The sequence below is a fragment of the Mesorhizobium sp. LCM 4576 genome, from assembly GCF_001854815.1.
In the GTDB taxonomy this organism is placed as follows: domain Bacteria; phylum Pseudomonadota; class Alphaproteobacteria; order Rhizobiales; family Rhizobiaceae; genus Mesorhizobium; species Mesorhizobium plurifarium.
Genome location: NZ_MDDT01000004.1, coordinates 173,015 through 354,247, shown reverse-complemented (window position 1 = coordinate 354,247; position 181,233 = coordinate 173,015). Strand labels below are relative to the sequence as shown.

Genomic DNA, 181,233 nt, shown 5'->3' with positions numbered 1-181,233 from the left:
CGTGCCGATCGCGATGGAAGAGAAGCTGCGCTTCGCCATCCGTGAAGGCGGCCGCACCGTCGGTGCCGGCATCGTCGTCACCATCAAGGAATAATTGGACTGAAACGGATCTGTCGCGGGCGCGGGAGCTGCCCGCGCCGCGCCAGAACAAGGAATTGACGCATGAACGGACAGAATATCCGCATCCGCCTTAAGGCGTTTGACCACCGGGTGCTCGACGCCTCGACGCGCGAAATCGTGTCGACCGCCAAGCGCACCGGCGCCAACGTCCGCGGCCCCATTCCGCTGCCGACGCGGATCGAAAAATTCACGGTCAACCGGTCGCCCCACGTCGACAAGAAGAGCCGTGAGCAGTTCGAGATGCGCACGCACAAGCGGCTGCTCGACATTGTCGATCCGACCCCGCAGACGGTCGATGCTTTGATGAAGCTCGATCTGGCGGCCGGTGTCGACGTCGAGATCAAGCTCTAAGGGAATGAGAGCGCGGTAAGGGGCGCTGCCCCTGGCCCGGAACTCTAAAGGAATTGAACCGATGCGTTCAGGTGTGATTGCAAAGAAGGTGGGAATGACCCGCATCTACAACGATGCCGGGGAACACGTTCCCGTCACCGTTCTCCAGATGGAGAACTGCCAGGTCGTGGCCCAGCGCACGCAGGAGAAGAACGGCTACACCGCCGTCCAGCTCGGCGTTGGCCTTGCCAAGGTGAAGAACACGTCGAAGGCGATGCGCGGCCATTTCGCCGCCGCCGCCGTCGAGCCGAAGGCCAAGCTCGCCGAGTTTCGCGTCTCCGCCGACAACATGATCGACGTCGGCGCGGAGCTGACCGTCGAGCATTTCGTCGCCGGCCAGAAGGTCGACGTCACCGGCACCTCGACCGRCAAGGGTTTCCAGGGCGTCATCAWGCGGCACCACATGGGCGGTGGCCGCGCCACGCACGGTAACTCGGTTTCGCACCGTACGCACGGTTCGACCGGTCAGCGCCAGGACCCCGGCAAGGTGTTCAAGGGCAAGAAGATGGCCGGCCACATGGGCGACACCCGCGTGRCCACGCAGAATGTCGAGGTCGTGTCGACCGACGCCGACCGCGGCCTGATCCTGATCCGCGGCGCGGTTCCCGGCGTCAAGGGCGCCTGGATCCTGGTTCGCGATGCTGCCAAGGCGGCGCTGCCGGCCAATGCGCCGAAGCCTGCCGCGATCCGTGCCGCTGCCGCCAAGAACGAAGCCCCGGCCACTGAGGGAGCGGAATAATGGACCTCAAGATCACAACGCTCGGCGGCAAGGACGCCGGCAAGGTGAAACTCTCCGAGGAGATTTTCGGCCTTGACCCGCGCGAGGACATCCTGCAGCGCGTCGTGCGCTGGCAGCTCGCCAAGAAGCAGCAGGGCACGCACAAGGCCAAGGGCCGCGCCGAGATCGCGCGCACCGGCGCCAAGATGTACAAGCAGAAGGGTACGGGCCGCGCCCGTCACCACTCGGCTCGCGCTCCGCAGTTCCGCGGCGGCGGCAAGGCGCACGGCCCGGTCGTGCGCAGCCACGAGCACGAGCTGCCGAAGAAGGTGCGCGCGCTTGGCCTCAAGCATGCTCTCTCGGCCAAGGCCAAGAGCGCTTCGCTCATCATCGTCGACGAGCTGAAGCTGGCCGAAGCCAAGACCAAGGCGCTGGCGGCGAACCTCGAGACGCTGGGGCTGACCAACGCCCTGGTGATCGGCGGCGCCGAGCTTGACCAGAACTTCAAGCTGGCCGCGACCAACATTCCCAACATCGACGTGCTGCCCATCCAGGGCATCAACGTCTACGACATTCTGCGCCGCGGCACGCTGGTCCTTTCGAAGGCCGCCGTCGAGGCTCTCGAGGAGCGCTTTAAATGACCGACCTCCGTCACTACGACGTGATCGTCTCGCCGGCGATCACCGAAAAGTCGACCATGGCTTCCGAGCAGAACCAGGTCGTCTTCAACGTCGCCAAGAAGGCGTCGAAGCCGGAAATCAAGGCTGCCGTGGAAGCTCTCTTCGGCGTCAAGGTGACGGCTGTGAACACGCTCGTCCGCAAGGGCAAGATCAAGCGCTTCCGCGGCACGGTTGGCCGCCAGGGCGACGTCAAGAAGGCGGTAGTGACGCTGGCCGACGGCCAGTCGATCGACGTCGCGACGGGTCTCTGAGCAAGGCCGCGAGGACAGGACAATGGCACTTAAGAAATTCAACCCGGTAACGCCGAGCACCCGCCAGCTGGTCATCGTCGACCGTTCGGGCCTCTACAAGGGCAAGCCCGTCAAGGGCTTGACCGAAGGCCTGACCAAGTCGGGCGGCCGCAACAACTACGGCCGCATCACGGCCCGCTTCATCGGCGGCGGTCACAAGCGCTCGTACCGCATCATCGACTTCAAGCGTAAGAAGTACGATGTCGTCGGCACCGTGGAACGTATCGAATACGATCCGAACCGCACCGCCTTCATCGCGCTGATCAAGTATGACGACGGCGAGCTGTCCTACATCCTGGCCCCGCAGCGCCTTGCTGCCGGCGACAAGATCGTGGCCGGCGAAGCGGTCGACGTGAAGCCGGGCAACGCGATGCCGCTCGCCTCGATGCCGGTCGGYACGATCGTCCATAACATCGAGCTGAAGCCGGGCAAGGGCGGTCAGGTCGCCCGTTCGGCTGGCGGTTACGCCCAGCTCGTCGGCCGCGACCAGGGCATGGCGATCCTGCGCCTGAACTCGGGCGAGCAGCGCGTCGTGCACGGTTCCTGCATGGCCACCGTCGGCGCCGTTTCGAATCCCGATCACGGCAACATCAACGACGGCAAGGCCGGTCGCACCGTGTGGCGCGGCAAGCGCCCGCACAATCGCGGCGTGACCATGAACCCGGTCGACCATCCGCATGGCGGCGGCGAAGGCCGCACCTCGGGTGGCCGTCATCCGGTTTCGCCYTGGGGCAAGCCGACCAAGGGCAAGAAGACGCGGTCCAACAAGGCGACCGATAAGTTCATCGTGCGCTCGCGCCATCAGCGCAAGAGCTAAGAAGAGGTAACGCCAAGTGACTCGTTCGATTTGGAAAGGCCCCTTCATCGACGGCTACCTTCTCAAGAAGGTGGACAAGGTTCGTGAAGGCGGTCGCAATGAGGTGATCAAGATGTGGAGCCGTCGCTCCACCATCCTGCCGCAGTTCGTCGGCTTCACCTTCGGTGTCTATAACGGCCAGAAGCACGTCCCGGTCTCGGTGAACGAGGACATGGTCGGYCACAAGTTCGGTGAATTCGCTCCGACCCGGACCTATTACGGTCACGGCGCGGATAAGAAGGCGAAGAGGAAATAATCATGGGCAAGGCCAAAGCTCCGCGCAGGCTTGCTGACAACGAGGCCCGTGCCGTTCTGCGCACGATCCGTATCAGCCCGCAGAAGCTCAACCTGGTTGCCGCGCTGATCCGCGGCAAGAAGGTCGCGACCGCGCTTTCCGACCTCGAATTCTCGGCCAAGCGGATTTCCGGCACGGTCAAGAAGACGCTGGAATCGGYGATCGCCAACGCGGAAAACAACCACGACCTCGACGTCGACGCTCTCATCGTGGCGGAAGCCTATGTCGGCAAGTCGATCGTCATGAAGCGCTTCCACGCTCGTGGTCGCGGTCGCGCCAGCCGTATCGAAAAGCCGTTCTCGCACCTCACGATCGTCGTTCGTGAAGTCGAGGAAACAGGGGAGGCCGCATAATGGGCCAGAAAGTCAATCCGATCGGGCTGCGTCTCGGCATCAACCGCACCTGGGATTCGCGCTGGTTCGCGAACACCGGCGAGTACGGCCAGCTGCTGCATGAGGACCTCAAGATCCGCAAGTATCTCGAGAAGGAGCTCAAGCAGGCCGCGATCTCCAAGGTCGTGATCGAGCGTCCGCACAAGAAGTGCCGCGTCACCATCCACGCCGCGCGTCCGGGCCTCATCATCGGCAAGAAGGGCGCCGACATCGAGAAGCTTCGCAAGAAGCTGACCGAGATGACGAAGTCCGAAACGCACCTCAACATCGTTGAAGTGCGCAAGCCCGAGATCGACGCCACGCTGATCGCCCAGTCGATCGCCCAGCAGCTCGAGCGCCGCATCGCGTTCCGCCGCGCCATGAAGCGCGCCGTTCAGTCGGCCATGCGCCTCGGCGCCGAAGGCATCCGCATCAACTGCTCCGGCCGTCTCGGCGGCGCCGAAATCGCGCGCATGGAGTGGTACCGCGAGGGCCGCGTGCCGCTGCATACGCTGCGCGCCGATGTCGACTACGGCACGGCCGAGGCGAACACCGCCTACGGCATCTGCGGCGTCAAGGTGTGGGTGTTCAAGGGCGAGATCCTCGAGCACGACCCGATGGCTTCGGAGCGCCGTGCCACTGAGGGTGATGCCGCGCATGGCGGTGGCGCCGGTGGTGAGCGTGAACGCGGCCGTCGTCGCGAGAACGCCTGAGACATTTGAGAATTTGGAGTTAGAACGATGCTGCAGCCAAAGCGCACAAAGTTCCGCAAGCAGTTCAAGGRCCGTATCCACGGTACCGCCAAGGGCGGCACCAATCTGGATTTCGGCGGTTTCGGGCTGAAGGCGCTTGAGCCGAACCGCGTCACCGCGCGTGAGATCGAGGCGGCCCGCCGCGCGATCACCCGCGAGATGAAGCGTGYCGGCCGCGTCTGGATCCGGGTGTTCCCGGACCTGCCGGTCACCTCGAAACCGACCGAAGTCCGCATGGGTAAGGGCAAGGGCGCCGTCGACTACTGGGCGGCGCGCGTCAAGCCCGGCCGCATCATGTTCGAGATCGATGGCGTCAGCGAGGAGACCGCGCGTGAGGCGCTGCGTCTCGGCGCCGCCAAGCTCTCGGTCAAGACGCGCTTCGTGCAGCGCATCGCAGAATAAGGGACAGGCGATCATGAAAGCCGAAGACATCCGGACCAAGACCCAGGATCAGCTGACTGACGACCTGGCCGCCCTCAAGAAGGAGCAGTTCAACCTGCGCTTCCAGAAGGCCACCGGCCAGCTCGAGAAGACCGCGCGCGTGAAGCAGGTCCGCAAGGACATCGCGCGCATCAAGACCATCGCCGCGGAAAAAGCCGCGGCCAAGAAGGCTTAAGGACGAGAACCATGCCAAAGCGCATCCTGCAGGGCACCGTCGTCAGCGACAAGAACGAGAAGACGGTCGTGGTCAAGGTCGAGCGTCGCTTCACCCATCCGGTGATGAAGAAGACCGTGCGTATGACCAAGAAGTACAAGGCGCACGACGAGAACAACGCTCACAAGGTCGGCGACCAGGTGTTCATCCAGGAATCGAAGCCGATTTCGAAGGACAAGCGCTGGGTTGTCGTCTCTTCGGATCAGGCTTGATCCGGGCGAACGAACCGAATTTTGGACAGACCGGGGAGGGGTGAAAGCACCCGTCCCGTGAAAAAAGAAGAAGGCGGCCAGTCATGATTCAGATGCAAACAAACCTCGACGTCGCGGACAATTCCGGCGCTCGTCGTGTCATGTGCATCAAGGTGCTGGGCGGCTCGAAGCGGAAGTACGCCTCCGTCGGCGACATCATCGTGGTGTCGATCAAGGAAGCCATTCCGCGCGGCCGCGTTAAGAAGGGCGATGTGATGAAGGCGGTCGTGGTTCGCACGGCCAAGGACATCCGCCGTCCGGACGGCAGCGTGATCCGTTTCGACAAGAACGCGGCCGTTCTCGTCGACAATAAGAAAGAGCCGATCGGCACCCGTATCTTCGGACCGGTTCCGCGCGAGCTGCGCGCCAAGAACCACATGAAGATCATCTCGCTCGCGCCTGAAGTGCTGTAAGGAGCCGGACCAATGCAAAAGATCAGAAAAGGCGACAAGGTCGTCGTGCTTGCCGGCAAGGACAAGGGCCGTTCGGGCGAAGTCCTGTCGGTGCAGCCGAAGGAGGACACCGCGGTCGTCCGCGGCGTGAACCTCATTCGCCGTCACCAGAAGCAGACCCAGTCCCAAGAGGGCGGGATCATCACCAAGGAAGCGCCGATCCACCTGTCGAACATCGCGCTGGCCGACCCCAAGGACGGCAAGCCGACCCGCGTCGGCTTCACCATCCAGAAGGACGGCAAGAAGGTGCGCGTCGCCAAGCGTTCGGGAGAAGTCATCAATGGCTAAGGCTGAAACCAAGCAGGCGGCTGCCAAGAACGAGCCGCGCCTCAAGAAGGTCTATCAGGAGACCATCCGCAAGGCGCTGCAGGAGCAGTTCGGCTACGAGAACGACATGCAGGTTCCGCGCATCGACAAGATCGTGCTGAACATGGGTGTCGGCGAAGCAACCGCCRATTCCAAGAAGCCCTCGGTCGCGGCCGAGGATCTCGCGCTGATCGCCGGCCAGAAGGCCGTCGTCACCCGCTCGCGCAAGTCGATCGCGGGCTTCAAGGTGCGCGAGAACATGCCGATCGGCGCCAAGGTCACGCTGCGCAAGGAACGCATGTACGAGTTCCTCGACCGCCTCGTGAACATCGCGCTGCCGCGCGTTCGCGACTTCCGCGGACTGAACCCGAAGAGCTTTGACGGCCGTGGCAACTACGCCATGGGCATCAAGGAGCACATCGTGTTCCCGGAGATCAACTACGACAAGGTCGATCAGGTCTGGGGCATGGACGTCATCGTTTGTACGACGGCGAAGACGGATGACGAGGCGAGAGCGCTGCTCAAGGCCTTCAACTTCCCCTTCCGCCAGTAACGGCAGCGAAAAAGGAAAAATCTGAAATGGCAAAGACCAGCTCAGTCGAGAAGAACAACCGGCGCCGCAAGCTTGCCGGTCAGTACGCCGCCAAGCGCGCGGCGCTCAAGGCCATCATCATGGATCAGTCCAAGCCGATGGAAGAGCGTTTCCGCGCCCAGTTGAAGCTGTCGGCGCTGCCGCGCAACTCGGCCAAGATCCGCATCCGCAACCGCTGCGAGGTCACGGGCCGTCCGCGCGCCTTTTATCGCAAGCTCAAGCTTTCGCGTATCGCGCTTCGCGATCTGGGCAACACCGGCCAGATCCCTGGCCTGGTCAAGTCGAGCTGGTAAGGAGACACTGAGATGTCATTGAGCGATCCTCTCGGCGATATGCTGACCCGCATCCGCAACGCCTATGGCCGCAAGAAGTCGAGCGTTTCGACTCCGGCCTCGCGTCTGCGCACCCGCGTTCTCGACGTRCTGAAGTCGGAAGGCTATATCCGCGACTACAGCCAGACCGACTTCGAAAACGGCAAGTCGGAAATCGAGATCGAGCTGAAATATTTCGATGGCGCCCCGGTCGTGCGCGAAATCGAGCGCGTCTCGAAGCCCGGCCGCCGCGTCTATGTCTCGGCCAAGTCGATCCCGCAGGTCGCCAACGGCCTCGGCATCGCCATCCTTTCGACGCCGAAGGGCGTCATGGCCGACCATGAAGCGCGCGAGCAGAATGTCGGCGGCGAGATCCTCTGCCAGATCTTCTGATCGGCCAAGAGATTGATGAATGGGCTTCGGTTCTCGGGATCGCGCCCGGGAACTGGAACCTGAAACGAAAGAAGTGACGAGGACAACAAAATGTCTCGTATCGGAAAGAAACCCGTTTCGCTGCCGCAGGGCGTGTCCGCGACCGTCAACGGCCAGACCGTGACGGCGAAGGGCCCGAAGGGCGAGCTGAAGTTCGTGGTGAACGACGAAGTGCTGGTGAAGATGGAGAACAACGAGATTTCCGTCCAGCCGCGCGACCAGACCAAGACCGCCCGCTCCAAGTGGGGCATGTCGCGCACGCAGATCGTCAACATCCTGCAAGGCGTGAAGGACGGCTTCGAGAAGAAGCTCGAGATCACCGGCGTCGGCTATCGCGCCGCCATGCAGGGCAAGAACCTGCAGCTCGCGCTGGGCTTCAGCCACGACGTGGTCTATGAGACGCCGCAGGGCATCACCATTTCGGTGCCRAAGCCGACCGAAATCACGGTCTCGGGCATCGACAAGCAGCAGGTCGGCCAGGTCGCCGCCGAGATCCGCGAATATCGCGGTCCGGAGCCGTACAAGGGCAAGGGCGTGCGTTATGCCGACGAGCGCATCGTGCGCAAGGAAGGCAAGAAGAAGTAATAGGCACGGCCCCGAAAAGTTTCGGACTTTTCGGATAGGGCCAAGCCGCGGAAGTGTAACGCCGCGGGGAGCGGCCGCGGGAGGCTTGGCCTACCGCACAGGGTTGCCCCCGTTTTCTGAAGGCAGGGAATTGACAGTATGAGCACGAAAGAAGCCACTCAGCGCCGCGCGCAGCGCATCCGCCGCCAGATCAAGAAGGTCGCCGGCGCGCGCCCGCGTCTGTCGGTGCATCGCACCTCGAAGAACATCTACGTCCAGGTGATCGACGACGCCAAGGGTCATACCCTGGCCGCCGCCTCGACGCTCGAGAAGGACCTCAAGGGTTCGCTCAAGACCGGCGCCGATACAGCTGCCGCCGCTGCCGTCGGCAAGCTGATCGCCGAGCGCGCCACCAAGGCGGGCGTCAAGGAAGTCGTCTTCGACCRTGGCCCGTACATCTATCATGGCCGCGTCAAGGCGCTGGCCGAGGCTGCCCGCGAAGGCGGCTTGAGCTTCTGATTTTTCGCCGCTGACGACCCAAAGCGGCGTCGGCAAACAGCAACCCGTGCTTCCGGAAAAGAACAAGGACTAGGATATGGCACAGGAACGTAGGGAAGGCGGCCGCGGCCGCGAGCGTGAACGCGAAGAGCGTGACGACGGCATGGTGGACAAGCTCGTCCACATCAACCGCGTCGCCAAGGTGGTGAAGGGCGGCCGTCGTTTCGGCTTTGCCGCTCTCGTCGTCGTCGGCGACCAGAAGGGCCGCGTCGGCTTCGGCCACGGCAAGGCGCGTGAAGTGCCGGAAGCCATCCGCAAGGCGACCRAATCGGCCAAGCGCGACATGATCTTCGTGCCGCTGCGTTCGGGCCGTACGCTGCATCACGACGTCGAGGGCCGTTGGGGCGCCGGACGCGTTCTGCTGCGCGCCGCCAAGCAGGGTACCGGCATCATCGCCGGCGGTCCGATGCGCGCCGTCTTCGAGACGCTGGGCATGCATGACGTGGTCGCCAAGTCGATGGGGTCGTCGAACCCCTACAACATGGTTCGCGCCACCTTCGACGCGCTGAAGAGCCAGATGCATCCGAAGGATGTGGCTGCGGCGCGCGGCATCAAGTACTCGACCCTTCAGGCCCGCCGCGGCACCGCCGTTGCGGCTGAAGAATAGTCGACGCTGACCAGGGATTTCGACCATGGCCAAGAAAGCTACCAAGACCATCACCGTCGAGCAGATCGGCTCCCCGATCCGCCGGCCGAAGGAGCAGCGCGCGACGCTGGTCGGCCTCGGCCTGAACAAGATGCACAAGCGGCGCACGCTGGAAGACACCCCTTCCGTGCGCGGCATGATCGCCGCCGTCCAGCATCTCGTCCGCGTCGTGGACGAGGCGTGAACGGAAGCGCAGGAGAAGAATGATGAAACTCAACGATCTGCGTGACAAGGACGGCGCCACGCATTCCAGGAAGCGCCTCGGTCGCGGCATCGGCTCCGGCTCGGGCAAGACCGCCGGGCGCGGCGTCAAGGGTCAGAAGGCCCGTTCGGGCGTTGCCATCAACGGCTTCGAGGGCGGCCAGATGCCGCTCTACCGGCGCCTGCCGAAGCGCGGCTTCAACAACCTGTTCGGCAAGAGCTTCGCGGTCGTGTCGCTCGCCAAGATCCAGGCTGCGATCGACGCCAAGAAGCTCGACGCCAAGGCGGCCGTGACGGCTGAGGCCCTGGTTGCCGCCGGTGTCATCCGCCGCGCCAAGGACGGCGTGCGCGTGCTGTCCGACGGCGAGCTCAAGGCCAAGCTCTCCTTCGACGTGGCCGGCGCCTCCAAGGCCGCGATCGAGAAGATCGAGAAGGCCGGCGGTTCGGTGAAGCTGCCGGAAGCGGCCACCGCCGAGTAACGGCGATTTGAAGCGCGGCCGATCGGGATGATTTCGCATTTTCCGTCGAACCGCGCTTTGATCTGGTGAATTGGGCGGCCGCGTCAACGCGGCCGCTTGCATGTTTACGGTCCGGAGCTTATCTCGTGAGCTTCGGTGACACGCGCCGCCTGAGCTGCGGGCATCGAGCGTGACATAGAAATCAAAGAAGTAGAGCATGATCTCGTCCGGAAACCGCTCCACACTTTTCGGCATGCTCTAGCGGAGAATCAGGCATGGCTTCGGCTGCTGAACAACTAGCCTCCAATCTGAATTTCGCGGCCTTCGCCAAGGCCGAGGATCTCAAGAAGCGCATCTGGTTCACCATCGGCGCGCTGCTCGTCTACCGCCTCGGCACCTATATCCCGCTTCCCGGCATAAATCCCGACGCTTTCGCCCAAGCCTTCTCCTCGCAGAGCAAGGGCGTGCTCGGCATGTTCAACATGTTCGCCGGCGGCGCCGTGCAGCGCATGGCGATCTTCGCGCTGGGCATCATGCCTTACATCTCCGCCTCCATCATCATGCAGCTGATGACCTCGGTCATCCCGTCGCTGGAATCGCTGAAGAAGGAAGGCGAGCAGGGCCGCAAGATCATCAACCAGTACACGCGCTACGGCACCGTGCTTCTGGCGCTGATCCAGGCCTACGGCATTTCGGTCGGCCTCGAAGGCGGCAACGGCATCGTCAACGATCCCGGCATGTTCTTCCGCATCTCGACCGTCGTCACGCTGGTCGGCGGCACCATGTTCCTGATGTGGCTCGGCGAGCAGATCACGGCGCGCGGCATCGGTAACGGAATTTCGCTGATCATCTTCTCCGGCATCGTCGCCGGCTTGCCGCGGGCGATCTCCGGCACTCTGGAGCTCGGCCGCACCGGCGCGCTGTCGACCGGTCTCATCCTCGCGATCATCGTTCTGGCCATCGTCGTCATCGCGCTGATCGTCTTCTTCGAGCGCGCGCAGCGTCGGCTGCTCATCCAGTATCCGAAGCGCCAGGTCGGCAACCGCATGTTCCAGGGCGATACCTCGCATTTGCCRCTGAAGCTCAACACCTCGGGTGTCATCCCGCCGATCTTCGCGTCCTCGCTGCTGCTTCTGCCGGCGACCGTCGCGGGCTTCTCGCAGACGACCAACTTGCCGGCCTGGGCAAGCACGATCCTGGCCTCGCTCGGYCACGGCCAGCCGCTCTACATGATCTTCTATGCGGGCATGATCGTCTTCTTCGCCTTCTTCTACACGGCGATCGTCTTCAACCCGAAGGACACGGCCGACCAGCTCAAGAAGCATTCCGGCTTCATCCCGGGCTATCGTCCGGGCGAGCGCACCGCCGAATATATCGACTATGTTCTGACGCGTATCACCGTCGTCGGCGCCATCTACCTGGTGCTGGTCTGTCTGCTGCCGGAGTTCCTGATCTCGGCGACTGGCGTACCTTTCTATCTCGGTGGCACATCGCTTCTGATCGTGGTCAGTGTCACGCTCGACACGGTGGCGCAGATTCAGGGCCACCTGATCGCGCACCAGTATGAGGGCCTGATCAAGAAGTCGAAGTTGCGCGGGGGTAAGAGGAGCAGATGAKGCTGATATTGCTTGGGCCGCCAGGAGCGGGCAAGGGGACGCAAGCACAAAGACTGGTAGAAAAACACGGCATCCCCCAGCTCTCGACGGGTGACATGCTGCGTGCCGCCGTCCAGGCCGGAACCGAGGTCGGCAAGCGTGCGAAGGCGGTGATGGATGCCGGTGAGCTGGTCTCGGATGCAATCGTCAACGCCATCGTCGCCGAACGCATCGATCAGCCGGATTGCGCCAAGGGCTTCATCCTCGACGGCTACCCGCGCACGCTGGTGCAGGCCGACGCGGTCGAGGCGATGCTTGCCGAGCGCGGCATTGCGCTCGACACCGTCATCGAGCTTGTCGTCGACGACAAGGCGCTGGTTGGCCGAATCGTAAAACGCGCAGAGGATGCCAAGGCCGCCGGCCAGCCGGTGCGCAAGGACGACAACCCTGCGGTGTTCGAGGAACGCCTGCGCGAATACTACAAAAAGACGGCGCCGCTGACCGGCTACTACTACGCCAAAGGCAAGCTCAAGACCGTCGACGGCATGGCCAGCATCGATGCCGTGACCGCCGAGATCGGCAAAGTGCTCGCGGCCGCGGCGAAGTAGGTCGCGGCGACAATTAAAGATTGCGCTTGACTGGAGTGGGCCGTTGGGGTATGGCGGCCCGTCTTCCTATCAGGCATGGACTTTGCTTGCCCTTGCGGGCAAGGCATCCGCTTTGAACCAGGAAACTCCCGCAAGGGCCGGCCTCCACCGGACGCGGGGCAACTTCGACAGCGCCGGGBATGCCCGGCCCACATGGAGAAAGAGAAGAAAATGGCTCGTATAGCCGGCGTCAACATTCCGACCAACAAGCGCGTCGTCATCGCGCTTCAGTACATTCACGGCATCGGCAAGAAGTTTGCCCAGGAGATCGTCGACAAGGTCGGCATCCCGGCGGACCGCCGCGTCAACCAACTGACCGACGCGGAAGTGCTGCAGATCCGCGAGACGATCGACCGCGACTACCAGGTCGAAGGCGACCTGCGTCGCGAAGTCTCGATGAACATCAAGCGGCTCATGGACCTCGGCTGCTACCGCGGCCTGCGTCACCGCCGCTCGCTGCCGGTCCGCGGCCAGCGCACGCACACCAATGCGCGCACCCGCAAGGGCCCGGCCAAGGCAATCGCCGGCAAGAAGAAGTAATTGAGCGAATAGCGAGTAGTCATTAGCGAGTAGGGTTCTATTCGCTACTCACTACTCCCTGCTCGCTTCCCAAGGTGGAGCCGCTGGCATTACGGCGGTGTAGAGATCAACTGAAAGGACTACCATGGCCAAGGAAGCCGCTCGTGTTCGCCGTCGCGAACGCAAGAACATCTCGTCGGGCGTTGCCCACGTCAATTCGACCTTCAACAACACCATGATCACCATCACCGACGCGCAGGGCAATTCGATTGCCTGGTCGTCGGCCGGCGCCCAGGGCTTCAAGGGTTCGCGCAAATCGACCCCGTTCGCCGCCCAGATGGCCGCAGAGGACGTCGCCAAGAAGGCGCAGGAACACGGCATGCGCATGCTCGAGGTCGAGGTCTGCGGACCCGGCTCCGGTCGTGAATCGGCCCTTCGCGCGCTGCAGGCGGCCGGCTTCACCATCACCTCGATCCGTGACGTGACGCCGATCCCGCACAATGGCTGCCGTCCGCGCAAGAAGCGCCGCGTCTGATTTTTAAGCGCCGCGCGAACGCCACGGCGTTCCTCCGCGGTTTTCCGTGTCGCCCGCCACGATTGGATGGTGGCGGGGCAAAGGAAGGAAGACATTTATGATCCAGAAGAACTGGCAGGAACTGATCAAGCCGAACAAGATCGAGTTCTCGTCGAAGAAGAAGACGCTGACCACGCTGGTGGCCGAGCCGCTCGAACGCGGCTTTGGCCTGACGCTGGGCAACGCGCTGCGGCGCGTGCTTTTGTCTTCGCTGCGCGGCGCGGCTGTGACCGCCGTGCAGATCGACGGCGTGCTGCACGAGTTCTCGTCCATCGCCGGCGTGCGCGAGGACGTGACCGACATCGTGCTCAACATCAAGGAAATCGCCATCCGCATGGAAGGTGATGGTCCCAAGCGTATGGTCGTGCGCAAGCAAGGCCCGGGCGCAGTGCTCGCAGGCGACATCCAGACCGTGGGCGACGTCGAGATCCTCAACCCCGACCACGTCATCTGCACGCTGGACGAGGGMGCCGAGATCCGCATGGAATTCACCGTCGACACCGGCAAGGGCTATGTGCCCGCCGAGCGCAACCGCGCCGAAGACGCGCCGATCGGCCTGATCCCGGTCGACAGCCTCTACTCGCCGGTCAAGAAGGTCTCCTACAAGGTCGAGAACACCCGCGAGGGCCAGGTGCTCGACTATGACAAGCTCACCATGACCATTGAGACCAACGGCTCGATCTCGGGCGAGGACGCGGTCGCGTTCGCAGCCCGCATCCTGCAGGACCAGCTCGCGCTGTTCGTCAATTTCGACGAACCGCAGAAGGAAGTCGCCGCTGAAGCCGTCACCGAGCTCGCCTTTAACCCGGCGCTGCTCAAGAAGGTCGACGAGCTCGAGCTTTCGGTGCGTTCGGCCAACTGCCTGAAGAACGACAACATCGTCTATATCGGCGACCTGATCCAGAAGACCGAAGCCGAGATGCTGCGCACCCCGAACTTCGGCCGCAAGTCGCTGAACGAGATCAAGGAAGTGCTGGCGGCCATGGGCCTCCATCTCGGCATGGAAGTGCCGGACTGGCCGCCGGAAAACATCGAAGACCTCGCCAAGCGTTACGAAGACCAATATTGAGCATGAATTCCAAGGATCGGCGGCGAGAGCCGCTCGATCCGACGGTCATGCGGAAAACCATCAGAGGCCGTGGCCTCTTGAACAACTGAAGAAGGAAAAGAGCCATGCGCCACGGTTTCAAGGGCCGTCGCTTCGCCCGCAGCATCAGCCATCGCAAGTCGATGTTCGCCAACCTCGCCGTGTCTCTGATCGAGCACGAGCAGATCGTCACCACGCTGCCGAAGGCGAAGGACCTGCGTCCGATTGTCGAGAAGCTGGTGACGCTCGGCAAGCGCGGCGACCTGCACGCCCGTCGTCAGGTCATCGCCCAGATCGGCAACGAACCGGTCGTGAAGCGCCTGTTCGACACGATTGCGCCGCGTTATGCGCAGCGCAATGGCGGCTATCTGCGCATCATGAAGGCGGGCTTCCGCAAGGGCGACAACGCCGCCATGGCGGTCATCGAGTTCGTCGATCGCGACACGTCGGCCAAGGGCGCCGCCGACCGCGCCCGTCTCGAGGCTGAAGGCGCCAATGAGGAAGCCGCGGCCGCCTGAGGCCAAGCTTTTTCGTCAATGACTTCAAGGGGCCTACGGGCCCCTTTTTGCATTTGGAAGAGATTTGGGCAGAGCGAGCGGAATTTCACGTCTGGGCTCACGCTTTTGCGCGACAAGTGTCGCATTTGTGTGCATTAGCCTTTCATTCTGCACAATCGTCGGGACAATGGCGCCCGATCTGGAGGATTCGGAATGCACCTCAAACGACTGTTTCTTGTTGCCGCGCTGGCCRTTTTCGCCGCGRCACCGRCCGCAAGACAGGCTTTTGCCGAGAATGCCGCCAAGCCGGCCGATCCGGGCCTCTCCGATGTGCTGACCGATCTGCTGCATGGCGTCGAGGGCGAGAACGGCACGTCCGGGCCCGACAAACGCGTGCCGTTCGGCCGCGAGGAGGTGCAGCTCTCCTTCGCGCCGCTGGTCAAGCAAACGGCCCCGGCCGTCGTCAATGTTTATGCCTCGCAGACCGCCAAGGTGACCTCGCCCTTCGAGGGCGATCCCTTCTTCGAGGAGTTCTTCGGCCGCGCCCAGCCGCGCGCGCAGTCCTCGCTGGGCTCCGGCGTGCTGGTCGATCCGAGCGGCGTCATCGTTACCAACTTCCACGTCATCAAGGACGCCGACGAGGTGAAGGTGGCGACCGCGGACGGACGCGAATTCACCTCCAAGGTCATGCTCAAGGACGAGACGCTCGATCTCGCCGTGCTCAAAATCTCGGCCGACAAGCCGTTCCCGGTGATTGCCATCGGCGATTCCGACGCGCTCGAGGTCGGCGACCTGGTGCTCGCCATCGGCAACCCGTTCGGGGTCGGCCAGACCACCACCAGCGGCATCGTCTCGGCGCTCGCCCGCAGCCACATCGGCGTCTCGGATTCTGGCTATTTCATCCAGACCGATGCGGCCATCAATCCCGGCAATTCGGGCGGCGCGCTGATCAACATGGGCGGCCAATTGGTTGGCATCAACACGGCGATCTACAGCCGCAGCGGCGGCTCGATCGGCATCGGCTTCGCCATTCCCTCCAACATGGTGCGCGCCTTCGCCGACGCCGCCAAGGCCGGCCTCGACTTCTTCGAGCGTCCCTATATCGGCGCCGAGTTCGAAATGGTGACCCCGCAGATCGCCGAATCGCTCGGCATGGAGAAGCCGACCGGCGCGCTGGTGTCGTCGGTTGACGCGGCCGGGCCCGCCGRCAAGGCCGGCCTCAAGCCGGGCGACGTCATCCTGTCGCTCAACAACACGCCGGTCGAAGGCGTCGAGGCGCTCGACTACCGCATGGCGACGCTGTCGATCGGCACCAAGGCGACGTTCGCCGTGCTGAGCAAGGGGCAGCAGGCGACGCTGGAAATCCCGCTGGAGCGTGCGCCCGAAGGCGCCAAGCCCAGCGAGGTCACCCTGCGTGGCCGCAGTCCCTTTTCCGGCGCCAAGGTTGCGGAACTTTCGCCCAGGCTTGCCCAGCGGCTTGGCCTTCGCACCGACCTCAAGGGCGTCACCGTCATTGATATCAGCCGCGATTCGCCGGCCGCCGATTTCGGCTTCCAGCCTGGCGATATCGTGCGCGAGGTGAACGGCACCACCATCGACACCGCGGCGACGCTGGCGCAGGTTGCTCAGCAGGACACGCGCTGGTGGCGCTTTACCGTCGAACGCGGCGGGCAGATACTGCGGCAGGTGTTGCGTTATTGAGGCGGTCTGCCCATCTCTGAAGATCGCATCTCAACCAAAAGGCTTGCATGGCCGATCTGTTCAGTTCCGATGAGCCGGAAAAGGCGCCGCCCGGGCGGCCGCTGGCCGACCGGCTGCGCCCGAAAAATCTTGGTGAGGTTGTCGGCCAGGAGCATCTGACCGGCCCTGACGGCGCGCTGACCAGGCTGATCGATTCCGGCTCGCTCGGCTCGATGATCTTCTGGGGTCCGCCCGGTACCGGCAAGACGACGGTGGCGCGGCTGCTCGCCGGCGAGACCAACCTTGCCTTCGAGCAGATATCCGCCGTGTTTTCCGGCGTCGCGGATCTCAAGAAAGTGTTCGAGGCGGCGAAGCTCAGGCGCGCCAACGGCCGCCAGACGCTGCTCTTCGTCGACGAGATCCATCGCTTCAACCGCGCCCAGCAGGACGGGTTTTTGCCGGTGATGGAAGACGGCACCGTGGTGCTGGTCGGCGCCACCACGGAGAACCCGTCCTTCGAGCTGAACGCGGCGCTCCTGTCGCGAGCGCGCGTGCTGGTGTYCCGTTCGCTGGGCGAGGAAAGCATCGCCAAGCTTCTGGCGCGGGCGGAAGAAACCGAGGGCAGGGCGCTGCCGCTCGATGACGAGGCGCGCGCGATGCTGATCCGCATGGCCGACGGCGACGGCCGCGCCTCGCTGACGCTGGCCGAGGAAGTCTGGCGCGCCGCCAAGAAAGGCGAGGTGTTTGGCCCGGAGGGTCTGCAGCGCGTCATCCAGCGCCGCGCGCCGATCTACGACAAGGGCCAGGATGGCCACTACAACCTGATCTCGGCGCTGCACAAATCGGTGCGCGGCTCCGATCCGGATGCCGCCCTTTATTACCTCGCCCGCATGTTCGATGCCGGCGAGGATCCGCTTTATCTCGGCCGCCGGCTCGTGCGCATGGCGGTGGAGGATATCGGGCTCGCCGATCCGCAGGCGCTTGTCGTCGCCAACGCGGCCAAGGATGCCTATGACTATCTTGGCTCGCCCGAGGGCGAGCTTGCCTTCGCTCAGGCCGCCGTTTATCTCGCCACCGCGCCGAAATCGAACGCCGTCTACACAGCCTTCAAGGCCGCGACCGCGGCGGCCAAGGAGTTCGGCTCGCTGCTGCCGCCGAAACACATTCTCAACGCGCCGACCAAGCTGATGAAGCAGGAGGATTACGGCGCCGGCTATCGCTACGACCATGACGAGCCGGACGCGTTTTCCGGCCAGGACTATTTTCCGGAGAAGATGGGCCGGCACACCTTCTACGATCCGCCGGAACGCGGGTTCGAGCRCGATATCCGCAAGCGGCTGGAGTACTGGGCGAAGCTGCGCAGCGAGCGGAACAGCTGAGTCGCGCGGCCCGACGGGACATGGCGCTGAAGTGGAGTAGACCGCTCCAAATATTTGCACCGGCAGACCGCTTGGACCCGTGCGTCGGCATTGTGCCGGGAAACAAAAAATCCTATCAAGACGCACGGCTGGCGGGGGTCGCCGTGATTTTGTCCCATGGAACAGGATCGCGCTCCCGCGCGAATGACAATGAAAAAGCAAACCGTCAAGTCGCTCCGCAAGGCCGCCATCGCGGTCGTGGTTCTTGCGCTCGCCTTCTACTTTATCCCGATCATCACGGCGATCTGGGTCGTCTGCGGCCTGATCGACGTCATGCGCAACGACCGGAAGAACCGGAACCTGTTCGAGCGCTACTTCCTCGGCAACGGCCTGTTCACCTGGCTGCTGTCGCCGTTCAACCTGATCGTCGACCTACTCTGCTACCGCAACCCCGGTGTCTGGAAGCCCGAGCAGTTCCCTGAGGACTATCAGCGCGAGATCAACGAGGTCCTGGGCGTCTTCAAAGCCCGCAAGGACGAGATCATCGCCGACATCGACGCTAATTTCGGCGCCGGCCGGCGCGGTATGTATGTCTACCAGTGGTACGGCAAGCACAAGATCGACAACGTTCCCGAATTCAATAAGGATTACAAATACATCAAGACGATCGCGGTATCCGTTTTCAGCAAGCGTGAATCCACGTCCTGGCATTTCGGTCCGCTGCGGCTCAGCCTGCGCATCCTCTACAATCTGATCCCGGTGCAGGCGGAGATCTTCGTCCAGTGCGGCAGCAAGAAGAACTATTGGTACGACAATCCTTTGTTCATCTTCGACGACACGCTGTTCCACCGCTCGGTCAACGAATATGACGGTCRGCGCTACTGCGTCTTCGTCGACATCATCCGGCCATCCCCGTTCCCGAGGCTGATCGCGGGCCTTCTCGCCATCGTCTCGGTCAGCGTGGAGCGCATCAATTCCGTCTTCTACAAGAACTGGAAGATGATCGGCTCGTCCAAGCCGAAGGCCGCCGCCAATTGATCCCTGCAAGCTCCGGGGTTCGGCCCCTAGTGGCCGGGTCCCGTTTAAACCAACGTCCTATGGCGCCGATACACTGCGACCTTTAGAACTCCGGAGCAGTTCCAGGCGATGCGTAGCGATTTCCGCGTGGAATTGCTTGGAATCAAATGTCTGCGCGGTCGGCAATTGTATCAAAGGCCGAACCGCTTTGGATTGTCGGCTATGTTCCTGCGAGCATGGCGACGGAGCGGAAGGAGGTTCCGCTCACCGGGAGGATAGGGTTGATCGGACGGCAAACCGCCGTGCATGCGGATCTGGTCCAGGCTTCGATCGCGAAAAGCGACGCGGCCCATTCGGCGTTGGTGGCCTCATGGCGGCGCTCGCTGCAACTGCACCATCTCGATCCGGCCGAGCGCAAGGCGCCCAGGCGGCTGACCGAAGGCGAATTGAGAGGGGCCCGCCAGCGCATGGAGCGGATGATCCGCGCCGCCGAGGCAAGCCTCAACCGGCTCTACCAGGCGGTCGGCGGAGTTGGTTGCTGCGTGATGCTGGCCGACCGCGACGGCATCCCCGTCGAGCGCCGGGGCGCGGTCGCCGACGACGAAACCTTCGACGAATGGGGCCTGTGGACCGGCACGGTCTGGAGTGAGGACAGCGAAGGCACCAACGGCATCGGCACCTGCCTTGCCGAGCAGCGGGCGCTGACCATCCATCGCGACCAGCATTTCTTTTCGCGCAACACGCTGCTGAGCTRCACCACGGCGCCGGTCTATGACCATGAAGGCAATCTGGCGGCCGCGCTCGACGTATCGTCCTGCCGTTCGGACCTGACGGAGGGATTCGTCCAGCTCATCTCCGTCGCGGTTGGCGATGCCGCKCGCCGCATCGAGGCGGAGAATTTCCGAATGGTGTATTCCAACGCCCGCATCCTTTTGGCGCCGGTCGCCGAGCGCGGGGCCGGCGCGCTGATCGCGGTCGACCAGGATGACCTGGTGATCGGCGCGACCCGGTCGGCGCGGCTTGCACTGGGAATAACAGGCGAAGCCCTGGCCCGGGGTTTGCTGGCTGCCGACGTTCTCGGCGACCAGGCAAAGGCGAAGGAAGACCTCGACGACGCCGAGCGCGGCGCGTTGCAGCGGGCGATGGCGCGAGCCGGCGGCAATGTCTCGGCGGCAGCCMAAAATCTCGGCATTTCGCGCGCGACGCTGCATCGCAAGCTCGCCCGTTTCGAAATCCGCCGCCCGCATTGATTTCCTGATCTGACCTGTCGCAGTTCTGCGACACTCGGCGGCCGCGATCGCCGGGCCCCCGGCTGACAAGGCGGCAACCATCCGCAAAATCCTCCGCCAACGCGCCGCATCCCGCGGCGCGCCTTTACGGGAGGAAGACATGAACAAGGTGGAATTCTCGCGCGCAGCCAAGGTTCCGTTCGCCAAGCGTTACGACAACTTCATCGGCGGCAAGTGGGCAGCRCCGCATTCCGGCAAATATTTCGAGAACATCTCGCCGGTCACCGGACGGCCCCTGTGCGAGATCGCCCGCTCGGATGCGGCCGACATCGAGGCAGCGCTCGATGCCGCACACAAAGCCAAGGACGCCTGGGGCAGAACCAGCCCCGCGGAACGCGCTCTGATCCTCCATCGCATCGCCGACCGCATGGAAGACAATCTCGACCTTTTGGCGCTCGCCGAGACCTGGGACAACGGCAAGCCGATCCGCGAGACGACGGCCGCCGACCTTCCCCTGGCCGTCGACCATTTCCGCTATTTCRCCGGCGTGCTGCGCAGCCAGGAAGGCTCGATCTCCGAGATCGATCACGACACCGTCGCCTACCACTTCCACGAACCGCTCGGCGTCGTCGGCCAGATCATCCCGTGGAATTTCCCACTGCTGATGRCGGTGTGGAAGTTGGCGCCGGCGCTTGCCGCCGGCAATTGCGTGGTGCTCAAGCCCGCCGAGCAGACACCCGCCTCTATTATGCTGTGGGCCGACCTCATCGGCGACCTTCTGCCCGAAGGCGTGCTCAACATCGTCAACGGTTTCGGCCTCGAGGCCGGCAAGCCGCTGGCATCGTCGAACCGCATCGCCAAGATAGCCTTCACCGGCGAGACCACGACCGGCCGCCTGATCTCGCAATATGCCAGCCAGAACCTCATCCCGGTGACGCTCGAGCTCGGCGGCAAGTCGCCCAACATCTTCTTCCAGGATGTGACGGCCGAAGACGACGACTTCTTCGACAAGGCGATCGAGGGCTTCGTCATGTTCGCGCTCAACCAGGGCGAGGTCTGCACGTGTCCCAGCCGTGCGCTGGTGCATGAGAAGATCTATGACAAATTCATGGAGCGCGCGCTGAAGCGCGTCGAGGCGATCGTCCAGGGCGACCCGCTTGATCCGGCCACCATGATCGGCGCCCAGGCATCGAGCGAGCAGTTGGAGAAGATCCTGTCCTACTTCGACATCGGCCGCCAGGAAGGCGCCGAGGTGCTGACCGGCGGTGAGCAGAACCATCTGCCGGGCGACCTAGCCGGCGGCTATTACGTCAAGCCGACCGTGTTCAAGGGCAACAACAAGATGCGCATCTTCCAGGAGGAGATCTTTGGCCCTGTCGTGTCCGTGACGACCTTCAAGGAGGATGACGAGGCGCTGTCGATCGCCAACGACACGCTCTATGKCCTCGGCGCCGGCATCTGGAGCCGCGACGCCAATCGCTGCTACCGCTTCGGCCGCGCCATCCAGGCCGGACGCGTGTGGACGAACTGCTACCACGCCTATCCGGCGCATGCCGCCTTCGGCGGCTACAAGCAGTCCGGCATCGGCCGCGAGACRCACAAGATGATGCTCGACCACTATCAGCAGACCAAGAACATGCTGGTCAGCTACAGCCCCAAGAAGCTCGGCTTCTTCTGATCCTCCCAGGGCGAAGAGGAGGGCGCGGTTCATCCGCGTCCTCCCGTCAGTTGGAGGAGGTTTTGATGGATAGTGCTTCATTGGGCAAAGTGACGGCCACGCCGGCGGCCGAGGCGCTGCTTGCCGAGATCATCGCCGATCACGGCCCGGTTCTGTTCCACCAGTCCGGCGGCTGCTGCGACGGCTCGTCGCCGATGTGCTATCCGCGCGGCGAGTTCATGATCGGCGACAATGACGTGAAGCTCGGCGAGATCGGCGATACGCCGGTCTATATCAGCGCCTCGCAATATGAGGCCTGGAAGCACACCGACCTTATCATCGACGTGGTGAAGGRCAGGGGCGGCATGTTCTCGCTCGACAATGGCCGCGAGAGGCGATTCCTGACGCGCTCGACGGTTTGCGTGCTATCGCCGCCGTCTTCCGGCAACTGAGCGACCAGGCTGGACGGCATACAGCGCGACGATTGGGGTAATCGTCCGGCTTTGTTGGGTCTTTGGCTCGCAACATCCTCGCCTTAGTGCTATGGCGCCGCTTTCAAACGGAAAAGCGTATCCATGGCAGGTGTCGAACAGATCACGGTTGAGGCCGGCGAGGCGGGCATGAGGCTCGACCGCTGGTTCAAGGTCCATTATCCGGGCCTCGGCTTCGGCCACCTGCAAAAGCTCTTGCGCTCGGGCCAGATCCGCGTCGACGGCGGCCGGGTCAAGGCCGACACCCGCGTCGAGCCCGGCCAATCCGTACGTGTCCCGCCGCTCGACGTCGACAAGAAGGGCGACGTTCCGCTCACTGGTCACTCGATCCGCAACCAGGGCGATGCCGAAGTGCTCGCCAAGATGCTCTTGCACGAGGACCCGAAAGTCTTCGTCTTCAACAAGCCGGCGGGGCTGGCTGTGCAGGGCGGCTCCGGCGTCACTCGCAATGTCGACGACATGCTGGAGGCCTGGCGCAACCAGAAGGGCGAGAAGCCGCGCCTCGTCCATCGCCTCGACCGCGACACGTCCGGCGTGCTGGTCGTCGCTCGCACCCGTCTTGCCGCGATGAAGCTGTCGGAAGCGTTCCGGGCGCGCGAAACCAAGAAGACCTACTGGGCGCTGGTCAAGGGCGTGCCGGCAAAGCGAGAGGACAAGATCTCGACCTGGCTGGTCAAGGAGGCGACGCCGGATGGCGACCGCGTGCGCATCGCCAAGCATGGCGAGAAGGGCGCCGATCACGCCGTCTCCTATTACCGCGTCGTCGAGCAGGCGGCACAGTCGCTGTCATGGCTGGAAATGGAGCCTTACACCGGCCGCACCCATCAGCTTCGCGTCCACGCCGCCCATATCGGCTGCCCGATCATCGGCGATCCCAAATATTTCGAGGCCGACACCAACTGGGAATTTCCGGGCGGCATCCAGAACCGTCTGCATCTCCATGCCCGCCGGATTGTCATACCGCATCCCGACCAGGGCGTGATCGACGTGACCGCGCCAATGYCGCCGCATATGCGCCAGAGCTGGAACCTTCTCGGCTTTGACKAACAGAGCGCGGAGGACTGAGATTTGACTGCTGCGCCCGTACTGGATCGCCGCGACGCGGTCGACATGGCGGCGGCGGCCATCATGGTCGGGCTGACCTTCTCCTGGGGGCTGAACTACGTCGCCGCCAAGGTCTCCTATGCAGGTTACGACCCTGTGTTCGTCTCGGTCGCCCGTTCGCTTRTCGGGGGAGCCTGCGTGTTCGCCTGGTGCCAGCTGCGCGGCATCAGGCTGTTCGAGGCGGACGGGACGCTGGCCGCCGGCATCGTCGTCGGCGTGCTCTTCGGCGTCGAGTTCCTCTGCCTCTATATCGGGCTCGAATACACCACCGTTGCCCGTAACACGCTCCTGGTCAACACCATGCCGTTCTGGGTGCTGATCGGCGGACATTTTCTGCTTGGCGAGCGCATCAACGCGCGCAAGCTCGGTGGGCTTGTTCTCGCCTTTTGCGGCCTGGCGGCGGTTTTCTCCGACGGCATCGTTGCCGGCGGCGACGCAACGCTGACCGGCGATCTGCTCAGTCTTGGCTCGGGCATTCTCTGGGCGGCCACCAGCATTGTCATCAAGCGATCGAAGCTGGTCGAGACGCGCGCGGAGAAACTGCTGCTCTATCAGTTGGCCGGCGCCGCTATTGTGGGTGCCCTGGTGATGCCTTTCGCCGGCCCGCCGATCCGCGCGGTAGCCGCTTTGCCGACACTGGCGTTGCTGTTCCAGTCTTTCTATATCGTCGCCTTCACCTATGTGTTGTGGTTCTGGCTGCTCACGCGCTATCCGGCGGCAAGCCTGTCGAGTTTCGCCTTCTTGTCGCCTGTGTTCGGCGTCCTGTGCGGCGCGGTGTTGTTGGGCGAGCCGCCGACCGTCAGGATAATCCTGGCGCTCGGCCTGATCGCCGCCGGACTGATCATCGTCAACCGGCCCGCGCGAAGGCAGCCAACAGTTTAGGGAGTTCGGCATGCGCGATATCCTCGAAGACCTCGAAGCCGGAAAACTGCTCTCCGATCCCGACCCGGTGCGGCGCGCCCAGATCCAGATGAAGACGCCGCTGCCGAAGCGTTTCTACAAGGCTGTTTCGGTGGCTCCCGTCGAGAACGGTTTTGCCATCCATCTGGACGGCAGGCCGGTGCGCACGCCAGGCAAGGCCGTGATGGTGCTGCCGACTGAAAAGGCTGCGTCACYTGTGGCCGATGAATTCGGCGCGCAGAGCGAGGTCATAGATCCCGTGACGATGCCCGTCATGCGGCTCGTCAACACCGCCATCGACGGCGTCGCCTCCGATCCGCAGGCGGTGCTGGAAGACGTGCTGCGCTTCGCCTCGTCCGATCTACTTTGCTATCGCGCCGACGGCCCGCAGGRACTGGTCGATCGCCAGAACAAGCTCTGGGATCCGGTGCTCGACTGGGCACGCGGCAGCCTCAGGGCGCGCTTCAACCTTGCCGAAGGCGTCATCCATGTCGAGCAGCCGCGCGAAGCGATCGCCGTGCTCGGCGCACATCTTGGCCAGCRTGCGGAGCCGATGCGGCTGGCCGCCATCCATGTCATGACGTCGCTGACCGGATCGGCGCTGCTGGCCTTGGCCGTCGATTTCGGCGAGATCGACGCCGAGGAAGCTTGGGCCGCGGCCCACGTCGACGAGGATTGGCAGATCGAGCATTGGGGCCAGGATGCCGAGGCGGTGGCGCGTCGCTCCGCCCGCAAGCGCGACATGCTGGCGGCGGTCAGCCTGCTCGAGGCGCTGCAGGGCTAAAGCATTTCAAGCACTGCTCCGCTTTCGCAGCGCACCTAATACCAAAGTCATAATCCCATCGTCGCGGTGCCTTTCGAGCGCCCTTTCTGTCATTTTTTCCTTCGTTGGCTGCGTTTTTCGAGTCCGCGCATCGCAGATGCGCGGATGGTGGCGCGCAGCCGCGGAGGACAGACGGGATCTCACGGGAGGATTTATCAATGGCAATGGCATCGACCGCCGGCAGAACCAGCCGCGRCATGACGCGGGAGGAGAAGAAGGTCATCTTCGCCTCATCRCTCGGCACCGTTTTTGAATGGTACGATTTCTACCTCTACGGCTCGTTGGCCGCCTTCATCGGCTCGACCTTCTTCAGTCCGGCTATCCCGGAGGCGACGCGCAACATCTTCGCACTGCTGGCTTTTGCCGCAGGCTTCCTCGTGCGTCCGTTCGGCGCGCTGGTGTTCGGCCGCATCGGCGATCTCGTCGGCCGCAAATACACCTTCCTCGTCACCATGACGATCATGGGCCTGTCCACCTTCCTGGTCGGCCTGCTGCCCGGCTACGCCAGTTGGGGCATTGCGGCGCCGGTGATCCTGATTGGACTGCGCATGCTGCAGGGCCTTGCGCTCGGCGGCGAATATGGCGGTGCCGCGACCTATGTCGCCGAGCACGCGCCGGACGACCGCCGCGGCTACTACACGTCCTGGATCCAGACCACGGCGACGCTCGGGCTGTTCCTGTCGCTGATCGTCATCCTGATCGTGCAGGGGTCGCTCAGCAAGGAAACCTACGCCGCTTGGGGTTGGCRCATTCCCTTCATCGTCTCGTTCTTCCTRCTCGCCATCTCGATCTGGATCCGGCTGTCGCTCTCGGAGTCGCCGACGTTCCAGCGCATGAAGGAAGAGGGCAAGGGCTCCAAGGCGCCGCTCTCGGAAGCCTTCGGCCAGTGGAAGAACGCCAAGATCGCGCTGCTGGCGCTGCTCGGCCTCACCGCCGGCCAGGCCGTGATTTGGTACAATGGCCAGTTCTATGCCCTGTTCTTCCTGCAGAACGTGCTGAAGGTCGACGCGTGGTCGGTCAATGTCATGATCRCCATCGCGCTCRCCATCGRCTCGATCTTCTTCGTCGTGTTCGGCTGGCTGTCGGATAAGATCGGTCGCAAGCCGATCATCATGGCCGGCCTCGCCCTGGGCATCGTCTGCACCTTCCCGCTGTTCAAGGCGCTCACCTGGGCCGCCAATCCGGCCCTGGCCACCGCGCAGCAGAACACCCGCGCGACGGTGACGGCGGCGCCCGGCGACTGCAAGTTCCAGTTCAACCCGGTCGGCACGGCGAAATTCACGACCTCCTGCGATATCGCGACGTCGTTCCTCACGAAGAACTCGGTGCCCTATGACGTGGTGACCACCGCGGCCCCCGGCACGGCTGCCACGGTCAAGATCGGCAACGAGACGGTGGAATCTTATGACGCCGTTGCCGCCGGCGATCAGGCCAAGGCCAAGGAGGCGGCCTTCCAGAAGGCGGTGAACACGTCGCTGCAGGACGGCGGCTACCCGCTGAAGCGCGCCGCGGCCAAGGTGGCGGACCAGAAGCTCGACGCCTTCGTCGCGGCCAACCCGGAACTGAAGCTCGACGCTACGGCCATTCGCGGCGGCGAGAAGGCGACGGTGAAGACCGATCAGGCGATCGCCGACAAGATCCTGACCAAGGACGAGGCAGCCGGCGCGCCGGAAGTCACCGTCTACACCATCCCGGGCGGCGGCGCCTTTGCCATGACTGCCGACCCGGCGGCCATCAACTGGCCGCTTACGATCGGCATCCTGTTCATCCTGGTGCTGTTCGTGACCATGGTCTATGGGCCGATCGCCGCCATCCTCGTCGAGATGTTCCCCACCCGCATCCGCTACACCGGGATGTCGCTGCCTTACCACATCGGCAATGGCTGGTTCGGCGGTCTGCTGCCGGCAACGGTGTTCGCGCTCAGCGCCTACAAGGGCGATATCTACTACGGTCTCTGGTACCCGGTGATCATCGCGGCGATGTCGCTCATCATCGGCATGATCTTCGTCAGGGATACGCTCGGCACGGACCTGCACGCCAAGGAGTAACCCAGAGCGATTCCAAGAAAGTGCGCAGCGATTTCCGTCCGGAATTGCATAAAACGCTGAGTCAGAGCAGGTCGGCTAACCTGTCAAACGCTGAACTGCTCTGGTCATCCGCTCAAAACAGAAAGCCCGGCGCGAGCGATCGCGCCGGGCTTTTCCGTTCCTGAATTCAAAGAGGCGATCAGCTCTTGCGCAGCTGGTTTTCTTCCTCGACCGCCGCCTCGTGGTACCAGCCGTCGARATCGGCGTGCTCGCCGCGGAGCGCTGCAAGCTCTGCTGCGAATTTGGCCTTTGCGCCTAAATTTGAGGYAGACTTGCCTGCTGCAAGCGGGAACATCAGAATTTTTGCCGATGGACGCGATGGCGTAACTTGCATTGCCGATCTCCTTGTCTTTCCAGGAGCATGTCGATTCACCTTTTCACCAAAATAGGTTCTGCGACTCCTTTAGGCAATATGCCCATTAAAAGATCATCTCGTGCACATTATTTAATCAATATCAGCACCTGAACGATCCGAACGCATTGCTAAGGCGGCTCAATAAAATCAACGCTTTGCCATGACCATTTTGCCGCACCCCGCGCTATCGAAGTGGCATACGACTTGCATTTTAACCATCGGCAGGCCGGCCCGATCCGGCCATGCATCGATGCCGCCATGGCGGCGTCCAAGCAACGAGAGGCACTGGAATGACCAAATACAAGCTCGAGTATATCTGGCTCGACGGCTACACCCCGACCCCCAATCTGCGCGGCAAGACCCAGATCAAGGAGTTTGCCGAGTTCCCGACGCTCGAGCAGCTGCCGCTGTGGGGCTTCGATGGTTCCTCCACCAACCAGGCCGAGGGCCGCAGCTCTGACTGCGTGCTGAAGCCCGTGGCGGTTTACCCGGATCCGGCCCGCACCAATGGTGTTCTCGTGATGTGCGAAGTCATGATGCCCGATGGCGTCACCCCGCATGCATCGAACAGCCGCGCGACCATTCTCGACGATGAGGACGCCTGGTTCGGCTTCGAGCAGGAATATTTCTTCTACAAGGACGGCCGCCCGCTCGGCTTCCCCGAGAGCGGCTATCCCGCACCGCAGGGCCCGTACTACACCGGCGTCGGTTTCAAGAATGTCGGCGACATCGCGCGCCAGCTCGTCGAGGAGCATCTCGACCTCTGCCTCGCCGCCGGCATCAACCATGAAGGCATCAATGCCGAAGTGGCGAAGGGCCAGTGGGAATTCCAGATTTTCGGCAAGGGCTCCAGGAAGGCCGCCGACCAGATGTGGATGGCGCGGTACCTGCTGCTGCGCCTCACCGAGAAATACGGCATCGACATCGAGTTCCACTGCAAGCCGCTCGGCGACACCGACTGGAACGGTTCGGGCATGCATTGCAACTTCTCGACCAAGTACATGCGCGAAGTCGGCGGCAAGACCTATTTCGAGGCACTGATGGCGCAGTTCGAGAAGAACCTGATGGATCACATCGCCGTCTACGGTCCGGACAACGACAAGCGCCTGACCGGCAAGCACGAGACCGCGCCGTGGAACAAGTTCTCCTACGGCGTCGCCGACCGCGGTGCTTCGATCCGCGTGCCGCACTCCTTCGTCAAGAACGACTACAAGGGCTACCTGGAAGACCGCCGCCCGAACTCGCAAGGCGACCCCTACCAGATCGCCTCGCAGGTGCTGAAGACGATCTCGCAGGTCTCGACCGCAGCCGTTTCGGCCGCCGCCTGATTTTGTTCGGCGTCACAGGCTTGCCAGCCAGTGGCGCGACGAAAACGATCTTAAAAGCCCCGGCGGGTCGACGCCGGGGCTTTTTGCATGGCGACTACCCGCGAACTCCGCCCGCTGCAGTCAGTCGGCGATGACGCCGCGCGATTTCAGCGCCGCGACCACCTTGTCTCGCGGTAGGGCGGGGGTACGATTGCCGTCGCGGCCGACCATATCCTCATTGGCGACCAGAGCGTTGAGCACGGCCTCCTCAGTCGCCTGCACCACGGCGGTGTAAAAATCGTCCATGCGGCCCCATGGAACGAAATCCATATGGCTGTAGCTCTTCTCTGTCGGAGCGCCGTTGGGGAAGCGACCGTTGAGAGCATCAGGGTTGGCTGTCGAGAAGGCGAGAAAGATATCGCCGGAGAAATGCGAGCCGGCGGTGCCGGTGCGCGCCAGCCCGAGCGGCACGCGGCGGGCCAGCGCCTTGCACTGTCCGGGCAGCAGCGGCGCGTCTGTTGCGACGATGCCGATGCAGGAGCCGGCGCCGGTCGGCCCGCCGCTGAAATACGCCTCCATCGGATTGTCGGCGGCAAGCTCGTGCCCGAGCGGCACGCCGGCGATGCTGATCTCCTGGCGCGAGCCGAAATTGGCCTGCAGGAAGACGCCGACCGTGTAGGCGCGGTGGCAATAGTCGACGATCCGCGAAGCGCTGCCTGAACCGCCTTTGAACGCGTAGCAATTCATGCCGGTGCCGCCGCCAACTGATCCTTCCTCGATGCCGCCGCCGGCAGCGTTGTCGATAGCCTCGATCGCGTGGTCGACAGTGACATGCGAGCCGTTGATGTCGTTCAGATAGCCGTCCCAGGTTTCGGCCACCACCGGCAGCAGCCATTGGCTCGCCAGTTGCGRCTTGTTGCGCGCCACCCAGTCGATGACGCCGCGATGACAGGGGCCGACCGCGTGTGTGTTGGTGATCAGGATCGGCATGGAGAGGCTGCCGGCTTCCTCCAGCCAAGAGGCGCCGGTCATCTCGCCATTGCCGTTGAAGGAATGGTAGCCGGCAGCCAATGCCACCCCCACGCCGTCGCGGCCGAGAGGCAGGACCGCGGTGACACCCGTGCGCACCGGCCCATGGCCCACGGTGAGCCTGCCGTCGCCTTTGATGAGCGTCGAATAGCCGACGAGCACGCCTTCGACATCGGTGATGGCATTTGCCGGGCCTGGCGTGCCGGGCAGGGGGATGCCAAGGCCGCGGGCGCGCGTCTTGCCGGCCGGCGTTGTGGTCGGGGCTAGTCGTTGGTCCATGCTGAGGGATGCTCCATTGATGAGAGCCGGCTCAGCCAAGGCTGCAGCCGGTCGCAAGTTCTGCATAGCTGGCGAGGATCGCCATCGCAGAGGCGTGGTCGACCGCCGGCACGACGTTGACGAGGTGCAGGCCAAGGCCGTCCTCGAGGACGACCAGGCTGCGGGCGATGACCTCGCTCGCCGCATTCAGCTTGAAGATGCCGGTGGCCGCGCCCGCCTCGAGTATGYCGACATAGATCGCCACCTRGCGCTCGAAGAGCGTGATATGGCGGGCGGCATAGCTGGCGTCCGAGCGCGAATAGGCGCCGAGCTCCAGCAGAAGCCGGCAGAGCTGGTCGTCTGGATCGGTCGGCAGGCCGCTTTCCAGCATCGTCCTCAACCGCGCCCGCGGATCGGCGATCGCGGCGACCGATGACGCGCGCTGGGTGCAGAAGCGTTCCACCGCCTTCTTCTGCACGTCGTCGAGAAGCTCCTTGAGGCCGGGATAATAATAGAGCAGGGCGCTCGAGCTCATGCCGGCCTCGTTGGCCACGTCGCGCAAGGTGACGCCCGCGAGGCCGCGCTTGGCGATCATCGATTCCGCCGCTGCGACCAGGGTGAGGCGGCGATCGGTCTGTGTCTTGGGTCTGCCCATTTCGATTTCCTGAATTTGATTCAATAAAAACTGGCCAGTGAATTTTTGCAAGTCGGCATATCGTATATTTGTTGACGCTATGTGGCGACACGGATAGCTTCCGTTGCGGATAATAATTTTTATCCAATTAAAAAAAGGGGAGGATAATGTCTACAAACGAAGCCACCACGGCGGCCGCAGACAAGGCTGCCCCCGGCGCCAAGGGCTTGGACCGGGCGCTGAACGCGCTGGGCACGCTGATGATCGTGCTCTCGGCGGTAACGCCGGCATCATCAGTCTTCATCATCGTGCCGGGCGTCATCGCGCTGGCCGGCACCGGCTCATTCCTGAGCTTCGTGATCGCGGCCGTCATCGGCCTGTTCATGGCCTTCGTCTATGCCGAGCTTTCCTCGGCCTATCCGATGGCCGGCGGCGAATACACCATGATCGGCCRCACGCTCGGCCGCTTCTGGGGCTTCGTCACCTTGGTGCTGGTGTTCGTGTCGATCGTCTTGATCGTCGCCGTCATCGCGCTTGGCGTCGGCACCTATCTCGGCGTCATCWTTCCCAATCTCAGCCCGCAATGGGTCGGCGTGGTGACGATTATCCTCGCCGGCGCAGTCGCCGCCATGCGCATAAAACTCAACGCTTTCGTCACCGGTATCTTCCTCGGCATCGAGATGCTGGCGCTGCTGATCCTGACCGGGCTCGGGTTCGCCCATGTCGAGCGGCCGCTCTCCAGCCTGTTCACCGCGCCGCAACTGCTCGACGCCACGACCAACACGCTAGTTCCGGCCTCGGCCGCCATCATCCTGGCATCCACCGCCGTGTCGCTCTTTGYCTATAACGGCTATGGCGCGGCCGCCTATTTCGGTGAGGAGACGCATGACGCCAAGCGCAACATCGGCAGGGTGGTGCTCTGGGCGCTGGTGATCACGGTCGCCGCCGAGCTCATCCCACTGACCGCGGTGCTTCTCGGCGCGCCGGATCTCGTCGGCCTGCTCGCGGCTCCGCAGAAGATCGAATATTTCCTCGAGGCACGCGGCGGCCATTGGCTGACGGTGGCGATCAGCCTGGCGATCGCGGTCGCCATCTTCAACGCCGTCATCGCCATCATCCTGCAGGCGGCGCGACTGCTCTTCAGCTCCGGTCGGGACAAGACCTGGTTCGGCCCGATCAACAATGCGGTGGCGTCCGTGCACGGCACTTACGCCTCGCCATGGATCGCAACCATCGTCGTGGCGGTGCTGGCGGCCCTTGCCTGCTTCATCGATCTCAACCTTTTGCTGGTGGTCAGCGGCACCTCGCTGGTCGTGATCTATGCGCTGCTTTGCGTCGCCGTCTTCGCCGGCCGCCGCAACGGCACCACGTCGGGCGGCCACTATCGTATGCCGCTGTTCCCGGTGCCTGCGATCCTCGCCTTCGTAGCGCTGATCTATGTCGCCTACCAAAACTGGCTCGACGCTGCTTTCGGGCGTCCGAGTCTGATCGCGACGCTGGCGATCATGGCGGTCGCCGCGATCTATTTCCTGCTGTTCCTGTCGCGCCGCGCCGACTGGACGCTGCACGGACCCGACGAGCTTGCGGGATAGGCGTCAGCCCTCCGACACCTGTCCATGCGAGAACCCCGGCGAAACGCCGGGGTTCTTTTTGCCGCTCGAAAAAGAAGGCCGCGAAATCCGTCTCAAAAAATGAAAGCCCTTGGAGGCCATGACCTCCAAGGGCTTGATTTCAGCGTCCGATCAGAGGCTTAGACCGAATAATACATGTCGTACTCGACCGGGTGCGGGGTCATCTCGAAGCGCATGACCTCGGCCATCTTCAACTCTATATAGGAGTCGATCTGGTCGTCGTCGAAGACGCCGCCGGCCTTCAGGAAGCCGCGGTCCTTGTCAAGGTTCTGCAGCGCCTCGCGCAGCGAGCCGCTGACGGTCGGGATCTTCTTCAATTCCTTCGGCGGCAGGTCGTAGAGGTCCTTGTCCATCGGCTGCCCCGGATGGATCTTGTTCTTGATGYCGTCGAGGCCGGCCATCAGCATGGCGGCGAAGCCGAGATAGGGGTTCGCGCCCGGATCGGGGAAGCGGACCTCGACGCGCTTCGACTTCGGCGAGGAGCCGAACGGAATGCGGCAGGAGGCCGAACGGTTGYGCGCCGAATAGGCGAGCAGCACCGGCGCCTCATAGCCCGGCACCAGACGCTTATAGGAGTTGGTGAGCGGATTGGTGAACGCGTTGATGGCCTTGGCGTGCTTGATGATGCCGCCGATGTAGTAGAGGCAGCTCTCCGACAAGCCTGCATATTCGTTGCCGGCGAAGGTCGGCTTGCCGCCCTTCCAGATTGACTGGTGGACATGCATGCCCGAGCCGTTGTCGCCAAACACCGGCTTCGGCATGAAGGTGGCCGTCTTGCCATAGGCGTTGGCGACCTGGTGCACGACATACTTGTAGATCAGCATCTTGTCGGCGTTGCGCACCAGCGTGTCGAACTTGATGCCGAGCTCGTGCTGGGCGGCGGCGACCTCATGGTGATGCTTTTCGACGCGCACGCCCATCTCGGCGAGCACGGTCAGCATCTCGGAGCGCATGTCCTGGCAGGAATCGATCGGCGGCACCGGGAAATAGCCGCCCTTGATGCGCGGACGGTGGCCGAGATTGCCGGTCTCATAGTCGGTGTCGTCGTTGGACGGCAGTTCGGTCGAGTCGAGGCGGAAGCCGGTGTTGTAAGGATCAGCCTTGTACTTGACGTCGTCGAACACGAAGAACTCGGCCTCCGGGCCGACATAGATGGTGTCGCCGATGCCTTCCGACTTCATGTAGGCTTCGGCCTTCTTGGCGGTGCCGCGCGGATCGCGATTATAGGCTTCGCCCGAGATCGGATCGAGGATGTCGCACAGGATGACCATGGTCGACTGCGCGAAGAACGGGTCCATGTGGACGGTATCGGTGTCGGGCATCAGCACCATGTCGGACTCGTTGATCGCCTTCCAGCCGGCGATCGAGGAGCCGTCGAACATGACGCCGTCGGCGAACATGTCTTCCTCGACCTCGACGACATCCATCGTCACATGCTGCAGCTTGCCCCGCGGATCGGTGAAGCGCAGGTCGACGAATTTCACGTCGTTGTCCTTGATCTGCTTCATGATGTCTTTGGCTGTCGTCATGTCATTTCTTCCCTGTGTGATGACGTCCGGTGTGGGTTGAAGGTCAGATGGCGTCGATACCGGTCTCGCCGGTACGGATGCGCACGACTTCCTCTATGTTGGAGACGAAGATTTTTCCATCGCCGATGCGGCCGGTCTGCGCCGCCTTGCGAATGGCCTCGATGGCGCCTTCGACGGCCTCGTCGCCGAGCACCACCTCGATCTTCACCTTGGGCAGGAAGTCAACGACATATTCGGCGCCGCGATAAAGCTCGGTATGACCCTTCTGGCGGCCGAAGCCCTTGGCCTCGGTGACGGTGATACCTTGCAGTCCGGCCTCCTGAAGCGCTTCCTTCACTTCGTCCAGCTTGAATGGCTTGATGATCGCTTCGATCTTTTTCATGTAAAAAGTGGCCTCCACTGCCAAGAAGACGGGTTGTGTGCCCCGCTTGCGCCTCCATCAAGCACGAACCGTGCCAATCGTGAGCGGTGCAGGCGGTGAGGAGMGTTTTCGAGCCCATGCCGCATACGGATGCAAATTCGCGTCATCCGCTGCATCGGATGCGTCATGGACGCCCAAACCCTATACATCGCCCCTCCTCACGTCTGCGCAAAAAACGGGCAGACAGCGCAATTTTCAGGCAGCCCCTCCCGGATGCGACCACACGTGCAACAAATGCCGCGTCACGCTGGTTTGCTTCGAACTGAAAACTGGACAATGCTTGATCGCATGGAAATCGGCAATCCCATGCGCAACGAGCTTCTATCGCCGGCCGAAATGGCCGAGGCCGACCGGCTGACAATCGCGGCCGGGCCGTTCGACGGYTATCGCTTAATGCAACGTGCGGGCGAGGCGGTCGCTGCGGTGGTGCTTAAGCGCTATCCTGCGGCGAAAAACGTGCACGTGCTGTGCGGCCCCGGCAACAATGGCGGCGACGGCTATGTCGTGGCGCGGCTGCTGGCCGAGGCTGGCGTCGATGTAGCCCTGTGGACATCGGGCAAACCGCGGGCAGGCAGCGATGCCRCGCTTGCGGCGGCCGACTGCGCCTTGGAACGGCGCCCGCTTTCGGCCTTTACCGCGCAAGCCGGCTCGCTGGTCGTCGACGCGATCTATGGCGCAGGCTTGTCGAAGCCGGTATCCGGCGACGCCAAGGGCGCGGTCGACATTGTCACGGGAATGAACCTGCCGGTTGTCGCGGTCGACCTGCCTTCAGGCGTTTCCGGCGAAAGCGGCGAAGTCCTCGGCTCGGCGTTTCGCGCGGTCCTGACTGTGACTTTCGCGCGAAAGAAGCCTGGGCATCTGCTTCTGCCTGGCCGAGAGCGATGCGGCGAGATCGTGTTAGCCGATATCGGCATTCGCGACGAGATCATCGACGCGGTCGCGCCGCGGGCGTTCGAGAACGGGCCCGGGCTCTGGATAGCGAACTTTCCCGCGCCGGCCGTCGACGCGCATAAATACAAGCGCGGCCACACGAGCGTCTTTTCGGGCGGACCATCCGCGACGGGCGCGGCGCGCCTTTCAGCGCTCGCGGCCGCAAGAAGCGGGGCAGGGGCCGTCACCGTGCTCTCGCCGGCAAACGCCATGCAGGTCAATGCGGCGCATCTGACCTCCATCATGCTGCGCAAGGTCGACGCGGTCGAGGACGTGCATGACCTTATCGGCGATCGCCGGCCGTCCGCCTTCATCCTTGGCCCAGGCTTCGGCATCGGCGACAAGGCGCGCGATTTCACGCTCGCCGTGCTCGCCAAAAACCGCCAAGACGGTGGCGTCGAGGGCCTCGTGCTCGACGCCGACGGCATCACGTCTTTCCGCGATACGGCCTCGACACTGTTCGAGGCAGCAGGCAGACCGGACGCGCCCGCGTTGATCATGACGCCGCATGAGGGCGAGTTCGGCAGGTTGTTTGCGGACATTGCCGCCGACAAGGCGTTGTCGAAGCTGGCGAAGGCGCGCGAAGCAGCGCGGCGCGCCAACGCCGTGCTTGTCTACAAGGGCGCCGACAGCGTGATCGCCGCGCCGGACGGCCGCGCCGCAATCAACGGCAATGGCGCTCCCTGGCTTGCCACCGCCGGTTCCGGCGACGTGCTGGTGGGCATCGTCGCGGGCTTGCTCGCGCAAGGCATGCCGGCCTTCGAAGCGGCTTGTGCAGGAGTCTGGATCCATGCCGAGGCCGGCAGCCGTTTCGGCCCGGGTTTGATCGCGGAAGACCTGCCTCTGGCGATCGTGCCGGTACTTCGCGAACTGACGCAGAATACGGTTCGATGAACCGCTGCGGGCACTGCAGCCGAGGAATAGATCAGGCGAATTGCGGCGCGTGTTTTCGGACCGCTGCCGCCAGCGCCTCGCGAACCCTGTCTTCGCTGACGGCGCGCGTGTTCTCCACCCAGCCCGGAGTCGAAATCGGCGGTTCGAGAAAGATCACCTGTTCGTTGACCGGACCGTGCACATAGGCTCGGTTCGAGCCGTAGATGAGCACGCACGGACCGCCCAACGCCCCGGCGGCATGGGAGAGGCCGCCATCGACGCCGAGGAATACGGTCGAGGCTGCGATCTGGCACATGGCCTCCGCAATATCGGGCGTCGCGGTGAAATCGACCGCGTCGGGCAATTGAGCCTTGATTTCGGCCGCGGCCTGCCGCTCGCGCGGTCCGCCGATCAGCCAGACCGACCAGCCGCGGGCGGCATAGTCGCGCGCGACCGAGACGAAGCGCTCCATCGGCCATGAGCGCTTGTTGGCGAAATCGGACGTATAGAGGGCAATCACCGGCCTGGCCGGGTCGATCCCGTTGCGCCGGCGCCAAGCGGCAAGCGCCTCGGCGGAAACGACCAGTTGCGGAGCCGGCAGCGGTGCGTCTTCGGCCGGCCTTTTGCCRAGGCGCGCGATTGCGCAAACCTGCTCCGCCAGCCGTGTCTTGCGCGGACCGAAGGCCACCATCGATTTCAGCCAACCGGCGGGCAGTCGGTTGACGACGCCGAACTGGAACTCGCGCGGATAGCCGATGCGCTCCGGTATTCCGGCCAGCCACGGCACCAGGCAAGCCTTGGTGCTGCTGGTGAGCATATAGGCCACCTGGTAATTCTCCTTGCGGATTTCGCGCGCCAGGCCAGCCCGCTCTTTCAGCCCAGGCTTCCAGTGCTTCTCGGCTATCCACACCTTGCGGACATGCGGCATCAGTCGCGCCAGCGGAGCGGCGATCCTCGATGTGACGATATCGATCTGCTGGCCGGGGAATCTCTCGGCGATGATCCGGATAGCCGAATGGCAGCGGATGAAATCACCGATCGCCGGCAGGCAGAAAACCAGGATGGGGCGCAATGCGCGAAACCTTTTCGATCGGGAACGGCCACCGCCGACAGGGGATGCCTGCGTGATGTCTCACGGAAGCGCTTCGCCATCAAGAATGCGGCGGTAGAGCTCCAGATAGGCTTTGGCGGTTTTCTGGATCGGAAACCGGTCTGCCGCGGATTCGCGGCATCTTTGCGCCGGCAAACCGGCGATTTCACCGAAACCGCGCGCGAACTCCTCATCCGTGTCGAAGAAGCGGCCGGTATCGGCATCGACGGTTTCGGGCAGCGCGCCGCGCGCCGTGGTCAAGACCGGCGTGCCGCAHAGCATGGATTCGACCGGCGCATTGCCAAAAGGCTCTTCCCAGGAAATCGGGTTCAGAAAGGCCTTGGTCTCACCCAGCAGGCGCACCTTCGGCTCGCCGTCGACCATGCCGTGGTAGCGGAAGCGCGACGACAGGCTCTTGAAGAACACGCCCTCGCGGCGCGTCTTGCTGCGGCCGAGCAGCTTCCAGCGCGAGCCGCCGGCGATATCGAGCTTGAAATCATACTTTTTCGCCAGGTCCACCGCCCGGTTGAGGCCCTTTCCGGCCCGCGCGATGGCCGCCATGAAAAACAGATGGTCGTTCTTCGACGGCGCCAGGCGATAGGCATCCAGCGGAAAGCCGTTGTAGACGAAGGTCTTGCGGCCATGCAGCTCGGCATGGCGGGCGCTGATGAAGCTCCAGTTCGGCTGCGGCCTCGGGTRATCCGGCAGATGGCCGCGCTCGGTGTTGAGCGTCGGAAACGGAACTTCGACCTTCCAGGCGTGGAGATGGACGATGTCGGTATCCTTGGGCACAGCCGCGCGGCACTCGTCATTGGTCACCGCGTGGCGGACCTCGCACATCGGATGCGACGATCCCGGGCCGGCGATCAAGGTCACCTGATGCCCCATCTTGACCATTTCCGTGGCCAGCCATTCGACCTGCCGCTGGATGCCGCCATAGCCCTTGCACGGAATAAGGCCTTGGGCCGCAAGCGTTATTCGCATTTCGTCTCCGCGCTCATGTTAGCGGTTGTCGTCCTTCGGCAGATGGAGGCCTGCTCACAAGGGGATGTTGTCGTGCTTCTTCCAGGGGTTCTGCATGTCCTTGTTGCGCAGCATGCGCAGCGCCCTGGCGACACGGCGCCGGGTCGAATGCGGCATGATCACCTCGTCGACATAGCCGCGCTCGGCGGCGACGAAGGGCGACAGGAAGCGATCCTCGTAAGTTTTTGTATGAGCGGYGATTTTCTCCGGATCGCCGATATCTTTGCGGTAGATGATCTCGACCGCGCCCCTGGCGCCCATCACCGCGATCTGCGCCGTCGGCCAGGCATAGTTCATGTCGCCGCGCAAATGCTTCGAAGCCATCACGTCATAGGCGCCGCCATAGGCCTTGCGGGTGATGACGGTGATCTTCGGCACGGTCGCCTCGGCATAGGCGAAGAGCAGCTTGGCGCCATGCTTGATCAGCCCGCCATATTCCTGCGCGGTGCCGGGCAGGAAGCCCGGCACATCGACGAAGGTGACGATCGGAATCGAGAAACAGTCGCAGAAGCGCACGAAGCGCGCCGCCTTGCGGCTGGCGTCGGAATCGAGCACGCCGGCCAGCACCATCGGCTGGTTGGCGACAAAACCAACTGTGCGGCCCTCGACGCGGCCGAAGCCGGTGACGATGTTCTTGGCAAAGCTCTGCTGGATCTCGAAGAAATCGCCTTCGTCAGCGACCTTCAGGATCAGTTCCTTGATGTCATAAGGCTTGTTGGCATTGTCGGGGATCAACCGGTCGAGCGACGGGTCGTGATCCGTGACCGACTGATAGCATTCGATCTCGGGAATCTCGGCCGTGTTGGATGCCGGCAGAAAATCGACCAGCCGGCGCATTTGCAGCAGCGCCTCGACGTCGTTGTCGTAGGCGCCGTCGGCGATGGAGGATTTGGTGGTGTGCACGGAAGCGCCGCCCAGGCTTTCGGCGGTCACCGTCTCGTTGGTCACCGTTTTCACCACGTCCGGCCCGGTGACGAACATGTAGGAGGTGTCGCGAACCATGAAGATGAAATCGGTCATGGCGGGCGAGTAGACGTCGCCGCCGGCGCAGGGGCCCATGATCAGCGAGATCTGCGGGATGACGCCGGAGGCGAGCACGTTGCGCTGGAAGATCTCGGCATAGCCGCCGAGCGCGGCCACGCCTTCCTGGATACGCGCGCCGCCGGCATCGTAGAGGCCGATGATCGGCGCGCGGTTGCGCAGCGCCATTTCCTGGACCTTGATGACCTTCTCGGCATGCGCCTCCGACAGCGAGCCGCCGAACACGGTGAAATCCTTGGCGAAGATATAGACCGGGCGGCCGTTGACGGTACCCCAGCCGGTGACGACGCCGTCGCCGGCGATCTTGGTCTTCTCCATGCCGAAATCGGTCGAGCGGTGCTCGACATACATGTCGAACTCCTCGAACGAACCCTCGTCGAGGAAGACCTCGATACGCTCGCGGGCGGTGAGCTTGCCCTTCTTGTGCTGCGCCTCGATGCGGTCCCTGCCGCCGCCCATGCGGGCAATCTCGCGGCGGCGCTCGAGTTCCTTCAGCACGTCTTTCATCGCTGGTCCCCAAAACGGATAAGTCAGTTGTGGTAATGGCGAGGGCAGGGGAGCGCAAGCGCCCTCGTTTTGCTGCATTGCAACATGACCCCTTGCATTTCGGCGCGGACTCGGCCATATGCGGCGGCATAGGCGCTTGGGCCGGCTTGTCCGGCTTTCTCCACGAATGAGACTGGTTGCGTCTGTTTTCCCTCTTTCAAGTCGGCCCCGGCCGATCGGTAAGACGGCGAAAAAGCCCCGGGGCATGAAGCCCGCGGGCACGACAGCGCAGCCGCGCGGACGTTTCCCGTCCGCCGCCTTGTCGTTTCCCGATGATTGTTTCGACGGCAGGTTGCGCCCTGCCGCCATTCGACGTTTGCGGCGATTGCGCCGCCTGAAAGAAGATAATTTTGACCAACGAAAACACTATCCCCAGCAACGACGCCGGGGAACTCTCCGGTTTCTCAGCCCTTGGCATCGGCGGTGCGCTGCTGAAGGCCACGCTTGCCGCGGGCTTCACCGAGCCGAAGCYGATCCAGGTGCAGGCGATCCCGCCRCAACTCGAAGGCCGCGACATTTTCGGCATCGCCCAGACCGGTTCGGGCAAGACGGCTGCCTTCGCGCTGCCGATCCTGTCGAAGATCATCGGCCTCGGCACCAAGCGACGGCCGAAGACGGCGCGCGCGCTGATCCTGGCGCCGACCCGCGAGCTCGCCGTTCAGATCGAGGACACGATCAAGCTCCTCGCCAAGGGCGCGCATATCTCGACCGCGCTCGTGCTCGGCGGCGTCTCGCGCTTCAGCCAGGTGAAGAAGATCGCGCCCGGCGTCGATATCCTGATCGCCACGCCCGGACGGCTGACCGATCTGGTGCGTGAGGGTGATCTGATCCTTGCCGACACCAAATGGCTCGTCCTTGACGAGGGCGACCGCATGCTGGACATGGGCTTCATCAACGACGTCAAGCGCATCGCCAAGGCGACCGCGCCGGACCGCCAGACGGCGCTGTTCTCGGCCACCATGCCGAACGAGATCGCCGAATTGGCCAAGGGCCTGTTGAAGGATCCGGTCCGCATCGAGGTCTCGCCGCAGAGCACGACGGCGGCCGAGATCGTGCAGAGCGTGGTGCTTGCCCGCACCAAACAGAAGCGCCAGGTGCTGTCAAAGATGYTGGCCGACGAGGCGATGCGCACGGTGATCGTGTTCTCACGCACCAAGCACGGCGCCGACCGCGTCACCAAGGATCTTGTACGCGACGGTTTCGAAGCCGCCGTCATCCACGGCAACAAGTCGCAGAACGCTCGCCAGAAGGCGCTCAACGATTTCCGCGAGGGCTCGGTTCGCATCCTGGTTGCCACCGATATCGCCGCGCGCGGCATCGACGTGCCCGGCATCAGCCATGTCGTGAATTTCGACCTGCCGGACGAAGCGGAAAGCTATGTCCACCGCATCGGCCGCACCGGCCGCAACGGCAGGGACGGCATCGCGATCACGCTTTGCGATCCTTCGGAGAATGCCAAGCTGCGGCAGGTCGAGCGCATCATCCGCATGAAGCTGCCGGTCGTCGCCGATCATCTCGGCAGCCCGGATCCGCAGCGCGATCCCAGGGAAAAGGCCGAGCGCCATTTCGAGCCGGCCAACGACCGGGAGTACCATGGCCCCCGTCGCGACGGTCGCCGGCCCGGCAACGGCGGCGGCAAGCAGCGCTTCGCCGGCAAGCCCAATGGCGAGCGCGGACCGAAGCCGCAGGGCGAACGCCCGGCGGCCGCCCAGCCGAATGGCCAGCACAAGCCCGACGGCTTCAAACGCTTCAAGGGCAATAACAAGCGCCGCTTCGGCGGCAAACGCCCGGCGAACCGGGCTGCTTGAGCTCATCAAATCCGATCGAGGAACGGCCGGAGCATCGCTCCGGCCGTTTTCGTTTCACTGGCCTGCTTGCTGCTGCATCAGCGCCTTCACCCACACGACGATACGCTGGGTGAGGAAAGCCGTGGTCTGCGGCGACAGCGCATCGCCGGCGATGACGTGATTGTCCGGATCTCCGGTGTCGTCGACCGGAACCAGCTCGTGCGGAGCGCCCCAGCGCCCGGCAATCTCGCGCGTGCGATCCGGCCGCACCACCTTGTCGGAATCCGAGAAGATGAACAGGGCGGGGATCGTTGCCTTCTCGACCGGCGCGCCATAGGCGAGGTTGGTGAGTGCCGCCATCGGCAGCACCGCCTTCATGGGATATCTGGTGGTCCAGAATTTCTCGTGCAGCGCGTTGCGCGCCGGGAAGCTGCGCTCCTTACCGCCGACAAGTTCTGCGATCTGCCTGCCCCAGGGCATGGTCAGCACCTCGGCGCCGGAGGCCTTGACACCGAAATTCGGCGATATGAACGCTATGGYCGCGACACCGTCCGAAGCGCCCGGCTGTGTTGCGGCCCATGCCGCCAGCGAGCCGCCGGTCGAGGTCCCGATGACGATCACCTTGTCGCCGATGGCGCGGCCGATGGCCAAGGCCTCCTCATAGTCGTTGATCCACGCGTTGACGCTGCCTTGCGCCATCAATGCGCCGTCCTGGCCGTGACCGGTCAGGCGCGTGTAGAAGAGATTGGCGTTCAATTCGTCCGCGATATCGTCCGGCAAGGGGCGAACCTCGCCCTTCGAGGCGGAAAAGCCATGGATGTAGACGATGGCCAAAGGTGTCTTGGCGTGGACCATCGGGTTCGCCCAGATGATCTCCTTGTCGAGCCCGTCGCGGATGTTGGGCACGGCTGCCTCCTCACGCGCCAGATAGGCCTGCGGATCATCGCCGATCACCGATGGATCGAAACGGATTGTGGTATCGACCGGCACGCGCGGGCCAAGGAAGAAGCCAGCGACCAGGATGACTGCAAGGCCAAGCACCGCCAGCACGATCCGCCGCCCCATTCCAGTCTCCAAGCAATGATTCTCAACCTATGGCCGTACCCGCCGGCAGGCAATCGCCGTTGCGCCGGCTTATGGTGCCCTGTCGCGGGATGGGTCTTTTTCGCCCGCCGGCCTGCGATCGAAATGCAACGGCCGCCCCCACCAGTGGGTGGTGAGGCCGATGACGAAGCGGCCGATCGGCCGCGGCAGCAGGCCGAGCAGCTTCAACGGCCAGCTTATGTGATACGGGAAGGTGACTTCGAAGCCGCCCTTCCTGATGCCGCGCGCCATGCGGCGCGACGCGCGGTGCACAGGCATGAGTCCCGGCATCGGCAGCTTGTTCTTCTCGGTTAGCGGCGTGTCGACGAATCCCGGATTGATGACCTGGACGCGGATGTTCATCTTGTCGAAGTCGTACTTCAGCGACTCCGCCAGGATGTTGATCGCGGCCTTGGTGCCGCCATAGGCCGCCGTTGTCGGCCAGCCGGAATAGGCGGTGACCGATCCGACCAGAACGACATGGCCGCGTCCGCGCACGCGCATATGYTCGACGACAGGCACCACGCCGTTGACGATGCCGAAATAATTCACGGCGAAGGAGCGATGGAAATCGCGCACCACCAGATTCTCGCCGGGGGTGGCGATGTAGTTGCCGGCGTTGAAGACGGCAAGCACGATCGGCCCCATCTGTTCTTCGATCGCGGCGGCCGTGCGCGCCATGCCGTGCTCGTCGGTCACGTCGCAGGGAAAGGACCTCACATGTCCGGACATTTGCGCCGTTTCGACGATCAGCGTGTCGGCCGGATCCTGCGGCAGCGACGTCACCGCGACGGCATAGCCTTGATTGGCGAGATCCTTGGCCAATGCCCGGCCAAGYCCGCTGCTGCCGCCCGTGATCCAGGCGACACCGTCTTTCGGATTGGCCCGGTAGAGTGCCATGGGATGTCCCGCGAATGTTCCGGTTTGCTCTAGCGGCGGAGAAATCGGTTGAAAAGAGCGGTTTTGCACCTGGCGTTGAAATGATCGCGAGCATTGCACCATCCGGAATGCGACTGGACCAGGCAAAATCTTGCCTTGAAACCGCGGCGTCCGGTTTTTAGGGTCTCGCCGCACACATGAAGGAATCCCACATGCCCCGTTCTGTGATCGAAGCGATCGGCAACACGCCCCTGATCCGGCTCAACAAGGCTTCGGAAGCGACCGGCTGTGAGATTCTCGGCAAGGCCGAATTCATGAATCCGGGACAATCGGTGAAAGATCGCGCCGGCCTGTTCATCATTCGCGATGCCGAGCAGCGCGGCCTGCTCAAGCCCGGCGGGCTCATCGTCGAAGGCACCGCCGGCAACACCGGCATCGGCCTGACGCTGGTCGCCAAGGCGCTCGGCTACCGCACCGTGATCGTCATCCCCGACACGCAGAGCCAGGAAAAGAAGGACACGATCAAGATCCTGGGCGCGGAGCTCATCGAAGTGCCGGCCGTGCCGTACAAGAACGCCAACAATTACATAAAACTGTCGGGCCGCCTTGCCGAGCAACTGGCGCGCTCCGAACCCAACGGCGCGATCTGGGCCAACCAGTTCGACAATGTCGCCAACCGCGACGGCCATGTCCGCACGACCRCCCAGGAAATCTGGGCCCAGACCGGCGGCAAGATCGACGGCTTCGTCTCGGCCGTCGGCTCCGGCGGCACGCTCGCCGGTGTCGCTCTCGGGCTCAAGGRCAAGAGCAAGGACGTCAAGATCGCGCTCGCCGATCCGCTGGGCGCCGCGCTCTACAGTTTCTACACCAGCGGCGAGTTGAAATCCGACGGCAACTCGATCACCGAGGGCATCGGCCAGGGCCGCATCACTGCCAATCTCGAAGGCTTCACGCCGGACTTCTCCTACCAGATCCCTGACGAGGAAGCGTTGCCCATCATCTTCGACCTGATCCAGGAAGAGGGGCTCTGCGTCGGCGGCTCGACAGGCATCAACATTGCCGGCGCCATCCGGCTGGCGCGCGAGCTCGGACCCGGCCACACCATCGTGACGATCCTTGCCGACTACGGCACGCGCTACCAGTCCAAGCTCTTCAATCCGGAGTTCCTGCGCGGCAAGAACCTTCCGGTGCCGGGCTGGATGGAAGAAAAAGCCGACATTTCCGTGCCGTTCGAAAAGGTAGCATGATGGCGTACAGGACCGAGGCGCTGTTTCGCGACGACGCCTACCAGAAGAYGGCCGAGGCCGAGGTCGTCGCCATCAACGATCGCGGCGGCATCCTTCTCGACCGCACGATCTTCTACGCCACGTCGGGCGGACAGCCGGGCGATACCGGCATGCTCGAGCGTGCCGACGGCGGCCGCATCGCGATCGCCGCCACCATCACCGGCGAGACCAAGGAAGAGATCATCCATGTGCCTGCGCCGGAACAGGCCTTGCCGGCAGTCGGCGAAAAGCTGAAGCTTCTAATCGACTGGGAGCGGCGACACCTCCTGATGCGCATGCATTCCGCCTGCCACCTGCTGACCGTCGTGTGCCCCTTCCCAATCACCGGGGCAGCGGTCGCCGAGGACGACAGTCGTGTCGATTTCGATATTCCCGACGCCGGCTTCACCAAGGAGGATGTGACCGCCCGGCTGATGGAGCTGGTGCGCGCCGACCATCCGATCTTCACCCGGCTGATCACCGACGAGGCGCTTGCCRCCAATCCTGGCCTGGTTAAATCAAAGAACGTCCGTCCGCCGGTCGGTACCGGCAAAATCCGCCTGGTCTGCATCGGCGACAACGGCTCGATCGACAGCCAGCCCTGCGGCGGCACGCATGTGAGGTCGACCGGCGAGGTCGGTGACATACATATCGGCAAGATCGAGAAGAAAGGCCGCGAGAACCGCCGCTTCCGCATCCGCTTCGGACCGATGCCGGCGAGCTGACCGACGGATGATTTCGGGTTGAAGCGACCTGACATCATCCGAGGTCAAAGAGGTAGAGCATGATGTCGCCCGAAAACCGCTCCGGCATCTTGCTCTAAGCGCGAAGGCGGGCCAGGGAGAACAAAAATGGCGCAGGACAGTCCTTTCATCGTCGACGCCGATTGGCTGGAGAAGCGGCTTGGCGAGCCCGGCCTCACCATCATCGACGCCTCCTGGTATCTGCCGGCGCAAAACCGCGACGCCCGCGCTGAATACGATGCCGCCCACATTCCCGGAGCGCGCTTCCTCGACCAGGACGCGGTTTCCGATCCGGATTCGAAACTGCCGCACACACTGGCCTCGCCGCAGCACTTCGCCCAATATGTCGGCGCGATGGGCGTTTCGGCCGACGACACCATCGTCGTCTATGATGGACCCGGCCTGTTCTCGGCGCCCCGCGCCTGGTGGATGTTCCGCGTCATGGGCGTCTTCCAGGTCTACATCCTGAACGGCGGCATTGACCGCTGGAAGGCCGAGGGGCGGCCGGTGACTTCCGAGCCGACCAAGATCGCGCCGAGTGTCTTCCATGCCGATTTCGACAAGGGTCGGGTGGTTACCCTCGACGAAATGCGCAGGATCGTCGGTGGCCGGGAGAGCCAGATCGCCGACGCGCGCTCGGCCGGCCGTTTCGCCGGAACCGATCCGGAACCGCGCCCGGGCGTCCGTTCGGGCCACATGCCGGGCGCGCACAATGTCCCGATCACGGCGCTTRCCGAGAATGGCGAGTTGCTGCCCAAGGACCGCTTGCGCAAGGTAATCGAGGCTGCCGRCATCGATCTCTCGAAGCCCGTTGTCACGTCTTGCGGCTCGGGCATCACGGCGGCGGCGATCACGCTGGCGCTGGAGACRCTCGGCCATAGCGACAATCGGCTTTACGACGGGTCGTGGACGGAATGGGGCGGTCTCAGCGACACGCCGGTGGTGACAGGGAAAGAATGATGCAAAACGGCGCGCCGCAAGATATCGACGTCACGGTCACCTTCCTGGAGATGCATGCCGCACCCGCGGTCTCGCCGCCGATCCCCTACAACCGCCAGATCGCGCTGCTGAAGACGAAAGATATCCCGCTCCATTTCTACCGCTATCTGATGGATCGCGTCGGGCGCAAATGGCATTGGGTCAATGTGCTGAGGCTGAGCGACGAGGAGCTTGCCGCCGGCCTGCACCGCGAGGACCGCGACATCCGCGTGCTCTATCTCGACGGCGCTCCCGCCGGTTTCTTCGATCTCAAGCCGCATCTTCCGGACGAAGTGGAGCTCGCCTATTTCGGCATGATGGAACATGCGCACGGCCAAGGCATCGGCCGCTGGTTCCTTGGCGCCGCGATCTCGGCGGCCTGGGCGCATGGCCCAAGGCGCGTCACCGTGCAGACCTGCACGCTCGATCACCCGGCGGCTCTGCCGCTCTACCAGAAGCTCGGCTTCACGCCGGTGGCGCAGAAGAAGGAGGTCGTTCGTCCGCTGACCTTCGCCGAGCGCTCGGCCAGCGTCATGCGAGGCTAAAGCCGTTCCCCGGAATTGCCTCGCGCCTGAACATTTCGTTCATCGCCGCTTCAGACTGTCTTGGCCATTGTCCGKCCGCATTACGAGGCCGAGCTTATAGGAGACAAAGACATGTTGACCCGACGTACATTTGCCGTGGCCATGATTGCGGCAATTGCCATGCCGAGCCTGGCATCCGCACAGGCGACCACGCCTTCGGCCGCGACGATCGAGCGGCAGCTCGACGCCGCGCCAAGGAAGAAGCTGYGCGCCAATGAACGCGTTACCATTCGCGAATTCAAGCGCCGGCCGGATCTGCGGCGCATGGCGCGCTCGATCGACATCCAGTCGATCAATTTCGAGTTCGRCTCGGCCGCCATTGCCCCTTCGCAATATGGCAAGGTCGAAATCATTGCAGACGCGCTCCATCGCATCCTGCGCCGCGACCGCGGCGCGCGCATCCTGATCGAGGGCCACACCGACGCCGTGGGTTCCTTCGAATCGAACCAGGTTCTGTCCGAACGCCGCGCCGCCTCGCTGAAGCGGACGCTGGTAAACGAGTTCGGCGTGCCCTCGTTCGCGCTGGACACCGTCGGCTATGGCGAGGAATTCCTGCTTGTGCAGACCCAGCAGGAGAACTGGCGCAACCGCCGCGTGACGCTGCGCCGCTTCGACGATTTCGTGCGGTAACGCTCAGACCGACAACGCTGCTCGTCGAGGGCCCGGTTGCGCAAGGCAGCCGGGCTCTTTCATATGTGCGCGCCACCTGTCAGGAATCGGGTGGGAAGCGCTGGCGCCGAGCCATAATTTCCGGACATCGACACCGGAGATCGCCCATGAGCATCCAGTTCAAAGCCTTGCCAACCGAAGCCGTGCGCGCCTTGCAGCGGGGAGGGCCCGATGCCTATGGGCGCACCCCGGAGCACCGGATTTCCGACGGCGACGGCGTGCCATGCAGGCATTGCCTCAAGAACGTCGCCGAGGGTGACGGCTATCTTATCGTTGCCTACCGGCCGTTCCCGGATCCGCAGCCCTATGCCGAAACCGGCCCGATCTTCCTGCATGCCGAGGAATGYGATCGCGCCGCCGACGGGAAAGCGCTGCCGGAGATGCTCGAAAGCAGCGACTATATCGTCAGGGGCTACGGCAAGGACGATCGCATCGTCTATGGCAGCGGCGCGGTCACGCCGACGGGCGACATCGCCGCTCGCGCGACTTCACTGCTTGAGCGCGACGACATCGCCTACATCCATGTCCGCTCGGCGCGGAACAATTGCTATCAATGCCGCATCGAGCGGGCCTGAGCCCAAACCCGTATGGCCCCAAAAAGAAGCCCGCCGATGGTCAGGCGGGCCGTTGGAGGGTCTGACAGAAGCTGTCGGCGAGTGCTGTCCAGGCCGGACTTGTCCAACCCGGACAGCAGCTCAGGCCGCCAGTAACAACACGTGTCTAGGCGGCCTTCGCGCAGGGCGAATGTGAAGCGTTTCACACAAGGGCGCACAATGGCTCTAAGCCGGGAACCAGCCTTTCAGGACTGTCGTATTCCCGTCGTACTCCTTTGCTAGAAGGCAGTTGTTGATGATGTGTCGACCGCGGATGGACCGGCGACAGATCGCAACATCGAGGAAGCGGGGCTTTTGCTCCGCTTTTTTGTTGCCCGGATCCGGTGCCGGTTTTGCGCGCAAGAAAAAGCCCGCCGGAATGATCCGGCGGGCGCGACAGGAGGAAGTTCCGGCCGGGATGTCAGGCCGCAAGGACCGCCTTAGGCTCGACCATTTCATAGCCGAGCGCTTCGGCGACGGCGCGGTTGGTGATCTTGCCCTTATGGACATTGAGGCCGTTGCGCAGGTGGTGGTCGTCGACTAGCGCCTTGAGGCCCTTGTCGGCGAGCTGCAGGCCATAGTGCAGCGTCGCGTTGTTGAGCGCATGCGCCGAGGTGACCGGCACGGCGCCGGGCATGTTGGCGACGCAATAGTGGATCACGCCGTCGACCTCATAGGTCGGATCGGCGTGCGTCGTGGCATGCGAGGTCTCGAAGCAGCCGCCCTGGTCGATCGCGACGTCGACCAGCACCGAGCCCTTCTTCATGCCGRAGAGCATTTCGCGGGTGACGAGCTTGGGCGCCGCGGCGCCGGGGATCAGCACGGCGCCGATGACGACGTCGGCCGAGAAGCATTCTTCCTCCAGCGCCTCGACGGTCGAATAGCGCGTATGCACGCGGCCGCCGAAGATGTCGTCGAGCTGACGCAAGCGCGGGATCGAGCGGTCGATGATGGTGACGTCGGCGCCGAGGCCGGCCGCCATCTTGGCCGCGTGCAGGCCGACGACACCGCCGCCGAGCACGGTGACCTTGCCGGGCAGCACGCCGGGCACGCCGCCGAGCAGCACGCCGCGGCCGCCATTGGCCTTCTGCAGCGCGGTCGCGCCGGCCTGGATCGACAGGCGGCCGGCGACTTCCGACATCGGCGCCAGCAGCGGCAGGCCGCCGCGGTCGTCGGTCACGGTTTCGTAAGCAACCGCGGTGACGCCCGAGCCAAGAAGACCCTTGGTCTGCTCCGGATCGGGAGCCAAATGGAGATAGGTGTAGAGGATCTGGCCGTCGCGCAGCTGAACCCATTCRTTGGGCTGCGGCTCCTTGACCTTGACGATCATGTCCGACTTGGCGAACACGTCCGCGGCCGTCTTGGCGATGGTGGCGCCGGCGGCGCGATAGGCGTTATCGTCGGCGCCGATGCCGGYGCCGGCGCCGGTCTCGACCAGCACTTCGTGGCCGTGCGCGACATATTCGCGGACCGAGCCGGGCGTCAGACCGACGCGATATTCATGGTTCTTGATTTCCTTGGGGCAGCCGACACGCATTCTTCTTCTCCTCAGTGCGCCCTTCGAAGGGCGCTCTCCCTGTCACTGGTGCATGCCATCGGCTCCGGAACGCCGCGCGATTTGGAGGCGACACGCAATAATCGCAGTCAACCACGAATCGTTCCGTATGTGTTTGCGAATGCACTTGCGACAATGGTCGCTCTTCGATAATCGTTGCGCAAAACGAATAGAAATTCGCAGGAACCACGAAAAATGCGGCTCGACAGGATTGATATCGCCATTCTGGAGACTTTGCAGAAGGATGGCCGGATTCCCAATGCGGCACTAGCCGAGAAGGTCGGCCTTTCCCAATCGGCCTGTTCGCGCAGGCTCGACAATCTGGAGAAGTCGGGAACCATCCGCGGCTACCATGCGCGGCTGTCCAATTCCGCGCTCGGCCACCAGATGACGGCGATCGTGCACATATCGCTGTCGGGGCAATTCGAAAAGACGTTGTCGGATTTCGAGGCGGCGATCAAGCGCTGCCCGAACGTGCTCTCCTGCCATTTGATGTCGGGCGAATACGACTACATCCTGCGCATCGCGGCCAAGGACCTCGTCGACTATGAGCGCATCCACAAGGAATGGCTGTCGGCCATGCCGCATGTGACGAAGATCAACTCGTCCTTCGCATTGCGTGAGATCGTCGATCGCACGGCGGTCGGGCTGCGGCCGGAGATGGCTTAGACCGCTGCGGCTTCGGTCACCACGGTCGTCATCGGGATGTCGTGCGCCTGCGGGTAGATGGTCGGGATACGCTGCAACTCGTAGCCGACGCCGATGACCAGCGGCCTGAACGGCATCGCGGCGAGCGTACGGTCGTAAAAGCCGCCGCCATAGCCCAGCCGGTAGTTGCCAGGATCGATGCCGACGATCGGCGAGATCACGATGTCGGGCAGCACCGGATCGCCTTCGGCCGGGATCGGAATGTTCCAGACGCCCTTTTCCAGCCGGTCGCCCGGTCTGTAGGCGCGAAAGACCAGCGGCTGTCCCTTCTCGACGACGACAGGCAGCGCGGTGCGGCCGCCGCRCTCGTTGATCGAGGCCATCCAGCCGCGCAGGTCCGGCTCGCCGCGAAACGGCCAGTAGAGGCTGACCATCCGGCCGTCTATATCGCCGATCAGCGCGTCGATGCCATCCGCGATGCGCGTCGACATGGCGGCGCGCGCGTCGGCTGAAACGGCGAGGCGAGYGTTGATGAGCCGCTCGCGCTCGGCCTTGCGCCATCGCCTGATATCCGTCCAGTCGGAGAGCGGCTCCCGATATTCCGGGTCGAGCTCGTGCATGAAGCAGGGCGGTGATGCGTATTGGGCCGGCCCGTCGTCGTCGCGATTATCAGCCATGATAGGTTCCTGTCGTACGGTCTCACGCTATACCTGTGGCAGGGCGCGTTCCATGTGCATTCACGACGCCACGCGACGACTCTGGGGCATGCTTCCTGTCCGGCAAGATGTTGTTGCAGTGCACAAAAATACCTACATCCCTGTGTGGTGGTTTTACGTCGCGAGGTGGATGAAATGAGCGAAGCCGAGCATCATGTCGTGGTCGTTGGCGCCGGGTTCGGCGGGCTCGAACTCACCCGCGCGTTGCATGGCGCACCGGTGCGCATCACCATGATCGACAAGCGCAATCACCACCTGTTCCAGCCGCTGCTTTACCAGGTGGCGACGACGTCGCTGGCGACTTCCGAGGTCGCGTGGCCGATCCGTCATCTTTTACGCAGGCGCAAGGACGTGACGACGCTTCTCGGTACCGTCACCGGGGTCGACCGCGCCGGCAAGCGCGTGCTGCTCGAAGACGGCAGCTCGGTTCCCTACGACACGCTCGTGCTCGCCACAGGCGCGCGCCACGCCTATTTCGGCCACGACGAATGGGAACCGTTCGCGCCGGGACTGAAGACGCTCGAGGATGCCACCGCGATCCGGCGTCGCATCCTGCTCGCTTTCGAGCAGGCGGAGCGCGAAGCCGACCCGGCGAAGCGCCAGGCGCTGCTGACGCTGGTCATCATTGGCGGCGGGCCGACCGGCGTCGAGCTCGCCGGCACCATTGTCGAGCTAGCGCATGACACGTTGCGCGGCGAATTCCGCAACATCGACACACGCCAGGCGCGCGTCGTGCTGATCGAGGCCGGCGACCGGATCCTGGCCAATTTCGCGCCGCAGCTTTCCGACTATGCCCGCAAGGCGCTGGAAAGGCTGGGCGTCACCGTCGAGCTCGGACGCCCCGTGACACAACTCGATGCCGAAGGCGTCGTCTTCGGCGACAAGCGCCTGCCGGCAAGGACGATCATTTGGGCGGCCGGCGTTGCCGCTTCGCCGGCGGCCGAATGGCTGGGAGCCGCGGCCGACCGGGCGGRCAGGGTGATCGTCGAACCCGACCTCACCGTGCCGGGCAATCCCGACATTTTCGTCATCGGCGACACCGCGCATGTGCTGCGTCCGGATGGAAAGCCGGTGCCGGGCGTGGCGCCCTCGGCCAAGCAGGAGGGCAAGCATGTCGCCGCGACGATCAAGGCGCGCCTTGCCGGCGACACGGCGACACGGCCTTTCCAGTACCGGCATGCCGGCGACCTGGCGACGATCGGCAAGCGCGCCGCAGCCATCGACTTCGGCTGGATCAAGCTCACCGGCTGGCTCGCCTGGTGGCTCTGGGGCATAGCCCACATCTATTTCCTGATCGATTTCCGCAACCGCCTGGCGGTCTCGCTTAGCTGGCTATGGATATATCWTACCGGTCAGCGCAGCGCGCGCCTGATCACCCAGGGCGACGACGACAAAAGCTGATTCCTCGCCTTCATCGACACGTCACCTTGTCGTGATCGGAAGGCCTCCAGCGCACATGGACTCAATGCGTATTCAGCGCCATGCTCCGCTGCCAGGGCRGGGGTCACAGCGTTGTTGGAGAGGAGAACACGATGTCACGACCGCCAGCCGCTCAAAGTCAATTCTCCCGCCGCGAATTCCTGGCTGGCGCCGCTGCCGGCGGCGCGCTGATCATGCTGCATCCGTTCTCCGCCCGTGCCGCGGCCAACCAGGCGCATCTCAGGATCATGGAAACCACCGACATCCATGTGAACCTTTTGCCCTATGATTACTACGCCGACAAAGCGAACGACACGATGGGGCTGTCGCGGACGGCCTCGCTGATCGATGCGGTGCGCAAGGAAGCCGTGAATTCGATGCTGATCGACAATGGCGACCTCTTGCAGGGCAGTCCGATGGGCGACTATGTCGCCTACGAAAGGGGGATGAAGGACGGCGACTTGCATCCGATCATGAAGGGCATGAACCTGCTCGGCTACGAATGCTCCACGCTCGGCAACCATGAGTTCAATTACGGCCTGTCCTTTCTCGACAAGGTGTTGGCCGGCGCCAATTTCCCCTTCGTCTGCGCGAATTTGATCCGCGGCACCACGCCGGCCAGCAACCCGCGCGACGACAAGCTCTACCTCAAGCCCTATGTGATCCTCGACAGGAAGATCAAGGACGGTTCCGGGGCCGAGMAGCCGATCAGGATCGGCGTCATCGGCTTCGTTCCGCCGCAGATCATGGTGTGGGATCTCAAGAATCTCGAAGGCAACGTCCAGACGCGCGACATCGTCGAAGCGGCCAGGGCCTGGGTGCCGCAGATCAGGGAAGAGGGCACTGACATCGTCATCGCGCTCTCGCATTCCGGCATCGACATCAAGCAGAGCGACAAGATGGAGAACGCTTCCTTCTTCGTTGCCGGCGTCGAAGGCATCGACGCCGTCTTCACCGGGCACCAGCATCTAGTCTTCCCCGGCAAGAAGGATTTCCAGGCGCTCGCGGGCGTCGACACCGAAAAGGGCACGCTGCAGGGCAAGCCAGCGGTCATGGGCGGCTTCTGGGGCTCGCATATGGGTCTGATCGACCTGCTTCTGGAGCGCGACGGCTCGAAATGGCGGGTTGTCTCGGCCACCTCCGAGGCGCGGCCGATCTATGAGCGCCACGACAACAAGAACAAGGCGAAGGTCGGCGACGATAAGCGCATCATCGCCGCGCTCGAGCAAGACCATCAGGCAACCCTTGCCTATGTCCGCCGTCCCGTCGGCAAGACATCGGCGCCGCTCTATTCCTATTTCGCTCTGGTCGCCGACGATCCGTCCGTGCAGATCGTCAACCAGGCGCAGACCTGGTATCTCAAGGACATATTGAAGAGCACTGAATGGAAGGACATGCCGCTGCTGTCGGCGGCGGCGCCCTTCAAGGCCGGCGGCCGAAACGGCGCCGACTATTATACCGATGTTCCCGTGGGCGACATCGCCATAAAGAACGTCGCCGATCTCTATCTCTACCCGAACACGGTGCGCGCCGTCGAAATCACCGGCGCCGAGGTGAAGGAATGGCTCGAGATGTCTGCCGGCATCTTCAACCACATCGAGCCGGGCAAGGCGGACCAGCCGCTCATCAACACCGATTTCCCATCGTACAACTTCGACGTCATCGACGGCGTCACCTACAGGATCGACCTGTCGCAGCCACCGAAATACGATGCCAAGGGCGGCCTCGCGAACGCCGGCTCCAATCGCATAGTCGACTTGAAATTCGACGGTAAAGCGATTGATCCGGCCGCGAAATTCGTCGTTGCCACCAACAATTACCGCGCTGGCGGAGGCGGCAATTTCCCCGACATCAATGCTTCGAAGATCATCTACGAAACGCCGGATACCAACCGCGATGTGATCGTGCGCTTTGTCGTCAGCGAGGGAACGATCAATCCTTCCGCCGACGACAACTGGTCGTTCGCGCCGCTGCCCGGCGCCAGCGTCGTCTTCGAGACCGGACCGAGGGCCAAGGATTTCATCGCGGAGGTGAAATCCCTGAAGATCGAGCCCGCCGGCGAGGGCGAGGCGGGGTTCGCCAGATACCGCATCACGCTCTGACGCCCTCGCGCCCACGCGGCGTCTTCCACCTGCTACGCCGCCGACGGAAAGCAGCCTCAGGCAAAAAGCAGTGAACTGGAACGATCGCCGCAGCTCCTGCTCTGGTTCCGGCCGTTCACATGCGGTAGTTTTTGCCATGCGTTATGTGATCGTCATCGTCGCCATCGCCTTCTTCCTGATCTGGGATGGCGTTTACAATCATGGCCATTACCTCGATGTGGCCGTGAAGGAGGCGTCGCRCATCGTGCGCTACGTCACCGGGTAAGGTCTCGCGGCTTCGCCTCGCGGGCGCGACATCGTTGCCGGTTGACGCCCAGGCGTTGCTCCCACAGAAACACCGCTGAATCGAAGACCAGGGAGGCTGGCTTGATCCGGCACATTGTTTTCTTCAGCGTGCGGCGCAAGGAAGATGTCGAGCCTGTGCGCTCGGGCCTGCTGGCGCTCGGCAAGATTCCGCACTCCAAGCATTTCGAGGTAACGCTCAACACCAAGGTCGATCTGTTCTCGAACGCGATCGATGTGGTCGTCTATGCCGAGTTCGAGGACGAGGCGGCGCTTGCCGCCTACAAGGCGCATCCGATTTATGCCGACACGACCAGCAAGGTGAAGCCGCTGCGCGAGCTGCGCTATTCGGCCGATGTCGTGGCCGCGGCCTGAACCGGCAGAGCGCGCTCCCGGCGGTCCGCCGCTCTTGAACCGCGGGCCGGAATGGGRCACACCCCGCCGGCATGATCAAAACCGCTGCTCATCCACTCGACCACCTCGTGCTGCCGACACGGAGCCTCGATGCCGTGCGGTCGCGTCTGGCCTCGCTCGGCTTCGTCGTTGCGCCCACGGGCATCCACCCGTTCGGCACGGAGAACGCTTGCGTCTTTTTCGCCGACGGCACCTATCTCGAGCCGCTTGCCATCGGCAACGAACAGACGGCGGACCGCGCCATCGGCGAGGGCAATGTCTTCGTCGCGCGCGACCGTGCCTATCGCGAACGGCTGGGCGAGGAGGGCTTTTCCGCCGTCGTGCTCGGAACCGGCAATGCCGATGCCGACCATAGGCRCTTCGCCGAAGCCGGCCTGTCGGCCGGTGACATGTTGGGTTTCTCACGCGCCTTCACCGATGCGAACGGAAAGAGCGATACCGCGTCCTTCAAGCTGGCCTTCGCGGCCGACAACGGGGCGTCGGACGCGTTCCTCTTCGCCTGCGAGCGCGTCAACGCGCCGAAGATCGATCGCACGGCGCTCCAGGTGCATGCCAATGGCGTGACCGGCATCGTCGAAGTGATCGCGGTCAGCGACGCGCCGTCCGCGCAGATCGGATTGATCTCTATTGCCGCGGACGCGAGTGCCGGCGACCTTGGGGCGGCCGACGCGGTGYGGCTGCCGAACGCAATCCTGAGCGTCGTCACGCCCGGGACCTACCTGCAGCGCTTCGGCATGGCGGCCAAGCCGTCGTCRCATTTGCGGTTTGAGGCGATTGTCTTCTCGGTCCGCGACAAAGCTTCAGTTGCGCAGGCGCTTGCGGCCGGCGCTGTCGATCACAACATGAGCGGCGATGATATCGTCGTTCCGCCGGCGCGCGGGCAGGGCGCCGCCTTCATCTTCCGGGAGATCCCATGAGCAAGCCGCAAGCGTCCAATTCGATGGCGCCCAATACATCGGTAACCGTCGGCAAGGTCGTCTTCGCCAACAATGCGCCGCTGTCGCTGATCGCCGGCCCGTGCCAGCTTGAATCGCGCCAGCACGCTTTCGACATGGCCGGCGCCCTGAAGGAACTGACGGAGCGTCTGGGCATCGGCCTCGTCTACAAGACCAGCTACGACAAGGCCAACCGCACCTCGCTCTCGGCGACGCGCGGCGCGGGGCTTGACGCGGCGATGCCGATCTTCGACGATCTGCGCAAGGAGTTTGGGCTCCCGGTGCTGACCGACGTCCACACCGAGGAGCAATGCTCTGTTGTGGCACCCCATGTCGATATCCTGCAGATCCCGGCTTTCCTGTCGCGCCAGACCGACATGCTGCTCGCCGCGGCTAGGACCGGCAAGGTCATCAATGTGAAGAAGGGCCAGTTCCTCGCGCCCTGGGACATGAAGAACGTCGTCGCCAAGATCACCGGCTCCGGCAATCCGAACGTTCTGACCACCGAGCGCGGCGTCTCCTTCGGCTACAATACGCTGGTGTCGGACATGCGCTCGCTGCCGGTCATGGCCGAGATCGGCGCCCCGGTGATTTTCGACGCGACCCATTCCGTGCAGCAGCCGGGCGGGCAGGGCGGCTCGTCGGGCGGCGAACGGCGCTTCGTCGAAACGCTCGCGCGCGCAGCCGTTGCCGTCGGCGTCGCCGGCGTCTTCATCGAAACCCATCAGGACCCAGACAACTCGACATCCTCCGACGGCCCAAACATGGTCCCGTTGAARGACATGCCGGCGCTGCTGGAAAAGCTCATGGCCTTCGACCGCATCGCCAAAGGTCACTGATTGCGGCAACGGATTCGATCCAGTGCCGGCATGCGATGAGCCAACGCTATCTCACCGATAGCCTAGCAAATCATCGGGAACCTTCGCCCACTCCTCTCATTGTCAGTGCAGGCATCCAACCGAGAGGAGCACCACCATGACCACCCCGTCCGGGCACACTGAAGCCATTGCCGCCTCGCGCGTCATCGGCACGTCTGTCTACAACACCGAAGGCAACAGCATCGGCAGCATCGAGGATGTGATGCTCGACAAGATGTCGAACGGCATCATGTTCGCCGTGATCGGTTTCGGYGGTTTCCTCGGCATGGGCGAAAAGTACCACGCCATCCCGTGGGCGACGCTCGACTATGACGAGGACAAAGGCGGTTACGTTGTTCCATTCACCAAGGAACAGCTTCAGGCCGCGCCCGCATACTCGATCGAGGAACTGACCGGCGCCGACGGCGAAGCCGCCCGTGATGCTTCATTCCAGTACTACCATGTGAAGCCCTATTGGCATTGATCGCTTGATCTACGTGCTGAAATCGGAAGGCCCCCGACAATGAAGCCGGGGGCCTTTGCGTCTAAACTATTCCGCCGCGCCGAGAGTCGATAGCTCTACCGAACTCTGCTGGGGCTTCTGATCGTCGCATGACGTCAGGAATGCCGCCGCGATCAGGAACAAACTCACGATACCGCTCAACTGGGACATGGCGAAACTCCTCCTGTTTCGCCCCGCGCGAACGCGACCATAGATGAGAAGGCCACGTGATGCGCATGACTTATGATGACAGAAATTTGCGCTTCGTGAATCCGGCCCGCGGCAATAATTGCGGCGCCGCCGATTGCCTTTTGCGCCGCTTTGGCTAAGAGGGGCGCGACGCTTCAATCGATCAATCGGGGACATCGCAAATGACCGCCATCATCGACATTGTCGGGCGTGAAATCCTGGACAGCCGTGGCAATCCGACCGTGGAGGTCGATGTGGTGCTGGAAGACGGCTCGATGGGGCGCGCCGCGGTGCCCTCGGGCGCATCGACCGGCGCGCATGAGGCGGTCGAACTGCGCGATGGCGGGCCACGCTATCTCGGCAAGGGCGTCCAGCGGGCGGTCGAGGCCGTAAACGGCGAGCTGTTCGAGGCGATCGGCGGCATGGAAGCCRAGAACCAGATCCATATCGACCAGACGATGATCGAGCTCGACGGCACCCCGAACAAGAGCCGCCTCGGCGCCAACGCCATCCTCGGCGTATCGCTGGCGGTCGCCAAGGCCGCGGCGGAAGCCGCCGGCCTGCCGCTCTACCGCTATATCGGCGGCACCAAGGCGCACATCCTGCCGGTGCCGATGATGAACATCATCAATGGCGGCGCCCATGCCGACAATCCGGTCGATTTCCAGGAATTCATGATCCTGCCCGTCGGCGCGCCGACGCTGCGCGATGGCGTGCGCTGGGGCTCGGAGATCTTCCACACGCTGCGCAAGAAGCTCAAGGACGCCGGCCATAACACCAATGTCGGCGACGAGGGCGGCTTCGCCCCCAACCTGAAAAGCGCGCCGGCGGCGCTCGATTTCATCATGGAATCGATCGAGAAGGCCGGCTTCAAGCCGGGCGAGGACGTGGCGCTTGGCCTCGACTGCGCGGCGACCGAGTTCTTCAAGGACGGCAATTATGTCTATGAAGGCGAGAAGAAGACCCGCGATCCCAAGGCGCAGGCCAAGTATATCGCCAAGCTGGCTGCCGACTATCCGATCATCACCATCGAGGACGGCCTTGCCGAGGACGACTGGGAAGGTTGGAAGATCCTGACCGACCTGATCGGCAAGAAGGTTCAGCTCGTCGGCGACGACCTCTTCGTCACCAACACGGCTCGGCTGCGCGACGGCATCCGCATGGGCGTCGCCAATTCGATCCTGGTGAAGGTCAACCAGATCGGCTCGCTGACCGAGACGCTTGACGCGGTCGAGACCGCGCACAAGGCGGCCTACACCGCGGTCATGTCGCACCGTTCGGGCGAGACCGAGGATTCGACCATCGCCGACCTCGCGGTCGCCACCAATTGCGGACAGATCAAGACCGGCTCCCTGTCGCGTTCGGACCGCATGGCCAAATACAACCAGCTCATCCGTATCGAGGAAGAGCTCGGCAAACAGGCGCGCTACGCCGGCAAGTCGGTGGTCAAAGGCTGATCCAGCCTGTTCTGACGAACCTTAAAAAAGGGCGGGCATTCCCGCCCTTTTTCGTTTCCGGCGGCCATGCAACGGGCCGTCCGTAACCGTCCATTAAGCACAATCGGGCGAAATACGACTCATGGCCGCTTGCGTTCGCGGCCGCGAGGGTTCGGGTCATGTGGACACGTCAGCACAAGCAGAGAAACACCGGCAGGCTGATCATCCCCTCGCTTTGCGTGCTCTTCCTGGCCTATTTCGGCTTCCACGCCTATCACGGCGAATTCGGCATCTACTCCAAGTATCGGCTCGAGGCCCAGGCGGCCGAGCTGCAGGCTCAGCTCGATGCCGTGAAGGCGCGCCGGATCGACTTCGAGCGCCGCGTTCAGCTGATGCACGAAGGCACGCTGGAGAAGGATATGCTTGACGAGCAGGCCCGAAAGGCGCTCAATCTGTCCCAGCCCGACGAAATCACCATCATGTTGCCCGCCCCGGCGAAATAACCGAATTTCGGTTAACAGCCTTTATTCGCAATGATTCTAATCGCTTAGATGCATGCCAGCCATGCATTTTTCAGCATGGCACAATGCATCCTTGCGTGTTAGCCTCGCGCAAATCGGTGGGGAGGCGATCGATCTCCCTGAATGTCCGCAAAGAGACGCCAACAGGGAGTGACGCATGGCCACCGCCGCCAAAAAAGCGCCCGCCAAATCCAAATCCGACAAACAGCCCAATCTGTCAGCGCCCAAGCCCGCTGATTTCACCAAGGAAGAAGAGCTTTCCGCCTATAGGCACATGCTCTTGATCCGCCGCTTCGAGGAGAAGGCCGGCCAGCTCTACGGCATGGGCTTCATCGGCGGCTTCTGCCATCTCTATATCGGCCAGGAGGCCGTCGTCACCGGCATGAAGATGGCGCTGGTCGAAGGCGACCAGATGATCACCGCCTATCGCGACCATGGCCACATGCTGGCGATGGAGCTGTCGCCGCGCGGCGTCATGGCCGAGCTCACCGGGCGCCGCGGCGGCCTGTCCAAGGGCAAGGGCGGCTCCATGCACATGTTCTCCAAGGAGAAGCATTTCTACGGCGGCCACGGTATTGTCGGCGCCCAGGTGTCGCTCGGCACCGGATTGGCCTTCGCCAACCGCTACCGCGACAACAAGAACGTCACGCTGACCTATTTCGGAGACGGCGCGGCCAACCAGGGCCAGGTCTACGAAAGCTTCAACATGGCCTCGCTGTGGAAGCTGCCGGTGATCTACATCATCGAGAACAATCGCTACGCCATGGGCACGTCCGTGTCGCGCTCGTCGGCCGAGACCGACTTCTCGCACCGCGGCGCTTCCTTCAAGATTCCCGGTATCCAGGTCGACGGCATGGATGTCCGCGCCGTGAAATCAGCGGCCGAGCTCGCCACCGAATGGTGYCGCGCCGGCAACGGCCCGCTGATCCTCGAGATGCAGACCTACCGCTATCGCGGCCACTCGATGTCCGATCCGGCGAAGTATCGTTCCAAGGAGGAAGTGCAGAAGATGCGCTCCGAGCACGACCCGATCGAACAGGTCCGGGTGCGGCTGCTCGACAAGAAGTGGGCAAGCGAGGACGAGCTCAAGGCCGTCGACAAGGAAGTGCGCGACGTCGTCGCCGACGCCGCCGAATTCGCCCAGAACGACGCCGAGCCGGATCCGTCCGAGCTCTGGACCGACATCGTACTCTAAGGAGAGGGCAAGGACATGCCGATCGAAATTCTCATGCCCGCGCTCTCGCCGACGATGGAAGAGGGCAATCTTTCCAAATGGCTGAAGAACGAAGGCGACAAGATCGTCGCCGGTGACGTGATCGCCGAGATCGAGACCGACAAGGCGACGATGGAAGTCGAAGCCGTCGACGAAGGCACGCTGGCCAAGATCGTCGTTCCGGCCGGCACTGAAGGCGTCAAGGTCAACGYGGTGATCGCCGTGCTGGCAGTCGACGGCGAGGACGTCGACAAGGCCGGTGAAGGCATAGGCGAGGAAGAGCCTGCCAAGRCTGAAGCCGCGCCGGCACCGGCCGCGGCCAAGAGCGAAGCTGCGGCTCCTGTCGCCGCAGCACCGAAGACGGAGGTCGCCGCCGAYCCGGACATCCCCGCCGGCACCGAGATGGTGTCCACCACGGTGCGCGAGGCGCTCCGCGACGCCATGGCCGAGGAAATGCGCCGCGACGGCGACGTCTTCGTCATGGGCGAGGAAGTCGCCGAGTACCAGGGCGCCTACAAGATCACTCAAGGGTTGCTGCAGGAATTCGGGCCGCGCCGCGTCGTCGACACGCCCATCACCGAGCACGGCTTTGCCGGCGTCGGCGTGGGTGCGGCGATGGCAGGGCTTAAGCCGATCGTCGAGTTTATGACCTTCAACTTCGCCATGCAGGCGATCGACCAGATCATCAACTCCGCCGCCAAGACGCTCTATATGTCCGGCGGCCAGATGGGCGCGCCGATCGTCTTCCGTGGCCCGAACGGAGCCGCGGCCAGAGTCGCCGCCCAGCACTCGCAGTGCTATGCCGCCTGGTACAGCCATATCCCCGGCCTGAAGGTGGTGATGCCCTATACGGCCGCCGACGCCAAGGGCCTGCTCAAGGCGGCGATCCGGGACCCGAACCCGGTCATCTTCCTCGAGAACGAAATCCTCTACGGCCATTCCTTCGAGGTGCCGAAGCTCGACGATTTCGTGCTGCCGATCGGCAAGGCGCGCATCCACAAAAAAGGCAAGGACGTCACGCTCGTCTCCTTCGGCATCGGCATGACCTATGCGGTCAAGGCGGAGGCCGAACTGCGCGGCATGGGCATCGATGCCGAGATCATCGATCTCAGGACCATCCGGCCGCTCGACTTCGACACGATCATCGCCTCGGTGAAGAAGACCAACCGCCTCGTCGTGGTGGAAGAGGGCTTCCCGCAGAWCTCGGTCGGCGATCACATCGCCAACCAGGTCTCGCAGCGCGCCTTCGACTTCCTCGACGCGCCGGTGATCACCATCGCCGGCAAGGATGTGCCGATGCCTTACGCGGCGAACCTGGAAAAGCTGGCTTTGCCCAATGTCGGCGAGGTCGTCGAGGCCGTCAAAGCCGTTACCTATCGCTAAGCCGGTCGGGAGGACATCATGCCAATCAACATCACCATGCCGGCGCTCTCTCCGACCATGGAAGAGGGCRATCTGTCGAAATGGTTGGTCAAGGAAGGCGACAAGGTTTCGCCGGGGGATGTGATCGCCGAGATCGAGACCGACAAGGCGACGATGGAAGTCGAGGCCGTTGATGAAGGCACGGTCGCCAAGCTCGTGGTGCCGGCTGGCACCGAAGGTGTCAAGGTCAACGCGCTGATCGCCATTTTGGCCGGCGAGGGCGAGGATGCCGCCGCCGCGGCCAAGAGCGGTGGTAGTGCAGCGCCAAAGGCCGAAGCGCCGAAAGCGGAAGCCCCGAAGGCCGAAGCGCCCAAGGAGACTCCGAAAGCGGCGGCCGCGGCACCCGCGCCGGCAAAGGCCGAGCCTGCTCCCGTGGCCAACGGTCACGCCGCCGGGGACCGCGTCTTCGCATCGCCGCTGGCCCGCCGCATCGCCAAGGATGCCGGCGTCGACGTGGCGGCGCTGGCCGGTTCCGGCCCGCATGGCCGCGTGGTGAAGGTCGACGTCGAGGCGGCGATCGCTTCCGGCGGCGCCCAGGCCGCGCCTGCGGCGAAGGCGCCAGCTGGCGCTCCATCCGCTCCGGCGCCCGCGCCGAAGCCGATGTCGGACGATCAGGTGCTGAAGCTGTTTGCCGAAGGCTCCTACGAGCTCGTGCCGCATGACAACATGCGCAAGACCATCGCGCGCCGCCTGGTCGAGGCGAAGAGCACCATCCCGCATTTCTATCTGACGCTGGATTGCGAGCTCGACGCGCTCTTGGCGCTGCGCACGCAACTCAATGCCGCCGCTCCGATGCGGAAGACCGACAAGGGCGAGGTTCCCGCCTACAAGCTGTCCGTCAACGATATGGTCATCAAGGCCATGGCGATGGCGCTGATGGCGGTGCCGGATGCCAACGCGTCGTGGACCGAAAACGCCATGGTCAAGCACAAGCATGCCGATGTCGGCGTTGCCGTCTCGATCCCCGGCGGCCTGATCACGCCGATCATCCGGCGTGCGGATGAAAAGACGCTGTCGGTGATCTCCAACGAGATGAAGGACCTGGCGAGCCGCGCCAGGAGCCGCAAGCTGAAGCCCGAAGAATATCAGGGCGGCACGACGGCGGTGTCCAATCTGGGCATGTTCGGCATCAAGGACTTTGCCGCCGTCATCAACCCGCCGCATGCGACGATCCTGGCGGTCGGCGCGGGCGAAGAGCGGGCTGTGGTGAAGAAGGGCGAGATCAAGGTGGCAACGGTGATGTCGGTGACACTCTCGACCRACCATCGCGCCGTCGACGGCGCGCTCGGCGCGGAACTGCTCGGCGCCTTCAAGCGCATGATCGAAAACCCGATGGGCATGCTGGTCTAGGAAGGAAAAGGCGGTGCGGATAGTCTTCACCGGCCTTTTCGCCTTGATCATTTTCGATCCCGCTGGCGAGCTCTTCGCACGCCGGCGCGTCAGGCGCTCGCAGCCAGGTTTCGGCAAGGGTTGGGCAACCGCATGAAGACAATTCTCTGCTATGGCGACTCGCTGACCTGGGGCTATGACGCCGGCAGCCTTGGTCGCCATGCCCTCGAGGACCGCTGGCCGAGCGTGCTCGGGGCGGCACTCGGCGAGGGTGTCGAGGTCATCGCCGAAGGATTGAACGGCCGCACCACGGCCTTCGACGACCATCTGGCCGGCGCCGATCGCAACGGCGCCCGCATCCTGCCGACGATCCTGACCAGCCACGCGCCGCTCGATCTCGTCATCTTCATGCTCGGCGCCAACGACATGAAGCCCTGGATCCACGGCAATCCGGTCGCCGCCAAGCAGGGCATCCAGCGCCTGATCGACATCGTGCGCGGCCACGGCTACCCGTTCGACTGGGACGCGCCGCAGATCCTCATCGTCGCGCCGCCGGTGGTGACGCGCACCGACAATGCCGAATTCAAGGAAATGTTCGCCGGCGGCGACGACGCCTCCAAGCGTCTGGCGCCGCAATATTCAGCGCTGGCCGACGAGGCCGGCTGCGGCTTCTTCGATGCCGRCACGGTCGCCACCACCACGCCACTCGACGKCGTCCATCTCGATGCCGAGAACACGCGGCGGATCGGCCAGGCGCTGGCGCCGCTCGTGCGTGTCATGCTCTCACTCTAACCCTCAGAAAGATCAGGGAGAAAACCCGTGGCTGAATCCTACGACGTCATCATCATCGGCTCAGGCCCCGGTGGCTATGTCACGGCGGTGCGTTCCGCCCAGCTCGGCTTCAAGACGGCGATCGTCGAGCGCGAGCATCTGGGCGGCATTTGCCTCAACTGGGGCTGCATCCCCACCAAGGCGCTGCTGCGCTCGGCCGAGATCATGCATTATTCGGATCATCTGAAGGACTACGGCCTGAAACTCGAAGGCGGCAAGGTCAGCCCCGACACGGCCGCCGTGGTCGACCGTYCCCGAAAAGTGTCGCTCAGGCTGAACACCGGCGTCGGCTTCCTGATGAAGAAGAACAAGGTCGACGTCATCTGGGGCGAGGCCAAGCTTTCCAAGCCGGGCGAGATCGTCGTTTCGAAGACGGCAAAGAAAGCGATGGAGCCGCAGCCGCCGGTGCCAAAGGGCGTCAAGGGCGAGGGCACCTACACCGCCAAGCACATCATCCTGGCGAGTGGCGCCCGGCCGCGCGCGCTGCCCGGCATCGAGCCGGACGGCAAGCTGATCTGGACCTATTTCGAGGCGATGGTGCCGAAGGAAATGCCAAAATCGCTGCTCGTAATGGGTTCCGGCGCCATCGGCATCGAGTTCGCCTCCTTCTACCGCACCATGGGCGCGGACGTGACGGTGGTCGAGCTGCTGCCGCAGGTCATGCCGGTCGAGGACGCCGAGGTCTCGAAATTCGCRCAGAAACAGTTCGAGAAACAAGGGATGAAGATCATCCTCGAAGCCAAGGTGACCAAGGTCGACAAATCAGCCAATTCGGTCACTGCGCATGTCGAGATGAAGGACGGCAAGGTCGAGAAGATCACCGCCGACCRCATGATCTCGGCCGTCGGCGTGCAGGGCAACATCGAGAATCTCGGCCTGGAAGCGCTCGGTGTGAAGACGGACCGCGGCTGCATCGTCGTCGACGGCTACGGCAAGACCAATGTGCCCGGCATCTACGCCATCGGCGACGTCGCCGGGCCGCCGATGCTCGCTCACAAGGCCGAGCATGAAGGTGTGGTCTGCATCGAGAAAATCGCCAATTTCCCCGGCGTGCATGCCATCGACAAGCTGAAGATCCCCGGCTGCACCTATTGCAGTCCGCAGGTGGCGTCTGTCGGCCTGACTGAAGCGAAAGCCAAGGCCGAAGGCAAGGATATCCGCGTCGGCCGCTTCCCCTTCAGCGCCAACGGCAAGGCCATCGCGCTCGGCGAGGACCAGGGTTTCGTCAAGACCATCTTCGACAAGAAGACCGGGCAGCTTCTCGGCGCACACATGGTCGGCGCCGAGGTGACCGAGCTCATCCAGGGTTTTGTCGTGGCGATGAACCTGGAGACGACCGAGGAAGAGTTGATGCACACGATCTTCCCGCATCCGACGCTGTCGGAGATGATGAAGGAGAGCGTGCTCGACGCCTATGGCCGCGCTTTGAACGCATGATAAGTCACCAATCGGTGATAGATAGCCGATCCGTGCTAGATTGGTCAGGCGAGACTCACACGCGGCAGCCGGAGAAAGCTGACAGCAAGGCAGTTCGTATCCGGATGCATTTTCACCTGATCGAGGAGGAATTGGCACATGCATATGAATGGCGTCGGCTGGATCACGGCCATTATCGTCGGCGGTCTGGCAGGCTGGTTCGCCGAGATGGTCATGAAGAGCAACACCGGCATCTTCATGAACATCATCATGGGCATCGTCGGCGCGGTGGTGCTGAACGCGATCCTGCAGGCTCTGAACATCCAGTCCCTCGGCGTCGGCTGGGTAGCCTATCTGATCACCGGTTTCATCGGCGCCTGCCTGCTGATCTTCGTGGGGCGGCTTGTTCGGCGCTGAACGCATGCCGCTATGCGGAAAGGGCCGTGGCGGCATGCGCCGGCGCGGCCTTTTTCTTTGCCGCGAAAAGTCTTAGATGACGAAGGACAGGCGGCCGCCGACACCGCGGCCGCGAAGGATTTGAAATGGTCACAGTCGTAGACACGATCGCCAACCGGCCGCGCCCGCGGCATCCCGAGAAGGCGCACCGGCCCGATCAGGAGGTGCTGCGCAAGCCCGACTGGATCCGCGTCAAGGCGCCGGTTTCCAAGGGCTATGCCGAAACGCGCGAGATCGTGAAGTCGCACAAGCTGGTGACGGTGTGCGAAGAGGCCGGCTGCCCGAATATCGGCGAATGCTGGGACAAGAAGCACGCCACCTTCATGATCATGGGCGAGATCTGCACGCGCGCCTGCGCCTTCTGCAATGTCGCGACCGGCATCCCGACCGCGCTCGATCCGGATGAGCCGGCGCGCGTGGCGCATGCCGTCAAGCAGATGGGGCTGAGCCACGTCGTCATCACCTCCGTCGACCGCGACGACCTGGCCGACGGCGGCGCACAGCATTTCGCCGATGTCATCCACGCCATCCGCGCCGAGGCGCCCTCGACGACGATCGAGATCCTGACGCCCGACTTCCTGCGCAAGGACGGCGCGCTGGAGGTCGTCGTTGCGGCCAAGCCCGACGTCTTCAACCACAATCTCGAAACCGTGCCGTCGAACTACCTGACGGTCCGTCCGGGCGCACGTTACTTCCACTCGATCCGGCTCTTGCAGCGCGTGAAAGAACTCGACCCGTCGATCTTCACCAAATCCGGCATCATGGTCGGCCTCGGCGAGGAGCGGAACGAAGTGCTGCAACTGATGGACGATCTGCGCTCGGCCAATGTCGACTTCATGACCATCGGCCAGTATCTGCAGCCTTCCAAGAAGCACCATCCGGTGATCCGCTTCATCCCGCCGGACGAGTTCAAGTCCTACGAGACCATCGGCAAGACCAAGGGTTTCCTGCTCGTGGCGTCGAGCCCGCTGACGCGCTCCTCGCACCATGCCGGCGAGGATTTCGCCAGGCTGCGCGCGGCGCGCGAGGCGCAGCTCGCGAAGGCCAGCTGACCTTCAATGCCGAAATTCGAGGCGACACGCCGCGTCGCGCATACACCGCAAGAGATGTTCGCGCTGGTTGCGGACATCGAGGCCTACCCGCAATTCCTGCCGCTCTGCGAATCGCTCACCGTGCGCTCGCGCAAGGAGCGTGACGGCCGCACTATCCTGGTTGCCGACATGAGCATCGGCTATAAGGCGATCCGCGAGACCTTCACGACGCAGGTGCTGCTGAAGCCCGACGAGAACGCCATCGACGTCAAATATATCGACGGCCCGTTCAAATATCTCAGCAACATCTGGCGCTTCGACCSCGCCGACAGCGGCTGCGAAGTGCATTTCTTCATCGACTACGAATTCAAGAGCCGCATTCTCGGCGCGCTGATGGGCACGATGTTCGACCGCGCTTTCCGCATGTTCTCGGAAGCCTTCGAGAAACGCGCCGACATGATCTATGGCGCGAAGCCGGCCTGATCTTCACCCGGCCCGATCCTGACCCAGCGCCCGCAACCCGAGTTGCAGCGCGTGCCGCACCGTCTCATGCCGGATGAATTCGCGGCCCTTTTGACCAAATAGCTGCCGCTCCGCGACAACAGGCTGCCCGGCCAACGCAATCCCGAACCACACAAGACCGACCGGCTTGTCCGCCGAGCCGCCGCTGGGGCCTGCAATGCCGGTGACGGCGAGCGACAGGCTSGCTTGCGAATGCGTCAGCGCGCCTGCCRCCATCTCCAGCACCGTCTCGCGCGAGACCGCGCCATGTGCGTCGAGCGTGGCGGCGGAGACGCCGAGCATCTCCATCTTGGCTTCGTTGGAATAGGTGATGAAGCCGCGATCGACCACGGCGGAGGATCCGGCGATGTCGGTGAGCGCGGCGATGATCAGGCCGCCGGTGCAGCTTTCGGCCGTCGCCAGCATGATGCCGCGCTGCTGGCAGGCCTGGAGCAAAGCTATGGCGAGTTCGGCGTTGCTCATGCGGGCACCTCTYCCGGATAGACCACGCTGGCGGTAGCGATCGCGGCGATGCCTTCGCCGCGCCCGACAAAGCCGAGCTTCTCGTTGGTCGTCGCCTTGATCGAAATGCGCTCGGGCGCAATGCCGAGCATGGCCGAAAGCGCCTCCGTCATCGCCGCGCGATGCGGCCCGACGCGCGGAGCCTCGCAGATCAGTGTGATATCGGCATTGGCGATGCGGCCGCCGCGCTCGCGCACCAGCTTTGCCGCGTGCTCGACGAAGATCGTCGAGGCCGCCCCCTTCCATTGCGGGTCCGAGGGCGGGAAATGCGTGCCGATGTCGCCGGCGCCGCAGGTGGCGAGCAGCGCGTCGGTCAGCGCGTGAAGCCCGACATCGGCGTCCGAATGGCCGGAGAGTTTTCGCTCATAGGGAATGGCGACGCCGCAGAGCGTCACATGGTCGCCGGGCTCGAACGCATGCACGTCGTAGCCATTGCCGGTGCGAATATCCGGGAAGCGCTGCTGCGCGCTCGAGAGCCGTTGGTCGGCCAATGCGATGTCCCTTGCCCAGGTGAGTTTGACGTTGTCTGGCGATCCGGGAACGATCCTGACCGGTATCTGCGCCCATTCGGCGATCGCCGCGTCGTCGGTGAACTCGGTCTTGCCGAGATGATGCGCCTTCTCATGCGCGGCGAGCAGCGGCCAGAATGGAAAACCCTGCGGCGTCTGCGCGGCATGCAGGCCGGCCCGCGACACTGTCTCGTCGATCATGCCGGTGGCCGATTCCCGCTTCAGCGTGTCGGCGACGGGCAGCGCCGGCAGCGCGCCCTGGCGCTCGCCGATGGCTTCGATCGTGCGGTCGATCAGCCCGGTGTCGACAAACGGGCGTACGGCATCATGCACCAGCACTTTTGCGGGTGCTTGCTCTCTCAGCGCCAGGAGACCGAGCCGGACGGATGCCTGGCGCGAAGGGCCGCCGATAACGGCGACAAGGCGATCGCCATGYGCCTCGGCCGCGCGCTGGAAGAGTTCGGCGTCGTCGGCGTGGATCGCCACGACCACGGGGCCGATCATCGGATGGGAGAGGAAGATATCCAGCGTATGGGCGATGACGGCGCGGCCGCCGATGCGCTGATACTGCTTCGGACCGTCGGCCTGTCCGGCGCGCGCGCCGCGGCCGGCGGCGACGATCACCACCCCGATCCCGCCGCCTGGGGACGCCGCTTGCCTTTCGCTTGCCTCGCTCATTCCGATCGGTCCTAGAGCCGGATGATTTCAGGTCTGTTCGACCTGAAATCTGAATCCGTCTCTAAATCAAAGAAGTAGAGCATGATGTCGGCCGAAAACCGCTCACACTTTTCGGCATCATGCTCTAGTCGCGGTGATGGCCGAAGGCCAGCTTTTTCCAAAATGCGCCTTAATGTGACGTCATTGCGCGTTGCACAATGCTTCACTTCTGGCTAGAGAATGTGCACCGATCGAACATGCTTGGTTTTTGTGCATGGCTGAACTGACCACATTGGCATCGCCACTCGATGTCGGCGGCGTGAGAATCCGCAATCGGGTTTTCCTCGCGCCGATGTCCGGCATCACCGACGAGCCGTTCCGGCAGCGCGCCCATGCGCACGGTGCCGGCCTTGTCGTGTCCGAAATGGTGGCGAGCGGCGAACTGGCCAAGGGGCGGGCCGGCTGTGATCTGCGTATACGCCATTCCGGCCTGCCGGTGCATATGGTGCAGCTTGCCGGCCGCGAGGCTGCGCACATGGGCGAAGGAGCGCGAATCGCGGCGGGCGAGGGCGCCGACATCATCGACATCAACATGGGCTGCCCGGCGAAGAAGGTGACCGGCGGCTATGCCGGCTCGGCGCTGATGCGCGATCTCGACCACGCGCTGTCGCTGATCGAGGCGGTGGTCGACGCCGTGTCGGTGCCGGTGACGGTCAAGATGCGGCTCGGTTGGGACGAAAGCGCGCTCAACGCGCCGATGCTGGCGCGCCGCGCCGAGCAGGCCGGCGTCAGCATGGTGACCGTGCACGGCCGCACGCGCTGCCAGTTCTATCAGGGCAAGGCCGACTGGCGCGCCATCGCGCGCGTCAAGCAAGCGGTCTCGATTCCCGTGGTCGCCAATGGCGATGTGGGCTCGCCGGAAGAGGCAGCGGCGATCCTCGAACTTTCCGGCGCCGACGCGGTGATGGTCGGCCGCGCRCATTATGGCGCGCCATGGGTCGCGGGCGGCATAGCGATGGCCGCGGCCGGCGCAAACGCACAAGGCATTCCAACAACGCCGCAAGAGTTAACCGATTACGTCGTCTCGCATTACGAGGACATGCTCGCGCTCTACGGCATCGAAAGCGGCCTGCGCCAGGCGCGCAAGCATCTCGGCTGGTATCTCGACCGCCATGCGCCCGATGTTTGCTCCGGGCAGCGCAAACGCATCCTGACGTCCTTCGAGCCACGCGAGGTCGTCGCCGAGCTGCGCCGCGCGTTCGCCGACAGCTCGCCCTCGATCGGCTTACGGAGAGCGGCATGAAGGCCGATGTTCCCCAGCAGCCCGACATGGCGGATGCCGCCAACAWCGTGCTCAACACCATCCGCCGCCCGGTCATCATGGTCGACCCCGACGGCTTCATCACGTTTGCCAACGCGGATGCCGAGGACTTCTTCCGCTCCAGCGCGAATATGCTTGCCCGCAATACGCTCTCCAAGCTGGTGCCGTTCGGCAGCCCGTTGCTGACGCTGGTCGACCAGGTCCGAGAGCGCCGCGCGCCGGTCAACGAATACCGCGTCGACGTGTCGTCGCCGCGGCTCGGCATCGAGAAGATGGTCGATCTCTATGTCGCGCCGGTGCCCGAGTTTCCGGGCTCGGTCGTCGTCATGTTCCAGGAACGGTCGATGGCCGACAAGATCGACCGCCAGATGACGCATCGGGGCGCGGCGCGCTCCGTCACCGGGCTTGCCGCCATGCTCGCGCATGAGATCAAGAACCCGCTCTCCGGCATCCGYGGCGCCGCCCAGCTGCTCGAGCTTTCCGCGTCCGASGAGGACCGAGYRCTCACCCGCCTGATCACCGACGAAACCGACCGCATCGTCTCGCTGGTCGACCGCATGGAGGTGTTTTCCGACGAGCGGCCGATCGAGCGTTTTCCAGTCAACATCCACGTCGTTCTGGATCACGTGAAGGCGATCGCCAAGAACGGTTTTGCAAGGCGGATCRAGATCTTGGAGGAATATGATCCATCATTGCCTCCAGTCTTCGCCAACCGCGACCAGCTGATCCAGGTCTTCCTCAATCTGGTGAAGAACGCCGCCGAGGCGATCGGCGCCGACCCGCAGGGCGAGATCGTGCTGTCGACGGCTTTCCGCCCGGGCATCCGCGTTTCCGTACCTGGAACCCAGGACCGTGTCTCGCTGCCGCTGGAATTCTGCGTCCATGACAACGGCCCCGGCGTTTCCGAGGACATCCTGCCGATCCTGTTCGATCCGTTTATCACCACCAAGCCGAACGGCTCCGGCCTCGGGCTGGCGCTGGTGGCCAAGATCGTCGGCGAGCACGGCGGCATCATCGAATGCGATTCGACGCCGCGCGGCACCACGTTCCGCGTCCTGATGCCGGCCTGGAAAGAGACCTCGCAAGGCTCGGGCGACGAAGCTGAAGGAGACCGCACATGAGCGCTCGCGGCAATATCCTGGTCGCCGACGACGACGCGGCGATCCGCACCGTGCTGAACCAGGCGCTGTCACGCGTCGGCCATGAGGTGCGTGTGACCTCGAATGCCTCGACGCTGTGGCGCTGGGTGGCGGCGGGCGAGGGCGATCTGGTCATCACCGACGTGGTGATGCCGGACGAGAACGCCTTCGACATGCTGCCGCGCATCAAGAAGGCGCGGCCCGAGCTGCCGGTCATCGTCATGAGCGCCCAAAACACCTTCATGACCGCCATCCGCGCCTCCGAGACCGGCGCCTACGAATATCTGCCGAAGCCCTTCGACCTCACCGAGCTGCTCAACATCGTCAACCGGGCGCTGGCCGAGCCGAAGCGGCCGAAGCTCGATGCCCGCGCCGAAGACCAGCCGGAGACGATGCCGCTGGTCGGCCGCTCCGCCGCCATGCAGGACATCTACCRCATGCTGGCGCGCATGATGCAGACCGATCTCACGGTCATGATCAGCGGCGAGTCCGGCACCGGCAAGGAGCTGGTGGCGCGCGCGCTGCATGAATATGGCCGCCGCCGCGGCGGCCCGTTTGTGGCCATCAACATGGCGGCGATCCCRCGCGACCTCATCGAATCGGAACTGTTCGGCCATGAGAAAGGCGCCTTCACCGGCGCCCAGAACCGCTCCAGCGGCCGTTTCGAGCAGGCCGAGGGCGGCACGCTGTTCCTCGATGAGATCGGCGACATGCCGATGGAAGCGCAGACCCGGCTRCTGCGCGTGCTGCAGCAGGGCGAATACACCACGGTCGGCGGCCGCACGCCGATCAAGACCGATGTGCGCATCGTCGCGGCCACCAACAAGGACCTGCGCACGCTCATCAACCAGGGCCTGTTCCGCGAGGACCTCTTCTACCGCCTCAACGTCGTGCCGCTTAGGCTGCCGGCGCTGCGCGAGCGTTCCGAGGACATTCCCGACCTGGTGCGGCATTTCTTCAAGCAGGGCGCCAGCGAGGGCCTCCAGACCAAGCGCATATCGTCCGGCGGCATCGAGCTGATGAAGCGCTACCCCTGGCCGGGCAATGTGCGCGAGCTGGAAAACCTGGTGCGGCGGCTGGCCGCCCTCTACTCGCAAGACGAGATTTCCTCAGAGATCATCGAGTCCGAGCTGAAGACGGGCGAGAGGCCGGTTGTGCCGGACGGCGGCGCGCTCATCCCCGACGATCTGTCGATCGGCCAGGCGGTCGAGCATTTCCTGCAGCGCTATTTCGCCTCCTTCGCCGGCGAATTGCCGCCGGCCGGGCTTTATCAGCRCATTCTCGCCGAGGTCGAATATCCGCTGGTGCTGGCCTCCATGACGGCGACGCGCGGCAACCAGATCAAGGCCGCGGAGCTTCTGGGGCTCAACCGCAACACGCTGCGCAAGAAGATCCGCGAGCTCGGCGTCAACGTCTACAAGTCGTCCAGGCAGCCGTAGCGTTACTTCGTCCTTTCGGTGGATTTTGCCGGGAAAGATTATCTTCCCAGCCACACTTGTTGCATAATCGCCACAATGCGTTGCATACATCCGACGCGATGACCGACTCCGTACCGCGACATGGCCGCTGAGGCTCCGACCCTGACCCAACCGCTTTTCAACCAGACCGGCACGCGTGACGGGCGACGGTTGCTGGCTCTGCCCGGCGTGGTCGCCATTGCCGGCGCGATGATCACGGCGGCCATCTCCTTTGCGATCTTGGTCGGCGCAACCCCCATCGCGCCCACTGCCGACGCGACCTGGGCCCTGGTCGCGGCCAATGCCGTCTTTGTCCTGTTCCTCATCGCCTTGATCGCCCGCGAGGTGCGTCGTATCGTCCTGGCGCGGCGCCACGGCAGGGCTGCCTCGCGGCTGCATGTGCGCATCGTCGCCATGTTCGCGCTGGTCGCCGCCATTCCGGCCATCATGGTGGCGATCATCGCCTCGATCACGCTCGACATCGGCCTCGACCGCTGGTTCGAAATCCGCACCAAGACGATCGTCAACTCGTCACTGTCGATTGCCGACGCCTATGTGCAGGAGAACGCGCGAAACCTGCAGGGCACGACATTGTCGATGGCATACGATCTCGATGCCTCGCGCACGCTCTACGGCCTCGACAAGGGCGGTTTCCTCGACCTGTTGAACAAGGAAGCCGTCGGCCGCGGACTGGCGCATGYGGCCCTGATCAAGCCTGACGGCTCGTTCGTCATGAACGCCAAAACCGATGCCGATTTTCCCATGCCTGAGCCGCCCCCGGGCGCTGTAGACACCGCGGCCGATGGCAAGCCGGTGCTGATAGAGCCGCGCACTCGCAACATCATGGGCGCCATCATCAAGTTGCGCGAGATCGAAGGGCTTTACCTCTATACGATCCGGCTGGTCGATCCCGACGTGATCAAGGCGCGCCAGATCGTCAGGTCCAACACCGACGAATACCGCAACCTGGAAGATAACCGCCGGACCTCGCAGGTCGCCTTCGCACTGCCTTATCTGTCGCTCACGCTGATCATCATACTCTCGGCGATCTGGACCGRCATCGCCGTCGCCGACCGGCTTGTGCGGCCGATCCGACAGCTGATCGGCGCCGCCGACGAGGTTGCGACCGGCAATCTCGACGTTGCCGTTCCCGTGCGCCAGTCCGACGGCGATGTCGCCTCGCTCGGCGAGACCTTCAACAACATGATCCTGGAACTCAAATCGCAACGCAACGAGCTGCTGTCGGCCAAGGATTTGATTGACGAGCGCCGGCGTTTCTCCGAGGCGGTGCTCGCCGGCGTCACCGCCGGCGTCATTGGCGTCGATCCCTACGGCATCATCACCATCGTCAACCGCTCGGCCGAAACCATGCTCGCAATTTCGGCAAATGCGACGCTCGGCCAGAACCTTTCGGCGGTCTTGCCGCTTGTCGGTCGCGTCTTCGAGATCGGTCGGCAGTCCGGCAAGCCGGTCTATCGCGAGCAGGTGACCTTCTTCCGCACCGGCCTGGAGCGCACCTTCAATGTCCAGGTCACGGTCGAGTCCGGCGACGACGGCGAGGAGGAGAAATCCTATGTGGTCACCGTCGACGACATCACAGATCTCGTCCAGGCGCAGCGTTCGTCGGCCTGGGCGGATGTGGCGCGGCGCATCGCGCATGAGATCAAGAACCCGCTGACGCCGATCCARCTTTCGGCAGAGCGCATCAGGCGCCGCTACGGCAAGGTCATCACCGAGGACCGCGAGGTCTTCGACCAGTGCACCGATACCATCATCCGCCAGGTCGAGGACATTGGCCGCATGGTCGACGAATTCTCGGCCTTTGCCCGCATGCCGAAGCCGGAGATGAAGGCGATAGACCTGCGTGAGTCGTTGCGCGWGGCGTCTTTCCTGGTCGAGGTCARCCGCTCCGACATCGCCTTCGAACGCGACTTCGGCGGCGAGCCGTTGAAGGGCACTTTCGATAGCCGCCTGATGGCGCAGGCCTTCGGCAACGTCAYCAAGAACGCGGCCGAGGCGATCGATGGGCTTGATGCCGACGAACGTTCGGACGGCACAATCCGGATTCAGGCCGGACGCCAAGATGGCGCCATACGAATCGACGTTATCGACAACGGCAAGGGGCTGCCGCGCGAGAATCGCCAACGGCTTCTCGAGCCCTATATGACGACGCGCGAGAAGGGGACCGGGCTTGGCCTCGCTATCGTCAAGAAGATCGTGGAGGACCATGGCGGCCGTCTCGAATTGCACGACGCGCCAGAGGATTTCCATGGCGGCCGGGGCGCGATGATCTCGATCATCCTGCCGCCGGCGACGGTCGTAGCCGCGCCGCCACGCGGTGAAGGTCGAAACGAACACGAACGAGAAACTGAAAAGGTCGATAATGGCGTCTGACATTCTCATCGTCGATGACGAGGAAGACATCCGCGAACTTGTCGCCGGTATCCTGAGCGACGAGGGTCATGAAACCCGTACTGCGCATGACGCCGACAGTGCGCTTGCGGCGATCGCCGATCGCGCGCCGCGGCTGATTTTCCTCGACATCTGGCTGCAGGGCTCGCGCCTTGACGGYCTGGCGCTGCTCGACGAGATCAAGACCATGCATCCGAACATGCCGGTGGTGATGATCTCCGGCCACGGCAATATCGAAACGGCTGTGTCGGCCATCCGGCGCGGCGCCTACGACTTCATCGAGAAGCCCTTCAAGGCCGACCGGCTGATCCTGATTGCCGAGCGCGCCCTGGAAACGTCCAAGCTGCGGCGTGAGGTCTCCGACCTCAAGCAGCGGAGCGGTGAGACCTTCGACCTGATCGGCATGTCGTCGGCCATGAGCCAACTGCGGCAGACCATCGAGCGCGTCGCGCCCACCAACAGCCGCGTCATGATCGTCGGCCCGTCCGGCTCCGGCAAGGAACTGACGGCGCGCGCCATCCACGCGCTGTCGTCGCGCAAGACCGGTCCGTTCGTCACGCTGAGCGCGGCTACCATCACGCCCGAGCGCATGGAGATCGAGCTGTTCGGCACCGAATCGAACGGCACCGAGCGCAAGGTCGGCGCGCTGGAGGAAGCGCATCGCGGCATCCTCTACATCGATGAAGTCGCCGACATGCCGCGCGAGACGCAGAACAAGATCCTGCGCGTGCTGGTCGAGCAGCAGTTCGAGCGGGTCGGCGGCACCAAGCGTGTCAAGGTCGATGTTCGCATCATCTCCTCGACCTCGCAGAACCTCGAGGCGATGATCGCCGACGGCCGCTTCCGGGAGGACCTTTACCATCGCCTGGCGGTGGTTCCGGTCATGGTGCCGGGGCTCGCCGAACGGCGCGAGGACATCCCTTACCTCGTCGACAATTTCATGAAGCAGATCGCGCGCCAGGCCGGCATCAAGCCGCGCCGCATCGGCGACGATGCCTTAGCCGTGCTGCAGGCGCACAACTGGCCTGGCAATGTTCGCCAGTTGCGCAACAATGTCGAACGGCTGATGATCCTGGCGCGCGGGGAAAATCCCGATGCCCCGATCACCGCCGACCTTCTGCCCTCCGAGATCGGCGACGTCATGCCACGCACGCCCAACCAGTCGGACCAGCACATCATGGCGCTGCCGCTGCGCGAGGCCCGTGAGCAATTCGAGAAGGATTATCTGATCGCCCAGATCAACCGCTTCGGCGGCAACATCTCGAAGACGGCCGAATTCATCGGCATGGAACGCTCGGCACTCCACCGCAAGCTGAAGTCGCTCGGTGTATAGCAAGCGCTTGGCCCACGCGATTGTTCATTACGGCCGGGGCGGAATCGCCTAAGAAAGCCGGATATTTCCCCGAGGGTGCCCATGCCGCGCTTTGCCTATGTCAACGGGCGCTATGTCGTCCATGCCCAAGYCAGCGTCCATATCGAGGACCGCGGCTACCAATTCGCCGACGGTGTCTATGAGGTCTGCGAAGTGGCGCGCGGCCATATCGTCGACATRCCGCGCCATCTTGCCCGGCTCAAGCGCTCGCTGAAGGAACTGTCGATCGCCTGGCCGGTCTCGGAAGGCGTGCTGCCGATGCTGTTGCGCGAGGTGGTCAATCGCAATGGCGTGGTCGACGGCCTCGTCTATCTGCAGGTGACGCGCGGCGTCGCCAGTCGCGAATTCGTCTTTCCGCCGGCAGGGACGAAATCGTCCCTGGTCATAACCGCCAGGAAGGCCGACCCGGCCGCAAGCGCGAAGCGGGTGGAGAGCGGCATCAAGGTCATCACCGTTCCGGAGAATCGCTGGGACCGCGTCGACATCAAGAGCACGGGCCTTTTGCCCAATGTGCTCGCCAAGCAGAAGGCCAAGGAAGCGGGCGCCCAGGAAGCCTGGTTCGTCGACACCGACGGCAACGTCAAGGAAGGCGGCTCGTCAAACGCCTGGATCGTCACCCGCGACGGCGTCCTGGTGACCCGGCCGGCCGAGCACGGCATCTTGCGCGGCATCACCCGCACGACGCTTTTCGATGTCGCCGCCAAGCTCGGCCTCAAGATCGAGGAACGCGGTTTTTCGGTCGCCGAAGCCAAGGCGGCGCGCGAGGCTTTCATCAGTTCGGCGACCACGATCGCCATGCCGGTGGTCGAAATCGACGGCGCGCCGATCGCAAATGGCCATCCCGGTTCCATGACACTTTCGTTGCGGCAAGCCTTTTTTGACGTTGCGGAAAAAAGTCCAGCCTGATAACCGCACAACTGGAATGAACCTCAACTATCTCGTTCTGCTTGCCTTTGTATCGGCAAGAGGGGGTTTGCGCGCTTGACAGGTGCCGCGTAATTTGGCGCATTGGCCGCAAACCGAAGGGGATCGGCGAAAGACAAGAAAAATGGCGGAACGATCGCAAAACCTTCAGGACCTGTTCCTGAATTCAGTTCGCAAGAGCAAAAATCCACTCACCATCTTCCTCATCAACGGCGTGAAGCTGACCGGCGTCGTCACTTCGTTCGACAATTTTTGTGTGTTGTTGYGGCGTGACGGGCACTCCCAGCTCGTCTACAAGCACGCCATTTCCACGATCATGCCGAGCCAGCCGGTTCAGATGTTCGATGGCGAGGAAAGCCAGGGCGCCTGATTGGCACGTGATAAGGACGCGGACCGCAGCGTTCGCGGAAAACAAGGACATCAACTCGGGCCGGAAGCCAAGGATCCGACCCGGGCTGTCGTCATTGTGCCGGTGCTTACCCGCCAGCCGCGCGGCGACGAGGAGTCGAGCCGCCCGCGCCTGAGCCGTTCGGCGGACGCGCGCCACGACGAAGCGGTCGGACTTGCCAGCGCCATCGATCTCAACCCGGTCCACACCGCGGTGGTGACGGTCGCAGACCCGCGGCCGGCGACACTGCTCGGCAGCGGCAAGGTGGCCGAATTCGCCGACATCGTGAAGGAGCATAAGGCGGAGTTGGTCATCGTCGACCATCCGCTGACGCCGGTGCAGCAGCGCAATCTCGAAAAGGAATTGAACGCCAAGGTGCTGGACCGCACCGGGCTGATCCTCGAGATCTTCGGCGAGCGGGCGCGCACCAAGGAAGGCACGCTGCAGGTCGAGCTTGCGCATCTCAACTACCAGAAGGGCCGGCTGGTGCGAAGCTGGACCCACCTCGAACGGCAGCGCGGCGGCGCCGGTTTCCTCGGCGGCCCCGGCGAAACCCAGATCGAATCCGACCGCCGCATCCTGCAGGACAAGATCACCAAGCTGAAGCACGAGCTGGAAACGGTGCGCCGCACGCGCGACCTGCACCGTGCCAAGCGCAAGAAGGTGCCGTTTCCGGTGGTGGCGATCGTCGGCTATACCAATGCCGGCAAGTCGACGCTGTTCAACCGGCTGACCGGGGCAGGGGTGCTGGCCGAGGACATGCTGTTCGCCACCCTCGACCCCACCTTGCGGCGCGTGCGGCTGCCGCACGGCACGCCGGTGATCCTGTCGGACACGGTGGGCTTCATCTCCGACCTGCCGACTCATCTTGTGGCCGCCTTCCGGGCGACGCTGGAGGAGGTCGTCGAAGCCGATCTGGTGCTGCATCTGCGCGACATCTCCGATCCCGACACGGCGGCGCAGGCGGAAGATGTCGAACGCATCCTCGGCGATCTCGGCGTCGATGCCGCCGACACGAACCGCGTGATCGAGGTCTGGAACAAGATCGACCTGCTCGACGAAGGCAATCGCGAGCGCCTGCTTGCCGAGAGCGCCAGTGGCAAGGCGCCGCCGATCGCCATTTCGGCGGTGACCGGCGAAGGACTGGACACGCTGAAGGCGCTCATCGAGACGCGCGTGTCGGGCGAGCTGGAAACGATGACGGTGACGTTGAGTCCGACCCAGCTCGGCCAGGTCGACTGGCTCTACCGCAACGGCGACGTCGTTTCGCGCACCGACAACGAAGACGGCAGCGTCACCCTTGCGCTGACGGCCACGCACAGCGCCAGGCAGGAGATAGAGAACCGCCTGCATCGCAAGAGCGGCAGCTAACCCGCTGTTACTTGGCGCTTTTGGCCTGCTGCCAGAGCGATTCCATGTCGTCGAGCGTCGCCTTCTCCAGCGAGCTGCCCGAAGCCGCCAGGGCCTGCTCGACATAGTGGAAGCGCGAACGGAACTTTTCATTGGTGCCGCTGAGCGCCGCCTCTGAATCGAGCTTGAGGTGGCGGCCGAGATTGACGACGGCGAACAGCATGTCGCCGAACTCGTCCTTGATGGGCGCGGCGTCGCCGGTGGCGAGCGCTTCGCGCAACTCGCCGATTTCTTCCTCGATCTTGTCGAGGATTGGGGCTGCCTCGCTCCAGTCGAAGCCGACGCGCGCTGCTCTCTCCTGTAGCTTCAGCGCCCGGGTCAGGGCAGGGAGCGCCACCGGAACGCTGTCGAGAAAACCCTTGCCGTGATCTTCCGGATCAAGCCCGCGGGCGATGCGGGCATTGCGCTTTTCAGCCTTCTCCTCAGCCTTGATCTTCTCCCACATGCCCTTGGCCATGCCGGCGCTGCGGGCCTGCTCGTCGCCGAAGACATGCGGATGGCGGCGGATCATCTTGGTGGTGATGGCTTCGACGACGTCGCCGAAAGCGAACTCGCCGATCTCCTCGGCCATCTGCGCGTGGTAGACGACTTGCAGCAGCAGGTCGCCCAGTTCCTCGCGCAGGTCGTCGAAATCGCCGCGCGCGATGGCATCGGCCACCTCATAGGCCTCCTCGATCGTGTAGGGCGCTATGGTGGAGAAATTCTGCTCGACATCCCAAGGGCAGCCGGTCTTCGGCGCCCTGAGCGCCGCCATGATCTCGATCAGCCGGAAAATGTCTTTCGAGGGTTTCATGGCCTGGAGCCTAGCGCGCTGCCCCCGAGCCGGCCATCCCGGCGGCGGGCCGGCGCGACTTGTCCACAGCTGTCGCAGGCCTCAGTCGRGCACCGAGACGATCGCCTTGGCGAGATCGTCCATCCCGTCCTCCGGCAGGCCGGCGACATTGATGCGGCTGTCGCCGACCATATACACGGCGTGCTCGGTGCGCAGGCGTTCGACCTGCGCCTCGGTCAGCCCGAGCCTGGAAAACATGCCGCGATGGCTGGCGACGAAATCGAAGMGGTCGGAGTTGGACTGTCGGCGCAACGCCTCGGCGAAGGCGACGCGCAACCTCAGCATGCGCAGCCGCATCTCCTCGAGCTCCGTCTCCCAGTCCTTCCTCAGGGCGGCGTCTTCGAGCACCATGCGCACCGCCGCCGCGCCGTGATCCGGCGGCATCGAATAGAGCGCGCGCGCCGCCGCCAGCATCTGGCTCATCACTACGTCGGCCTGGGCGCCGTCCTTGGCCATGATCATCGCCGCGCCCACGCGGTCGCGATAGACCGCGAAATTCTTCGAGCAGCTCGAGGCGACGACCATTTCCGGCACCTTGCCGGCCAGCAGCCGCAGGCCGGCGGCATCGGCGTCGAGACCTTCGCCAAAGCCCTGATAGGCGATGTCGACGAAGGGCAGCAGGCTGCGCTCCAGGAGAACCTCGGCAACCTTGGCCCATTGCGCGGCATCGAGATTGGCGCCGGTCGGATTGTGGCAGCAGCCATGCAGCAGCACGACATCGCCGCTGTTGGCCGTCCTGAGCGCCGCCAGCATCTCGTCGAAGCGGACGGCGCCGGAAGCGGCATCGAAATAGGGATAGTTGCGAACCTCAAGGCCGGCGGCGCRCATCACCGGCAGATGGTTCGGCCAGGTCGGGTCGGACAGCCACACGGTCGCGCCGGCGCGCGTGYGTTGCAGAAGCTCGGCCACCAGCCGGAGCGCGCCGGATCCGCCAGGCGCCTGCGCAGCGCGGATGCGCGAATGGTCCGCCTTATCGCCAAAGGCGAGCTTGATCATGGCGGCGTTGAAACCGGTATCGCCGGCAAGGCCGAGATAGGTCTTGGTGTCCTGGCTCGCCAGCAGCCGCTTCTCGGCCTCGCGCACGGCGCGCATCACCGGCGTCCTGCCGTCGATATCCTTGTAGACGCCGAMACCGAGATCGACTTTGCCGGGCCGTGGATCGTTGCGATAGAGGCCGATCAGGGCAAGGATCTTGTCGGCGGGCGCGGGCTGCAGGGTCTCGAACATCGATAAGGCTCCAATGGCGGCGGAGTGATACGCAAATCGATCCCGCCGCGCCAGCGGTTTCCGCTCTRCCGGCGACACGAAAAGAAATGCCGGGCAGGGGATTAAAATCCCTACATGCTCCGTAAACAGGGCATGAAACGGTCGATGGCACGCTTCGATATCGTCGGGCAGTTGGGGTCGCTGCGGCGCTATGCGCGCTCGCTGACGCGCGACGGCGCCGATGCCGAGGATCTCGTCCAYGACGCGCTGGTGCGCGCCTACGAGCGGCGCGCGACCTTTCGCTCGGGCGRCAATCTGCGCGCCTGGCTTCTGGCGATCGTGCACAACATCTTCATCGACCGCATGCGCTCGCGCCGCTCCGAGGCCGCGCGCATCGAACAGGCCGGCCTTGTCGCCGACCAGAGCATGCCGGCGTCGCAGGACCATTCGGTGCGCCTGTCGCAGGTCCGGGAAGCGTTTCTTTCGCTCCCCGAAGAACAGCGCTCAGCCCTCCACCTCGTCGCCATCGAAGGGCTGTCCTATCAGCAGGCCGCCGACGTCATCGGTATCCCGCTCGGAACCTTGATGTCGCGCATCGGCCGCGCGCGTGCCGCGCTGCGCGAAATGGAAGAGGGCACGGCACCCAAAGCCAGGCCTCACCTCAGGATCGTGGGAGACGATCAATGACCGCTATTGTCGACCCCGTAACCGATGCCGACCTCGACGCCTATGTCGACGACCAGTTGGATGTCGCCCGCCGCATCGAGGTCGAGGCGCACCTTGCCGCGCGCCCGGAAGCGGCGGCGCGCRTGATGTCCGATTTGAGGACACGCGACGAGTTGCGTGTCGCGCTTGCCGGACCGGCCGGCAGGGCGCGTCCGRCCACAACGGAAGCAGCGCGGCGGCTGGAAAGGGCGCTCGCCAGGGGACGTATCCTTGCCGTGCTGCAGCGGGCGGCGGCCGCGGCCGTGCTGGTCGCGGCTGGCTGGCTGGCCAACGGCGTCTTCGGACCGATCGCGGTGACCAAGGTGGTCGCCTCGACACAGCCACCGGCCTATGTCGAGGATGCGGTCAGGGCGCACCGGACGACGTTGGTGCGCGAGACAATGCCATCGCAGGAAGAGGCGCCGGGCTACAATGCCGATGAGATCCGCGCCGCCACCGCAATCGTCATGCCGTCGCTGCCCGGCGACTGGAAGATCCGCGATGTCCAGGTCTATCCCTCGCAATTCGGGCCGAGCGTAGAGGTGGCGGTCGAGACCAAGGACCTCGGTCTTGTCTCGCTGTTCGCCATCAGGCCGGGCACGTTCGACGTGGTGCAACCGACGGTCGCGCCCTCCGGTGACATTTCAACCGCGTATTTCCAGATCGGYGAGGTCGCCTATGCGGTGGTCGGACGCGGCGACGCCGGCAATCTCGACCGTGCCGCCGAGAAACTCGCCAGAACCCTCTACTGAGAACCAAGGAGAACCAAATGAACAGCCCCAATCTGGGATACCGAATGGGCACCGGCGTCCAGGCCGGAGCCGTCTATGACGAGGGCCTGCGCAAGCACATGCTGCGCGTCTACAATTATATGGGCCTTGGCCTCGTCGTCACCGGCCTMGTCGCCTTCTTCGTGGCCTCGACGCCCGCGCTCTATGTGCCGATCTTCTCCAGCCCGCTGAAATGGGTGGTGATGCTGGCGCCGCTCGCCTTTGTCATGCTCTTCTCGTTCAAGATGCAGACCATGTCGGCCTCGGGCGCGCAGGCGATGTTCTGGGCCTTCTGCGCGGTCATGGGCCTGTCGCTCGCCTCCGTGTTCCTGGTCTTCACCTCGACCAKCATCGCGCGCACCTTCTTCATCGCCGCCACGATGTTCGGCGCCACCAGCCTTTACGGCTACACGACCAGGCGCGACCTGACGCAGTTCTCGTCCTTCCTGATCATGGGCCTGATCGGCGTGGTGATCGCCAGCCTCGTGAACCTGTTCCTCGGCTCGACCGCGCTGCAGTTCGCCATTTCGGTGATCGGCATCGCCGTCTTCGTCGGCCTCACCGCCTGGGACACGCAGACCATCAAGGAACAGTATGCGGAGAATTTCGACGCGGAATCGCAGCAGAAGCTCGCCGTCTTCGGCGCCTTCTCGCTCTATCTGAACTTCATCAACATCTTCCAACTGCTCCTGAATTTCACCGGCGAGCGCGAATAAGCCGGACCGTAGCAGGCAACACTGCCGACCTCGCGTGGCCGGAGGGAAACCTCCGGCCATTTTTGTCGACTACGCACCAAGGCGTCCACGACCAAGGTGCGATCTGGCTGCCGCGCTTGAGTTAACGCGCGGCCTTTTGCTAGCCTGCCGGCCGGATTAGCCAGCCGCGAGGACGCAATGGAACAGCTGACGCTTCACGCTGACGGCATCTCGGCAACCATTGTCGGGCAGGGGGCCGAGYTTGTCTCGCTGCGCGATGGCGACGGCATCGAGCTTCTGTGGCAGGCCGGCCCTGCATGGCGCCGTCATTCGCCGGTCCTGTTCCCGATCGTCGGCCGGTTGAAGGGCGATCAGTTGCGGCACCGCGGCCAAACCTATCCGATGACGCAGCATGGCTTTGCCCGCGACAGGCGCTTTGCCTGGGCGGAGCAGGGGCCGGCTTCCTGCACATTGGTCCTGACGGATGACGCCGAGACCCGAACGCACTACCCCTTCGCCTTTCGCCTGGCCATCGGCTACGAGCTGAGCCCCCGGCAGCTTGGCGTGACCTTCGAGGTCACCAACACCGGCGACGAGCTGCTGCCGGCCTCGATCGGCGCGCATCCGGCGTTCAACTGGCCGCTGCTGCCGGAACTGTCCAAGGAGGCCTATCGGCTGACCTTCGCCGACAACGAGCCGGCGCCGGTGCGCCGCCTGAAGGATGGCCTGCTGCTGCCGGACCCGCAACCGACGCCCATCGAGGAAAAGACGCTGCCGCTTTCCGAAAAACTGTTCGTCGACGACGCTGTCATCCTCGACAAGCCCGTGAACGGCAGCGTGCGCTACGCCGCCGGGCGTGGGCCGGCGATCGAGATGTCATGGCAGGGATTCAACGAGCTGGGCATCTGGTCCAAGCCCGGCGGCGCGCCGTTCCTGTGCATCGAACCCTGGCGCGGCATTGCCAGTCCCGTCGATTTCGACGGCGAGTTCGCCGACAAACCGGGTGTCATGTTGTTYGAGCCGGGCGCCCGGCGCGTGCTGAGCTATCGGATTAGCCTCAGCCGGGACTCGTGAGGCATGGCATATGTCATCAAGGTCGAAATCAAGGATCCTCAGGCAGAGACATTCGTCTTTGCCGCTCAGAAAACCATGTATGGCGGCAAGCACATCGCCGAAGGCGACGTCGCCTTCCTGTTCGCCAGCGAGAACGAAGGCGGGCAGGGACTTGTCGCGCGCGGTATCGTAACCTCCTCGGAGGCTACCCCCGGACGCCCCGATCTCGGGCGGCAGACGCCGCGCGTCAGCATTGCCGTCCGCCGCACCGCGTTGGCGACGAAGCGGTTGGGACGCGATGAGATCAAGCGCTTCAAGGATTGGAAGGATGGCCGGCCCGAGACCGAGCTCAACTTCAAATTCTACCGCCAGGCGACCAACAAGATCGTCGGTGTTTCAGACGCGACGGCGGCGTTTCTGAACAGCTTTTTCTAGGTCATCCTATCGTATCTCAGCCGGTCTGCCGGATAATGGCGCCAATCGCATTGACGAGAAGGCGCGACGCGAGGATGGCCGACAGGCCGTCAATGTCTGCGGGAGAGTAGAGCTCAACGAGGTCGAACCCCGCGATCTTGGCCCGCTTGCCGAGGCCCGCGATCAGGTCGATCACCTGGGTGTAGGTGAGGCCGCCAGGCGTGCGCGCCGCCACGCCCGGCATGATCGAGGGATCGAGGGTGTCACAGTCAAGGGTGACGACGACACGCGCTCGTTCCGGGATGTGCTGCAAAGCGGCTTCGACGCCGTGGGCATGAATCTCGCGCGCGGTCACGAAGCGGCTGCCATAGCGCCGCGCCGCTTCGATTTCGCCGACGCGTGYGCTGCCGACGCTGCGCAGGCCGACCTGCACCATGCCGRCCACATGCGCCATCTCGCTCGCCCGGCGCATCGGGCTCGAATAGCCGTAGCGTTCGCCATGCACCTCGTCGCGCCAGTCGATATGGGCGTCGATCTGCAGGATCCAGATTGGTCCGTGGCCGGCAAACCCAGCCAGGAACGGAATGACGACGGAATCGTCGCCGCCGAGCAGGATCGGCACGGCCGRCAGGGACAGAACCTCACGCGTCCTCGCCTCGATGCGGGCCCGATTGCCAGCATTGTCATGCATGGTGGTCGAGACGTCGCCGGCGTCCACGCAACAGGCCGGTCCGCCATCAAACAGTGAGCCGCCGAGGTCGAAGTCCCAGTGCTCCATCAGCGGGGTATCGTCCTGGCTGGCCGCGCGGATGACGCTGGCCGCCAAGGCATGGCCGCCGCTATCCTGGCCCGGATAGGTCGTGCCGTGACTGGCTCCGAAGATCACAGCGCGCGGCGTGCGCCCGTCGGCGAGGCGGTCGGGAAGGCCGAGAAAGGAAGGCAAGGCAGTCATTTTCTGGGTGCTTTCATTGTTGCGCCGCGGCGCGATGGCAGCCTGGGGCRGGGTAGTTGCTTCGGCCCTGAGTTTTGCGACAATCCACGTCTCGCGCAACACAGTGGGGCTACAGCGATGAAAAGCGTTCTGATGCTGGCGGTTTGTGYTTTGCTCCTTGCCGCCTTGTCGCCTGCGACGGCCGGGGAGAAACTGCGTGCCTCAGACAGGGCGGCGCTTGACGGATGCCTGAAATATGTCGGCGATTTTCAAGGTGACGTTCCCGACGTGAACGATACGCCGAYGCCGGCCATCCATATCGACAACGCGATCAAGCTCGCCGGACACGAGCCCGCCTCGTGCATCAATTACGTGACCGAGCTGTGTTCTTTCGAGAGCGACGACGGCCGCTCGCAGCTTGGATTGATCGATTGCGCCAACCGCGAGGTTGCCGTGTGGGAGGATCGCCTCAACACCACCTATGCGGCGCTGATGGCCAAGGCCGCGCCCAAGGCTCGCGACGGCTATCGCAAGATGCAACGCGCCTGGATCGCCTATCGCGACGCGCGATGCGCGGCGGAAGCGTCCGCCGAAACCGTCAACACCGATCGCCAGAGCAACATCATGGTCAGCTGCGCGCTCGATGCGACGGCCAGGCAGGCGCTGATCCTCGATGATGAGCTGTCGGATCTGCAGTGATCGGGCTGCGATAGATATTCGAGGTCGTATCGTTTTTCGGAGGTATGATGCCGAAGTTCTCATGGCGGGCAGGGCTCGTTTTCGGACTCTGYGCCACGCCGGTGGCCTTGCTGCTGGCGCTCTTCTCCGCCGGAGCCGGGCATGGCCACTGGGTCTTGGCGCGCGCGCTCTATCCGATACCCATGCTGGTGACGCTGTTGACGGACAAAACCGTCACCAGCCTGTCCGTAGGCTTGGCCGTGRCACAGTTTCCTGCCTATGGAGCATTCGCTGCTCCTGGCGGCAGCAGCCGATGGCTGGCGCTCGTCCTCGTCCATCTCGCTGCAGTCGCAACCGCCTTCAGCGGAGTTCTCGACTATTTCTAGGACTACGGCGCTGCGATGCCGGCGAATAAGGCTCTGAGAGCCACTGCCTGACTGGCGGTGCCTTCGGTGACGCCGAGATCAATGGTTTTCAGGATTTGCAACGAACCAGATCGATCTCTTTTAACGGATCGCCCCCATCGATGAAAAATCTGCCATGCGGCTTCAGCGCCGCCTTGATCCGCGTCAAGGCTGCCTGGTTGGCTTCGGGGTGACGCCCATCGAGCGCGCCGACCCGCATGGCAAAGGCGATATCGAAAAGAGCTTCGCCAGCATTCAAAGCGAAGTCTTCGATTGCCGCACGCCTGAAATCAAGGCAGCCCCAAGCCATCTCGTCAGCCGATCCCGCTCGCGCCAATCGGATTGCCTTCTCCGGGCGGTCGATGGCGAGAATGAAGCCGTCGCCGATGCGGCGAGCGATATCGCGAGCTGCAACGCCCGGACCGCATCCGACCTCCAGGACGCGCAGTCCCGGCTTCAATGGAAGCGCTTCGACAAAGACGCGTATCCGATCTGAGACACCGGCGGCCATGAAATAAACTAATGAACTTAATCAGGGCAGGGCAAGCAAGACTAACTGACAGGGAAGGGTACGCCGACAACTTCCGATCAGGCCTTCAGAATCGATGTAATGTCGTCCAAGCGCCGGCTGTGGGGCTGTCCTATTGTCGTTCCAGAAAGTCAACCATCAGCGACGCGGTTCGGTCGGCATGCGTCTCCAGCAGGAAATGGGGTCCGTCGAGAATGTGTGCTTCCATCCTGGGCAGAGCCCGCATCCATGACAGCGTCTCTGCCAGGTCGAAGAACGTGTCATGCCGACCCCATAGCATCAGGGCGCGCGGCTGCCGGCGCTGCAGATAGTCGGCAATTTCGTCGAAGCGGGCGACGTAATTGCCATAGTCGGCGATGAGCGCGCGCTGCGTCTCCATATTTCCGGGCCGCTGCATTACGCGCCAGTCCTCCTCCCAGCTTTCGCTCGCAATCTGCGCGRCAACATCGTCGGGAACATCAGCAACATACTGGTCCCGCGTGCCTTCGAACGTCAGATGCGCGGTGGCTTTCGCTTCATTGTCTGGATCAGGATTAGCCCAAAAGTCCTGCGTCGCCTTCCATGCTGGCCCCATTCCGCTTCCATGTGCGTTGGCGTTCTGGATAATGAAGCCCAGCATCAGATCGGGTGCCTGCATGGCTATCCGCAGACCGACCGGAGCCCCAAAGTCATGAAGATAGATGTAGCGCGGACCGATCGCGAGGTGGCCAAGCAATTCCGAGATCGCATCGGCGAGGCGATCAAAAGACGGGTCCGGCAGAGCATCGGACATGCCGAACCCAGGCATATCAGGAGCAATCACATAAGCGACCTTCGACAACAAGGGAATGACATGGCGAAACGTCCTGGAGGAACTCGGGAAGCCGTGAAGAAGGAGAAGAGCCGGTCTGGAAGATTCTCCAGCCGTCAGGAAAGACAATTCCGTGCCGCTATTCAACCTGATCCGTGAACGCATCCGAAGATCCTCAAACCGCTCACCAGGCCAACGCGAGGTTCATTGGATGAGTTCCGAACAGATGTTGCCGCCGCAAATGGATGCGCAATGGCTCGGTGCGGCTGTCGAGCAGGGCTGCTTGGGCATCGCGTTATCGGCATCCCGTGGGCCATACAGAAAAGTCGCATAAGATATATYATGGAACTAGAATGCTAGGCACCGGCCAGGGAATTGCCGCGACTTTCGCTATTGGCGACAAGCTCCGTGGACTGGCTGCCGGCGCCGCTTTCACGAATCCGAGCTATCAGCCAAACGCACGAACGGCCGGCGCGGCACCGACTGAGCAGTTGCCGCTATCGTTCTGACTCGTAAGGAATTTCGATCACCATGCCGTCATATGCCGGCGCCACGTGATCCGGCGTCTCCGCCATCRCGGCGGCATAATCCAGCGGCACATGCATATGCGTCAGCACGGCATTCCTGGGCGCCAGCTTTTCGATCCACTCCAGCGCCTGGCCGAGCGACAGGTGGCTGGGATGGGTGTTGTACTGCAACGCGTCGATCACCAGCATATCGAGGCCGCCCAAACGCTCGACGGTGGCGTCCGGAAAGCCGCTGATATCCGGGCAATAGGCAAGCCCGCCGATGCGGAAGCCGAGCGAGATGATGTCGCCATGGAACTGCGGCAGCGGCTCGAGGGTGAGGGCGCCCCCCTCGCCTTCGATCACGACCGGTTTCCGGTGGTCGATGATATGGGCGTCGACGATCGGCGGATAGGAGCTGCCGGGCGGCGTCTCGAAGCAATAACCGAACGCCTGGCGCAGCCGCAGCATGGTCGGCTCGTCGGCGTGGATATCGATGCGGCGGCGTTGCTCGAGCACGTAGCCGCGCAGATCGTCGATGCCGTGGATATGGTCGGCATGYGGATGCGTGTAGACGACGGCGTCGAGGCGCTTGACGGAGGCAAGCAGCATCTGCTCGCGGAAATCCGGCCCAGTGTCGATGACGACCGTGGTGCGCGCGCCATTGGCGGCAACGCGCTCGACCAGCGCGGCCGTGCGCATGCGCCGGTTCTTCGGATTCTCGGGGTCGCAATTGCCCCAGTCCCCGGTGATGCGCGGCGTGCCGGGCGATGAGCCGCAGCCAAGAACGGTGAAGCGCAGCCGGTCGCTCATGCCTCAGCCCGCCGCCATGTCGGGACGCGGCATCTTGGTGAACAGCCGAAAGAAGTTGCTGGTGGTGATATCGGCGATTTCGGCCTCGCTGACGCCGATGGTTTCGGCAAGAATCTTCGCCGTATTCACCACATAGGCCGGCTCGTTGCGTTTTCCGCGATGCGGGATCGGCGCCAGGTAGGGCGCGTCTGTCTCGACCAGCAGCCTGTCGTGCGGGACGTCGGCGGCGATGGTGCGCAGCTCGGCGGAATTCTTGAAGGTCAGGATGCCGGAGAAGGAGACATAGCCGCCCAGCGCCACACCGACTTCGGCCAGCCCGCGGCCGGACGAAAAGCAGTGCAAAATGAAGGGGAAGGCGCCCTTCCCTGTTTCGTCCTCGAGGATCGACGCCACGTCGTCGTCGGCATTGCGCGCATGGATGACCAGCGGCAGACCGGTCCGGCGCGCGGCCGCGATATGGGTGCGAAAACCTTGCGCCTGCGCATCGCGCGGCGCGTGGTCGTAGAAATAATCGAGGCCGGCTTCGCCGATCGCCACCACCTTGGGATGGCCGGAAAGCCGCACCAGTTCGTCGGCGGTCACGTCGAGTTCTTCCGCCGCATTGTGCGGATGGGTGCCGACAGAGCAATAGACATCGTCGAAAGTCTCAGCGATTTCAAGGACCTGCTGAAATCGCCTCACGCGCGTCGAGATCGTGACCATGCGGCCCACCCCGGCGGCGAGGGCGCGGGCGACTATAGCCGCCCGCTCCTCGGCGAAGTCCGGAAAGTCGAGATGGCAATGGCTGTCGACCAGCATCAGGCGCTCTGCTCGACATAACGCGGAAACACGCCCTCCGGCGCTGGTAGGGCGGTCCCGGGCACCAGCGCGTGGTCGGCGTGGACGTGCTCGAAAGCGCGCTTGTCCGAAGGCACCGCCAACAGGTCGAGCAGCTTGGCGGCCGACCCCGGAATGAAGGGCTGGCAAAGCAGCGCCACCCGGCGGACCAACTCGGCCGTCGTCCAAAGCACTGTTTCCATGCGTTCCGGATCCGCCTTCTTCAGCGCCCACGGCTCCTGCGACGCGAAATAACGGTCCGCTTCAGCAACGACRCCGAAGATCGCCGCCAGCGCCAGATGGATCCCCTGCTCCGCCATCGCCCGGCGCGAAACGGCCAGCGCTTCGATGGCCTGGTCGAGCATCGCCGTGTCGGCCTCCGCCAACTCGCCGCGCCGCGGTACCGCGCCGCCACAGTTCTTGGCGATCATCGACAGCGACCGCTGCGCCAGATTGCCGAGGCCGTTGGCGAGGTCGGCATTGGTGCGGTTGACGATCGCTTCATGGCTGTAGTTGCCGTCCTGGCCGAACGGCACCTCGCGCAGGAGGAAATAGCGCACCTGGTCGACGCCGTAATGCTCCACCATCGTGAACGGGTCGATGACGTTRCCGACCGACTTCGACATCTTCTCGCCGCGGTTGAACAGGAAGCCGTGTGCAAAGACGCGCTTTGGCAGCGGGATTCCCGCCGACATCAGGAAGGCCGGCCAATAGACCGTATGGAAGCGGACGATGTCCTTGCCGATGATGTGAGCGTCAGCCGGCCAAAACCGCCATTTCTCATCGTTTTCATTGGGATAGCCGACGCCGGTGATGTAGTTGGTTAAGGCGTCGATCCACACATACATCACATGCTTCTCGTCGCCTGGCACCGGCACGCCCCAGTCGAACGTGGTGCGCGAGATCGACAGGTCCTTCAGCCCCGATTTGACGAAGCGCATCACCTCGTTGCGACGCTCGGCCGGACCAATGAAATCGGGCTGGCTCTCGTAGAGTGCGATGAGCCTGTCCTGATAGGCCGACAGCCGGAAGAAATAGCTTTCCTCCTCGACCCATTCGACAGGCGTTCCCTGCGGCCCGTAGCGCACATTGTCGGCCCGGACCTCGGTCTCCTCCTCGCCGTAATAGGCCTCGTCGCGCACCGAATACCAGCCGGCGTAGCCACCCTTGTAGATGTCGCCATTGGCGGCCATCGCCTTCCAGATCGCCTGGGAGGAGGCGTAATGCCGCTCCTCGGTGGTGCGGATGAAATCGTTGTTGGACGCGTTGAGCGCGCTCGCCATGCGCTTGAACTCGGCCGAGTTGCGGTCGGCGAGCTCGCGCGCCGTGATGCCTTCCTTGCGCGCCGTCTGCAGCATCTTGATGCCGTGCTCGTCGGTRCCGGTCAGGAAGTACACGTCCTTGCCGTCCAGTCGCTGGAAGCGGGCAAGCGCGTCGGTGGCGATCAGCTCATAGGCATGGCCGATATGCGGCTTGCCGTTCGGGTAGGAGATCGCGGTCGTGATGTAGAATGTTTCGCGTGACATGAATGAACCGTCATGAATATCTGAATGTGAGTTGTGGCGGTGGATATCGCATCGGAACGTCCATTGCCATCCCGAGGCCAATGCATGCCGCCCGAAAGTGGGCCAACGGCATGCATCGAACAGGCCGTCACATTCGCATCGCAGAATTCRGGCGGTCGATCATGGTCAGGGCGTGCTGCTTCTTGTCGAGATTGTAGGTCTCGGCCTCAGATATCGTGTTCAGCGCCTCATGCCAAGCCTCGGACAGCGTTTTGGCCCTGGCGAGATCGCCGGACAATGCCGCTTCGCTGGCGGCGTCCGAAAGCAGATCRAGCGCGCGCCGGTTGAAGATGTCGAACTGGATCRCCTGGTCGCGCCCCGCCACGGCCTCGGCAAGGCGGTGGGCGCCGGCGATGTCCGGCTTCCGGGCCGCCACCAGCGTGTCGAGCGCGCCGGCGATCTCCAGCCCGCCATATTGAGTGAGCAGGATCGCGTTGCGGGCGCTGCCCCCTGCCCTCTCGGCGAGCGCCGCGCGCGCGGCCGGATCGTCCGGCGGCGGCGGCTCAACGCCCTCCAGCACCGCCATCAGCTCGTCTGCGGCCAAAGGCGCCAGGCGCACCACCTGGCAGCGCGAGCGGATCGTCGGCAACAGGCTGCCCGGCGCATGCACGATAAGGATGAACAAAGTGCGCGCCGGCGGCTCTTCGAGATTCTTGAGCAGGGCGTTGGCGGCGTTGGTGTTCATGTCGTCGGCCGGATCGACGATGACGACGCGGTAGCTGCCGTCATGCGAGGTCATCGACAGGAAGCGGCTGACCTTGCGGATCTCGTCRACGGTCAGCACCGTCTTGAAGCTCTTGGTCTTGTCGTTGGCCGGGCGCGTCAGGTGCAGAACGCCCGGATGCGCCCCGGTGGCGATCTGGCGAAACAGCGAGGAAGCCGGGTCCGGAGCGGCGAGCGTTTCGGGCGCCGTCTTGAAATCCGGATACTTCAGAAGATGGTGCGCGATGTGGAACGCGAGCGTCGCCTTGCCGATGCCCTGCGGCCCGGCGAAGATCAGCGCATGCGGCAGCTTGCCGGCGCGGTAGGCGCTGGCAATCATCCCCGCCGCCGACGCGTGGCCGATCAGCCGCGGCGTTTCGGCGGGCTCGGGCACGCCGTCCAGCGTGTCGTGCTGCTCGGGGGCGATGCGTTCGAAGATCATGCCGGCGCGGTCTCAATCCTTTGCGCCGGCATCCGCTCTTCCAGCGCCGCGAAGACGGCGGCGGTGACGACATTCTCCACCGTATCGGGATCGGCGGAGGCGTCGATGACGACGCAGCGCTCCGGCTCCGCCGCGGCGATGGCCAGGAAAGCCTCGCGCCGCCGCCGGTGGATGGCCAGAGTTTCCTTCTCGAAGCGATCGGCGGCGTCGCCGGCGYCGCGCCGCGCCGTAGCCCGCTTCAAGCCTTCAACCGGATCGATGTCGAAGATCAGCGTCATGTCCGGCATCATGCCGTTGATGGCCACCGCCTCCAGCGCCTTCATGAAATCGGCATCGAGCCCGCCGGTGACGCCTTGGTAGACACGCGAGGAATCGATGAAGCGGTCGCACAGCACGATCGAGCCGCGCTCGACAGCCGGCCGGATGACCTGCTCGACGTGGTCGGAGCGCGCGGCGGCGAACAGGATCGCCTCCATCTTCGGGCCGAACGGCTCGGCCGCCCCTGACAGGAGCACATGCCTCACGGCCTCGGCGCCGGGCGATCCGCCCGGCTCGCGGCTGACCAGCACCTCGTATTTCTTGGCGCGCATGCGCCGCGCCAGCCGCTCGATCTGTGTCGACTTGCCTGCTCCTTCGCCGCCCTCGAAGGTGATGAAAAATCCGCTCGCCAATCGAGACTGCCTTTGCTCGTGCTGGCCGCTGTCATAGCTCCCGTCCGTCAAAAGGTCCACGAACTTGCCCGATCACAAATGTTTCTGACGCAGCCAGCCGACAGCGAGTTCCTTGGCCGCGTCGAGCGCGCGCTGCGGCAGCGTGCCCACTTTCACCGACTCGGCGGCATAGAGCGGCGTCTGCTGGCTCAGCGTATCGCCTATCCAAACGCGCAATTCTCCGACCGRTTGCCCCTCCTCGACAGGCGCCGATACCGGACCCTGGTAGACGATCCTGGCGGTCAGCTTGTCGCGGTTGGCTATCGGCAGAAAGATGTCCACGGGGCCTTTGGCTTTCAAGGCCAGGTCGGACTTGGCGCCGCCGAAAACCTGCGCTTCGCCGACCACCTCGTCCTTGGCGAAGATTTCGGTCTTCTGGAATGATCGCGAGCCCCAGTCGAGCAGCTTGCGCGCCTCTTCGGCGCGTTCGCGGTCATTCGCCAGTCCGCTGAGGGCGGCGATCACGCGCGTGCCGTTGTGGCTGACGGTGCCGACCAGGCCGAACCCAGCCTGCTCGCTGGCGCCGGCCACGAAGCCGTCGGCTTCGATGCCCATGGCGATCAGCGGGTTGCGGTTCTTCTGCGAAATCTTGTTCCAGGTGAAGTCCGGCTGGCCGTAATAGTGGAAGAACTCCGGATAATCGCGCCACAGATGCAGCGCCAGCATCGTCAGCTCGCGCACCGTCGTCTGCTGGCCGTCGGCCGGCAGGCCGGTCGAATTGACGAAGGTCGATTTCTGAAGGCCGAGTTGACGGGCGCGATCGGTCATCTGCGCGGCGAAATTCGCCTCCGAGCCGGCCATACCCTCGGCCAGCACGATACAGCCGTCATTGGCCGCCTGCACGGTGACACCCTGGATCAGGTCCTCGACGCGGACCTCGGATTTGAGCTTGGCGAACATGGTCGAGGTTCCGGACGGCGCGCCGCCGGTGCGCCATGCGTTTTCGCTGACCACGAACGTGTCGTCGAGCGTGATCCGCTTCGCCTTGAGAGCGTTGAAGACCACCTCCATCGTCATCAGCTTGGCCATCGAGGCCGGCGGAATCGGTTTGTCGGGGTCCTTGGCGAAGAGCACCGTGCCGGTGTCGGCGTCGATCATGAACGCCTGCGCCGCCTTGGTCTCGAAAAGCTGGGCCTTCGCCGGAGCGGCGCAAAGCAGCGCCAGCACCAATCCCAGAAGGCTGGCGAAAGGCGGAAGAACACGCAATTGCATGAAATGTCGACCCAATCTGAGCAACACCGGACGGTGCCGAGCGGCCTCCGCCCCGGAATTGCGCAAAGCTACCCACAGCCAAGCTATCAGGGTTTTTTCGACCGGATCAACGGGCAGTGCGAATTTGCTCAGTTACGCACAACCAGCGCGTCCGGCGCGCCATGCGACCAGGCTGCCTGAAGCAGTTCGTCGATGCTGCCATGGCCGTCCGGATAGACGTTGACCGCATACCAATCATTGCCGTCGAGCTCGGTGCGCTGGATCTCGGTCCGGCCGAACGGTTCGAGTGCGGCGGCGACGCGCTTTGCCTCTGCGGCTTCGTCGAAGGAGCCGGCGGCGACATAGTCGGACGCAGGCGCCTGTTCCTGGCGATTCGATTTCTTCCACGAGCGAAGGATATCGGCCGGCGACATGCCGCCGGCGTCGAGCGCGGCAAAGACATCGGCGCGCTTTACCCGTTCATCCGCATAGGACAGCGAAGCCATGGCGAAAGGCGAGTTCGCGGGAAGACCGAGATCGGGCCGTTCCGGCACGATCGGTCCGAAATCGGGCAGCGCGACATCGCTGGCGCCCTGCGTCGAGAACGCTGCCGGTTGAACGGTGGCTTCATCCGACAGGCCCGGCTGCGCGGCAAAGGCCTGCCCAGAATCGGTCAATTGTCCAGGGAACGGCACGGCGGCCGGCGGCGCGCCTACCGGCATGCTCGGTGACGGGCCGTTCATGGCCACCATCACGCCGGTCGGCAGGCCGTCCGACGGATCCGGCCGGTTCTTGCCGGGATGATAGGAGGCCACCAGATACTGGTCGTCGTTACCGTCGAGCGGCGCGCGGCCGACATATTCGACTTTGACCCTGGCCGTRCCGACCTTGTCGTAGTCGAGCATCTGCGCCGCGCGTTGGGAGACGTCGATGATGCGGCCTTCATGATAGGGGCCGCGGTCGTTGACGCGCACGATCACCGAACTGCCGGTCTCCAGATTGGTGACGCGGGCATAGCTCGGCAGCGGCATCGTCGGATGCGCCGCCGTCAGATGCGTCATATCATAGACTTCGCCATTGGCGGTCAGACGGCCGTGGAAGGCATCGCCATACCAGGACGCCAGGCCGACCTTGGTGAAGCCCTTCTTATCTTCCTTCGGATAATACCACTTGCCGCGCACCTGATAGGGCTTGCCGAGCTGGTCGCGGCCGCMGCCGCGGCGCATGAACTGGACGCGCGGGCTCGCCTTCACGCCATATTCGGATTCGGCGAAATATTCCTTGGAGCGGGCCTTCTTGTAGACCATCCCCTTCGGCTCGGGCTGTGAGGCGCAGGCAGCCAGCAGCAGGCCCGAAAGGGCGCACAGGGCGAAAGCAGAAGCGCGACGAAGACGCGGGCGCGCCGGTTCCTGCATGTTTTCGATTGTCCCCTACCGTGCTGCCACTCGCGGAGCCAGAAGTCGCCCGCAAGCCAACACCTTGATCCTCAATCCCTTTTGCACAGGAATTGCTTATCACGATGTTAATCGATTATGGCCGCAACAGGGCGAGATTATGGCACGAGCACAATACCGCCGCTCGGAAGGTCCCTGCTCGTTCGAGAATACCCTGCTGCCAATAGCGCCGGCCACAAGATCGCCGGCGCGTCAAATCCGAATAAGAGTAAGGCTTTGTCCTGCTATTGCGGCTGCACGTTGGACGGCAGCTGTTGGGCCGTCGCACGAGACAGCTTCTGGCGCTTCGTCAAAACCGGCTTCTCATAGATCTTTTTCATCAATTCCCCCGTTAGAATATTAGCAGGTACAGATTGGCAGGGTCTTGGCGGCATTGTCAATTGCATCCGACCGGCTTCCTGCAATTGCCCCCGGCTCCCGAGAACAATGATTGAGCCTTTCCCGCGATTGACAGATCTTTGCACGACGCACTAGAGCATGGGCGCTTGCGTTCGTGTCGGCACGGCTTCGCGGCCGGCAGGACGAAGCGCCTCGTGAAGATCACGATGGAGGGATGGCCGAGCGGTTTAAGGCACCGGTCTTGAAAACCGGCGTGGGCGCAAGTTCACCGTGGGTTCGAATCCCACTCCCTCCGCCAAATTATAATTAGAGCGTGCCGTAACTTTTGTTCTTACACCCAGGGACATGGAAACGCGCGTACTGGCTCTAGACATGCCCTAGCCGATATGAAGGTCACACTTACCTGCATAGAAGAGCGGTCGGGCACCCGCGTTGCGTGTGACGCAGGATTCCGCACGCCGCGCGCGCAAAGAAAAAGCCTGTCGCGATTTGCGGCAGGCTCTTATTAGGACCTCAGAACATTAGAACTTGTAGGCGATGCCGACGCGAAGCTCGTTGGTCTTCAGATCAACATCGGCATTGACYGGATCTCCAAAGGACTCCGAGCCGAAGTCAGTATAGCGATATTCGCCTCGCAGCAGCAGATTGTCGGTCATGGCATAATCCAAGCCGACACCTATCGTCCATCCCGTGAACGTATCACTAAACGAAGGTCCGCCTTCACTACTTCTAATCTTGACATCGCCAAACGCAACGCCACCCGCAATATAAGGAAGAAAGCGGTCGACGGCATACCCTAGCCGAAGTCTTGCCGCCMCACTCCAATTGAGTTCTTCAGTTGCCTCGAAGCCCGATGGGAAACCAGGAGCGCCGAATATTTCGCCGCTGCCATCAACATTCGTATATACGATGTCCAGTTCGGCACCAATCACGATATTGTTGGACATCTGATAGTTGTAACCGCCGTAGACGCCTCCGAGGAACCCGTCAGGATCTGGGTCGACAAAGCCCGGTCCACCGATCTGGTCCATATGGCCATTACCCCAAGCATAGCCTGCCTGTAGGCCGAGATACCCGCCTGTCCARCTAAAAACCGGCGCTTCTTCTACGATGGCGTCGGCAGCAAATGCCGAAGATGCCAGCAGAGACAACGACAAACCAAGAAGCAGGTTCTTCATAGGTGATCTCCCATAACCTACCCTGTGGTAGCAGAGTGCCCTGAGATGTGCAGTTGTATATCTGCCACAGTAACCGAGATTCAGGTTGCCGTCAGCGTAGCTTAGCGCTTCTTTCGACAGTTCTGATCGTCGAAAACAATGTTGCAATGCCCCTAATATTAGGAATAACTTGACGAACATGCGGGCTCAACGAATAGGAAGGACAGCATCAGGGTCGAGACAGGCTGCGATCACCACAACGGTGCGCAAGCGCGTGACAGAGGACAAGGTTAGCGTTTGATCGCTTCGGCAAGCGCTTTGATGGATGCCCTGCCGGGGCTGCACTGCTGTGACGAGTTCGCTAAAGCGCGGTTATCGGCAAGCTGTATCGTTGTAGGACAGCAACGCTGGCATCCCCCTTGCAAGGCAGGATTGCCGGGTTGATCTCCGGCAGCTCGTCGGGCTTGAGGCAGTTGTTGGGGGCCTCGCCCGGCGAGTTCTCCAGAAATCAGTGGATATGCATCAAATGATGTATCCATGCACAAATGCTAATTTAGCCTCTTCTTTAGCCGACTCCCAACCCCGAGTCGGTTAGGCCCGGCGGTTCAACCCAACGCACCCCAACAGAGCGCGGAACTGTCGGGCCGCTGCGTCCAGGCCCTTCCGTTGCTCGGACGTCACAGCCAAATTCGTGAATCTTTGCGCCGCTGCGGCGGCCTGGATGGAAGCCGACGAAGCCTTAAGGGCTCGTTGCGCGGACTGGCCAGAAGTGCCGCGGGACTAAGGCTCGAGCTAGTGGATCGGTCAGGCGCGCTCTGGCCGCACCGTCTCTACCGACAGCGATCCCGCCGGAAGCGGCCGTAAAAGGTCGCTCTCGGGTTTCGACAGATCAAGCCACGCGGACCAGTTCTCGGGCTGGAGGACGACAACCTGCCGATTGTGATACGGCGCGACATCCGGCCCCGGATCGGTCGTCAGCATTGTGAAGGTAGGCGGCTTGTTGCCTGTCGCCTCTCGCCAGAGCCCGGCAATGGCCAAGAACGGGGCACTGTTCAGCGCGAAGCGATGCTTGGCTTTCGGATATTTGGTGCCCGTGAATTCAAAGAAGGCGGAGGCCGGCACAAGACAGCGTTTGCTGTCGGCGAACCGGCGGCCTTCCGACCGGAAGTTGAACATCGGTCCGCCTTTCGGCCCAGACGGGGGAAAGCCAAATGTCATCGACGCAAGTTCAATCTCGTCGCCGGCAACACGCATGATGGGCGCCGGATCGTTGATGCGAATGTCGTCTGCTTGGGGAAGATCGAGCTCAGTTTGATGGCTCGGGATCTTCAATGCCAGCGACTCCATCATCCGGCAATATTCGGCCCAGGCGATATGCTGCTCATAATCATTGCACATGGGAGGTCATCCGAATGGATCGTGCTCCACTAGGATACCAGCCTCAGCGGCGGCCTCAACGAAGGCTTTCGGGCGTGCCGTACTGCCCCGAGCCCCTGGAGGGCGCTGAGGCAAGCCTTACGGGCGGCCGTGTGCTTCTTTCCGGGTGAYGCCGGCCATCGATTGAGGAGAATATCGGCTGCCTGAGCAACGCGATCCACGKTATAGATCGTGTGGCCTGACTTGCCGAGCGCGACACGCACTGGCGTCTCGAAACGCTGATCCTGCACACAGCCTCCTCGCGCGACCGGACTCAAATTGACCGAAGGGGCATCTGTTCCTTTAGCGACAGCTAATGGGAACATTCATCATCGATTTCTGTTCCTTCCGACCAGGAGGAGGATCAGTCATGGCAGACGACAGGACCAAACGTGATTTCCGTGACCGCGACCGCGTGTCAGCCGACGAGGACTATGAAGTCCGCTATTTCGCCAAGCAGCACCGGATCAGCCCCGAGCGGGTGCTCGATCTGATTAAAGAGCATGGCAATAATCGAAAGACCCTGGAGCGCGAGGCAAGGAGGCTTCGAGGATGACGAGGCTTCCGAACTTGGCCCTCCCAAAGGGTTGACGGTGTACCGGGCGTTGCGGAGCTGGCGAAGGTCTCGGCCTTCAGCCATCTCCCCCAAAAACCCCAGAGCCGCGGCAACGTCGCGTAAGCCCGCTAGGGCATGACGGTGTCGGATTCAGCCCCGTTTTCGACAAGCCAATCGCCCATTACCACCAGAGTGTTGATTTGACTTGATGGCAACCGCCTCCYCGCCGGTCGAGGCGGTAGGTAAAATACCGTTTATTTGATTTCTCAGACAAAATGTGCTGCTTGTCGCGCCCATGAAAAAGCTCTGCCTGATGGTCCTGGCGTCGTTGACGCTGGTCTTGCCGGCCAAGGCGATGGACAATGYGTTGCGCGCCGGCCTGATGAAACTCGATCCGCGGACTCGCCTTGAGCAGCGCTGTGACGCCGAAGTGCTCGACCGGATCAGTCACGACGATCGCAACTACAAGGCCGACCGCGTCGTGGCCTACGCCTTCGCCACGCCGCAGATGAGCGCCGATGCCATCAAGAGTTCGGGCGCCGCCTTCCGCAGCAAGGGTCAATGGTATCGGCTGAAGTTCAAGTGCCTGACCGGGCCGGACCACATGCAGGTGCTGCAGTTCCGCTACAAGATCGGCGATGAAATCCCGGAATCCGACTGGGCCAAATATAATCTCTACGACTAGAGCAATTCCAGGGAAAGTGCGTAACCGTTTCCCCGCCCGGAATTGCGTCAAAACAAAGAGATAGAGCGGTTCGCCRTTTCCGTGAAACGGTGAAACGCTCTGGTTTTCGGCCTCGCCCACCAGTCGGCACCACCCGAAAATCCTTGAGAGCCTGCGCCGGCGCGTTGTTTTCCGACGATGTCCAAACCTGCGCCTTGACGCCGATGGACCGTGCCTTTAGGCCCGTCCGAGTAAAGGGCTACGCTCATTTCAGGCAAGGATTTCTAGTCGATGGAAATATTCACTGCCGCAGGCCTTTCAGCTCTCCTCCAGGTCGTCGCGATCGATCTTGCGCTAGCCGGCGACAACGCAATTGTGATCGGTCTCGCAGCGGCCGGCCTTCCCGCGGATCAGCGCAAGCGCGCCATCCTTGTCGGCATCGCGGCAGCCACTGTCCTGCGCATCATCTTTGCCCTGATCACGCAATGGCTGCTGAGCATCGGCCCCATGCTGCTCATCGCCGGCGGGCTACTGCTTCTGTGGGTGTGCTGGAAGATGTGGCGCGAACTGCGCGTCAGCCATGAGGATGAGCGCGACGCGACCGAGGCGCTGTCGAACGGCGACTACAACAAGGACGGCAAGATCGCCGGTGCGGCGCCGCGCAAGACCTTCTCCCAGGCCGCTTGGCAGATCRTCATCGCCGACGTCTCGATGTCGCTCGACAACGTGCTCGCGGTCGCCGGTGCGGCCATGAAGCATCCGACCGTGCTGATCATCGGGCTGGCCCTTTCGATCGCCCTGATGGGCTTTGCCGCATCCTTTGTCGCACGCCTCCTGCACAAGTATCGCTGGATCGCCTATATCGGCCTGCTGATCATCTTGTACGTGGCGATCAACATGCTGCTCGGAGGCGCCGTGCAGCAGTTTCCCGACCATTTTGCCTTCCTCACGCCATGGTTCGGACCGGATGGCCACTGAGGCTGGTTAAGGGGATAGGTGCCGAGCCACTCTTGTCCCGGCCGGCCGGCAGGTTTGCATCCGGGCCGAAGCGTGCTATTGCGCCGCGCAAAATGGCCTAGAGCCGCGCACGTAGATCGAAATCCAGAGCCTGAGGCTCGATCCTCGGTCTCGACCTCATCTCTTGGAAAACAAATCTATGTCCGCCTCACGCGTCAGTTTCGTCAGTCTTGGATGCCCGAAAGCGCTCGTCGATTCCGAGCGCATCATCACGCGGCTCCGCGCCGAAGGCTACGAGATCGCGCGCAAGCATGACGGCGCCGACCTCGTCGTCGTCAACACCTGCGGCTTCCTCGATTCCGCGCGCGATGAGTCGCTCAACGCCATCGGCTCCGCCCTTTCCGAAAACGGCCGCGTCATCGTCACCGGCTGCCTCGGCGCCGAGCCGCAGGTCATCCGCGAAAAGCACCCCAACGTGCTGGCGATCACCGGCCCGCAGGCTTATGAGAGCGTGATGGCGGCGGTRCATGAGGCGGCTCCGCCCAGCCACGATCCCTATGTCGACCTGTTGCCGCCGCAGGGCGTGAAGCTCACGCCGCGCCACTACGCCTATCTGAAGATTTCCGAGGGCTGCAACAACCGCTGCACCTTCTGCATCATCCCGGCATTGCGCGGCGATCTCGTCTCGCGCCCGGCCGCGGATGTGCTGCGCGAGGCCGAAAAACTCGCCAAGGCCGGCGTCAAGGAAATCCTCGTCATCTCGCAGGACACCAGCGCCTACGGCATCGACATCAAGYACCAGACGTCGACGTTCGGCGATCGCGAGGTGCGGGCGAAATTCCTCGACCTCGCCGAGGAGCTCGGCAAGCTCGGCATCTGGATACGCATGCATTATGTGTATCCCTACCCGCATGTCGCCGATGTCATTCCGCTGATGGCGGAAGGCAAGATCCTTCCCTATCTCGACATTCCCTTCCAGCACGCCTCACCGCAGGTGCTGAAGAATATGCGGCGCCCCGCGCATGGCGAAAAGACGCTGGACCGCATCCGCGGCTGGCGCGAGGTCTGCCCGGACCTCGCCATCCGTTCGACCTTCATCGTCGRCTTCCCCGGTGAGACGGAAGACGATTTCCAGATGCTGCTGGATTGGCYGGACGAAGCCAAGATCGATCGCGCCGGCTGTTTCAAATACGAGCCGGTCAAGGGCGCACGCTCCAACGACCTCGGGCTGGAACAGGTGCCGCAGGAGATCAAGGAAGCGCGCTGGCATCGTTTCATGCAGCGCCAGCAGAAGATCTCGGCCGCGYAGCTGGCCAAGAAAGTCGGCAAGCGTCTGCCGGTGCTGATCGACGAGGCGCATGGCACATCCGGCAAGGGCCGCACCAAATACGACGCGCCGGAGATCGACGGCTCGGTGCACATCCAGTCGCGGCGGCCGTTGCGCGCCGGCGACATCGTCACGGTCAAGATCGATCGCGCGGACGCTTATGATCTCCACGGTTCGGCGGTCTGATCCCCGCACGAGAGATGACATCTCCAATGAAAGGGCGCCCCGCGGCGCCCTTTTTCACTTTGTTGCTCTCTGCTTTTAGCAACGTCTCGTCAGAGTTTCACCGACTCGATCGCTGTCAGAGACCGGTCGATCACCTGGTCGAGAGTCTTGTCGAGGCGCGTGCCCGTTTCGACCGCCGACAGCTTTGCGGCAAAACCCAAATGATAGTCGACGAACCACTCGGGGCGCGRCTCCGGTTCCGGAAACGGTCCCCACCACGGAGGAAGCTTCGGGATCTTCGGTCGGGTTGGGCACCAGTCGTCGAGGTCGCTCAACAGCGCCTTCATATCGAGACCACCTCGCTCGGCCACCCATGCGCAGCGGATAAATTCCTCGGCGACCGCGGCACCCAGTTCATGCGGCGGAAGCGGCTGCGGATTGAGTGCGACACGAGCAAGCCCTCCCTGTGGTCCGCGCGGGATGACGTCGTAGATGGCAGGAAAGCGTTTCCCGATGATTGCCAAAAGTTTTTTATTCAATTGCATAAGACCCCCTTCTGCTGACGCTTGTCACGTCGGCTGATCTATCTAAGTTGCATGATCAGCATGGAAGTAAAGGTCGTCGGTGTATGTGAAAGCGATTACGCAAACTGCACAGATATTGCATCGGCCTCGCGAAAGGGTGTCGAATTCATAAAATATGAAGCGAAGTTGATTTTAAATACTCGACACGCAGGACCATTTAGCGCTCTTGGCTGGCTGGCAAAAAACAGGTCCAACGTGCAAAAGTCCCGCCAATCGCTCTCGCAAAACGAAAGAGGGCGCCGTCAGGCGCCCTCTCCGCTTCGAAACGTCGGCGCCGCTTACTGCGGCAGCTTGTCGTCGATGCCCTTGACGTAGAAATTCATGCCGAGCAGCGTGCCGTCGTCGGCGACCTCGCCGTCCTTCAGCCAGGGCGAGCCATCCTGCTTGGCGATCGGTCCGGTGAAGGGATTCCAGCCACCGGCGATCTTCTTCTCAGTGGCTTCCGCCATCGCCTTCACGTCGTCGGGCATGTTGGTGTAGGGCGCGAGCTTGACCGCGCCGTCCTTGATGCCCAGCCACACATTGTCCGGCTTCCAGGTGCCGTCGAGCGCCGCCTGCACGCGGCTGATGTAATACGGACCCCATTCGTCGGTCAGCGAGGTCAGCTGCGCGTTCGGCGCGAACTTGATCATGTCGGACGACTGACCGAAACCATGCAGCTTGCGCTCCTCGGCGACCTGCAGCGCGGCGGTCGAATCGGTGTGCTGCACGATGATGTCGGCGCCCTGGTCGAACAGCGCCTTGGCGGCGTCGGCTTCCTTGCCCGGGTCGAACCAGGAATTCACCCACACGATCTTGACCTTGAAGTCGGGATTGACCGACTGCGCGCCGAGGATGAAGGAATTGATGCCCATCACCACTTCCGGGATCGGGAAGGAGACGATGTAGCCGGCCAGGCCCTTCTTCGATTCCTTGGCCGCGATCTGGCCGAGCACGTAGCGGCCTTCATAGAAGCGCGCATTGTAGATGCCGAGATTGTCGCCGGTCTTGAAACCGGTGGCATGCTCGAACATCACCTTGGGAAACTTCTTGGCGACCTTCACTTCGGCATCCATGAAGCCGAAGGAGGTGCCGAAGATTATCTTGCAGTTCTCGCGCGCCAGGCGCTCGAAAGCGCGGTCCGCGTCCGGACCTTCCGACACGTTTTCGAGATAGGCGGTCTCGACCTTGTCGCCGAGCGCCTTCTCGACCTCGAGGCGGCCCTGGTCGTGCTGGTAGGAGTAGCCGAAGTCGCCGATCGGACCCGTATAGACCCAGCACGCCTTCAGCTTGTCGGCGGCCTCGGCGGTTGCCGCCAGCGATAGGGCCGCGGCCGTGGTCATCAACGCAATAAGCAGTTTTTTCATTGTGTTACCTCTCTGAGTTAAGCCTTGGAGCTTCCCGTCTTTTTGTTGTTGTCAACGATCCGGAACGAATGGCTGCCCCAACGAAGCCGGCGTGTTCATCATCGTCAGCCGCTTGTTGCGGGAGATTAGAACGAGAACCACGATGGTTGCCAGATAGGGCAGAGAAGAAAGAAATTGCGAAGGCACCGGAATGCCAAAAGCCTGTGCATGAAGCTGGCCGATCCACACCGCGCCGAAGATATAGGCGCCGGCCAGCACCCGCCACGGACGCCAGGACGCGAACACCACCAGCGCCAGCGCGATCCAGCCGCGGCCCGCGCTCATGTTCTCGACCCATTGCGGCGTATAGACCAGCGACAGGTGCCCGCCGGCGAGGCCAGCGCAGGCGCCGCCGAACATCACCGCGAGATAACGGTAGCGGATCACCTTGATGCCGAGCGCGTGCGCCGACGTATGGCTGTCGCCGATCGAGCGCAGCGTAAGCCCCGTGCGCGTCCTGAACAGGAACCACATCACTGCCGCGGTCAGCGCTATCGAGATGTAGAATACCGGATCCTGGCCGAAGATCAGCCTGCCGACGACCGGGATCGAGCTGATCCCGGGAATGTCGAGATTGGGCAATCTCACGCCCGGCTGGCCGACGAAGCTGGTGCCGATCATGCCGGACAGGCCGAGCCCGAGCAGCGTCAGCGAAAGGCCGGTCGCCACCTGGTTGGTCGCGAGCGACAGCGTCATGACGGCGAAAAGCAGCGAGAACAGCGCGCCGACGATGATTGCGGCAAGCAAGCCGATCCAGGGCGATCCGGTGAGGTAGCCGGCGCCGAAGCCGCCGACGGCGCCCATGATCATCATGCCCTCGACGCCGAGATTGAGCACGCCGGAGCGCTCGACCACCAACTCGCCGATCGCCGCGATCAGAAGTGGTGTCGCGGCGGTCGCGATGGTCAAAAGGATGTTGACGGTGATGTCCATCAGCGGGCCTCCTCGAGCTTCGGCGCTGCTTCGAGCTTTGCGCCGTTCGGCTTCATCAGCGCCATGCCGATCAGGCGAATGCGGTAGTGGATGAGTGTGTCGCAGCCGAGCACGAAGAACAGGAGCATGCCCTGGAAGACGCGCGCCACCTTATCCGAGATGCCGAGCGCGCTCTGCACCGCCTCGCCGCCGAGATAGGTCAGCGCCAGCACCAGGCCCGCGGCGACGATGCCCAGCGGATTGAGGCGACCAAGGAAGGCGACGATGATGGCGGTGAAGCCRTAGCCGGGCGAGATCACCGGCTGCAACTGGCCAATGGCGCCGGAGACTTCGGAGATGCCCGCCAGACCCGCCAGCGCCCCGGACAGAAGGAAGGTGAAGAAGACCATCCGGTTGAAGCCGAAGCCGGCAAAGCGCCCTGCCCTTGGGCTGGAGCCCAGCACGCGGACCTCGAAACCCTTGAGCATGCGGCTCATCATCAGCCAGATCGCTACCGCGGCCACCAAAGCGAAGACGAAGCCCCAATTGGYGCGGCCGGCATCCGGCATCAGCTCCGGCAGCACGGCCGAATCGCCGAACTGGATGGTCTGCGGGAAACCGTGACCCTGCGGATCGCGCCAAGGGCCGCGCACCAGCCAGTCGAGGAAGAGCTGCGCGACATAGACCAGCATCAGGCTGGTGAGGATCTCGTTGGTGCTGAAACGCGTCTTCAAAAGTGCTGGGATCGATGCGTAGAAGGCGCCGCCGACCATGCCGAGCAGGAGCATCAGCGGAATCACCAGCGGGCCTTCGAATTGCGGGAACAGCACCGGGATGATCGAGCCGAAGATCRCGCCGAAAATGAACTGGCCCTCGGCGCCGATGTTCCAGATGTTGGCCTTGTAGCAGACCGACAGGCCGACCGCGATCAGGATCAGCGGTGCTGCCTTGATCGCCAGCTCGTGCAACTGCCAGACCTGGCTGATCGGCTCGACGAAATAGATCTCGAACCCATTGAGCGGATTGACGCCGAGCAGCGCGAACATGATGGCGCCGGCAATGATCGTCAGCGCGAAGGCGATGAAGGGCGACAGCATCGAAAACAGCGCCGAGCGCTGCGGGCGTTTGACGAGTTCGATGCGCATCATGCCATCTCCATTCCGTGTTCGGCGTGGCCGGGCTCGGCACCGCCCATCAACAGGCCGATCTTCTCGAAAGTCGCCTCGGCGATCGGCAGCGGCGCCGACAGTTCTCCGTTGTGCATGACGGCGATGGCATCCGACAATTCGAACAACTCATCGAGGTCCTGGCTGATGACGAGGACGGCGGAACCGCTGCGGGCAAGCTCGATCAGCGCCTGGCGAATGTGGGCGGCAGCACCTGCGTCCACGCCCCAGGTCGGCTGGTTGACGATCATGACGCTCGGCTTGCGGTCGAGCTCGCGGCCGACGATGAATTTCTGCAGATTGCCGCCCGACAGCGCGGCGGCCTCCGGATCGGGCGCGCTCTTGCGTACGTCCATGGCTTTGATGATACGCTGGGCGGCGCTGTAGACCGCGCCGTTCTTGACCGTGCCGCCCGAACCGACGAAAGCCTTGCCGTCGGTGGCGTGGCGGGACAGAAGCAGGTTCTCCGAAAGCTTCATGCGCGGCGCCGCGCCATGGCCGAGTCGTTCCTCCGGCACGAAGGCGGCCCCCATCAGGCGGCGGCCGGTGATCGACAGGCCGCCGGCGTCCTTGCCGCGGATGCGCACGGAACCGGCATCCTGCTGCAGCACTTCGCCGGAGACGGATTCGAAGAACTCGCCCTGGCCGTTCCCGGCGACGCCGGCGATGCCGATCACTTCACCGGCACGCACGGTGAGGTTGATGTTCTTGAGCGGGATGGCGAAGGGCGTCGCCGGCTTGCGGCTGAGGCCGCGGATTTCCAGCAGCGCCGGCGCCGTGTCGATGCCTTCCGCGGGCGCACGCACCACCGCCTTCACCTCGCTGCCGACCATCATGCGAGCAAGCGACGCGGCCGTCTCCTCACGCGGATTGCAGTGGCCGACGACCTTACCGTGGCGAAGCACCGTGGCGCGGTCGCAGATGCGTTTGACCTCCTCCAGCCGGTGCGAGATGTAGAGGATCGATTTGCCTTCCGCGCGTAGCCGCTCCAGCGTTTCGAACAGCTTGTCGGCCTCCTGCGGCGTCAGCACCGAGGTCGGCTCGTCGAGAATGATGAGCTGCGGCGTCTGCAGGAGGCAGCGGATGATCTCGATGCGCTGGCGTTCGCCGACGGAGAGGTCTCCGACCAGGGAGTCCGGATCGAGCGGCAGGCCATAGCTGTAGGACAGCGCCCTCGCCTTCGCCGCGATGGTGCTGATCGGCGAACCGTCATTGAGCGAAAGCGCGATGTTCTCGGCCGCCGTCAGCGCCTCGAACAGCGAGAAATGCTGGAACACCATGCCGATGCCGAGCTTCTTGGCCACGCCCGGGCTGGTGATCCTGACCGGCTTGCCGTCCCAGAAAATCTCGCCCGAGTTCGGTTCGAGCGATCCGAACAGCATCTTGACCAGCGTCGACTTGCCGGCGCCGTTCTCGCCGAGCAACGCGTGGATTTCGCCTTTGGCGATGTTGAGATCGATGTGATCGCACGCCGTCAGCGTGCCAAAAATCTTGGTTAGGCCACGAACCTCGAGCAGATTCGCCCTGTCATGATTTGCACTCACAGTGCCTCCCATCCAGTTTCCCGGATATGTTCTGTGTTCCCGAAAGCATGGTATGCGCGGCCGGCTCCCATCGGAAAGCARCACCCAACTTGAAAGAGCTTCAAGAATTTCAGCGGAAACTCAAGGGCTAAGATAGACCTCTTGGGAACAACGGCAAATCCGCATCGCTTTTCAGGCAAGCCGTGCCTTCGGGCACGGCAAGCCGCTGAAAAACAAGGCAGCCGGCTAGGTAAGGTGCCAAGGGTGTGAGGCGGCGAAAGCTCTAGGGAATGAGGATAGTCGTTCCCGTCGTCTTGCGGGCTTCAAGATCAGCTTGCGCCTTTGCCGCGTCCTTCAAAGCATAGCGCTGATTGATCTTGATCCCGACGGCGCCGCTCTTGACGACGTCGAAAAGCGCCTCGGCCGACTTCACCAGATCTTCGCGCCTGGCATTGTAGACGAAGAGCGTCGGCCGGGTTACATAGAGCGAGCCCTTCTGCGCCAGGAGCGACATCGAGAAAGGCGCAATCGGCCCGGACGACTGGCCGAAGCTGACGAACATGCCGAGCGGCCGCAGGCAATCGAGCGATGCTGGAAAGGTGTCGGCGCCGACGGAATCGTAGACGACGTCGCACTTCTTYCCGCCGGTAAGTGCGGCGACGCCGGCGACGAAATCCTGCTCCTTGTAGTTGATGACGTGATCGAAGCCATGCGCCCGGGCAAGCTCGATCTTGTCGGCGGAGCTCGCCGTGCCGATCACGGTCGCGCCGAGATGCTTTGCCCATTGACCGAGGATGAGGCCGACGCCACCGGCCGCCGCGTGGTAAAGGATCGTGTCGCCGGCCTTCACCGGGAACGTCCGGCGCAGAAGGTATTCGGCCGTCATGCCCTTCAGCATCATCGCCRCCGCCTGCTCGTCGCTGATGCCGTCCGGCACTTTGACCACACGGTCGGCGGCGATCACCCGTTGCTCGGCATAAGCCCCGACATTGACGGCATAGGCGATGCGGTCGCCTGGCTTCAGCCAGTCGACGCCGGTGCCGAGCGCCAGCACGACGCCCGCCGCCTCGCCGCCCGGGATCAGCGGAAAACCGCCGGGTGGCGGGTAAAGCCCGGAGCGGTAGTAGACATCGATGAAGTTGAGGCCGATCGCCGTGTGCCGGATCAGGATCTGGCCTTCTCCCGGCTGGCCGGGATCGGCATTTTCATAAGCCAGGACTTCGGGGCCGCCATTGGCGTGGATGCGGATTGCCTTGGACATCGTTCAACTCTCTGAAGGGGACGTACACAATCTAGAAACATGATTCCGAAAGGGAGACGTTTTTCGGAAGATCATGCGCCGATAGACAGCTAGGGCCAGGATGATCATTCGACCCAAAAATATCCTGATCCAGGATCAGGGCTTCCTGGCGCCCAGATTGGGAAACATCTGCATGATGCCCCCGATACTGGCGAGATAGAGCCCGGTGATGGTGATGCCGATCTTGGTGAAGTCGCCGACCTGTTCGCTGAGAACGCCGATCTTGTCGTAGAAGGCGGCAAGGGCTGCCTGTGCCAGCGCCAGCGCGCCGAAGGCACACCACAAAAGCGTCATGCCGAGATTGACCGGCCGCAACCGCACGACGCGCACCGGGTGGATGAAATTGATCGGCAGGAAAGTCAAAATGCCGGCAATCACCACCACGGCGAAAGACACCCATTGCCCCGGCGCGATGACGAACAGCGTGAACACCACCATGTTCCAGACGACCGGGAACCCCTTGAAGAAGTTCTCCTTCGTCTTCATCCCGGTATCGGCATAGTAGATCGCGCTGGAGACGACGATGATGGCCGCCGACAGGAAGGACAGATTCTCGCCCATGAAGCCGCGCTGGTAGAGCGCGAATGCCGGAATGAGCACGTAAGTGACGTAGTCGATGATGTTGTCGAGGAGTTCGCCCGACCATGTCGGCAGGATTTCCTTCACCTCGAGCTTCCTGGCGATCGGGCCGTCGATGCCGTCGACGAACAGCGCCAGCCCCAGCCACCAGAACATCGCCGTCCAGCGCTCCTCGCTCGCCGCCACCAGCGACAGGAAGGCAAGGAACGACCCCGACGCGGTGAGCAGATGAACGGAGAATGCGCGCGCCTGCGGCCACGTCACCTTCTTCTTCGGCAACGGAATCCGCTCCGCGATCTTCTTTGCCGCTTTCCTGGCTGCTGTGTTCTTGCTCACGGTCCCCGCCAGTCCAGCTTGCAGATTTCGGCCGAGCGGCCGGCGAAATTCCAGTTGCGGCCGAAGGCCCGCATCTTGCTCTTGTCGGACTTCGCCACGGTGATTTCCGGCGCGATCCAATATTCCGAATTGGTGATTACCGTATCCTTCTCGCGATCCTTGCCAGGGATAGGCGTCACCGCGCCGTCTATGATCTTCGGTATCTGGAAGACGCGCGTCCTGTCGCGCGTCTCATAGGTGATCGGCACCTGCTCGACACCGAGAAATTTCCCGACGAGGATCGACAGCAGTGACGTGGTGCCGCCGGCCTTGCCGGTGAAGATCTTGGTCAACGCCTTCACCGCATAGACCGAGGCGCGCTTGTCGATGAACAGGCCGGCCGTCCAGTTGCCGCGGCTCATATAGCCGGGGATTTCCATGATCAGGCCGAGATTGAGGCCGGAAAGGTCGACCTCGCCGAAATGGCCCGCGTCGATACGGAAACCGGCCCAGGTCTGGCAATAGCCCTCGGTCGGCGGATGGCTGCCGAGCGACAGCACGCAGGGACAGAAAACCGTGCAATTGCAGGAGAGTACCAGCTCTCCTTTCATTGCCCAGCTTTGATCGGTCATCGAATTCTCCCCTTACGCCGAAACTAATAGCAGGGCTGCCGCCCACACAAGCAGTATCGCACCGGCAACCCGGCTGGCCACCCTGCCGGTAGTCTGTTTTTCGATCAGGGTGAACAGGCCGATCAGCGTCATCCAGAAGACGTTCATGGCGCCTACGGCAAACATCACCAGCATCAGCGCCCAGCAGCAACCGAGGCACCAGATGCCCTGTTCCAGGCCAAGTCGGAAGATGCGGCCCGGTTTCGCGCTCCAGTTGGCGAACAGGATCGAGAACGGGTTGCGGCATTTTTCGAGGCATGCCTGCTTCAGGCCGCTGAATTGATAGAGGCCGGCAACGAGCAGCGCGGCGGCGCCGGCAAGGCCGACGGCAGGATCGAGCATCCGGCCGGAACCGGCAAAGGCGTAGACCGCCAGCGTCAACACAGCGAAGCCGACGGATGCGCCAAGCCATGTGGCAAGGTATCCGGCGACGAGCACCAGCGGATGAACGACGGATTCGCCCTTGATCCTCGCCGTGTCGGCGATTTCGCAATAGGTGCGGATCAAGGGCGACGCCGAAGGCAGCATCGTCGCCACGGCCATCAGGAACCACATCAGCACAAGCGCCGCCGCTTGCAGGCCGGTCGGGCCGGCAAACGGTGYCGGCGCGAGGCAAAGGGCAAAGAACCGGTCCAGGAAATCCGGCAACGGCAGGCTCGGCAGATTTTTCAGCAGCATGTCGCCGGGCGCGCCGGCAGGGCGGCTTTCGGCGCCGCGTATCGCCATCGCCGCGAGAAGGAACCAGGCAAGGCCGATGCCGACGCCGATCGTGAGCATGACCGCGAGGCGCGGGCTGCGCGCGACGCCCGCCGTAGCCCGGCCGGCGCGGTCGAGATGGCTGAAATCATGCTGCTCGCCGCTCATGCCAATCGAATGGGCTGAATCGCCGCGTTGATCAAGCCGGCCGATCTGACCTATATCCGGATAAAGGCCCGACGGGTCACCTCGCATCGTGGAAGCCTGGCGTGGAGCACAACGACAAAGCCCGCATCCTGGTTGCCGGCAGCGGTCCGGCCGGCCTGATCGCGGCGCTCGGCTTTACCGGGGCCGGCTTCGACGTGACGCTGGTCGGCCCCGAAGCCAACACCGCCGACGGCCGCACCACGGCGCTCATGAATCCCGCCCTGAAGGTCCTTGAACGGCTGGGCCTCCTTGCCGAATTGAGGGCGCAGGCCGCGCCGCTCAAGGCGATGCGCATCGTCGACGCCACAAGGCGGCTGATCCGAAGCCCAACCGTGACCTTCCGCGCCAGCGAGATTGGCGAGGAACAGTTCGGCCTCAATTTGCCGAACAAGGCTCTCATCTCCATCCTCGCCAGGGCCGTTTCAGCTCATGACGGCATTCATTGGCTGAAATCCACYGTCGAGTCCTGGAGCCTTGACGCCGATCAGGCCCACGCAAGGCTGGCCGATGGCAGCGAGATCTCGGCGTCGCTGGCGGTCGCCGCCGATGGACGCCTGTCTCCGGCGCGGGAAGCCGCCGGCATTCGCGCCTTCGCGCGGCCCTATCCGCAGTCGGCGCTTGTCCTCAATTTCGGCCACCGCAGCGAGCACGGCTTCGTCTCGACCGAGTTCCACACCGAAACGGGGCCGTTCACGCAGGTCCCGTTGCCCGGCAGGCGCTCCAGCCTTGTCTGGGTGGTGAAGCCGCAGACCGCGCAGGAGCTTGCGGCGCTCGACGATGCAGCCCTGTCGGGGCGTGTCGAGGAACAGATGCAATCGGTGCTTGGCCGGGTCTCGGTCGAGCCGGGTCGCCAGATCTATCCGTTGTCGGCGGCCTCGCCCGGCCGCTTCGCGCAAAACCGCGTGGCGCTGGTCGGCGAAGCAGCGCATGTGTTCCCTCCGATCGGCGCCCAAGGCCTCAACCTAGGCATCAGGGATATCGAAGATCTGATTGGAATCGCGAGTGAAAACAGTAGCGATCCCGGATCGCGCCGGACCCTCGCCTCCTACGACACCAGGCGCCGGCCCGACATATGGGCGCGCAGCGGCGCGGTGAACCTGCTCAACATGTCGCTCTTGTCCGATATGCTGCCGGCGCAGCTGGCGCGCAGCGCCGGCCTCAATGCGCTGGGCAGCTTCGCCCCGCTGCGCGCTTTCTTCATGCGCGAGGGGCTGCGGCCGGGCAGCGGCTTTCGCGCCATCGCCGGCGGCCTAAGGAAAGAGGTCGGCCGGTAGGATTCCGTGCCGTATCGCATAGAGCAGCGCGGTCACCGTCACCACCGAAAAGCATGTCGTGATCAGCACGCTGGCCGAGGCCCGCTGCACCCACACGTCATATTGCTGTGCGATCACGAAGACATTGGTCGCCGTCGGCAGCGCCGCCAKCAGCATGGCGGAAAAGACCCAGGTCGGCGAGAAATTGCCGATCCAGCTTAGCACGACATAGCAAAGCAGCGGATGGACGATCAGCTTCAGCCCGGCGATCAATGCCAGCTCGTGCGGCACGCGGTTGAGCGGCCTCAGCGCCAGCGTCACGCCCATGGCGAACAAGGCGCAAGGTGCCGCCGCGCGGGCGAGGTAGTCGAGGAAACGATCGACAGGCAGCGGCGGGCGGAACTCCACATAGGCGGCGCCAACGCCGAGCGCCGTCGCAATGATGAAGGGGTGCAGCGCGATCTTTTTCAGGACGCCGAGCGCCAGCTGGAGCGGCGGCGCCTTCTCCTTGCCAGACAGCGCCATCATCATCGGCGCGACCGTGAAATGCACGATGTTCTCGAAGCAGAAGATCAGCGCCACCGGCACCGCCGCCTGCTCGCCAAACGCCAGCAGGGCAAGCCCCGGCCCCATATAGCCGATGTTGCCGTAAGCCGCGGCAAGGGCGGTGATCGTCGCCGGCGCGATGCCGCCACCGGAAACGAAAACCGACCAGGCGAACATCAGCGTGAAGACCGCATAGGTAGCGACGAGYGAGCCAAGGATGAAGCTCCACTCCGTCAACTGCTCGAACGGCGTCTTGGCGAGCAACTGGAAGAACAGCGCCGGCAGCGCGACATAGACGATGAAAATGTTCATCCAGCCGAGCGCCTCCAGCGGCTGCCTGGTGATGCGCGCCACCAGGAAACCGATGAAGATCATGCCGAAGAATGGGAGGACGAGACCGATGACATCAGACATTTTTCGCTCGGGCGGGAAAACTCCTGCGCGGGCTAGCCCGTTGCTTCGTCCGAGGTCAAGGACTGGCTATTGAATTACGGCAGTGCCTGCGCCAAATAGGCCCAAGCCGAAAGTCGGGGTCGATTTTTGGCTGCGTGACGTGTAAATTCAAGGTCTTAGGCGCCTTGTGCGCAGCCACGAAAGGCGCCTCGGAACAGCGCATGACCCGAAAATCGGATCGATTTTCGAAGAGGATCATGCGCAAAACTAAAAGCGCTGCAGCGTCCTTTGCGCGTCCGAGAGGACGCGCGGCGCTGCAGGTGGTGAGCGTGATGAAGACGGCCAAATTCTCGATCGGGCAAGTGGTTCGCCACAGGCTGTTTCCGTTCCGCGGCGTGATCTTCGACGTCGATCCCGAATTCGCCAACACCGAGGAATGGTATGAAGCCATCCCGGCCGACGTGCGTCCGCGCAAGGATCAGCCTTTCTACCATCTTCTGGCGGAGAATTCGGAGACCGAATACATCGCCTATGTGTCCGAGCAGAACCTGCTCGAGGACCGGTCGGGCGAGCCGGTGCGGCATCCGCAGATCGGCGAGATGTTCGACAAGCTGCCGGACGGCCGCTACGAGCCGAAGCGCCAGTCGAAGCACTGAAACGCAAAAGCACGTACCCAAGGCGCACAGCGCGTCGACAACAAAAAAGCGGGGCAATTGCCCCGCTTTTTTGTTTCCAGAGGTGCTCTGGAGATCAGTTCGCGGTCTTGGCCTTGTCCTGCTCGTCCTTGAGCTTCTTGGCGAAGTCCTGATTGTTCTTGGCGACGAAGTCCTGCAGCTTCTTCTGCCGGTCCTCGATGTCCGACTGCTGCAGCGGTGGGCCGTCATAGGCGCCGCTGAAGCCGGTGAGCGCGATCTTGATCGGGTTCGGCTGGTTCTGGAAGTTGATCGAGGTGAGCGTGATGCCCTGYCCCTTCTTGAAGGAAGCGACGAGCTGGTCGCTCAGCGGCACTTCCGCCACGCAACGATCCGGGAAGCAGATCACATAGTCGAGCTTCTGTGCCTTGCCGGAATCGATCTGCAGCGCGATGCCCGGAGGAACGAGGCGGCCGGTCGGGACCGTGACCTGGAAGACCTTCCGGTTCACCTTGCCCTTGAGCTCGATCAGGCTGACGCCGGTGACGAGCTGGCCGTTGCCGGCGGTGACGATGTTCTGCACATTGCAGATGTCGACGTCTTCCTGCTTGGTGCAGGCCTTGAACCAGCCCTGAGGGATCTGCGGCTGCTGTTGGGCCGAGGCGGTGAAAAGCCCGGCGCCCAGAACGCCGACCACGCCTGCGGCCAGCACCGAAAGGCGGTACGCGTTGATCGTCATATGGTGCACTTTCCTCTCAAATGATCCCGGGGACCGGCTTCTTCGTGCCGTGTGGTCCAGCTACCTGTTGCCCAAATGAGGCAACAGGATGACTTCGGAGCGCGTGTTACACTGCCAGCGGCGTCGAATCCAGCCCGGTTTCCGCGATTTCTTTGTGCTTTCGTGCCCGCGGGAACAGTGCGGTCGACGATGGATCGGCTGAACCCGATTCCCGTTGGCGCGCCGATTCAATCGGATGGCGAAATGCTCTAGGGTGCGTGGCGAATCACAAAAGCCGCCCGGCAAGGAGACGGTCATGGACCGCGTTCTCGTTCGGCTGATCGCCGCGACGTCGTTTCTGGCTCTTTCGCTCCTTCCGGCACAGTCGGAGCCGAAGCACGGCATCGCCATGCAGGGCGAGCCGGCGCTGCCGCCCGACTACAAGCATTTCGACTACGTCAATCCGGACGCGCCGAAAGGCGGAAGCGTCACCTATTGCGTCGTAGGCTCCTTCGACAACCTCAACCCCTTCATCCTGAAAAGCCTGCGCACCACGGCGCGCGGCATGATCGATACTGTTTACGGCAACCTCGTCTTCGAGCCGTTGATGCAACGCAACTATGACGAGCCTTTCAGCCTCTACGGGCTGCTGGCCGACAGCGCCGACATGGATCCGGATCGCAAGTCGATCGAGTTCCATCTCAATCCCAGCGCAAAATGGTCGGATGGGCAGCCGGTGACGCCGGAGGACGTGCTGTTCACCTACGATGTCTTCGCCGAGAAAGGCCGCCCGCCCTACAGCGATCGCATGAGCATGATCGCCAAGCTGGAGAAGACCGGCGAGCACAGCGTGAAGTTCACCTTCAACGACAGGGCCAACCGCGAATTCCCGCTGATCGTCGCGCTGACGCCGATCGTTCCCAAGCACGCCTTCGATAAGGATACGTTCGACAAGACCACGCTGAAGCCGCTGATCGGCTCCGGCCCCTACACCGTGGACAAGGTGCAGCCCGGGCAGCGCATCATCTTCAAGCGCAATCCGGATTACTGGGGTAAGGACATCCCCTCGAAGCGCGGCTTCGACAATTTCGACCAGGTCACCATCGAGTATTTTCTCAACGCCAATGCCAAGACAGAGGCGTTCAAGAAGGGCATCTGCGCCCTCGACGACGAGACCGATCCGGTCAAGCGCGAGCGTGACATCGATATTCCGGCGTTCCGAAGGGGCGATGTGAAGGAAGAATATTTCAACACCGRCATCCCCCCGGTTGTGACCGGCTTYCTGTTCAACACCCGCCTGCCCAAATTCGCTGATCCCGTGGTCCGCCGCGCGCTCGGCATGCTTTACGATTTCGAATGGACGAACAAGAATCTGTTCGGCGGCAAGTTCAACCGCACCATGAGCTATTGGCAGAATTCCGAGCTGTCCGCGCTTGGCCACCCGGCCGACGATCGTGAAAAGGCGCTGCTTGCGCCCTATCCCGGCCGCGTGCCGCCGGACGTCATGGACGGCACCTGGCGCCCGCCGGTAACGGATGGTTCGGGCCAGGATCGCAAGGTGCTCAAAGCGGCCTTCGACTTGCTGAAGGGCGCCGGCTTCCATGTCCAGGACGGCAAGATGCTCGACCCGCAGGGAAACCCTTTCGGCTTCGAGATCCTGACCTCGTCGCAGGATGAAGAGCGGCTGGCGGCCATCTACCAGCGCACGCTGGAAAAGATCGGCATCGACGTCGGCATCCGCACCCTCGACGGCGACCAGATCCAGTCGCGCAAGCAGCGTTTCGACTTCGAGGTGCTGGTTGGCACAAGCGGCTTCAACAATTCGCTGTCACCCGGCAGCGAGCAGGTTGGCCGCTGGGGWTCGGTCGCCGCGAAAACGGAAGGATCGTTCAATCTCGCGGGCGCCTCCGATCCGGCGATCGACGCCGCGATCGACGCCATGCTGAATGCCCGCACCAAGGAAGATTACGTCGCGGCGGTGCGCGTGCTCGACCGGCTGCTGATCTCAGGCAACTACATGGTGCCGATGCAATACAACACGCAGCAATGGCTCGCTTACTGGAGCTATCTGGAACATCCGCAAAAGACCCCCATATTCGGCTATCAGCTGCCGACCTGGTGGCGAAAGCCCAACTGACGCAACCCAACCAATCGGGACCGAACAGGAGACGAGCATGAGCGCCGAGAACTCCATCACCGTCGATGTTGTGTCCGATGTCGTCTGCCCCTGGTGCTTCATCGGCCAGAAGCGCCTGGATAAGGCCATCGCCGCGGTGGGCTTTGACGTGCATGTCCGCTGGCGGCCTTTCCAGCTCGATCCGACCATCCCTCCGGCAGGCATGGATCGCCGCCAATACATGCTTGGCAAGTTCGGCAGCGAGGAACRCATCCGCGAGATCCACGCGCGCATCGAGCCGCTCGGCGAAGCCGAGGGTATCCATTTTGCATTTGGCGCCATCAAGGTCGCCGCCAACACGCTGGATGCTCATCGGGTCATCCGCTGGGCCGGCGCCGCCGGCGAGGACGTGCAGAACCGGCTGGTGCGCCGCCTCTTCCAGCTGAATTTCGAGGAAGGCGCGAACATTGGCGACCATGCCGTGCTGGCAAAGGCCGCCGGCGAGGCCGGCATGGATGCATCGGTGGTCGAGACGCTGCTGCCGACCGACGCCGATGTCGAAGCCGTCCGCAACGAGATCGCCACCGCCTCGCGCATGGGCATCACCGGCGTGCCCTGCTTCCTGCTCGAAGRCAAATACGCGGTGATGGGCGCGCAGGATGCCGACACGCTTGCCGACGCGATCCGCCAGGTGGCCCAGGCCAAGGCGCGCGGCGAGCTCGAAACCGCCGCTGGCTGAGCGTTCCTACCATGCTATTCCGGACGGAAAGCCGTCGCGTACTTTTCCTGGATTGCTCCTGCTTAACAGTCGGCTCGCCCCCACGATCTGGTGAATCGCCCTGAACACGGCGCTAAGCTAAAACCCTGGAAGGATTTAACTGATTTGAGGGGCGCGGGATGGTCAGGCGTCGCGCATTGTTGCTGCTGTGCTTGCCTTTCGCCTTCGGCCTTCCGCTGACATTGCAGCGCGTGTCCGCCGAGGAAGCCGTCATGTCGGCGACTTTTGAAGGCAAACCCTGGACAGCGTCTTTCACCTTGGCCCAGACGATGCAGATGGGCGGCAAGCCGATGCTGAACCTGTCGGGAACCGAGCAGGGCTCGCCGACCAAGACCTTCAATTCGATGCTGGTGCTCAAGGATTCGAACGACCTTGCCGGGAGCTATAGACTCAAGGCCGGGTCCGYCACGAACAGCGCCAGCTTCAATATCCTCGATTCCGGCGCCACGGTCGGCCATGTCCGTTTCGCCGGCGGCGAGATCGTCATCGACAAATACGACCCTGCCGCCAAGACCGTTTCCGGCCATTTCAGTGCCTCGGGAAAAGGCGAATCGGGCAAGCCTGAAGAACTCACGGACGGTAGATTTTCGGGCATTCCGGTCGTCGCGCAGTAGCCATTTCGGCTGACCGGCGCCTCTTTTTCGTTCACAAACCCGTGTTTTTTGCTTCCCTTAGGGAAGCTTTCCGCCGACTGGCTCAATTGTCCTTAACACACTGGAATAAAAGCCGAAATCCAGGCGATGAATGGTCTGCCGGCGTCGGCTTTCTGTTGCGCGTGCGCCACGGCGGGTAACCCTGTTCACATTCTTCGCCAGAAAATTAATGGAAAATGATCAATTGGTGTTACCCTGTGTAACAAAACTAAGAAAGGTTTGGGCGGGATCGTGATTGGGGTCGGCAGACCGCGACGTACAGTACCGGAGCAAACATCCAACGAGGCAAAGACCTCGTCCCTGACGCCGGTATCGTCGATGCGTACATTCTGGGGGCTGATGCGAGCCTACTGGTTCTCCGAACGCTGGAAGGAAGCCTGGACCCTCACCATCGTCATCGCGCTGCTGACGGCGCTGTCCAGCAAGGCTGGCGTCTGGTTTGCCATGGCGCTGGGCGAGTTGGGCAATTCGATTGCCTTCCTGCACGACGCGGCCAACACGCACCCCTTGCAGACCATCCTGACCAATGCCGGCATATTGGTGCTGCTGGTGGTGCTGAAGGATGCCGGTCTTACCGGCGTGCGCAATCTCGTTTCGACGACTTTGCATCGCAAATGGCGGGGCTGGCTGAACAACCAGTTCAACCAGGCCCTGCTCGACGGCAACCATACCCATTTCCATGCGCAGCACGGCTCGGTGGCGGGCGGCATCGTCGCCCCGGACAACATCGATCAGCGCATCCAGGAATCGATCAAGGACATGACCGGCGGYGCCATCGGTCTGGCCATGGGCGTGCTCGGCGTGGCGACGTCGCTCTATTTCATCGGTGAGAACCTGATCGGGTCCTCGGTCGAGGTCAAAGGCCTGGAATTCCTGGGCAGCTACGGCACAGCGGTCCTGGCTTTCCTTGCCGTCGCCACCTATGTGCCGCTGAACACCTGGATCGCGGTCAAGCTCGGACGACTGCTCGAACGGCTCAATGTTCGCATGCAACAGGCCGAGGGCAGCTACCGCGCCGAGCTGACGACGTTCCTGCGCCGCAGCTTCCATGTCGCCGCCTCGCATGGCGAAGGCGTGCAAAAGTCGATGCACGACAGGCTCTATGTCGATATCGACAAGACGTGGGGGCGGCTCAATATCGTCAACACGAGCTACACGTCGTTCGAGCTGATCTACAATTTCGTCGGCGCCCGTATCATTGCCTACGCCCCGGGCCTCGTGTCGTTCATCCACAACCGTCTCGACTACAAGGGCTACATCACCGGCTCCGAAATGGTCGCGCAGTTGATCAGCCAATGCTCGTGGTTCATCCATGTGATGCCGGYGATTGCGACGCTCAGGGCCAACAGCCAACGCGTGACCGAACTCGCCGACGCCATCGAGAACGTCCAGAACCCACGGGAATTCTATCAGCAGACCGGCCGCTCCGACTTCAGCTACGCCACRCAGAATCCGGTGTTCGGCCTGACCATCCAGAAGCTCGAACTGGCGCATCAGGGCGAAGATGYGACACCCTTCCTCAGCGCCGCCAATCTGCGCTTCCGCCGCGGCGAGTGGACCTTCCTCAAGGGCGAGTCCGGCTGCGGCAAGACCTCGCTGATCAAGGCGATCAACGGCCTGTGGGCCTACGGTCGCGGCACCATCGTCTTCCCTGAGGGCGTGACGAGCYTCTACGCCGCTCAGGAGGTGAAGCTGCAGCAGGTCTCGCTGAAGCAGCTCGTCTGCCTGCCGGGTTCAGAAAACGACCACACCGACACGCAGGTTGCGGCCGCCCTGCACAAGGCCGGTCTCGGCGATTTCATCGGCCACCTGGCCGACGAGAGCCGCGAGGGCAAGATCTGGGATCAGGTGCTTTCGGGCGGCCAGAAGCAGAAGCTGGTGGTCGCGCGCATCATCCTGCGGCAGCCGGGGCTTCTGTTCCTCGACGAGGCGACCGGCGCGCTCGATCCCGAGGGCAAAATCGCCTTCCACCAGGCAATCAAGGACAATTGCCCGAACGTCACCGTCATCAGCGTCATGYACGAGGCGGTGGCGCCGCGCTCGCTGTCCGGCGAGGAGTTCTATCACAGCGTGGTTTCGATCGCCGACGGCGTCGCCACCAAGAAGCCGCTTGCGCCGAGCCTGCCGCGCGAGCTCACCACCATTCTCGCCCAGCCGCGGCCGGTCGAGGACAAGTGGCTGCGCTTCCGCCGGCTGAAGCAGAAATAGCAGTCATACCAAGCCTTTGACCGGCGGCCATGGCCTGGCTCGAGCTGTCGTCGATCACAGTCTCGCGATCCGGCCTCCCCGCTTCCATTTTCAGCACCCCGCGCGATTGACTCGGCAAAAAGCGCTCCTATGTTGCGCGCGCTCGCTGATTTCCAACTCGAACCCCGCGAGCAGAAAGGTCAACCCGCCATGCCTGGCGACAGTCACAGTCGAACGCAACCGCCGTCCGCCCTGACGTGACCTGATGGCTCACGTCCTGCCGGACGGCAAGGAGTGAGCCATGAACGAATTCGCACCCGTACTGGACGACGAAGCCGTTGCCGTCGCCCGTGTTCTTGCCAACGATCACGTCGCCGACGTCGTCGAAGCCCTCAACCACGAGCCCCGCGAGACGGCCATCGAGCTGCTCTGCGCCGTGCCGTTCGAGCGGCTGGTCGAGATTTTCGACCAGCCGGAACTCGAGGCGGCACCAGAGCTTGCCGAGGCCCTGYCGCGCCCGAAGGCGAGCAAGCTGTTGACCGCCATGTCGGTCGACCGCGCGGCCGACATCCTGCGCGAGCTGGACGAACCGGCCCGCTCGGAACTGCTCGGCGCCTTGGCGCCGCCGCTGCGCGCGACGCTGCTGTCCATCCTGGGATATCCGGAAGGCAGCGCCGCCTCGATCATGACGACGGAATTCGTCAGCGTGCCTTCCGACTGGACCGTTGGCCGCACGCTCGACTACATCCGCAAGGTCGAGCGCACGCGCGAAACCATCTACGCCATCTATATCGTCGACCCGGACACGCAGCTCCTGCTGCGTTCGACCGGATTGCGCCGGCTGATCACTGGCAACCCGGAGGATTCGATCCTGTCGGTGGCGCCCGACCGCATGCCGGTGACGGTGACGCCGCTCACCGATCGCGARAACCTGGCGCAGACCATCTCCAAATACGACCTGCTCGCTCTGCCTGTCGTCGATCACGGCAGGATCCTCGGCATCGTCACCGTCGACGACATCATCGACACGATGATCGAGGAGACGACCGAGGACGTGCATCGCTTCGGCGGCATGGAGGCGCTGGACGAGCCCTATATGAAGATGGGTTTTCTCGCCATGATCCAGAAGCGCGCCGGCTGGCTCTGCGCGCTGTTCCTCAGCGAGATGCTGACGGCCAACGCCATGCAGAGCTACGAGGGCGAGTTGGAAAAGGCGATCGTGCTGACCCTGTTCATCCCGCTGATCATGAGCTCCGGCGGCAATTCCGGCTCGCAGGCGACGTCGCTCGTTATCCGCGCGCTGGCGCTGCGCGAGATCGGGTTGCGCGACTGGTGGCGGGTGGCGCTGCGCGAGCTGCCGACCGGGGTGGTGCTCGGCTCGATCCTCGGCGTCGTCGGCATCTGCCGCATCGCGCTCTGGCAGTATTTCGGCTTCTACGACTACGGCCCGCACTGGATGCTGATCGCGGCGACGGTGGGCGCGGCGCTGATTGGCATCGTCACCTTCGGCTCGCTTTCGGGATCGATGCTGCCCTTCGCGCTGAAGCKCATCGGCTTCGACCCGGCAAGCGCCTCGGCGCCGTTCGTCGCCACGCTGGTCGACGTCACCGGACTGGTCATCTACTTCTCGGTGGCGCTCGTGATCCTGCGCGGCACGCTGCTTTAGAGCAATTTCAGAAAAAATGTGAGCGGTTTTCCGCCTGGAAATTGCGACAAAACAAAGAGATGGATCGTCTCACCGTTTTTCCGTGAAACGGTGAGACGATCCAGAGCCATGTGGGCAGCCGCCGGGATCACCGGCGGCTGCCCACGCCGCGATCAAACGCGTTCGCCGTTCTTCACGCGATAGGTCGGCTTGTACATCGTCACCAGTTCCTCGGCCGCGGTCGGATGCACGGCCATGGTGCGGTCGAAATCGTCCTTGGTCAGGCCAGCCTTCAGCGGGATGCCGAGAAGCTGCGCCATCTCGCCGGCGTCGGGGCCCAGAATATGGGCGCCGATCACCTTCCTGGACGCGCCGTCGACCACCAGCTTCATCAGCATCTTCTCGTCGCGGCCCGACAGCGTATGTCGCATCGGACGAAACGACGCGCGATAGATCTCGACGTCGGGGAAGCGCTTGATCGCGTCGTCTTCCGACAGGCCGACGGTGCCGATCTCCGGCTGCGAGAACACCGCCGTCGGAATGGTATCGTGGTCCGGCGCGGTCGGATTGTCCTTGAATGCGGTCTCGATGAAGCACATCGCCTCGTGGATGGCGACCGGCGTCAGTTGCACGCGATGGGTGACGTCGCCGATGGCCCAGATGTTGTCGACATTGGTGCGCGAATATTGGTCGACCACGATCGCGCCCGTCTTGCCGRGTTCGATGYCGACGCYTTCCAGGCCCATATTCTCGGTGTTGGGAATACGCCCGATCGCCAGCATCACCTGATCGACCGTCAGGGTTTGGCCGGACGACAACAGCACGTCCAGCCTGCCGTCGGGGCTCTTGCGCACCTGTTCCGAAACCGCGGGGCAGAGGATCCTGATCCCCTTCTTCTCCATCGTCTCATGCAGCGAGCGGCGCAGATCCATGTCGAAGCGGCTAAGGATCTCCTGGCCGCGATAGACCAGCGTGGTCTCGACGCCCAGGCCGTGGAAGATGTTGGCGAATTCGACGGCGATGTAGCCACCGCCCTCGATCATGATCGCCTTCGGCAGTTCCTTGAGATCGAAGGCCTCATTGGAGAAGATGCAGTACTCGTGGCCCGACAGTGCCGGATGCGGCGCGGGCCGCCCGCCTGTAGCGATCAGGATCTGGTCGGCGCTGACGGTGCGATCTTCCGCGACCAGATAGACGGAGTGCGGGTCGACGAGCACCGCGCGCGAATGAAAGGTCTCGCCGCCGGCGCCTTCGACATTCCTCTTATAGATCGCTTCGAGCCGCGCGATCTCCTTGTCCTTGTTGGCGACCAGCGTCTGCCAGTCGAAGCTCGCCTCGGGCACGGTCCAGCCGTAGCCGGCGGCGTCTGCAAAATGCTCGGGAAATTGCGAGGCATAGACATAGAGCTTCTTCGGCACGCAGCCGCGGACGACGCAGGTGCCGCCGAAGCGGTACTCCTCCGCAATGGCGACCCGCTTGCCAAGGGCCGCCGCCACCCGGGCCGCTCTCACCCCGCCCGAGCCGCCGCCGATGACGAACAGATCATAGTCATAAGCGGCCATCGTGGTGGGCTCCTGCGCGTGAGAAAGACGGGCCACAGGTAGGCCGCAAAGCGGCAAAAGAAAAGCCCGGGCGAGCCCGGGCTTTGTGGTCCAGCGGCCACCGGCCGATGGAAAGAGATATCAGTTCTGCGAATCGTCCGCCGGAGCCGAATTGTCGGCGGGAGCCGAATTGTCCGCCGGAGCGGCGCCGTCGGCGGGCGCGGTGGCGTCCTGAGCCGGCGCTGCCGGCGCCTTGGCCTTGGCCGCGGCCGCAAGCGTCTCGCCGACCTGCTGCGCGAGGTCGCGGGCAACGCCGTTCTGCCAAATGTCGGYGGCCTTCACGAGGTCGCGCGTCACCGCGGGGCCGCTGTCCAGCAGCTTCTTGCCGGCTTCCGAGCTGTAGAAGGTGGCGATGTCGTTGAGCTCCTGTTCGGAAAACACCTTGGCATAGGCCAGTGCTGCTTCCTTTTCGAGATCGGCGCGGCGCGAAGCAAGGGCGAGCGCCTTCTCGGCCACGGTCTTGCCGATCAGCTCCTGCATGTCGGGATTCTTCTGGATAAGCTGCGCTTCGAGCGCGCCGRCCGCCTGCGGCAGGATGTTGTCGAACGTATCCGTCGCATGGATCGCCGCGACGGCCGCGCGCGCCRCCTTCAGGTGCGATTCGCTGACGTCCTGCGCAAACACCGGCGAGGACAGCGCAAGGACGGCCGAGGCCGCCAGGAACATCGAAAGGCGGCGAACTCGTTTAGGCAACATCATGGTCGATAGAACTCCCTGGTTTCAGGCTGCATGGACGGTTTCGATACCGTCGCCGCCGGCGATGATGGCCGTTGACGCCAGCCCGATGAATAGACCGTGCTCGACAACGCCTGGAATGGCGAAGAGAGCATTCGAAAGCGCTCTTGTATCCGGAATGCGGCCAAAAGATGCATCGAGGATAAAGTGGCCGCCGTCTGTAACAAATGGCTGGCCCCCCGTCATCCTCAATGTAACCGGGCCGGAAAGGCCGAGCGTTGCCGCGGCCGCGCCGATCGCTATCCCGGTGGCGCGCAGGCCGAATTTGTTGACCTCGATCGGCAGCGGGAACCGGCCGAGGGTCTCGACCAGCTTGGACTTGTCGGCAATCACGATCATGCGCTCGGACGCCGCCGCGACGATCTTTTCGCACAGCAGCGCGCCGCCGCCGCCCTTGATCAAGGTCAGGTCCGGATCGACCTCGTCGGCGCCGTCGACGGTAAGGTCGAGTTCCGGCGTGTCATCGAGTGTGGACAACGGCACGCCGAGCTCACGGCAGAGCGCTGCGGTGCGCTCCGAAGTCGGCACGCCGACGACGTCGAGGCCGGTGGCGACCTTCTCGGCCAGCAGCCGCACGAATTCTTCCGCCGTGGTGCCGGTGCCGATGCCGAGCCGCATGCCGCTGCCGACATGGGCGAGCGCCGCCCGCGCGGCTTCGACCTTCAACTGCCTTGCATCCATGGGGAACCCCGATTTCGCCGGTTTCGCGCGCCTCCTAGCATTTTTGCCTGCCCCGTCAAAGGCCGTCAAAGGGCCGCGCTGTGGACCGATCGAGGCTTCTTGCTTGAACCCGGCCCTGCCTGTATCGCCTACGGCAATTCAATCGCTACAGGAATTCCCCATGCCGCGCCCGATCATCGTCTTCGACCTCGACGGAACGCTGGTCGACACCGCGCCGGACCTGCTCGACAGCCTTAACCACAGCCTAGCGGCAAGCGATCTCGCCGCTGTCGATGAAGCCGGCTTCAGGCGCTTCGTCGGCCATGGCGGCCGCGTCATGATCGAACGCGCGCATGCCGCGCAGAACAAGGCGCTGGCGGCCGAGGAGCACGACCGGCTGCTGAAGCTGTTCCTCGACCATTACACGCTGAACATTCCCGGCAAGTCCCGCCCCTACCCCGGCGTTGTTGCCGCGCTCGATCGTTTCCAGGCCGCCGGCTACTTGATGGCGGTCTGCACAAACAAGTACGAGGCGAATTCCGCGACGCTGATCGGCGCGTTGGGCATGTCGCACTATTTTGCCGCGATCTGCGGTCAGGACACCTTCGCCTTCCGCAAGCCCGACCCGCGCCATCTCACCGAGACGATCCGCCTGGCCGGCGGCGATCCGAACAGCGCCTTGATGATCGGCGATTCGCAGACCGACATCGACACCGCCAAGGCAGCCGGCATTCCCGTGGTCGCGGTCGATTTCGGCTATACCGACCGCCATGTGCGCGAATTCGAACCGACCCTGGTGATCTCGCATTTCGACGCGCTTACGCCGAAACTGGCGGAGCGGCTGATCGCGTCGGCGCGCTGAGCGGCGCTAAACCGCACCGGCAGAAAATCAGAGAAATCAAACCGAGGAATAACCTCGGCACATCGCCTTGACTTCGCTCACCAGCCTACCTTATATCGCGGCTCGCTTCGGCCTTCGGGCCCAAGGCGGGCGATTAGCTCAGCGGGAGAGCACACCCTTCACACGGGTGGGGTCGTAGGTTCAATCCCTACATCGCCCACCATCTAACCTCCTGAAAAGGTTAGATGATTTAGCTTCCAAGAAAATCCTTGAGAACTGCCGTCGGCGCGTAACCGACGCGTGGCTATCTTTTGACCTCGACCCAGTTCTCCCAGCAACGGTTTGGGCGGTGACGATTGAGGCGAAGTACGGAGGCGTTGGCAATCAAAAAAGTGGAGTTGCCGTGTCGGTTCTGCGGGCGGTCAACCGTTCTTCAAGCAGGCGCCATTCGCTGGACTGGCATCTCGACAACGAAGGAATGACCGATGAGCAAGAAGATCTTTGTGAGCCTGCCAGTTACCGACGTGAAGGCGTCCATGGCCTTCTACGAATCCCTCGGCTTCAGGAACAATCCTCGGTTTCCCGATGAGACGGCGGCCTGGATGGTGTGGAGTGAAGACATCAACTTCATGCTRCTCAGCCGGGAGAAATGGCAGGCCATGACCACCCGCCCCATTCCGCCATCCACGTCCAGCGAGGTAATGCTGGCGCTTTCCCTGGGCAGCCGCGACGCCGTCGATGCGATGGCAGYCGCCGCTGCGGCGAACGGCGGCACAGCAGACATCAATCCGATCGAGGATCATGGGTTCATGTATACCCGCGACCTCGCTGATCCCGATGGCCATGCTGTAGGCGCGATGTGGATGGACTTTTCCTCAATACCTTCAACATCGTGATGGCGCGTTGGCCGTCCAACTTGCTGCCGGACGTTAGTGCCGCAGGCGCCTAAATCAGCCCCCGTCTCACATTCATGCGCGTCACGGCCGTCACCAGAACGGCGCCGGTCATGAAATAGAGCGTGGCGATGACGTGGCCCTGGTGGAAATGCAGCCCGGCGAACAGCAGGGCCATGACCACGGCAAGGAAGGCGATGACGCGAGAAAAGGCATCGGGCATGGGGCGACCTTGTGCAATGTGTTGAGTGGCCGCCCTCATTCAGCCGATCGCTCAATAGAGCGGTTTTCGATTTTTCGCAATCGGCTGGGTGGCGAACTCTCAGGYCAGATCCACCTCGACCCATAGCCCGCCCGGTCCCCGGGCCGCATCGCGCGGCGCGCTGCGCACCGCCTGGATCGAACCGGACGGCGCGGCGAAGGCCGGCTTTCCGTTCTTGTCGGCCAGCCACGGATCGTCGGCGCGAATGACGCGGCCCTTGGTCTTCGTCTCGAGTGCGGTCAGGATGCCGTCATAGGGCATCTCGCCCCAGTGCACCTTCACCGCGTCGACCTTGTTGGTCGGGATGAAGGCCGAAAGGTCTCYGCTCGTCAGCAGATCGAAACCCTGTTTTTCCGGCGTGGCGTTCTGGCTGCCGTGATGGGCGACCTTGAGATAGACGGTGCGCGCCAGAAGGTCGGCCGACGTGACGGTGCCCTGCCCCACCGGCCATGTCAGGTCCTTCCAGCTCAGCCAGTTGCCGATCTGGGCGTCGCCGGGGAACAGCAGCACGTGCCCTGTGTCGATGAACTCGAAGGCAAGCACCAGGCTGGTGTTGTTGACGCCGCGGTCGAGCTGCAGGGCAAGATCGGCGGYGATCCCCATCCAGTCGGCGTCGATGCGCCGCCAGGATTGGTCGCGGTCTTCCATCGCGGCCGCGGCCGAAACCGGCCCGGCATAATGCTTGCGAACATAGGCGCCGATATCGATGGCCGGGTCGCTGCCCTTGTCGCCGGTGAGCGCCGTGGAAAGCGGCGTGCCGACATTGCGCTCGAACGGGCTGAGCTCGTCGACGTAACCAGCATCGGCCGCCTCGTTCATCTTGAGGCCRCTCACCAGCGCCCGCGCGAACGGGCCGCCGCTGGCCAGCGGGAACATCTCGCTCGCCTTTTCCTCCAGCCGCAGCGCCGCCTTGTCGCGCGGCGGGCCGAGCACATAGACGCGCAGATTGGGCAATGCGTCGATCGTCACCGGCGGCCCGCCGGGCTCGAAATAGGTCGGCGTCGGTTTTTGCGACAGCTTTGCCGCCGCGTCGCGGGCCGAGCGCACCCGTTCGCCGGCGGCGCCGAACTGGAAGCCGAGCACGGATTGCAGACCGTCGCGGACACCGGCCATGTAGGAGCTCAGCCCACGCATCGCGTCGAGCTTCTGGCCCACGCCCTGCAGAGCGGCGATCGCCTGGCCCTTGAACTTGTCGAGCTCCGCGGCCTCGGCATCGGCCGGATTCTCGGTCCAGGCCATCCAGACGTCGCCGACGGCAAAATCCTTGAAAAGGTCCTTCGCGGTCAGAAAGCCGGAGACATGGTCCCAATGTTCGTGCGTGACGACGAGGATGTCGATCTTGCCGCCGGTCTCCTTCTTGAGGTCGGCGACTATGTCGGCGACCAGCGCCGGGCCGCCCGCGATCGAAACATGGATGCCGCAATCGATGAGCATGCGGAAAGGCTTTCCGTCCGCCTTCCTGAAGGTGAGCAGGTGGCAATCGCCGATGCCCTGGCAATAATGCCGCACCGTAACGCCCGCTGCCGGGGCCACTGCAGCGGCCGTTTTTGCCGACCTTGTCCTCGTCGCCGGCTTTCTAGACATGGTCGTCGTCTCCGTCGCTGGCATGCAGCAAGGCAAAGGGCTCCGACACCTCGCCGCCGAAATAGAGCGCCCGCAGCGGCGATAGGTAATTGGCCGCCATCGTGCCGGCCTGACGCTTCTGCCGGTCCGCGCTGCCAGTGTTCTTGATGATCGAGTAGCGGATCTCTTCGAACCCTTCGCGCGGGTCGATGATGATCGTGGCGCCGCCGCGGAACCAGAAGAAGCTGTCGCCCTCGGCCGTGCCTTGCGGCATCGCCGTGCCGTCCGGCGCAACCGGAATGCGCTGCTGGATCACGGCCACGACCTCGACGCGGAACGAGCCGTCCGGCTCGACGCGGCGCGTCGGGCGCACGCTGTAGATGTCGAAGGTCGTCTCGCCTTTCTTCGGCGCATGCATGACCGTGCCGTCCTCATTGTAGCGCGGCAGATCGGGCAGCAGGCCGAACTGCTTGTAGAGGTCCGGATCGGAGGCGAAGGCCTTGTGCATCGCCTTCCACAGCGCATAGCGGTTCTTGTCGTTGAGCGCGAAGATTTCGGCCCGCTTCAATTTCTGGTTCCAGCCGAGATCGATCTTGCTGAGCAGGCCCTTCAGCCAGGAAGGCGACGGGTCCTCCGGCGCGCTCCAGGCCAGCGTCTCTTCCGAGATGGTGCGCACGTCGCGCGGCAACAGCTTCCATTTGCGGAACGATTCCAGGAAGGCCAGGCGATAGTGCAGCGGATCGTCCGGATAGGCGTCGCGGTCGGCGGTGATCAGCGCGCGCAGATATTCACCGAAGGTGATGTCGACGGAAGGGCAATAGTCGAGCGCGCGGATGCACATGGTCAGCATCTGCCTGGCGGTCTTGGCGACCTCGTCGGTCAGGCGCTCGACCAGGCTCGGATGCAAGGTTCCCGCCGGCAGGATGCCGGAGCCGCCGGTGGCAAGCTGGATCAGGTCGTCGGTCCGCCGGTCGGCGATGGCCAGGAAGGCCTGATAGACGGCGAAGACCAGGATCGAGCCGCGATCATGCGCCTCGAAGGTCTTGTCGTAATCGAGGTCGGCCATGCCGGCGCCGCCATATTCGCGCAACGGTCCGGCCCTGCCGCTGCCTTCGCCGAACTGCTTGGCGATGCCCGAAAGCAGCGAGGCGGCCGACAGTTCGCCCCTCGCCTTGCCGATTTCGAAGCTGACCAGCTCCTTCAGGGTGAAATGCTGGAACAGCGCGACGATGTCGGCGAAGGCCTCGTGGAAGGCCGGCACGTCCGGATTGGACGCTTCCTGGAATCGGCGATGCAGCCCGTCGAGCAGCGCATGCGACATCTCATGCGCGACGATATCGCTGGACAGGCACGAGAACACCGTCGTTCCGGGCGTGGTGACGTCGCCCTCATTGCTGGTCGCCGGGAAATAGCCGAACAGCAGCGCCTTCTTTTCCGGGCTGTAATAGGCATTCTCGGCGCGCAACGCATGCGGATAGATGCGCAGGCGCGGCACATAATGCGCCTTTACCGTCATGTCGCCGGTGCGGCCGGGAGCCTCGGCATAATGCGGCGCCCACAATGCCCGCCGGCCGAGCGCGCGCTCGAAATGGCCGATCGTGGTCATGGYGACGGCGTAGACCATCTGCTGGTGGAATTTCGGATTGCCTTCCGAAGGCGGCAGTCCGTCCTGCGCCAGAAGAACCTTGTCGTTGAGATCGACCGGATCGTAAATGCGGTCGGACGCGGGGTCGACATCGACCACTTCGAGATATTCGCCGATCGGACCGGGCAGCAGCGGCTTGTCCGTCGCCGGCTCGTCGTCCCACGGCACCGAAAGCGTCGCCTGGTAGACCGAAACCGAATCCAGCCGCTTGGCCACCGAAGGATCCAGGGCGTAGATGCGCAGGCGCCGTTGCGGCGGCGGCAGCGGCCGCGGCTTGCGCTTGATGGCCGGCGCAGGGCCTGTAACGGGTGCAGGAACGGCTACGCTCGCGCCTGGACGGCCGAGCAGATCTTCCAGGAACGCCTTGAGCGGCTTTGACGGATTGCCCTGGTCGAGCGCCGCTTCGAGGAAGCGGTTGCGTGCCGCGGCCGAAACCTGATCCGGATCGCCGTCCGGGTCGGCGATCGTCTGCTCGATTGCCACTGTTCTTTGCGCCATCTGCGTCAGCTCCAGCGCAAACATCATGCGCTGCCGCGATGTCACAGCGGTCGGTGCCGCCAACGAGTTGCCGCCGGTCAAGAGGTCAAGCCAGCTCCATGTATAGGTGGCGGGAGTGAGCTTCGTGAGGCTCCCCGCCGCTGGCGGCGGGAAGTCCAGCGCATCGAGAGCCCGCAACACGCCCTGCCCGATCTTCTGCTTCGTCTCCGCGGCATTCATCTTGGCCGTCGATTTCAAAGCCTTCGCGAACAACGCCTTGCGTACAGCCTCGATCCGCATCCATGGCTGAGGATAGTTTTTCACCACGTCCCAATGCTCGGCGAGCCACAGAGCGGCCGCGGCGGCGACTTGCGGGGTGGCCGCCGAGGTGCCGTTGCCGTCCATGTCGACCACCTTGCGGCAGTCGATTTCCGCCCAGGGCACGTTCGGCGTGTAGGCGCCGAGCGCCGTGTTCATCTTGGAAGGCGGCCCGTAATTGCCTTGCATGGTGCCGAGAGCAAGGCCGGCATAGGCGCGCCCGTCGCCCATCACGCCGCATGCCGCAAGCACCCGGTTGTAGCGCGCAGGATAGACGATGCTGCTCGGCGTGATGGTGAAATTGTTGCCCGCCGCCGTGACCATGACCAGGCCGTGGTCGTAGGCAAGGTTGACGGCGTCGACCAGGGCCTGCGAGGTGAGGCCGCCCATGCTCATCGACAGCACCTGCGCGCCTTGCTGGCGCGCATAGTCGATGCCTTGCACCATGGTGCCCGTGGTCAGCCGCACCACCCAGTCGGCGATGCGAACCGGCAGGATTTTCGCCAATGGCGCGCCGCCGACGAAATCGGTGAAGCCCGGCCAATGCGGCGAAGTGCCGTCGAGCTTGTTGCCGGCAAGCAGGCTGAGCGTGCCGGTGCCATGGCCGCGATTGCTGGTGAGCGTGCCGGCTGGAGCGTGGTCGGTCGCGTTGTTCGGACCAGTTCCGTCGTCGACGAAGTTGCGTTGCTGGGCTGTAAGAAGCCCGGCCGGCAGGGTCTCGTGGKTCGGGTCGAAACCGGTATCGAGATGGGCGATCGTGATGTTGGCCTGCTTGGCGCCCACCCTGTTGCGCGCCGCCGCGAACTGGCTGAAGTCAGGCGCGGCGTTCCAGGCGATGYGCCCCGCGACCACCGCCTGTCCGCCCTGCGGGTCCTGATCGTCGAAAGCGCAGACGGGACTGGCGCTTGCCGCCATGCCGCGGTCGCCGGCGCCGTTCCTGTAATCCCATTGCTGCGCGATATCGGGCTCGACCGCGAGCACCTCTGCGCCCGCGGCGGCAAGCGCCGGAGTTCGGGYGACAAGATCGTGGACGTGGTCCCAGGGATTGTCCGTATCGGCGGCATCCGTTGCCAGCCGCAACCAGGTGGCGCCGCGATCCCCGGCCGCGGCCGGACCTGCGCCACCGACACCAGGCGGGAGAGCAAGGATCGGTTCGGCTTCGATCCCGCCAATCCGGGGCGGCCCGCCTTGCGCCGCGAGCCCCGCGCCGTCGCCACGAACCTTGACAAGGAGTCCCTTCGCGGCTGCCATGGCATGCCCCTCCCCAAGCCAACCATGGCGCCGACCGTCCGCTCCAGTCAAGCCAAGGTTCCCGCCATGCTTCGATTGATCTCTTTGCCGACTAGGCAATCATGCGCCCTGTCTTCCAAAGCAAAGCCGACCGAAACATGAACCCACATATTTCAGAAGCGACAGTCGCTCCGGCGGACATGCATATCTGTGAGCACCTTCACATACGCCGAGCAGGATTTGCGCGCAGATGTTGCATCGGGTTCTCGAGGAGAAATTTCGATCACCTAGCCATTTTCAGATTTGCTGTCTGCGCGCATGGGCACCTCCCACCCAAGCGCGCGGACGGCGTTTCGAAGGATCGGCCCGCAACCGCCAGTGCGCCCGGTCTCCTTACAGTTTGCCGGCTTGTCCGATTTCGGCGTGTCGGGCGTGACATCGGACCTTCTGTCCGTCACCTGCCGAATTCGGTCAGCCACCATAGAAGGAGACAACGCTTTGATCGAGCACGCACTTATCCTACAATTTCCGCTTAACGAGAGGCGGAATCGTATCATGGCTACAAACGGCGCGGACGACAGGAACCTGCCGCGCCTGGCGCGCATCGACCCGCGCCAGTTCGACCTGCTGTTCGCGGGGTGCAAGCTGGRGCGCTATGCCGCCGGCCAGCATTTGTTCGTCCAGGAGGATGCGTCCGACCGCATCTACGGCGTGATGAGCGGCACCGTCGAGATTTCGATCTATTCGCCGGGCGGGCAGAAGCTGGTGGCCAATATCGAGCTGTCGCGCAGCCTCGTCGGGGAGATCGGAGCGCTCGACGGGCGCCCGCGCACGGCGACCGCCATCTGCCTCACCGCCTGCGAGCTGGTTTCGCTGAGCCGGACACAACTCTTTGACCGCATTGAGAAAAACCCGCCTCTTGCACGCGCGATGATCGAGTTGCTGTGCGCAAGACTGCGCTGGGTCAGCGGCGAGCTGGGCGACCAGGCCTTTTTCGGCATCGAAGCCAGGCTGGCAAAACGGCTGGTGTTCCTGAGCGGCGTCATGGCCGACACCGCCGGCTGGATTCCGATTTCGCAGTCGGAGCTCGGCGAGTTCCTCGGCGCGACGCGCGAATCCGTCAACAAGACGCTGAACGACTGGCGCAACCGGCAGATGATCGCCATCAAGCGCGGCGGGTTGCGCATCACCAACCTCGCCGCGCTGAACCAGATCGCCGAATCGCAGGACGACGACTGAGCGATCCAGCGCGGCGGTTTCGCCGTGACTGGCTTGGCGGTTTCGCCGCAGCTGGCCCAGTTGCTTCGCCCCAGCTCGATCGGTTCGCCACATCCAAGAAGCATCGAACAGCTTCAGCGCCCGGTCAAAGCCGCGAGATCAGATAGCGCAGCGCCGAGCGGCTCGGCATGAAGAAATAGCCGCCGCCCTTCGTGGTGACGAACTGCGGTACATCCTTGAGCACGGTGACCTTTTCCCAGGAAGGGATCGAGAACCGGCCGCCGCCGCCTCGCGCGCCAATCGTCGGATCCGTTTCGCCCACAAGGCCCTGGAACGAGTTCGAGGACACCCATGTCTGCTGGATGAACTCGTATTGGCGTTCGATATCGGCATTGAGGCACATGAAGAGCAGGCCCTTCTCTGTCTTTCCGCCCCTGCCCTTCTTCTCATAGGTGCGGCCGACTCGCAGGATGCGGTGGCGCTTGCCGATCCTGATCTGCGTGTCGCGGTCCTCGCCGAGCGAATCGCGGGGGTTGGAACGGCGTATGTGAGAGCCGAGCGGACAGGMGTGCCCTTGCGGGTCTTCGGCGCCGAGCGCGAAATCATTGTCGATGCCACGGCCCGGACGCCCGTTCGGATTGCGCACCRGCGAGCTGCCGTCCTGCCAGCGGCCGAGCATCTTTGCCGCCACCCAGCGCGGCGTGATGGCCGCATCACCGGTCTCGCCGGCGGCCTGAACGGCGGCCTGCCGGCAATAATCGTCGAACAATTCGACATGCTGCTGGAACTGGCGCACGACGAGGAAGGTGCCGTTGCGGCCGAAATCGCGCGGCGGCGGCGGCTGCCCCGGAATCTGGCGGTTGCGCCGCACCTGCGACAGGATACCGGTGCGATCCAGCGCCGCCTCGACCGATGGCGAAGCCGGGTAGAAGCCATGCTCGTCACGGTAGCCGAACAGGAACTCGCCGGGCGCGACCAGATGCATGGGCGCGGCTCCCTTGGCGGCGCGCGCCGTGCCCCGAACGATCGGCTGCGAGACGCCGTCGACGAAACCGAAATGCTCGACCGCCCGCTTGCCGTCGCGCTTCACCAGCAGCGGCAGTTCGGCGGTCACGGACATGCCGGCGCCCGTCGTCTGTCGCTTCATGGCCGCGATCTCGGCTTTCAACGTGGCTGGCGTCTCGGCGTAGCAGACGATGACGAGGTCGACAGGATTCTTAGGCGAGCCCCATTGCCATTTGTCGGGAGCGTCGGGACCGGTATCGTTGAGGATGCGGCTGCGCTCGGGCGTTCCCATGCCTTGGCGGAAAGCGACCGGGAACGTATCCAACGGCTCGTCGTCGACGCCGCCGTGAAGCCCGAGCCGGCGCAGGCCGTTCGGGCCAAACGCCACCGTCATGGCGCGGCCGGCGGGCACGCCGTCGCCGAAGCTGGTCTTGTTGATGACGAAATCGAGCCACGCCTTGCGCTTGGTTGCCGGCAAACCGTCCGGCACCTCGATCGCAAGCATATGCGCATGACCGAGCGCACCGAATGGTCCGAAGAAGATCGACTGGATCTCCCCGGATTCCAGCTCTTCGAGCGGCGCGAACGCCGGTTCGGATAAGCTGGTCGTGTCCGCCGGGCGCGCTTGCGGGCGCTGCAGGGAGCCGAACAGACTTAGCCAGTCGCGCGCCTCGTTGCCGGTGGCCGAAGCGATGYCGCGCCTGATCCTGGAGTTGATGCGTATGCGCGTGGTGTTGAGATGCGGATAGGCGCTGTACCAGAACAGCGTCGGCACCTGCTGGCGCCGCGCCCAGCGCTTGAAACGGTCACCGTCGCGCGCGCCGTCGAGGAACAGCCAGCGCGTGCGCGGATAGCCTTCGGTGTTGCTCCATACGCCGGTCAGGCCGGCCGAGGCCTTGGCGATGAAATCCTCGAGATAGCTTTCCCAGCTGCCGCCGTAGTTGGAGAAGAACACCAGCCTGTCGGTGCCGGGCAACAGCACCCAGYGGGCGAAATGAATGGTGTTGATGGTGGCGAGGAAACCCGGACGGAATACTTTCTGCGCCGATATCGAGATCAGATAGAAGGTGAGYCGCAGCGCCAGCCGCCGCAAGATCCCCGGCTTCATCGTCGAGATCGCCGTCAGGTTGTTCTGCGCGGTGTGATCCTCCCTGGCAAGGATCTTTTCGAGCGCGCCTATATCGACCGGGGTGTTCGCCGGCCGGTCCTTGTCCTCGAGCCGCCGCAGCGCCAGGAAACAAAGGCCGACGAACAGGAGCAGAATGGCCAGCAGACCGAGCACCGAAAGCAGAAGCGCGGCCCCGGCGATCGCGATGTTGGCGAAGGTGACGCCATGCGGATTGCCGAACACCAGCACATAGGTCATGCGCCAAAAGGCAAGAACGACGATCGCCACCGTGGCGAACATCGCCGGGGTGAGCAATGTCGTCGTCAACGCGCGCGCCCAGTGGCCCGGCGGCCTTTCCAGCAGGCTTTCGGCGGGCTCGAACGCCCAGCCGAATTGCCCGAGGCAGCGGACATGCCGGCGCGCCTCGGCAAGCACGTCCATCGCATTGCCGTTGCCCGCGCGCGGCTTCTCGACGATCTCGCGCACGCTGTCGGCGAGCCTGGCCTCGGCCAGGATCCGCCGCACGGAATGYCCCGGCGTGCCTGAGAAAACCAGCCCGGCGGTGCTGCCGAAGGAGGGCGATATGTCGATATGGTTCCTCTTCAGGAAGTCCTCCAGCGGCCCGCCGTCCGGAAGGCCGCAGACATCCCTGAAGATCGGCCGCAACCGGTGACCGATCGATTGCGCGACGGCGGCGATGACCTCGTCGGTGCTGCCATCGCCCGAGATTTCGAGCACCAGCGCGCCGGTCTCGGTCCCCGTTTTTCCGTCCTTGCCGGTCGGAACAACGGCCAGGCTGGTGAAATGAATGGTGCCGACCTTGTCCAGCGCGGCGCTAAGCTCGCCGATCGCCGGATTGCCGAGATCCGCGACCTTGTCGCGCACCGCATCGAGCGGGATCGGTCGGGTGAAYGGGCAGACCACCGTCACCATCGACTGATCGGCGGTGCGGCAAAGCGGCGAGCGCTCGAAATCGACCTTGAGGCTTGYCGGATAGGCACCGACATTGACCATCTTGCCGGCCCTGCCCCGCGCGCGGGTCAGCTTCGGTTTGCTGAACAGGGYGCGGATGCATTCGCCGATCTGGATGCGGGCGATCTCGGCGCCGATGCACAGATGGATGCCGTAGCCGAACACCATGTAGTCGCGATGCGGGCGCGACGTATCGAACTCGTTCGGCCGCTGGACGATCTCCGGATCGAACATGGCTGACAGCGTCGCCGGYATCACCACCGTTCCGGCCTTGACCAGGCGCTCGCGGCGCGTGCCCTTGCCGATGACCGCGTCACGCCTGGTGTAGCGCCATGGCCCGATCCAGATCGGTTTGAAGCGCATGGCCTCCATGACCGCCCGGTCGAGCTTGYCGGTATCGCCGGCCGCGACTGCCTGATCGACGGCTTGCCGCGCATCGGTCCGCGACAGGATCACATCCAGGCAATTGCTGCCGGCAAGCACGTTGGTCGGCACGAAGCCGGCGACCATGCCGAGCATGATGGAATGGATGTCGGGCAGCGACAGGCGCCCCTGGTCCATCAACGCGACGAGGCGGGCCAGCGGCCGGTCGTCCTTGCCCGCCCTTTCCCTGATCGCGGCGATCGAGCGATCTATGACCTTGAWCAAGCGATCGCCGCCGACCACCGCAAGCTGGCGCGTGGTGGGGTTTGCCGTCGGGTCGGAGAAGAACAGCGCGCTGAGCGCGATCGACCAGTCGGCGAATTCGGTTTCATCGTCGATCTCAAGGCCGAAATAATCGCGGCAGATGCGCACCGGCACGATCTTCATCAACCCGGCGATGGCGTCGAAGCCGGGGCTGGCGCGGGTCATGATGTCGCGCGAATGGCGCTCGGCGATCGGCCTGACGGCGGCTTCGACTTCCGCCGGCGGGAACGCGCTCAGCACCRCCGATTTCATCTGCCGGTACGCGGCGCCGTCCTGCATGCCGAGAATGAAATTCGAGCCCCGCGCCAGCTCTGCCATTTCCGGTCCGTAGGGCGTCTCGAACTCATCGCCCCGCTCCAATATGTCGCGTACATCCGCGCCCTTGGTGACGAGCAGGAAATTGCCGAAGCCGAGATTGGGCCAGAAACGGCGCAGCAGCGACAGCAGCCAGCGCGGATCGCCCAGAAGAAAGCCGGCAATACGGGAAGCAATGCCGTCCTTGGAACGCAGGCGGTTGATGTCGAAAGGCGGCATCTCGACGACCGRACGCTGGCTCTTCTGAGCGGCGCGGACGGCGGCGAAGTATTTCAAAGTGATCATCGCGTTCAAGCCCCCCGGCTGTCCACGTCAATGCGATGCCGGCATTGTTCTGGCCTAGGTTTGCATCGGCCCGGCGTATGTGAATTCGCTCACAGTCATTTGTCGTCGGCCCCGGCGATTATGCGGCGGACTTGGCCAGATCGAAATTGCCGATCAGGAAATTGTTCTTGGCCGGGTCCACGAACGGTATCCAGCGTATTCTCTGCTCGGAAAAATCCGGGTGCCTGGTCATGAAAATCGCAAGCTCGCGCGCCGCCTCGTCGCACCGGCCGCTTCTCATCAGCGCGCCTATCTTCAGGAACCTGGCGTAGAAGTAACCTGGCGACAGGTTGAGCGAGCGCTCGGCGGTGGYGATCGCGGCCGGCCAGTCCTCGACGAAGCAATAGGCCGCGGCCAGTTCTCCCAGATTGTGGAAGCGATAGAGGTCGAACGGGCTCAACCGCTCGGTATCGAGGAAGAAGGGGATCGCGCCGGTTGCATCGCCAAGCAAAAGGTGCGCGCTGCCCATGGCCGAGCGGGCGAAGGCAAAGCTCGGATTGATGTGGATCGCCTCTGCAAGGTGCTCGGCCGCCAGTGCCGGCAGGCCGCGCATGATGTCGGCTGCCCCGAGATAGGCATGCGGGCGCGCATCGAGGCTGTCCATCAGCAGCGCCTTGCGCGCGAGCGCCTCGACCTTCTCGAGATCGTCGCTGTCGCCGAAACGCAGCCATGCCCGCCAGAAATACCACCATGCGAGCTCGTTCAGCACGGCGCTCGAATTCGGATCGTCCCGGTAGGCTCTGTCGAAGAAGTCGAGGGCGATGTCGGTGTCGCGGCGGGTGCGCCTGTTCATGTGCCAGCGGCCGCGCCTGACCAGTTGCCAGGTTTCGAGGCTTTCCCACGGCACCTGGAACGTGCGCGCCTGCTCGGCGCGATCGACCTCCTTGTCGAGGATGGAAACGATCTCACTCCCGATCTGGTCGCGCAGGCTGAAGATGTCGACGAGATCGCGGTCGAAGCGTTGCGACCAGACCAGGCGTCCGTTCGAGGTGTCGGTGAGCGACGTATTGAGGCGGATCTGCCTGTCGGAGCGCGCCAGCGTGCCGCTGACGATGTAGYGCGCGCCGAGCGCATTGCCAATGAGCCTCGTGCCCAGGCTGTCGTCGCGAAACTGGAAGCTGGAGCCCTTGGCGATGACCGAAAGCCAACGCGTGTTGGAAAGCCCGTATATGATGTCCTCGGCGATGCCGTCGGCCATATAGCCGACATCGGGTTCGCCCCCGTTGCCATGGAACGGCAGCACGGCGATTGCAGGCGGACCCTTGGCGATCGGCCTGTAATGGCCAGGCGTGGCGGGGATGGAAGCGAAGGAAGCCGCCGCGGCGGGGCCGTTGCCGCCGCGGCCGGCGATCAGGACCTGCACCGGCAGGGCGATGTTCTTCAGGCTGAATTCGCCGAGATCGGTGAAGACGGCCGACGTCTTGTCCTTCACGTGGTGCCATGTCGTCGCCGAGATRGCGACGCCATCATGCGGCGCGAATTCCTGGAGCCGGGCTGCGATGTTCACGTCGTCGCCGTAGAGCCGGCCTTCCCGGACGATGACGTCGCCGGTGTTGATCCCGGCGCGAAACGGCATGCGCATGTCCTCGGCGACCGCCGCATTCAGCGCCACGATCCGGCCCTGGAAATCGAAGGCCGCCCGCAGGGCTTCGATCGGGGTGCCGAATTCGGCCATGATGCTGTCGCCGGCATCGCCGAACGTGCGCCCGCCAAAGGCGCCGCAACTGTCGGCAATGATGTCTCGCCTCTCCTCGAAGGCGGCGACGGCGAGCTCGTCGTCGATGCCCATCAGTCGCGAGAATCCTACGGCGTCGATCGAAATGATTGTCGCAAGCTGACGGGTATAATTCCGTTCAGCCATGATCGAGCCCCCAGTCCCGCTTTCAATCCAGAACAGGCGACCTGCGCTCAAAAGAAACGCGTCGCCGTCCGCCGATGGATACCCCCCGGCAGGTCCGGCGCGCCATTGCCACCCTGTTATGACCAGAACTCTATCAGGGTCTTGCCGAAAGCTCTACTACGAACAGCTAATATGACAAACTTCCCATCCGGCGCATGGTTAGTCGTTCGTTACATCGAGYGATATCTGCAGACAACGCCTCTATCCTTTGAAATTAAACGGCCTTTCGCGCCAAGCGGTCGCTGAACTGATTACCGGCGGACATCGATTGGCCGCGTCGAGGCGAACGCTTCGGGAAGCGTTGTTCTTACGTGGCGGAACCAACCTGCCCAGGTGCGAGTTTCTGACCGCATCTGCCAACACGAGATTTGAGGGCTCTCATGCGCGCTGTTGTTTTGGCGACCGGTATCGCGGTCCTCCTGGCCGGCGGACCGGCCTTCGGGGCGGACGACAAGGCACTACCCCCACAGAATGCCAAGAAACTCTCGGAGATCGTCGCCAAGGTCGAGCGCCGCACCGACTTCCGCTATGTGAAGGAGGTCGATTGGGATAGCGATGGCTACACCATCACCTACTACACCACGGACAAGGCCAAGGTCCAAATCACCTACGACCCCGTGACCGGCGAACCAAAATAGGCTGCCTCGCCGTCCGCCAAGCCTRCCAAAGCATTTAAGCCGCTGCCCGCCGGTGTCCTACCTCTGTGCTTTGGYGCTTAACACTCCTTTGCCGCACGAAAACCCGGCGCGACGGACCACACTTGCATCGATAAAACTTTGGTGGCTGACTGCCCGCCGTGATTGCGGGCGCGGGGGTGCATGGCAATGATCGGCTACGTCCTGAAACGCATCCTGATGGTGCTTGTCGGCTATCTGGTCGCTGTGCTCGTCGGATTGATCGCCGTGGTGGTGATCTACGCGATACTGAGTTCGCTACCCAACGCGCCAGCTTATTTCGGGCTTATGGAACTCACGCCGGTCGCCGTGCTGGTGGTGCCGCCCCTCGGTATGTTCGTCTATTTCCTGACGATCATCCTGACGGGTATGCAGACGCTGGTCTTTGCCTTGATCGCCGAGTTCTTCTCGCTGCGAAGTTTCTGGCTGCATATGGTCTTCGGCGCCGCCGCCGCGGCTGCCGGTTTCATGCTGATCTGGCCCGATGCCGCCGATGACCCGGAACGCTGGGCCGACATGGGCATCGTCGCCGGCGCCGGCCTGGTGGCCGGCCTGATCTACTGGCTGATCGCCGGGCGCGACGCCGGCTTCCGCCGGCCGTTGATCAAAGCAATTCCAGGAAAAGTGTGAAGCGGTCGGGCTCGGCGTCTTCGCCGTGGCCGTCCGTCCGGAATTGCTTGAGAGTAAAAGCTCAGCTTGACGGCGTACGCACCGCTTCGGTCGCGTCCAGCGCCTGCATCAGCTTGGAATCGCGGTCATAGACATCGTCGAAATACTCGACCTTGCCCGACATGTCCGGCCATGCGGTGAAATAGGCGACATAGACCGGGATGACCCGCGTGACATTCTCGGTCGAATGGCCATGCTTCAGCTTCTCGGCGATGTCGTCGACCGTGGTGCCGAGCACAGCGGCGGCCATGCCGCGCGGATCCTGCAACCGGACGCAGCCATGGCTGAGCGCGCGCATGTCGCGCGCGAAGAACGACTTCTGCGGCGTGTCGTGCATGTAGATGGCATGCTTGTTGGGGAAGAGAATCTTCAATTCGCCCAAGGCATTGGCCTCGCTCGGCTGCTGACGCACGCTGAACGGAATGTTAGCACCATAGGCACCCCAATCGACCGCCGCCGACGGGATGCGCTTGYCGCGCGAATCCGTCACCTCATAGCCGGCGCGATCGAGATAGCCCGGATCGCTGCGCAGCCTTGGCAGCATCTCGTTGACGATGATCGACTGCGGCACGCCCCAATACGGATGGAAGTCGACCTGCTTGATCTGGTTGTAGAAGAAGGCGGTCTGGTTGGTGACCCGGCCGATGACCGCGCGGGTCTTCAGCTTCTCCTCGCCATTGTCGATATAGCTGGCGGTGAAGGCGGGCTGGTTGATGAAGACGCGCGGGCTGCCGAGATCCGACGGCATCCAGCGCAGTTCCTCGAGCGCCACCTTGACCTTCTCGATCTTGTCGGCCTTCGACGTGCCGGCCAGCGAAGCCACCGTGCGCGGGCCGATGACGCCATCGCCMTTCATGCCGGCGCGCTGCTGCACGGCCTTGATCACCGGCACCAGCTCGGGATCGTAGAGCTCGCTCTTGCCCAACCTGGCGAGCACCTCGCCGTAATTGCCGCCCATCTCATCGTCGAGATTGCGCGAAATCAGCGTCAACAACTTCGGCAATTCGGGGCTGCTCTCGCCAGGCTTAAGCAGCAACTTCGGATCGACGACAATCTCGTTTTCCTCGCTAGCCTCGAGCGCCTCCAACTCGACTCGCAGCGCCTGGTATTCGGCATTCTGCGGATGCCGCGATTCCAGATAGGTGCGGACTTCCTGAGTATGCGCCAGCGTCTTCAGCGCGCCTTCCAGATCGAAGGACTTGGCCGGGAAGTCGTAGTAACCGGTCATCCGGTTGGGATCGACGCGGCCGCTCTGGGCGTCTTGCGCATAGCGCAGCACGCGCGCCGACAGCGCCATCTCGAAGCGCACCAGTTCCTTGGTCCGCTCTTCCGGTGTGGCGGAAGTCGCGGCCGCTGGAACGTYGACCGAATAGTCGGCCGGCGTCAGGCCGTAGCTTGCCGCCTCGCCCAGGACGCGCACCGCATCCTGCGCCCGGCTGTTAGGGGCATTGTCGCTCACCCAGATGAAATCCGGATTGGCCGAATAATAAGCGACCAGCGCCTTGGCGATATCCGGCTCGGCAAACAGCTCGTAGTCGCTCAAGCCTGCGACGGCATCACGGAAGCTGTTGCTCGTCACCGAAGGGACAAAGGCGGCGTCCTGCGCGGTCGCCGGTTGCGGCGCCGGCAGCAGCGATTTGAAATCGACCCGCACGAGCTTGTCGGCCCGGTAGGTGTTGTAGGTCGGGCTGCTGATTCTGACGCGGCCACCGCCCTCTCCGGCGGGCGCTGCCGGCCGTATCTTGCGTGGCTTCGGCGGCGGCGGAAATTCGCCTTGCGGGTTGTGCCGGATGCCGCCGCCGAACAGCATGTCGAACAGCCCTTGCGCACTTGCCGGCTGCTGCCCGAGGGCAAGCGTCGCCGCGACCGCGATCGGCAGGACGGCTTTTTTGTTCCCGAGGATTTTCATGCTTCACCCGCACCGGTTGAAACCGGTTCCCGTTCCGCGCCGCTAGACGGTCCCGCCCTCCGCATGGCGGATGTATGACGCGACTATACCGATTCATACTGATTTCGTTAAGCTTCCATAAATTTCCGGAGCCGTGTTGCAGAACGGTTTCACATCATCGTGAGACCCAGAGCGGCGATTGCTCCGGGCCCCACGTGTTCGCAAAGCTGTCGAAAACAATCAGGCGTTGGCGCCGMCATCGATGGTCAGAGATGCCCCCGTGACGAAGCGTCCTTCAGGGCTCGCCAACCACGCCACCATTCCCGCGATCTCCTCGGCTTCGCCGAAGCGCGGCGTCGCCATCTTCCGGCGCTGGTGCTCCGCATGTGGCCCGTTGGAGGGATTCATGTCGGTGTCGGTGGAGCCCGGATGAACAATGTTGGCGGTGATGCCGCGCGAACCGAGGTCGCGCGCCAAAGCCTTCGTCAGTCCGATCAGCGCCGCCTTGCTGGTCGAATAGGCGCTGAGGCCCGTATCCGTCACGCGCTCAGCCAGATTGCTGCCGATCGAGATGATCCTGCCGCCATCCGCCATATGCCGCGCGGCGACCTTGGAGGCGACGAAAGGCGCTCTCAGATTGACCTCCATGCTCTCGTCGAAATCGGCGAGCGACAAGACGTCGATCGGCGCGGCGCGCCAGATGCCGGCGCTGTTGACCAGGATGTCGAGCCGCCCGAACGCATCCATCGCCCGATCGACGGCGCTTTCGATCGCCTGGGCATCGCGCCCGTCGGYCTTGATGGCRATAGYGCGCCCACCGGCCGCCTCGATCTCCTCGACCACGATGCGCGCCTGCGCCTCGCCGTTCACATAGGYCAAAGCGACGCTCGCGCCGTCACGTGCGAGTCTTTTCGCGATGGCCGCGCCGATGCCTCGGCTGCCGCCCGTTACCAATGCGGCCTTGCCGCGCAACTGGTTTGAAGGCATCGATTTCTCCTTTATGTAATGATCGATACATAAATAGCTGCCAAGCTTGCCGGATGCCGTCAAGCGAATTATGTATCGATCAACACAGAAAAGAATCCAACAGAAGGACACCATGTCGGAAAGAGGCCGCCCGCGCAGCTTTGATCGAGCATCCGCCTTGCGTCGGGCCATGGAGGTTTTCTGGGCCAAGGGCTATGAGGGCGCATCGCTCAGCGACCTGACCGCGGCCATGGGCATCAATTCGCCCAGCCTCTATGCCGCCTTCGGCAGCAAGGAAGCGCTCTTCCTCGAGGCGACCGATCTCTACACGCGCAGCGAAGGCACCGATATATGGTCGACGCTGGAAGAAGCCCCGACCGCGCGGCTCGCGATCGAGGGGTTCTTAACCCAGACCGCCCGGGCCTATTCACAGACCGACCGACCRCAAGGTTGCCTCATCGCGCTCGGAGCCCTGCATCAGGATTCGACGCAAGGGCTGATCTGCCAGGATCTGCGCCGCCGCCGGGCCGAAAATCAGACCGCGCTTGAGAGACGTCTGGAGCGGGCAGCGGCTGAAGGCGAACTGCCTGCCGACTTCGACTGCCAGGCCGCGGCCACCTTCTTCGCCACTGTACAGCATGGTATGTCGATCCAGGCGCGAGACGGCGCAACCCATGCCGCCCTCATGGCGACCGTTGCCGGAGCCATGGCGGCGTGGACGACGATGGCCGGGGCCAACACCTGACCCCGTGACAAACGCCAGGCTTTGTGATCGAAATTTCGGCGGCCGACGCAAGCGCGGCCGGGAGGATTTGCCGTGAAGAAAGGGTATCGCCAGCTTCTCGACGAGGCGAATGCCGAGATCGAGGTCGTGTCGCCGGAGGAGGCCGCGGGGCTGCTGGAGGATGACGCGACGATCTTCGTCGATCTGCGCGATCCGCGCGAGGTCGAGCGCGACGGCAAGATTCCCGGTGCCAAGCATGTGACGCGCGGCATGCTGGAATTCTGGATTGATCCTGAAAGCCCCTATCACAAGCCGTTCTTCGCCAGCGGTAAGACCTTCGTCTTCTTCTGCGCCGGCGGCTGGCGCTCGGCTTTAGCCACCAAGACGGCGCAGGACATGGGCCTGACGCCGGTCAAGCACATTCTCGGCGGTTACACCGCCTGGAAGGCGGCCGGCCTGCCCGTGGAGCCGGGGCAGAAAAAGAAGGCTGACTGATTACAGTCTTCCGCAACACTTGGAATCGACCCGATGGTTTTCTGGATAGCGAGCGCAGTTGGATTGGCGGTCGCCTATCTCCTCGGTTCGACGCCCTCCGGCTATCTGGCCGGCAGACTGCTCAAGGGCATCGACATACGCGAGCATGGCTCTAGATCGACCGGCGCGACCAATGTGCTCAGAACCTTGGGCAAATGGCCTGCGCTGGCGGTGCTGCTGGTCGATGTGCTGAAAGGCGCGGCGGCGATCGTCTTTGTTCGCTGGTTTTATCCGTGGTTTTACGCGATATCGTCCRCCACGCCGCCGACGGCGCTTGAACTGCAAATCTGGGTGCCTTGGGCCGTATGCCTGGCCGGACTTGCCGTATTGCTCGGGCATGGCCGGTCGATCTGGCTAAATTTCACGGGCGGAAAATCCGCAGCGACAGGATTGGGCGTGCTGCTGGCAATGTCCTGGCCTGTAGGACTGGGCGCTGCGGCTACATTTGTGGCCTCGCTCGCTCTTTTCCGGATCGTTTCCCTCAGCTCGATGCTGGCGGCACTGACGGCTGTCGCGCTGGTCTGCGGGCTGGAGCAGCCATTGCCCTATCGCTTGCTGGTGATCGCGGGCAGCCTCTATGTGATCCTGCGCCATCGCRCCAACATCCAGCGGCTGCTGGCCGGAACGGAGCCCCGCCTAGGTCATGGCAGCCCGGGACAGGGCGCGGCACGGCCCTAGTGCAAGGTCGCTTCCTGCTGCTCCGCCACGAACCCCACCGCGCGCGCGACGACATCCCTGTCGGCGAGGATGCGGCGGTGGCCAAGCCCGTCGGCCCAGTGCAGGTGGACATGCTTGCCGGCGCCCGCGTAACGCTTCGCATGGTCGGCATGAACTTCGCGATCGTCCGGCGCGTGAATGATCAGCGTCGGCACCGGCGCCTCCGCAAGCTGGCGATCGCCGGTGAACTCGCTGAGCGGCCRCCCGGAAAGGTGCTTCACCCTGTCCGCCATGGCGACGCGGGAACGCGGCCCGACATTCATCATGTCGCTGAAATCGTCGAAGATCGCAGGCAGGGAACTCGGCGCGGCAATCAGCACGAGCTTCTGCGCCTTGAGCGGCGGCATGCCCTTGACCGACGCCGCAACCGCATTGGCGGCGATCGCGCCGCCGAAGGAGTGGCCGACTATCGCCGCAAAGGGACCGAACCATTCGCCTGCGACGCGCGCCGCGTCCACCGCGTTCACCATGTTGAGGTGGCGGCCGAGCGAGTGGCCATGTCCGGGCAGGTCGAGCGAGACGACCTTGTAGCCGGCGCCGCGAAACCCTTCGATCAAGGCACGCATATATTCGGTGCGCGAGCGCCAGCCATGGATGACGAGCACGGTGCCGCGCGCCTCCCTGCCCGGCTCCGGGCGGAATTCGTGCACGGCGACACAGTCCGTCCTGGTCTTCAGCCGGTGATGGCGCGCCTCGGCCATGAAAGCTGAGGCCCGCTCGACAGCCCGCCGTTCGCCGTCGCTCAAGGCCTTGACGCTTGGTGTGCGGCAAAACAATTCGAACGCGGCGCGGCCGCTAAGACGCGGCGCAACATGCTCGGCCGCGCCGAAAACGCCCCGGATGACCTTCATTCCAAATGATGCCATATTGGCAGTCCATCCATTCGTTCAAGCATGAACATAATAGTTCAAACATGAACATTAAGCAAGAGCTGCCCTGGGATAATCCGCGCTTTCGCAACTGGGTTGCGGTGGCGCGCGCCTGCCATGTGCTGGAGCGCACGCTGGCGGTGAAGCTCGCCCCGCTCGACCTCAAGCCGGCGCAGCTCGACGTGCTGATGAACCTCTACCGCCACCCCGGCATGTCGCAGCACGACCTCGCCCGCAAGCTCCTGGTCGGCCGCTCCAACGTCACCATGCTGTTGCCGCAGCTCGAGACGCGCGGGCTGGTGCGRCGCGAGGGCGACGAGAAGGACAAGCGGGTGCTGCGGCTCAACCTCACCGAGGCGGGCGAGGCCCTGCTGATGAAGGCGCTGAAGGTTCACATGGCGCTGATCGAGAAGGCGATGAGCCAGTCGACGCCGGAACAATGCGACATGATCGGCGAGCAGATGCGCAAGATCGCCGACGTGCTGAAGGAAGCCTGAGCCGGCTTCCAATCACCACATCGTCTTCTTCGCTCTCTCCGGCCATTCCTGGTCGTACTTCTGGCCGTCGATATTCTTGCGGCTGGTGACCTCGAGGATCTGGCCGGGCGTCGGCAGCGACTTCGGGTCGACATGCCTGGCCGGGYTCCAGAGGTCCGAGCGCACGATGGCGCGGGCGCACTGGAAATAGACCGTGTCGACATCGATGACAGTGACCGAGYGGGCCGGCTTGCCGTCAACCATGAAGGACGCGCAAAGCCCGGCATCGGTCGTGATATGCGCGCGGCCGTTGATGCGCAGCGTGGTGCCGGAGCCCGGCACCAGGAACAGCATCCCGACGCGCGGATCGCGAATGATGTTCTTCAGCGAATCGGCGCGGTTGTTGCCGCGCCTGTCCGGCATCATCAGCGTCTTGTCGTCGACGATGCGCACGAAGCCGGCGAGATCGCCGCGCGGCGAGCAGTCGAGCCCCTCGGGCCCGCTTGTCGCCAGCGCCACGAAGGGCGAGGCCTCGATGAAGGCGGCATATTCGGGAATCACATGGTCGAGTTCCTTGACGACCGAAGCTTCGCCCGGCAGCCCGTAGAGGGCCTCGAGCTGTTCGACGGATGTGATGCGCGACATCTTCTTCGCCTCCTGACTTTTTGCCGGCGCTACGCCATGTCCATGACGCCTTGACGACAGCTGACATTGGATTGCGATGCCAGGCTAACGGTCCCGGYTCAGCCCCTTCTCGGCCAACTCGGCAAGATAGGCGTTCCAACGCTCGTCCTTTTCGTGGCCGAGCGTATGCAGATAGTTCCAGGTGAAGATGCCGGTGTCGTGGAAATCGTCGAAGGTGATGCGCACCGCATAATTGCCGATCGGCTCGATCTTGAGGATCGCGACATTGCGCTTGCCGGGGACCGTCACCCGCTGCTCCGGCGAATGGCYCTGCACCTCCGCCGATGGCGAGGCAACACGCAGGAGCTCCGCCGGCAATTCGAAGGGTTGGTGGCCGGGAAAGGTCACGGTCAAGAGCTTGCGGTCCTTCGAGACCCTTAGTTCCTTCGGCGCGGTCATGGCTGGTCCTGTCTAGAGACGGAGCAYGATGTCGTCCGAAAACCGCTTCACACTTTTCGGCATCATGCTCTGGTTGCGCCCTTCCCTACGCCGCTTCACGCGATCCGAAAAGGATCATTAGGAAGCAGCCGACACGCGATGTCGGTAGGGGAATGTTACCAAAGATCAAGACCTTCTATCTTGAATGCGGCACTGGATCGTATCACATAGCCGTATATAACGACGCCGCTCAGGCCACGGGAAACGCTTGCAATGGACATGATCGACCCCTTCGGTCGCACCGTCAGCTATCTGCGCGTATCGGTCACCGACCGCTGCGACTTTCGCTGCACCTATTGCATGGCCGAGGACATGACCTTCCTGCCGAAGAAGGATCTGCTGTCGCTGGAAGAGCTTGACCGGCTCTGCACCRTTTTCATCGAGAAGGGCGTGAAGAAGCTCAGGCTGACYGGCGGGGAGCCGCTGGTGCGCAAGAACATCATGCATCTGGTGCGCCAGCTGTCGCGGCATCTGGCGAGCGGCGCGCTGGACGAATTGACGCTGACCACCAACGGCTCGCAGCTGTCACGCTTTGCCGCCGAGCTCGCCGATTGCGGCGTCAAACGCATCAATGTCTCGCTCGATACGTTGGATGCCGAAAAATTCCACCAGATCACGCGCTGGGGCAATCTCGGCAAGGTTATGGAAGGCATCGACGCCGCGCAGAAGGCGGGGCTGAAGATCAAGCTCAATGCGGTCGCGCTGCGCGACTTCAACGACGCCGAGGTCCCCGAGATGATGCGCTGGGCGCATGGCCGCGGCATGGACCTCACCCTCATCGAGACCATGCCGATGGGCGAGATCGACGCCGATCGCACCGACCAGTATCTGCCGTTGTCGCTGCTGCGCGCCTCGCTTGAGCGCCAGTTCACGCTCTCCGACATCCCTTACAAGACCGGCGGCCCTGCCCGTTATGTCCATGTCTCGGAGACCGGCGGCCGGCTCGGCTTCATCACGCCGATGACGCATAATTTCTGCGAAAGCTGCAACCGCGTGCGGCTGACCTGCACCGGCACGCTCTATATGTGCCTCGGCCAGGAGGACGCCGCGGATCTCAGGGCACCGTTGCGCGCCTCCGAAGGCAACGAGCTGCTCGACGCGGCCATCGACGAGGCCATCGGCCGCAAGCCCAAGGGCCATGATTTCATCATCGACCGCCGCACCAGCCGTCCTTCGGTGTCGCGGCATATGAGCGTCACCGGCGGCTGATTTTTTCCACGATTTGGTGCAGGATCACCTTTGGTCATCGACCGGGGGGTATCATGCAGCATCTTCGTCGCATCGGCTTGTTTTCCGCACTCCTGTTCTTTCCGACGAACTTGACGACAACGGCGCTGGCCAAGCCGTTCACCTATGTCAACGCGCGGTTCGGCACCGTGTGCACTTTCCCGGACCAGATTTTCAGCAAGCGCATGCCCGAGCCGGAAAACGGCGACGGCCTTGAATGGCAAAGCGCCGACGGCGCCAGTGTGGCCTGTTACGGCGGCTACAATGCACTCGACGACACGCCCAAGAGCCTCGTCGAGAACGAAAAAGCCAGCCCGGGGCCAGGGGAAAAAGTCACTTACTCCAAGACCGGTAAGAACTGGGCGGTCCTGTCGGGTACGAAGGGCGACAAGATCTTCTACCGGCGGTCCGTGTTCGGCAAGGAGGACGTCATCCACAGCGTCTCCATCGAGTATCCCGCGGCGCTCAAGGCGAAATACGACCCGCTGGTCGGCGCCATTGCCGGCAGCCTGCACGAGGCCTCCGGGGCACACTCGAAATAAACCCTCCACGCCATCCTCCGCTCGATTTACCGCCGGCCTTTTCCGGCCTAGCCTTCGAGCGCGATTTTCGCTCTAGGGGGRGTGCACATGCGCACATTCATGCTTTCACTCGCAATGCTTGGGATTGCTTCCATGCCGGCCGCGGCTCAGTCGATCGGCGGCACCTACACCGTCGCCGGCACCAATTTCGACGGCTCCAAATATGGCGGCGAGGCAACGATCACGCTGACCAGCGACACGACCTGCACGATCCACTGGGAGACCGGCGGCTCGACCTCGGACGRCATCTGCATGCGTAACGACAATGCGTTTTCCGCCGGCTACGCGATGGGCAAGGAAGTCGGCCTCGTCGTCTACAAGATCGAGAAGGACGGCTCCCTGCACRGGCTATGGACCATCRCCGGCCAGAACGGCAACGGCACCGAAGTGCTGACGCCGAAGTAAGTCTTCGGGACTTCGGCAAATCGATCTCATGGGCCGCGCGGAAATTCGTGGCCCATTTCTTTTGGCGTTGCTGTTTCCGCCGGCCTGCTACAGGTTCGGTCCAAATAGAATCCGGAAACGCCTTTGCCCCTCTCGCCAAATCTGCGCGGCGCGCTGTTCATGATCGTGGCCATGGTCGGCTTCACCTTGAACGACGCGATCACCAAACTCTCCTCCGAGTCGATGAACATGGCGCAGGTCATGCTGGTGCGCGGCGTCTTTGCGACCCTCTTCGTCGGCCTGCTCGCCTGGCGGCGCGGCGCGCTTGCCAATCCGGCCGCGATGCTGCAGCCGATGGTGGCCATGCGTGTCGCCGGCGAGGCCGGCGCCACGGTGTCGTTCCTGATCGCGCTTGCGCATCTGCCGATCGGCAATGTCTCCGCCGTCATGCAGGCGCTGCCGCTGGCGGTTACCATGGGCGCGGCCCTGGTGTTCGACGAAGGAGTCGGCTGGCGACGCTGGACCGCGATTGCCGCCGGCTTCGTCGGCGTGTTGATCATCGTACGGCCGGGTTTCGAAGGGTTCAGCGTCTATTCACTGGTTGCACTGGCCAGCGTCGCCTGCTGCGCGGTGCGCGACCTCTCCACCAAGCGCATTCCGGAATCGATCCCGACGCTTCTGGTGTCGACGGCGACCGCGCTCGCCATGACCGTGCTGGGCGCGCTGCTCTTGTCGCCGATGGGCGGTTGGACGCCGATGAGCGGCCGGGCGACCGCGCTTCTGGCGCTCGCGGCGGTGCTGGTGCTCATCGGCTATCAGTTCATCATCATGGCGATGCGCTCGGGCGACATCTCCTTCATCGCGCCTTTCCGCTACACCGCCCTGCTCTGGTCGATCCTGCTCGGCCTCGTCATTTTCGGCGACGTCCCCGACCCGCCCATGATCGCCGGCGCCGCCATCATCATCGGCTCGGGCCTCTATGCGCTCTACCGCGAGCGCGTCGTCGRCAGACAGCAACCTGCCGCTGAAAGCGCTGGACCCGGCATGGCGCCGGATGGCATATAGGCCGATGGACCGAAATGTCGCGGGGATCATTCTGGCGGGAGGCCAGTCGCGCCGGATGGGCGGCGGCGACAAGCCATTGCTTCCATTGGGCAAAGCCAGGCTGATCGATCATGTCGCGGCGCGATTGAAGCCACAGATCGCGACCGTGGCGCTCAATGCGAACGGCGATCCGGCGCGATTTGCCGCCATGGGCCTGCCGGTGATCGAAGACACGGTCCCCGGCCATGCCGGACCACTGGCAGGCGTCCTCGCCGGCCTCGAATGGGCGGCGAAGCAACCAGGCTGTCTTTGGCTGATGAGCGCCGCCGGCGACACGCCGTTCTTCCCCGACGACCTCGTCGAGCGCCTCGCCGCCGCAGCCCGCGATCGGCCTGGCGCGATCGCCGTCGCCAGTTCGGACGGCAGATGGCATCCGACCTTCGCGCTCTGGCCGCTCGGCCTGCGCGACGCCTTGCGTCATTTCCTGGTCGACGAGGACAACCGGCGGGTTTCGGCCTTCATGGAGCGCCAGGGCCATGTCGAGGTGGAGTTCCCCATGATCGCGGCCGGCAACCAGAAGATCGACCCGTTCTTCAACGTCAACACACCGGACGACCTTGCGGCGGCGGAACGTCTGTTGCAAATCCTCAGGCTATGAGACGCGTATTCGGCATCACCGGCTGGAAGAACTCCGGCAAGACGACCCTGACGGAAAAGCTCGTCACCGAGCTGGTGGCGCGCGGCTGGACGGTTTCGACGGTGAAGCACGCCCACCATGACTTCGACATCGACAAGCCGGGCGCCGACTCTTTCCGCCATCGGCAGGCGGGCGCCACGGAGGTTGCCATCGTTTCCGGCCGGCGCTGGGCGCTGATGCACGAATTGCGGAGCGAGGACGAACCGACGCTGGACGACATCCTGGCGCGGCTGTCGCCCTCGGACATCRTGCTGGTCGAAGGCTACAAGCGCGAAGCGCACAAGAAGATCGAGGCAAGGCGGCTCGAAGCCAAGGATCGGACGCCGCTGTCGGCGAACGATCCCAACATCGTCGCGGTCGCCGCCGACTTTACAGTCGAAGGCGAAGACCTGCCGGTTTTCGACCTCGACGACACCAAATCGATAGCCGACTTTGTCGAGCGCAGCACAGGTCTCGTTGCTCGAACCAAGTAACGCAACGGCACATCCTGATTGTCGTTTGCCGTTGATTTGCAGTTGCTTTTTTCTTGGAAAGAGTGGGAGTATCCGCCCCAGCGGGCGGTAAAGAAGCTCCGCCCACAAGAGCCGCACGGGACAGCGGCCATGACAATATGAGAGGATTATCATGCGTATTGCACTGCGTATCGCGCTTGCCGCTTCGGCCGCGCTGCTGACACTTGGCGTCGCCCAGGCTCAGGAAAAGACCCTGAGGATCGGCACCGAAGGCGCGTACCCGCCCTTCAACAACCTGACCTCGGACGGCCAACTGGTCGGCTTCRACATCGATATCGCCAAGGCTCTTTGCGACGAGATGAAGGTGAAGTGCACCTTTGTCGCGCAGGACTGGGACGGCATCATCCCGGCGCTCCAAGCCGGCAAGTTCGACGCCATCGTCGCCTCGATGTCGATCACGCCCKAGCGCCAGGAAAAGGTCGACTTCACCCACAAATATTACAACACCCCCTCGGCCATCGCCGTGCCGAAGGATTCGCCGCTCAAGGGCGTGACCAAGGAAGACCTCGCCGGCAAGAACATCGGCGTCGCCACCACGACCACGCACTACAACTACGCTTCCAAGACCTACACGGACAGCACCATCAAGGGCTATCCGAGCAGCCCAGAGGAGCAAGCCGACCTCRCCAATGGCCGTCTCGATGCCATCGAGGACGACATCGTCGTGCTGCAGCAATGGCTGGATTCGCCGGACGGCGCCTGCTGCAAGATCCTCGGCCAGCCCTCGCCGCAGCCGGTCGAAATCTTCGGACCGGGCGCCGGCATTGCCGTGCRCAAGGGCGAGACCGATCTGGTCAACAAGCTGAATGCCGCGATCGACGCCATCCGCAAGAACGGAAAATACAAGGAAATCAACGACAAGTACTTCAAGTTCGACGTCTACGGCGCCGAATCCTGATAAGTTAGCCAGGGCGGTGAGGCATCCCTCGCCGCCCTTCTCTTCTCCCGGGATCGCCACGGAGACACGACCCGTCAATGCCGGCCCAAAGCATTTGGACGCTTCTCAGCTGGGGACCGGACGGCTGGAGTGACGACATTGCGTCTGGCGTTCTGGTCACCATTGCACTGGCGCTCGCCACATTGCCGATCGGCCTGGTGATCGGGTTCTTCGTCGCTTTCGCCAAGCAGCACGAAGAGCCGTCGCTCAGGCTCGCCGGCAACATCTACACCACGGTCTTTCGCGGCCTGCCCGAACTGGTGACGCTGTTCCTGTTTTTTTTCGGCATGCCGCTTCTGTTGCAGTATGTCGTGCGGCTGTTCAATCCGGATGCCACCATCGACGTCAACAGCTTCGTCGCCGGCATGATCGTGCTGGCGCTGATCTTCTCCTCCTACGCCAGCGAGGTCTTCCTCTCCGCGTTCCGCGCCATTCCGAAAGGCCAATATGAGGGAGGCTACGCCATTGGCCTGTCGAAATGGCAGACGATGCGGCTGGTGATCCTGCCGCAGCTGATACGCATCGCTTTTCCGGGTCTCGAGAATTGCTGGCTGAGCCTGCTCAAGGACACTTCGCTGGTCTCAGTGGTCAACCTCGCCGAGACATTGCGCCAGTCCGGCGTCGCGGCGCGCGTCACCAAGCATTCCTTCCTGTTCTACAGCGTCGCGGCGCTGATCTTCCTGGCGCTGGCCGTCCTGTCGTCGATCGCCACGAGCTACATCCTGCGCTACCTCGGGCGGAGGGAAGCGCGATGAGCGTCAGCCAGGCTATCGCCATCGACAAGCCGCCGCCGCAAGCGCGCGGCTGGCCGCGAGCCCGCATCCTCGGCTATGCGCTGGTCGGCATCTGGATTCTCTTCGGCGCCGGCATCGTGGCCTACCTGGTCTACGCCTGGAATCCCGAGTTCTTCGCCAGATACGCGCCGGCCTATCTTCAAGGCTTGGGAACCACCCTGTCGCTGGTGGCGATCTCCATGGTCCTCGGCGCCATCCTGTCGCTTCCGGTCGCCTATGGCCGCATGTCCAAGGACCCGATCCTGTCCGGGCTTGCCTATTGCTACGTCTATTTCTTCCGCGGCACGCCGCTGCTCGTGCAGACCTACCTGGTCTATTACGGCATCGGCTCGTTCCGGCCGGAGCTTGAGACGGTCGGGCTGTGGTGGTTTTTCCGTGAAGCCTTCTATTGCGGCGTCTTTGCTTTTTCGCTCAACACCGCCGCCTACCAGGCGGAAATCCTGCGCGGCGCCATCGAAAGTGTGCCGCGCGGCCAATGGGAAGGTGCGGCCTCGCTCGGCCTGCACAAATTGCAGACGTTGCGCAAGGTGGTGCTGCCGCAGGCGATCATCGTCGCGCTCAGGCCCTACGGCAACGAGCTCATCCTGATGATCAAGGCCTCGGCGATCGTCGCCATCATCACCGTCTACGATCTGATGGGCAACGCCAAGCTCGCCTACGCGAAATCCTTCGACATCCAGGCCTATATCTGGGTGGCGATCGTCTATCTGGTGATGGTCGAGATCCTGCGCCACGGCGTCGAATGGATCGAGCGCCGGATCACCGTCCATTTGCATCGCTAGATCAAACCGTTCAGGCCTGCACCAGTCGATGCGGCGCTGCGTGCCTTGACGAATTTTTCGCATGRCCTAGACCTTCGGCCACTGGAAACCGTGTTTTGTTGGAAGGCAGGCTTATGGCATCGGTTGCATTTCTCGGTCTTGGCGTCATGGGCTATCCGATGGCCGGGCACCTCAGGAACAAGGGCGGGCATGACGTCACCGTCTATAACCGCACCAAGGCAAAGGCCGAGCAGTGGGTGGCCCAGCATGGCGGCAAACTGGCGCTGACGCCGGCAGAGGCTGCCGAGGGCAAGGACTTCGTCTTCTCCTGCGTCGGCAATGACGATGATCTGCGTTCGGTGACGACCGGCCCGAACGGCGCCTTCGCGGCCATGAAGAAGGGTTCCGTCTTCATCGACAACACCACCGCCTCGGCCGAGGTGGCGCGCGAGCTTGACGAAGCGGCGCGCCAGGCGGGCTTCTCCTTTCTCGACGCGCCGGTGTCCGGCGGCCAGGCCGGCGCCGAGAACGGCGTGYTGACCGTCATGGTCGGCGGCGATGAGGCCGCCTTTGACAAGGCGCGGCCCGTCATTGACGCCTACGCCCGCATGATCGGCCTGATGGGCTCGACCGGCGCCGGYCAGCTGACGAAAATGATCAACCAGATCGCCATTGCCGGCCTCGTCCAGGGACTGGCCGAGGGCATTCATTTCGGCAAGAAGGCAGGCCTCGATATCGAGAAGGTGGTCGAGGTGATCTCGAAGGGGGCAGCCGGCTCCTGGCAGATGGAAAACCGCCACAAAACGATGAATGCCGGCAAATATGATTTCGGCTTCGCCGTCGACTGGATGCGCAAGGACCTCGGCATCTGCCTGGCGGAGGCCAACCGCAACGGCGCCAAGCTGCCGGTGACCGCGCTGATCGACCAGTTCTACAAGGATGTGCAGGACATGGGCGGCAAGCGCTGGGACACGTCCTCGCTGCTGGCGCGCCTGGAGCGCTAGGCGTCGCAATGCCCCTGCCCGATCCGACCTGGAGCGCCGACGACATCGTCGCTCATCTGCGCTCGATCGGTGTGGCGGAAAACCTGACCGGCATGGCGCGCTTCGGCATCAACACCGCGACCGCGCTTGGCATCGGCAATTCCGAATTGCGGCCGCTGGCGCGCAAGGTCAGGAAGAACCATGAACGCGCTGCTGCTGTGGAAGAGCGGCATTCGCGAGGCGCGGCTGATGGCCGCCTTCACGGGCGAGCCGAAGAAGCTCGACATCGGTCAATGCCGGCGCTGGGCCGCCGATTTCGACAGCTGGGAGATCGTCGACACTGTCGCCGACCTGTTCGCCGAAACGCCGTTCTGGCGCGAACTGGTCGACGAGTTCGCCGAAGACGACCGCGAATTCGTCCGCCGCACCGCCTTTGCCATGCTTGCCTGGAGCGCGGTGCATCTCAAGAAGGAACCGGACGCGACCTTCCTTGCCTATCTGCTGCTGATCGAGAAACATGCCGGCGACCCGCGTAATTTCGTCCGCAAGGCGGTGAATTGGGCGCTGCGGCAGATCGGCAAGCGGTCGATGAGCCTGCACGCCCCTGCCCTTGCGCTGGCGGAAAAACTGGCGGCATCGTCGGACAGGACGGCGCGCTGGATCGGCAAGGATGCGGTGAAGGAACTGACGGATGCCAAACAGCTCGCAAGGCTCGCAGCCGCAAAAACCTGACCTTTCCGGCCTCCGTTTTGTCGAGGTGACGCAAGAAACGCGCGGTCGTTTCGAATCGCTGTTCGAGCAGCCCGGCGCTCCGAAATATTGCTGGTGCATGGCCTGGCGCCATTCCAGCCGCGAGCACATTGAGAACGACGAGAAGAAACGCATGATGATGGCGCTGATCGATGCCGACACTCCCGTGGGCATCCTCGCCGAGTTGGACGGGGGACCGGTCGGCTGGTGCTCGGTCGCGCCGCGCGAAACCTACCGAAGACTTTCAAAGCAGCAGGACGACTCCGAGACCGGCATCTGGTCGATCGTCTGCTTCTACGTGCCGAGGGCCTTGCGCGGCGGCGGGCTGGCTTCCGCCTTGCTCGATGCGGCGATCGACCATGCCTTCGCCAAAGGCGCGCACATCGTCGAGGCCTATCCCGTCCACGAGRCAGCACCCAGCTATCGCTTCATGGGTTTTCGCGACATGTTCGTCGCGCGAGGCTTCCAAGAGACCGGAACCGCCGGCACGCGCCGGCATGTCATGCGGCTGAACCGTTGAGCCCTGACCGGTCAYGATGCTTTTACTCGATTCCGCAAATCCACTCGCGGAGGATGGAGCGACCATGAACAAGCGTTTCAGATCATGCGCGACGTTGGCGGCGGTGCTCCTGCTCGTTGCCTCGGGAACCCATGCCTCGGCCGATGTCGCGCATATCTTCTGGAAGGATCTCCGTCCGGCCACGCAAGCGATAGCCGAGGACGCGAACCTGCCGATGATCGCGGCAAAACTGCCCGACCACGGCGAGACCTTGTCGTTCGATCTGCGGGACAAGACGATACAACTAGYCGGCTATGCACTGCCGGTCGACCGCGAGGGTGACCTCGTCTACCAATTCCTGCTGGTGCCGTGGACCGGCGCCTGCAGCCATATGCCGACGCCGCCGCCGAACCAGATCGTGCTGGTGACGCCGGCGCATCCCTACAAGATGAAAGAGGCTTATGAGCCGGTCGCCGCCACCGGCGTGCTGCAGCCCGGCATGGAGAAAAGYCAGCTCTTCATCCTCGACGGCGTCTCGATCGTCCAGTCCGGATACACCGTGCGCAAGGCCGAGGTGACGAGCGTCGACAGCGTGCCGGACGCGGTCACGCTGCCGGTCAACTCGCCGTGGAATTTCCTCAACAAAAAGAAGAATTAAGGCCGGTCGGCGCAACCAGTGTCATGCCGCGTTCGCGCCCGATTCCTTGTCCAGCACCATGTAGTCGAGCGGGATTTCCGTCGTGTACTTGATCTGCTCCATGGCGAAGGACGACGAGACGTCGCGGATCTCGATCTTGGCGATCAGCCGCTTATAGAATGCATCGTAGGCGGCGATATCGGGCACCACCACGCGCAGCAGGTAATCGACGTCGCCGCTCATGCGGTAGAACTCGACCACCTCAGGGAATTCCTGGATCACCTCGGAGAAGCGCCGCAGCCATTCATGGCTGTGCGAATTGGTGCGGATCGACACGAAGACGGTGACGCGCACATTGACCTTCTCATGGTCGAGGATGGCGACGCGCCGCTTGATGACCCCCTCCTCCTCGAGCTTTTGGATGCGCCGCCAGCACGGCGTGGTCGACAAGCCGACTTTCTTGGCGACATCGGCGACCGCGAGCGTCGCGTCCTCCTGCAGGAGGCGGAGAATTTTTCTGTCGAGGCGATCCATGGGAAGCTCCAGGGGAATAGTTTCGCCATAATCCCTTTTATCGAGGCCTTTAACAAGAAAGAAATTCTGCCAAAGGCACGAAAAGCGAGTGATATCTTGCAGAATGCCTAATCGATGCGATAGCGGATTTCCGATCTCAGGAAGGGCAGCAAATCCATTTCAAACCAGGGATTCTTCTTCAGCCAGCCGGTGTTTCGCCATGACGGATGCGGCAGCGGCAGCACTCTCGGAATGGACGGTCCATCCCATATGGCGCGCCAGTTCCTGRCCGTCTCGGTCAGCGACGGCAGGCGTGTCGTGCCCATATGCCATGCCTGCGCATAACCACCGATGGTCAGCACCAGGTCGATCTGGGGCATCAGCGCCATCAGGTCCGAGCGCCAGGCGGGCGCGCATTCGCGGCGCGGCGGCAGGTCGCCGCCCYTGGCGTCCTGGCCGGGAAAGCAAAAGCCCATCGGCACGATGGCGAACTTTTCCGTGTCGTAGAATTCCTGCGCGCTGACGCCGAGCCAGTTTCTCAGCCGGTCCCCCGAGGCATCGGTGAACGGCATGCCCGACAGATGCACCTTGGTGCCCGGCGCCTGGCCGGCAAGCAGGATCCGCGCCGTCGAGGACGGCTGCAGCACCGGCCGCGGCTCATGCGGCAAAGGCTGGCCACGGGGCTCATCGATGCAAATACGACAGGCCCGCACCCTTTCGGTAAGGCGCTCCAGCGCTTGGCTCATATCGGGCGGATTATCCAATTTCGGTCRCTCAGGCCGTCGCGCTCGGCCGGCTTGTAAGCGCCGCGTACCAGCGCAGCACGTTCGTGCATTCCTCCGGCACCTTGATGCGGGCCGGTTTCATGAAATCGATGGCGATCATGCCGGTGATGTCGGCGACCGAATAGGCGTCGCCGGCGGCGAATTCGCGCTCCGCCAATTCATGGTCGAGCAGATGCAGGAATTCGATCGCTTTCGGCTTGTTGGCCTCGCCCCATTCCGGAATTTGCGGCACCTCCCATTCCTTCATCGCCGGATGGATATGCCGGAACGCCGCGGCGACGCTGGCCATCAGGTTCAGTTCCATGCGCCTTTGCCACATCTCGACTTTTGCCCTGCCGAGCGCGCCCGTGCCGAACAGCGCGGGCTCGGGATGGAGCTCCTCGAAATAGCGGCAGATGGCGATCGATTCGGTGATGATGGTGCCGTCGTCGAGCTCGAGCACCGGCAGGCGCCGCAGCGGATTGCGCCCAGCCACCTCTTCGCCGCGATGTTCCAGCGCGCCCATGTCGACGGGCACCAGCGGCACCGTCAGCCCCTTCTCGGCAAGGAAGACGCGCACGCGTCGGGGATTGGGCGCGCGGCCACCGTCGAACAGCTTCATTCGAACCTCCAGCTTCTCCACCGGATCATAGGGCGCGGGTCCGCCCATCACCAGAAGCGAACAAATTCGCGCAACGCATCGCCGAACGAGGCCAGCATGCCATGCTTTCTCTCGACCGGCGCGTCATGATGGCTGTCGCGCCATTGCTGCGGCTCCTCGAAAGCGCCTGCCCAGATGCCAACCTTGGCCGCTCTCGCCACCGCTTCCTCGGTTTCGAAGCCGCCGAAGGCAACCGCCCATCCGGCCTGCACCTGGGCCTTGTTCAGGTCGGTGTCGCCCGCCCTGCAATCTCCGAGCAGGCGGCCGTAGCGGTCGCGCTGCCAGCCGCTGCAGGAAACCGGCCTGCCGGCGATCAGGCGCACCAGCGACTGCCGCGCCAGCTTGCCGCAGGGATAGTCAGCGCCGGCCTTCTGGCAGGTCTGCTGATATTCCGGAGCGTCGATGCCGCGCATGCGGATGCGTTCGCTCCCGAGCGTGATCGAATCGCCGTCATTGACGATTGCCGTACCTTGCTCCTTGCGTGTCTCGAAGCGATCGAGCCGCGCCGCCACCAGGATGAGCAACCCGAGCAAGAGGAAGGCCAGCCCATAGTCCAGCAGCTTGCGCCCGAGGCTGCGCGGCGGGCTCGCCGCGTAGCGTCGGCGCGGTCCTCGCGGCCCGAAACAGCTCATATGGCAAACAGTCTCTTAATCATTCGAACGTAGCTTAACGAACTGACAGTCGCTGCGCGCAGAAATTGAAGTCTGTATGCCTTTGCAACGCTCGAACACAGCGGATAAATTTATTGTGGACCGCCGTAAACCGCACCGCAACAGCGATGTGGCGCGCGCGGTGCGCAAGACGCGCGACCGCCTTTCGCAGCAGGCGGGCAGCCTCGACTTCGACCGTGAACTGCTGAAGCTGCATGCGCGCACCATGGTGGTCAGCGCGATCGCGATTCCCCTGCTCGTGCTCGCGGTGGCGGCGACAGGCCGGCTGGCGGGCATGGACGGCCCAATCACCATCTGGGCATTGTCGACGCTGCTTTGCTACACGATCGTCGCTTTCATGGCGCGTCGTGTGGAGCGGACCGAAGCGGCCGAACTCGACCCGGTGCAGACGCGCCGCGACTTCCTGATCGGCCATTTCCTGTGCGGCCTTGGCTGGGCATGGTTTGCCTGGATCGGTTGCGACACATGCCAGATCGACCAGTTCCATGTGGCCAAGGCCATGGTGATCCTGGTCGCGATGGCGATGACGGCTGTCTTGGCCTCCTCGCTTGGTGGCGCCCTGTTCGCGACTTTCGCCATTCCCGTTGCCGTTTATGTCTACACCATCATGCGTCTGTGGACGCCGATCGAAGCCACGATGGCGGCACTGCTCATCGCGGCGCTTCCGTTCTTCGGTTACGTCGCGCGCCACCTCAACCGGGCGTCGCTGATGGTGCTGTCCTTCCGTTCGGAGAAGGACGCGCTGATCGCCGAAGTCGAGACGGCGAAATCAATGTCGGACGAGGCAAGGCGGYGCGCCGAGGACGCCAATCTGGYGAAATCGCGTTTTCTCGCCTCGATGAGCCACGAGCTCAGGACGCCGCTCAACGCCATCCTTGGCTTCTCCGAAGTGATGGCCAATGAAGTGCTGGGTCCGATGAACAATCCGACCTATCGCGATTATGCCCATGACGTGCACGAGTCCGGACAGCACCTGCTCGACCTGATCAACGAGATCCTCGACCTGTCGCGCATCGAGGCCGGCCGCTACCAGCTCAACGAGGAACCGGTCATGCTGGTGACCATCGTCGAAGATTGCTGTCACATGATGGAGCTGCGCGCCCGTAACAAGGACATCCGCATCATCCAGGAGTTCGAGGAGACCTTGCCGCGCCTCTTCGCCGACGAGCGCGCCGTCCGGCAGATTACCCTCAACCTTCTGTCCAATTCGATCAAGTTCACCCCATCCGGCGGCGAAGTGCGCGTGCGCGTCGGCTGGACCGCCGGCGGCGGCCAGTACATTGCAGTCAAGGACAACGGCCCGGGCATACCGGAGGAGGAAATCCCGGTGGTGCTTTCCGCTTTCGGCCAAGGCTCGATCGCCATCAAGAGCGCCGAACAGGGCACCGGCCTCGGCCTGCCGATCGTGCAGGGGCTGCTCGCCATGCATGGCGGCACGTTCGAGCTTCATTCCAAGCTACGCGAAGGCACCGAGGCGATCGCCATCTTCCCGCTGAGCCGGGTGATGGAGGAATTGCCGGCCTTGCCGACCAAGGCTGTCGCGGCGACACGTGGACGCCGGTAGGGCAATTCCAGGAGAAGTGTGAGCTGTTTCCGTCCGGAATTGCGTAAAAACAAAGAGATAGTGCGGCTCTTGGAACCTTTAACGGCGGATAGCCACCGCCATGCCCGAACTCGTCAACGCCGCGGCCTTGACGATACCGGCGGCCAGAGCGGCCCCTACCCCTTCGCCATGGCCGATGCCGAAATCGAGCAGCGGCCGCAATCCGAGCTGTTCGGCCACCTTGGCATGGCCGGGCTCGGGCGAGAGGCTGGCGAGCAGGCAGTGATCGAGCGTGCCTGGGTTGGCCGCATGCAGGGCAGCGGCCGCCGCCGTCGCTACGAATCCGTCGAGCAGCACGGGAATCTTTTCCATGCGTGCCGCGAGAATGGCGCCGCAGATCGCCGCGAACTCGCGTCCGCCGACCCGGCGCAAGGCCTCGAGCGGATCGCTCAGACCCGGGCCATGGAATGCCAGCGCCCGATCGACGACCTCGGCCTTGCGCGCGATCATCATTGCATCGGCGCCCGCTCCGGGGCCGACCCAGTCGGCCCCCTCGCCGCCGAACAGCGCTGCRCAAAGCGCGGCGGCGATCGTCGAATTGCCGACTCCGAGATCGCCCAGGCACAGAAGATCGGCGCCGCCCGCGACCGCCTCCATGCCGAAGGCCATGGTCGCGGCGCAGCCGCGTTCATCGAGCGCATCCTCCTCGGTGATGTCGCCCGTGGGAATATCCAACGCGAGGTCGAAGACCTTCAGGCCGAGATCGTTGGCGATGCAGACCTGGTTGATCGCAGCCCCGCCGGCAGCGCAGAGCTCGACCTCGTTGGCGGTCGCCGCCACCGGCCGCGGCGAGATGCCGTGCCTGACCGCGCCGTGATTGCCGGCGAAGATCGCCATCAGCGGCCGATTGATCGCCGGCGGTGCGCGCCCGCTCCAGGTGGCAGTCCAGGCCGCGATGTCCTCGATTCGTCCCAGCGATCCTTTCGGCTTGTCCGCCTTGGCGAACAGTGCCCGGACGCGGCCGCCCGCCGCGTCATCGGCCAGCGGCAGCGCCGCGAGGAGGCTTCGGAAATCGTCGAAGGGCTGAGCAGGCATTTATGTCGGTCGCGGTTGGTTGCGAAAATCGCAAGCGGCATAGCCGCCTTCTCCCGCCGGCACAACCGCCTGACGATGCCGCGAACGCGTCGCCTTGCGACGCATCGCGGAGGGCTTGCATTGCTCCGGCGGTTGCACCATGTGGAATAAAGCCAAGAGAACAGCATGACCGCCATCGAATCCCCCTGCATCCTGGTCTGTTCGATCGATATGAAAACCGGGTTCTGCTTCGGTTGCGGCCGCACGCGCGACGAGATTTCCGGCTGGCTGACGATGACCCCCGAAACGCGCCGGGCGGTGATGGCCGAACTGCCGGCACGGCTCGACACGGTCGAGCGGCGGCCGCGCCGCGAGACAAGGCGTGCCCGCATGGCGCGCGAGCGCGGCGTTTTGTGAGAAGAAACCGATGAATCGGCTGTTCTGGATTGTCATGGCGGTGATCGGCGCCGGGGTCGTGCTGCTCATGCTCAACAATTCGGCCGGCCACACCTTCGGCATGAACAACAACGATTTCAGCCGGCTGATCTGGGTCGGCGTGCTGGTGATGGTGATCGGCGCGAGCCTGCTCCGCTCGGGCCGGCCGCTGGGCGACATGGCGCGCAATATCGGCGTCTGGGCCGCGCTGATCCTCGTGCTGATCGCCGGCTACCAGTATCGCTACGAGTTGCAGGACGTCGCAAGCCGCGTGACCRCCGGCCTTGTCCCGGGCAGTCCGCTGGCGCTCGGCGTGGAGAATGGCCGCCCGACCGTCACGCTCGACAAGGCCGACAACGGCCATTTCGAGGCCCGCATCCTGGTCAACGGCACCCCGGTGCGGGCCGTGGTCGACACCGGCGCGACCAGCACGGTGCTGACGTCCGAAGATGCCCAGGCCGCGGGGTTCAACCCGGCGGCGCTCAGCTACAGCGTGGATGTCTCCACCGCCAACGGCATGGCGCGCGCGGCGACGGTCAGGACCGACGAGGTGGCCATCGGCGGCATCGTGCGCAAGGACATGTCTGTGATGGTCGCCGCGCCCGGCATGCTGGACCAGAGCCTGCTCGGCATGAACTTCATCGGCTCCTTGTCGGGTTTCGACGTGCGCGGCGACCRCATGATTTTGCGGGATTAATCGATCGAGTCAGGCTGCCTCGGCCTCCGCCGCCGCAAAATCGATCGCAGTGAACGCAGTCCTCAAAACCTCAGGCCCGGCACCTGGTTTGTTCGCGTCGGTGGAAAGAATCTGCCGGAAGCGGCGCGCGCCGGGGAGACCGTGGAACAGTCCGACCATATGGCGGGTGATGTGGCCGAGCCGTCCCCCCTTCTCGATATGGCGCGCGGCATAGCCGGCCATGGCGTCGATCAGCGCCGGATAGTCGAAGGCGGCGGCCGCCTCGCCGTAGAAAGCGGCATCGACCCCGGTGAGGATCCCCGGCGTATGGTAGGCGGCGCGGCCGAGCATCACGCCGTCGACATGGGAAAGATGCACCGACGCCTCGCCGAGTGATTGGATACCGCCATTGATGCCGATGAATTCATTCGGCTTCCTGGCCTTCAGCCGGTAGACGCGCGGATAGTCGAGCGGTGGGATGTCGCGATTCTCCTTGGGGCTCAGCCCCTCCAGCCAAGCCTTGCGGGCATGCACCCAGAGCGCATCGGCGCCGGCGGCGAGCACGCCGTCGGCGAGCGTGTCGAGGGCGGGCTCCGGGTCCTGATCGTCGACGCCGATGCGGCATTTGACCGTGACGGGGATCTTCACGGAAGCCTTCATCGCCGCGACGCATTCGGCGACCAGAGCCGGCGTCTTCATCAGGCAGGCGCCGAACGTCCCCGACTGGACGCGGTCGGACGGGCAGCCGACATTGAGGTTGATCTCGTCGTAACCGAAGGCCTCGCCGATCCGCGCCGCCTCGGCAAGTTTTGCCGGATCCGATCCGCCAAGCTGCAATGCCACCGGATGCTCGACATTGTCGAATCCGAGCAGTCGCTCGCGCGCGCCATGGATGACCGCATCCGCCACCACCATCTCGGWGTAGAGCAGAGCCCGACGCGTCAACTGGCGATGGAAGAACCGGCAATGCCGGTCTGTCCAATCCATCATAGGTGCTATGGCGATTCTAAGGTTCGGGTATTTCTTCATTCTTTTGTAGCTGAACGGTTGGATCCCGTGCGTCTCGGTTTTTCGTCACGACACAATGCTCATGGAGCACATACGCACGATCCTACCCTATCAGTTAAATTTGGCGTTTCGATAGCCTTGTTCAGCGCCGGACCAAGCACCCAAGACACGTAAGAAGACGTTTGGCGGGCAATCCTGTTTGGCCTACGGTTATCGAAGCAGTACCACGGCCGCATTCGGGAAACCCTTGGCGGCAAAAGGTCGGTCGGCATCTATGCTCAGGCTGGAATCGCCGCTGTAGAGTATTTGCCACGCGACAACCCATCCAGATTTTACGATCGTCTTTAGATCATGCGTTCCCTTCATCCGAAGGCGATGATGCGGCAGGTAAATAGTTCCGTTTACCGAATAATTCTTATTCCCTGAGAACGATATGGTCGCAATCCTATCCGACTTTTCGCGAGAACCGAATATCGCAAGCCCTGAATAGACCCCGTCCTTAGGCGCGGAAAGTCGCACTGAACCGTTCCCTGGCGATTGAATGATGCTGGAGCCCGCATCGAGGAAGAGGGTAACACCATTCCCCTTCAAATTCGCGTCGCTGCCGATGCCGACGACCGCGTTGTGGAAGTAGTAAATTCCTGGGGAAAAGGTTGCGTTTCCGTCAAAGCTGATACTCCCGCAGAAGGTGCGGCCGGCGGGCATTGAAACATCGGCAAGCGCCTCATTGTTGTAGTCACAACCGGTCGGAAGAACTGGCTCCGGTATTTCGATAAGCGGATCTGCGAGTTGGGGCTGGTTCGGAATTGGCTTAACGCTGTAGCCACCCCCCTGATAGCCGCCCGCGACCGAGATCTTGCTTGCGGCAATTTTTCCCCCGCCAACGTGCCTCAGCGCGGTCGTGCTGGAAGAGTTCACTTGAATGCCGCAGTTTTGAGCCGATACTCCACCGGCCCCTGTCACCGTCAAAGCTCCGCTGGATTCTGGGTCAAGGGCATAGACACAATAATCCGGAGCGGTTTTTCGCRCCATCGCTTTGACGTGAAGGTCTATTGTCTGAATCCCAGCGAGACCCATAAAAAACGTCGGCATTCTGGCCGAGATCTCAACGTTCGCCTCTCTCAGAGCACTATCAGTCTTTGTGATATCGGCATCGACGATGAGGTTGGTCGCAAAGTCCCCGTTAGCAAGCGCCCAGTCCTTCGCTGACTTGACGGCGTCTTCGTTTTCCCGGTCGGATTCAACAGCAGTAAGCGCTGCCGTGTCGGCTATCTCCTGCAATCTGGATTTCCAGAAAATGGCGTTGGTGAGGTCGACGCTCAACCCCAAGACCAACCCGAGTGGCACCGCCAACAGTGCGGCCGCTACTGCTAAATTTCCGCGTTCATTACGCAATAGCTTGGCAAGCCTGCGCATCGAAATCACTTTCTCGGGATAACAATTAGCACGCCTAGCTTTAAGTAGGGCGCTACTTTAACCCGAAAGCTTGGTCGACCTGGTCCGATTGCAGCATATCGATGGACGAATGTCCCACACCGGGAAGAATCAATAACCGCCAGTTCAAGGGCCAGCCATTAGCCGTCGCGACGGCTTGCGCTAGCTCAAACGTGAATTCCCCCCGCTCCAAGCGCGTGGCGCCCTGACGCAATGCGGCCGCGCTTACACCTAGGTCAGTTTCGCCCGTATCCTCTTCTCCGAGATAAATTGTCAGAGGGAGCGCCAGATAGGCTTTCAACTCTTGTGTGGCCTGATCCGTAGTGTACACGCAACCTGAGGGCAGACATCCCAACCCGTATGCGACCGCTTCCGACAGGGAGGGCAATACGTACGTGGATGGATTGGCTACCACAATCCTTTTGGCATCCGCCAAGGCAAATGCCGCGACGCGAGACATGAATTGTGCACCGGCCGAGTGTCCGAAAAGGTAATATCTCGCCGTCGGYAATCCTTCTCGCTTCCGCRCCCACGCCACGAGGCCCTTAATATACCAGACTGTCCATCGGTCCCGAGGTTGAATGGAGCCGTCGTGCACAATGCCACCTAGCTGGTAGCTCCAGGTGGGAAATCGCTCCTGGTCAAAAAGCGGCGCCATTACAATCATACAATTTCGGTCAGCTAACGGCTCTGCATAGTCTCTATATGACGAGGCCGTCCTATTGAGGCCATGAAAAACAAATAAAATTGACGGGTTGCTGCAGTATTTCGGATGGTATGTATATATAGTGAACTTTGTTCCATTGATGGTTACCGATGTCGAGCCGTCGCCGACTTTCCAAGCACTGGCCGAACTCGAATACACTAGACCGCAAGCCAAAATGGCTGCAGCTGCGAGACGCATCGGGAAACGCATCAGCCGCTCCTAAAGCTAAAGCTACATGAAAGATATAAGACATTAGCTAATGCTAAACAAATCGAATCCGCTGGTGCGGTAAAGAGTTGGTTTCGCATGGACCCCTGGGACCGAGYCGACGCCCCTCCTTGGTCGGCGCCGGTTCAATTACCTTGATTGATGCGCCCGGGCGACGGCACAAATCACGCCAGATCTCAGACGCTTTGAGATCGGTCAGGCCACGGCAGTGGTTCCGTTGGGTCGGGCGTCCGCATTGCCAAGGCGGCCAGCCTCGAAGCCCATTCTTCTGGCGCAACTCTCCGCGATGAGCCGGCATACGTTGACGGGTCGGCCATACATCGGGAAGAGATGCAGTCCAAGATCAGGGAGGGTATTGGCCTCAATCACGATGTAATTTTGAGGATCTGCTTTGCTGGTGTGGTCCCGAGATAATATGTCGACGCCRCCGACATGAAGGCCGGGAATAGCGCGCGCAACTCGCTCCGCGATACGTTTCATGCTAGGGTGAACTAGGTCGGTGATCCCCCTTGTTTCACCGCCGGTTGACGCATTGCTCTTCCAGTCGATCACGACAGTTTGCCCTTTAGCAGGGATAGAATCCAAGTCAAACCCTTGCGAAGCGAGTATAAGTCTCCTGTAGTCATCTACGAAAATTGGCCGCTTCCCTAGATGCGGGTTGTTCGCGCGAAGTTCGTTCTTAGCATCGATGAGCTGCCTTACGGTCCCCTTTCCATTGCCAAGCACTGTGGGTGGAACACGCATAGCAACAGCAATGCACTGGGAGTCGACGACCAGATACCGTGCCTCGTCTCCCTGAGCAAAATACTTCTCCACGAGGATACGTCGACCGGTGCGCCGCAACGCAGCGTCCCATGCTGCTTCAAAGGTCGCGGGGGTCACATTGACGGAAACACCGCTACCTTTTCTCCCATCGAACGGCTTCAAAACCGCATTTCCGAATTCGGAGACTTTTTCGCGTGCAGCTTCCTTGTTGGATATTTTGAAGGTTCTGCCTTCGGCAAAGCTGACTCCAGCCCGCCTGAATATCGCTCGTGACAGCCTTTTGTCTTTCAGCATGTGATACGCCGTAACAGCAGTAAAGCTGGTGTCGCCTTCGCGAAGGATGCATTTCTCGCCCTCTGCAGAGACGATTAGCAGCGGCCCTAACGTCTTAGTGCGAAACCCAAGCTTTATAAATTCGGAAGACATAAGTTTTCTACTGTTGAATTCCTCGGCATTCTCGTAGTTGTTGAGGACGTTTACACGATTCAGCATCGCTTCAATCTCCGGCAAAAGTATTGCATTTTTACCGCTTTGATGTTGGCTTCCACTAGCCAACAGCCTCTCTAGCTATTGGCTAGATCTGCCCCCATTTCTTGCTGGCTTGGAGCCGGCGCCGCCCGCACATCCATATCGCCAAACCAGCCATTTCTTTCGGCCAAACACGACACCGCCATTSCATGCATCTCAGCCCTAATCAGTGGCGGACGCGCAAGGCACCTGGACGGAATCGATTCCGTCGCCAGTTCTTCCGAGGCCGAAGCAAGAAACATCCTTGCTCCTGACCCATCGGAGCTCCATCTCATGAACAGCGCCAGCCCGCCGCCTTGAAGATGCCTGCGCAGATCAGGATCGAGATCGGTGCCGGCGCTGACTAGTATCAGCTTAGGAGGCGGCAGTGCCGACAGGGCTCGACGAGATACGATATCTTCCCTGTCAACGATGAAATATCCCCGGCTGACTCGTTGCAGCACCTTGCCAAAGAGATCGTCAAGTATCTCGCCATTCTCCGCGCTCGATGGTGTCACGGAAACCGCATGGCAAACGCCCAGCCCGAGACCTTTTGCCCAAATTCGTTCCGGCGAGGCAGCGTAAATCAGAGCCTCCAAGAACGGATCTCTAGCCAGCATTGGCGGAGTGGGTCGCTGGCCGAGTTCCTGGGGGACACCATCGATGTATGCTCCTCTCTTGGAGAGGAGGCCGGTTCTTCGCCCTTCGGCCTGAAGGCGCCGGTTGATAGCTTGCGCCACCATGCTCGTGTGAAGATCGCCCACAACGAGCAATGTTGCGACTGCCGATGATTCCGGAGCCTTGTACAAGTTTGCAAGAATCAGCTCGCTAACGTCTCTCGACGAGCCGCCTCGCGGCGAAAGATGAAATTCGATGCCCGGGCGTGCATTCACCTCAAGTACGGCGCATCCAACCTCCTTATGGGAGATCGCAATATCGGGCATGATCAGGTCGATCCCGGCGATGCTAAGGCCAAACGCCCTGGCAATGCGTTCACACAGCTGCTGATTTTCCGGGTGAACTTCGTCCGTAACGTCTACGGGCACACCTCCCCGGGCCAAGTGACCGGTGGGACGTAGGATCACGCGCTTTCCGTCAGCGGGGACAGACTCCAATGAGAGCCGGTGCTGCCGGATGTGCCGCAGAAGCTCATCGTCTATCTCCACGCGAGACAGCTGTCGGCCGTCACGGTCGGGTTCCCCGTTCAACTCTTCTATAAGGTTGCGTAAGGTTTTTTCGCCGTCGCCAATTACTTCGGGCGGGCGACATATGACCGCCGCGACAAGGCGATAATCGACGACCGTTGCACGATACTCCGATCCCGCCACATATTGCTCCACCAGCACTCCACTATTTTCCGTGTGCTTTCTATTTCGCAGCGCGTATGCCCTCTCAAACGCCTCTTCGACCGCAAGCCGTCCCCGTAGCTTGACCGACACGCCTCGCCCTTGATTTGCCTGGGCCGGTTTAACTACTACGCTCTTGCCTAGCTGCTTGGCCGCCGAAACCGCCTCGGCCTTTGTGCGAACCGTTATCTGCCGGGGAACTGTCATCCCGGCTTGAGCCAGTAATCTGTTGCTCAGCCTCTTGTCCAAAGCCGTCTTCGCTGAAGCGAACGAGGTCGAACCGGAGATCGTCGAGAATAATTGCTTCTGGTGCTTGCCGTGCCCAAGGCGAAGATGGTTGCGGGCGACGAACTCGAACGGAATGCACTTTCTCTTGGCCGCAGCCACCAACACTGCGGTGGAATTTGAAAGCCRCCGCTTCTTGGCTCTTTCCAGGTTCGTATTTTGTGCAAGGGTATAGTTCTCAGTAGGATTCCCTCCTCGGGCGGCCTCGCTGATCGCGTCAACGACGGCCAATGCGGCCGCGCGCGACATTTGGGGATCGTCCGTCTCCCACACGACAGAAAAGGACAGCGGGGCTGCATCACCCACCACGGCCGCTGTAGGGGATGAATAGAAGTTCATCTCCCGGCACAGTTCCCGATCGGCGAATTGAATCGCGTCCGCGATGTATTGCGCAACTGGCGTGTCCTGCGGGCACTTGGGAAACAGACTGGAGAGTGCCGAGCGCGCCTCCGGAATGAAATCGCAAACGCGAGCCTTCACAGACGGCGATATCTCCAACGCAAGCTTAATCACCGTATTTACGCTGTAGACGTTTGTCCCCAACAACGTTCGGAGCCCGACCACCGCGATCGGATTCGGTTTTTGAAGAAGAGTTTCCACGACGCCGTTGCCCCCAACGCTAAGTACTCGATACTCAAACGAGATCCGCCAACCGTGCGGCTGAGCTTTCCCCTTTCTTCGCACCGCACCAATATATATTTTTCGTTCTCAGAACGAAGATGACTCTCGTCACGGTCGATTCTGACTTCCGACAGGTATCTCGCCTCCCCTTGATATTATTATCAAATCGCTAATTTAAGAGGCGAAACATGGGACTAAGGTCCGATTCTAAAGTCCCCTGCAGGTCCCATTGCATGCAATTACCGGTTATATTATGGTTATCTAATGGTAAAAAGCACAAAAGAAAGGGGAAGTCAAAGGGAACGTCATAAATAAAAAACAGATAAAAACTTAAATATCTAAGTGTAACTGAGTTCAGTTGGGGGAGTTGTTATGCCGATTTCAAGGATACAACGCGGGCGCATGAAAAGGGCCAAGCGCGCTTTTTCCACGCGCAGAGTYGCGGCGTCGCACATGCGGACGCTGATTACAGGCCCAATACAGCCCATGGCAGGCGATCTCGTGCTGGCGCGTGTCGATGAGCTTGGCAATCACAGCAGATTGGAGCTTATCGGCGGAAGAAAGGCCATTATGTTTCCCGGCGACGAGATCATTGTCTGCTACGGAAACAGATATGCCCCCGACCAATTCGAAGCAGTGATCGGTCCGGATTTAGGCCCGTGCGACCTAGTGGCTGGAGGGGGGATCGCGGCGCAGGAGCTTTCGAGACATGATCGAATGGCGCCGCCGACAAAGATTACGCCAATCGGGCTGGTCGGGGACAAGTTTGGTCGCCGGCTGAATGTCTGGGATTATAAGGTAAGCTCAGACGATCTCCGTCCTTCGCTACCCATTGTTCTGTCGCTCGGCACATCGATGAACGCCGGGAAAACCCTGACGGCGACATCGTTGGTCAGAGGCTTCAAGAAAGCGGGGCTGAAGGTTGCGGCGATGAAGATTACCGGTACCGGGTCCGGCGGCGACATGTGGATCGTCCGGGACGCCGGGGCGGACATGGTTCTGGATTTCACCGACGCGGGTTTTGCAACGACTTATCTGGCTTCAGTGGAGTTGATCGAGAAAGGCGCCTTCCGCCTGTTGAACCATGCAACCGAAAACGGATGTGATGTTGCGGTCATCGAGATCGCCGACGGATTGCAGCAAAGGGAAACATCGGAACTCATCTGGGCCGAGTCGCTGCGGAGTATGGCTCTTGGGACGATCTTCGCGTCGTACGATGCCATGGGAGCAAAATGCGGCGTCGATAGCCTTCGCGCCGCCGGCCACAACGTGCTTGCCATCAGCGGACGAATTGGTCGATCTCCGCTCGCTGTGAGAGAAGCGGAGGAAGCCACCGGACTGCACGTCTACTCTCCATGGGAGATCCAGGAAGGAGCGCTCAACCCCGTCATGAGGGCTCGCGCTTCTGCGAAGCTCGCCAATGGCCAGAGCAACAATCCCTTTTTCCGCCGCATCGCAGAATCCGCGGATGGATTGGCCCCGGACAATCACAGTGCACAGGCCTCCCAATTGCGCATTGAATTTTTAGGGAAGGTTGCGCAAGGGCTCGTTGCGGCTGAGTTTGCTATGCTCACCCAGGCCTCTGCCGATGGCAATAGGTTTGCCTCGTGGCCAACTCCCTACGGGAACATCACCCTCACGCTACCTAAGCTGTCATCACGGATCGCCATCCCCGTCTTTATCTCGGCTCACGCTCCCGTGGAGATGGTAGAGGCCGCGGTGCTGGCCAAAACCCGCGCCGCGCTAAAGTCGTCTTTGTCCAACCTTGTTCAAGCGCTCGGTTGCTCTGCTCTGGCCGACGACCAAATGGAAGCGCTTGTAAAGGACATTTGGCCGATGCTTGAGAGGGATCGCAGGAGCGAACCCGGAAATCAGAAATTGCCCAACGCCATGGGGCAACCGATCTCAGCCGACGCGCCGGATGAGCCGGACGCCGCAATCATGAACTTCTCAGGAGCTTTCAGCGACACTGAACACCGCAACGTAATCGGGCGAGCATAACCAGCGGTGATCGATGAGCATACGAAGTAAGAGATTCAGTCCTCCTCTGAGCGAGATGTGGCGACGGTCAAGGGCGGGCCTCGCTGCTGTCGTGATTTTCGGTATCTTTATCAATCTGCTCCGTTTCTCAGGCCCCCTGTATCTCATACAGATCTTCGATCGTGTCATTTCGAGCCGCAGCATCGAAACCCTTGTTGTCCTAACTGCCGCGGCTTTGTTCGCGCTTGTCACGGGCGCTGCGCTTGAAACTGTCCGTCGACGGATGCTCTCGCGATGGAGTGTTTGGATAGAGCATCAGTTGACCACTCAATCCGTGAGAGCCGGATTGACTGCCGGTGTCGCTAACCCGCCGGTTCTGGCGAACATCGAGAAGGTGTCCAGCTTCGTCGAGCGCGGACTTGCGCCCTGGATGGATGTGGTCTGGGCCCCGATTTTCCTATTGTGTGTATACTTCATCCATCCGGTTCTCTGCATGATCGCTTCGGYTGGCATTGCCTTGCTGATAGRCCTGAGCGTGCTCAAGGACAAGCTGACGCGAGAACCCCGTCAGGCGGAACGTGATGCTGCCAGGCAGGCCAAGGAAGTCCTGGCGTCAGCAGATAGGCACAAGGACGTGGTTGGCGCCTTTGCGATGGCTGACGCAATCGCCGGTCGCTGGGGTAAAAACAAGATAGACGGCTTTCTCCAGCGGGATCGGCTGAACGCTAGGGGGGTGAGCATCGACTCCGCCATCCGCGTTTTGGGCCGCGCCTTTTACATCGTGCTCCTGGCGTCCGGCATCTGGTTGTTTCTGAACAACCATGCCACGCTCGGGGGGTTGTTCRCAGGCCGCCTTGTTGCCAACTTTGCCTATAAGATGGTCGACAAGGCGGTTCGGGAATTCAGAAGCCTGCGAGAGGCGCGCGAGGGGTACTCGAAGATCAAGGCGGAGCTTGCCAAGCCGGCGAGTGAAATACCGAACCTGCTCCCTGGGACACCTGATGGCGCTTTGACTCTCGACGAAGTCTCGTTCAAGYACGGCGGCGCGCGTGGAGACTTGTTCCGGAAGCTGTCACTCTCCCTGGCACCAGGAGAGTTGCTGTTGGTGATGGGGCGAGCCGCAACCGGCAAGACGACGCTTTCGCGTCTTTTGATCGGGCTGCTCAGGCCGCGAACCGGACAAATCCGGTTGGGCGACATGAACGTCACGCGACTTCCAGATTACGTTAGGGCTGAGGTCATCGGCTATCTGCCCCAGCACATCGAACTGTTCGAAGGAACCGTTGCGCAGAACATTGCCCGGTTTCAGCAGACCAGCATGGATGACGTGGTTTCCGCAGCGAAGATAGCGGGCATTCACGAATCCATTCTCCGGTTAAGCCAAGGGTATGACACCCTTCTTGACGACTCCGTCRGGCTATCCGGTAGCGAAAGGAAGCGACTAGCCCTTGCGAGAGCTTTCTTTCGTTCGCCGAGATTGATCGTGCTTGATGAGCCTTTCGCGAATTTGGACAGCTCTTCTAGGAGAAACCTTGAAGCGGCCGTGAAGTTTATGAAGGACTCCGGATGCTCGATAGTTGTCACCATGTCCGGGCGTTCCAAGCGATTTATCGGAATGATCGACAAATCGCTAATCTTAGGCGGCCAGAAGCCGGAGTTCACCGATCACAGCGAAAGGCCGGTGCGCCCCAGCAAACCTGAGTTACGGAGCGTCAAGTGAAAGGATCGCTGGACCTCCGTAACAAAGACTCGGATATTCCGCCAACAGAGGATCCTGGGCCGTTCGGCAAACGCTYGGTTACCTCGGGTTTTGCAATAATCGCAGCCTTCTCCGCCGTCGCAGGGACGTGGCTGGTTGCGGCGCCAATCCAAGGCGCAGTCTTGGCACCTGGTGTGGTGGATGTGGCGTCGAACGTGAAAACCATTCAGCACCTTGAGGGAGGGATCATTTCCGAAATCTTGGTCAAAGAGGGCGACCGGGTATCGGCAGGTCAAGCTTTGATAAGATTGCAGGGCACCGCTTCGACGGCCGCAGCGAACGAAATCAGCGCCCAATGGTATGAGGCYAAGGCTACCGAGGCGCGGCTGGTCGCGGAAAGAGATGGAAAAGACACCATCGAAATCCCGCCGGACCTAAAGCAGRCCGGCAAACAGGCAGCGGATGCAATCACCGGACAAGAGAGTATTTTTCGCTCTCGGCAGGCCCTTTTGCGCGAAAGTCTCTCGGTGCTGCAGCAGATAATTGTCAGCCTGCAGAAGGAAATGGAGGGTTACGAAGGTCAAGTAGCCGCTGCGACCCAGAAGCTCAAAGTCATCGAGGACCAGCTTAGCGATGTCCGGGCGCTGTACGAGAAGAAGCTGATTGTAAGGACGCGCCTCACAGATTTGGAGACAGAGCAGGCGGATGTAAGCGGAGCCCTCAGCGGTTATGTTGCATCAATCGGCGTCGCCAAACAAAAGATGGAGGAGACAAAATTTAAGATCGCTGAACTTAAAGCGTCTACAGCAACCGATATCGTCGAACAGCTCGGGCTGACTCGCGCCAAGATATACGAATCGGCTCAAAAGATGGCGGCTGCCAATGACGTGCTGACCCGGACCGAAATCCGAGCACCCATTGGTGGAACCGTGGTAGGACTGAAGGTGCATACCATTGGTGGGGTGATAGCCGCTGGCGATCCACTGATGGATATCGTTCCTTTGAATGATAGTTTTGTTGTGCTGGCAAACGTCGATCCGTTGGATGTCGACCAAGTGACTGCGGGCTTGCACGCTACAATTTGGCTTAGCGCCGTGAGCAAGCGCTATCAGCAGCCGATGAGCGGCGATATCCAAACCCTCTCAGCCGACCGGCTGATAGATTCTCGGACGGGGCAAGCTTACTATTCGGCTCGAATTGTCCTGACAYCAGAGTCCTTGAAGGCGATGCCTGTGGCGTTGCAAGCCGGGATGAGCACACAGGTAATGATCAACACTGGCACAAGATCAGCCTGGGAGTACCTCAGCGCTCCCGTCTATGCTGCGATGGGTCGTGCCCTTCGTGAATGACGGTGTGGAAGGGACGGAGCATCGAGCACCACGTAGTGTCCATAAGCAAGCGAGCAAGCAACGCGAAGCCTCTCCAGCGAAGGCAAAGGAGTGCAGGCGCGACTGTGGACCGCGCCGATCGTGCGCTTCTGGCGGTAGCAATCGGGAAGCCGCCCGATTGCTATGCTACCGCCTCAAGGCGTAGACATTGTCCATCGGCGCGCCACCCAGCGGCAGCGCCATGTCGTCGTCAAGGAGTCGGGTGATGCGGGCAAAGCCGACAAAGGCTTTCCGCGCTTCCTCGGCCGACATCTTGCCCGACATAGCCGCCGCGCAGCAATTCAGCGCGCATTGGTAAACCGGGCCGCGCCGTCCCGTAGGCCATTTCCGCAGGAACACCATCGCCTCGGAGACGCTATYGACTTCCTCCACAGGGTATCCCTGCCCACGCGCAATTCGCACTGGGGTAAAGAAATGCAAGCGATCCATGATTATCCTCCCGGTCGGCCGCAGAGCGGTCGAACCCCACTAAACGCACGTCTCGCCGGTCGGTTCCAAACAAATTTGATTGCCGATGGAAAAAATCTGGAACCGTCAGGCTGCGGCATGCGGGAAAACATCTGACGACTCGGGCTCGCAGCAGGCCTGAGCCATCGGATAACGGCGATTCTCGTTGAATATCTTTAAGGCGAAAGCCGGCAAATGGATTGCTTGCCGGTTCCCCGGCGTCAGGCTTAACCTCTCCGATCAAACGCGTGAGGGCGCGTTTTGCAAAAAGGGGAATACTCRCAATGACCATTCAAGGCGCCTCGCCCGACCTCTACAACGAGGATCTGGCTCCCGCAACGGTCAGGAACTGGGGACCGTTTTCGATCTTCAACGTCTGGACCTCGGACGTCCACAGCCTCTGGGGCTACTACCTGGCGGCCAGCCTGTTTCTGTTCTGCGGCGGCTTCGTCAACTTCATCATCGCTATCGGCATCGGCTCGCTGATCATCTACGGCCTGATGAACCTGGTCGGCTATGCCGGCGTGAAGACCGGCGTGCCCTACCCGGTGCTTGCCCGCGCTTCCTTCGGCATCTGGGGCGCCAACGTCCCGGCTCTGGTGCGTGCCGTCGTCGCCTGCTTCTGGTACGGCGCCCAGACGGCCGCCGCATCAGGCGCGATCGTCGCGCTGCTGACGCGCCTGCAATGGTTCGACGAGTTCAACAAGAGCTCGCATATGCTTGGCCATTCCACCCTGGAGGTGATCTGCTTCGTCGTCATCTGGGCGCTGCAGCTGCTGATCATCCAGAAGGGCATGGAAACCGTGCGCCGCTTCCAGGATTGGGCCGGCCCGGCCGTCTGGATCATGATGCTGATCCTGGCCATCTATCTTTGCGTGAAGTCCGGCACTTTCGCCTTCACCAGCGACATCCCGATGGATGTGCTGCTGGACAAGACCAAGGACGCCGGCGTGCCGGGCGAGCCCGGGTCCTGGACCGCCCTGTTCGCGGTGGCGGCGATCTGGGTCACCTACTTCTCGGCGCTCTATCTCAACTTCTGCGATTTCGCCCGCTACGCGCCGGACAATGCGGCACTGCGCAAGGGCAACATCTGGGGCCTGCCCGTCAACCTCATCCTGTTCTCGCTGGTCGCCGGCGTCACCACGATCGCCGCTTACGACGTCTACCATGAGGTGCTGCTCCATCCCGACCAGATCTCGGCCAAGTTCGACAGCTGGTTCCTCGCCGCGCTTGCCGCGCTGACCTTCGCGGTGGCGACGCTCGGCATCAACGTCGTGGCGAATTTCGTCTCGCCGGCCTTCGACTTCTCCAACGTCTTCCCGCGCCAGATCGACTTCAAGAAGGGCGGCTACATCGCAGCCCTTATCGCACTTGTGCTCTATCCGTTCGCGCCATGGGAAGGCAGCGCCGCTTCCTTCGTCAACATCATCGGCGCGACGATGGGACCGATCTTCGGCGTGATGATGGTCGACTATTATCTGATCCGCAAAAGCGAGGTCGACGTCCAAGCGCTCTACCGGGAGGACGGCGAGTTCCGTTTCCAGAGCGGCTGGCATGTCAACGCCTTCATCGCCGCCGGCATCGGCGCAATCTTCTCCTCGCTCCTGCCCAACTTCACCAACTGGCTGCCGTCCTGGTGGGGCGTTTATGGCTGGTTCTTCGGCGTGGCCATCGCGGGCGCCGTCTACTACGTCCTGCGCACAATGGCGCTCGGCGCCGGGGCGAAGATGGCGAAGGCCTGAAAGTGAGGCAGTAGGAACTAGGCAGTAGGCAATAGAAGGCTTGCCTACTGCCTACTGCCTACTGCCTACTGCCTACTGCCTACCATCTCCGCCAGACGCCGCACCGTGTTCCAGTTGCGCGACGTGCCGACGCCGAAGCGCTTGTGATTGGCGGCGGCCAGCAGTCGCGAGCCCGGCCGCTCGCGCGAGAAGACAAGC

The 181,233-nt window shown here is 63.0% G+C and carries 186 protein-coding genes, 2 tRNA genes and 2 pseudogenes (1 of these 190 running past the window's edge); 123 read left to right on the top strand and 67 right to left on the bottom strand.

Annotation, left to right across the window (positions count from 1 at the left end; genetic code table 11):
- From LCM4576_RS34400 to LCM4576_RS01775, 38 genes and pseudogenes are all read left to right on the top strand, one after another.
- Nucleotides 1–94 (top strand): annotated as a pseudogene (locus tag LCM4576_RS34400) (elongation factor Tu); the annotation flags it as partial.
- A gap of 68 nt (nt 95–162) precedes the next feature.
- Nucleotides 163–471, top strand: a complete 309-nt coding sequence (gene rpsJ / locus LCM4576_RS01955) for a 30S ribosomal protein S10 (protein WP_006205468.1) — start codon at nt 163–165, stop codon at nt 469–471.
- Between the two features lie 61 nt (nt 472–532).
- Entirely contained in the window at nt 533–1,249 is a 717-nt protein-coding gene (rplC, locus tag LCM4576_RS01950) for a 50S ribosomal protein L3 (protein ID WP_071030095.1), read from the top strand.
- Nucleotides 1,249–1,869 carry a 50S ribosomal protein L4 gene (gene rplD, locus LCM4576_RS01945; RefSeq protein ID WP_040983035.1) on the top strand — a complete coding sequence of 207 codons (621 nt, stop codon included), beginning with the start codon at nt 1,249–1,251 and terminating at the stop codon, nt 1,867–1,869. Before rplC ends, rplD begins: the two co-directional genes overlap by 1 nt.
- A complete protein-coding gene (locus tag LCM4576_RS01940; RefSeq protein ID WP_040983033.1) occupies nt 1,866–2,159 on the top strand; it encodes a 50S ribosomal protein L23 in 294 nt (97 codons plus the stop codon). The genes rplD and LCM4576_RS01940 overlap by 4 nt, the downstream gene beginning before the upstream one ends.
- Nucleotides 2,160–2,181: 22 nt before the next feature.
- A complete protein-coding gene (gene rplB, locus LCM4576_RS01935; protein WP_040983032.1) occupies nt 2,182–3,015 on the top strand; it encodes a 50S ribosomal protein L2 in 834 nt (277 codons plus the stop codon).
- Nucleotides 3,016–3,031: 16 nt separating this feature from the next.
- On the top strand, nt 3,032–3,310 hold the full coding sequence (gene rpsS / locus LCM4576_RS01930; protein WP_006205463.1) for a 30S ribosomal protein S19: 279 nt from the start codon (nt 3,032–3,034) through the stop codon (nt 3,308–3,310).
- Nucleotides 3,311–3,312: 2 nt separating this feature from the next.
- Nucleotides 3,313–3,702 carry a 50S ribosomal protein L22 gene (gene rplV / locus LCM4576_RS01925; protein WP_071030094.1) on the top strand — a complete coding sequence of 130 codons (390 nt, stop codon included), beginning with the start codon at nt 3,313–3,315 and terminating at the stop codon, nt 3,700–3,702.
- Nucleotides 3,702–4,433 (top strand): 30S ribosomal protein S3, encoded by a 732-nt coding sequence (gene rpsC, locus LCM4576_RS01920; RefSeq protein ID WP_040983028.1) that lies wholly within the window; start codon nt 3,702–3,704, stop codon nt 4,431–4,433. The genes rplV and rpsC overlap by 1 nt, the downstream gene beginning before the upstream one ends.
- 27 nt (nt 4,434–4,460) lie before the next feature.
- Nucleotides 4,461–4,874 carry a 50S ribosomal protein L16 gene (gene rplP, locus LCM4576_RS01915; RefSeq protein ID WP_071030092.1) on the top strand — a complete coding sequence of 138 codons (414 nt, stop codon included), beginning with the start codon at nt 4,461–4,463 and terminating at the stop codon, nt 4,872–4,874.
- 13 nt (nt 4,875–4,887) lie between these two features.
- Nucleotides 4,888–5,088 (top strand): 50S ribosomal protein L29, encoded by a 201-nt coding sequence (gene rpmC / locus LCM4576_RS01910; protein WP_040983026.1) that lies wholly within the window; start codon nt 4,888–4,890, stop codon nt 5,086–5,088.
- 11 nt (nt 5,089–5,099) lie between these two features.
- Complete coding sequence (rpsQ, locus tag LCM4576_RS01905) at nt 5,100–5,339, top strand: 30S ribosomal protein S17 (protein ID WP_023675136.1); 240 nt, start codon at nt 5,100–5,102, stop codon at nt 5,337–5,339.
- Between the two features lie 83 nt (nt 5,340–5,422).
- A complete protein-coding gene (gene rplN / locus LCM4576_RS01900) occupies nt 5,423–5,791 on the top strand; it encodes a 50S ribosomal protein L14 (RefSeq protein ID WP_006205457.1) in 369 nt (122 codons plus the stop codon).
- A gap of 12 nt (nt 5,792–5,803) precedes the next feature.
- The gene (rplX, locus tag LCM4576_RS01895; protein ID WP_040983021.1) at nt 5,804–6,118 is read left to right on the top strand and encodes a 50S ribosomal protein L24; all 315 of its coding nucleotides are present in this window, start codon (nt 5,804–5,806) and stop codon (nt 6,116–6,118) included.
- Nucleotides 6,111–6,689, top strand: coding sequence for a 50S ribosomal protein L5 (gene rplE, locus LCM4576_RS01890; RefSeq protein ID WP_071030090.1), 579 nt, complete (start codon nt 6,111–6,113; stop codon nt 6,687–6,689). Before rplX ends, rplE begins: the two co-directional genes overlap by 8 nt.
- Before the next feature lie 26 nt (nt 6,690–6,715).
- Nucleotides 6,716–7,021, top strand: a complete 306-nt coding sequence (gene rpsN, locus LCM4576_RS01885) for a 30S ribosomal protein S14 (protein WP_040983019.1) — start codon at nt 6,716–6,718, stop codon at nt 7,019–7,021.
- Nucleotides 7,022–7,033: 12 nt separating this feature from the next.
- Nucleotides 7,034–7,432, top strand: coding sequence for a 30S ribosomal protein S8 (rpsH, locus tag LCM4576_RS01880; protein WP_040983017.1), 399 nt, complete (start codon nt 7,034–7,036; stop codon nt 7,430–7,432).
- Between the two features lie 90 nt (nt 7,433–7,522).
- Nucleotides 7,523–8,056, top strand: coding sequence for a 50S ribosomal protein L6 (gene rplF, locus LCM4576_RS01875; RefSeq protein WP_040983015.1), 534 nt, complete (start codon nt 7,523–7,525; stop codon nt 8,054–8,056).
- Nucleotides 8,057–8,194: 138 nt separating this feature from the next.
- A complete protein-coding gene (gene rplR, locus LCM4576_RS01870) occupies nt 8,195–8,554 on the top strand; it encodes a 50S ribosomal protein L18 (RefSeq protein WP_071030088.1) in 360 nt (119 codons plus the stop codon).
- A gap of 76 nt (nt 8,555–8,630) precedes the next feature.
- A complete protein-coding gene (rpsE, locus tag LCM4576_RS01865) occupies nt 8,631–9,200 on the top strand; it encodes a 30S ribosomal protein S5 (protein WP_071030086.1) in 570 nt (189 codons plus the stop codon).
- Nucleotides 9,201–9,225: 25 nt separating this feature from the next.
- Nucleotides 9,226–9,423: a 50S ribosomal protein L30 gene (rpmD, locus tag LCM4576_RS01860; protein ID WP_027170355.1), complete on the top strand. Its 198-nt coding sequence runs from the start codon at nt 9,226–9,228 to the stop codon at nt 9,421–9,423.
- Between the two features lie 22 nt (nt 9,424–9,445).
- Nucleotides 9,446–9,919, top strand: coding sequence for a 50S ribosomal protein L15 (gene rplO, locus LCM4576_RS01855; RefSeq protein ID WP_040983008.1), 474 nt, complete (start codon nt 9,446–9,448; stop codon nt 9,917–9,919).
- Between the two features lie 254 nt (nt 9,920–10,173).
- Nucleotides 10,174–11,514, top strand: coding sequence for a preprotein translocase subunit SecY (gene secY, locus LCM4576_RS01850; RefSeq protein WP_040983006.1), 1,341 nt, complete (start codon nt 10,174–10,176; stop codon nt 11,512–11,514).
- Nucleotides 11,511–12,101 (top strand): adenylate kinase, encoded by a 591-nt coding sequence (locus tag LCM4576_RS01845; RefSeq protein WP_071030084.1) that lies wholly within the window; start codon nt 11,511–11,513, stop codon nt 12,099–12,101. Before secY ends, LCM4576_RS01845 begins: the two co-directional genes overlap by 4 nt.
- A gap of 210 nt (nt 12,102–12,311) precedes the next feature.
- A complete protein-coding gene (gene rpsM, locus LCM4576_RS01840) occupies nt 12,312–12,680 on the top strand; it encodes a 30S ribosomal protein S13 (RefSeq protein ID WP_027170351.1) in 369 nt (122 codons plus the stop codon).
- Between the two features lie 124 nt (nt 12,681–12,804).
- Nucleotides 12,805–13,194 (top strand): 30S ribosomal protein S11, encoded by a 390-nt coding sequence (rpsK, locus tag LCM4576_RS01835; RefSeq protein WP_006205444.1) that lies wholly within the window; start codon nt 12,805–12,807, stop codon nt 13,192–13,194.
- Nucleotides 13,195–13,291: 97 nt separating this feature from the next.
- Entirely contained in the window at nt 13,292–14,302 is a 1,011-nt protein-coding gene (locus LCM4576_RS01830) for a DNA-directed RNA polymerase subunit alpha (RefSeq protein ID WP_040983001.1), read from the top strand.
- 104 nt (nt 14,303–14,406) lie between these two features.
- On the top strand, nt 14,407–14,838 hold the full coding sequence (gene rplQ / locus LCM4576_RS01825; RefSeq protein WP_040982999.1) for a 50S ribosomal protein L17: 432 nt from the start codon (nt 14,407–14,409) through the stop codon (nt 14,836–14,838).
- Between the two features lie 192 nt (nt 14,839–15,030).
- On the top strand, nt 15,031–16,518 hold the full coding sequence (locus LCM4576_RS01820) for a DegQ family serine endoprotease (RefSeq protein ID WP_071030082.1): 1,488 nt from the start codon (nt 15,031–15,033) through the stop codon (nt 16,516–16,518).
- A 47-nt stretch (nt 16,519–16,565) separates the two neighbouring features.
- The gene (locus tag LCM4576_RS01815) at nt 16,566–17,876 is read left to right on the top strand and encodes a replication-associated recombination protein A (RefSeq protein ID WP_071030080.1); all 1,311 of its coding nucleotides are present in this window, start codon (nt 16,566–16,568) and stop codon (nt 17,874–17,876) included.
- Between the two features lie 189 nt (nt 17,877–18,065).
- Entirely contained in the window at nt 18,066–18,893 is an 828-nt protein-coding gene (locus tag LCM4576_RS01810; protein WP_071030146.1) for an aspartyl/asparaginyl beta-hydroxylase domain-containing protein, read from the top strand.
- Nucleotides 18,894–19,153: 260 nt separating this feature from the next.
- Entirely contained in the window at nt 19,154–20,122 is a 969-nt protein-coding gene (locus LCM4576_RS01805; RefSeq protein ID WP_071030143.1) for a helix-turn-helix domain-containing protein, read from the top strand.
- Between the two features lie 139 nt (nt 20,123–20,261).
- Nucleotides 20,262–21,779 (top strand): aldehyde dehydrogenase, encoded by a 1,518-nt coding sequence (adh, locus tag LCM4576_RS01800; RefSeq protein ID WP_071030078.1) that lies wholly within the window; start codon nt 20,262–20,264, stop codon nt 21,777–21,779.
- A 65-nt stretch (nt 21,780–21,844) separates the two neighbouring features.
- Nucleotides 21,845–22,210, top strand: coding sequence for a DUF779 domain-containing protein (locus LCM4576_RS01795; RefSeq protein WP_071030076.1), 366 nt, complete (start codon nt 21,845–21,847; stop codon nt 22,208–22,210).
- Between the two features lie 123 nt (nt 22,211–22,333).
- Nucleotides 22,334–23,314 (top strand): RluA family pseudouridine synthase, encoded by a 981-nt coding sequence (locus tag LCM4576_RS01790; protein WP_071030074.1) that lies wholly within the window; start codon nt 22,334–22,336, stop codon nt 23,312–23,314.
- A gap of 45 nt (nt 23,315–23,359) precedes the next feature.
- The gene (locus LCM4576_RS01785) at nt 23,360–24,235 is read left to right on the top strand and encodes a DMT family transporter (protein ID WP_071030141.1); all 876 of its coding nucleotides are present in this window, start codon (nt 23,360–23,362) and stop codon (nt 24,233–24,235) included.
- 10 nt (nt 24,236–24,245) lie between these two features.
- Nucleotides 24,246–25,037, top strand: a complete 792-nt coding sequence (locus LCM4576_RS01780) for an ATP12 family chaperone protein (RefSeq protein ID WP_071030072.1) — start codon at nt 24,246–24,248, stop codon at nt 25,035–25,037.
- Nucleotides 25,038–25,234: 197 nt separating this feature from the next.
- Nucleotides 25,235–27,124 (top strand): MFS transporter, encoded by a 1,890-nt coding sequence (locus LCM4576_RS01775; RefSeq protein ID WP_071030070.1) that lies wholly within the window; start codon nt 25,235–25,237, stop codon nt 27,122–27,124.
- 178 nt (nt 27,125–27,302) lie between these two features.
- Here the strand turns inward: LCM4576_RS01775 and LCM4576_RS01770 are convergent, their stop codons facing one another.
- Nucleotides 27,303–27,497, bottom strand: coding sequence for a DUF2735 domain-containing protein (locus LCM4576_RS01770; RefSeq protein WP_071030068.1), 195 nt, complete (start codon nt 27,495–27,497; stop codon nt 27,303–27,305).
- 311 nt (nt 27,498–27,808) lie between these two features.
- Between LCM4576_RS01770 and LCM4576_RS01765 the strand changes: the two genes are divergently transcribed.
- Nucleotides 27,809–28,846 carry a glutamine synthetase beta-grasp domain-containing protein gene (locus tag LCM4576_RS01765; protein WP_071030066.1) on the top strand — a complete coding sequence of 346 codons (1,038 nt, stop codon included), beginning with the start codon at nt 27,809–27,811 and terminating at the stop codon, nt 28,844–28,846.
- Between the two features lie 120 nt (nt 28,847–28,966).
- Here LCM4576_RS01765 and LCM4576_RS01760 read toward each other — a convergent pair whose 3' ends face one another.
- Nucleotides 28,967–30,133, bottom strand: a complete 1,167-nt coding sequence (locus LCM4576_RS01760; protein WP_071030064.1) for a P1 family peptidase — start codon at nt 30,131–30,133, stop codon at nt 28,967–28,969.
- A 31-nt stretch (nt 30,134–30,164) separates the two neighbouring features.
- Nucleotides 30,165–30,767 carry a TetR/AcrR family transcriptional regulator gene (locus LCM4576_RS01755; RefSeq protein WP_071030062.1) on the bottom strand — a complete coding sequence of 201 codons (603 nt, stop codon included), beginning with the start codon at nt 30,765–30,767 and terminating at the stop codon, nt 30,165–30,167.
- Between the two features lie 146 nt (nt 30,768–30,913).
- On the opposite strand from LCM4576_RS01755, the gene LCM4576_RS01750 reads away from it, so the two are divergent.
- Nucleotides 30,914–32,338 (top strand): APC family permease, encoded by a 1,425-nt coding sequence (locus LCM4576_RS01750; protein WP_083361274.1) that lies wholly within the window; start codon nt 30,914–30,916, stop codon nt 32,336–32,338.
- A gap of 158 nt (nt 32,339–32,496) precedes the next feature.
- On the opposite strand, the gene glnA is transcribed toward LCM4576_RS01750, so the two are convergent.
- Together glnA and LCM4576_RS01740 are read right to left on the bottom strand one after the other, a co-directional pair.
- On the bottom strand, nt 32,497–33,906 hold the full coding sequence (gene glnA, locus LCM4576_RS01745) for a type I glutamate--ammonia ligase (protein WP_071030060.1): 1,410 nt from the start codon (nt 33,904–33,906) through the stop codon (nt 32,497–32,499).
- A gap of 43 nt (nt 33,907–33,949) precedes the next feature.
- A complete protein-coding gene (locus LCM4576_RS01740) occupies nt 33,950–34,288 on the bottom strand; it encodes a P-II family nitrogen regulator (RefSeq protein ID WP_018428041.1) in 339 nt (112 codons plus the stop codon).
- 345 nt (nt 34,289–34,633) lie between these two features.
- Between LCM4576_RS01740 and LCM4576_RS01735 the strand changes: the two genes are divergently transcribed.
- Complete coding sequence (locus LCM4576_RS01735) at nt 34,634–36,151, top strand: bifunctional ADP-dependent NAD(P)H-hydrate dehydratase/NAD(P)H-hydrate epimerase (RefSeq protein WP_071030137.1); 1,518 nt, start codon at nt 34,634–34,636, stop codon at nt 36,149–36,151.
- Nucleotides 36,152–36,182: 31 nt separating this feature from the next.
- Here the strand turns inward: LCM4576_RS01735 and waaF are convergent, their stop codons facing one another.
- Genes waaF through LCM4576_RS01720 form a run of 3 tightly spaced genes read right to left on the bottom strand, consistent with a single transcriptional unit; the run spans nt 36,183 to nt 39,791 of the window.
- Nucleotides 36,183–37,202: a lipopolysaccharide heptosyltransferase II gene (waaF, locus tag LCM4576_RS01730; protein ID WP_071030058.1), complete on the bottom strand. Its 1,020-nt coding sequence runs from the start codon at nt 37,200–37,202 to the stop codon at nt 36,183–36,185.
- A gap of 60 nt (nt 37,203–37,262) precedes the next feature.
- Complete coding sequence (locus tag LCM4576_RS01725; protein ID WP_071030056.1) at nt 37,263–38,204, bottom strand: glycosyltransferase; 942 nt, start codon at nt 38,202–38,204, stop codon at nt 37,263–37,265.
- Nucleotides 38,205–38,258: 54 nt separating this feature from the next.
- Complete coding sequence (locus LCM4576_RS01720) at nt 38,259–39,791, bottom strand: acyl-CoA carboxylase subunit beta (protein WP_071030054.1); 1,533 nt, start codon at nt 39,789–39,791, stop codon at nt 38,259–38,261.
- A 389-nt stretch (nt 39,792–40,180) separates the two neighbouring features.
- Here LCM4576_RS01720 and LCM4576_RS01715 point away from each other — a divergent pair, with 389 nt between their 5' ends.
- Nucleotides 40,181–41,638: a DEAD/DEAH box helicase gene (locus LCM4576_RS01715; RefSeq protein WP_071030052.1), complete on the top strand. Its 1,458-nt coding sequence runs from the start codon at nt 40,181–40,183 to the stop codon at nt 41,636–41,638.
- A 54-nt stretch (nt 41,639–41,692) separates the two neighbouring features.
- On the opposite strand, the gene LCM4576_RS01710 is transcribed toward LCM4576_RS01715, so the two are convergent.
- Together LCM4576_RS01710 and LCM4576_RS01705 are read right to left on the bottom strand one after the other, a co-directional pair.
- The gene (locus LCM4576_RS01710; RefSeq protein ID WP_071030050.1) at nt 41,693–42,682 is read right to left on the bottom strand and encodes a carboxylesterase; all 990 of its coding nucleotides are present in this window, start codon (nt 42,680–42,682) and stop codon (nt 41,693–41,695) included.
- 69 nt (nt 42,683–42,751) lie between these two features.
- On the bottom strand, nt 42,752–43,600 hold the full coding sequence (locus LCM4576_RS01705) for an SDR family oxidoreductase (RefSeq protein ID WP_071030048.1): 849 nt from the start codon (nt 43,598–43,600) through the stop codon (nt 42,752–42,754).
- A 191-nt stretch (nt 43,601–43,791) separates the two neighbouring features.
- On the opposite strand from LCM4576_RS01705, the gene LCM4576_RS01700 reads away from it, so the two are divergent.
- The 6 genes from LCM4576_RS01700 (at nt 43,792) to LCM4576_RS01675 (ending at nt 48,393) form a co-directional block, all read left to right on the top strand.
- On the top strand, nt 43,792–44,826 hold the full coding sequence (locus LCM4576_RS01700) for a cysteine synthase A (protein ID WP_071030133.1): 1,035 nt from the start codon (nt 43,792–43,794) through the stop codon (nt 44,824–44,826).
- Nucleotides 44,826–45,569, top strand: coding sequence for an alanyl-tRNA editing protein (locus LCM4576_RS01695; protein WP_071030135.1), 744 nt, complete (start codon nt 44,826–44,828; stop codon nt 45,567–45,569). Before LCM4576_RS01700 ends, LCM4576_RS01695 begins: the two co-directional genes overlap by 1 nt.
- 126 nt (nt 45,570–45,695) lie before the next feature.
- Nucleotides 45,696–46,547, top strand: a complete 852-nt coding sequence (gene sseA / locus LCM4576_RS01690) for a 3-mercaptopyruvate sulfurtransferase (protein WP_071030046.1) — start codon at nt 45,696–45,698, stop codon at nt 46,545–46,547.
- Nucleotides 46,547–47,110 (top strand): GNAT family N-acetyltransferase, encoded by a 564-nt coding sequence (locus LCM4576_RS01685; protein WP_041006755.1) that lies wholly within the window; start codon nt 46,547–46,549, stop codon nt 47,108–47,110. Before sseA ends, LCM4576_RS01685 begins: the two co-directional genes overlap by 1 nt.
- 111 nt (nt 47,111–47,221) lie before the next feature.
- Nucleotides 47,222–47,779, top strand: a complete 558-nt coding sequence (locus LCM4576_RS01680; RefSeq protein ID WP_071030131.1) for an OmpA family protein — start codon at nt 47,222–47,224, stop codon at nt 47,777–47,779.
- A gap of 146 nt (nt 47,780–47,925) precedes the next feature.
- Nucleotides 47,926–48,393, top strand: coding sequence for a DUF1203 domain-containing protein (locus LCM4576_RS01675; RefSeq protein ID WP_071030045.1), 468 nt, complete (start codon nt 47,926–47,928; stop codon nt 48,391–48,393).
- A 439-nt stretch (nt 48,394–48,832) separates the two neighbouring features.
- On the opposite strand, the gene ald is transcribed toward LCM4576_RS01675, so the two are convergent.
- Complete coding sequence (ald, locus tag LCM4576_RS01670; protein ID WP_071030043.1) at nt 48,833–49,948, bottom strand: alanine dehydrogenase; 1,116 nt, start codon at nt 49,946–49,948, stop codon at nt 48,833–48,835.
- A 213-nt stretch (nt 49,949–50,161) separates the two neighbouring features.
- Between ald and LCM4576_RS01665 the strand changes: the two genes are divergently transcribed.
- Complete coding sequence (locus LCM4576_RS01665) at nt 50,162–50,635, top strand: Lrp/AsnC family transcriptional regulator (protein ID WP_040982960.1); 474 nt, start codon at nt 50,162–50,164, stop codon at nt 50,633–50,635.
- Here LCM4576_RS01665 and LCM4576_RS01660 read toward each other — a convergent pair.
- On the bottom strand, nt 50,632–51,291 hold the full coding sequence (locus tag LCM4576_RS01660; RefSeq protein ID WP_116397858.1) for a 5-formyltetrahydrofolate cyclo-ligase: 660 nt from the start codon (nt 51,289–51,291) through the stop codon (nt 50,632–50,634). The two genes, LCM4576_RS01665 and LCM4576_RS01660, sit on opposite strands and share 4 nt — an antisense overlap.
- 174 nt (nt 51,292–51,465) lie before the next feature.
- Between LCM4576_RS01660 and LCM4576_RS01655 the strand changes: the two genes are divergently transcribed.
- The 7 genes from LCM4576_RS01655 (at nt 51,466) to LCM4576_RS01630 (ending at nt 57,823) form a co-directional block, all read left to right on the top strand.
- Nucleotides 51,466–52,731: an NAD(P)/FAD-dependent oxidoreductase gene (locus LCM4576_RS01655; RefSeq protein ID WP_071030039.1), complete on the top strand. Its 1,266-nt coding sequence runs from the start codon at nt 51,466–51,468 to the stop codon at nt 52,729–52,731.
- A 131-nt stretch (nt 52,732–52,862) separates the two neighbouring features.
- Nucleotides 52,863–54,851 carry a bifunctional 2',3'-cyclic-nucleotide 2'-phosphodiesterase/3'-nucleotidase gene (locus LCM4576_RS01650; protein WP_071030037.1) on the top strand — a complete coding sequence of 663 codons (1,989 nt, stop codon included), beginning with the start codon at nt 52,863–52,865 and terminating at the stop codon, nt 54,849–54,851.
- A gap of 136 nt (nt 54,852–54,987) precedes the next feature.
- Complete coding sequence (locus tag LCM4576_RS37465; protein ID WP_274534952.1) at nt 54,988–55,116, top strand: hypothetical protein; 129 nt, start codon at nt 54,988–54,990, stop codon at nt 55,114–55,116.
- A gap of 101 nt (nt 55,117–55,217) precedes the next feature.
- Nucleotides 55,218–55,508, top strand: coding sequence for a Dabb family protein (locus LCM4576_RS01645; RefSeq protein ID WP_041006747.1), 291 nt, complete (start codon nt 55,218–55,220; stop codon nt 55,506–55,508).
- 71 nt (nt 55,509–55,579) lie between these two features.
- Nucleotides 55,580–56,464: a VOC family protein gene (locus LCM4576_RS01640; RefSeq protein WP_071030035.1), complete on the top strand. Its 885-nt coding sequence runs from the start codon at nt 55,580–55,582 to the stop codon at nt 56,462–56,464.
- Nucleotides 56,461–57,321: a 3-deoxy-8-phosphooctulonate synthase gene (gene kdsA, locus LCM4576_RS01635; protein ID WP_071030033.1), complete on the top strand. Its 861-nt coding sequence runs from the start codon at nt 56,461–56,463 to the stop codon at nt 57,319–57,321. Before LCM4576_RS01640 ends, kdsA begins: the two co-directional genes overlap by 4 nt.
- A 136-nt stretch (nt 57,322–57,457) precedes the next feature.
- On the top strand, nt 57,458–57,823 hold the full coding sequence (locus LCM4576_RS01630) for a PRC-barrel domain-containing protein (RefSeq protein WP_071030031.1): 366 nt from the start codon (nt 57,458–57,460) through the stop codon (nt 57,821–57,823).
- Nucleotides 57,824–57,889: 66 nt separating this feature from the next.
- Here LCM4576_RS01630 and LCM4576_RS37460 read toward each other — a convergent pair whose 3' ends face one another.
- Nucleotides 57,890–58,012 (bottom strand): hypothetical protein, encoded by a 123-nt coding sequence (locus LCM4576_RS37460; protein ID WP_274534951.1) that lies wholly within the window; start codon nt 58,010–58,012, stop codon nt 57,890–57,892.
- Between the two features lie 200 nt (nt 58,013–58,212).
- Here LCM4576_RS37460 and eno point away from each other — a divergent pair, with 200 nt between their 5' ends.
- From eno to LCM4576_RS01580, 10 genes are all read left to right on the top strand, one after another.
- Nucleotides 58,213–59,487: a phosphopyruvate hydratase gene (gene eno / locus LCM4576_RS01625; protein WP_071030029.1), complete on the top strand. Its 1,275-nt coding sequence runs from the start codon at nt 58,213–58,215 to the stop codon at nt 59,485–59,487.
- A gap of 158 nt (nt 59,488–59,645) precedes the next feature.
- On the top strand, nt 59,646–59,969 hold the full coding sequence (locus tag LCM4576_RS01620) for a septum formation initiator family protein (protein ID WP_071030026.1): 324 nt from the start codon (nt 59,646–59,648) through the stop codon (nt 59,967–59,969).
- Nucleotides 59,970–60,144: 175 nt separating this feature from the next.
- Nucleotides 60,145–61,182, top strand: a complete 1,038-nt coding sequence (gene pdhA, locus LCM4576_RS01615) for a pyruvate dehydrogenase (acetyl-transferring) E1 component subunit alpha (protein WP_071030025.1) — start codon at nt 60,145–60,147, stop codon at nt 61,180–61,182.
- A 15-nt stretch (nt 61,183–61,197) separates the two neighbouring features.
- On the top strand, nt 61,198–62,583 hold the full coding sequence (locus LCM4576_RS01610; protein WP_071030023.1) for a pyruvate dehydrogenase complex E1 component subunit beta: 1,386 nt from the start codon (nt 61,198–61,200) through the stop codon (nt 62,581–62,583).
- Between the two features lie 18 nt (nt 62,584–62,601).
- The gene (locus tag LCM4576_RS01605) at nt 62,602–63,972 is read left to right on the top strand and encodes a pyruvate dehydrogenase complex dihydrolipoamide acetyltransferase (protein ID WP_071030021.1); all 1,371 of its coding nucleotides are present in this window, start codon (nt 62,602–62,604) and stop codon (nt 63,970–63,972) included.
- Between the two features lie 132 nt (nt 63,973–64,104).
- Entirely contained in the window at nt 64,105–64,743 is a 639-nt protein-coding gene (locus tag LCM4576_RS01600) for an SGNH/GDSL hydrolase family protein (RefSeq protein ID WP_071030019.1), read from the top strand.
- Nucleotides 64,744–64,770: 27 nt separating this feature from the next.
- Nucleotides 64,771–66,219 carry a dihydrolipoyl dehydrogenase gene (gene lpdA / locus LCM4576_RS01595; RefSeq protein ID WP_071030016.1) on the top strand — a complete coding sequence of 483 codons (1,449 nt, stop codon included), beginning with the start codon at nt 64,771–64,773 and terminating at the stop codon, nt 66,217–66,219.
- 138 nt (nt 66,220–66,357) lie between these two features.
- On the top strand, nt 66,358–66,615 hold the full coding sequence (locus LCM4576_RS01590) for a GlsB/YeaQ/YmgE family stress response membrane protein (RefSeq protein ID WP_071030014.1): 258 nt from the start codon (nt 66,358–66,360) through the stop codon (nt 66,613–66,615).
- 125 nt (nt 66,616–66,740) lie between these two features.
- Nucleotides 66,741–67,706, top strand: coding sequence for a lipoyl synthase (lipA, locus tag LCM4576_RS01585; RefSeq protein ID WP_040982929.1), 966 nt, complete (start codon nt 66,741–66,743; stop codon nt 67,704–67,706).
- A 6-nt stretch (nt 67,707–67,712) separates the two neighbouring features.
- Nucleotides 67,713–68,168: a type II toxin-antitoxin system RatA family toxin gene (locus tag LCM4576_RS01580; RefSeq protein WP_071030012.1), complete on the top strand. Its 456-nt coding sequence runs from the start codon at nt 67,713–67,715 to the stop codon at nt 68,166–68,168.
- Nucleotides 68,169–68,171: 3 nt separating this feature from the next.
- Here the strand turns inward: LCM4576_RS01580 and LCM4576_RS01575 are convergent, their stop codons facing one another.
- Both LCM4576_RS01575 and LCM4576_RS01570 read right to left on the bottom strand, forming a co-directional pair.
- On the bottom strand, nt 68,172–68,669 hold the full coding sequence (locus LCM4576_RS01575; protein WP_071030010.1) for a CinA family protein: 498 nt from the start codon (nt 68,667–68,669) through the stop codon (nt 68,172–68,174).
- A complete protein-coding gene (locus LCM4576_RS01570; protein ID WP_071030008.1) occupies nt 68,666–69,895 on the bottom strand; it encodes a bifunctional 2-C-methyl-D-erythritol 4-phosphate cytidylyltransferase/2-C-methyl-D-erythritol 2,4-cyclodiphosphate synthase in 1,230 nt (409 codons plus the stop codon). The genes LCM4576_RS01575 and LCM4576_RS01570 overlap by 4 nt, the downstream gene beginning before the upstream one ends.
- A 253-nt stretch (nt 69,896–70,148) precedes the next feature.
- Between LCM4576_RS01570 and dusB the strand changes: the two genes are divergently transcribed.
- The 8 genes from dusB (at nt 70,149) to hflX (ending at nt 80,258) form a co-directional block, all read left to right on the top strand.
- Nucleotides 70,149–71,177: a tRNA dihydrouridine synthase DusB gene (gene dusB, locus LCM4576_RS01565; protein WP_071030006.1), complete on the top strand. Its 1,029-nt coding sequence runs from the start codon at nt 70,149–70,151 to the stop codon at nt 71,175–71,177.
- Nucleotides 71,174–72,316 (top strand): nitrogen regulation protein NR(II), encoded by a 1,143-nt coding sequence (locus tag LCM4576_RS01560; RefSeq protein WP_071030004.1) that lies wholly within the window; start codon nt 71,174–71,176, stop codon nt 72,314–72,316. Before dusB ends, LCM4576_RS01560 begins: the two co-directional genes overlap by 4 nt.
- Nucleotides 72,313–73,773 carry a nitrogen regulation protein NR(I) gene (gene ntrC / locus LCM4576_RS01555; protein WP_071030002.1) on the top strand — a complete coding sequence of 487 codons (1,461 nt, stop codon included), beginning with the start codon at nt 72,313–72,315 and terminating at the stop codon, nt 73,771–73,773. The genes LCM4576_RS01560 and ntrC overlap by 4 nt, the downstream gene beginning before the upstream one ends.
- Nucleotides 73,774–73,893: 120 nt before the next feature.
- Complete coding sequence (locus LCM4576_RS01550; protein WP_071030000.1) at nt 73,894–76,185, top strand: PAS domain-containing sensor histidine kinase; 2,292 nt, start codon at nt 73,894–73,896, stop codon at nt 76,183–76,185.
- Nucleotides 76,175–77,536, top strand: coding sequence for a sigma-54 dependent transcriptional regulator (locus LCM4576_RS01545; protein ID WP_041009338.1), 1,362 nt, complete (start codon nt 76,175–76,177; stop codon nt 77,534–77,536). Before LCM4576_RS01550 ends, LCM4576_RS01545 begins: the two co-directional genes overlap by 11 nt.
- Nucleotides 77,537–77,617: 81 nt before the next feature.
- A complete protein-coding gene (locus LCM4576_RS01540; protein WP_071029998.1) occupies nt 77,618–78,481 on the top strand; it encodes a D-amino-acid transaminase in 864 nt (287 codons plus the stop codon).
- A 142-nt stretch (nt 78,482–78,623) separates the two neighbouring features.
- On the top strand, nt 78,624–78,869 hold the full coding sequence (gene hfq, locus LCM4576_RS01535; RefSeq protein WP_071029996.1) for an RNA chaperone Hfq: 246 nt from the start codon (nt 78,624–78,626) through the stop codon (nt 78,867–78,869).
- Nucleotides 78,870–80,258, top strand: coding sequence for a GTPase HflX (gene hflX, locus LCM4576_RS01530; RefSeq protein WP_071029994.1), 1,389 nt, complete (start codon nt 78,870–78,872; stop codon nt 80,256–80,258). It begins immediately after the preceding gene.
- A 7-nt stretch (nt 80,259–80,265) separates the two neighbouring features.
- Here the strand turns inward: hflX and mazG are convergent, their stop codons facing one another.
- Nucleotides 80,266–81,090: a nucleoside triphosphate pyrophosphohydrolase gene (gene mazG, locus LCM4576_RS01525; protein ID WP_071029992.1), complete on the bottom strand. Its 825-nt coding sequence runs from the start codon at nt 81,088–81,090 to the stop codon at nt 80,266–80,268.
- A gap of 81 nt (nt 81,091–81,171) precedes the next feature.
- On the bottom strand, nt 81,172–82,356 hold the full coding sequence (locus LCM4576_RS01520; protein WP_071029990.1) for an amino acid aminotransferase: 1,185 nt from the start codon (nt 82,354–82,356) through the stop codon (nt 81,172–81,174).
- Nucleotides 82,357–82,488: 132 nt separating this feature from the next.
- Between LCM4576_RS01520 and LCM4576_RS01515 the strand changes: the two genes are divergently transcribed.
- From LCM4576_RS01515 to LCM4576_RS01495, 5 genes are all read left to right on the top strand, one after another.
- A complete protein-coding gene (locus tag LCM4576_RS01515; protein ID WP_071029988.1) occupies nt 82,489–83,022 on the top strand; it encodes a sigma-70 family RNA polymerase sigma factor in 534 nt (177 codons plus the stop codon).
- A complete protein-coding gene (locus tag LCM4576_RS01510) occupies nt 83,019–83,792 on the top strand; it encodes an anti-sigma factor (RefSeq protein WP_071029986.1) in 774 nt (257 codons plus the stop codon). The genes LCM4576_RS01515 and LCM4576_RS01510 overlap by 4 nt, the downstream gene beginning before the upstream one ends.
- Nucleotides 83,793–83,809: 17 nt before the next feature.
- A complete protein-coding gene (locus LCM4576_RS01505) occupies nt 83,810–84,526 on the top strand; it encodes a Bax inhibitor-1/YccA family protein (RefSeq protein ID WP_071029984.1) in 717 nt (238 codons plus the stop codon).
- A 177-nt stretch (nt 84,527–84,703) separates the two neighbouring features.
- Nucleotides 84,704–85,579 (top strand): aldose 1-epimerase family protein, encoded by an 876-nt coding sequence (locus LCM4576_RS01500; RefSeq protein WP_071029982.1) that lies wholly within the window; start codon nt 84,704–84,706, stop codon nt 85,577–85,579.
- Nucleotides 85,580–85,582: 3 nt separating this feature from the next.
- Entirely contained in the window at nt 85,583–85,993 is a 411-nt protein-coding gene (locus LCM4576_RS01495; RefSeq protein WP_071029981.1) for a hypothetical protein, read from the top strand.
- 16 nt (nt 85,994–86,009) lie between these two features.
- Here LCM4576_RS01495 and LCM4576_RS01490 read toward each other — a convergent pair whose 3' ends face one another.
- Nucleotides 86,010–86,858, bottom strand: coding sequence for an agmatinase (locus LCM4576_RS01490; protein WP_244510565.1), 849 nt, complete (start codon nt 86,856–86,858; stop codon nt 86,010–86,012).
- On the opposite strand from LCM4576_RS01490, the gene LCM4576_RS37065 reads away from it, so the two are divergent.
- Both LCM4576_RS37065 and LCM4576_RS01480 read left to right on the top strand, forming a co-directional pair.
- A complete protein-coding gene (locus tag LCM4576_RS37065; protein WP_244510563.1) occupies nt 86,802–87,602 on the top strand; it encodes a lysozyme inhibitor LprI family protein in 801 nt (266 codons plus the stop codon). The genes LCM4576_RS01490 and LCM4576_RS37065 overlap by 57 nt on opposite strands.
- Before the next feature lie 47 nt (nt 87,603–87,649).
- The gene (locus LCM4576_RS01480) at nt 87,650–87,967 is read left to right on the top strand and encodes a hypothetical protein (protein WP_131803204.1); all 318 of its coding nucleotides are present in this window, start codon (nt 87,650–87,652) and stop codon (nt 87,965–87,967) included.
- Between the two features lie 88 nt (nt 87,968–88,055).
- On the opposite strand, the gene LCM4576_RS34395 is transcribed toward LCM4576_RS01480, so the two are convergent.
- The 9 genes from LCM4576_RS34395 to LCM4576_RS01435 all read right to left on the bottom strand — a co-directional run bounded on the left by LCM4576_RS34395 (nt 88,056) and on the right by LCM4576_RS01435 (nt 97,464).
- Entirely contained in the window at nt 88,056–88,496 is a 441-nt protein-coding gene (locus LCM4576_RS34395; protein ID WP_083354811.1) for a cyclopropane-fatty-acyl-phospholipid synthase family protein, read from the bottom strand.
- 130 nt (nt 88,497–88,626) lie between these two features.
- Nucleotides 88,627–89,469 carry an alpha/beta fold hydrolase gene (locus LCM4576_RS01470; protein ID WP_071029971.1) on the bottom strand — a complete coding sequence of 281 codons (843 nt, stop codon included), beginning with the start codon at nt 89,467–89,469 and terminating at the stop codon, nt 88,627–88,629.
- A 332-nt stretch (nt 89,470–89,801) separates the two neighbouring features.
- The gene (locus LCM4576_RS01465) at nt 89,802–90,623 is read right to left on the bottom strand and encodes an MBL fold metallo-hydrolase (RefSeq protein WP_071029969.1); all 822 of its coding nucleotides are present in this window, start codon (nt 90,621–90,623) and stop codon (nt 89,802–89,804) included.
- Nucleotides 90,624–90,626: 3 nt separating this feature from the next.
- Nucleotides 90,627–91,421, bottom strand: coding sequence for a TatD family hydrolase (locus tag LCM4576_RS01460; RefSeq protein WP_071029967.1), 795 nt, complete (start codon nt 91,419–91,421; stop codon nt 90,627–90,629).
- Complete coding sequence (gene metG / locus LCM4576_RS01455; protein ID WP_071029965.1) at nt 91,421–92,965, bottom strand: methionine--tRNA ligase; 1,545 nt, start codon at nt 92,963–92,965, stop codon at nt 91,421–91,423. The genes LCM4576_RS01460 and metG overlap by 1 nt, the downstream gene beginning before the upstream one ends.
- A gap of 127 nt (nt 92,966–93,092) precedes the next feature.
- Nucleotides 93,093–94,148, bottom strand: coding sequence for a DNA polymerase III subunit delta' (locus LCM4576_RS01450; RefSeq protein WP_071029963.1), 1,056 nt, complete (start codon nt 94,146–94,148; stop codon nt 93,093–93,095).
- Nucleotides 94,145–94,819 carry a dTMP kinase gene (tmk, locus tag LCM4576_RS01445; RefSeq protein ID WP_071029961.1) on the bottom strand — a complete coding sequence of 225 codons (675 nt, stop codon included), beginning with the start codon at nt 94,817–94,819 and terminating at the stop codon, nt 94,145–94,147. Before tmk ends, LCM4576_RS01450 begins: the two co-directional genes overlap by 4 nt.
- A gap of 72 nt (nt 94,820–94,891) precedes the next feature.
- Nucleotides 94,892–96,070 carry a D-alanyl-D-alanine carboxypeptidase family protein gene (locus tag LCM4576_RS01440; RefSeq protein ID WP_071029959.1) on the bottom strand — a complete coding sequence of 393 codons (1,179 nt, stop codon included), beginning with the start codon at nt 96,068–96,070 and terminating at the stop codon, nt 94,892–94,894.
- Nucleotides 96,071–96,198: 128 nt separating this feature from the next.
- The gene (locus LCM4576_RS01435) at nt 96,199–97,464 is read right to left on the bottom strand and encodes a septal ring lytic transglycosylase RlpA family protein (protein ID WP_071029956.1); all 1,266 of its coding nucleotides are present in this window, start codon (nt 97,462–97,464) and stop codon (nt 96,199–96,201) included.
- 586 nt (nt 97,465–98,050) lie between these two features.
- Here LCM4576_RS01435 and LCM4576_RS01430 point away from each other — a divergent pair.
- Nucleotides 98,051–98,140: transfer RNA gene (locus tag LCM4576_RS01430), tRNA-Ser, on the top strand.
- 223 nt (nt 98,141–98,363) lie between these two features.
- On the opposite strand, the gene LCM4576_RS01425 is transcribed toward LCM4576_RS01430, so the two are convergent.
- The 3 genes from LCM4576_RS01425 to LCM4576_RS34390 all read right to left on the bottom strand — a co-directional run bounded on the left by LCM4576_RS01425 (nt 98,364) and on the right by LCM4576_RS34390 (nt 100,741).
- Entirely contained in the window at nt 98,364–99,020 is a 657-nt protein-coding gene (locus LCM4576_RS01425; RefSeq protein WP_071029954.1) for an outer membrane protein, read from the bottom strand.
- Nucleotides 99,021–99,803: 783 nt separating this feature from the next.
- A complete protein-coding gene (locus tag LCM4576_RS01420; protein ID WP_071029952.1) occupies nt 99,804–100,397 on the bottom strand; it encodes an SOS response-associated peptidase in 594 nt (197 codons plus the stop codon).
- 29 nt (nt 100,398–100,426) lie between these two features.
- Nucleotides 100,427–100,741: a DUF982 domain-containing protein gene (locus LCM4576_RS34390; protein WP_244510561.1), complete on the bottom strand. Its 315-nt coding sequence runs from the start codon at nt 100,739–100,741 to the stop codon at nt 100,427–100,429.
- A gap of 44 nt (nt 100,742–100,785) precedes the next feature.
- On the opposite strand from LCM4576_RS34390, the gene LCM4576_RS01415 reads away from it, so the two are divergent.
- From LCM4576_RS01415 to rimO, 4 genes are all read left to right on the top strand, one after another.
- Entirely contained in the window at nt 100,786–100,971 is a 186-nt protein-coding gene (locus tag LCM4576_RS01415; protein ID WP_041009290.1) for a DUF3606 domain-containing protein, read from the top strand.
- Nucleotides 100,972–101,266: 295 nt separating this feature from the next.
- Entirely contained in the window at nt 101,267–101,656 is a 390-nt protein-coding gene (locus tag LCM4576_RS01410; protein ID WP_407067354.1) for a DUF930 domain-containing protein, read from the top strand.
- A gap of 270 nt (nt 101,657–101,926) precedes the next feature.
- A complete protein-coding gene (locus tag LCM4576_RS01405; RefSeq protein ID WP_071029948.1) occupies nt 101,927–102,613 on the top strand; it encodes a TerC family protein in 687 nt (228 codons plus the stop codon).
- A 178-nt stretch (nt 102,614–102,791) separates the two neighbouring features.
- Nucleotides 102,792–104,105 carry a 30S ribosomal protein S12 methylthiotransferase RimO gene (gene rimO, locus LCM4576_RS01400; protein WP_071029945.1) on the top strand — a complete coding sequence of 438 codons (1,314 nt, stop codon included), beginning with the start codon at nt 102,792–102,794 and terminating at the stop codon, nt 104,103–104,105.
- Nucleotides 104,106–104,194: 89 nt separating this feature from the next.
- Here rimO and LCM4576_RS01395 read toward each other — a convergent pair whose 3' ends face one another.
- The 9 genes from LCM4576_RS01395 to LCM4576_RS01355 form a co-directional block, all read right to left on the bottom strand.
- Nucleotides 104,195–104,629: a hypothetical protein gene (locus tag LCM4576_RS01395; protein ID WP_071029943.1), complete on the bottom strand. Its 435-nt coding sequence runs from the start codon at nt 104,627–104,629 to the stop codon at nt 104,195–104,197.
- Between the two features lie 317 nt (nt 104,630–104,946).
- Nucleotides 104,947–106,014 (bottom strand): BMP family ABC transporter substrate-binding protein, encoded by a 1,068-nt coding sequence (locus tag LCM4576_RS01390; RefSeq protein WP_040982865.1) that lies wholly within the window; start codon nt 106,012–106,014, stop codon nt 104,947–104,949.
- A 51-nt stretch (nt 106,015–106,065) separates the two neighbouring features.
- Nucleotides 106,066–106,986: an ABC transporter permease gene (locus tag LCM4576_RS01385; RefSeq protein WP_041009280.1), complete on the bottom strand. Its 921-nt coding sequence runs from the start codon at nt 106,984–106,986 to the stop codon at nt 106,066–106,068.
- Nucleotides 106,986–108,113: an ABC transporter permease gene (locus tag LCM4576_RS01380; protein WP_071029941.1), complete on the bottom strand. Its 1,128-nt coding sequence runs from the start codon at nt 108,111–108,113 to the stop codon at nt 106,986–106,988. Before LCM4576_RS01380 ends, LCM4576_RS01385 begins: the two co-directional genes overlap by 1 nt.
- Nucleotides 108,110–109,687 carry an ABC transporter ATP-binding protein gene (locus LCM4576_RS01375; RefSeq protein WP_071029938.1) on the bottom strand — a complete coding sequence of 526 codons (1,578 nt, stop codon included), beginning with the start codon at nt 109,685–109,687 and terminating at the stop codon, nt 108,110–108,112. Before LCM4576_RS01375 ends, LCM4576_RS01380 begins: the two co-directional genes overlap by 4 nt.
- A gap of 250 nt (nt 109,688–109,937) precedes the next feature.
- Nucleotides 109,938–110,915, bottom strand: coding sequence for a quinone oxidoreductase (locus tag LCM4576_RS01370; protein ID WP_071029936.1), 978 nt, complete (start codon nt 110,913–110,915; stop codon nt 109,938–109,940).
- A gap of 135 nt (nt 110,916–111,050) precedes the next feature.
- Nucleotides 111,051–111,869, bottom strand: coding sequence for a phosphatidylcholine synthase (gene pcsA, locus LCM4576_RS01365; protein ID WP_041006678.1), 819 nt, complete (start codon nt 111,867–111,869; stop codon nt 111,051–111,053).
- Entirely contained in the window at nt 111,866–112,480 is a 615-nt protein-coding gene (locus LCM4576_RS01360; protein ID WP_071029934.1) for a DUF1326 domain-containing protein, read from the bottom strand. The genes pcsA and LCM4576_RS01360 overlap by 4 nt, the downstream gene beginning before the upstream one ends.
- 12 nt (nt 112,481–112,492) lie before the next feature.
- On the bottom strand, nt 112,493–113,383 hold the full coding sequence (locus LCM4576_RS01355; RefSeq protein ID WP_071029932.1) for a DUF2182 domain-containing protein: 891 nt from the start codon (nt 113,381–113,383) through the stop codon (nt 112,493–112,495).
- A gap of 101 nt (nt 113,384–113,484) precedes the next feature.
- Here LCM4576_RS01355 and LCM4576_RS01350 point away from each other — a divergent pair, with 101 nt between their 5' ends.
- Nucleotides 113,485–114,696 carry a UbiH/UbiF family hydroxylase gene (locus tag LCM4576_RS01350; protein WP_071029930.1) on the top strand — a complete coding sequence of 404 codons (1,212 nt, stop codon included), beginning with the start codon at nt 113,485–113,487 and terminating at the stop codon, nt 114,694–114,696.
- On the opposite strand, the gene LCM4576_RS01345 is transcribed toward LCM4576_RS01350, so the two are convergent.
- A complete protein-coding gene (locus LCM4576_RS01345; protein WP_071029928.1) occupies nt 114,673–115,635 on the bottom strand; it encodes an AEC family transporter in 963 nt (320 codons plus the stop codon). The genes LCM4576_RS01350 and LCM4576_RS01345 overlap by 24 nt on opposite strands.
- A gap of 311 nt (nt 115,636–115,946) precedes the next feature.
- Here LCM4576_RS01345 and hspQ point away from each other — a divergent pair, with 311 nt between their 5' ends.
- Nucleotides 115,947–116,270 (top strand): heat shock protein HspQ, encoded by a 324-nt coding sequence (hspQ, locus tag LCM4576_RS01340; RefSeq protein ID WP_040983419.1) that lies wholly within the window; start codon nt 115,947–115,949, stop codon nt 116,268–116,270.
- 94 nt (nt 116,271–116,364) lie between these two features.
- Here hspQ and LCM4576_RS01335 read toward each other — a convergent pair whose 3' ends face one another.
- Nucleotides 116,365–116,985 (bottom strand): invasion associated locus B family protein, encoded by a 621-nt coding sequence (locus tag LCM4576_RS01335; protein ID WP_040982846.1) that lies wholly within the window; start codon nt 116,983–116,985, stop codon nt 116,365–116,367.
- A 295-nt stretch (nt 116,986–117,280) separates the two neighbouring features.
- Here LCM4576_RS01335 and LCM4576_RS01330 point away from each other — a divergent pair, with 295 nt between their 5' ends.
- The 5 genes from LCM4576_RS01330 to mgtE all read left to right on the top strand — a co-directional run bounded on the left by LCM4576_RS01330 (nt 117,281) and on the right by mgtE (nt 124,364).
- Nucleotides 117,281–119,101: an extracellular solute-binding protein gene (locus LCM4576_RS01330; protein WP_071030129.1), complete on the top strand. Its 1,821-nt coding sequence runs from the start codon at nt 117,281–117,283 to the stop codon at nt 119,099–119,101.
- 37 nt (nt 119,102–119,138) lie between these two features.
- Nucleotides 119,139–119,819 carry a DsbA family oxidoreductase gene (locus LCM4576_RS01325; RefSeq protein WP_071029926.1) on the top strand — a complete coding sequence of 227 codons (681 nt, stop codon included), beginning with the start codon at nt 119,139–119,141 and terminating at the stop codon, nt 119,817–119,819.
- Between the two features lie 158 nt (nt 119,820–119,977).
- The gene (locus LCM4576_RS01320; protein WP_071029923.1) at nt 119,978–120,472 is read left to right on the top strand and encodes a DUF6252 family protein; all 495 of its coding nucleotides are present in this window, start codon (nt 119,978–119,980) and stop codon (nt 120,470–120,472) included.
- A gap of 357 nt (nt 120,473–120,829) precedes the next feature.
- Complete coding sequence (locus tag LCM4576_RS01315; RefSeq protein ID WP_071029921.1) at nt 120,830–122,719, top strand: ABC transporter ATP-binding protein/permease; 1,890 nt, start codon at nt 120,830–120,832, stop codon at nt 122,717–122,719.
- Between the two features lie 280 nt (nt 122,720–122,999).
- The gene (gene mgtE, locus LCM4576_RS01310) at nt 123,000–124,364 is read left to right on the top strand and encodes a magnesium transporter (RefSeq protein WP_071029919.1); all 1,365 of its coding nucleotides are present in this window, start codon (nt 123,000–123,002) and stop codon (nt 124,362–124,364) included.
- Between the two features lie 152 nt (nt 124,365–124,516).
- Here mgtE and gor read toward each other — a convergent pair whose 3' ends face one another.
- The 3 genes from gor to rpiA all read right to left on the bottom strand — a co-directional run bounded on the left by gor (nt 124,517) and on the right by rpiA (nt 127,360).
- Complete coding sequence (gene gor, locus LCM4576_RS01305; RefSeq protein WP_071029917.1) at nt 124,517–125,905, bottom strand: glutathione-disulfide reductase; 1,389 nt, start codon at nt 125,903–125,905, stop codon at nt 124,517–124,519.
- A 120-nt stretch (nt 125,906–126,025) separates the two neighbouring features.
- Nucleotides 126,026–126,643 carry a DUF2059 domain-containing protein gene (locus tag LCM4576_RS01300; RefSeq protein WP_071029915.1) on the bottom strand — a complete coding sequence of 206 codons (618 nt, stop codon included), beginning with the start codon at nt 126,641–126,643 and terminating at the stop codon, nt 126,026–126,028.
- A 21-nt stretch (nt 126,644–126,664) separates the two neighbouring features.
- Entirely contained in the window at nt 126,665–127,360 is a 696-nt protein-coding gene (rpiA, locus tag LCM4576_RS01295; protein ID WP_071029913.1) for a ribose-5-phosphate isomerase RpiA, read from the bottom strand.
- A 160-nt stretch (nt 127,361–127,520) separates the two neighbouring features.
- Here rpiA and LCM4576_RS01290 point away from each other — a divergent pair, with 160 nt between their 5' ends.
- The 3 genes from LCM4576_RS01290 (at nt 127,521) to LCM4576_RS01280 (ending at nt 129,076) form a co-directional block, all read left to right on the top strand.
- Nucleotides 127,521–128,201, top strand: a complete 681-nt coding sequence (locus tag LCM4576_RS01290) for a phosphoglycolate phosphatase (RefSeq protein ID WP_071029911.1) — start codon at nt 127,521–127,523, stop codon at nt 128,199–128,201.
- Nucleotides 128,202–128,328: 127 nt separating this feature from the next.
- A tRNA-Val gene (locus LCM4576_RS01285) sits at nt 128,329–128,403 on the top strand.
- 262 nt (nt 128,404–128,665) lie between these two features.
- Nucleotides 128,666–129,076, top strand: coding sequence for a VOC family protein (locus tag LCM4576_RS01280; protein WP_071029909.1), 411 nt, complete (start codon nt 128,666–128,668; stop codon nt 129,074–129,076).
- A 49-nt stretch (nt 129,077–129,125) separates the two neighbouring features.
- Here LCM4576_RS01280 and LCM4576_RS36715 read toward each other — a convergent pair whose 3' ends face one another.
- The 3 genes from LCM4576_RS36715 to LCM4576_RS01270 form a co-directional block, all read right to left on the bottom strand.
- Nucleotides 129,126–129,296 (bottom strand): hypothetical protein, encoded by a 171-nt coding sequence (locus LCM4576_RS36715; RefSeq protein WP_181592095.1) that lies wholly within the window; start codon nt 129,294–129,296, stop codon nt 129,126–129,128.
- A gap of 99 nt (nt 129,297–129,395) precedes the next feature.
- Nucleotides 129,396–130,919, bottom strand: a complete 1,524-nt coding sequence (locus LCM4576_RS01275; protein WP_157901189.1) for an MBL fold metallo-hydrolase — start codon at nt 130,917–130,919, stop codon at nt 129,396–129,398.
- A complete protein-coding gene (locus LCM4576_RS01270; RefSeq protein ID WP_071029905.1) occupies nt 130,912–134,589 on the bottom strand; it encodes a S8 family serine peptidase in 3,678 nt (1,225 codons plus the stop codon). The genes LCM4576_RS01275 and LCM4576_RS01270 overlap by 8 nt, the downstream gene beginning before the upstream one ends.
- Nucleotides 134,590–135,123: 534 nt before the next feature.
- On the opposite strand from LCM4576_RS01270, the gene LCM4576_RS01265 reads away from it, so the two are divergent.
- A complete protein-coding gene (locus tag LCM4576_RS01265) occupies nt 135,124–135,807 on the top strand; it encodes a Crp/Fnr family transcriptional regulator (protein WP_071029903.1) in 684 nt (227 codons plus the stop codon).
- A 124-nt stretch (nt 135,808–135,931) separates the two neighbouring features.
- Here the strand turns inward: LCM4576_RS01265 and LCM4576_RS01260 are convergent, their stop codons facing one another.
- Together LCM4576_RS01260 and LCM4576_RS01255 are read right to left on the bottom strand one after the other, a co-directional pair.
- Nucleotides 135,932–140,158, bottom strand: a complete 4,227-nt coding sequence (locus tag LCM4576_RS01260) for a cytochrome P450 (protein ID WP_071029901.1) — start codon at nt 140,156–140,158, stop codon at nt 135,932–135,934.
- Nucleotides 140,159–140,276: 118 nt separating this feature from the next.
- Nucleotides 140,277–142,058, bottom strand: a complete 1,782-nt coding sequence (locus tag LCM4576_RS01255; protein WP_071029899.1) for an adenylate/guanylate cyclase domain-containing protein — start codon at nt 142,056–142,058, stop codon at nt 140,277–140,279.
- 419 nt (nt 142,059–142,477) lie between these two features.
- On the opposite strand from LCM4576_RS01255, the gene LCM4576_RS01250 reads away from it, so the two are divergent.
- Complete coding sequence (locus LCM4576_RS01250) at nt 142,478–142,735, top strand: PepSY domain-containing protein (RefSeq protein WP_041011713.1); 258 nt, start codon at nt 142,478–142,480, stop codon at nt 142,733–142,735.
- Nucleotides 142,736–142,921: 186 nt separating this feature from the next.
- Nucleotides 142,922–143,401 (top strand): hypothetical protein, encoded by a 480-nt coding sequence (locus LCM4576_RS01245; RefSeq protein WP_040982811.1) that lies wholly within the window; start codon nt 142,922–142,924, stop codon nt 143,399–143,401.
- Between the two features lie 61 nt (nt 143,402–143,462).
- Here the strand turns inward: LCM4576_RS01245 and LCM4576_RS01240 are convergent, their stop codons facing one another.
- On the bottom strand, nt 143,463–145,349 hold the full coding sequence (locus LCM4576_RS01240) for a murein L,D-transpeptidase (RefSeq protein ID WP_071029896.1): 1,887 nt from the start codon (nt 145,347–145,349) through the stop codon (nt 143,463–143,465).
- A gap of 219 nt (nt 145,350–145,568) precedes the next feature.
- On the bottom strand, nt 145,569–146,315 hold the full coding sequence (locus LCM4576_RS01235) for a 3-oxoacyl-ACP reductase family protein (protein ID WP_071030127.1): 747 nt from the start codon (nt 146,313–146,315) through the stop codon (nt 145,569–145,571).
- Nucleotides 146,316–146,427: 112 nt separating this feature from the next.
- Between LCM4576_RS01235 and LCM4576_RS01230 the strand changes: the two genes are divergently transcribed.
- From LCM4576_RS01230 to plsY, 3 genes are all read left to right on the top strand, one after another.
- On the top strand, nt 146,428–147,039 hold the full coding sequence (locus tag LCM4576_RS01230; RefSeq protein ID WP_041011715.1) for a TetR/AcrR family transcriptional regulator: 612 nt from the start codon (nt 146,428–146,430) through the stop codon (nt 147,037–147,039).
- Between the two features lie 72 nt (nt 147,040–147,111).
- Complete coding sequence (locus LCM4576_RS01225) at nt 147,112–147,513, top strand: rhodanese-like domain-containing protein (RefSeq protein ID WP_040982805.1); 402 nt, start codon at nt 147,112–147,114, stop codon at nt 147,511–147,513.
- Nucleotides 147,514–147,546: 33 nt separating this feature from the next.
- Complete coding sequence (gene plsY / locus LCM4576_RS01220; protein ID WP_071029893.1) at nt 147,547–148,230, top strand: glycerol-3-phosphate 1-O-acyltransferase PlsY; 684 nt, start codon at nt 147,547–147,549, stop codon at nt 148,228–148,230.
- On the opposite strand, the gene LCM4576_RS01215 is transcribed toward plsY, so the two are convergent.
- Nucleotides 148,227–149,135, bottom strand: a complete 909-nt coding sequence (locus tag LCM4576_RS01215; protein WP_071029891.1) for an alpha/beta hydrolase — start codon at nt 149,133–149,135, stop codon at nt 148,227–148,229. The genes plsY and LCM4576_RS01215 overlap by 4 nt on opposite strands.
- A gap of 47 nt (nt 149,136–149,182) precedes the next feature.
- Here LCM4576_RS01215 and LCM4576_RS01210 point away from each other — a divergent pair, with 47 nt between their 5' ends.
- The gene (locus LCM4576_RS01210) at nt 149,183–149,635 is read left to right on the top strand and encodes a MarR family winged helix-turn-helix transcriptional regulator (protein WP_040982799.1); all 453 of its coding nucleotides are present in this window, start codon (nt 149,183–149,185) and stop codon (nt 149,633–149,635) included.
- 12 nt (nt 149,636–149,647) lie between these two features.
- On the opposite strand, the gene LCM4576_RS01205 is transcribed toward LCM4576_RS01210, so the two are convergent.
- Together LCM4576_RS01205 and LCM4576_RS01200 are read right to left on the bottom strand one after the other, a co-directional pair.
- Nucleotides 149,648–150,259 carry a pyridoxamine 5'-phosphate oxidase family protein gene (locus LCM4576_RS01205; protein ID WP_071029890.1) on the bottom strand — a complete coding sequence of 204 codons (612 nt, stop codon included), beginning with the start codon at nt 150,257–150,259 and terminating at the stop codon, nt 149,648–149,650.
- 84 nt (nt 150,260–150,343) lie between these two features.
- The gene (locus LCM4576_RS01200) at nt 150,344–150,697 is read right to left on the bottom strand and encodes a gamma-butyrobetaine hydroxylase-like domain-containing protein (protein WP_071029888.1); all 354 of its coding nucleotides are present in this window, start codon (nt 150,695–150,697) and stop codon (nt 150,344–150,346) included.
- A 252-nt stretch (nt 150,698–150,949) separates the two neighbouring features.
- Here LCM4576_RS01200 and moaA point away from each other — a divergent pair, with 252 nt between their 5' ends.
- The 10 genes from moaA (at nt 150,950) to LCM4576_RS01150 (ending at nt 158,677) form a co-directional block, all read left to right on the top strand.
- Nucleotides 150,950–151,945, top strand: coding sequence for a GTP 3',8-cyclase MoaA (moaA, locus tag LCM4576_RS01195; RefSeq protein ID WP_071029886.1), 996 nt, complete (start codon nt 150,950–150,952; stop codon nt 151,943–151,945).
- Nucleotides 151,946–151,998: 53 nt separating this feature from the next.
- Nucleotides 151,999–152,505 (top strand): hypothetical protein, encoded by a 507-nt coding sequence (locus LCM4576_RS01190; RefSeq protein ID WP_071029885.1) that lies wholly within the window; start codon nt 151,999–152,001, stop codon nt 152,503–152,505.
- An 87-nt stretch (nt 152,506–152,592) separates the two neighbouring features.
- Nucleotides 152,593–152,949 (top strand): hypothetical protein, encoded by a 357-nt coding sequence (locus LCM4576_RS01185; protein WP_071029882.1) that lies wholly within the window; start codon nt 152,593–152,595, stop codon nt 152,947–152,949.
- 123 nt (nt 152,950–153,072) lie between these two features.
- Nucleotides 153,073–153,993 (top strand): DMT family transporter, encoded by a 921-nt coding sequence (locus tag LCM4576_RS01180; protein WP_071029880.1) that lies wholly within the window; start codon nt 153,073–153,075, stop codon nt 153,991–153,993.
- A gap of 4 nt (nt 153,994–153,997) precedes the next feature.
- A complete protein-coding gene (gene mobA, locus LCM4576_RS01175; RefSeq protein WP_071029878.1) occupies nt 153,998–154,630 on the top strand; it encodes a molybdenum cofactor guanylyltransferase MobA in 633 nt (210 codons plus the stop codon).
- On the top strand, nt 154,627–155,142 hold the full coding sequence (mobB, locus tag LCM4576_RS01170) for a molybdopterin-guanine dinucleotide biosynthesis protein B (RefSeq protein WP_071029876.1): 516 nt from the start codon (nt 154,627–154,629) through the stop codon (nt 155,140–155,142). Before mobA ends, mobB begins: the two co-directional genes overlap by 4 nt.
- A 151-nt stretch (nt 155,143–155,293) precedes the next feature.
- Nucleotides 155,294–156,079 (top strand): ABC transporter substrate-binding protein, encoded by a 786-nt coding sequence (locus LCM4576_RS01165; RefSeq protein WP_071029874.1) that lies wholly within the window; start codon nt 155,294–155,296, stop codon nt 156,077–156,079.
- Nucleotides 156,080–156,156: 77 nt separating this feature from the next.
- Nucleotides 156,157–156,873 (top strand): ABC transporter permease, encoded by a 717-nt coding sequence (locus LCM4576_RS01160; protein ID WP_040982779.1) that lies wholly within the window; start codon nt 156,157–156,159, stop codon nt 156,871–156,873.
- The gene (locus LCM4576_RS01155) at nt 156,870–157,694 is read left to right on the top strand and encodes an ABC transporter permease (protein WP_040982777.1); all 825 of its coding nucleotides are present in this window, start codon (nt 156,870–156,872) and stop codon (nt 157,692–157,694) included. The genes LCM4576_RS01160 and LCM4576_RS01155 overlap by 4 nt, the downstream gene beginning before the upstream one ends.
- 113 nt (nt 157,695–157,807) lie before the next feature.
- Complete coding sequence (locus tag LCM4576_RS01150) at nt 157,808–158,677, top strand: NAD(P)-dependent oxidoreductase (protein WP_071029872.1); 870 nt, start codon at nt 157,808–157,810, stop codon at nt 158,675–158,677.
- Here LCM4576_RS01150 and LCM4576_RS37060 read toward each other — a convergent pair.
- Nucleotides 158,674–158,859, bottom strand: a complete 186-nt coding sequence (locus LCM4576_RS37060) for a hypothetical protein (protein WP_244508415.1) — start codon at nt 158,857–158,859, stop codon at nt 158,674–158,676. The genes LCM4576_RS01150 and LCM4576_RS37060 overlap by 4 nt on opposite strands.
- Between LCM4576_RS37060 and LCM4576_RS01145 the strand changes: the two are divergent.
- The 3 genes and pseudogenes from LCM4576_RS01145 to LCM4576_RS01135 all read left to right on the top strand — a co-directional run bounded on the left by LCM4576_RS01145 (nt 158,770) and on the right by LCM4576_RS01135 (nt 160,563).
- Nucleotides 158,770–159,388: pseudogene (locus LCM4576_RS01145) on the top strand (DNA alkylation repair protein). The gene LCM4576_RS37060 and the pseudogene LCM4576_RS01145 sit on opposite strands and share 90 nt — an antisense overlap.
- Entirely contained in the window at nt 159,348–159,926 is a 579-nt protein-coding gene (locus tag LCM4576_RS01140; protein ID WP_083361273.1) for a GNAT family N-acetyltransferase, read from the top strand. The pseudogene LCM4576_RS01145 and the gene LCM4576_RS01140 overlap by 41 nt, the downstream one beginning before the upstream one ends.
- A 64-nt stretch (nt 159,927–159,990) precedes the next feature.
- Nucleotides 159,991–160,563 (top strand): DUF3299 domain-containing protein, encoded by a 573-nt coding sequence (locus tag LCM4576_RS01135; RefSeq protein ID WP_071029868.1) that lies wholly within the window; start codon nt 159,991–159,993, stop codon nt 160,561–160,563.
- A 21-nt stretch (nt 160,564–160,584) separates the two neighbouring features.
- Here LCM4576_RS01135 and LCM4576_RS01130 read toward each other — a convergent pair whose 3' ends face one another.
- The 4 genes from LCM4576_RS01130 to LCM4576_RS01115 all read right to left on the bottom strand — a co-directional run bounded on the left by LCM4576_RS01130 (nt 160,585) and on the right by LCM4576_RS01115 (nt 163,112).
- On the bottom strand, nt 160,585–161,076 hold the full coding sequence (locus LCM4576_RS01130) for an Lrp/AsnC family transcriptional regulator (protein ID WP_006205209.1): 492 nt from the start codon (nt 161,074–161,076) through the stop codon (nt 160,585–160,587).
- Between the two features lie 107 nt (nt 161,077–161,183).
- Nucleotides 161,184–161,801 (bottom strand): uracil-DNA glycosylase family protein, encoded by a 618-nt coding sequence (locus LCM4576_RS01125; RefSeq protein WP_071029866.1) that lies wholly within the window; start codon nt 161,799–161,801, stop codon nt 161,184–161,186.
- Nucleotides 161,802–161,829: 28 nt separating this feature from the next.
- Nucleotides 161,830–162,441, bottom strand: a complete 612-nt coding sequence (locus LCM4576_RS01120) for a glutathione S-transferase (protein ID WP_071030125.1) — start codon at nt 162,439–162,441, stop codon at nt 161,830–161,832.
- Nucleotides 162,442–162,488: 47 nt separating this feature from the next.
- A complete protein-coding gene (locus LCM4576_RS01115; protein WP_071029864.1) occupies nt 162,489–163,112 on the bottom strand; it encodes a thermonuclease family protein in 624 nt (207 codons plus the stop codon).
- Between the two features lie 76 nt (nt 163,113–163,188).
- Between LCM4576_RS01115 and LCM4576_RS01110 the strand changes: the two genes are divergently transcribed.
- Nucleotides 163,189–164,715, top strand: a complete 1,527-nt coding sequence (locus LCM4576_RS01110; RefSeq protein ID WP_071029862.1) for a HAMP domain-containing sensor histidine kinase — start codon at nt 163,189–163,191, stop codon at nt 164,713–164,715.
- Nucleotides 164,716–164,793: 78 nt separating this feature from the next.
- Here the strand turns inward: LCM4576_RS01110 and LCM4576_RS01105 are convergent, their stop codons facing one another.
- Complete coding sequence (locus LCM4576_RS01105; protein ID WP_071029860.1) at nt 164,794–165,789, bottom strand: nicotinate-nucleotide--dimethylbenzimidazole phosphoribosyltransferase; 996 nt, start codon at nt 165,787–165,789, stop codon at nt 164,794–164,796.
- Between the two features lie 165 nt (nt 165,790–165,954).
- Between LCM4576_RS01105 and LCM4576_RS01100 the strand changes: the two genes are divergently transcribed.
- Nucleotides 165,955–166,185 carry a DUF1289 domain-containing protein gene (locus LCM4576_RS01100; RefSeq protein WP_071029858.1) on the top strand — a complete coding sequence of 77 codons (231 nt, stop codon included), beginning with the start codon at nt 165,955–165,957 and terminating at the stop codon, nt 166,183–166,185.
- A 10-nt stretch (nt 166,186–166,195) separates the two neighbouring features.
- Entirely contained in the window at nt 166,196–166,900 is a 705-nt protein-coding gene (locus LCM4576_RS01095) for a TIGR02281 family clan AA aspartic protease (RefSeq protein ID WP_071029856.1), read from the top strand.
- Between the two features lie 9 nt (nt 166,901–166,909).
- Here LCM4576_RS01095 and dusA read toward each other — a convergent pair whose 3' ends face one another.
- From dusA to LCM4576_RS01070, 5 genes are all read right to left on the bottom strand, one after another.
- Nucleotides 166,910–167,908 (bottom strand): tRNA dihydrouridine(20/20a) synthase DusA, encoded by a 999-nt coding sequence (gene dusA / locus LCM4576_RS01090; protein ID WP_071029854.1) that lies wholly within the window; start codon nt 167,906–167,908, stop codon nt 166,910–166,912.
- A gap of 189 nt (nt 167,909–168,097) precedes the next feature.
- Nucleotides 168,098–169,303 carry a pilus assembly protein TadG-related protein gene (locus tag LCM4576_RS01085; RefSeq protein ID WP_083361272.1) on the bottom strand — a complete coding sequence of 402 codons (1,206 nt, stop codon included), beginning with the start codon at nt 169,301–169,303 and terminating at the stop codon, nt 168,098–168,100.
- 52 nt (nt 169,304–169,355) lie between these two features.
- Nucleotides 169,356–169,781: a hypothetical protein gene (locus LCM4576_RS01080; RefSeq protein ID WP_131803203.1), complete on the bottom strand. Its 426-nt coding sequence runs from the start codon at nt 169,779–169,781 to the stop codon at nt 169,356–169,358.
- Nucleotides 169,782–170,450: 669 nt separating this feature from the next.
- Nucleotides 170,451–171,575 (bottom strand): hypothetical protein, encoded by a 1,125-nt coding sequence (locus tag LCM4576_RS01075; RefSeq protein ID WP_131803202.1) that lies wholly within the window; start codon nt 171,573–171,575, stop codon nt 170,451–170,453.
- A gap of 8 nt (nt 171,576–171,583) precedes the next feature.
- Nucleotides 171,584–173,758 carry an acetate--CoA ligase family protein gene (locus LCM4576_RS01070; RefSeq protein WP_131803201.1) on the bottom strand — a complete coding sequence of 725 codons (2,175 nt, stop codon included), beginning with the start codon at nt 173,756–173,758 and terminating at the stop codon, nt 171,584–171,586.
- A gap of 507 nt (nt 173,759–174,265) precedes the next feature.
- On the opposite strand from LCM4576_RS01070, the gene LCM4576_RS01065 reads away from it, so the two are divergent.
- The 3 genes from LCM4576_RS01065 (at nt 174,266) to LCM4576_RS01055 (ending at nt 178,807) form a co-directional block, all read left to right on the top strand.
- The gene (locus tag LCM4576_RS01065; protein ID WP_131803200.1) at nt 174,266–175,780 is read left to right on the top strand and encodes a hypothetical protein; all 1,515 of its coding nucleotides are present in this window, start codon (nt 174,266–174,268) and stop codon (nt 175,778–175,780) included.
- A 91-nt stretch (nt 175,781–175,871) separates the two neighbouring features.
- Nucleotides 175,872–177,479, top strand: a complete 1,608-nt coding sequence (locus tag LCM4576_RS01060; protein ID WP_157901188.1) for a type I secretion system permease/ATPase — start codon at nt 175,872–175,874, stop codon at nt 177,477–177,479.
- Nucleotides 177,476–178,807, top strand: coding sequence for an HlyD family type I secretion periplasmic adaptor subunit (locus tag LCM4576_RS01055; protein WP_083361270.1), 1,332 nt, complete (start codon nt 177,476–177,478; stop codon nt 178,805–178,807). The genes LCM4576_RS01060 and LCM4576_RS01055 overlap by 4 nt, the downstream gene beginning before the upstream one ends.
- Before the next feature lie 165 nt (nt 178,808–178,972).
- Here LCM4576_RS01055 and LCM4576_RS01050 read toward each other — a convergent pair whose 3' ends face one another.
- Nucleotides 178,973–179,275 (bottom strand): DUF982 domain-containing protein, encoded by a 303-nt coding sequence (locus LCM4576_RS01050; protein ID WP_071029838.1) that lies wholly within the window; start codon nt 179,273–179,275, stop codon nt 178,973–178,975.
- Nucleotides 179,276–179,577: 302 nt separating this feature from the next.
- Here LCM4576_RS01050 and LCM4576_RS01045 point away from each other — a divergent pair, with 302 nt between their 5' ends.
- Nucleotides 179,578–181,035, top strand: a complete 1,458-nt coding sequence (locus tag LCM4576_RS01045) for an NCS1 family nucleobase:cation symporter-1 (RefSeq protein ID WP_071029836.1) — start codon at nt 179,578–179,580, stop codon at nt 181,033–181,035.
- Nucleotides 181,036–181,100: 65 nt separating this feature from the next.
- Here LCM4576_RS01045 and LCM4576_RS01040 read toward each other — a convergent pair whose 3' ends face one another.
- On the bottom strand, nt 181,101–181,233 hold the end of the coding sequence (locus LCM4576_RS01040; protein ID WP_071029833.1) for a DUF1697 domain-containing protein. Its footprint extends 413 nt past the window's final position; the window shows 133 of its 546 coding nt (coding positions 414–546); its start codon lies beyond the right edge, outside the window — the gene reads right to left on this strand; the stop codon is at nt 181,101–181,103.

Bases quoted from the DNA above. Each gene is read 5' to 3' on its own strand.
- rpsJ (WP_006205468.1), top strand. From the start codon at position 163: ATGAACGGACAGAATATCCGCATCCGCCTTAAGGCGTTTGACCACCGG.
- rplD (WP_040983035.1), top strand. From the start codon at position 1,249: ATGGACCTCAAGATCACAACGCTCGGCGGCAAGGACGCCGGCAAGGTG.
- LCM4576_RS01940 (WP_040983033.1), top strand. From the start codon at position 1,866: ATGACCGACCTCCGTCACTACGACGTGATCGTCTCGCCGGCGATCACC.
- rpsC (WP_040983028.1), top strand. From the start codon at position 3,702: ATGGGCCAGAAAGTCAATCCGATCGGGCTGCGTCTCGGCATCAACCGC.
- rpmC (WP_040983026.1), top strand. From the start codon at position 4,888: ATGAAAGCCGAAGACATCCGGACCAAGACCCAGGATCAGCTGACTGAC.
- rpsQ (WP_023675136.1), top strand. From the start codon at position 5,100: ATGCCAAAGCGCATCCTGCAGGGCACCGTCGTCAGCGACAAGAACGAG.
- rplN (WP_006205457.1), top strand. From the start codon at position 5,423: ATGATTCAGATGCAAACAAACCTCGACGTCGCGGACAATTCCGGCGCT.
- rplX (WP_040983021.1), top strand. From the start codon at position 5,804: ATGCAAAAGATCAGAAAAGGCGACAAGGTCGTCGTGCTTGCCGGCAAG.
- rpsN (WP_040983019.1), top strand. From the start codon at position 6,716: ATGGCAAAGACCAGCTCAGTCGAGAAGAACAACCGGCGCCGCAAGCTT.
- rpmD (WP_027170355.1), top strand. From the start codon at position 9,226: ATGGCCAAGAAAGCTACCAAGACCATCACCGTCGAGCAGATCGGCTCC.
- rplO (WP_040983008.1), top strand. From the start codon at position 9,446: ATGAAACTCAACGATCTGCGTGACAAGGACGGCGCCACGCATTCCAGG.
- rpsM (WP_027170351.1), top strand. From the start codon at position 12,312: ATGGCTCGTATAGCCGGCGTCAACATTCCGACCAACAAGCGCGTCGTC.
- rpsK (WP_006205444.1), top strand. From the start codon at position 12,805: ATGGCCAAGGAAGCCGCTCGTGTTCGCCGTCGCGAACGCAAGAACATC.
- rplQ (WP_040982999.1), top strand. From the start codon at position 14,407: ATGCGCCACGGTTTCAAGGGCCGTCGCTTCGCCCGCAGCATCAGCCAT.
- LCM4576_RS01765 (WP_071030066.1), top strand. From the start codon at position 27,809: ATGACCAAATACAAGCTCGAGTATATCTGGCTCGACGGCTACACCCCG.
- LCM4576_RS01740 (WP_018428041.1), bottom strand. From the start codon at position 34,288: ATGAAAAAGATCGAAGCGATCATCAAGCCATTCAAGCTGGACGAAGTG.
- LCM4576_RS01685 (WP_041006755.1), top strand. From the start codon at position 46,547: ATGCAAAACGGCGCGCCGCAAGATATCGACGTCACGGTCACCTTCCTG.
- LCM4576_RS01665 (WP_040982960.1), top strand. From the start codon at position 50,162: ATGCGGCTCGACAGGATTGATATCGCCATTCTGGAGACTTTGCAGAAG.
- LCM4576_RS37460 (WP_274534951.1), bottom strand. From the start codon at position 58,012: ATGTCCCAGTTGAGCGGTATCGTGAGTTTGTTCCTGATCGCGGCGGCA.
- LCM4576_RS01620 (WP_071030026.1), top strand. From the start codon at position 59,646: ATGTGGACACGTCAGCACAAGCAGAGAAACACCGGCAGGCTGATCATC.
- LCM4576_RS01590 (WP_071030014.1), top strand. From the start codon at position 66,358: ATGCATATGAATGGCGTCGGCTGGATCACGGCCATTATCGTCGGCGGT.
- lipA (WP_040982929.1), top strand. From the start codon at position 66,741: ATGGTCACAGTCGTAGACACGATCGCCAACCGGCCGCGCCCGCGGCAT.
- mazG (WP_071029992.1), bottom strand. From the start codon at position 81,090: ATGAAACCCTCGAAAGACATTTTCCGGCTGATCGAGATCATGGCGGCG.
- LCM4576_RS01495 (WP_071029981.1), top strand. From the start codon at position 85,583: ATGGCATATGTCATCAAGGTCGAAATCAAGGATCCTCAGGCAGAGACA.
- LCM4576_RS34395 (WP_083354811.1), bottom strand. From the start codon at position 88,496: ATGGCCGCCGGTGTCTCAGATCGGATACGCGTCTTTGTCGAAGCGCTT.
- LCM4576_RS01460 (WP_071029967.1), bottom strand. From the start codon at position 91,421: ATGCTGGTCGACAGCCATTGCCATCTCGACTTTCCGGACTTCGCCGAG.
- LCM4576_RS01420 (WP_071029952.1), bottom strand. From the start codon at position 100,397: ATGTGCAATGATTATGAGCAGCATATCGCCTGGGCCGAATATTGCCGG.
- LCM4576_RS01415 (WP_041009290.1), top strand. From the start codon at position 100,786: ATGGCAGACGACAGGACCAAACGTGATTTCCGTGACCGCGACCGCGTG.
- LCM4576_RS01390 (WP_040982865.1), bottom strand. From the start codon at position 106,014: ATGAAAAAACTGCTTATTGCGTTGATGACCACGGCCGCGGCCCTATCG.
- LCM4576_RS01385 (WP_041009280.1), bottom strand. From the start codon at position 106,986: ATGGACATCACCGTCAACATCCTTTTGACCATCGCGACCGCCGCGACA.
- LCM4576_RS01375 (WP_071029938.1), bottom strand. From the start codon at position 109,687: ATGGGAGGCACTGTGAGTGCAAATCATGACAGGGCGAATCTGCTCGAG.
- LCM4576_RS01360 (WP_071029934.1), bottom strand. From the start codon at position 112,480: ATGACCGATCAAAGCTGGGCAATGAAAGGAGAGCTGGTACTCTCCTGC.
- hspQ (WP_040983419.1), top strand. From the start codon at position 115,947: ATGAAGACGGCCAAATTCTCGATCGGGCAAGTGGTTCGCCACAGGCTG.
- rpiA (WP_071029913.1), bottom strand. From the start codon at position 127,360: ATGGATGCAAGGCAGTTGAAGGTCGAAGCCGCGCGGGCGGCGCTCGCC.
- LCM4576_RS01290 (WP_071029911.1), top strand. From the start codon at position 127,521: ATGCCGCGCCCGATCATCGTCTTCGACCTCGACGGAACGCTGGTCGAC.
- LCM4576_RS36715 (WP_181592095.1), bottom strand. From the start codon at position 129,296: ATGCCCGATGCCTTTTCTCGCGTCATCGCCTTCCTTGCCGTGGTCATG.
- LCM4576_RS01250 (WP_041011713.1), top strand. From the start codon at position 142,478: ATGCGCGCTGTTGTTTTGGCGACCGGTATCGCGGTCCTCCTGGCCGGC.
- LCM4576_RS01245 (WP_040982811.1), top strand. From the start codon at position 142,922: ATGATCGGCTACGTCCTGAAACGCATCCTGATGGTGCTTGTCGGCTAT.
- LCM4576_RS01190 (WP_071029885.1), top strand. From the start codon at position 151,999: ATGCAGCATCTTCGTCGCATCGGCTTGTTTTCCGCACTCCTGTTCTTT.
- mobA (WP_071029878.1), top strand. From the start codon at position 153,998: ATGGACCGAAATGTCGCGGGGATCATTCTGGCGGGAGGCCAGTCGCGC.
- LCM4576_RS01160 (WP_040982779.1), top strand. From the start codon at position 156,157: ATGCCGGCCCAAAGCATTTGGACGCTTCTCAGCTGGGGACCGGACGGC.
- LCM4576_RS01155 (WP_040982777.1), top strand. From the start codon at position 156,870: ATGAGCGTCAGCCAGGCTATCGCCATCGACAAGCCGCCGCCGCAAGCG.
- LCM4576_RS37060 (WP_244508415.1), bottom strand. From the start codon at position 158,859: ATGGTTCTTCCTGACCTTGCGCGCCAGCGGCCGCAATTCGGAATTGCC.
- LCM4576_RS01130 (WP_006205209.1), bottom strand. From the start codon at position 161,076: ATGGATCGCCTCGACAGAAAAATTCTCCGCCTCCTGCAGGAGGACGCG.
- LCM4576_RS01120 (WP_071030125.1), bottom strand. From the start codon at position 162,441: ATGAAGCTGTTCGACGGTGGCCGCGCGCCCAATCCCCGACGCGTGCGC.
- LCM4576_RS01115 (WP_071029864.1), bottom strand. From the start codon at position 163,112: ATGAGCTGTTTCGGGCCGCGAGGACCGCGCCGACGCTACGCGGCGAGC.
- LCM4576_RS01100 (WP_071029858.1), top strand. From the start codon at position 165,955: ATGACCGCCATCGAATCCCCCTGCATCCTGGTCTGTTCGATCGATATG.
- LCM4576_RS01080 (WP_131803203.1), bottom strand. From the start codon at position 169,781: ATGTCTCGCGTCGCGGCATTTGCCTTGGCGGATGCCAAAAGGATTGTG.
- LCM4576_RS01065 (WP_131803200.1), top strand. From the start codon at position 174,266: ATGGCAGGCGATCTCGTGCTGGCGCGTGTCGATGAGCTTGGCAATCAC.
- LCM4576_RS01045 (WP_071029836.1), top strand. From the start codon at position 179,578: ATGACCATTCAAGGCGCCTCGCCCGACCTCTACAACGAGGATCTGGCT.